Origin of the sequence: Streptomyces rubradiris (assembly GCF_016860525.1) — a bacterium.
Classification (GTDB): domain Bacteria; phylum Actinomycetota; class Actinomycetes; order Streptomycetales; family Streptomycetaceae; genus Streptomyces; species Streptomyces rubradiris.
In genome coordinates this window covers 1-230,686 of the sequence record NZ_BNEA01000015.1, presented here as the reverse complement: position 1 = coordinate 230,686, position 230,686 = coordinate 1, and the positions used below count along the sequence as shown (strand labels likewise).

Below are 230,686 nucleotides of genomic sequence, written 5' to 3'. Positions count from 1 at the left end.
GCCGGGTCGGTGGCTGGTGCGGGAGGACCAGGGCGGGACGGTTGCGGGGGGCGATGCCCGCGAGGCTGCCGGAGGGGAGCGTGGGGGTGCGCGGGATTCTCGCGCACTCGCTTCGCTTTCCGGTGGTGTCTGGGGTGATCAGCAGATGACGGTCCGTCTCCGTCTCGGGTGGGTGTCGGCCGGGGCTCTCGGTGTCCTGGCACTGGCTCTTGGCGCTCTGCAGTCCGTGGTGGAGCCCGCGCTGCCTCTGTTGCAGCGTGAGCTCGGGATCAGTACCGCCGAGGCGGCTTTGATCGGGAACGTGCTTCTCGTGACCGGCGCGGTCGTCACTCCCGTGGCGGGCAAACTCGGTGACCGTTACGGCGGCAAGCGGGTGCTGGTCGGGCTGATGGCCGTGGTGTCGCTGGGTGGCCTGATGGCCGGTCTGGCACCGGGGCTGCCGGTGTTGCTGCTCGGCCAGGTCTTGCAGGGTGTCATGGTGGGTGCGCTGCCCCTGTCGTTCATCCTGGTGCGCGAACACCTCACGGCAGGACGGTCACAGGCGGCGATCGGGGTGGTCGTCGCGTTGTTCACCGGCGGCGGCATGGTGGGGACGGCATGCGCCGGGCCGGTCGCGGAAGCGCTGTCCTGGCAGTGGATGTTCCTGCTGCCGGCGATCGTGGTCATCGCGGCGACGGCGACCGTGGCCCGGCTCTTGCCGGATGATCCGCCGGGCCGGTCGCAGGAGGGGATCGACTGGGTCGGCGCGGTGTTGCTGGGTGGCACGCTGCTCGCGTTCATGGTCGGGCTCGTGACGGTGACGGGGGGTGGTGCGCCGCCGCTGCTGGCCGGTGCCATCGGGGTGGGCGTGGCCGCCCTCGCGACCGGGTGGGTCGTGGTCGAGCGCCGGGTGGCCTCTCCGATGGTCGATCTGCGGATGCTGGCCAAGCCGGCGATGTGGAGTGCGTGTGTGCTCACCTTGGTCATGACCGCCAGTTCCGGCATGGTCCTCTTCCTCCTCCCGCAGCTGTTCGCGGTATCGGCCGACGGGTACGGCTTCGGGGCCGGCACCACCGGCATCGGGCTGCTCCTGCTGCCGGGCGCCGTCGCCGGGGCGGTGAGTGATGCGGTCGGCGGGATCGCGGCGCGGCGCTTCGGTCCGCGCGCCGTGGTCGTGGCGGGCACCGTCGTCACGGCGGCCACGATGATCGCCCTGGCGTCGCTGCACAGAGCGCAGTGGCAGCTCGTCGTCGGGAAGGTGCTGACCGCGTTCGCCGCGGGCGTCGGTACCACGGCGTTGCTGGCCGGCACCGCCACCGCCATCCGGAGCGAGGACACAGGCATCGCCACCAGCCTGCTGGTGGTCACGCGCGTGGTCGGTGTCGCCCTGGGCGCCCAGGTGGCCGGCGCGATCCTCGACGCCGGGGCCGATCCGGTGACGGGCCGGCCGGCCGAATCGGCTTTCGGCACAGGGTTCGCCGTCGCCGGTCTCGTTGCCGCACTCTCACTGCTCGTTGTCCATGTCACGAAAGACAAGGGAGTCCAGGCATGACACCTACCGGTCTGTCGACGGATGTGAGGACTGGCATGAGGCGCACGGTTCTGATTTCCGGGGCCGGTGTCTGCGGACCCGCACTGGCGTACTGGCTGCACCGGTCGGGGTACGTGGTCACCGTGGTGGAAAAGGCGGGCGCACCGCGCGAGGGCGGCTACCCGGTCGACATCCGCGGCACCGCGCTGGAGGTGGTCCGCCGGATGGGAATAGCGCACCGGCTACGGGAGGCACATGTCGACTCGCGCCGCGTCACCTTCCTCGACGCCGACGGCGGTGAAATCGCCTCGCTCACCCCTCACACCGTCGCGGGCGGTGTCGCGGGACAGGACCTGGAGGTGCGGCGTGGGGATCTGGCCGCGATCCTCCACGCGCTGGTCCGCGACGACGTGGAATTCCTGTTCAACGACTCCATCGACACCCTCGACCAGTCCGGACAAGGGGTCGATGTCACATTCCGCAGCGGACGGCGGCGCACGTTCGACCTGGTGGCCGGCGCCGACGGTACGCACTCGCACACCCGGGAGCGCCTGTTCGGCCCCGAAGAACAGTTCCACCGCTACCTCGGGTACTGCTTCGCCCTCTTCACCATGCCCAACACCTTCGGGCTCTCCCGCGAGGTCGTGTTGTGGAACACCCCGGGCAGAGCCGCGGCCCTCTACGCCGTCGCGGACAACGACGAGCTGCACGCCTTCTTGAACTTCCGTCAACCCCGGCCGCCGGCCGGTGTCCTCCACAGCCCCGACGCCCAGCGGGACCTCGTCACCAGGGTCTTCGCGGGCGCGGGATGGGAGGTCGCCGGCCTGGTCCGCGCCCTGCGCGACGCGGACGACCTGTTCTTCGACACGGCCGGCCAGATCCGTCTGCCGCACTGGTCCAGCGGTCGCGTCGCGCTCGTCGGCGACGCCGCGTACGCCCCCTCGTTCCTCACCGGCCAAGGCACGAGCCTCGCGCTGGCCGGCGCCTACATGCTGGCCCACGCTCTGGCCACGCACCAAGACCACACCGCGGCCTTCACCGCCTACGAACGCGGCATGCGCGGCTTCGCGGCCATGAACCAGGCACTGGCCGGAAAGGGTGCGGCCACGCTCTTCCCCGCCACGGCGCGGGCCTTGGCGCAACGCGACACCATGCTGCGCGGCCTCGTCACCATGCCCTCCACGACGGCACGGCCGGCCCACTCGGCTCTCACCCTGCCCGGCCCCGCTCCGGTCTCCTGATGCCGGTGGATGCCGGCCGGCGGTCGACAGGGGCCACTGGCACCGGACTACGGTCGGCCGTACGCGTCGGCGTCCGTGCCGCTGGTGGGGGTGGTGGGGGCGAGGCCCGTCCGGTAGGCGATGACGACGAGTTGTGCCCGGTCACGGGCGTGCAGTTTGGTCATGGCACGTTGTACGTGGGCGCGGACGGTGAAGGGGCTGAGGAACATGCGTCCGGCGATCTCCTGGTTGGACAGGCCGGTCGCGACCAGGGCGACCATCTCGCGTTCGCGCGGAGTGAGCGCGGCGAGCTGTTCGGAGTGGTGTGGTGTGACGGCCTCCGGTGTGGCCAGGAAACGGGCGACCAGCGAGCGGGTGGCGGCGGGGGACAGAAGGGTGTCGCCCTCGGCCACGGTACGCACGGCATCCAGCAGGGCTTCGGCGCGGATGCCTTTGCCGATGAAGCCGGAGGCCCCCGCGCGCAGTGCCTGGGCGACGTACTCGTCGGTCTCGTACGTGGTGAGGATCAGGACGCGGGTGGCCCGCAGTTCCGGGTCCGCGCAGATCCGGGACGTGGCGGTGACTCCGTCCGCCTCGGGCATGCGGATGTCCATGACCACCACGTCGGGACGCAGCTCGCGGGTGAGTTTGACCGCTTCCCTGCCGTCGGCGGCCTCGCCGACCACCGTGATGTCGTCGGCGCTGTCGAGGAGCACCCGGAAGGCACCGCGCAGCAGGGCCTGGTCATCGGCGAGGAGCACGCGAAGCGTCACAGAATGTCTCCGTCCGCCGCGTGATCCGTCCGCGCGTCGCCGGTGTCCATGTGGGCCGGCGTTCCCTCGACGGCAGGTGTCCCGCCGGATCGTCGCGTCGTGTCCGCGGCTGCTTGCAGGGGCAGTTGGGCGCGGACGAGGAAGCCTCCCCGCGGACGCCGGCCCGCGACGAGGTCTCCTCCGACCGCGGTGGCACGTTCACGCAGGCCGATCAGACCGTAACCGGGCGGCCGGCCAGGGGTACCGGACAGGCCGGCCGGAGCGGGCACGTCGGGCGCTGTAGGGGAGTTGTTCCCGTCGTCGGTGACGGTGATGGTCAGACGGTCCCGACTCCAGACGAGGCGCACCCGGGCGTTACCGGTGCCGGCGTGTCTGGTCACGTTGGTCAGGGCCTCCTGGACGATGCGGTAGGCGGTGAGGTCCACTCCCGGCGGCAGCGGTTCGGCCGTGCCTTCCTGGTGTACCGACACCTGGAGACCCGCGCGGTGGAAGGACTCGACGAGCCCGGGAAGCCGGGACAGCCCGGGTGCCGGTTCGGCCGGCCCGGACGCGTCCCCGGACTGACGCAGCAGACCTACCGTGGCCCGCAGGTCGTCCAGCGCGCCGGCGGTGGTCTCGACGAGTTCCCGCAGGCTCTCGCGGGCCTGCTCCGGGCGGGCGTCGAAGAGGTGGGCGGCGACCATGGCCTGTGCGTTGGCCAGGGTGATCTGGTGGGCCACCAGGTCGTGCAGTTCCCGGGCGATGCGCACCCGTTCCTCGGTCACTCGCCGGCGTGCCTCGCTGTCCCGGCTCTCCTCGGCCCGCCGGGCCCGCTCCTGAACGGCCGCCAGGTAGGCCCGCCGGTTCCGCACCGAGTGACCGAGCACGCCGGCCACCAGCGGGGACGCCGCCACCACCGCCATCCTGCTCGCGTCTTTCCAGGAGAACTCCCCGGACAGCGGGACGGAGGCGGCCAGCGTCACGGACGTGAGCAACACCGCGCTCGCCGCGCGCCGTTCGCTGTGCGCGGCGAGCGCGTACGAGTAGGCGGTGATCACGGCCGGGGCCACGATGAGCGGGGTGAGCAGGAGGCCCAGGGACGGCACCAGCACGCCCACCGCGGTCGTGGCCGCCAGGGCGGCCAAGGGGGCCCGGTGCCGTACGGGCAGCACGGCACAGGACACCACGGCGATGACGCAGGCGGCGGCCGGCGGCACCGACAGCGTGTCGTCGACCCGCACCACCCCGCCGAGCAGACAGAACGCGAACGCCGTCGCCGCGACCGCTCCCTCTCGCCACCACGGGCCGCGTAAGCGCCGGCCACCCCCGCCCGGTGCCGTCACGGCAGGCCCAGAGCGAACCGGCGCGGAGCCGTCGGGCCATTCGTCCGGGCCCTCGTGCGGGCCGGCGGCGCACACCTGCTCAATGCTCCCCCCTCGACCATCCACACGCGGCAACCGGATCCAGGATACGAGGCGTCGCGGGCGGCCCGAGGGCGGGAAGAACGACGATCGGACCTCGATCCGGGGGCGGAGCCGGGCCGCCGGCAGGCAAGGACGGAGCCGGCGGCGCACCAGGAGACGCTGCCGCCGCAGACGCGTACGCAGATGCCGTAGGCGCGTACGCAGGTGCCGTGTACGAGAGTGCGCCGTCGCCGTACGCGGGGTTGGCGTCGCCGTACGGGGGGCCGGCGTTGCCGTACGCGGGGCCGGCGCTGCGGTCGGCCACGGGCGGGCCGTGCCGGCCCGAGGACACCCAGCCGGTCGAGAAGTGCCATGACACGAGGGTGCGGCCGCTGCCGGATCTCCTGCCGGTCACATGGTCACGCCTCTTGCCGGGAGGACGAACGGACCACTACGTTGCCGGTTCGACTGATCATCTACGCGCGTCGCGTCGCCGGGGAGAATTCAATGAGGTTGCGCAGAACTGCCCTGACCACCATCGCTGTGCTCTGTGCGGGAGGTGCCGTGGCCGCCGGCACGGGAGTGACCGCGGCCCGGACAAGTGACGCGCCGGCGCACGCGGCCACCGGATGGACACAGGTCGGCGACGACATGAGGAGCGGCATCAGCGGACTCGCCGTCACCTCGTCCAGGGGCGGTGCCTACCGGGCCGTGATCGCCCTGGACAACAAGCGACGCGGAGAGAATCGCATAGCCCGACTCACCTACTCGGCGGACGGGTCCGGCCGTACGGCCACCGTGCGGCCACTCGAGTGGAACGGCGGTGCCGAGCCGATCGACCTGGAGGCGCTCGAAGCGGTGCCGGGCACCTCCGACGAGTACCTGGCCGTGGCGAGCCGGGGCATCGTCTACCACCTCCAGGCCACCGACGACGGAAGCGCGGTCGAGGTCCGCGACCTCTCGCCGCTCCCGGCGATCGGCCAGGGCGACAACTTCGAGAGCTTCACGCTGGTGTCCCGGCACGGCAAGCTGGCGGCGGTCTGGGCCGACCGGGGCGAAGGCGAGGACCGGCCCGCGACGCTCTACGCGGCACCACTGTCGTTCAACACGTACGGCGAGTCGGTGTTCGGCGCCGTGACGAAGGCCGTCTATCACGCACCGTATCCCTCCGGAGACGTCCGGCACGCCTCCGACCTTTCCGTCACCGACTCGGGCCGGCTGCTGATCGCCTCGGCGTCGGACCAGGGGGACGACGGGCCGTTCGACTCGGCGGTGAGCGACGCGGGGTCGGTGACGCTCGACCGCTCGGGCCGGGTGCGGCTCACGGTGGCCAAGTCCCCCGGGATTCTGCGGAAGTTCAAGGGATACAAGGTCGAGGCCCTGGACTGCGTGTCCGGCTCCGGCACCGCGGTCCTCGGTACGGACGACGAGAACGCGGGCGGCGCCGTCACGACCGCCCGCATCTGCCACTGACCACCGGCGGCCGTCCGTCGGCCGTTCCACGGCGTGACGTCACCGTCTCGAAGGCAGGTGCGTCACCTGCCCCGGCCCGCGGTGACGGCGAAGGCAAGGGGCCGTCCGCGGCCACGCGATGGCCTCGGGAGCGCGGCGGTGGTCGGTCCGTGGCCGCCCTCGGGCCGGATCAGCCGGCATCGGCGGTTCGATCCGGTCCCGCGTCGCATCGGTGATCACCGATCGGACGGGCACATCCGATCGACCGGCCACCCCGTCATAGAGACACGCTCCAGGTCAGGGGGTGGCCCGCGCGGCAGTGCGGCCGTGCCCGTGCGGCCCGCGGGTCGTGGCTGCCTCACGCAGGTACGGGCTGATGTGCCGCGGGTCCCGCGTGCAGGGGACGACGGCGTGGAGCACCTCCACCGTCCGCTCGATGATGTCGGTACGGTCGTCGGCCATCCAGGACAGCAACTGCGCACCGAAGAACGCTGAGACCAGGACGCGGGCCAGCGGCTCGGGAGGCGTCGAGTGCTCCAGGTCGCCCGCGGTCAGCGCGCCCTGCAGCCAGGCGGCTATCAGCGCGGTGTAGTCCTCGAAGGGCAGGGGGAGTTCGACGTCGATCAGGCCCCGCTCGATCTGGAGGCGCGCCCCGGCCTTCATCAGCGGCTCGTCGCGCAGTGCGGCGGCGGTGCGCAGCAGCAGTTCCGTCACCGAGGCCACCGGGGGCAGGGCGAGTTGGGCGACGGCGTCGGAGAGGGCGGGCAGCCGGCCGGCGAACTCCGCGCTGACGGCGACGGCCAGGCTTTCCTTGCTGGTGTAGTGGAAGTAGACGGCCCCCTTCGTCATTCCCGAGAGCTCGGCCACGTCATGCATGGTTACGGCCTGGTAACCCCGTTCGGCGAACGCACGGCCGGCGGCCAGCAGGATGTTGTGCCGTGACCTGATGGCGCGTTCCTGTTTGAGTTCCTTGGTGCGTGTGGTGGTGGGGCCCGTGGGGGAATTGCGGGGCGGTTTCACGAAGGCCTCCCTTGTCTGACGTGATCGACGACGCGTCGCGGCGGAACGCACCGGGAACCTTCGCGGAAGACGGCCCGGGCCGGCGGCAGCCGCACGCGCGCAACCGTCCGCGTGCGTGACCGGAGGGTGTACGAGCGGGACGCGGAGCGGCCCACGCGCGCGGAGCCCTGACGCGGAAACGGAAGGGTGCCCACCCGTCGGCGCGGGCCGTTCGGTGCGGCGTCGGCGCATGAGGCAAGCGGTATCGCCGGCCACGAAGGCAGAGCGGGTCCCTTGGCCGATGCGCGCGCGGGGAGCGCGGGCGTGGAGGTGAGCGGCGGCAGAACAGCCATGTGTGTGAACCATGTACTCCCATGTGGCGGCAAAACGCTACATGCATACCGGACCGAGCCTCCGGGCGTCATGTCGGCGCCGCGAACGATGCCTTACTTGTCGAAGTGGGCGGGTGAGCACGAGAACCGGCCCTACCGCATACGGAACGGCGTCCGCCGGTCCGGCCGCGGCCCGCGCGGCTGCCGGGAGGGCGCGCGGCGGAACTCGCCGGCACCCGGGAGCCCGTGGGCGGCCACCTCCCGGAAGCCGCGCGGGCCGCCGTCGCGCACCGTGCCGCGCGCCTCACGGTGACCCTCGGCTCACGCGGCCTGTGCCCCCGCTATGCCTGATGGCAGAGCGCGGGCGCGTCCTGGTGCCGGGCGGGCCGGGACGGCTGTCCGTCGTTCAGCGCTTGCCACCACGCCGTGCACAGGAGTTCGCCGAAGCGATCCATCCGGCATTCGGGCGTCGAGTAGGAGACGCCGAGCATCAGGGCCGGCAGCAGCTTTCCCATGCGCGCGGGATACTGGGACACCGTCAACTGTCCCTGTCGGCGGGCCCGCGCCATGAGGGTCGCGACCGTGCCGCACAGGTCCTGGGCCACCCGGGGCAGCAGCCGGCCGTGGGCGCGGGCGGCGTCGCTGCGCAGATGGAACCCGGCGCGGAAACGCAGGTCCGACTGCGGCCGTTCGGCCAGCCTGACGGCGAGCAGGCGCAGCTTCTCCAGCGGCGCGGCAGGGCCCTGTTCGATCTGCGTCAGCAGTTCCTGCCATGCTTGCTCGAAGGGTCCGGTCAACGCCTTGGCCAAGAGCCTCTTCGACGGGAAGTGCGCGTACAAAGCGCCCTTTGTCATATGGGCTTCCTGCGCCACACGTTGCAGGTTCGCGCCCATGTACCCATGCCGGGCGAACTCTCCCGTCGCCGCGTCGAGCAGCAACTCATGGGTCCTGCGTGCCCTGTCTTGCTTGATCACGGTGCCCCTTCGTGCTCCGGAACGGATCGACAAATCACCCCCAAGAAATCCTTTCTTAACGCTGCGGGGCCCACAAGCGGAGTGAGATGAGCTGTCCGAAACCGACACCGCTTGCCACCTCCCCTATAGGAAGGTGGCCCGGTCGCGCGGGAAGGCACGGCCGACTGGCCGGATCACTCCTGTCCCGCACGCCTCAACGGTCACCGTGCGTGCGACCGGTCGGGGCTGTATGTCACCCGGCCCGGCCGGACGGTGCGGGACCGGCGGCCACCGTGTGTTCCCGCGAGTGGCGGGGAGAGGTTGGAAAGCCGTCAACCGCTCCCCGGAAATCGACGTTCGAGAAGGTGTTGTGTCTCGGGGTTGATCGCGCATATGCACCGAGCACCGCACCGCACCGCACATCGGTGCGGCCGATGCCAGGGGGAGAGGTTTCGACATCCCGGCAGGCACCTTAGGCGCGACTTCGGTCGACACTCATGAGCTCCGGACCTTCGACGCCCGCTGCCCACCGCCGCGCCGCTCGTCCCGGCCGCCGGCCCGCGCGGGCGGCCGGTTCGCCGGGTAGCCGGCCGCGGGCTCCCGTCGGCGGGCCGCGACGGCCGGTGGAGCGGCGGCTCGGCGACCCCCGCGGACCGCTGGTTCGCGCACTCCTTGCGCAGCACCTGAACCACCTCCCCCAGCATGTCGAGTTGGTCCAGCACGGTCTTCAACGGCAGCCCGGCGTGGTTCATGTCGAACATCTGCCGCTGGTAGACGCCGAAGTACTCACGGAACCGCAGGGTCTTCTCGATCACCTGCTGCGGGCTGCCCACGGACAGCGGGGTGATCTCCATGAAGTCCACGAGGGACGGACCGTGCCCGTACACCGGCGCGTTGTCGAAGTACGGCCGGAACGCCCTGACCGCGTCCTGCGAGTTCTTGCGCATGAAGGCCTGCCCGCCGAGCCCGACCACGGCCTGCTCCGGCCGTCCGTGCCCGCTCTGCGCGTAGTGGTGCCGGGAGAGCGCGATGAGGTCCTGGAAGTGCTCCTTGGGCCACAGGATGTTGCCGGCGCAGAACCCGTCGCCGTGATGGCCGGCCTGCACCGCGATCTCCGGGCCGCGGATCGAGCCGTGCCGGACGAACGGGGGCAGCCGTCCAGCGGCCGGGGCGTGGCGGTGAAGTGGCCCAGCGGCGTACGGAACTTGCCGTGCCGGTTCACCTCCCCCTCCCGCCACAGCCGGTGCAGCAGCGCGTAGTTCTCCAGCGCGAGGGGGATGCCCAGCCGGATGTCCTTGCCGGACCACGGGTAGACCGGAGCGGTGTCGCCCCGGCCGAGCACCAGGTCCACGCGCCCGTCGGCCAGGTGCTGTAAGAACGCGTAGTCCTCGGCGATCTTCACGGGGTCGTTCGTGGTGATCAGGGTGACCGCGGTGGACAGCATGATCCGCTCGGTGCGCGCGGCGAGGTAGCCGAGCAGCGTCGTCGGGGGCGAGGGCACATGGGGCGGGTTGTGGTGCTCGCCGGTGGCGAAGACGTCAAGACCCACCTCCTCCGCCTTGACCCACCTCCTCCGCCTTGAGCGCGATCCGGACCATCGACTTGATCCGCTCCTGCTCGGTCGGGACACGGCCCGTGGTCGGGTCGGGGAGTGACGTCTCCGGCGCTGTAGATGCCGAATTGCACGGGGCACCTCCTCACCGGGGTCGCAGTGACGACAGGTCGCTGTGCTGCGCACCCGCTGTGGGGGAGGCGTGGGCCGTGCCGGTCCCGGATGCGCAGGTCAGGTTTCGGATCGGTCCCGGCCGTCGACGGACATCAGGCGCGGGCCTTCTCCAGCGCCTCGTCGTCGTCGGCCCCCGCCAGGATGGCGTCCAGGAGGCCCGGGTAGCGCGCGTCGAGGTCGTCGCGGCGCAGGGACAGCAGGTTCTCCCTGCCGGAGGGGTGCTGCCAGATGACCCCGCTCTCGCGCAGTACGCGCCAGTGATGCGTCATCGTGGACTTGGCGGTGATCCCCAGCAGTCCCAGGACGCTGCCGCAGTTGTGTTCCCCGCCCGCGTCGAGGACACGGACGACGGCGAGTCGTACAGGGCTGCCCAGCGCGGACAGCACGCTTTCGATCCGGATCTGGTCGCGGTCTGGATGGCGGCGCATATTCCCACAGTACCGCGATATTCAAACTTTCCCTCACCTGGGCGCTTGCGGATCGTCGGCGCCCTTCCCGGGTGCCGGGCCGCCGGTCCGACGCCCCTGCCGGCTCCCCTCGGGAGCTGCTCGGCCGCATGGATCTCCTCTCGGCGCGCCCGCCGTCCGGGCCGGCCGGCGGGTAGCAATGGTTCGACTGTACTAAGGTTGCCGAACAAATCAACGTACGTAAGAATGCGAACAGTCGTAATGATGTGGCGCCGTCCGGGCTGCCGGGCGCGTCGCCCGGGCTTCCGAGCCTTGCGAGAGCGCACGTTCCACAGCTCCGAGAACCACGCCATCAGATCCAGAAGGGGCTCTTCTGCCATGTCCTCTGCATCAGCGCTGAACCAAGGAAGCCCGGGCGGCGCCCCACGCCACTTGGGCTGGATCCTGACGCTGCTGGCTCTCGCGCAGCTGCTCTACGGCCTCGACCTGAACATCGTCTTCGTGGCGCTGCCCGAGATCGGCCGGGAACTGGGCTTCCCCGGCCAGACCCAGCAGCTGGTGGTCAGCGCCTACGTCGTCTTCGCGGGCGGCTTCCTGCTGTTCGGCGGGCGCGCGGCGGACCTGCTCGGCCGGCGCAGGATGTTCGTCCTCGCCCTGACGCTGTACGCCGTGTCGTCGCTGGCCGGCGGTCTCGCGACCGGCCCCGGGGTCATCGTCGTGGCCCGCGCCGTCCAGGGCGTCGCCGGTGCCCTGCTGTTGCCGTCCACCCTGTCGCTGATCAACACCCTCTTCGAGGAGGGTCCGAAGCGGAACCGGGCCCTCGCGGTCTGGGGCGGCGCCGGGGCCAGCGGCCTGACCATCGGCGCCCTTCTCGGCGGTGTGCTGACGGAGAACTTCGGCTGGCCGTCGGTCTTCTTCGTCAACGTCCCCTTCGGCGGCCTGGTCGCCCTGTGCGCCCTGTCCGTCATCCCGCGTGACCCGGACCGCACCGAGCGCCGCAAGTTCGACTTCCCCGGCTCCCTCACCGTCACCGGCGGTGCCACGCTGCTGGTGTTCGCCCTCGTCCAGGGTCCCGAACGGGGCTGGGGCGACGGCCTGGTGGTCGGCGCGTTCGTCCTCGCCGTCGTGCTGCTCGCCCTCTTCGCCGTGGTCGAGTCGCGCAGCTCCGACCCTCTGATGCCGTTCCGGCTGTTCAAGAACCGCAACCTCACCGTGGGAATGCTCGTCACCTTCCTCTACATGGCGACCTTCGGTGTCCTGCCGTACTTCCTGACCGTCCTGATGCAGAGCGTGCACGGCTACAGCGCCCTGCAGACCGGCCTCGGCTTCCTGATCCCGTCGCTCGCGATCGCCACGGGCACCCAGCTCGGCGAGCGGTTCGCCAGCAGGATCGGCACCCGCACCACGCTGATCATCGGCTTCGTCGTCGGTGTCGTCGGCACGGCCGGCCTCGCCTTCGGCTTCGACGCCGACGCGAGTTACACCATGCTGGTGCCCGGCCTGATCGTGTCCGGCGTCGGCCAGGGCATCGTCTGGACCGCGATGTGGATCGCGGCAGCCACCGGCACCGCCCCGCAGGAGCAGGGCGTGGCGAACGGCATCGCCTCGACCGCGCTGAACATCGGCAACGCCATCGGCCTGGCGATCTTCACCGTCATCGCCGAGATCGGCACGGACGGCAAGGCGGGCCGGGCGCTGAAGGCGGCCCAGGCGGACGGCGAGTTCCTGGTCGTCATGCTCACCGCGGCCGGCATGGCCGTCGGTCTGCTCGTCACGCTCGCCCTGCGGCGGCAGCCGGCGCCCGCCGCCGTGCCCGCGCCCGGCAGCGAGGAAGAAGGGGTCCTCGCGGCCCGCTGAACCCCCGGACGGCGGGCCCCCGGGGAGCTGTCATCCCCCGCTCGGCTCCCCGCCCGCCATCCGGCTCCCCTCCGGAGCCGGCAGACGACGGCCTCCACCCCGGACTTCCCGAAGCCTCCCCGGGCTGCGGTCCGCCCCGTTCTGTACGCACGAGGTTTTCCGTACGGTCAGAGGTGCCGTGGCACCTTTGAACCCCTGTTCTCTGGAGCGTCATGTCCCGTCGTCTGTTCACGTCCGAATCGGTGGCCGAGGGCCACCCGGACAAGATCGCGGACCAGATCAGTGACACGATCCTGGACGCGCTGCTGCGCGAGGACCCCGCCTCCCGGGCCGCCGTCGAAACCCTGATCACCACCGGTCAGGTGCATGTCGCCGGGGAGTGAGGACGGGGGCCTGCGCACCCATTGCCCAACTGGTGCGCCAGAAGAGCCTCGACATCGGCTATGACTCCTCGGCAAGCGCTTCGACGGCGCCTCCTACGGTGTCTCCGTGTCCATCGGCGCCCGGTCGCCCGACATCGCCCAGGGCGTCGACACCGCCTGCGAGGCACAGGTCGAGGGCGACGACGACGAACTCGACCGCCAGGGCGCCGGCGACCAGGGCATCATGTTCGGCTACGCCACCGACGAGACACCCAACCTGATGCCGCTGCCCGTCGAGCCGGCCCACCGGCTCGCCCGGCGGCTGACGGACGTCCGCAAGAACGGCACCGTGCCCTACCTGCGCCCCGACGGCAAGACCCGGGTGACCATCGAATACCAGGGTTCCGAACCGGTACGCCTGGACACCGTGGTCGTCTCCGCCCAGCACGCCGCCGGCATCGACCTGGACACCCTGCTCACCCCCGACATCCGCCAACACGTCGTCGAGCACACGCTGGAGCGGCTCGCCGAGGACGGCATCAAGCTCAAGACCGACGGCCACCGGCTGCTCGTGCACCCGACCGGCCGGTTCGAGACCGGCGGCCCCATGGGCGACGCGGGCCTGACCGGCCGCAAGGTCATCATCGACACCTACGGCGGCTACGCCCGCCACGGCGGCGGCGCCTTCTCCGGCAAGGACCCCTCCATTGCCGACCGCTCCGCCCTCCATCCTCATCGGCGAGCTCTCCGGGGCGGGCCCTGCGCATCTCGTGCCGGGGGCCTGCCTCTTCGGCCATGGCCCGCCCGTTCAGACGGCGTCCGCCGTCCGCTCCTCCGTCGCGTCGTAGGCGGCGCGGGCCCGGGCGATGGCGGAGCGGTGGCGCTCGGCCCAGTCCACCAGCCCGGTCAGCGAGGTGTACAGCTCGCGGGCCATGGGCGTGAGGTCGTACTCCACCCTGGGCGGGACGGTCGGGTACACGGTGCGGACGAGGAGGCCGTCCCGTTCCAGCCGGCGCAGGTTGAGGGTGAGCATGCGCCGGCTGATGCCGTTGATGGCGCGCTCGATCTCGGTGAAGCGGATGGGGCCGTGGGCGGCGGCGATCAGGATGCCGATGCTCCACTTGCCGGCCACGTGGTCGAGCACCTCGGTGACCGGGCAGGCCTCGACCTGCATGGCCTCGGCAAGACGGGGCGTACTCCGTGACATTGACGTGCCTCCTTCCACGGAGGGCCAACGTTACCGAAGTCGGCCGCCGTCCCACATCGTGCGTCCGGGGGAGGAGGTCGTCGACGTGTTCGGTCGTCTCCCTTGACAACCTCCCGCGGCCGCCCCAACACTCCAGCGGGCTACGGCGACTGCCTCTGCCCGCCGCCAACGCCGTCGACGGCGAACCGGACACCCGCTGGGCGAGCGACTGGAGCGACCACCAGTGGATCCGGGCCGACCTCGGCACCCGCACCGCCTTCCGCCATGTGCGGCTGCTGTGGGAGGCCTCCTACGGCAAGGCGTACGCCGTGCAGACCTCCGACGACGGCCAGACCTGGCGGACCGTGCGGACCGTGACGGACGGGAACGGCAGCGTCGACGACCTCGACGACCTCGACGTCAGCCGAACGCCCTGACGTGGACGGGGTGTTCGCGGCCGACGACCTCATGGCCCGGGGCGCCTGCCAGGTGCTGCGGGAACACGGCCGACGGGTGCCGGAGGAGGTCGCGGTCGTCGGTTTCGACGGCCCCCGGCCGCCGTCGACCGGCACCCCTTCTGACCACCGTGCGCCGGCCCGTGGAGGACATGGCCGCCGAGATGGCCCGCCTGCTGGACGAACACATCCACGGCACCCGCACCGAGCCCACGTCGGTCGTGTTCGAACCGGAGCTGGTCGTACGGGAGTCGGCCCGACACCACCCGCCGGCGCGCGGCCCCGCACCCGGAGCCGGTCAGGTCACGCGTGGGTCGCCAGGATCATGTACGGCGCGGTCCGGACCTCCGCCGGGACCGCCGGGGAACCCGGGCCGTCGGCGGGGAGCGTGGGCAGCTCGACGGCGGGGGAGGGGAAACCGGCCTCGGTCAGGAAGCGCCGGTATCGGTCGAGGGAGCGGTAGTGCGTGGTGCTCGTCATCATCGTGCCGTCACGCAGCCGCAGCAGTGTGGGCACGGTGTCGCCGTCGCCGTAGACCGTCCCCGGCTCGCCGTAGTGCAGCGTGGAGAAGGCCACGCCGGTCGCCGCCGGGTTGAGGTCGGCCAGCAGATACGGCGCACCGGGGCGCAGCACCCGGCGGATCTCGGCGGTGAGGGCGGCCAGCCGCCCGTCGTCCGGGTCGGTGCAGTACACCAGGCAGCACACGGCCGCGTCGACGCTGTCGTCGGCGAGCCAGTCCAGGGTGCGGCCGTCGAACGACCGGTAGGAGACACGGGGGTGGGGGCGGTCCATGCGGGCGATGCCGAGCATGTCGGCCGAGGGGTCGAGCCCCTGGACCTCCCACTCCCCGGCGTTCACGAGCCGCGCCGCGACCGCGCCGGTGCCGCACCCGATGTCCAGGGCCAGTCGGCCGGGCCCGGCCCTTTCCGCGAGCCTGCGCAGCACGGCGGGGAAGATCAGTCGTTCGGCGAGCCGCATGTCGCGGTCCCGGTAGGCCGCGGCCACGGTCGTGGTGTCCCAGCCAAGCGGCTCTTCGTCGGTGGTCAAGGGCGGTGCCTCCTGCGTTGAAACGGCCCGGTCGGGTGAAGCGGCACGTGCGCTGGCAGCCTGGCACACGACGCCGCCACGGGGCCCCACGGTGGCGTGAATTCCCTCGTCGGCGCGTCCGGCGGGCGGTTGTTGACGACGGCCGCGGCTCGTGCCGTACGGCGACCGATGAGTTTTCGCGTGCTCCCCGGTCTGAAGATCATGAACTGCGCGCGGCTGTCATCGTGATCAGCCGCGACCACCGATGACGAGATACCGAGGAACCCCAGATGCGCACCCTGATCAGCACCGCCTTCGTCTCGCTCGACGGTGTGGTGGAGGCCCCGGGCGGCGAACCCGGCTACCGGAACTCCGGGTGGACCTTCAAGGACATCGAGTTCCTGCCCGAGGCCTTCGGGATAAAGGACCGGGAGCAGCGGGAGGCCGCTGCGATGCTGCTGGGCCGGGTCAGCTACCAGGCGTTCAGCCCGGTGTGGCCCGGCATGGCGGAGTTCGCGGAGTACAAGGAGATGCCGAAGTACGTCGTGTCCACCACCCTCACCGAGGCCGGCCTGGTGCCGGACTGGGGCGACACGACGATCCTGCGCTCGCTCGACGAGGTCGCCACGCTGAAGGCCACCGAGGGCGGCCCGATCATCGTCCACGGCAGTGCCGCCCTGAACCGGAGCCTTTCGGACGCCGGCCTCATCGACCGTTACCACCTGCTCGTCTTCCCGCTCCTGCTCGGCGCGGGCAAGCGGCTGTTCAGCGCGACGGACAAGGACGCCCAGAAGCTGAGGCTGGTCGAGCACGAGGCCTACGCCAACGGCGTCCAGAAGAACGTCTTCGACGTCGTGCGCTGACCCGCACCCCTACGAGCACCGGCCCCGGCGCAGCCCACCCGGGGCCCGGCGGGACACCCGGACGGCCGCGTAGTTCGGGGAGCGGGCCGCCACGCCGGTGGACGGCGTGGCGCCGGGGTGCCGCGCCCGTTCTGTGGTGCCTCCGGCGTACCACTCGCGGGTGCATGCGGGCAAAAGTGCCGATACCGTCGGATTCACGGACCAGCAGGCCCCAGAGGCCGCCTGGCGGTCGGCGATGGCCCGTTCGACGGCGGACGGCACGGCCCGGCTGCCAGGCCAGTCAGGGAGACAGGCATGAGCCGAGCCAAGCGCAGGCCCAGCAGCACCTTCCACGGACGGATGACACCCGGGCAGGACGGCGGATCCGGCCCCTCCGCGACGACCGGCCCCTCCGGGACGACCGGCCCCTCCGCGACGACCGGGCCGACCGGACGCCGGCGCGCGGTGCCGCCTGGCGGGGCCGACGGGCGGTCGGTACCTGACGGGGAGTCCATACCGCCGAAGCGGCCCGGCCTCCCCGAGGACACGGGCACGGCACCGGAACGATCCGACCCTGCCGCCGTCTCCGCCGTCTCCGGTGCTGCCGGCCCGACCGGGGCCCCGGGGGCGCCCGGTCCGCCCGCTTTCCCCGGAGCCGTCGCACGTGCCGGGCGGGCCGGGCCGGTCTGTGGGCTCTGGAGCCGGCGGGTGCCCGGAGGCGGGGCACCCGGGCCGGGCCGGCGGCCGATACGGCTGCGCCTGTCGGAGGCCGATCCCTGGTCGGTGATGGTGACGAGCTTCCTCCTGCTGGCCGGGCTCGGTGTGCTCGTGGTCGCCACGGCGGGCGTCTCCTGGATCATGGTGAACGCCATGGCGCCGGACGTCCTGCCGGCCTTCAGCACCTTCCTCGCCGTCGCGGTCGGGGTCGTCATCGTGGAAGTCGTCCTGGGCACCGGCCTGGTGACGCTGGGCGCCTTCCTCTACAACCTGTCGGCGCAGTACAGCGGCGGCGTCGAGATAGCCGTGACCGAGGCCCTGACCGGACCGCCCCAGGCCAACGTACGGGCCCTGCTGCTCATGGCGAGGGCCCGCCGTCGTCTGCGGACACACATCCCGGCTCGGACCCAGCGCGACCAGGGCACGGACTGACCGTCGTACGGCCTGATCGACGTGGCGGCGGGCCCGGCGCGGGCGCGTTCAGTCGCGGAGCAGGTGCAGGGCCTCGTTCAGGTTGTGCTCGGCGATTCCCGCCATCGCGGCCCGCCCGGGGAAGTCCCCGTCGAGCAGGCGCAGCGGTCCCGCCGTCAGGGAGAGCCGCTGGGCCAGCAGGTACAGCGCGAGCCGGTCCTCGTCCAGTCCGTCCGCCGCCAGCGGTCCGTACGCCTCGTGCAGGCGGATGCGCAGGAAGACGTGCTCCCACTCGACGTCGAAGTACATCGTGCCCTCGATGTCGATCAGCACGGGGTGCCCGTCCGCGCCCACCAGGACGTGATCGGGGCCCAGTTCGCCGTGTACGACGGCGTACTCCCCGCGGGGCCGCACCGCGCCCGCCAGGCGCAGCAGCCGCTCGGCCAGCCGGTCGCGGACCGCCGCGATCCGCGGGTCGCGCGACGCCGCCTCGGCGAGGTCCCGCAGCGCGCGGGCCAGGACGACCTCCTCGCACGACGACCCCCGAGACATGCCGCCCCGGTCGACCACGGCCACCTTGCCGTACGCCGGTGCGCGGTGCCGGCGCATCGCCTCCAGTGCCTCGGCGAGCCGGGCCATGACCGGGGCCGCCGCACGCGGGTCGCGGGCGAGCAACTGTTCCAGCTTCTCGCCCGGCAGGTCCTCGACGACGGCCAGGCCGGCCGAACCGTCGCCGACGGCGCGGTCGACGAGGCGGATCGCCGGGACACGGACGCCGAGCGCGGTCAGCCGCGCGTGCGCGGCCTCGAACAGGTCGAGTCCGAGCCCCGGCGACAACGGGTCGGTGGGGTCGTCGTCGCCCTCGGCCGCCGGCCAGTAGTTCTCGGTGTCGTCCCACAGGTAGGCGATCGCGGTCGTCGCGTCGTCCATGACCAGGCGGTAGACGCCCTTCTTGCTGCCGCCCGTGACCCGCTCGGCCCGTGCCAGCCGCCGCCCGCCGCCCAGCGCGGCCCGCGCCGCCCCCGCCAACCGCTCCCGCGCGGCCACCGTCAATGCCACGTAACCGACCGCCTCTCCTCCACCACGACCCGCGCACCTTACGCGGCCACGGTCACCGGCGGCCAGAGCTTTCCCCGGGGAGGCCCGGGGCCGGTGGGTAGAGTCGGGGCATGTATCCGGTCGACCGTTCCAGCAGCCGTCTGGCCCTCCGGGAACTGAGCCCTGAGGACGTGAACGCGGTGCTGGCCATCTACGGCAGCCCGGAGGCGACGGAGCACCTGTCCTTCGAGCCGCGCAGCCGGGAGCAGGTCGGCCGGATCGTGGCGCGCTCCATCGCCGTAGCCGGTGAGACGCCGCGCGGGGAATACGCGCTCGCCGTCATCGAGCGGGCGACGTCCGAACTCGTCGGCTTCGGACGGCTGGCCCTCGACCCTCATCAACAGCGCGGGGCCATCATGGGCTTCGCGCTGCGCCCGCGGTCCTGGGGCGCCGGCTACGGCGTCGAGATGGTGCGACTGCTGCTCGGTTTCGGCTTCGACGACCTGGGCCTGCACCGGATCTGGGGCGCGCGGTCCCCGTGGAACGAGGCATCCGCCCGGACCATGGCGGCCGCCGGCATGGTCGAAGAGGGCGTCATCCGGGAGCACGTCCTGAAGGGCGGCGTATGGCGGGACTCCGTGGTGCACGCCATCCTCGACCGTGAATGGCACGCGACGGTGGTCAACCGTGCTGCCGGAGGCTGATGTCCGCACCCTCGCCCACAGGGTGCCGGCGCGGTGGTAGGGGCGGAGTTACGTGACGGAACACGCGGCCCAGCACCGCCTCCAGTCGCTCCCATCGCGTCCGCTCCGCACAGCCGCCGCCCGGGCGCCGGCCGAGGCCGGTGATGCCGAGGCCAACGCGGCCACCATGGCGGCCATGGTCCAGGTGCCGGCGTCAGGGAGTTTCCCAGCGCGCCCACACGGACCTGAGCGCCCGTCTCGCCGCCAACGGCAATGCGCGGCAGGCCGATCGCCGCCGGCTCCGGCTCGACGCGTGTTGAGTTCACCTATAGGCGAATGCCTAGCGTCGGCGCCATGACAGAAGAAGCGCTCGACAACAGGCTCCGGATCGCCGTGGTGATCGGGAGCGTGCGCAGGCCCAGAATGGCCGAGCCCCTCGCCGCGTGGCTGGAGCGCGAGCTCGGCGCGGCGCACTGGCTCGACCTCGACATGATCGACCTCGCCTCGGTCTCCCTGCCGATGCACGAGATGCAGCCGGGCGGGGCTGCCGCGTCCCCGATCTCCGGCCGGCTCGCGGCCGCCGACGGATTCGTGTTCCTCACACCGGAGTACAACCACAGCTTCCCGGCGCCGGTGAAGAACGTGATCGACTGGCACATGACCGAGTGGGCGTACAAACCGGTCGCGTTCGTCGGATACGGGGGTTCCGGCGGCATCAGGGCGATCGAGCAGTTGCGGGCCGTCTTCCCGGAACTGCGCGCCACCACCGTCCGGGAGTCGGTGCTGCTGCCGATGCCGTGGGAGCACCTTGACGCCGACGGCCGCTTCGTTCCGCCGCCGGGCACGGAGCAGGCACTGCACACGACGATACGCGAACTGCGGGTGTGGGCGCAGGCGTTGCGTTCCCTCCGGGCCGCGGATCCGGCCGGCCGGAAATGAACGGGCTGACAGCGCCGGCAGCGCGTGCGGCGAACAAGGCGAACAAGGCGAACAAGGCGAACAAGCTGACGAGAGTGGAAGTGCGCGCCGCGCTCGTGCTGGCGTCCGGCGGACTGATGGCGGTGCTGGACGCGACGATCGTCGCGGTCGCGCTGCCCCGGCTGATGGAGACGTTCGGCACGTCGTTGGCCGCCGCCCAATGGATCATCACCGCGTACACGCTCGCCATGGTCGCGACGATGCCGCTGGCCGCCGGTCTCGCCGCACGTTGGGGCGCCCGTCGGGTGTACCTGGCGGCGTTGCTCGGATTCGCGCTGGCCTCCGTCGCCGCCGGGGTGTCCGGCGGCCTGGGCTGGCTGATCGCCGCCCGGGCGGCGCAGGGTCTCGCCGGTGGCCTGATGACGCCCCTCGGGATGACGATCGGGCTCGGCGCGGTCGCGCCCGCGCGCCGCGGCCGGATGATGGCGATCACCGGCCTGCCGATGCTGGTCGGACCGATCCTGGGCCCGGTACTCGGCGCGGTGCTCCTGGGCACCGGATCATGGCGGCCGCTGTTCTTCGTCACCGTGCCGTCGGCACTGCTGGGCGTGGTCGGCACACTCGCCTGGCTGCCGGCCGACGCGGCACGCGGACGGCGGAGCCGGCTCGACCTGTGCGGAGCGGTGCTGCTGGTTCCGGGCCTCGTCGCGGTGGCCTACGGCATCAGCGCGCAAGGCGGCCCGGCCTGGGCACGGATCACCACGGCCGTCCTCGGTACGGGCTCGGTCACGGTGTTCGCGGTGCGGGCGCTGAGTCACCCGGAACCGCTGCTGCGGATCGGCCTGCTGCGCGATCCGACGTTCGGCCGGGGCGCCGGGGTCCTCGCCCTGTACGCGGCCCCCTACTTCGGGACCGTGGTGCTGATGCCCGCCTACGTCCAGATCCTGCGGGCGGACAGCGCGTCGGTCACGGCGGCGCTGATGGTGCCGGGAACGATCGGCATGGGAATCAGCGTGCAGTGCGCCGCCCGCTGCCTCGAACGGTTCGGTCCCCGGCTCGTCGTCGGCAGCGGTCTGGGCCTCGCGATCGGATCCGGCCTGGCCCAGGTGATCGTCTTCCGGCCGGACACCCCCTACGTGCTGCTCGGGCTGCTCGGGTTCTTCCAGGGGGCGGGGACCGGCGCGGTCATGATGCCGACGATCTCCAGTTCCAGCCGCGATCTCCATGGCCCCGACCTGGCGTCGGCCTCCTCGCTGCTGTCGCTGGTGAGCACCATCGCGAACGGCCTGGGCACGGCGGCGGTCAGCGCGCTCTTCACGGGGCTGACGGCCGCCATGACCGGCGGCGCCTCGCTGTCGGCGGTGACCGACGGGGGAGCGGCGGCCAGAGCCGGGTACGCGGCCACCATCGTGGATTCCCAGCGGCTGACCCAAGCGGCGGCCCTCGTCGTGATGTCGCTCGCCTTGGTCGTGCGGCTGCGTTCCCCGCGCCGCACCCCCGCGATACTGGACCGGCAGGAATCACCAGCGAACCCGGGACGTGCCTCATGACCGACACCCTGTCCTCCGGCCGGGGAGCGGGCCCCGCCTCACTGACGGTCGGACAGGTGGCCGACGCCGCGGGGGTGACCGCCAACGCCGTCCGTTTCTATGAGAGCTACGGTGTGGTCAGTGCCCACCGGAACAGCGGCAACGCCCGCCGCTTCACGGTCGACGCGATCTGCCGGATCAGACTCGCCCGCGCCGCGCAACGTGTGGGGATCACCCTGAAGGAGAGCGCCGACATCCTCGCCGGCGTCCCGCCCCTGTGCCCCGACCCGGACCGATGGGCCGCCGCGGGGGAGGAACTCGTCCGGATGGGCCGGGAGCGCATCAGCCGGCTGCAGGAGACCGTGAACGAACTGTCCACGCTCGGATTCCTGCTGGCGGACCAGTCGGCGGCCCGGTGGCCGTAGTGATGTACGCGACGTCCCCGTGCGTCAATGGCCGCCCCCACACAGGCCGTTGACGCATTGGTCCAGACCTTCTACGTTGAAAACGCTCGGTCGCGCAACGCGCACGCACGGTTCACCCCACCCCTGTACCACCCCCACGACCACAGGGAGAGCCATGTTCCACCGGCGCAGACCACCGCTCGTACCCCCTCGCCGCGTCCCGTCCGGAGGCAGCCCCGGGCCCGGTGTCCCGCGGCACGGAGCCAGGTCCCGGCGGTGGGTCGCCGCCCTGGGCGCCCTGCTGCTCCTGCCGCTCGCGCTGCTCGCCGGGCTCGCCGCGCCCGCCCACGCGGCCGGGACGCTGACGGCGACGTTCACCAGCCAGGACAACGGCTCCTGGTGGAAGGGCAGTTACGTCGTCCGCAACAGCGGCGCGGCCGCCGTCGACGGCTGGACCCTGGAGTTCGACCTGCCGGCCGGGGTCTCGGTCACCGGTCACTACAACGGCGACGCGACCGTCTCCGGCCGGCACGTGACCGTGAAGAACGCCTTCTACAACGCCGGCGTTCCGGCCGGTGGCAGCACCGAACCGTACAGCTACTGGTTCATCGCCAACGGGCCGATCGCCGCCCCGACGGGCTGCACCGTCAACGGCGACAAGTGCGACGGCACCCCCGACGTCCCGCCGACCGCGCCCGGCACACCTCGGGCGACCGCCGTCACGGCGCACTCGGTCGCGCTGAGCTGGGCCGCGGCGCAGGGCGGCGACCACCCAGTGGCCTCCTACGAGGTGCTCGGCGGCCCGGACACCGTGGCCGCCACGGGCACCTCGGCCACCGTCACCGGCCTCGCCCCGGCCACGAGTTACACGTTCACCGTGCGCGCCAAGGACAGGCGCGGAAACGTCGGACCGGCGAGCGCCCCGGTGACCGTCAAGACCGTCGACCCGGCGACCGACCCGGCACCGCCGACCGCGCCCGGCCGGCTGCGCGCCACCGGCAAGACCTCCTCCAGCGTCGGCCTGGCCTGGGACAAGTCCACCGACAACGTGGCCGTGGCCGCCTACGACGTGTACCGCGGCGGCACGCTGGCGAAGTCGGTCGGCGCGGACACCACGACGGCCACGGTCGACGGGCTCTCCCCGGCCACCGCCTACACCTTCACCGTCAAGGCCCGCGACACCGCCGACAACACCTCACCGGCGTCCAGCGCGCTGACCGTCACCACCGACGACGTGGCCGGGCCGGGCAAGCAGCTCAAGGTGGGCTACTTCGCGCAGTGGGGCATCTACGGCCGCCAGTACTTCGTGAAGAACCTGGACACCTCGGGTGCCGCTGCCAAGCTCGACGTCGTCAACTACGCCTTCGAGAACCTGGACCCGGTGAACCTCACCTGCCAGGCGGGGGTCACCAAGGGCGTCTCCGCCAACCCCCAGGACCCCGACGAGGGCACCGGCGCGGGCGACGCGGACGCCGACTACGCGCGTCCCATGTCGGCCGCCCAGTCGGTGGACGGCGTCGCCGACGACGGCTGGGCCGGACTCCGGGGCAACCTCAACCAGTTGAAGAAGCTCAAGGCCAAGTACCCGAAGCTGAAGGTGGTGGTGTCGCTCGGCGGCTGGACGTACTCCAAGTTCTTCTCGGACGCGGCCGCCACCCAGGCCTCCCGGGAGAAGTTCGTCAAGTCCTGCATCGACGTGTGGATCAAGGGCGATCTGCCCGTCTACAACGGCGCGGGCGGTCCGGGCACGGCCGCCGGGATCTTCGACGGCATCGACATCGACTGGGAGTGGCCCGGCTCCGAAGGACACCCGGGCAACCACTACGGCACCCAGGACAAGGCCAACCTGACCGCGCTGCTCGCCGAGTTCCGCAAGCAGCTCGACGCGCTCGGCGGCGAACACCGGCTGCTGACCGCGTTCACCCCCGCCGACCCCGCGAAGATCTCCGCCGGCTGGGACCTGACCCGGATCTTCGACTCGCTCGACTACGCCAACGTGCAGGGATACGACTTCCACGGCGCCGGCAGCGACAACTCCTGGGAGCCGGGGCGCGCCGGCCACGCCTCCAATCTGTACGCCGACGCCCAGGACCCGTACCCCTTCCACTTCAGCGTCGAGGACGCGGTCAAGGTCTATCTGGATGCCGGGGTCAGCCCCCGCAAGCTGACGGTGGGCTTCCCGTTCTACGGGCGCGGCTGGCAGGGCGTGACCGACGGCGGGGCCGCCGGTGAGTGGCAGGACGCGGGCGGCGCCGCGCCCGGCCAGTTCGACACCGAGGCCGGGGTGCGCGGCTACCACAACCTGATCACCAGCTTCCCCGCCATGACCGTACGCCACGACGAGCAGTCCGTCTCGACGTACGGCTACACCGGTCCGGGCGGCCAGTGGTGGTCGTTCGACGACGCCTGGTCGATCGGGAAGAAGACGGCCTGGATCAAGTCCAAGGGCCTGCTGGGCGGGTTCGTCTGGGAGATGTCCGGCGACACACCGGACGGTCGGCTGATGACCGCGCTGGACGACGGACTGAGGTAGCCGCACCGCGGCGCCCCGCGCCTCGTACGGCTCCCGGGCGGGGCGGGCGGCGGACCGCCCCGCCCGGGCCCCACACGCCCGCGGGCGCCTACTGCCTCTGGAAGGAGCGGATCTGGTAGGTGCCCATGAGGTTTCCGCCGTGGCCGGCGGCGGTCGATCCGACACGGTTGTTGAAGTTGGTCTGCGTGTAGTACTGCACGCGGTGGCCGGTTCCGTTCCACACGGACAGCACGTTCCTGCCGTTGCGGATGAAGGAACACAGGTCGGCGGTGTTCGCCACCCTCTCCTGCGACCACTGGCAGCGGGTGCCGCCGCCGTCCCAGCCGCTGTAGATGCAGAAGCGCCCCGGGTCGCAGCGGAAAGCCGCGGCGGAGCTCGGGCCGGCCGGGGCCGGGGCGGTGGCGGACGCGGCCGGGGCCGTGCCGAGCGCGGCGACGACGGCGAGGGAGGCGATGGCGAGCGAAGTGACACGGTACATGGGGGTGGTTTCCTTTCCGCGGGTTCTGCCGTCGGTGGCACCGGACGACGGCTGTCAGTGTCACGGAGCGCGCACGATGGCCGACAGAGCGTGTGCGAGGGCGCGTGAGGCGTCGTGGGCGGTCGCCCGCCGAGCGGGGCGAGCCGGGTCCTCCGGCGGAGCCGGGGGAGCGTGCCGGTGCCCGGTGCGCCGGTCGCGGGGCCGGGGCAAGGCGGTGGCCCAGGGAGCCGCCCGGTCACAGGACGGCGGCCAGCAACTCCTTCGTGTAGGGCGCACTCGGTGTGTCGAAGACCGTGTCCCGGGGTCCCGCCTCCACCAGTTCACCCTCCTTGAGCACCGCGATCCGGTCGCAGAAGTGCCGTACCACCGCCAGGTCGTGGGAGATGAAGAGCAGCGACAGGCCCAGTTCCTCACGCAGGTCCATGAGGAGGTTGAGGACCTGCGCCTGGACGGAGACGTCCAGCGCGGAGACCGGCTCGTCGGCGATGACCAGGCGCGGCCGGACGGCCAGTGCGCGGGCGATGCCGATGCGCTGGCGTTGGCCGCCGGAGAACTCGTGCGGGTGGCGGGAGAGGTGCGACGCGGACAGACCCACCTGCTCCAGGAGTTCCGCCGCCCTCTCCCTGCGCCGTGCCGCGTCCAGGTCGGTGTGGACGCGCAGTGGTGTCGTGATGATCTGCTCCACCGTGTGGCGCGGGTTCAGCGACGCGTACGGGTCCTGGAAGACCAGCTGGACGTCCCGGCTCAGCTCGCGGCGCAGCCGCGTGTCGGTCGCCGCCCCGGAGATGTCCCGGCCGTCGAAGCGGACCTCCCCGCTGGTGGGGCGGCGCAGCCCGGCCAGGACCCTCGCGATCGTGGACTTGCCCGAGCCGGACTCGCCGACCAGGCCCAGGGTCTCGCCGCGGCTCACGTGCAGGCTCACGCCGTCGACCGCGGTGTGCGGGCGGGCGCGGCGCCGGCCCGGGTAGAGCACGCGCAGGTCGCGCAGTTCGGCCAGCACACCGGCGGGGGCCGGCGCCGTGCGCGGCCGGGCCGGCACACGGGGCTTCGGCTCCGGATCCTCGACCGTGGGCAGACGGCTGCCGGGCGGGGTGCGCAGGGTGGGGGCCGCCTGGACCAGGGCCCGGGTGTAGGGGTGCGCGGCGGAGGTCAGCAGGCGTGTCGTGGGTCCCTCCTCCAGGGCCTCGCCGGCGCGCAGCACCAGCATGCGGTGGCACGTCGCCGCCACCACGCCCACGTCGTGGGTGATGAGGACCATGGCCGTACCGGTCTCCGCCTGGAGGTCGCGGATCAGGTCCAGGACCTGGCGCTGGACCCTGGCGTCGAGCGCCGTGGTCGGCTCGTCGGCGATCAGCACGTCCGGGTCGTTGACCAACGCCATGGCAATGACCACCCGTTGACGCATGCCACCGGAGAGGTGGTGGGGGTGGTCCGAGGCCCGGGCGGCCGGGATGCCCACCCGCTCCAGCATCGCAGCCGCCCGCTGAAGTGCCGCCTTGCGGCCCGCCTTCGGGTGGTGGAGGCGGTAGGCCTCGGCGATCTGCGCGCCGATGGTGTGGTAAGGCGACAGCGCGTCCAGGGCGTCCTGGAAGACCATCGCGGCCTTGGCGCCCCGGACCCGCTTCAGGACCGGTTCCGGCGCTCCCACCAACTCCGGTCCGTCGCCGCCCAGCCGGACGCTGCCCTCGACACGGGTGTGCGCCGGATCGTGCAGGCCCATGGCCGCCAGGCCGATCGTCGACTTGCCCGAGCCGGACTCGCCGACGAGTCCCAGCACCTCGCCCGGTGCCACGTCGAAGGAGATGTCCCGGACCGCCGGCACCGGGCCGCGTGCCGTGCCGAAGGTGACCGTCAAGTCGCGTACGCGCAAAGCGGGTTGTCTGCTCATGCGAGCCTCACTCGGGGATCGAGCCAGGCCACCACCACGTCGGCGACGGCCACGAACACGACGACGAAGAACGCCGCCAGAAGCACGGTGCCGACGACCGTGGGGAGGTCGTTGCCGTTCACCGCGTCGACGGCCAGCTTGCCGACGCCGCCGAGACCGAACACGGTCTCCGTGATGAACGCACCCCCGAACAGTGCCCCGACCTCCAGGCCGAGCAGCTGCACCAGCGGGCCGGCCGCTCCGCGCGCGGTGTACTTCAGATGGGTGCGCAGGGTGCCCAGTCCTTTCGCGCGGGCCGTGCGCACATAGCCGTGGTGCATGGTCTCCAGCAGTTGTGAGCGGGTGAGGCGGGCGAAGACGGCGGCGTTGACGAAGCCGAGGACCAGCCACGGCAGGAGCAGGCCCAGGGCCCACTGGGCGGGGTGGCCGGCGAAGGGGACGTAGCGGGGGAGCGGGAACAGGCCCGTGGAGTAGACGAGCAGGAACTGGAGCACGTAGCCGAGGAAGTAGATCTGGACGCTCGCGCCCAGCAGGCTGAAGCCGGACAGCAGGCGGTCCGTCGCCCGGCCCCGGCGCAGTGCCGCCGCCAGGCCCGAGCCGACGCCGAGGACGAGGATCACCGTCAGCGCGCCGGCCGCGAGCGAGACGGTCACCGGCAGGCGGTCGGCGATGGCGGCGAGCACGGGCTGGTGGAGGGTGTAGGAGTAGCCGAGGCAGGGGGCCGGGCAGGGGATCGGGGTGCCGTCGACGTCCGCGATGGTGCGGCCGGTGACGATGCCGCCGACGTAGTCGAGGAACTGGGCGAGGAGCGGCCGGTCGAGCCCCATGCTCGCGCGGACCGCGTCGACCTGCGCGGTGTCGCACTTGGGGCCGCAGGCGATCAGCGCCGGGTCGGAGGGGGCGGCGTAGAAGAGCGCGAAGGCCAGGGCGGTGATCGCGAGGAGCACCGCCACGGCCTGCGCGGCCCTCTTGAGGAGGTATCGGGTCATGGTCGCGTGGGTCAGGCGTTCTTGAGGTACAGGTCGACCGCGGCCGTGGCGCCGTAGATCGGGTGGATGGCGGCGCCGCCGATGTCCTTGCCGCGGAACTGGGAGACGCTGGTGTAGAGGAAGGGCACCACGGGGACGTCCTTCATGATGGTCTGCTCCAGGTCGATGAGTTCCGCGGCCTTCTTCCGCGCGTCACCGATCTTCGCGATCCGGGCCAGCTCCGCGTCCACCCGCGGATTGGCGTAGCGGATGGAGTTGGACAGCGGGTCGAGGTGGCTCTCGAAGCTGTCGGGGAGCAGGGTCGAGGGGGTGGGCCAGTCCACGGAGTTGGTGGACAGCCACAGGTCGTACGGGGCGTCGTTGCGGAACACCTGGGCGTTGAACGCGGCCGGCTGGAGGCCCTTGACCACCAGCTCGATGCCGATCTTGGCGAAGGCGTCGGCGAGGACCTGCGCGACCTGGTCGTCCTGCGGGCTGTAGACGGGGTACGCGTACGTCAGCTTGGTGACCTTCGTCTTCGCCTTGGCCAGGTGTTCCCTGGCCTTGGCGATGTCCCCGGTGGGCGCGACGGGGTAGAGGTCGTACTTCTTCCAGCCCACGACGGCCGGTGAGGACAGGGTGGTCGCGAAGTCGCCGGCGTACTGGCCGCCGAGGACCTGGCGGGCCTGCTGTCGGGGGAAGACGTAGTGGATGGCCTTGCGGACCTCGGGGTCGGTGACCCGGTCGTTCTTGATGTACAGGTCCGAGGTGTAGGCGCCCTGGCTGCCGGAGACGACCAACGTCCGCTTGACGGGGTCGCGTTCGACCGTCGAGATCAGTTCCGGCGGCAGCGTGTTCTTGGTGGTGAGGGTGGTCGGGCCGGTGCCCTGGCCGTTGAACACCTCCTGGGCGGTGTTGAGGACGGCCTTGCCGAAGGTGAACTCGAAGCGGTCCGGGTAGGCGTGCCGGATCGGGTCGGTGGCCGGCTTCCAGTGCGGATTGCGCTCCAGGGTGAGGCTCTTGTTCTGCTTGTGCTCGACGATCCGGTACGGCCCGGTGGCGAAGGGCTTCACGTCGTAGCCGGTGCCCGTGTCCTTGTCCTCGCGGACCGGCGAGGAGGAGGACTGGGCGGCCATGTACGGCACGTCGGACTGCGGCTCGGGGAAGTGGAAGACGATCGTCTTGTCGTCGGGTGTTTCGATGGCCTCCAGGTCGCCGTCCTTCTTGGGCCCGCCGTACTTCTTCACCGCCTCGGTGCGGTCCTTGGAGCCGGTGAGCCACTCGGGCCAGTAGGTGGGGCCGGCCTCGAAGCCGGGGGCGAAGGTGCGCTCGATGCCGTACTTGACCTGCTGTGCGGTGACGGGTTTGCCGTCTTCCCAGGCGATGCCGTCCTTCAGGTGGTACGTCCAGGTCCGGCCGTTGTCGGAGGACGTGCCGGTGTCGGTGGCGAGGTCACCGACCAGTCTGGGCCTGCCGTCGATCACCTGATACTGCGTCAGCTGCCTGCCCCACAGCAGCGAGGTGCTGTACGCCTCGCCGGCGTAGATCTTCTGCGGGTCCAGGTGGGTGTAGTCGGCCGTGTTGGCGATGGTGAGGGTGCCGCCCTCGCGGGCGCCGGGGATCTTCGGGGCGGGGCCCTTGCTGTCCGCGGCGGTGCCGAGGGTGGCGGTCAGCCGCCGGCCGCTCTTGGCGGCGGTGCTGTTGTCGCGCGTGTCCGTGCCCGCCCCCGCGGAGCACGAGCACAGCAGCAGGGCGGCGGCGGTGGCGAGAGCCGGGACGGCCGTGGCGCGCGGGGTGACAGTGGGCATAACGAACTCCGTTGTGTGGTGCGTGCGTTGCTGGTGAGGGTGCGGGAAGGCGCGGGGGCTCAGCGGACGGTGTGCGGGTCGAGCGCGTCCCGCACGGCGTCGCCGAGGAGGTTGAAGGCGAGGACGAAGACGAGGAGCGAGACGCCGGGGAACACCATGTAGGTGGGGTCGTCGTAGAAGACCTCGGAGCCCCGGGAGATCATGCGGCCCCAGTCGGGGATGGGCTCGTTGATGCCGACGCCCAGGAAGGACAGCGCGGCCTCGGTGGTGACGATGGCGGGCACGGCGAGGGTGATGTGCACCAGCACCGGCGCCCAGACGTTCGGCAGCAGTTCCCGGAAGACGAGGTGCCGCCGGCTCGCACCGAGGGCCCGTGCCGCCTCGACGAACTCCCGTTCGCGCAGGGACCGTACGACGGTGCGCAGCACCATCGCGAGCGGCACCCAGCCGAAGGCGGAGAAGACCAGGATGAGGACGGTGAACTGCATCCAGGCGGGTTCGCTCTCGTCGGGACCCACGAAGCGGGTCTGGACGACCGGGCCCAGGGTGAGCAGGAACAGCAGGGCCGGGAAGGCGAGCAGGACGTTGCAGACGAAGGTGAACGCCCGGTCGGCCAGGCCGCTGAGGTAGCCCGCGGTCACCCCGGCCACCACACCGACGACGGCGATGACGGCGGCCGAGGCGAAGGCGATCAGCAGCGAGGTGCGGATGCCGTGGAGGAGTTGGGCGAAGACGTCACGGCCGAGACCGGGCTCGATGCCGAACCAGTGCTCGGCGGAGATGCCCCCGTTGGGCAGTACGGGCAGGCCCTCCGGGCTGAGCAGGCCGGTCTCGTTCTGCCCGTAGTGCTCGGTGGGGTTCTTGCCGTAGAGGGCGGTGATCAGCGGCGCGGTGACGGCGAGGAGTACGAAGAACCCGACGACGGCGAGCGAGACGGTCCCGACTCGGTCGCGCCGGAACACCTGTGTCATCGATACCGCTGCCATGCTGTCGCACTCCCGACTCGCCTCGGCTGCTCCGGTGGTGGAGGAGCGCCCTGGATCACACCGGAAGCGGGGGTCGCCGTTCCGGACACCAGACATTAGATCGGAAGATCAAAACGACGGCAACGCCTGCATTTGCAAGGTTCAGCGATTGAATGACATTAGATTGCTGGAATGTTTCCGCGTTCACACTGGCGTCATGGAAATACCCCTATTCACCGTGAATCGCCCGATGGCGGGAGACGAGGGTCACACCAGGCGGGTTTCGCGCCGGGGATCTACCGTGGTCGCAGTGGCGCCGACGCCCCGGACGGCCGTAGCGGAGGAGGACGCGATGGAGGAGCACTTCGTGTGGGTGACGACCCGCCGCATCCAGCCGGGCAGCCTGGCGGACTTCGAACAGGCGTGGCGGCCCGTGGACCGGCCGCGGGGAATGCGCCGTGCCTTCGCGTACTGGTCCGCGGACGGACAGGAGGTCACCGGAGTGTCGTTCTGGGACTCCGAGGAGGCGTGCGACTCCTGGCGGACGTCCGAGACCGAGGGGCAGCGGCGCGCCGCCATGGCACCGTACGTCGTGGAGGAGCGGGAAGGCTTCTACCGGGGCCGCGAACTCGCCATCCCCGGCGGCGCACCGGACTGAGCGGGCCGCCGCGCGGGTGCCGGTCTCAGGTCAGCAACTCGCGGACGAGGGCCGCCACTTGCCCGGTCTCGATCAGGAACCCGTCGTGCCCGTACGGCGACTCGACCACTCTGAGCCGGTCGGCGCCCGGGATCAGCGCGGCCAGTTCCGCCTGCTGGGCCTGCGGGTAGAGCCGGTCGGAGTCCACCCCGGCGACCAGGGTGGGCGCGGTCACCCGGCGCAGAGCGGCCCGCACACCGCCCCGTCCCCGGCCCACGTCATGGGCGTTCATCGCCTCGGCCAGCACGACGTAGCTCGCCGCGTCGAAACGGCGTACCAGCTTGGCCGCGTGATGGTCCAGATAGGACTGCACCTGATAGCGCCCGCCTCGCCACGGATCCTCCCCGCCCTGCGGCAGACGGCCGAAGCGGACCTGGAGTTCGGGCTCGCTGCGATAGGTCACATGGGCCAGCCGGCGGGCCAGCCCCAGCCCCGCGTGCGGCCCGCGGCCGGTGTCGTGGTAGTCGCCGCCCTGCCAGTGCGGGTCCGCGCGGATGGCACGCACCTGGATGTCCGCCCACGCCACCTGTTCCGCGCTCGCCGCCGCTGTTGTCGCGAGCAGCAGCAGCCGGCCCGTCCGCGCCGGGTACGACACCGCCCACTCCACGGCCCGCATTCCGCCCATCGAACCGCCGACGACCAGCGCCCACCGGTCGACGCCCAGCGCGTCCGCGAGTCCGGCCTCCGCGGCCACCTGATCCCGTTGGGTCAGGAACGGGAACGCGCCGCCCCACGGCCTCCCGCCGCCGGGACGCCGGGCGGCCGGACCCGTGCTGCCCTGGCAGCCGCCGAGCACGTTCGGCGCGACGACGAACCAGCGGTCGGTGTCCAGCGCCCGCCCCGGACCGATCAGGGCGTCCCACCAGCCCGGCGTCGGGTGCCCGGGGCCGGCCGGGCCGGCGGCGTGGCTGTCCCCGGTGAGCGCGTGCAGCACCAGGACGGCGTTGGAACGGTCCGGCGCGAGCGTCCCCCAGGTCTCGAACGCGAGCCGCACACCCGGGAGTTCACCGCCCGCCTCCAACGGCAGCGGCCACTCCGCTTCATACCACCGGCGCCGGCCGGGCGGGTCCCCCTCCCGCCAGGCCCCGGTGGCCGGCGGCCGGGGCGCCCCGGCCGCGGCGACGGCGTGCACCTACGCGCCCTTGGCCGCGCGGAACCCGGCCTCCAGGTCCGCCTTGAGGTCGGCGAGGGACTCGATGCCCACCGACAGGCGCACCAGCCCCGGCGCGGTGCCGGTCGCCGCCAGCTGAGCCTCGTCCAGTTGGCTGTGCGTGGTGGACGCCGGATGGATGATCAGGCTGCGCACGTCACCGATGTTGGCGAGGTGGCTGAACAACTCCACGCCGTCCACGAACCGCCTGCCCGCCTCGACGCCGCCGCGCAGTTCGAAGGAGACGATCGCGCCGGCACCGCGCGGCAGGTACCGCCGCCCGGCCTCGTACCACCTGCTGGACGGCAGGCCCGGGTAGTGCACCGCGGCGACCTCGTCGCGCTGCTCCAGCCACTCGGCGAGCGCCTGGGCGTTGGCCGTGTGCCGCTCGATCCGCAGGCTCAGCGTCTCCACGCCCTGCAACAGCAGGAACGCCGAGTGCGGGGAGAGCGCCGGGCCGAGGTCGCGCAGCAACTGCACCCGCAGCTTGACCGCGTAGGCGCCGGGGCCGAGCGCGGGCCAGTACCGCAGACCGTGGTAGCTGGGGTCCGGCTCGGTGAAGTCCGGGAACCTGTCGGCGTGCGCGCCGAAGTCGAACGTACCGCCGTCCACGACCACGCCCGCGATGGCCGTGCCGTGGCCGCCGAGGAACTTCGTCGCCGAGTGCACGACGATGTCCGCGCCGTGTTCCAGCGGGCGCAGCAGGTACGGGGTCGGCACCGTGTTGTCCACGACGAGCGGAACGCCCGCCGCGTGCGCCACGTCGGCCACCGCCCGCACGTCGAGCACATTGCCGCGCGGGTTGCCCAGCGACTCCGCGAACAACGCCTTGGTGTGCGGCCGGATCGCCGCCCGCCACGCCTCGGCGTCGTCCGGGTCGTCCACGAAGGACACCTCGATGCCGAACCGGGGCAGCGTGTGCCGCAGCAGGTTGTAGGTGCCGCCGTACAGAGAGGTGCTGGAGACGATGTGGTCGCCGGCGCTCGCCAGGGTGAGGAGGGCCAGGGTCTCCGCCGCCTGCCCGGAGGACAGCGCCACGGCCGCCACACCGCCCTCCAGGGCGGCGAGCCGCTGCTCGAAGACGTCCTGGGTGGGGTTGTGGATCCGGGTGTAGATGTTGCCGGGCTCGGCGAGCGAGAACAGGTCGGCCGCGTGCCGGGTGTCCCGGAACACGAACGACGTGGTCTGGTAGATCGGCGTGGCCCGGGCGCCGGTGGCCGGGTCGGGCACGGCACCGGCGTGGACCTGCTTGGTCTCGAAGGACCAGGCCGGGGTGCCGGGACCGGTGGACGGCTCCCCGGCGGTGTGGCCGGCGGTGACGGAGTCGGCGGACTGGCTGCTCATGGTGCTCCTCGTGCGGGAGAGCGGCGCTTGAGTTGCGACGAGGTAAGCACGGCCCGGCACCCGGGGACAGGCCGATGCGCACCGTGCAACGAGGACTTCACAAACGACATCCGCGTGCGACGGTCGTCCGCGCCCCTGCCGGGACCCGTGTGCGGGAGGCCGCGGCCGGGCCTCCCGCACACCCCGTCAGCGGCGGACGGACGCCGGTCCGGCCGGTGTGTCACCGCGCAGCGTGATGCGGTGCATGACACGGTGCCGGTCGCCGTAGTCCCGGTTGGCGTAGTGGGCCGTGCTGCGGTTGTCCCACAGGGCGACGTCACCCGGCCGCCAGCGGTGCCGTACCACGTGCTCGGGCTTGGTGAGGTGGGCGTAGAGGATGTCGAGGATGCCCCGGCTCTCGTGCTCCGAGACACCCACGATGTGCGAGGTGAAGCCGGGGTTCACGAACAGGCCCTTGCGCCCGCTCTCGGGATGGACCCGCACCACCGGATGCTCCACCGGCGTCAGCTCGGTGACCACCTCGCCCTCCCACACATTGCCGCGGCCGCCCCGGCGCTGGGCGAGGTAGTACCCGAACTCGCGCGTGCCGTCGTGGACGGCGGTCAGCGTGTCGACGAAGTCCCGGAGGCCCGGCGAGAGCGACTCGTAGGCCAACTGGCTGTCGGCCCAGCTGGTGTCGCCGCCGCCCGGGGGCAGCACCACGGCCCGCAGGACCGAGATCGCCGGCGGGCGCCGTACGAACGTCACGTCCGTGTGCCAGACGTCGGCGAACCCGTTGTCCTGGCTGTCCAGCGCGTACACCTCGGGGGCCACGTCACCGGAGTCGTGGACCGGGTGCCCGACGGTGACCTCGCCCAGCCTGCGGCCGAACTCGATCTGCGCGGCGTCGTCCAGCCCGTGCTGACCGCGCACGAAGAGCACCTTGTACGCGACCAACGCCTCGCGCAGCGCCAGGACTTCGTCGTCGTCCAGGCGACCGAGGTCGATGCCGTGGATCTCGGCGCCGAAGTGCGGGCCGAGCGCGGTGACCGGCAGCCGCGCCGGGGCGGGCCGCTCGCTGAGAAGGCTCATCTGTGTGTGTCCTTTCCGGATCGGGGGGACGGGAGATCAGGCCGCGGCGGTCTTGACGGCGTGGGACACCCGCGCGCGGAGCTCGGCGAACTCGCCGGAGTTTCTGAGGTCTTCGGCGTCGACGCCGTCGCGTGGCAGCGGGACCGGGAGGTCCAGGGCCACGGTGCCCGGGCTCTTGGTCAGCACGATGATGCGCGAGCCGAGGAACACCGCCTCGTCCGCCGAGTGCGTCACGAACACCGTGGTCCGGCCCGTCCGCGCGGTCACTTGGCGGACGTCCTCCTGGAGCCGTTCCCGGGTCAGCGCGTCGAGCGCCGCGAAGGGCTCGTCCAGCAGCAGAAGGGGGTTCTCGGCGGCGAGGGCCCGGGCGATGGCGACGCGTTGCTGCTGGCCACCCGAGATCTCCCAGATCCGGCGCCCCTCGACCCCCGCCAGGCCCACGCGGTCCAGCAACTCGCGCCGCCGCTCGGGCCGTCGGTCCCGCTCGACGCCCGCGTACCGCAGCGCCAGGTCGATGTTGCCGCGCACGGTACGCCAGGGGAACAGCCGCGGTGTCTGGAAGACCACGCCGGCGGTCACCCCGGGCCGGGGTTCGGCACCGTGGACGTGTACCGAACCGTGCGTGGGCCGTTCGAACCCGGCGACGAGCCGCAGCAGCGTGCTCTTGCCGCATCCGGAGGCGCCCACCAGCACCAGGAACTCCCCGGCGGGAACGGTCAGATCGACCGGCCCCACGGCGGTGAAGGTCTCGCCGCCCCGGCCGTAGCGGTGGACCACCTCGTCGAGACGGACGGCGCTCGCGTGCCCGGCGCCGGCCTCCCGCGGTTGTGCGGAGACATCACTTGAGGACATCGGGCAGCCCCTTGAGGTAGAACGCCTTGCGGACGGCGTCCCCGGCCGGAGCGGCGTCGATCTGCCGCTGCTCGGCGAGGAAACGCGCGGTGTCGGTGACGTACGTGAGCAGCTTGCCGGGTGTGCCGTCGGTGCCCAGCCAGTCGGGGGACGCCACCTGCTCCGGGGTGAGGAAGACTCCCTGCCTGAGCTGCGCCCGCGCGTCCTTGGCACTGATGCCCAGCTCGGCCGCGACGGCCGCCACCGACCCGTCGGGGTCGGACGTCAGCAGGCGCAGCGCCCGGGCCTGCGCCTTGCGCCAGGCGTCGATGGCCGCCGGGTCCCTGGCGATGAGGTCGTCCGAGACCACCGCGAGGTCGAGCGTCGGCTTGCCCGCCGCACCGATCTCCTTGCTGCTGGTGAGCTGGGTACCGGTCGTCCGCAGCTCGTCCAGCGTGGGCAGCCACACATAGGCGGCGTCGATGTCACCCCGCTGCCAGGCGGCGAGGATGGCCTGCGGCTGCAGATCGACGAGCTTGACGTCGGAGGACTTCAGCCCGGCCGTCCGCAGGGCCGCCAGCAGACTGTAGTGCGAGGTGGAGGCGAACGGTGTGGCGACGGTCCTGCCCTTGAGACCGGCGACATCACGGATGCCGATGCCCTCGCGCGCGACGAGGGCCTCGTTCTCCCCGGCGACGTCCAGGACCCACGCGACCTTGTACGGGATCGGCGAACCGCCCGAGATGCCGCGGGCGAACGGGCTGGAACCCAGCGCGGCGATGTCGAGCGACCTGCCGAGGAAGGCCTGGTTCACGGCCGCCCCGGAGTCGAACTTGATCCAGGTGACGCGGTAACCGGGCAGCTCCTTCTCCAGCAGCTTCCTGTTCTTCACGAGCAAGTCACCGCTGGGGAAGGGGAAGTAGCCGATGCTCAGCCGCCGGGAGCCGCCCGCTGTCGCCTCCTCACCGAAGGAACAGCCGGTGACGGCCGCGGAGACGGCGGCGAGGGCACCGGCCAGCAGGAGCCGGCGGGAAGCGCCTTGGGACACAGGGGACATGACAGGGCCGTTTCTGTGCTGGGAACGGGGTGTCTTCGTGCATGCTCAGTGGCCGGTGCCGCGACGGGCTCGACGCCGTCGCGGCCGGGAGCGGCGAGCGGACGAGGCCAGAGGACGTGGGGAGGGCTGGTGCTAGGCGCGGCCGCGCCACGGCACGACGGCGCGTTCCAGCCGCAGCAGCAGGCCGTCGATGACCAGGCCGGAGACGCCGATGGTGATGATGCCGACCAGCACCACGGGGGTGTTGTTGTAGTTGGCGGCGTCCTTGACCATGCCGCCGATACCGGGCAGCCCGTTGACCAACTCGGCGGCCACCAGCGAGGAATAGGCCACGCCGACGGCGAGACGTACCCCGGTGAGCGTCTCCGGCAGCGCCGAGGGGACGACGACGTCCGTGACCACGTTCCACCGCGAGGCGCCGAGGGCACGAGCGGCCTCGGTCAGGTTCCTCGGCACGGCCGCGACGGCCGTGGTGGTCGACACCGCCACGGGCGGGAAGGCGGCCACCGCCAGCAGCGTGATCTTCGGCTCCTCGTTGATGCCCAGCCAGATGACGAGCAGGGAGAAGTACGCCAGCGGCGGCAGCGTCCGCAGGAAGGTGATCCAGGGCTCGAACAACGCGCGCAGCCAGCCGACGGTGCCCATGAGCAGCCCGAACAGCACCCCGGCGGTGATGCCCAGACCGGCACCGATCGCGATGCGGCGCAGACTGATGCCCAGGTGTTCGACGAGGTAGGTGCCGTTGTACCCGCGCACTCCGTCGTGCGTCGTGGACACGTCGGTGAACGCGTCCCACACCTCGGCCGGCGGCGGGACCAGCGTCCGGCTCCAGGTGCCGCTCGCCGCCAGCGACTGCCACAGCAGGAGGAAGACGACGAGGGAGGCGGACGGCAGCAGCACAGGGCGGGTACGCGCCCACAGGTGCCGTACCCGGAAGGAGGGGGCGGACGGTGCGTCGGCGTGCGGCCCGGTGGCGGGGGCCTTGGACAGAGGGGGAGTCGTGGACACGGGCGTCCTCCATGGGACGCCGGGGAGGAACGGCCTCAACGGGAGAGGGCGGCGGTCGGCCCCGGCGTGGGCGATGCTGAACGATGCGGACGGAGCACCCCGGCAGGGCGCGACACAGCCCCTCGTCCGGGTGACGTCACCGGACGACGAGGGGCGCGGCAACAGGCCGGATCAGCGACAACACGAGCCCGGACGTCGGCACAGGTCGATGACCAGGCGTCGCACCAGGGGCTCGGAGATCATGAGATCTATTTGTACAACAGCCGCCTCGCCCGACCAAGAGCCCATCCACTCCATGGAACACGGCCGACGGTGAGGTACCGCACAACCCAGGAATCTCCCCTCCTTCGGCGCCCCGGCCCTGCGAAGATCAACGCAGGCGAAGGGACACAGGATGGACACTGCGCAGCGCTACAGGGCTTTCGCGACCAGGGAAGCGCACGGACACTCCGCGATCTACGAGGAATTGGCCGGCCGGGTTGCCGATGACGAGGAACTGATCGCACTCATCGACCGGTTGCCCGTGCCGAAGAGGCAGCCGAATCTGCTGCTGGCCACCGTGCGGTTCCTCGGGGGACCGGTGACGGGCCATCGCGCTTTCCGCTCATGGGTCATCAGCCACTGGGACCAGGTGAGCGCGACCATGCGGCAACGTCGCACGCAGACCAACGAACCCGGCAGATGCGCCACGTTGCTTCCACTCCTGGCCTCCCTGCCCCAGCCGCTCGCCCTGATCGAGGTCGGTGCCTCGGCCGGCCTGTGCCTGTACCCCGACCGCTTCCAGTACCGGTACGACGACCGGCCTCCCTTGGGGCCGTCCGCCAGTCCGGTCTCGCTGACCTGTCGTACCACCGGTCACATGCCGCTTCCGGAACGGCTGCCCACCGTTGTCTGGCGGGCCGGCGTCGACCTCGATCCCCTCGACGTCCGTGATGCCGACGACATGCGCTGGCTGGAATGTCTGGTCTGGCCCGAGCAGCGGGACCGGCTGGACCGGCTGCGGAACGCCGCGCGCATCGCGCAGGCCGAGCCGCCGCACCTTGTCCGGGGTGATCTCAACCAGGTGCTCCCGGAACTGGTCTCCCGGGTGCCGCGAGGGGCCACGCCGGTGGTCTTCCACAGCGCGGTCCTGGTCTACCTGCCGAGTGAAGCCCGGAGCGTCTTCACCGAGACGATGCGACGCATGCCAGGCCACTGGATCACGAACGAGGGTCCCCACATCTTGCCGACCGTCGAGGCCCGGCTCCCGCGCCCCGCACCGCCGGATCGAGCGGTGTTCGCTCTGGCCCTGGACGAGCAGCCGCTGGCCTTCACCGGTCCGCACGGCCAGTGGGTGGACTGGTTCTAGAGTCCGGCCATGTGCGTCATCCCCGAGTCGCGGCTGGAGCCGGCACGGCTGCTCTACGGGGGGACTTCGACCGGGGTACGACGGCGATCGCGGCGACCACGGAACCGCTTTCCGCCCCCGCCGACGGACCGCCGCCTTGCCCCGCCTCGGTCAGCGGACCACGGGTGTCGCTCCGGGGCCGGCGGGCAGGCACGCCCGGCCGCCGTGCGGGCAGGGCACGATCCGGTCCGCGAGGCCGAGCCGGCCGGCCTCGGCCAGGAAAGCGGACAGGGGCGAGCGCATCACCGTGTAGTCCTCGTAATGCACCGGCAGCACGGCCCGGGGGCGAAGCCGCCGGACGAGTTCGGCGCCCTGCGCGCCGTTCATGGTGACCAGGAACCCGCCCGGCAGACGAGTGCCGCCCAGATGGAGGACGGCCAGGTCGGCGGCCGGGAAGCGGCGGCCGATCTCCGCCAGGCCGTCGTAGAGGAGCGTGTCACCGGAGACGTACAGCCGCAGCCGTGCCGGTCCGCCCACGGCACCGAACTCGATCATGCTGCCCATTACGGGCGGCAGCAGCCCTCGCAGCACCGGGTGCCCGGCGTGCCGGCCGGGCAGCGCGGTGACCGTGGCCCGTACCCCTTTCCGGTCGAGGGTGAGCGCCTGCCAGGTCCGCAGTCCCGCCGTCCGCCGGAAACCGTGCAGCACTCTCAGCCGGCGCGCGGCATGGGGAGTGCTGAGGACCGGAACCGTACGGTCCAGGGACCGCCGGGCCCTGCGGTCCCAGTGATCGCCGTGCAGATGGGAGAGTACGACGCCGTCGAGGCGGGGCAGGTCCTCCGGGGCGAGAGCGGGCTCCGTCAGGCGCCGGCTCAGCAGTCCGTAGCCGAGATGGGCGTACTCGCCGCGGTGCAGGAAGTTCGGGTCGGTGAGCAGGGCCAGGGGGCCGTACCGCAGCAGCACCGTGGCATTGCCTATGAACCGCAGATCCAGCGCGTCGTCGGTGAACCCGTCCGTGCCGGCCATGAAGTCACCCGCTCCTTCCGCCCGAGCCGCCGGCGCACAGACCCCGGCCGCCCTGCTCGCTCAGGGTCCGTACGCTTCGTGGCGGGGCAGCGGTCCCGCGTCAGCCCGCCGGCCCGGCCGCTGCGCCGCGTGCCGCTGTCCGGGGCCGGGGCCGGAGCGGGCGGCCAGGGCATCGGCGACGGCGCCGGTCGCGAAGGCGTAGACCGCCTTGTGCAACAGGTCCACCAGCAGCTCCGCGCGCGGCCAGGTCTGCGGCGGGGCGCCGACCCCGGTGGCGTTCTCCAGGATCTGGTCGTTGGTCAGCCTCACCACGGCGAACTGCGCCGACGCCACCGGCCCGCGCAGCCCGGCATGCGCCATCACCGACCGCACCACGCCCAGCAGCGCGCCCTGCCCGTAGTGCATCGCCCAGTTCACCGCGCGTGACGGCTCCGGCCGCTCGGGCATGCCCGTCAGCCGCTCCAGCGTGCGCGCCGGAACGCAGGAGCTCGGCCGGCCGGTCAGGCGCTGCTCGGCCTTCTCGCCCAGGGTCATCACCACGACCCCGGCCGCACCCGCCAGGAGCCCCTGCCACAGCGCGCGTCTCATCATGCCGCACGCGTACCCCCGCACCGGGCGCCCTACCGCGCCCGCGACGGAGCCGGGCACATGCGCGGCGGTCGCCGGGCTCACGGCGGCCGGTGGTCCATGCTTCCCGACGAAGCGGTCCACCCCCGGCGAACAGCGATGTTCGAGGCGAGACGGCTTCATCGCCCGTGCCGCGCCGGGCCGGCGCTCGTAGGAACCTACAAGGCATCGGTCCCGCTGTGCCCACGATTCATGTTTTCGGCGCCTGGCTGATTCCTCCGGCCCGCTGTGTACTGCTCTGACAAGCCAGAACGGCGAAGAAGGGGGAAGGCCGTGTCGACGACGTTGCCCGGTCGGCACCCACCAGGCCCGCCGGGACCGCCGTCGGTCATGCCCACGGGCCTGGGCCCCACCCGCACCCGGTCTCCCCGGAGCGCCTCCGCCGCGTCCGGCCGGACCCCTGTTCGTGCGGGTGCCGCCGCCTCCCCGACGGTACCCGCACTCCACCCCACGGCATTCGACAAGGAGCAACCGTGACCGTGAACACCGCGACCATCGTGCAGAACGAGCAGGAATGGATGCGGCAGGCCATCGCCGTCGCCACGGACAGCGCGAACAGCGGCGGCGGCCCCTTCGGCGCCCTGATCGCCAAGGACGGCGTGGTCGTGGCGACCGCGCACAACCAGGTCACCGCGACGAACGACCCGTCCGCGCACGCCGAGGTCAACGCGATCCGCGCCGCCTGCAGGGAACTGGGCACCTTCGTCCTCGAAGGCTGCACTCTGATCACCTCGTGCGAGCCGTGCCCGATGTGCCTGTCCGCCGCCCTGTGGGCGCGCCTGGACCGGCTCGTCTACTGCGCCGACCGCAACGACGCCGCGGTGGCCGGCTTCGACGACCGCAAGTTCTACGACCTGTTCGAGAAGCGGCCCACCGAAGCGTGGCCCCTGGAGGTCGCCCACCTGGACCTGCCCGAGCGCACCGCGCCGTTCGACGCGTGGATCGCGAAGTCCGATCGCGTCGACTACTGAGCAACGGAAACGGAACCTTCCCGCCGGATGAATAACCGGGGGCCGGTCTCTTGAATTCCGTGGCCCCAGCCACTATTTTGCGATAGACATCGAACCATAACCGCCGAAAGGAGGCGACCAGCGGATGTACACCAGCTCTGATCTCGGTCGCCTCGCTCGCCGCACGGTCTGGGTTCCGGGTCGCATCGCGCACGGCTGCTGAACGCGCCGTACCCGTGTGCCCGTTCGTGGCACGCCCCGCGTTTTCCTTCACGACATCCCGGCACGTCGTCAACGCGTGTCGTTTTGCGCCCGCTGCTCTCACGTGGCGCGTCTGAGCACAGAAAGCTGCCTGAAATTGGCGAACATGATGAATCGATCGATCGCGCACCGGATTGAAGGCCCGTCATGGTAGCGGCGCGTATCACGGTCAACGGCAAAGAGACACCGATTTCACCGGCCGCGCCCCACACCACGGTGCTGGATTTCCTGCGCGAGCGCGGCCTCACCGGCACCAAGGAGGGCTGCGCCGAGGGTGAGTGCGGCGCCTGTTCGGTCCTGGTGGCCCGTCCCGGAGTGAACAAGGCCACCGACTGGGTGGCGGTCAACGCCTGCCTGGTCCCGGTCGCGGCGCTCGACGGCCAGGAGGTCGTCACCGCCGAGGGCCTCGCCACCGCCGGCGAACCCGGCAAGCCGTCCACCCTGCACCCCGTGCAGGAGGAGATGGCGGTCCGCGGCGGCTCCCAGTGCGGCTACTGCACCCCGGGATTCGTCTGCAGCATGGCCGCCGAGTACTACCGGCCCGACCGCTGCGCGCACCCGGACCCGGCCGGCCACACCGACGCCGAGCACGGCCCGAACGGCTTCGACCTGCACGCGCTGAGCGGAAACCTGTGCCGCTGCACCGGCTACCGCCCGATCCGCGACGCCGCCTTCGCCGTCGGTACGCCCACCGAGGAGGACCCGCTGGCGCAGCGCCGCGAGCAGGCCCCGCCCGCGCCGGTCGCCACCGAATACACCCAGGACGACAGCGCGTTCGTGCGCAAGGGCACCCTGGCGGAGACGCTCCGGCTGCTGCGCGAGCGGCCCGACGCCGTGGTGGTCGCCGGCTCCACCGACTGGGGTGTGGAGGTGAACATCCGCTCCCGCCGGGCGGAGTGCGTGGTCGCCATCGACCGGCTGCCCGAACTGCGGGAACTGCGCGTGGAATCCGACGCCATCGAGATCGGGGCGGCGCTGACCCTCACCGAGATCGAACGCCGCCTCGACGGCGAGATCCCGCTGCTGGCCGAGCTGTTCCCGCAGTTCGCCTCCCGGCTCATCCGCAACAGCGCGACCCTCGGCGGCAACCTCGGTACCGGCTCGCCCATCGGTGACAGCCCGCCGGTGCTGCTCGCGCTGGAGGCGTCGCTGGTGCTCGCCGACGCCGACGGCGAGCGTGAGGTGCCGCTGACGGAGTACTTCACCGGCTACCGGCAGAGCGTGCGCCGGCCCGGCGAGCTGATCCGCGCGGTGCGCGTCCCGCTGCCGCTGTCCCCGGTCGTGGCCTTCCACAAGATCGCCAAGCGGCGCTTCGACGACATCTCCAGCGTGGCGGTCGCCTTCGCGCTCGACATCGAGGACGGGATCGTCCGCAAGGCACGCATCGGGCTGGGCGGCGTGGCCGCCACCCCGATCCGCGCCCTCGCCACCGAGGAGGCCCTCACGGGCAAGCCGTGGGCGGCGGAGACCGTCGACGCCGCGGCCCAGGTGCTGCGCGCCGAGGGCACGCCGATGAGCGACCACCGCGCCAGCGCCGACTACCGCTCCGCGATGCTCGGCCAGAGCCTGCTCAAGCTGTACGCTGGAACCACCGAGGCGGTGTCGTCATGAGCCATCTGTCCGAACGCCCCGAGAACCCCGTCGTCGGCGTCCCGATGCCGCACGAGAGCGCCGCCCTGCACGTCACCGGCACCGCGCTCTACACCGACGACCTGGTCTGGCGCACCAAGGATGTGCTGCACGCCTACCCGGTCCAGGTCATGAAGGCCCACGGCAGGATCACCGCACTGCGCACCGAGCCCGCGCTCGCCGTGCCCGGCGTGGTGCGCGTGCTGACCGGAGCCGACGTGCCCGGTGTCAACGACGCGGGGATGAAGCACGACGAACCGCTCTTCCCCGACGAGGTCATGTTCCACGGCCACGCGGTCGCCTGGGTGCTCGGCGAGACCCTGGAGGCGGCCCGGCTCGGCGCGGCGGCCGTCGAGGTGGAGCTGGAGGAACTGCCCTCCCTGGTCACCCTCCAGGACGCGATGGCGGCCGGCAGCTACCACGGCGCCCAGCCCCTGATGGAGACGGGGGACATCGACGCCGGCTTCGCCGACTCCGCGCACGTGTTCACCGGTGAGTTCCAGTTCGCCGGTCAGGAACACTTCTACCTGGAGACGCACGCGGCGCTGGCCCAGATCGACGAGAACGGGCAGGTGTTCATCCAGAGCAGCACCCAGCACCCCTCGGAGACCCAGGAGATCGTCTCCCACGTGCTCGGCGTGCCCGCCCACGAGGTGACCGTGCAGTGCCTGCGGATGGGCGGCGGCTTCGGCGGCAAGGAGATGCAGCCCCACGGGTTCGCGGCCATCGCCGCGCTCGGCGCCAAGCTGACCGGCCGGCCGGTCAGGTTCCGGCTCAACCGGACGCAGGACCTGACCATGTCCGGCAAGCGGCACGGCTTCCACGCCACGTGGAAGATCGGCTTCGACACGGAGGGCCGCATCCAGGCCCTGGACGCCACCCTGGTCGCGGACGGCGGCTGGAGCCTGGACCTGTCCGAACCGGTGCTGGCCCGCGCGCTGTGCCACATCGACAACACCTACTGGATCCCCAACGCGCGCGTCGCCGGCCGTATCGCCAAGACCAACACGGTCTCCAACACCGCCTTCCGCGGCTTCGGCGGACCGCAGGGCATGCTGGTGATCGAGGACATCCTCGGCCGCTGTGCACCACGGCTCGGGCTGGACCCCACGGAGCTGCGCGAGCGCAACTTCTACCGGCCGGGCCAGGGCCAGACGACGCCGTACGGACAGCCGGTCACGCAGGCCGAACGGATCGCCACGGTTTGGCAGCAGGTCAAGGACAACGCGGGCATCGCCGACCGCAAGCGGGAGATCGCCGCCTTCAACGCCGCGCACCCGCACACCAAGCGGGCGCTCGCGCTCACCGGGATCAAGTTCGGTATCTCCTTCAACCTCACCGCCTTCAACCAGGGCGGCGCGCTGGTGCTGATCTACAAGGACGGCTCGGTCCTGATCAACCACGGCGGCACCGAGATGGGCCAGGGCCTGCACACCAAGATGATGCAGGTGGCCGCGACCACCCTGGGCATCCCGCTGCACAAGGTGCGGCTGGCCCCGACGCGTACCGACAAGGTGCCCAACACCTCGGCCACCGCCGCCAGTTCCGGGGCCGACCTGAACGGCGGGGCCATCAAGAACGCCTGCGAGCAGCTGCGCGAGCGACTGCTGCGGGTGGCCGCCAGTCAGCTGGGCGGCAACGCCTCGGACGTGCGCATCGTCGGGGGCGTCGCGCGCCTGCTGGGCAGCGACAAGGAACTGGCCTGGGACGACCTGGTGCGCACGGCGTACTTCCAGCGGGTCCAGCTGTCGGCGGCCGGTTTCTACCGGACCGAGGGGCTGCACTGGGACGCCAGGACGTTCCGGGGCTCGCCGTTCAAGTACTTCGCCCATGGCGCCGCCGCGACCGAGGTGGAGGTGGACGGCTTCACCGGCGCGTACCGCATCCGGCGGGTGGACATCGTGCACGACGTCGGCGACAGCCTGTCCCCGCTGATCGACATCGGTCAGGTCGAGGGCGGCTTCGTGCAGGGCGCGGGCTGGCTGACGCTTGAGGACCTGCGCTGGGACACCGGGGACGGACCGCACCGCGGCCGGCTGCTGACCCAGGCCGCCAGCACCTACAAGCTGCCGAGCTTTTCGGAGATGCCCGAGGAGTTCAACGTCACGCTGCTGGAGAACGCCACCGAGGAGGGCGCGGTCTACGGCTCCAAGGCGGTCGGCGAGCCGCCGCTGATGCTGGCGTTCTCGGTGCGGGAGGCGCTGCGGCAGGCCGCCGCCGCGTTCGGCCCGAGCGGGGCGAGCGTCGAGCTGGCCTCGCCCGCGACACCCGAGGCGGTGTACTGGGCGATCCAGGCGGCTCGGCAGGGCGGTGCCTCCCCGAACGGTCAGGTCCGCGACGGGATCGCCGTCGACGGCCACGCCGTCAACGGCCACGCCGTCAACGGCCACGCCGGGAACGGGCAGGCCGGGAACGGCCGGGCCGCCGACGGCAGGGACCGGACCGGCGCGGAAGCGCTGCACGGTGCCTGACATGACGTGGGTCGCCGCGGTCGCACGGTTGCGGGCACGCCGGGAACCCGGCGTGCTGGTGACCGTCGCGACCGTGCGCGGCCACGCCCCGCGCGACGCCGGTGCGAAGCTCGTGGTGGGGCGGAGCGGGACATGGGGCTCGATCGGCGGCGGCAATGTCGAGGCCGTCGCGATCGACCGGGCCCGCGAGATGATCGCCGCGTCGAAGCCGGAGCCGGAGCTGATCGATTTCGCCCTGAACGACAAGGTGACCAACCAGCACGGCGTGCAGTGCTGCGGAGGCACGGTCTCGGTGCTGCTCGAACCCCTGCCGGTGGTGCGGGCGGTGGCCATCTTCGGCGTCGGGCACGTCGGGCTGGAACTGGCGCGGATCCTGGCCCGCCAGGACCTCGACCTCCACCTGATCGACAGCCGTTCCGACATCCTCACCGAGGAGCGGCTCGGCGTGCTGGCGGACGCGGTGGCACAGGTGCACGTGCACCACACGCCGCTGCTGCCCGAGGAGGTGCTGGAGGAGCTGCCGCGCGGCACCCACGTCCTGATCATGACCCACGATCACGCCGAGGACGCCGCGCTGTGCGACGCCGCCCTGCGCACCCCCCACCTCGGCTCCATCGGGCTGATCGGGTCGGCGGCCAAGTGGGCGCGGTTCCGCAAACGGCTGGCCACCGAGGGCGGCCACGAGGACGCCGCCATCGACCGGATCAAGACCCCGATCGGGCTGGCCGGCATCACCGGCAAGGAGCCGGCGACCATCGCCGTGAGTGTCGCCGCCGATCTGCTGCGCACCTTCGAGTCCGAGGGTGACGACTGACTCCCCCACGGGATGGACGGGGTGCCCCGCGCTCGTGCCGGAGCATGGCGCGGGGCACCCTTGTCTGTCACAGGTCGGCGGCGTCCACCACGTCGCCCAGGTCGACGAACTTGAATCCGGTCGCCGTACGGGTGCCGCCCTCGCCGTCGGGCACCTCCGGGGTGTCGTGGCCGTCCTGGACGACCAGCAGGCCGTTCGGGTAGCGGCTGCCCAGCGGGGCGTTCAGGACGGCGGCGCCGTCGCACTCCTGAGACCCGTCGAGCGTCGCGGAGGCCGCGCCGACACGGAAGCCGCCCTCGTACTCGTTGTCCTCGCTCACCTCGCGGTCGAACAGGGCGAAGGTGTCGTCGCCCTGGCTGGAGGCGAAGAGATAGCCGTCCCCGTCGGATTCCTGGAACAGGGTCAGGCCCTCGACATCCGCGGTCAGGTGCTCGCCGCCGAAACCGGGATCGGCGCCGGCCGTGCACTCCTCGGTGGCCTCGTCGTAGACGCCGGGGACGCCGTACTCGCGGACCTTGTCCACCAGGACCGGCCGGTCGGTCAGGTCGGCGCGCAGCCGCCAGATACCGACGTCCTCCTGGCCGGCGTACAGGGTGCCGGTGTCCGGGTCCACCACCATGCCCTCGACCTGGGGGAGCTCACCGGGCTCGGCGCAGGGCGACCAGGTGGTGCCGTCGGGCAGCCGGAACGACGCCGGCAGGTCGAGGGTGCGGACCTTGCGGTAACCGACGGTGCCGCGCGCGGTCGGGGTCAGTTCCAGCAGGGCGAGCCGGGTCCGCTCCCGCTGGCTGACCAGGGCGTAGGAGCGGCCGGTGGCCTTGTCCCGCCAGGTGGCGAGGCCGTACGCGGTGCGCTGGTCGTTGATCTCGGCCTGCCCGGCGGAGAAGACCGGGGCGGCGGACGGGTCGGTGATGTCGGTCAGCGGCGCGGTCGGCTTGGCCGGGTCGATGCGGTAGATCCGCAGCCGGTCGTTGCCCCGGTCGCTGACCACGGCCACGTCGGTCCGGCCGGTGGGGGTGCTCAGACCGGTGACGAGGTCGACGTTGTTGAAGCGGCCCGGGGCGTCGTCCTCGGCCGGCGGGCGCGGCGCGGGCAACGACTGCACCAGCCGGGCGTCCAGGCCGTACACGCGCAGGCCGCCCTTCTTCGCCGTCGCTATGACGAGGCTGCGGTCGGGGTCGGCCGGGTTGCGCCAGATCGCGGGGTCGTCCGCGTCGGAGTCGCCGCCCGCCGCGTCGTCGTAGAGGGCGGGGGTCTCGCCGACCGGGGTGACCGTCGGCAGGCCCTTGTCATCGGCCCCGGCGGGGGCGGCGGTCAGGAGGGCGAGCAGGGTGGCGGTGGCGCCCAGGGCGAGGGTGGCGGCCTTGCGCGGAGTGCGATGCGTTCTCACAAGCGCTTCCTTGATTGGTGTCGTGGACACGCTGATCTTGGAGGGAGAACTTTGCCTTCAGGGAACCGTGAGCTGGACACCTGGTCACGGACAGGACGACCGCACGCCAACTGTCGTTCATCACGCAACAGGACGCCTGCCCGAAGCGCTTTCTGCCAGGCAGCCGTCCTGCTCGCGACCGGGCGACCGGCCCACTGGTAGCGGGCTCGCCGCCCGTGTGCGGCGCCGGGGTCAGCGGCGACCGCGCAGCTTCCGCACCAGTTCCCGCGCCTGAGCACGGCGGCGCGGATCGGAGGCGGTCCTGCGCGCCTGTTCGATCGTCCGCCGGCCCTGCGGACTCCTCGCGAACTGCTTGATGCGTTCGACAACTCCGGCCATGACGCTCCTCCCGTCGTCGTGCTCCGCTTCTTCCGGGGCACGGGTCGAGTGACCGGTTACCCGGTGACCGGCGGTCCACCCCCTTCCGGCCGGGGATCGGCCAGGCGAAGGGGGTCTTGCGGTGGCGGCCGGAGGTCGGCGTGCGCCACCGTCGTCGCGACCGCCCGCCCGGCGGACGGTGCGCCGCAGGCGGCCGGGGGCGTGCCGCGGCCGGGCGCCTGCGGCGCGGGCGGATGCCGGCCGCGGACTGTCGCGCAGCGCGGAGCCGGCCGGTGAATCCGGCCGGCCGGTCCGCGGTGAGGCGCTCGAAGTGAGCGACCGCCTCCTCCGCCACCACCAGCACCTCCGCGGGCTTTCGCCCCATGGGGAAGCGGGCCGCGGGGGACCGCTCCGGCGACTCCGCGAGCAGGGGCCTGCGCCGCCCCGCGCCGGCACAGCGCGAGGGCCTCGGCGTCCACGCCGCGCGCCGCCTCGAACGCGCCGGTCGTTCTAGCAGGCCCCGAGGTCTTCCCAGACACCCCACTGGCCGGTGGTGCCGGGCTTGTCGCCCGTCACCCACCACTTGGCGCGCCAGGTGTGGCCGCCGTAGGAGACGGTGTCGCCGCCGTTGTAGACGTGTGCGGCGTCCCAGGCCGGCGCGGTGCAGGTGTCTTCACCGCCACCGCCACCGCCTCCGCCGCTGCCGTCGTCGCCGCCGATGTTGACGTCGACGCAGGAGTAGAAGGCGTTGGCGGTGTCCGCGACGTTCCAGACGGCGAGCACCTTCTGCCGGCCGGTGAAGCCGCCGAAGTCCACCTGCTGGCTGACGTCGGCGGCCGGCTGCTGGTTGCGGCCGTCGAACTCGGCGATCTTCTGGCCACCGATGAAGTACTGCCAGTTGGCGGTGGCGTGCCGGGCGGTGTTGTGCCACGTGAACGTCGCCGTCGTGCCGACCGGCGTGGCCTTCCAGCCCTTGCTGTCGTTGTCGAGCTCGGCGTACTCCGCGTGTCCGCCACTACAGCTGCGCAGGCCCTTCGGCCCCTCGACGCTCTGCGGTTCGTACTTGATCTGGCCGCAGTCGACGGTGCCCTCGGCGCACTGCTGCTGCCGGCTCGTGGGCAGGGTGACCCAGCCGTGGGCGCTGGCCGTGCTCGCCGGGAGGCTGACGGCGATCACCGGGGCGACCAGCGCGCCGATCGCGAGAGCCGCTCGTCTTTTCGTGTTCATGCCGTGCCACTTCCTTCGGTGTGTGTCGGAACCGTTGTCGGCGCAGCCCGGCCGTGCCGGAGGAGTCGAGGCGCCGGCCGAAGAGGTCTGGACCTGTTGCGTGTTAGGTCTAGACCATAGTCGTAGACCGGATTCGGTCAAGAGGCTGGACAAGGTGAACCGCGCGTCCCGGAGCCAGGTGGCCGGATCGTCTGTTGACGCGGGCGGGTGGCCGGAGTTGGCTCGGCTCGGGCCGTAGGGCGGCAGGGGGTGCCGTCCGGCCCGAGCCGTCCGCGGTTCGGGCGGCGGTGGCCGGCTCAGGCGGGCAGGGGAGGACACATGCGGTTCCGGGGACCGGCCGTCTTGCCGGTGGTGGTGCTGGCATGCGCGGCGAGTGTGCTTCCGGCGGCGGCCGTACCGCGGGCGCGCGGCGAGGTGCGGGTTCCGGAGCCGGTGCTGGTGAGTACGGCGGCGGACGGCACCCCGGCCAACGGGGACTCGACAGGCGCCGTGCTGAGCGGGAACGGCCGCTTCGTGGCCTTCCTCTCGGACGCCGACAACCTGGTGCCTGGCGACACCAACGGACTCGCCGACGTCTTCGTGAAGGACCTGCGTACGGGTGCCGTGGACCGGGTCAACGTCGCCGGCGACGGCGGCCAGGCCGACGCCACCGCCTCGCACGTCTCGGTGAGCGCGGACGGACGCTACGTCGCGTTCGACTCCGACGCCGGCAACCTCGCGCCCGGGGACATGCCCGGCGCCTGGGACGTCTTCGTGCACGACCGCGCCACCGGGCGCACCGAGGCCCTCGTGGCCAACCCGGGCGGGGTCCCCGGGAACAGCTACGACCCGGTGATCAGCGCGGACGGCCGCTACGTGGCGTACGCCTCCTACCGCGACGACCTGGTGCCGCAGGACACCAACAGCGGGATCGACGTGTTCGTGCACGACCGGGCGAGGGGCACCACGAGGCTGGTCAGCGTCTTCACCGACCACCTCCAGGGAACCAGCACGTCCCTGGCGCCCTCGATCAGCGCGGACGGCACCAGGATCGCGTTCCGTCGGATGTGGTACCCGCCGCGCGGCCCGGCCGGGCGGGAGCCGAGGGCGCCGAGACCCTGGTGGTTCTACGTCCACGACACCCGCACCGGGAAGACCGTGCCCGCGGCCGTCGACCGCGACGGCGGCACCCTCGGCATGCCGGCGTCGCCCGCGACGGGCCTCAGCCCGGACGGGCGCTACGCGGTGTTCTCCTCCCCATCGGCCGACGTGGTCGAAGACGACACCAACGACGCCGCCGACGTGTTCGTCCGTGACCTGGCCACCGGTACCACCCGGCGCGTGAGCACCGCCGCCGACGGCACACAGGCGCGCGGCAGCTCGGGGCGGGGCCTGATCGGCGCGGGCGGACGGCGGGCGTTCTTCGTCTCCGCCGCGGACAACCTCGTACCCGGCGACACCAACGGCGCCTCCGACGTGTTCGCGAAGGACCTGCGCACGGGCGTGATACGGCGGCTGGACGTGGCAGCGGACGGCACCGAGAGCGTCACCGGGACGTACGAGGTGACCGCGGACGCCGCCGGGCGCACCGTCGCCTTCCCCCACGACGACGGCCTGGTACCGGGCGACGCAGGCGGCCACCGGGACATCTACGCCGTGCGTGTGCGTTGACGGCGGCCCGCCCGTCGCCCGAGGCGGACCGGAGGGGCGTGGCGGTCCGGTTCAGTGCGGGCCCGGGCTCTCGACGGTCGCCTCTGCCAGCGACTTGCGGGTGAGGACCGGGACCTCGCAGTCGGCCGCGGCGTAGCCGATGGGGAAGAGGATGTAGGGCCGTTCGTTGCCCGGCCGCTCGCAGATCTCGGTGAGGAAGCCCATCGGATTGGGCGTGTGCGTCAGGGTGCTCAGCCCCATCGCGTGCAGGGCGGCGATGAAGAAGCCGCAGGCGATGCCCACGCTCTCGTTCACGTAGTAGTTCTTGCGCAGCGAACCGTCCGGCATCGCGGTGCTCTTCTCGGCGAAGCAGACGACGATCCACGGCACGACATCGAGGTAGCCCTTGTCCGAGTCCGTCTCCAGGGGCGCGAGCGCGGCGCGCCACTCGGGCGGGATCCGCCCGCCCTCGTAATTGACCCGTTCCTCCTCTTCGGCGGCGACCCGGATGCGGTGCTTGGTCCCGGCGTCACCGATCACGACGAACTTCCAGGGCTGGTGGTGCGCCCCGGACGGGGCGGTGTTCGCCGCGGCGATGGCGAGGTCGACGCACGCACGGGGCACCGGCTCGTCGCTGAAGAACCGCACGCTGCGCCGGCGTTCGAGGAACGACACGAAGTCCTCGCCACGCCGGACCATCTCGGCCTCGTCGTACCGGTCGGGCCGGTAAGGGATGAACGGGTGGGTGTGCTGCCTCACGACTGCTCCTCGTGGACGGGGAGCCACAGCGTGGGCCACCGGCAGGCGAATACGCAACGGACCCTCAACTCCCTTGTTAATCTGACAAGAAACGAGGCGAGGAAGTGTCTCCGAGGTCGCAGATCGGCAGGTGCGGTGGCACGACAGGGACTCGACGGGCTCGACGGCCGGATGCTGCGCCTGCTCCGGGAGCGCCCGCGTGCGGGCTTGCTGGAGATCGCCCGCCAACTCGGCGTCGCGCGCGGCACGTTGCAGGCCCGGCTCGACCGGCTGACCGGCTCCGGCGTGGTGACCGGCTACGGGCCGGACGTGGACGTCGCCGCCCTCGGCCACGTGGTCGAGGCGTTCACCACGTTCGAAGTGGACCAGTCGGCCCGTGAAGCGATCGCCGCGCGCCTGCGGGCCGTGCCGCAGATCCTGGAGGCCCACATCGTGACGGGCCCCGGCGACATCTGGTGCCGCATCGCGGGTACGAGCAATCAGCACGTACAACAGGTGATCGACCACGTCCTGGAGGTGCCCGGCGTCCGCCGCAGCACGACGGTCATCGCGCTGAGCGCGGTCATCCCTTACCGGGTCCAGCCCTTGGTCGACGAGCTGGCCGGCCTGTCGAAGAAGCCGGACGCACGTCACTGACGGCCGGAGCCGGGCCCCGCGGCACTTACCCACGCATGCCTGACCAGCGGCTGAAGGTTCCCGGCAAGGTCCGTCCAAGGTTTGTGACACGACCGGCCTTCCAGGATGGGAACCGCTCCCCGGACGGGGGGTTTCACGCGGAAGGAGCTCAACCGTGAAGCGACTGACGACAATGGCGCTGACGGGCATCCTGCTGACGGGGGGAGTGGCGGCCGTCGCCCAGCCCTCCCAGGCGGCCCCGGCCCGGCAGGCCGCCGCGGTGCCCGGGACGGTGGCCGCGCAGGCCGCCGCGGGCAGCACCGGCAAGTACTACTTCCTCTTCGACAAGAACCAGTCCAACCCGACCAAGTCGAAGCTGTACTTCATGAAGAGCGTGCCCGGCAAGGACAAGGTGATCAAGAGCTACCGGGCCGGCTCCGGCAACGGCAGCAAGGACGAGTGCGCCCCGATGCGCGGCTGGCTGCCCAACGGCTCCTACAAGGTGCTCGGGCACGAGAAGCGCAAGAACGGCGGCAGGAACGGCGTCAACGGCTACGCCGTCCACGTCCAGGACAAGGTCTGCAAGAACGGCCGGACCAAGCGGACCGAGCTGTTCATCCACAGCGAGATGAAGCCCAACGGCCAGCAGGGCCCCAAGCTGCCCGGCAAGGACAGCCCGTACCGCTGGGACGGAGCGAGGGACTACTACTCCTACGCCTGCATCAAGCTCACGCCCGCCCACATCAAGGACCTGTTCCGCACGGCCGACCGGTACGGCTGGCCGAAGCAGCTCAAGGTCGTCAGCTGACCCGTCGACCGGTCACCGGCACGGCTGTCACGTGCCGGGACACGAAGAAGCCGGCCGCCCACCCGTGGGCGGCCGGCCCGCCCGCGCTCCGCTGCGAGTCCGGCACCACGACGGTAAGCCGGGGGTGCGTTTCCTGGCGGAGGAGTGGGCCGCGGACCTGCCCGTGCAGGTTGCCGCGGGACTCACCCGCTGCCGAGGGCCGAGGCCGGGAAGCCGGACCGGGGTGAGAAAACGGCCGTCCTCAGCGCGCGAGGCGGGCGCACATCGGCACCGCCCCTCGCGCACCGTTGCAGAGCAACACCGCGGCAACGGATCACGCGCCCCGCTCCTGACCGGCCAGGACGGCGGCAGGAGCGACGGGCAACGTCCGTGCAACAGGCGGTGCGCGCTGCCCCGCTTCCGGGTTGTGGACCGCAACGCCCCCGGCGTCGTCCATCCTTGTTCCACCGTCCGCGATCGGCCGGATGGGGGAGGGCATGTCCCGTCGTACAGCGGCGGGTCGCACGAATGGAGCGCGCGGTGGACCGTCCTCTGTTGTCACTGAGATCAGCCTTGGTACTTCTGCTCGCCCTGCTCACCGGCGCCACGGCGAGCGGGTTGACGGCCGTCGCCGGGGAGGGAACGGCCCGCGGCCTGCTCGCGGGCCTCGCCGCCACGGGACTGGCCGTGCCGTTCTTCAACCGCCTCATCGCCGCCGAGGACGACGCCCCCCAGCCCCCGGCCTCCGTCGGCACCGGCCCCGCCGGGAGGGACAGCGATGGGTGAGCTGCGACCACTCGGCGAGGACCTGAACCAGGCCTCCCGGGCATTGGCCGAGGCGCTGCGCGAGCTGTTCGAGAGCCTTGACGTGTCCGTCCGCCGGTACGCGGCCCGGCGCCGGCTCGATCCGGGCACGGTCTCGCGGTACCTCAACGGCACCCGGTTACCTCCCTGGCAGGTGATCAGCGACCTCTTCACCGACGTCGCCGAGCATCGCGGCACCGCCGTCACCACCGAGGCCATCGAGTTGGTGCGGGGCCTGTACGGCTCGGCCGTGGACGCCGCCTCGTCGCCCAAGCACGCGGTGGAGATCCTGGAGCGGCAACTGGCCGACGCCGACCACGTGTCCCGGCGGTCCAGCGTCCGCGGGGACGTCCTCGGCGACGCGCTGCTGGACCGGACCCAGCGCATCGCCGACCTGGAGACGCGGCTCAACCAGCTCGAAGTCGACCGCATCGCCGAGCAGAGGCGAGCGGACGAGTTCGCCAAGGCGCACCCGGACGTCTACGGCCTCATCCAGGAGCGCGACGCGCTCCAGCTGGAAGTCGAACGGCTCGGCGCCGCCCTGAAGGAGGCACAGGCCCAGCGCGCCGCGGCGGAGGACCGCTGCGATCTGCTCGAACGCCAGCTGGACGCCGTCGAACAGGCCACGACGGCCGTGCTGCCGACGGGACGGCAGGGCATGCCCAAGATCCTCGTCGTGGACGACCAGCCGGACAACCTGCTGGCGATGACCGCCGTACTGGCGACGCTCGAGCAGGAACTCGTCACCGTCTCCTCCGGCCGGGAGGCCCTCAAGGCCCTGCTCGACCACGACGACTTCGCCGTCATCATCATGGACGTGCAGATGCCGGAGATGGACGGCTACGAGACCTGCGCCCACATCAAACGCCGCCCGAGGACGCGGGACGTGCCCATCATCTTCCTGACGGCGATGGGCACGGGGTCCGAGCACTCCGCCCGCGGGTACGCGGCCGGCGCCGTCGACTACATCAGCAAGCCCTTCGACCCGTGGGCCCTGCGCGCCAAGGTCGCCGTGTTCACCTCCATCTACCTGGAGCGGCACGGCCAGTAGACGGATTGCCGACACGGTAGATACCGGTAACTCACCCGGATGAAGTGGGGGGCGGATTCCGGACTCGGCGGAGGGAGAGGCGTACGCGGGCGGCGGGGAGCCCTTACGGTGGAGGTGAAGGTGCCGACGGGTTCCTGGAGTCCTTGTCGATCGTGACTCCGGCCGGGGCATGACGCGTTGACGGAGCCGGGTCTGCGCGCGCCTGCTTCAAGGGGGTTCGAGGTGCGACGAGCCATCGTGATGGGCGGGAGTTTCGCCGGGCTGCTCGCGGCTCGCGTGCTGGCCGACCACGCCGAGGAAGTGGTCGTCGTCGACCCCGATGGCGCGGACGGTACGGGCCAAGGGGCGCCGCACCGACGGCAGTTGCACGCGCTGTTGTCGATGGGCCACGCGCAGCTCGACCGCTGGCTGCCCGGCATCACCGAGGAACTCGTGGCCGGCGGCGCCCAGGTGGGCAGAGGCCCGCAAGTGCGGTACTACGTCGACGGCGCGCTGAAGGCCTGCCTGCCGGACAACACTCTGCTGGGCGCCACCAGGCCGTTCCTCGAGGAGCATGTGCGCCGGCGGGTGCTGGCCCTGCCCCAGGTCACCGTGATGACCGCGCGGGTCCGAGACCTGATCCTCGACGGCGCACGCGTCCGCGGTGTCCGGGTGCTGCCCGCCCAGGACACCGAGCGGCCACACGACCTCGCCGACCTGAGCGGTGACCTGGTCGTCGACGCCACGGGCCGCTCCAGCCGGCTGGGCACGTGGCTGGCCGGGCACGGGTGGGACAGTCCGCCCATGGAGCGGATGAAGGTGGACCTCGGGTACGCCACCGCCACGTTCCACCGCGGGGACGAACTTCCCGGCACGGTGGTCGCCCACGCGACACCGGGCCCCGCCAACGGCTACGAGCAGCGCCTCAGCGAGCCCGGCGCCCTCGTGGCGGTCGAGGGGAACCGGTGGTCGGTGGTGCTGGTCGGATACGGCGACTACCGGCCCGGACGGGACCCCGGGGAATTCCTGCGACGCATGCGCCGGTGTGTCGCCCCGCTGCGTGAAGTGGCCGACCGCTGCCGGTGGGACGGAGCCATCGAGACATTCCGCTTCCCCGAGAGCCGCCGGCGCGACTTCACCCGCCTCGGGCGCTTCCCCGGGGGCCTCGTCGCCGTCGGCGACGCCGTCGCCTCCGTCAACCCCGTCTACGGCCAAGGGCTCACCCTCGCCACGCTCGCCGCCTCGTCACTGTCGGCGCATCTGCGCTCGGGGGCCTCCCCGCAGGCGCCGGCCTGGGACTATTTCCGACGGCTCGGCGTCGTCGTGGACGCGGCATGGAAGGTCTCCGCGGTCGCCGACCTCGCCCAGCCGCACGTGACGGGCCCGTACCCGCCGGGCTACCGGCTGCTCCGCTGGGTCGGTGACAAGGTCGTGGAGGCCTCCGTGATCGACCGAGCCGTCAACGAGGAGTTCATGGCCGTGGTGAACATGCGCAAACATCCGCGCGCCCTCACGAGCCCGCGCCTGCTCCTCCGGACGGCGCGGGTCCTGACGGGGTCGTCGCCGTCGCAGTAGGCGACCGTGCCCCGGCAACCGTCCGGTCAGTCCAGCAGGGCGGCCGTGAACGCCTCCCGGTGGTCCACCAGCCACGTCCGCACGCGGTCCCAGCGTTCCCATCCGCCGCGCTCGGCCAGCGCCCGGAGATAGACGGGGTCACCGTCGGCCACACGGCGGGCGACGAAGGCCCGGCAGACTTCCGTGGCCTGCTCGATGACGCCGGGCAACGCCGCGCGATCCCGCGCCGAGAGCCCGTAGCCGTCGGCGAGTATCCGCAGCCGTGCCGGCGCGTCCAGCCCGGAGGGGTAGAGGCCGGCCGCGGACCCGGTATCGAGCATGGGCACCCAAGAGCGGGCGGTCATGGCGAGGTCCCACAGGGGACGGCCCGGAGCCGCCAGGTCGAAATCGATCAGGGCAGCGGCACGGCCGTCGCGGAAGACGACGTTGTCCGGGCACACATCGTTGTGGCACAGCGTCGTTCCCCCCTCCGGGTCGGCCAGGTCCATGGGCCACTCGGCACGGGGGTCGGCCGCGACGGCCGCGCCGGCCTCGTGCAGACGCCGCAGCAAGCTCCCCACCGACGCGAGGGCGGCCTTCGTCATCGCCCAGTCCGGGTAGGGCGGCAGCGCCACGTCCCCCGGGATGAACGTCAACTGCTCGCGGCCGTCCGCGGTGAGACCGACAGGGGCCGGCGCCGCGTCGAAGCCGTGCTCCTTCAGCGCGCGGAGACAGGCGTGCAGGGCGCGTGCGTTGCGCGGTGCCGGGCGTTCGACCAGCGCACCGCGGCGGAAGACCGCCCCCGCGTTCATCATCCCGCCGACCAGCGCCTCGCCCTCATCCGTCATGACGATCACGCTACCGCCGGGCCGCCCCTGTGCGGACAGGCCCGCGAACCACGTGTGTCAGTCGAAGAGGGCGACGACTCCGACCACCCAGACCGCGAGGAACGCGAGGACCGCCACCAGGCAGCCGGCGCCCATCAGCACCCCGCTCAGGGACCACGGCCGGGAGGGCTCCCCGGACTCCTCCTCCAGGCCGTCCCGGTAGGAGTCCGGGTCGTCCCAGTCGACGGCGCGCCCCAGCTCCTCGGCGCAGGCGGTCCGCACCGCGACCAGCCGGCGCTCCGCGAAGGCGTTGGCAGCCATCGCCTCGGGGCCGCGCCAGGCGAGGGCCTTCATCCGTCGCGCGGCAGACCCGTAGCGCGCCTCGAAGGCGGCGGTCTCCTCGGCGTCCCGGTCCTCCTCCAGGTACATCCAGCGTCCGGCCTCGGCGGCGTCGCCGTAGAGCCGGTACACCTCGGCCAGACGCCGGCGCAGCGTCAGGTCGTACGGGAAGGACGACACGAGACCGCGCAAGCGCTGCCGCGCCAGGGGAACGCGGCCGGCGGCCAGGTCCGCGTCGACTCGGGCAAGGGTCTCACTCAGGGGCATGAACGTATGATCGACTACCGCGCCGAGCCACGGCGACCCGGTTTCGCCGCTCAGCCCCCGCTCGCTGACGACGGCATCGGCCGAACCGCACCGAGACGGGTCAACGACACTCAGGGGACGGCCTCTTGGGCCGTCCCCGCCCCTCTTGTGACACCCTTGTGACCGGATCTGTGACTTCCGCGACACGCGCGGGGCTGCGTACCTTGATGAGATGGCCGGATGCGCAGACCCGCTGACCTCCGCCGCCCTTCCGCCGCACCCCTTCCCCTGCTGCCGGCTCTGGCCGCGACCGCCCTACTGCTCACGGCGTGCGGGACGGAGCACGCGGGGCCCGGGAGCACCGACGCCCGCGCGTCGGCGTCCCAGAACGTCACGCGGATCGACGACCCAGGCAAGGACGGCGTACGGATCACCTCGCTGACCCTCCCGACGGCCTCTCCCTCCCCCTCGCCCACCCGCAGTTACCTCGTCTCCGCCGACAGGCTCACCACGGAATCGGACTCGGGGATCTCCGCGGCGTACGAGGTCACCAACCACGGCACCGAGGCCTGGACCTACACGGTCGTCTTCACCTTCACGAGCGCCGACGGCGGAGCCATGGCCAACCAAACCGAGACCGTGCGCGACGTCGGCCCGGGACGGACCGTACGGGGCACGGTCCGGGCCGGACACCTGCCGCCGACCACGCCACGGGTGACGGGGGCCAAGGTGCTCGAAGTGACCAAGGTCCCCGCGGACGAGGCGCCGGCCGATCCGGGCACGTGTCCCGCTTCCGGGATCCGGGTCAGCGCCGACAAGGGCGACGCGGCCATGGGGCTGCGCGTCGTGGGCCTGCACCTCGACAACTGCGGCAAACACGCCTACACCGTCGAGGGCTACCCACTGCTGGAACTCCTGGACGACGCGCTCCGGCCCGTCGACGGCGTCGAGATCCTCCACGGCAGCGGTGAGATCACCACCGGCGCCGGACCCGACGAACCGCCCCGGCCCGTCAAGCTGGAGCCCGGCGAGTCTGCGACCGCCGGCCTGGTCTGGCGCAACACCACCCAGTTCGGCACACCGGTGAACGTGCCCCATGTGCGGGTCCGGGCGAAGGAGGGCGCCGACCCGGTGACGGTGACCCCGCACCTGGACCTCGGAACCACCGGAAAGCTCGGCGTCAGGCCGTGGCAGAAGGCGGGACTGTAGGACGTTCGGTGTAACTCCCGGCTGTGTCGGCGAAGGCCGTGGACGACCAGTTGATCGACGAACTGGTGGGCCGGGCCCCAGGCCGAGGGCTGCGGCTGAGGTCTAGGGCGCCGAGGACGATCGTTCAGACCTGCGTGGTCCGTCTGCTGCGGAACTCCTTCCGCTATGCCGCCCGCCAGGACGGGAAAAAGACCGCGCTGAGCGCCTTCACCTTCGACGGCCGCCTTTCCGCAGCCCGTCAGTAACCCCCGACCACCCCAGTGACACCGCTCGCTTGACAGGCTCCCGCTGTCCCGGTGATGTGCGGCGGGTGAGCTTGGTGATCTGCGGAACCGAGTCGGCCACAGCCACGCGTTCGCGGTGAGCCGGCGCCGCGGTGCGTCATTTTATGTGTATAGGACACGAGTTGACGCGACTGTGATCTTGAACACTCTTGCCGAGGAGGGTGGAACGCTATTTACTAACGCGGTCATTGTGAAGATCGCATGAGAATTTGTAGGGGGCGCACGAGTGCGCTGGGACAACTCGGCCGGGAGAAACCGGCACAGACGGATCGTCGGTCCGGCCAGGCTGACGGCCGGACTGACCTCGGTGGCCCTGGTGGCCTCCCTGGCCGCGCTTACCGCACCCGCCGCCGCGACTCCCGCGGCCCCGGCGGCGACCTCGGTCTCCTCGGACGCCGGGATCGACCACGCCACGGCCGCCCGGCGCGCTGCGGCCAGTGGTGAACCGGTGGAGGTCACCGGTGAGCGCACCGAGTACTCCACGACCACGGCCAACCCGGACGGCACCTTCACCCTCGTGCAGTCCGCGGTCCCGCAGCGAGTCAAGGGTGACGACGGTTCCTGGAGTGCCGTCGACCCCACGCTCGAGCGTCGGCCGGACGGCAGCGTCGGGCCCCGGGCGGCCGTGGTCGACCTGGCCTTCTCCGGTGGTGGTGACGGCTCGCGCCTGATCCGCCTGGCCAACGATGAGGGCAGCCTGCACATCGACTGGCCCGGTAAGCTGCCCGAGCCCCGCCTGGTGGGCGCCAAGGCCATCTACCCCGAGGTGCTCGACGGGGTCGACCTTGAGCTGACCGCCACCGCCGAGGGGTACCGCGAAGTCCTGGTCGTCAAGACGGCGCAGGCCGCGGCCGACCCCGCCCTGGAGCAGATCGAGCTGACCGCCTCCACCACCGACCTGCGGCTGATGCCCGGCGCCGGCGGCGGTGTGCGTGCCGTCGATGCCGACGGCAACACCGTCTTCAAGGGTCCGGCCGGTCAGATGTGGGACTCCGCCGGCCAGGACGACCGTCCGGCTACCGAAGGCGTTCGTACCCAGCTCACCACTGCCGCCATCGCAGGCGAGATACCCGACCCCGTCGAGGAGGGCACCCAGCCCGGGGCCGGCGACACCAGCGCCGTCATGCCCGTCCAGGTCGACGCCGACAGCATCACCGTCGAGCCGGACCTCGGCCTGCTGCGCGGTGAGGACACCGTCTACCCCGTCTACATCGACCCCTCGGTCGGTCTCGGCGTGTCCGAGCGCACCGTGCTGTCGTCCGACGGCGACAAGTTCTGGCAGTTCAACGGCGACTACGGCGTCGGCCGGTGCAGCGTGTCGGGCCCGTACTACTGCGGCAGCAACTACACGAACCGCATGTACTTCGAGTTCTCGCCGTCCCAGCTCGCCGGCAAGTACGTCCTCGACGCCACCTTCCGCGCCTACGAGACCTGGTCGTTCAGCTGCTCCCCGAAGTGGGTGGACCTGGAGCGCACCAACAACATCTCCGAGGGCACCCGGTGGCCCGGCCCCACGTCGCTGGACCAGATGGGAGACCGGTACGTCTCGGCCGGCCGCGGCACCCAGTGCAGCCCGGAACAGCCCGACCAGTGGGTCGAGTTCAACGACAATCCGGAAGAGACCGACGAGAACCTCGCCTCCACGGTGCGCAAGTTCGCGGACGGCCAGATCAGCCGGCTCACGCTGATGCTGCGGGCCAAGGACGAGTCCGACCCGGAGGCGTGGAAGCGGTTCGACGACAACGCCGAGCTGAAGGTGACCTACGCCTTCAAGCCGGGTGTGCCCACCAGCGTCGGGGTCATCCCCGGTGACGGCACCACCGCCTACTGCCGTACGTCCTCCTCCGACCCGCTGATCGTCACCCGCGTCGACCCCATGGTGCAGTCCCGCGTGCAGACCAAGGTCGAGCACCACATGGGCGACGAAGAGGGCTCCCTCCAGGCCGAGTTCGTCGTCGAGCGAGGTGACGACGCCGCCTGGCACGAGGTGTGGTCCGGATACCGGCCCTCCACCGGCTGGGATCCCGACGAGACGCTGGAGAAGATGCGCACCTCGAACCGGGCGGACGGCGGCCTGTACCGGATGCGCTCGCGCACCCAGTCGCACTGGTCGTACAGCGGCAAGTCCGGCGACCTGTTCTCCTCGTACTCCTCGTGGTGCTACTTCAAGATCGACTCGACGGCGCCGAAGGCCCCGGTCATCACCCCTGGCTCGCCGTACACCCAGTGCACCGCCGACCTGTGCGAGGGGAAGGGCGCCCCGGGTGTCCCCGGTTCCTTCACCTTCAAGCCCAATGCCGCCGACACCGACATCACCGGCTACCGCTGGCGGCTGCTGACCACCTCGGCCAAGGAGGCCAAGGCGGTCACCGGCAAGTCGGTCACCGTGTCCGACGTGACACCGTCACTGGCGGGCACGCAGGTGCTGTCCGTGGAGGCCAAGGACGTCCGCAACCGCTGGGGCGCCCCGTCGGAGTTCAGTTTCAAGGTCGCCCCCGCGGCCGGCGCCACGGGCACCTGGCACTTCGACGACGCCCTGCCCGGATCGGGTGCGACGACCGCCAAGGACACCGCCGCCGAGGGCACCCGCCACGACGCCACCCTCTACACCGCGGGAGCGGGCTGGTCGACGCTGGCCCGGCGCGGCGACGCGGACAACTCGCTGTGGCTCAACGACGGTTCGGACGAGAATGCGCGCTCGGGCTACGCCGCGACCACGGCCCCGGCCGTGAACACGAAGGACTCCTTCACCGTCTCGGCCTGGGCCTACCTGACCGACACCTCCCAGACCCGGGTGGTGATGGCGGCCCCCGGCACCTACGGTTCGGCGTTCACGCTCTACTACTCGGCCTCGTACAAGAAGTGGGTCTTCAACCGCACCGCCGGAGACGTCAAGGACAATCCGGTCTACCTCAGATCGCTCGGTGACGCCACGAACCCGCCGCTGAGGGTGTGGACGCAGCTGACCGCCGTGTTCGACACGAAGAACGACACCGACAAGACGAACGACACCATCCAGCTGTTCGTCAACGGCCGCCCCCAGGGCAGGCCCGTGGTGCTGAACACCCAGTCGACCGCCTACCAGCCGTGGGTCTCTACCGGCGGCCTTCAGATCGGCCGTTCCCTGGTCGGCGGCACCTACGGCGAGTACTTCCGCGGCCGCCTCGACGAGGTGAACGTCTGGCAGCGTGTGCTGACCCCGGACGAGATCGCCCAGCAGGCACAGCTCCTGGAGGACGGCGTGCCGGCCAACGAACTGGTCGCGCAGTGGGACGCCGCGTCGTCCACCGGCACCACGGTCAAGGAGCTCTCCGCCTACCCCGCGCCGAGCCTGACTCTGTCGGCATCCGGAGCGGTGCTGGACGAGGAGAACAACGCCCTCGTCCTGGACGGCACCGCGGGCTACGCCTCCGCCACCGGCCCGGTGGTCGACGAGACCGGCTCGTTCACGGTCTCCGCCCGGGTCCAGCTGGACTCGGCCAAGCTCGCCGCGAAGCCGGTCGGCTACAAGGCCCTGGTCGCCGGGCAGCAGGCCGACGGCGGTGAGTCCTCCTGGGCGCTGTGGGCGGTCAAACCCGCCGACGGTGTCTACCAGTGGAAGTTCACCCGCACCGCCGTCGGCGCCGACGGCAAGGTCACCCAGTCCGCCGAGGTGCCGGGCGGCGACATCGCCGAGACCGACACCTGGGTGCAGGTCACCGGGGTCTTCGACGCCCAGGAGTCCTGGGAGTGGACCGACCCGGGCGACGCGACGAGGTCGGAGACCCGCTACGGCAGACTCCACCTCTACGTCGGCGAGTTCGACCAGCCCTCGGAGACAGCATCGGGGTTCACCACCCCCCAGTACGGCACCGGGGCCCTGTCAGCGGGCCGCGGCAGCCAGGGCGGCACCACCGGGCACCACCTGCCCGGCGCCCTGGAGGAACTACGAGTGTGGACCGGCGCGATGAGCGCCGACCAGGTCCGGTCGCAGGTCCTCGGCGGCGTCTGACCAGCGCCCTTCCCTTCCTGAGCCGGTCCGGGGGCGCGGTCACCCGCGCCTTCGGACCGGCTCGCCCGTCCGTCGCGGACCGCCGCGTCCCTTCGGCGTCGCTTCCTTCTACGTTTCCTTCTGGACAAGGAATCCCATGAGACACCAACCCCTGGGGGTCCCCAGCGCGGGGACCGGTTCCGGCCGCGACCGGCCGCGGGCCGTACGCCCCTGGCTGCGCCGCGTCAGCGCGGTCGTCGGTATCGGCCTGCTGCCTTCGCTGCTCGCCCCCGCCGCCACAGCCGACGACGTGGACCCCCTCGGCAGGCCCGAGCTGTCCGCGCCGCGCGGCCAGCAGGTCGCGCCGTTCAAGGCGAAGCAGGACGCCAGGACCGCGGCAGTGGTGCGCGACGCCGCCCGCGCCGACCAGGCGGCCGCCGACCGCGCCGCCAAGGACCGGGCCCGCGGCACCAGTTGGCCCACCGGCGGCTCGGCCCGCCTGACGACGTCCGGCACCGGGACCGCCGAAGCCGCCCCCGGCCGGCTGCCCGTCACCCTCGCCCCGCCGACGGCGAAGAAGGCCAAGCGCGCCGAAACCGTCAAGGTCGACGTCCTCGGCCAGAAGGCCGCCCGCGACCTCGGCGTCAAGGGCGTCGTCCTGAAGGTCACCGGCCCCACGGACGGCGGCGCGGCCCGTCTCGGCATCGACTACTCGGCGTTCGCCTCCGCCTACGGCGGCGACTGGGCCGGCCGGCTCCAGGTGCTGCGCATCCCCGACTGCGCCGCCGGGACCGCCGCCTGCCCGCCCGCGACGCCGGTGGAGTTCACCAACGCGCGGAGCGACGAACGGCTCACCGCCGATCTCGCCTTCGCCCCCAAGGCGACCTCCGGGCAGACCATGACCCTCGCCCTGGCGGCCGGCACGGCCTCCGCCGACGGCGACTACAAGGCGACACCCCTGTCGGCGTCCTCGACCTGGGAGGCGGGCGGCAGCTCCGGAACCTTCACCTGGTCCTACCCGCTGAAGGCGCCCGAACCGGCCGCCGGCGACGCCCCGAAGCTCGAGATCTCCTACGACTCCGGCAGCGTCGACGGCCGCACCTCCACCAGCAACAACCAGGGCACCCAGGTCGGCGAGGGCTTCGACATCACCTCGTCCTACATCGAGCGCAAGTACGGCTCGTGCACCGACGACGGGCAGAAGGACCGGCACGACCTGTGCTGGAAGTACGACAACGCCTCCCTCGTCCTCAACGGCAAGGCGACCGAGCTGGTCAAGGACGACACCACCGGCCAGTGGCGGCTGAAGAACGACGACGCCTCCAAGGTCACCCACTCCACCGGCGCCGACAACGGTGACGACAACGGCGAGTACTGGACCGTCACCACGGGCGACGGCAGCCGCTTCGTGTTCGGCCTGAACAAGCTCGACGGTGCCGCCGCCGACGTCCGCACCAAGTCGGTGTGGACCGTGCCGGTCTTCGGCGACGACGAGGGCGAGCCCGGCTACGCCGACGGAACGGGCTTCACCTCGCGCGACAAGAAGCAGGCATGGCGGTGGAACCTCGACTACGTCGAGGACACCCACGGCAACGCCACGACCTACTGGTACGAGGACGAGACCAACAACTACGACAAGCTCAGTGACGACAACACCGGCACGTCCTACACCCGCGGCGGCTACCTGAAGGAGATCCGCTACGGACAGCGGGCCGGCGCCCTGTTCAGCGCGGTTCCCGCCGCCTCGCACAAGATCGTGTTCGGTTACGCCGAGCGCTGCCTGGCATCCGGCACCGGCTGCGACGCGCTCACCGAGGACACCCGGGACAACTGGCCCGACGTGCCGTTCGACCGGATATGCAAGGACGGCGAGAAGTGCCAGTACCTGGACAGCCCGTCGTTCTTCACCCGCAAGCGGCTGACCTCGGTCACCACCTACGCCTGGGACGCGGCGGCGGCCACCCCCGCCTTCTCGCCGGTCGACACCTGGACCCTCAAGCACCTCTACCTCGACCCGGGCGACACCGGTGACTCCACCGACCAGTCGCTGTGGCTGGACGAGATCAAGCACACCGGCAAGCGCGGGGACGACCTCTCCCTGGACCCGGTGAAGTTCTCCCATGTCTTCCTGCCGAACCGGGTGGACAGCCCCAGCGACGACATCCTGTCCTTCGAGCGGCCCCGCCTGAAGACCATCGTCTCCGAGACCGGCGCGCAGACCATCGTCGACTACCTGCCCGCGGACTGCGTGGCCGGGCAGACCATGCCCAAGGTGGACGAGAACACCAAGCGCTGCTTCCCGGTGTACTGGTCGCCCTACGGCCAGGAGGAACCGATCCTCGACTGGTTCCAGAAGTACCCCGTCAGCTCGGTGCGCACCACCGACCCGCTGGGTGGCTCCGAAGCCGTGCAGCACACCTACGAGTACTCCGGCGGCGGTGCCTGGCACTACAACGACGACCCGCTGACCCCGGCCAAGGAACGCACCTGGTCCCAGTGGCGCGGCTACGGCAAGGTCACCCACTACACCGGGCCGTCCGGCGGCACCCGGGGCAGGACGGTCACCGTGTACCTGCGCGGCATGGACGGCGACCGCCTCCTCGGCAGCGACGGCAAGACCCCCGACCCGGACCGGCGCAGGAAGGTGGAGGTCACCGGCGTCACCGCCACCGCCGTCACCGACTCCGAGCAACTGGCCGGCTTCCAGCGCGAGAGCGTCGCCTACGACGGCGACAACGAGATCTCCGGCACCGTCAACGACCCCTGGTCCAAGCGGACGGCGACCCAGCACAAGTCGTACGCCGACACCGAGGCGTACTACGTCCGCGTCGGCGCCTCGCACGCCCGCACCCGCATCACCAGCCGGCTCACGCCCTACGACCGTGTCCGCACCACCCGGACCACCTACGACGACTACGGCATGCCCGTGTCGGCGGAGGACCTCGGCGACGACGCCGTCACCGGTGACGAGAAGTGCACGCGCACCTGGTACGCGCGCAACGACGCCGCGGGACTGACCGCGCTGGTCTCCCGGACCCGGATCGTCAGCAGGGCCTGCTCGGTCACCGACTCAGCCCTGGACCTGCCGGCGGACGCCACGCGCCCCGGCGACGTCGTCTCCGACACGGCCACCGCCTACGACACGACCACCTGGTCCGCCACGCAGAAGCCCACCAAGGGCGACGCGCGCTGGTCCGGCCGCGCCAAGGGCTACGGCAGCGACGACCAGCCGCTGTGGCAGCAGACGGCCGTCACCGACTACGACACGTTGGGCCGCCCGGTCCAGGTGAAGAACACCAACGACGTGGTCACCTCCAAGACCGAGTACCAGCCGCCCGCGGCCGGCCCGCTGACCTCGACCGCGGTCGTCAACGCCAAGGGGCACCGGACCACCACGGTCAAGGACTTCGGGCTGGGCACGGACCTGAAGGTCACCGACGCCAACGGGAAGGTGACGGAGACCGCCTACGACAGCCTGGGCCGCGTCACCAGTGTGTGGCTGCCGAACCGCTCCCGCGCGCTCGGCAAGACCGCCAACTACGTCTACGGCTACAGCGTCAAGTCCACCTCCCTGCCGTGGGTGTCCAGCGCCACCCTGAACGGCGACGGGTCCGGCTACAACACCACCTACGAGATCTACGACTCGCTCCTGCGCACCCGCCAGGTGCAGGCGCCGTCCGCCCAGGGCGGCCGGATCATCGCGCAGACCCTGTACGACGGCCGTGGCCTGCCGGTGACGGCACAGTCGGACATCTGGGACAGCACCGCGGCCCCGTCCGGCTCGATCGTGCAGATCGACGGTGGCCAGGCACCCCGGCAGACCGACAGCGTCTACGACGGCATGGGCCGCGTCACCAAGGCGACCACGAAGAGCTACGGCGCCACCAAGTGGGTCGTCGACACCGTGTACCAGGGCGACCTGGTGCTCACCAGTGCCCCGGAGGGCGGCTCGGCCAACGCGGTCGTCACCGACGCGTTCGGACGGACCGTCGAGCGCCGTGACTACGCGGGCACCCGCCCGGTCGGCACGGAGTACATGACCACCCGGTACGCCTTCGACGCCGCCGACCGCCAGAAGTCGATCACCGCGCACGACGGGTCCGCGTGGACGTACACCTACGACCTCTTCGGTCGTCAGGTGACCGTCACCGATCCCGACAAGGGCACGACGGTCACCCAGCACAACGAGCTCGACCAGGCGGTCAAGTCCACCGACAGCCGCGGCAAGGTGCTGCTGTTCGAGTACGACGTGCTGGGCCGCAAGACGGGCATGTGGCAGTCGTCGAAGACCGACGCCGGCAAACTGGCGGCCTGGACCTTCGACACCCTGGCCAAGGGCCAGCAGGACACGGCCGTGCGGTACGAGGGCGGCCTGACCGGCAGGGCCTACACCCAGAAGGTCACCCGCTACGACCCCCTGTACAAGGTCACCAACAACGAGCTGATCCTCCCCGCGGACGACCCGCTGGTCGCGGCCGGCGTGCCCGCCAGGCTGGCCTTCTCCACGGGGTACAACCTCGACGGCACCGTCAAGCAGGCGGCCGCGCCCGCGGTGGCCGGCCTGTCCGCCGAGACCGTGTCCTACACCTACGACGAACTCGGCCAGGTGCTGACCGCCAAGGGCACCACCGGCTACCTCCAGCAGGCGGCCTACTCACCCCTCGGTGACCTGCGCCAGATGACGCTGGCCACCGACCCGGCCGACGCGAAGAAGGTCTACCTCAACAACGACTACGAGGCCGGCACCCGCCGCCTCACCCGGTCCTACGTCACCGACGACGTCCACGGCTTCATGCTCCAGGAGCTGAAGTACCAGCAGGACGACGCCGGCAACATCACCTCCGTCTCCGACGCCACCACCCTGGGCGGAACCGGCAAGGCGGACCACCAGTGCTTCGCCTACGACGGCTACCGCCGGCTGAGCGAGGCGTGGACGCCCAAGACCGCCGACTGCTCCACGGCCGGCCGTACCACCGCCAACCTCGGCGGCGCGGCGCCGTACTGGACCAGCTACCAGTACAACGACTCCGGGCTGCGTTCCCGGCAGACGGAGCACAGCGCGACGGGCGACGTCACCACCGAGTACAAGTACGGCACGGCCGAGGGCCAGCCGCACGCCTTGTCCTCCACCGTGACCGGCGCCAAGTCCGCGTCGTACACCTACGACGCCACCGGCAACACCGAGAGCCGGCCCGGCGTCCAGGCCACCCAGACCCTGGAGTGGGACGCCGAGGGCAGACTCGCCACCGCGAGCGAGCCCGCCGCGGGCGGCAAGCCTGCCACCGGTACCGCCTACGTCTACGACGCGGCCGGCGACCTGCTCATCCGCCGCCCCACCACCACGGACGGCGAGACCGTCCTGTACCTGGGCACCACCGAGGTCCGCCTCAAGGTGAGCGGCGACGGGGCCACCAAGGCGCTCTCCGGTGCCCGCACCTACAAGGCGGGCTCGTCCGTCATCGCCGTCCGCACCTCCGCCGCGGGCGTCACCGGCACGAAGCTCACCTTCCTCGCCGGTGACCACCACGGCACCTCCGGGCTGGCGATCAACGCCGACACCCTGGCGTTCGTCAAGCGCTGGTCGACGCCGTTCGGGGCCCCGCGCGGCACGGCCTCGGGCGCCTGGCCCGACGACAAGGGCTTCCTGGGCAAGCCGGCCGACACCACGACCGGCCTCACCCAGCTCGGCGCCCGACAGTACGACCCCGGCACCGGCCGGTTCCTCAGCGTCGACCCGCTGCTCGAAGCGGACAAGCCCAACACCCTCAACGGCTACGCCTACGCCAGCAACAGCCCCGTCACCAATTCCGACCCGAGCGGTACCAGCGACGGCCTCGGCGGCCTGCTCGGCCTCATCGGGGCGGTCATCGGCGGTGTCGTGGGCGCGGTGATCGGCGCGGCCGGTGCCGCGATCTCCACCGTCGGCTCGCTGGGCGGAGGCTCGGGCGGCAGCTGGGGCGGCACCTGGGGCGGCGGCTGGGGCGGCACGGCGCCGACCTCGTCCGGCGGCTGGACCCAGCCGCTGACCAAGCAGTGGACACCGGGGGCGACCTACAACTACATCACCAAGTCGTGGGACCTGCCCTTCAACCCGCCCTCCCAGAGCCTGGAGGAGATGCTCGCCTCCATGCCCGACTGGGGCATCGTCAGCGACCCCAAGGCCGCCAACCGCTGGGAGACGTCGCGCTCCATGTTCTTCGGCTGGCTGTGGGGCGGCGGCTACCCGCTGCGCGAGCACCAGGACTTCCGCGGAGGCGACGCCTTCACGTCCATCCTGGCGCAGGACGAGACCATCTCCGGCCTGCGGTCGAAGATGGTCGGCCAGGCCCGCAAGGGCACGAAGGGAGCCTTCGCCAAGGAGGTCGACTTCCAGTACAAGGACCAGGGCCCCGAGCCCGGCAGCCCCTGGTACAAGTTCAACTCGCTGCGCGGCGCGGCGAACGACATCGCCGGCGTGCTGACCAACGGCGCCGTGGGCACCGACAACCAGGCCGACGCTTTCCTCGGCACCTACAGCGGCAAGGCCAAGATCAGCTCGATCAACAAGAAGGAAGGTTCGGTCACCCTCAAGTTCACCGCTTGGAACACCTCCGACTGGCGCTCCGCGACCCACGTCATCCCACGCTCCTGGAACCCCGCGTTCGAGGACACCTTCGGGGCGGCGGTCCGACAGGACTTCTCCTGGGAGGAGAAGTGGCCCATCAACGAGTGCGTGAACTACTCCGAGTGGCTGGAGTAACACCACCACGCCCATGACAGACAGCCGGTGGTCCCGGGGCGACCGACCGCCCCGGGACCACCGGCACTCCGGCACCCTTCTAGGATTCATCCGTGCTCAGAACACTCCTCGCACCCGCCGTCCGCTGGACGGCCGCCGTGCTGGTCACCGTGGTGTCGGCAACGGCGTGCGACGGCTCCGGCGTGCAGACCGCGACGGTCGCCGTCGACCGTGTCACCGGCGTCTGGAAGGCCGGCCAGGCGACCCTCGCGCTCACCGCCGACCACACCTTCACCGCCTCCGGCCTGAACGAGGGCAAGCTCACCGACACCGGCTGTCCCGCCGGGCACGCCGACGGCGACTGGGCCTTCTTCGCCGACCAGGGCGACGGCCTGTACGTCACCTCCCGGCAGGCCCGCTCGGGATCCGAGATCGGCCTGTCCTTCACCGAGTCGTCCGACGAGCCCTGCCGGCTCACGCTGACGGTCGTCGACGACGGCGACACCCTGTGCGCCACGTCCGACCCGGACGTCCCCTGCGACCTGGGCGTCCGCTTCACCCGCGAGCGCTGATACCCGGCCGGGTCCCCTGCCGCCCATGCCGGGCCCGCCGCCACTGCGGTATCCGGTCAGGAAGCGTCCGATCCGGCGGATCACGGGTTGAGGCGAGCGCGCCTTTGAGGCCCGAGATCGTCCAGCGGTCCTCGGCGGTGTGCGCTGGTTCCCCGAGTCGACCGAGACAGGGGTGCGGGCCAAGCTCCACCTCATGGTCCGTACGAGTCGGGCGCGCCCAGGGAGAGCTGGACCGCTGACCGACCGACCCACCGCACAGATCGTCGACCGTCAGGGCCTGCCCCTGTCGATGGGGTGGTGAAAGCGGCGGCCAGTGTGGAGGTGCGCCCTCGCTACCCGGTGGCGGCCTCGGTTGCGGCCCGAGGGCCGTCGGCGGGGCAAAGGGGCATGGGGGTCGCGGACAAGGTGTGCGTGGACGTGCCCTACTGCCGGCTTGCCGCGGACGGCAAGGCCGCCGTGGGACGGTGAACGTCAGCGCTCACGACGCAGGGAGACGCGCAGGGCCCCATTGCCGTCCCGGCGCAGGAAGCACCGCCCGACGGGACGTGCGGTCGCTCGCCGAGTGGGTCAGGAGAACGGCATTGGGCCGGGCAGCAGCCAGGTGGCCGCGGCAGCTCCGCTCACGCACGCCGTCGTCCAGCCGGCCCAGGTCCGTCCGGAAAGGGACCGGGCCGCGTGCGCGGCTTCGGAGGCGAGGACCACTCCGCAGATCAGGGTCAGGGACAGGTCGTCCCAGACGATGTGAGGCCGGCCGATGACCAGCCATCCCGCCGCGCATCCCGCCAGTCCGGCGGCCATGTGGCGCCACGGCGTGGACTCGACGGGCTCCGACGAGGTACGTACGCGGTGCGTCAGAATCAGCACGATGTCCGCGAGGACCGCCGCTATCGCAATCAACCAGTGCTCCAGGAAAGATCGACCAGCAGCGGGATAGAAGCACACATCACATGAATTTGGCCATTTGCGGGGTTGGCGGGTATGTGTACGTCTTCTGTGATACATGCCTGTCGCTCAGGCGCCACCTGGACGCAGCGGGGCGGCCGAGGTGCGGGGCGGCCCGCCGGCTCCTGTTCCGGCATCCGCCGCGGGTGACCTGGAGGCGGTCTGTCGGTGGCCATGGGTGGTCTGTCGGTGGTTTGTCGGTGGGCGGGCGGAGGTTGGTGGCCGGCGGAGGACTCCGAGCGGGGGCCGGCCGCCGGTACCGCATCGCCCGGCCCGTCCGCGGCGGTGCTCGCGGAGCGACCGCCGGGTGACCGCCCGGCGGTCCGGACCGGGAAGGAAACCTCCCATGGCTGTTGACGTCACGATCATCGGTGCCGGGCTCGGCGGTCTCGTGCTGGCGCGTGTCCTGCGCCTGCACGGGATACCGGCCACGGTCTACGAGGCCGAGCCTTCCCCGACCGCGCGGTCGCAGGGAGGGATGCTCGACATCCACGACTACAACGGGCAGCTCGCCCTGAAGACGGCCGGACTGATGGACGAGTTCGCCGGCCTCGTCCTGGAGGGCCGTCAGGCGATGCGGCTCCTGGCCCCGGACGGAACCGTCCTGTTCGACAAGGCCGACGACGGCACCGGAGGGCGCCCCGAGGTGCAGCGCGGCGAACTGCGGCAGATGCTGCTCGACTCGCTCCCGCCCGGAACCGTCCGGTGGGGGCGCAAGGCCGGCCGCGTCCGGTCCCTCGGCGGGGGCCGTCACGAGGTGGTGTTCGCCGACGGCGGCACCGTCGTCACGAGCCTGCTGGTCGGCGCGGACGGCGCGTGGTCACGGGTGCGGCCCCTGCTGTCCGCCGCCACCCCCCGGTACACCGGCCAGTCGGTCGTCGAGACCTACCTCTTCGACGCCGGCACCCGCCACCCGGCCGCCGCGCGGGCGGTCGGCGGCGGGTCGATGATCGCGCACACCCCCGGCAGGGACATCTTCGCCCACCGGGAGAAGGACGACACCCTGCACGCCTACGTGGGGCTGACCGAGCCGGAGGACTGGTTCGCCACCATCGACTTCACCGACGCCGCCGCTGCCACCACACGGATCGCCCGGGAATTCGACGGCTGGGCACCGGAACTCACCGCGCTGATCACCGACAGCGACACCGCACCCGTCCTGCGCCGCCTCTACGCCCTGCCGGCCGGGCACCGGTGGGACAGGGTGCCGGGCGTGACCCTGATCGGCGACGCCGCCCATCTGGCGGCCCCGAACGGCGAAGGCGCCAACCTGGCCATGCTCGACGGCGCCGAGCTCGGCGAAGCCCTCGCCGCGCACCCCGACGACACCGAGGCCGCGCTGAGCGCGTACGAGCAGGCCATGTTCCCCCGCAGCGCCGAGGCCGCCACCTTGGAAGGAGGTGGCGCGCACGGGAACGACTCCGACGGCCCCACACCCCACGACCTGATCGCCGCGTTCTCCCAGCACGAGGAGAACCGCCGGGACACCACGCGGAGTTGAGGCAGGAGACCCCGGCAGCGTCACCGCGCCGTCCGTACCGCTCGGACGAACCGGCGTCCCGGCGGTGACGACGCCGGGGAGCCGGCTACAGCCTCTCGATGGGCGGGACGTCGAACTGCGCCTCGACGGCCCCGAACACCACCTCCCAGCCCTTGGCCTCGGTGTTCGTGTGGACGGCTATCGTCTGTTCGCCGTCGGTGGTGCCGACGACGACGAGGTGGGACCCCGGCATACTGCCGGCCATGCCGCGCAGCCGCAGCCCGCCGGTCACCGCCGGGTCCAGCTCGAACACGCCCAGACCGTAGAGGGAATGGGGCAACCAGTGGCCGCCCTCGGTGGAGACCGTCGTCCACATCTCGTGGTGCTGCGCGGCCGGCAGCAGGCGGCCGGTGGCGAGCGCGCCGAACGCCTCGATCATCTCTCCGGTCGTGGAGACGACGTTGCCGGCGGACCAGCCCCAGGAGGTGTTGAACTCGGTGATGTCGAGGGGCGGAAGACCGGGCTCCTCCAGCATCGACTGCCAGTTCTCCGAGGTCACGTCCGCGGGGTCGACGCCGTCCCGCAGAAACAGTCCCGTGTACGCCCTCGGGTGCGGCTCCGGGTAACCGGTGTCCCCAGCGGGGCGCACATAGGTGTGCGCCAGACCGAGAGGGCGGGTGACGGTGCGCGCGACCTCCTCCGCGTAGCTGTTGCCGGTGACCCTTTCGATGATCAGGCCGGCGAGGTAGAAACCGCCGTTGGAGTAGGCGAAGGCCGTTCCGGGTTCGTGCAGCGGGGGCTGGGAGACCGCGAGCCGCAGCAGCTCGTCCGCGGTCCAGATGTCGTAGCGGTGCTCGTTGAACGCGGAGCGGGTGGCGTAGCGGCGCGTCAGCTCCGGGGCGAGTCCGGTGGCGAACAGCCCGCTGGTGTTGCTGAGCAGATGCCTGAGGGTGATCCTGCCGCCGTCGTAGCCGTTGACGTCCAGCACACCGGGCAGCCACTTCTCCACCGGGTCCTCGATGCTCAGCCTGCCCTCGGCCTCCAGCCGCAGCATCGCGGCCGCCGTGAATGCCTTGCCGGCGCTGCCCACGTGCAGGTGTTCGCCCTTCCGGCGCGGCCGGCCGGACTCCAGGTCGGCCACCCCGGCGGAGCCGAACCAGGTGCCGTTCGCGTCGCGGACCTCGGCGACGATGCCGGGCACGCCCAGCTCGGCCACCGCCCGGTCCAGCATCCGCTGGACCTTCTCGCGCCCGCCGCTCACGGAGTTCGTCATGTCGTTCTCCTCCTCACGGGCGCCGCCGGGCTCCCTGCCCGGCCCCGCTGTCCGCCCGTCTCTCGGTACGCGGACGACGATGCCGACCGGTGATGACAAGGCGCTGATCAGCTTCTGACAGACCGGACGGCCCGCTGTCAGGAGCCGTCGGCCACCCGGCGCAGCCGGAAGAGCGCTTCCCGCCGCGGCATCGCGGCGCCCCGGCCGTACGCGGCGGCATACCTCGCCCGGCCCAGCCGCCGCTCGAGCTCGGCGGCGAGGTCGCGCAGCTCAGGGTCACCGGCGTCGAAGGCACCACGGATGACCTCACTCATGCCGAGCGCGCCGGCCGCGCCGGCCGGATCCCCCTCGGCCAGCAACACCCCCGCCAGCTGCTGGGCGGCCGGAGCGGGATCCCGGTGGGCGAAAGCGCCCCGAACGGCCCTGGGCAGCAGCTCACGCGCCCGTACGGCATCGCCCGCCGCCAGCAGGTTCGCCACCCGGGCCGGCGCGACCCAGTCCTGCACGGTCTCGTCGGCCAGGCCGGCTTCCCGGCCGAGCGCCTCCATCCGGTCCAGCTGCCGACCGGCCGGTTCCGGTTCCCCGGCGCGCCGGTGCCACTCGGCCCGGCAGGCCAGGGCCGCGAGCCGCGTGAAGTCGTCACCGCGGTCCCGGGCCGCCTGCTCGGCCGTGTCGATGTCGCGCCGGGCACCGGCCAGGTCACCGCCGCGCATCCGTTCGGCGGCGAGTCCGAGCCGGGCCTGGATGTCGTCCCCGGGGACGAGGGCGAGCCCGCGCCGGTACGCGGCGACCGCCTCGTGATGATTGCCCTCGACCGAGCGGACCCGTGCCACGCCGGCCAGCGCCATCGCCGTGCACAAGCGGTCGCCCACCGCCTCGAACTCGCGCAGGGCGCCGGCCGTCGCACCCGCCAGGCCCGCCCAGTCGCCACGGTCGTACCGCGCGAAGGCCTCCACCAGGAACGTACAGGCCACGGCCCACCGGTCCCGGCGCCCGCGCACCTCGCGGATCAGGCGGTGGACCACATCCTCCAGACCGACCAGACAACCCATCGGAAGCGTCACCAGGAGCAGCATCGGATACCGCTCCAAGGCCCCGGTGCGCGCACAGTCCTCGATCACGGCGCGCACCTGTCGGGCGCCGGGGGCGGGCCCGGAGCCGGCCACGAGGCGCAGGGCGGTGAACGCGGCCCGCGCGTCCTCGGGCAGCGCGTCGCCCAGTCCGCAGACCTCGGCCACCAGGGCTTCGGCACGTGCGTCGTAGCGCAGCGAGTTCCAGTACCAGTACAGCGGAGCGAGCAGCCGGGCCGCGGCGTCCGCGTCCCGTCCGTCGACGGCCGCGCGCAGCGCGAACACCAGGTTGTCGTACTCGGCGGTGAGGAGCGCGAACGACGCCTGCTGCCGGGCGGAACGCAGCAGCGGCTCGTGCTCCTCGGCCACGTCGGCGAAGTGGCGGACCAGACGGTCCCGGACCGCTTCCCGCTCGCCCGCCTGGAGCAGCCGCCGCGCCGCGTACGCCCGGACGGTCTCCAGCATCCGGTAACCGTCGCCGACCCGTTCCACGAACGACTTGTCGACCAGCGAACCGAGGACATAGGCGATATCCCCGGCGGGCAGCGTTTCGCCCGCGCACACCGCCTCGACGGTGCCGGCCCCGGCCGGGGCGGGGAAGACGGCCATGCGCCGGGCCAGCGTCCGCTCCTGGCCGGTCAGCAGCTCCCAGCTCCACTCGATCACGGCGTGCAGCGTGCGCTGACGGGGCTGGGCCGTCCTGTTGCCCGTGGCCAGCAGCCGGAACCGGTCGTCGAGCCGGTGTGCGATCTCCCCGGCGGTCATCGACCGCAGCCGGGCCGCTGCCAGTTCGAGGGCGAGCGGCAGCCCATCCAGCCTCCGCACCACCTCGCCGACCGCTGCCAGAGTGGGCCCGTCGAGGGTGAAGCCGGGCCGTACGGCCGTCGCCCGGTCCACGAAGAGCCGCACGGCGGGCGATGCGGCGGCCTCGGCCGGGTCCGCTCCCGGGCGGGGGAGGGGCAGCGGGCCGATGCGGCACAGCGCCTCGCCCAGGACCTGAAGGGGCTCCCTGCTGGTGGCCAGGACGGTCAGGCGCGGGCGCCGCTCGAGCAGGTACTGCGCCAACTCGGCGACGGCGTCCACGACATGCTCGCAGTTGTCCAGCACGAGCACGGCTTCGCCGCCCCGGAGCAGACCGACCACCTGTTCCCGCGGCTCCGCGTGGCTGTCGGCGGGCGGCCGTGCCGCGTTCGGGGTGCTGAGCGCGCCCAGGACCGCGTCGGTCACGCTCTTCGGGCCGTGCGCTCCGGCCAGCGGCACGAGCCACAGCCGGCCCTGTTGCCGGGTGCGGTGCCCGGCGGCCGCCTCCACGGCCAGCCGGGTCTTGCCGACCCCACCGGGGCCGATGACCGTGACCAGCCGGTTGGCGTCCAGCAGGCCGTCGAGCAACGCCAGTTCACCGTCCCGGCCGACGAACGAGGTGAGCGGCGCGGGCAGGCGGCCGGGGGCCGGCCCGGAGCGTACGGCGGACGGCCCGGGTGCGCCGCGCAGCACCGCCAGGTGGGCCTCGCGCAGTCCCGCCGAGGGATCGACCCCCAACTCGTCGGCCAGCCTGCCCCGTACGTCCTCGAAGACGGCCAGCGCGTCGGACTGCCGGCCCGCCGCCTTGAGGGCCCGCATGCGCAGCGCGGCCAGCCGTTCCCGCAACGGATGGTCCGCCGACGCCGTCTCCAGACCGGCCAGGGCCCCGGTGTGGTCGCCGAGCCGCAGCCGCGCGTCGCAATGGTCCTCCAGTGCCGCGAGCCGCAGTTCCTCCAGCCGGGCCACGGCGGGGCCGGCGAACGGGGCCTGCCGTACGTCGGCCAGCGCGGGCCCGTGCCACAGCGCGAGCGCCTCGCCGAGCAGGGAGGCCGCCTCCTCGGGGTCCCCCGCGGCGAGTTCCCGGCCACCCCGCGCCGCCAGCGCTTCGAAGCGGGCGGCGTCCACCCGCTCCTTCGGCACCGCGAGCCGGTAGCCGGCCTCCGCCGACTCCAGTACGCCACTGGCGGGCAGCGCCCTGCGCAGCCGGTACACCAGCGCGTGCAGCGAGTTGAGCGCGTCCGCGGGAGGCCGCGTGCCCCACAGACTGTCGATGAGCACGCCGGGCGTCAGGACGTCGCCCGCCGCCAACGCCAGCCGGGCGAGCAGCATGCGCGGTCTCGGTCCCCCGACTCCGACCGGCCTGCCGTCCCCGTCGAGGGCCTGGACCGGCCCGAGCAGTGCTATCCGCATTCCCACCGGGCCAGTATCGACAACTCGCGGGTGTCCGAGCGCCGTTGGGGGCCGTCTGGGGGCGGGTCGCCGCGCGGTGACCGCTTTCCGGCGCTACGGCAACGGCGCCTCAGCCGCAGTCGCGGACGGCGCGGGCGAGTGTGCGCAGTCCCTCGTCGGTCTCGTCGGCGGAAATGGTCAGGGGCGGCAGCAATTCGACGACTGCGCTCCGGGTGCCCGACGTCTCCATCAGGAGGCCCAGTTCGAAGGCCCGACGGCAGACCGGGCCTCACGCTCTTCGAGGACGCCGCGAGCGGATTCTCCTACCTCGTCCCGAGCCGCATCAAAGCCATCAAGTCCACCGAGTCGTGAAGGAAGCACTCATGAACGGATCGACCGTCGCCATCATCGGGGCCGGCCCCGCCGGCTGCACCGCCGCCCTCTCCCTGCACCGGCTCGGTCACACACCGGTCGTCTACGAGCGCGACAGCTTCCCCCGCTACCGGGTCGGCGAGTCCTTCCCGCCCGGTTCGCTGTCCATCTTCCACGTGGACCTTCTCCTTCACCACACCGCGGACCTCCCCCCTGGGTCTTCGACCACGCCATCCAGGTACAGCGCAAGGAGTTCGACAAGCTGCTCCTCGACGAGGTCAGGGAACGCGGCATCGAAGTGCACGAGAACACACCGGTGTCCCACGTCGACATAGCGGACCCCGGCAAGGTGTCGCTCACCGCCAGCCGCGGAGAGACCGCAGAGCGCCTGGAGTTCGACTTCGTGATGGACGCCGGCGGCTCCGACGGACCACTGGCCCGCAAGCTCGATGTGCGCCGCTACGACGAGTTCTACAAGAGCTTCGCCATCTGGTCGTACGTCCGCCGCCCCGGCCCCTTCGAGGGCGACCTCAAGGGGACGACGTACTCCATCACCTTCGAGGACGGCTGGGTGTGGATGATCCCGCTCAAGGACGACCTCTTCAGCGTCGGACTGGTCGTACGACTCCGAGGTGTACTCCGGCGGACGCTGCTTCCTCTCCGGCGACTCCGCCTGCTTCACCGACCCGGAGCCCGAGTTCTGGTCGAAGCGGCGCATCAGCGAATCCGACGACGGGCGCCTGAACCGCAGGCGCTGGTTCACCCGGCTGACCGCCTCCAGCGGGGACGGCACCCTGTCGGTGGCCGACTTCCGCGACCGTGCGACCACCATGATGAGCATCGGACGCCACCAACGCATGGAACTCGGCGACGAGTTCACCGACGACGAGCTCAAGCCCGTCACCTCGCGCGCGGCGCAGCGCCTGGTCGCCCACCGGTACACCGGCAGGCCGGCCCGGGACCTGCGCACGGAACGCACCTGCCCCCGCTGCGGCGCCGGCCACGGTCGCCCCCGGATCGTCCACGGCGGGTACGACCACTCGGTCACCCACACCCGCCACCGGGTCCTCATCGCGGTCGTGGCCCAGGGCCTCGTGGGCATCGACCTCGACACCTCCCCGTACCCCGGTGTCCTGCGGCGCCTCATCGCCCGCACGGCGACACCCGGCGAACGCGCGGCCCTGTCCCGACTGCCCGCGCGGGAGGTGGCGGAGGCGTTCACGCGGCTCTGGGCGAGGAAGGAGGCCGTCGTCAAACTCACGGGACACGGCCTGGCCGCCCGGCTGGACCGGATCGAGGTGGGGGGTGACCTCGCCCGGTCGGAGGGGAGCCCCGCCGAGGACTGGCCCGCGTTCCCGATCCACCTGCGGGACGTCCGGGTGGAGGGTGGCCGGATCGCCGCGATCGCCAGCACGCGCCGGATCACCGCCGTCGCACCGCGGTCGCTGTCCGCCCCGGCCACCACCAGGAACACTCGATTCGCCTGACGCGAAGGGAAGAACGATGACAGGCTCACTGTCGGAGAAGACCACCGCCGGCGCCCGCTACCGCACGCCCGTTCCGGAAAACGCCGTAGCCGTCTGGCGGATGGTGCTCGACGAGCCGATGCTGGACGACAACAGCTCGTACCACTACCGGCTGTGGTTCCGGGACTTCGCCGAGACCTTCATGGTGGCCACCGTCGGCGACGACATCGTGGGCTTCCTGACCGGCTCCCGCCGGCCCGACGCGCCGGACACGTTCTTCATCTGGCAGGCGGCGGTCAAACCCGGCACCGGCATCTCGGGCCTCGGCATCGACCTCCTCGCGCACGCGATCGACGTCCAGCTGGCCACGGGCGCGAAGTACGTGGAGACGAGTGTGTCCCGGCAGAACAAGGCGATCCTGATGCTGCTGCACATGGTCGCGACGACCTACGAAGCCGACACCCGCACCGAACCGCTGTTCCGCACGGAGGACCTCCCGGACGGTGACCACGACGAGGTCCTCCACCGCATCGGACCACTGAACCGCCGCACCTGAGGCCACCCGCCGCAGCCGGTGACCCGGGTTCAGCTTGTCGATCTGCCGTTGTGGGGACAACCGTGGTGAGCGGACGGGGGCTACGGGGGAATGGCGATGCCGGACGAAGGGTTTCATCTGGCGGCACTGGTCCTGACGGCGGGCGCGATCGGGTACCGGCTGGTCGTCGCCGTGCGGATCATGGTGATGCTGAGGGCAGAGGTGACGGTCCGCGAGGACCTGTCCGTGGAGGAGTTGGCCTTCCTCGCGGGCGGGCCGCGCCGGGCGGCGGCGACGGTGCTGTTCCGGATGGTGCGGCAGGGCCGGCTGGCCTTGGCGGAGGACGGCACGGTCACCGTCCCCGAGGGAGCGTACGCGGCCGGGGTGGAGGAGGCGCTCATCGAGGCGGCGGGCATCTCCCGCAGCGAACGGGTGGGCAAGCTGGTCGCCCGGACCGCCGCGAGCCGCGCGGTGCGGGCCGTAGGCGACCGCCTCCTGGCGGAGGGCCTGCTGATCCGTCCCACCCTGCGGCGCGCGCAGGATCGCGCCCGGCGCCTGCTGTGGTGGTCGGCGGCCCTCGCGCCCGTGGCGACGGTGTGGGAACTCACCGCCGGCACCGCTGACCGTTGGTGGGCCGGCGTGGCCCTGTCGGCCGGCGCGGCCGCCACGGCCATCCTCGTCAAGCCGTCTGGGGCCTGGGCCCCGTACCGCGTCCAGACGACCCTCGGCATCCTGCGCGGTGAACGCGAGCGTCCGGCAGCGTGGCGGCGGACAGGCGCCCTGGCCGCCCTTGCCGTCTCCCCTGTGGGCGCGGTGGCCCTCGGCGGACTGTCCGCCGCGCAAGAGCCGGAATTCAGGGAGTTGGTCACGCCGGAGACCTGGAGGGCCGGGGACCCGGCCTTCGGCGACGCCTCTGCCGCCGGGTACGGCACGTCGGCGCACTGGGGTTATTGCGGGTACGCCGGAGTGTGGGGTGGGGGCGACGGTGGTGGAGGTGACGGCGGCGGCTGCGGAAGCGCGGGGGAGTGAGAGGGGATGAACGGGCCCGGAGGGCGCACGAACGACCCTTCCCGCACCGTCGCTCGCCCGTCCTGAACCCCCGGCCCCTGGAAGAGCGCCCCGTGCTGCCGATGATCCGTCCTCGTCGCGCAGGCCACGTCGTGCGCCGGGAGCCGTCCCGTACGCAGGTACGCGTTGACGCGTTCGTCGACGCAGGCGTCGCCGTACTCGTCGTACAGGCCGTGCTGGCGGGCACCGGCCACGGTGAGCAGCCGGGAACCGGGCCACTGCTCGCGTACGGTCTCGGCACCGGCGTAGGGGGTGCGGGGGTCGCCGGTGGCGGCGACGAGGAGGGCGGGGACGTCGTTGTCGAGCACGGTCGGTGCCTCGGCGGGCCGCGGGGCGGTCCCCTCGGCACACTCCGGGAGAACCCGGAAACCGGGTGGGGGTGACCCCCGAAAAGAACCGGCCCAGCGGATCCGGGTGGGCGGGTGGCCTGTCGAGTGGTCAGGTGCCAGTCCGCTTACGACGGTCGCCGAGAGGGAAGCGCCGACAAGGACGGCCGTAAGAGCCGCCAGTAGTGCGGGTGCCGCGCGGGACCGGGCGGTGGTGGTTGTCGGGACGGGCCCAGGGCGCCAGACCCAGAAGGGCAGCTGGGAGTGCCGTACCAGGGTGTGCCCGCGCGGCTTCATGCCCTTGCTCTGCGCGTGGCCGGCCGGAACCGGCGAGCGCGCTGCCCGCCGGCGCGCCGACGGCGGCCGTCACAGCGCCCTCGCGCAGTCGGCGGAACTCGACGCCCGCCTCGCCGCCGACGAGCGGCAGCTCGACGGTTTCCGCTCACAGCCGGCCACCGGGGACAAAGATCCGGTGGCTCTGGTTCACCAGGCGCTGATGACCGGCGCGCCGGTTTCGTGCTGCCGCCAGGTCTCGTTGAGGCGCACGAGCCCGTTCGCGGCGGCGATGCCGCGCAAGGACGCGACCTTGCCGTCGGCGACTTCGAACACCACGATGCCCGCCACCCGGCCGTCGACGACTCCGAGGACGGCGGGGGAGCCGTTGACCAGCGCGATGTGCATCGCGACGGCGCCGCCGGCCAGCCGCCGCTTCGCCGGAGTGGACTTGAAACCGGCCCGCGCGAACGAGGCGACGCGCTCGCGCGTCGTGTACCGCAGCAGCCGCCTGGCCAGTCCGGCACCGTCCGACACCACGGTCGCGTCGGCGGTGAGCAACTCCACCAGCCGACCGGTGCGCCCCGACACGGCGGCGGCGAGGAACTCCTCCACGATCCGGCGCGCGGACACGGGGTCCACCTCGCCACCACGGCGCCCGGCGGCGAGGTGACGCCGGGCCCGGTGGACGTGCTGCTGGCTCGCGGACTCCGTGATGTCGAGGATGCCGGCGATCTCCGCGTGGGAGTACGAGAAGGCCTCGCGCAGGACGTAAGCGGCCCGCTCGACCGGCGAGAGACGCTCCATGAGGGTCAGTACGGCCAAGGACACCGATTCGCGCTGCTCGAAGGTGTCGGCCGGGCCGAGCATCGGGTCACCCTCGAGGAGCGGCTCGGGCAGCCAGTCACCGACGGCGCGCTCGTGACGCGCCTGCGCGGAGCGGAGCCGGTCGAGGCAGAGATTGGTGACGACCTTGGTCAGCCACGCCTCCGGCACCGCGATGCGCTCCCGGTCCGCGGCCTGCCAGCGCAGGAACGCGTCCTGCACGGCGTCTTCGGCGTCGGCGGCCGAGCCGAGCAGACGGTACGCGAGCGAGGCCAGCCGGGCCCGGCCGGCCTCGAACCGATCGACAGCTGCGCTCTCCATGGGCAGCAGCCTATGCGGCGACCTTCACACCGGCCCGGTCAGGTGCCGTGGCCAGGCGGCGCCGGCGCTGCGGCACGCCGAACGTCGGGTGGGCGATGCTCCATCCCGCCCCCTTGAGGATGCTCGCCTTGAACCACGCGGCGGTACGGCCGCCCAGGTACCAGGACCTCGACCGGGCGCCCCCGTCCACCGTCTGGAAGATCGCGTCCCGCCGCCCCAGACTGATGTGGTTGCCGTAGTACTTCAGCGCGACGGTCGGAACCTCGCCGCCGGTCAGGCGCGCGACGATCGAGGCGGTGGCCTGCATGGCGGTGTAGCCGGCCGAGGCGCACGACATCGGCAGCGGCCGGCCGTTGTCGCCGGTCACGTGGACGCAGTCACCGGCGGCGTAGACGTCCGGGTGCGAGACCGAGCGCATGCTGCGGTCGACAACGATCTGCCCGGTCCCGGCGACCTCCAGTCCACTGGCGGCCGCGAGGGGGTGTACGGCGAATCCGGCCGCCCACACCGTGACATCGGCCGCGAGGGACGTACCGTCGGCGGCGATCGCCCGGGCCGGCTCGACGGCTTCGATGCCGGTGTGCTCGTGGACGGTGACACCGAGCCGGTCGAAGGCCCGGCGCAGATGACGGCGGGCCTTCGGGGACAGCCAGGCGCCCAACTCGCCGCGGGCGGCGAGCGTGATCGAGAGGTCGGGCCGAGACTCGGCGAACTCGGTGGCGGCCTCGATGCCCGTCAGGCCCTCGCCGACGACCAGCACGGTACCGCCCTCGCCCAGCCCGGCCAGGCGCTCCCGCAGCCGCAGCGCCGAGGACAGGCCGGCCACGTCGAAGGCGTACTCGGCCACGCCGGGCACGCCGTGGTGCGCCGCGGAACTGCCCAGCGCGTAGAGAAGCGTGTCGTAGGCGAGTTCACCGTCCGCGCCGTCCGCGTCGGCCACGGCGACTGTCCTGCGCTCGGGGTCGACGCCGGTGACGCGCGCCAGGCGCAGCCGCACCCCGGTACCCGCGAACACGTCGGCGAGCTTGCGGAACGCGAGATCCTGGCCGCTCGCGAGCTGATGGAGCCGCATCCGCTCGACGAAGTCGGGCACGGCGTTGACGACGGTGATCTCGGCGTCGGCGGGGGAGAGCCGACGGGCCAGGTTCCCGGCGGCGAAGGCCCCGGCGTATCCGGCGCCGAGTACGACGATGCGGTGCTTCACGGCAATGCTCCTGTCTCGTTCGCGTGCCCCTTGAACGGGACGGCGCCCCGATTCCTGACAGAAGCCGGGTGTGATGTGAGTCACTAAGCCGTGACGCGGCTGGAAGGGCGGACGGTCGCGGTCAGGGCGCCTGCCAGACCGTTCCGCGCGCCTCGTACTCCAGCATCGTCTCGACACCGGTCGCGGCGTCCGATCCGAGCTCGCGTCTGACCAGCCACAGGCCCAGCTCCAGTCCCGAGGTGATGCCGCCGGCGGTGACGAGGTCGCCGTCGTCGACCACGCGCGCGTTCTTGACGAGACCACCGTGTTCCGCGAGGTACGACTTCGCACCGTGGTGCGTGGTGCAGGGGCGCCCCCGCGTCAGGCCGGCCGCGGACAGCAGTACCGCTCCGGTGCACAGCGAGCTGATCGTCAGCCCCTCGCGGGGAGCCGCGGCGAGCGCTCGCGGGAGGGTGCCGTCGCCGATCTCGGCCCAGACGCCCGGACCGTCCCTGCGGGTGTAGCCGCCGCCCGGCACCACGATCAGGTCCGTCTCCTGCGGCGCCAGGCGGTGCTTGACCTGGAGGACCGTACCGTACGCGCACCGGATCGGCCCCGGGCGTTCGGTGGTGACGTACCGGACCCGGACACCGTTCGCGCTGTGCATGGCGGCGGCTGAGAAGACCTCGTAAGGCGCGATGCAGTCCAGCTCCTCGACCCCGTCGAACACCACGATGTCGACCCGCAGCGGCCCCGTCCGCCGGGCCTCGGCAGCCGCCGCCCGGGTGCCTGAGGCAGTGGCCGTCAGTGTCCCGGCCCCCAAAGTCGCCGCGCCCGCCGCTGACGTCCGGCGAAGAAAATCCCTGCGTTCCATCGGTATGCCTCCTGTGTGAGCCGAAGTGGCCTTCGGGGAAGGGCGTGCGGTCCGTGAACTGCCCGCATGGCAGTGGTCGTTCGGGATGGCCGGTGAGTTCCCGCGAGGTACGGCAACCCGCTTCGTCACGGCGGTACTTTCGGGGCCCCGGGCAGAAGTCGGCGCTGACGCCCCCCGCGGTCCCGTGGGTCGTCGCGGTGTGGAGCACGGCGACGGGACCCGCGGGGCGGCAGAAGGCGCCGGGCACACCCCCGCGTGACCCGTGAGGTCCGGACTGCGAGGATGAGGCGCCATGAGGGCTGGGTGGTGTTCCCGCACGCTCAGGGCCGCCGTGTTCGCGGCCGTCTGCGTGCTGCTCGCCGCCCTGGGCCACGTCGTGATGTCGGGGGCCGCGGTGCCCTGGTGGGCCATGGCCGCGGGAGCGGCGATGACCGGCGGCACGGCCTGGCTGCTGGCCGCCCGGGAACGCGGACCGACCGCCGTCGGCTCCCTCGTGGTCGCCGCCCAGGCCGTACTCCACGCCTCGTTCACGCTCACCCAGGCAGTCGTACACCCCCGGCCCCCGGGCGGCGGATCGCTCGGCCGGCAGTGGCTGGGCTACCTGCTGCACGGCTCGCCGCCGGGTCCGGGCCCGCGGCACGGTGTCATGCCGACATCGATGGCCTCCATGGATCACACGATGGGCAGTATGCACTCCATGGGGCCGATGGCCCACATGGGGGCCGCGCACCCTCCCGGCCACAGCATGTCCGGCATGTCCTCGGCCGGCATGCTCACCGCCCACCTGCTGGCCGCGCTGCTGTGCGGCCTGTGGCTGGCTTACGGGGAGCGGGCCGCGTTCCGTATCCTGCGGGTCCTCGCCGGGTGGCTCGTCGCCCCGCTGCGGCTGACCCTCCGGTTGCCCGTACCGCCCTACCGGCCACGCCTCCGCGCCCGCCGGGGCCGTTCGGACGGCACGCTGCGGCGGCTCCTTCTCACCCGTGCGGTCACGTCCCGGGGGCCACCCGTGGGGTGCGCTGTCGCCTGACGACAGCCGGATTCCCGAGGCCGTACACAGAATCGGATCTCCGAAGCCGTACACGCACCGATCGCCGAGGCCGTACACGAAGACGACGAGCCGTCGGCCCCTCGCCTCGGGCATCGGCCGCGCGCGTCCACGCCCGGCCGTTCACCCCTCTCACCGGTACCGCGGTGCGGCTCCGCGCCGCTCCGTGCGCGCCCGCCGCGGAGCCGGTGTGCCCTGATTCCTGAGAAGGAGAGACAGCAAGGTGCTCACCCCTGCCCCGACCACACCACGCGAAGCCTCGGACCGAGGCCCGCAGGACGAGGCGATCACGGCCTGGGCACTCGCCGCCCGCGGCGGTGACCCCGACGCCGTCGACCTGTTCGTCCGCGCCCTGCACCGGGACGTCCACCGCTATGTGACGTTCCTCGGAGCCGATCCCCACACCGCCGACGACCTGACCCAGGACACCTTCCTACGGGCCCTGGGCAGCCTGCACCGCTTCGAAGGCCGCTCCTCGGCCCGCACCTGGCTGCTGTCCATCGCCCGCCGCGCGCTGATCGACAGCATCCGCCACAGCTCCACCCGCCCTCGCCTGTCCGGTACCGGCGACTGGCAGTCGGCCGCGGAACGCGCCCAGCCACGCGGACTGCCCGGCTTCGAGGACGGCATCGCCCTCGCCGACCTGCTGGACACGCTCCCCGACGACCGCCGCGAGGCATTCGTCCTCACCCAACTGCTCGGACTCCCCTACGCCGAAGCGGCCGACGTGAGCGGCTGCCCGGTGGGCACGGTGCGTTCACGGGTCGCGCGCGCCCGCACCTCACTGATCGAGTGGCTCCGGGACGCCGAGCACTGCGCGCCGGCGCCCGCGGTCGCCTGACCGCCCACCCACCGCCGCCGCCCGGTGCACGGCCGGGCGGCGGCAACCCGGTGTCCGCTCCGGAACGCGGCTGCCAAGACCCCACCCGCGCGGACGCCGCCGACCGATACCGAGCACTCGGGAATCCGGGTCGCGGGGGCGTACTCAGCTCTTGACGGCCTCCGCGATCCGCAACGCGGCTTCGGCCGGTGTGAGGTGCGTGGTGTCGACGACCTCGGCTTCGGCGTGCAGCCAGGTGCGGGCCGCTTCGGCGTAGGGGGCGAGGTGACGGAGACGGAACGGGGAGTCGGGACCGAGAACCATGTCGCCCGCGATGCGCGCGCGGAGGGTGTCCTGGTCGGCATGGAGGACGAAGTGCCGCACCGGAATGGCGTGCCGGGCAAGGCCCGAGCTGATCTCGCGCCAGTACTGCTCGACCAGGACGGTCATGGGCACCACCAAGGTGCCGCCGGTGTAGTCGAGGACGTGCCGGGCGGTCTCGACCACGAGCGGCCGCCACGGCGGCCAATGCTGGAAGTTGTCGGTGGCGGGCAGCCCCGGAGTGATGTCCATGAGTGTCTCGCCGACCTTCTCGGCGTCGAACACCCGCGAATCCGGAATCAGTTGCCGCACGAGCGCACTGGTCGTGGTCTTGCCGACGCCATGGGTACCGTTGAGCCATACGATCACGGGACTCGACGCTAGCGCAGTGAGGGCCTCGGGACAGTGTCCCTTGAGACACATCATCGCCAGTGGCGCGAAGGAGCTTGAGATGACCGGCACAGCCACCCGTTACCTCTATCTTGTCCGGCACGGCGAGGCGCTACCGGACGAGAGCGGGTTGACAGAGGCCGGCCGACGGCAAGCCGCACTGCTCGGCCGGCGCCTCCGGGACATCCCCTTCACGGCTGTTCACCACGGTCCTCTGCCGCGGGCGGAACAGACCGCACGCCTGATCGGCGACCAGCTGAAAGGTGTTCCTCTGCATGTCTCGGAAGCCGCCGGCGACTACGTGCCCCACATACCGGAAAAGGACGAGCTACCAGCCGAATCGGCAGACTTCTGTCTCCGCTTCCTCGACGGAGCCACCGACGAGGACCGGAGCCGCGGACCTGTGCTGGCCCGCCAGGCTCTGGATCTGTTCACCGGGGCGGTGGCGGCCGACGAGGACCGGCACGAACTCGTCGTCACCCACAACTTCCTGGTCGCCTGGCTCGTCCGGGACGCCATGCACGCACCGAAGTGGCGTTGGCTCGGCCTGAACTACTGCAACGCGGCACTCACGGTCATCCGCTACGCGCCCGGTCGGCCCGCCTCCATCCTCCTTTCCAACGACATGCGGCACCTGCCCGCCGAACTCCGCTGGACGGGCTTTCCCTCCGAGTCGCACATCTGAAGCCGGCCGCCAGGCCATCGCGGTGACTCGGCGCAGCGAGCGAGGGCGCACCGAGCGAGGGCGTCGACGGGCGTGGTCCCTCAGAGCACTGGTCCACGAAGGTGGCCGCCGTGGCCGTTGGCACGTGTCGGTGGGCGAACCCACGGGACGTGACACCGGGGGCCACCTGGACCAGACTTCTGGGCAACCCCCGACAGGAGGCACGAAGATGCGCATTCCCGGCCCCGACCACGAGGAGGACGGCGGGCTGCGTGCCGTCGCGGCCGCCGGCGGTCTGCACCGCTACCCCTTGCGCCTGCACGACACCTACGGACCCGTCGTACGCTTCCAGCTGCCGGGCGTGGGCGAGGCCGTGTCGGTCGCCGACCCCGTGCTCCTGGAGGCCACGGCGCACATCGACAAGCGGCCCGAGAAACTGTTCACCTTCCTGGACCCGCTGTGCGAGGCGGGCAACCTGCAAGTGCTCCCCGCCGACGAGCACACGCCCTGGCGCCGCCTGCTGCTGGCCGTGCTCGCCGGACGCCCGGCCCACGAGCGGCACTTCCCCCGCTTCACCGACCTGGCACGGGAACTCGCGGACCGCTGGGCCGCACACGCCGGAAGCGGACCCGTGGAGCTGCAGAAGGAGCTGACCGCCCTCTCGCTCCGCATGATCTGTGAGTTCGCGCTCGGTGGCGCGGACGCCGACACGGACGCGGACCGTGTCGTCACCGCGTTCGAAGAGGTACTCACCGAGCACCTCGGCCGGCTGTACCAGGTGCCACGGGCCGATCCGCGCTCGGCACAGCGAGCCGACGCGGCGCTCGCCTATCTGCGCGCGACGGTCGACCGCGTGGTGGCGGCGCACCGCCCGGACGGCCGAACCGACCGCAGCGACCTGATCGGGGCGCTCGTCGAAGCCGGACACAGCCCGGCGCGCATCCGGGACACCGTCATGGTGACTCTCCTCGCCGCCCACCACACCACCGGCGTCGCCGTCTCCTGGACACTGCACCTGCTGGGCCGCCACCCCGACGCGGCCGACCGTGTCGCCGCCGAACTGGACCGGGTCCTCGGCGACCGCGCCGCGCCCGACTACGGCGACCTGCGACGGCTCCCGTATCTCGACATGGTGCTCAAAGAGTCGATGCGCCTGTTCCCGCCCGGCCCGTACGGCGCGCGCGAGACCACGGAAGACCTCACCCTGGGCCCGTACGAGATCCCCGCCGGGACGACCGTGTTCTACCCCTTCTGGGCGGTACACCTGAACCCCGGTCACTGGCCCGATCCACAACGGTTCGACCCCGAACGTTTCACCCCGCGGAAAGTCGCCGAGCGGCCCCGCCACGCGTACATCCCGTTCGGGATCGGCCCCCGCAGTTGCGAGGGCGCCGCCCTGGCCACGGTCGAGGCCCAGCTGATCCTGGCCGTCCTCCTCAAACGCCTGCGCTTCAGCCCCGCACCGGGGCACGAAGTGACACCGACGGAACGCTTCGTGCTGTGGGCGCGCGACGGCATCTGGATGACAGCGCACCCACGGGCCTGACCCGGACGACCCACGGCCGCGCGCCGACCCCGTGTCCGCACGACGGGCTCGTCCGGACCCACCCGCCCCGCCGCTGCTCGGGTCGGCGGACGGACGCTGGACTCGCCTGGCCGAATGACCACCTGCCCGGCACGGTCCCGCCGTCACCGCCGACGCCCGTACCCGCGGGTTCGCGCTCGTGCCCGCCGGGGTCAATCGCCGTCGAGGCGGAAGAGGTGGAAGTCCATGTGGGCGCCGTGGGGGAGGGGGCGGCGGGGGAGAAGGCGGGCCCCCAGGGCGGTTCGACGAAGTAGGTGTCCCGGGGGCCACGGGTGGGATGCCTGCCGAGCAGGTCACGGTAGTCGCTCAGGCGCAGGCGCGTGCGGGCGCCGACGCGGGTGAGATTGTGGGCGGTGGCGTCGTGCACGGCCGGGTCGAGCTCGGCGGCGTGCACCGTGACGCCGAGCGGGTGGCCAGGTTGCGGCTGAAGTTCCCCGATCCGCAGAACAGGTCCAGCACCAGAGGCTCCCCGGTGTCGCCCCCGCCGTCGGCGACGGTGGCGTGCGGCGCGGTCAGTGCCTCGGCGACGGCAGCGGCGTACTCGTCGGCACAGCACTCGATCGTGGTACGTCCCAGCAGGCGCCGCGACGAACACCACCACCTGCGCGAAGCCGACGCCTTCGATCCCGACCGCCCCGTACAGCCCCCTTCCCTCGCCTTCGGCGCCGGCATCCACTACTGCCCCGGCGCCCCCTACGCCCGCCATCTCACCCACCAGGCCCTCGCCGCCCTCGCCGACGCCTGCCCCGCCCTCACCCTCACCACCCCCGACACCTGGCCGGCCAACACCCACACCCTCACGGCCACCTGGTGACCCATCAGCCCCGCACCCTACGACGCCGGACCGCCCCCGGCGCCGACCGCGCGCCCACCTCCATGATGTAATGCCCGAAAGAAATCTGCACCTATTACCAAGTCGGGGGGCGGCTGTGCCTTTCAAGACCATCGAGGAGGCGGTACACGCGTGGGTGGGGGGATGGGCCGTCTCGCGCCCCGGTCCTGGGGGTTCACCGTGGAGGTGGGCCTGCCCAAGGAGATGGCCCGGCACGTCGTCACCGCCGCCGACGAGCCGACCGTCCGCAAGCTGGCCGAGAACACCACAGCCCGCGGCATACCTCTGAAGGTGTTCGTGCCGGCGCGAACCCTGGAGGCGTGGCTACCGCCTGGCTGGGTCCTCCTGGACGGCCACGCGGTCCTCATGGCCGCCCGGCTGAGCGCCGTCGAGGCCCCGCCCCGCCTGCCCGACGGCTACCGGTTGCACCACTGGGACCGGGCCGGCGTCACCCGAGCGGTGGTGCGCGCCGCCGACGGAGCCTTCGCCGCACGCGGGCAGATCGCGGTCACCGGCCCGACCGCCGTGGTCGACCAGGTGGAGACCCACCCGGCTCATCAGCGCCGGGGGCTCGGACGCGTGGTGATGGGAACGCTCGCCGAGGCCGCGATCCGTCAGGGCGCGCGGGCGGCCGTACTGGGCGCGACCGAGGAAGGCCGGTCACTGTACGAGGCCGTGGGCTGGCAGGTGGTCGCTCCGCTGAGCGCCGCGGCCCGGGAAGCGGGAGATCCCCGGCCGACGCCGAGACCTGCACGGTAGTCCCCACACGTCGCGCGCATGGTGGCCGGGCCTGCGGATCGCACGGCGGCCGGTCCGTTCATCGGCGCCGGCGAGCTGCCTCTGGCCACGCGCTCGGACGCGACGGTGACGGCGTACGGTCCGTCCAGGTCGGATTCCTGGGCGTAGTCCGGTCTGTACGCGGAAGCGGTGGCGTCGCCCGCCGGGAGACGCTCGCCGGGCCGCGCCCGTGCGGCGGAGCCTTCGCGGGCTTCGTGGCCGGGTTGCGGCAGGGAGATCCGCCGCGAACGATGGAGCCAGGCGCGACCGCCCTCGGGCAGGCACGCGCGACAGCCGCGACCGGTGAGGCTCGCGTGAACAGGGCACCCGCGTGCTCGTGACATGGAGCGGACATGACCGATCTTCCTCCGCCGATCATTCCCTGCCTCGAACCGGCCGCGAAGGAGTTGTGCGAGGCGACGGACCCGCATCCGCGGATCTACGAGGTTCCCCCGGAGAAGGGCCGTGACATCCTGCTCGGCCTGCAGAGCGACCTCGGCGTGCCGCGCCCGGAGGTCGACGAGGAGTGGGTCGACGTGGAGGCCGGCGAGTGGGGCACGGTCCGCACCCGCGTCATCCGGCCCAGGGGGTCGTCGGGACCGCTGCCGGTGGTGTTCTACATCCACGGCGCCGGCTGGGTCTTCGGCGACGACAAGACGCACGACCGGCTCTTCCGCGAGCTCGCGGTCGGCGCCGGGGCGGCGGGCGTCTTCCCCGTCTACGACCGCGCGCCCGAGGCGAAGTACCCCACCCAGGTCGAACAGAACTACGCCGTGGGGCAATGGGTCCTGGAACACGGCGCGGAGCACGGCCTGGACACCTCACGTATCGCCGTCACCGGCGAGTCGGTGGGCGGCTGCATGTCGACGGTGTTCGCGCTGATGAACAAGGAGCGCGGCGGGATCGACCTCAAGGCGCAGGTCCTGCTCTACCCGGTGACGAACGCCGGCTTCGACACCCCGTCCTACCTCCAGTTCGCCGAGGGCTACTACCTCACCCGCGACGGCATGAAGTGGTTCTGGGACCAGTACTGCGAGCCGAGCCGGCGTACGGAGGTGTACGCCTCCCCGCTCCAGGCCTCCCTGGAGCAGCTCAAGGGCCTGCCCACCACCCTGGTCATCACCGACGAGGCCGACGTCCTGCGCGACGAGGGCGAGCAGTACGCCAACAAGCTGCGCGAGGCGGGCGTGGACGTGACCTCCGTCCGCGTCGCGGGGATGGTCCACGACTTCCTCCTCCTGGACAGCCTGCGCGACACCTGCGCCGCCAACGTCGCCCGCAAGCTGGCGGTCGACGCTCTGCGCACGGCCCTGCACGGCGGCTAGGGCCAGGTCGTCGACGGCCGCTGTCCTCGCGGAAGTCGGCAAGGGCGCCGGCGAGCAGGTCCCGAACGCCCTCCGTCCCGGCACAGGACCGCGCCCCTCCGGGGCAGAACCGGAGGGGCGGGGCGCGCATCCTGCTCCTCAGCGCTTACGGGACCCTGACAGCCAGGGCCCCTCGCGACCGCCGGCCTGCCCCTTCACCCGCCGGGAAAGGCCATGCCGTGACCCGGGCGTCAGGAGGTTTCGGCGCGTACGACGACCGCGTAGGAGCCGACGCCGAGCAGACGGTCGCCGGAGATGTCGCCGAGGGCGGTGTACAGCGTCTGGACGCGTCCGGTCGTGTTGTCGAAGGTGATGTCCTTGACCGTGCCGTGCGCGACCCCGTGTTCCGTCAGGACCCGGCGGCCAAGGACCTCTTGGTGGGCGGGGAGGCTGCCCTGCCCGGGATCGACGGCGGCACGGGAGCGCACGATGACGGCGTCCCGGCCCACCGCCTCGACCGCGTGCCAGGCGATGGCCGTGACGTGCCTCGGGGCTCCGGAGAGGCGCAGGCAGGCGATGCCGCTCGTGTGCGCGTCGATGGTCAGGCTCTCCACTCGCCCGAGCGGTTCCGCCTCGTCGGCGGTGATCACCGGCAGGCCCTGGACCTGCGTGAACATCATCATGCCGGTCCTCCTGCTCCGGTCGCGGGGCTGTCCGGGTACTGCTGCGCGGTGTGCGCGCGGAACGCCTCGACCTGGGCGCTGAAGCTGGGCAGGTCGTCGGCGACGAAGTGACGGGCGTGCGCGGGGACCACCAGGGCTCGCCCCGAGACGGCCAGGGTCTCTCCGCGCGGGATGAACGCCTTGCGCCGGTGGCGGTCCATGTTCTCGTCGGCGGCGATCTCGAAGCCGACCACACGTCCGCTGGCGCCGGTCTCGATCACGACGTCCAGGACCGTGCCGATCTCCGTGCCCTGGTCGGTGAGCACGGGCGCGCCGATGATCTCGCCGTGTCCGGCTCCATCGGCTCCCACGGCCATCTCCCGTCGCTCCAGCACGGTTTCACCGGGGATCATCACGGCGGACGGGCCGATGGCGTGCACTCCCGAGAAGGGCAGGCTCTCCTTGAGGGGACCGGCCAGCAGACCGCGCCCGCTCAGCGTGAAGCCGGTGACGCGGCCCGCGCGGGCGTCGAAGACGGTGTCCCTGATCTGGGCGACGGCCTCGCCGCCCAGCGTCACCACCACCCGCTTGGTCAGTTCGGAGGCGAGCACGAGGGGGATCACCGCGAACCCTCCCGGCCGGCCCGGTGGTCCGATCGCACCGCGATCACCGTTCCGCTACGACGCCTGGCCTGGACCGCCACGGCCGCCGCGACGAGCAACCCCGCCACCGCGATCAACAAGATCACCCAGCCCCACCACACCATCACCGGCCTCCTCGGTTCCGTCTTCGCCCAGCCGTCGTCCTGTCCGGCGGTCCCTGGGCTATCCGGTTGCCCGCCGTACGGTCCCGCAAGCCTTCCGTGCGACGGGTGGCCGGAACCCGCGGACCCGGGTGCGCCGGGGGAGTACTCCGGACCGGAAGTCCGAAAGACGTCGGTGACCGTTCGGCCGCCCTCCACGTCGGCCACTGCTCCGCCGCGCCCTGGTCGATCGCCGACCGGCTCCGAGCTCCAACCAGTCCGCCCAGCAAGCCTGTTGGCTATCCTGTGCCGCACGCCACGCATCCGGCGCGGAGCGCGTCGAGCCGGGTGCGCGGCGAATACGGCTGGAACGGGGGGCACATGCCGAGAGCCGACAGGCGGCGCCGCGTACTGGTGTGGGGCGGGTCCGGCGGGGCGGTGGCCGCGGTCGCGGGCGCCGCGCTGCTGTGGGACCCCGGGCAGGCGCTGGCCTGGGCCGCCGGCGTCGTGGCTGCCGCCGCGGCCGCCTACCTGGGCCAGCAGGCACCCCAGCAACTCCAGGAGGCCCTGGCCCGGCGGCGGGCCGCGCGGGAACTGACGGACGGTGACCCACTGGCGGTGGCCGTGGAGGTCAGGAACCACGACTACGTCACGGTCGACCTCGGCGACGGCGTCGTCGACGTTCCGGCCGCAGGGCACACCGTCCGGATCGTCGTGACCTCGACGGCGCCCTCGGCCGTGGTGCTGACGGGACTGCGGGCGGAGGTGCTGTCCCACGAGGAGGCATCCGGCGATCTCGCCCGGCACGCCGCAGAGCTGCCGGTACGACGGTTCGAGGTCCTCCTCGACTCCGATCCGCCGCGGGTCCGCGCCCTCGCGGAGAGCGACTTCCCCTACCGGATCGCCACCGACGAGTCGGAGGTCCTCGACCTCCTCGTCAGCACCGAGCGCGGCCTCGTGTGGTGGGTGCTGTGGCTCGACTGGACCTCCGCGGGCCGCCAGGGCAGCACCCGTATCGACCTCCGGGGCCACGCGTTCCGCACCGCCGCCCGCCTGCCGAGCGGCGCCTGATGGCCCCGTACCGGCGCCGTGCCGGCGCGGCCGCCCTGCGAGCGGTACTTCCCGCGGCGACCGGAGGCGCTGTCCTCGCCGCCACGGACGTGCGCGCATGGGTGCCCTACGCCGCGGTGGCCGCCGTGTCGGCTCTCTCCGGGCTGACGGCCCTCGCACGGCACGGCCGGAGCCGGCGCGGCTCGGCAACGGACCCGGCGGGCCGCACACCGCGGTTCCCCGGAACCACCACCGGCGACCGACGGACCTCCTCCGCCCGCACATCGCGGACGGGGAGCGTGGCCGAGAACCGGGCGGACGGCACGCCCGTCGCGCCGGGGCGGTCGGTCTACGAAATGACGCGGCCCCTCCGCCCCGTCCCCGTACAGGGGCTGGCGGACGATCCGCCGTTCACCGTACGGGCCGCCGTCCACAGCCATGTCGCGCACCTCGCCTCACCCGGGCTGCTGGGCAACCCCGAAACGGTGCATATCCCGCTGACCGGACACAATCTCCTTCTCACCCTGACCGCGACGGGCCCCGACGAGGCCGTGTTGCGGTCGCTGCGGGCCGAGGTGACGGACCGCCTGCCGCTGCGCGCGGACGGTGTCTCGCTGGCCCGGCCCCGGATGCCCGACCTGGTGATGAGCGCCGACCTGCTGGAGTCCGCCCAGCGCGCGGTCCGCGCCTACCGGCGCCTGCGCACTCCCGATGTCGCGGTCCTTCTGGACGCCTCGCCCGCGCCCGTACTGGCGGAAGCCGGAGCGGACTCGGCCCTGCCGCTGACCGCCGCGCCGGGTACGAGCGCCACCCTCGCCTGTGCGCCCGTGACGGACGACGGGCGGTGGGTGCGGTGGCGGCTGACGGCGGAGATCGCGTGCGCGGGACGTGTCTGGCGGCCCTGGTGGGACCTCACGGTCACCGCCACCACGGGCCTGACGCGCTTCGGCCCCGACGCCGCACCGACGCCCGCGCCCGTGCACGCGCTGTACCCCGACCACTACGACCCCGGGGTCCCGGCGGGACGGCGAGCCGCCGCGGAGACGGACGGCACGTTCCAGATGGTGGCTCACACCTCGCTGGACGGCCGGGGAGTGCTGGGGACGCCGTCCCGTCCCGACCCCGATCCCGAGCCGCCCGGTGCCGCCGAGGCCATCCGGCGCGCCGCCGCCCTGACCCGCGCCGGTGACCTCTCCGGTGCCGCCGACGCCTACCGGTCGGCGGCGGAGGCGGGCAGCGGACAGGCCGCCTACCTGCTGGCCGGGCTCGTACAGGAGCAGGACGACCTGGACGGCGCGGCGCGCTGGTACGAGCGGGCCGCCGCCCGCCGTGTCCCGGCCGCGTACAACAACCTCGGTGTGCTGGCCATGCTGCGCGGCGATCTCGATGCTGCCGAACGCTGGTACCGCCGGGGGATGGACGTGGGCGACTGGGCGGCGGCCGTGGGCCTCGGCGTCGTACGGGAGAAGCGGGGGGACGAGGCGCAGGCCGAGGAGCTGTGGCGGCTCGCCGGCAAGCGGGACGTGCCGAACGCGGATCAGAACCTCGCGGTCCTCTACCAGCGGCAGGGCCGGCACCGGGAGGCCGGCGAACTCTTCACGCGGGCCGCCGAGGCGGGCGACGTCCAGGCGGCCGTGCATGTCGGCTTCCGCTGCCATGAAGCCGGCGACCGCGCCGGAGCGGAGCGCTGGTGGCGCACGGCGGCCGATGCGGGCAGCGCGGAGGGCGCCTTCTACCTGGGGCTGCTGCTCGTGCGCGACGGGCGGGCCGCAGAAGGGGAACGGCTGTGGGAACGCGCCGCCGAGCACCTCGGCACACCCGGTCAGGCCGTCTCGAGGACGCCTTCGGGGCCGGAGGCGGGGGCCGCCTACCGGGTCGGCGGGGCGGCGGAGTCGGGTGAGGTGTACGCCGCCCACCACCTCGGGCTGCTGCACCGGGAGCGGGACGACCACGACGCCGCGCTCGCATGGTGGACCCTCGCCGCCGGGGCCGGCCACGTGGAGTCCGTGTTCGCGCTGTGCGAGCTGTACCTCAACGAACGCGGCGACCTCGCGGAGTGCCTGCGCTGGGCGTACTTCGCGCTGGAGATCGAGGGCGTGCCGGTCGGCCGGGTGGAGGCTCTGGCCGTGGGGATGCGCCAGGTCGCGGAACAACTGGCCGGTACCGGGGGCGCGTACGAGCCCGACCCGGGAGCCGCCGCGGAGGCGTGCGCCGTGGCGGCCGAAGCCTACCGGCGTCTCACCGCACACGACAGCGCCTACCGGACGGCCTGGGAGGAGGCCGTCCGGCGCCTCGTCGCACTGGCCGGATCGTCCGGCTCGCCACGAGCGCGACAGCGGGCCGCGAGTGCGGCGGCACGGTTGCGGGCGGCGGGCTGACAGGGCGCTGTGTCCCGGGTGAGGCGGCGGCGCTGTACGGGCAAGGCCGAAGGTGTGCTCGACCTCCCCGGTGCCGGGAGACGACCCCCGTGCGTGCGGCGGCCGTCGGGCGCCGCTTCGCCCACCTGGTACACAGCCGCCGCCCGGGCTCAGCCGAGTGCCTTGACCGCCTGGTAGTAGGTCCATGCCGTGCCGTCGCACGCGGTCTTCGTGGCACCGGAGTAGTTGGCGCAGACGCGCTTGAGGTCCTCGTAGAGGGCGCTGTCGAGCCGCGACTTGTTGGCGCTGAAGGTGCCGGCGGCCTTGTAGTTGCGGTAGCCGAAGTCATGGCGGGCGCAGGACGTGGCGAAGGGGAAGCCGAACGGGTTGTCCGGCGAGGAAGAACAGTAGTCGGTCGACCAGTCGAACCCGTACGCGGACCAGGTGGCCTGATTGGCCCGGGCGGCCGCCCAGAGGTTGTGACTCGACGCGCTGGTCTGGGTCCAGCTCGCGAGGACCTGGGACTTGTCGGCAGGAGCGGCGTCGGCGGCGGTGGCGCCGCCGACGGTGGTGATCACGGCGAGAGCCGAGGCGGCCAGGCCGACGGACAGTCTTCGGTGCATCCCACACCTCCATGAGACCGCGACTCACCGTGAGCCGCAGGTGCATGACAAGTATGTGACGGTTCAACACTACGTACGGTCAACAGAGTTGCCTTGAATCGTTGAATCTCGGCTGAATTCACGTGATCGGCCACATCCGCCGGAGGCACCGGAACTGTGACCGACATCTTGGCGACCGCTGCTTCCCCGACACCAAGTCAGTTGCCCATCCTTATAGTTGCCCGATGAGCACACACCCTGCCGACCACCCGGCCGACCTTGACGTGGTACGCGAGTCCTACGACCGGGTGGCCGACAACTACGCCCACATGGTGGTGACCACGGGAGTCGGCGACATCCGTCGCCATCCGTGGCTCAAGGCGTCGATCGACGCCTTCGCCGCCGCCTCCATCCGCAGTGCCGCTTCAGCGTCGCCTCCGCCACCGACCTCGCCCTCGGTGAAGCCTCCCTCGGCGGCGTGCTCGGGTGGTGGTCGCTGTTCAACCTCCCCCGTGATGTGCTTCCCCGGGTACTCGCCCTGTTCGCACGCGCGTTGAAGCCGGGCGGGCACTTCATCACCGCGACGCACGTCGGCGACGAGGACGCGGTGCGTACCGAGGCCTACGGGGGCGTACCCGTTCGTTGGACGACGTACAAGTGGCAACCGGAGCGACTCGTCGACCTGATCGAGCGGGCCGGCCTGCGCCCGGTCGCCGAACTCCGGCTCCCCGCCGAGGAGTACAGCGGGCCGGGTGTGGTCGTCATGGCCAAGCGCCCCGGCTGACGACCGGACGCGGTCCGCCGAGAAGTACTCGCCTCGGTCAGCCGTGCTCGGGTTCCACGGGGAGCCACAGTTCGGCGTCGGCCTCGGTCTTCCCCGGCGACAGGCGGACGCGCAGGATCTCCGGGCCGGGGCGGCCACGGTACGGGTTCGACGGGAACCACTCGGTGAACACGTCCCGCCACAGCTCCTGGATGGCTCGTGGCACCGGACCGGAGGCCGCGAAGACGGCCCAGGTGCCGGCCGGCACGTTCAGCGTGGTCGTACCCGCGGGCGCGGCGGCGGAGGTGATCACGCCGTGGTAGTAGTCGAGTTCGGTGTTCTCGGCCCGGCTGGGGTCCAGGTCGTCACAGACCGCGAGGATGCCGTGCGGCTCCCCGTCCGACAGCCCCTCCAGGAGCGTCAGGGTCTGCGGGGCGATTCCCCGGACGAAATCCTCGATCGCCCGGTTCGGCCCGGCATGCACCAGCGGTACCCGGGCCTTGAGCCCGACGATACTGAAGTCCGCCTTGTCCACGACGCGGTAACGCATACTGCTTCTCCCCTCGATGGTGAGGCGGAAGGCCATCCTGGACTGGGAACTGAGCGCGGCGCCGGTACGGCGAGCCTCGCCCGGCCCGATGCCGTGCATGGCGCGGAACGCCCGCGCGAACGCCTCCCCGGAGCCGTAGCCGTAGCGCACCGCGATCGTCAGCAACGTCTCACGAGCCGCGAGGACTTCGGCCGCCGCGAGAGTGAGCCGACGGCGCCGGATGTACTCCGACAGCGGTATGCCCGCGAGCGCGGAGAAGAGCCGGCGCAGGTGGTACTCCGAGGTGCCGGCGACGCGTGCCACCTCCTCCACCGCGATCTCGCGGTCGAGATGCCGTTCGATGTGCTCCAGAGCCTGATTCAGCCGCTCCAGCATGCCCGCTCTCCTTCCTCCGACGTCCACCACGCGGGCACCCGACGCGGGCGGAGCTCCTCCCCTTCGGCCGCTGGTGGTCCGGGAGCTGACGTGACCTGCTGGGTGGCTCGTCCCGGCCCTTCGGAACCGGGTTCGCCCGGTCCTTCACGTGATCTTGTCCAGCATGTTGTCATGGAGGCCGGCTACTCGGCGCCGCGGCCGGTGCCGTCCCCGTCCGGGCCCGGGGTGGCATGCCCCAGGCCCCGGCGGATCGCGATCTCCACGGGCGAGTACGCGCCGTCGGCCCGCTCCAGTTCGTACGGCGCGGCCGGCATCAGCGGCGGCTGGGCCATGAAGCGCGGCCGCACCCCATGGTGCGGTTGCGCCGCGTGCACCAGGAACGGGTGGCACAGGAAGACGTCACCCGGGGACCCGGTGGCAAGGGCCAGCGGCCGGTGTTCGGACACCGCCACCAGTTCGGGGGCGAGAGCCAGCCCGCTCGCCCCCTCTTCCCCGTACTTCTCCAGCACCTTCGGCACGTCGAGGTGTGAGCCGACCCGGATCCGGGTCGGGGCGTCCTCCGCGCCGACCTCGCTGAACAGAAACAGCATCAGCAGCGCCCGGCCCCGGGAACGCAGATCGGTGAAGTACCACTTCTCACCCTCCGGCAGATAGCTCCCCTCGATGTGCCAGCCCGCGTCGTCGGGCTCCTCCTCGTGCGGGAAGCGCAGCGGGAACGTACCCAGTGAGTAGCGCGGCTCCCAGCGCCCCGCGCCGACGAGCAGGTCGTACGCGCGGTGCAGGGCGGGGGAGTTGGGTGCGGCGGCGAACGGGCCCTGTGCCATGCCGGCCACCCAGTGCACGGGCCGCGTCCACGTCGCCGGGTCGTCCGGGTCGCAGCCCGTCTCCCGCCACAGCAGCCGCGCGCAGTCCGCGGCCACGCGCGGCGCGACCGCACCCTCCAGCTTGACGAAGCCGTCGCGGAGGAAGCGGGATACCAAGGTCGTGTCATCCATGCCCCCATCGTGCGGCGGCACGGGCCCCGGCCACCCGACATTCTCCGCACCGCCTTTGTCGGGTACGGCCGTCACGCACACCGGGAAGCCGCGGAGCACCTCCGCGGCCACGGGCGGACCAGCACACCGGCGGCTACTCCGCCTGCGTGATCCGGAGTCGACGCCACCGAGGGGCGGGCTCGTCCCCACCGGGGCCGTGCGGAGGAACTGGAGAATCTCGGCCCGGGCGGACCCGGCCTGTGGTTCCACGCCGGGCAAGGTGAGGAACGCGTGCCCGGCACCGGGGTATGCGGAGAGCCGTACGGGAGTGCCGGATCACGTCGAAGGCGTTGGCCATGGCATACCCGGGTTCGGCCCGTGCTCCGTTCGGACGGTGCTGTCGGTCTTGCCCGGGTGCGCGGGGCTCATCCGGGGGCCGTCGTGCGGAAGCGGGCCCGGTAGACGGTCGGTGAGATGCCCAGTGCGTTCTGGAAGGTCCGCCGCATCGCCTCGGCGGAGCCGAAACCGGCGCGTGCCGCGACGGCGTCCACGGGCTCGGTGCCCGACTCCAGCAGAGCCTGTGCCGCTTCGAGGCGAATCGCCTCCGTATAGCGCCCGACCGTCGTCCCGACGTGCGTCCGGAAGAGCCGGTTGAGGTGGCGTACGCTCACCCCGGCGCCACGCGCCAGGGCGGTCATGTCGTGCTCCGCGCCGGGATCCGCGCCGATGAGGTCCATGACCTGCCGGACGACGGGATGCGTGGACTCCCGCAGGGTCAGCCGCGCGCTGAACTGCGACTGCCCTCCCGGGCGTGCCATGAAGACCACGAGTTCCCGAGCGACCTCCCGCGCCACGCCGGGCCCGTGGTCCTGCTCGACCAGGGCGAGGGAGAGGTCGATGCCCGCCGTCACTCCGGCCGAGGTGATCACATGACCGTCGCGGACGAACAGGGCGTCCCTCTCCACGGTGACACTCGGGTAGCACAGCGCCAGCTCGGGGGCCAGGCGCCAGTGGGTGGCGGCCCGCCGTCCGTCGAGCAGGCCCGCCTCAGCGAGCATGAACGCGCCGGCGCACACCGAGGCCACGCGGCGGGCACGGCCGGCCAGGTCCTTCGTCATGGCCACCAGGGCCGGGTCGCCGACGGCCTCGCGCCACTCCCGCCGCCCCGGCACCAGCAGGGTGCCCAGCTGTTCCGGCAGGTCCTGCCGGCCGGTGTCGGCGGCCAGCCGGACGGGGGCGGAGGTGGCCACCGGTCCGGGAGCGGCGGAGACGACCCGCACGTCGTACCGGGCCCCGTAGGCGTTCGCCGTCGTGAAGACCTCGGCGGGTCCGGCGACGTCCAGCAACTGGACGCCGGGGAAGGCCAGGATCACCACGACCTGCCGTGGCCGCTGGACACTCACTCCGGCCACGGCGAGTCGAGGACCGCCCGCACGAAGTCGCCCCGCTCGAACCCCGGCACATAGTGCTCCAGGACATCGGCTTTGATGGTGCCGAAGGTCGTCTCCGGCTTGGGGCGGATGCCTTGGGTGAAGGCATCCAGGATTCGCCGCTTGAAGTCGGGACGGGGATGCAGGGCGAGCACGGCCGCGCGGTCGGCGGGGGCGATGTCGCCGTAGCCGATGCCCAGTACGTCGTACTCCACACCGGCGGTGACCAGCGCGACCTCGGGTTCCATGAACTCCGGGACGCCGGGCGTGGTGTGCAGGGCGATCGCCGTCCACACGCGGCGGACGCCGTCCTCGGGCACGTCGTGTTCCCGCAGGAACCGGCGGGCCGCCTCCGCCCCGTCGACCTCGAAGCGCCGGCCACTGTCGTGGAAGCGCCGGCCGAGGCCGAGGTCGTGGAACATGGCGCCGATGTAAAGGAGTTCCGGGTCGAAGCCGAGGCCGCGCCGACGGCCCTGGAGGGCGCCGAACAGGTAGACCCGGCGCGAGTGGTGGTAGATCAGCTCGCTCGTCTCGTCCCGCACCAGCTCGGTCGCCTCCCGGGCAAGTTTTGTGTCCGGCACACCGACTCCGGCGACCAGCGTTTCGTCAGTCATCTTTCCACCCCATGTCTGCCAGGCGTACGCGCGGGCTCGCGCCGTGACCTCAGTCTTGTCCGCGCGACCGGGCGACACCATGTCCGCACGGACAGGCATCCCACGGATCCGGACACTGGGCACCGGGGCGGTGCCGCGCGTGGCTCGGGGCACTCGGTCGATCGGCGACGGGGAGGAATGCGCAGGGAGCGTGCGCCGGCGGAGACGCCACGCCGGATCGCCTACCTCACCGCGGTCAGCGTCGCGTAGACCACTACGTTGCCCAGGTAGCCGGTCCCCTTGGAGTAGCCGCCGCCGCACGTGATCAGCCGGAGTTCGGGCCGGCCGGAACCGCCGTAGACCTTCTTGCTGGGGAACTGCTTCCTGTCGTAGAGCTCGACGGCGCGGACGGTGAACACCGCCATCCTCTGGTCCGCCCTGCTGATCTCGATGGTGGCGCCCTCGGTCAGGGCGCCGAGGTCGTAGAAGACACCGGGTTCGCCGGCGGGTGTGTCCACATGCCCGGTGACGACGGCGGTGCCCGCCGAGCCGGGAGCGATGCCGTCGCCGTACCAGCCGGCGAGGCCGGGTTCGCCGGGCGGGGGAGTCCGTAGCGCCCCTGCCGCGTCGAGGCCCACTCGTGTCATCGGGGCGTTCACGCCGATGGCGGCGATCCGGAGCCGGACCGGGTCCGCGGGGGGCAGCGGACGGACCGTCGGCGGAGCGGGGTCCGCGGAGGCGGAGAAGGCACGGCCGGCCGTGGGCCGCGGTGGCTCCTCGTCATGTGCCCCGCTGATCAGCAGCACGGCACCCGCCGCCATCGCCCAGCCCAGGGGGACCACAGCGGGAAGGAGCGGGCCCCGGGAAGGGCGGGTCTGGTGTCCGGCCGGCATCGCGGTGGGTCCTTCTCTTCACGGCGGATGCGGTGTCGTCAGGTTCGGTCGGTGTGCGGGCGGCGGTACAACCAGACCGCACCGGCGGCGGCCGTGAGGAGCAGTCCGCCACCGAGGGCGAGACCCGTGCCCGAGTCGTCGGCCGGTCCGAAACCTGCGTCGACCGAGCCCTCGGGTGAGCGGCCGGTGATCTGGTAGGTCCCCGTGACCTTGGTCAGCGGTGGGCACTTCAGGGTGATGGTGTCACTGCCCGGCTCGGTGCCTTCCGGGACCTGGAACTCACCGGTGAGCACGCCCTCCTCATCACCTTCGAACAGGTGGAAATCCCCTCCCGCCTCCGAGGTGCCCTTGCCGTAGTCCGCGTCGGGGTCGCAGGCGCTCGTACTGACCGTGACCGTGGAACCCGGGGCTGCATTCCATGGATCGATACGGATGTCCGAGTCATCGGCGGCGGCAGCGGCCGGAACCTGCAGTCCCAGGGCACCGAGCGCCAGGACGATACTTGCACCCATGTGTGTGTAACGCATGCGAATCCTCCAACGGACAGTGCCCGGCCTGTCCGAGCGGTGCCTCTCCTGTGTTCCGCTCACGAGGCAACCGACAGTCCGTCAGTCCCGCAACCCGACGCGTCAGGAGATGTGTCACCCGTTCAGGCGCGACGGGGGTTTTGCCTGATCGCTTGCGCAGGTCACCGCCGCGAGGGCCAGCGTCGGGCGTCACCCACCACCCCGTCCCCATAACGGTGAAGCCGACCCTGTGTCCCGCATGGCGCGGGTGTGCGTCAGGAAGCCGCGCAGGGGAGCGACGTGACCTTCCCGCTCGCCGGCGTCGTCATCCGTGTGGACGCGTACGCGGGCGAGGGGGCGGGTGCTCCTACCGGAGGACGACGTCACGGCCCGGGCCGCCGTCCACGGTGTCCTTCCCGGGACCGCCGCTGACCAGGTCGTCGCCGCCCTCGCCGGACAGTGTGTCGTCGCCGGGGCCGCCGAGGACGATGTCACCGCCGTCCCCGCCCATGGCGTGGTCGTCGCCCGGGCCGGCGTACACGGTGTCCGCACCGCCGTACGCCTCGATCATGTCGTTGCCCCGGCCACCCCACAGCCGCTGGTCGCCGTCGTCGCCCATCAGGTGGTCCATGCCGTCGCCGCCGTCCAGGACCGCGCGTCCCATGACCATGTCGTCCCCCGCGTCACCCCGTACCGTGTGCGCGGTGTGGGCGTGCAGTGTGTCGTCCCCGGGCCCGCCGCGGACGGTGCCGACCGCGGGGTCGCTGGTGACGATCGTGTCGTCGCGGTCGCCGAGGAAGATGTCGATCCTGTCCGGCCGGGAGCTGCCGGTGGGCAGTTCGCAGACGACGAAGGTGCGGTCCCCGGGGGCGAGGTACGCGCAGTGGTCGCCGGGTTCGAGCGGGACCGCGTCGCGGAAGCCGACCTGCCGGACCCCGGCGCCGACCTCCATGGGGAACACATGGAGGTCGTTGGCCTGTTCGGGGGCGGCGGTGAAGACGATCGACCGAGTCGCCCAGTCGGCGCCGACGCGGGCCTCCGTCCGGGTGGCGGCGGGGGCGGCGGCTGCCGGGGCGGCGGCGACGCCGGTGGCGACGCCGGTGGTGAGCAGCGTCGCGGCGACCGCGCGGGCGGTGGTGTGTTGTCTGTTGTTCACGGGACCTCATCTCGATGTGGCGAGCGGATGGTTGGGCCCCCTGGTGGGGGAGGGCAGGTGGGGGCCGGGCGGGCGGCCGTGACGGCAGCGCCCTCGTGACCACCCTCCCGGCCGCACCGCTGGTCCTGCCGCGCTGCTGGATCTCCCGCACCGTTGGCCCGGCCGTGCTGCTGGACCGCCGCGCCGCTCGGCCCGGTCGGCCCAGGCCCGATCGGTCAGGGCCCGGGCCGACCGGCGGTCCGATCGCGGTTCGCCCGCCTCGCCCGCGGTTCCCGGACGGGGCGCGGTCCCCGGTCGTCCTTCCCCGAGGAGACCCGGCCCCGGTGCCCCCGGCGGAACGATCATCCGAGGGGCACCGGCATCACACACCCGTCAGCTCACGTTCACGTCCACGCAGGCGTAGAAGGCGTTGGCGGTGTCGGCGATGTTCCACACGGCCAGTACCTTCTGCTTGCCGGTCAGACTGCCGAAGTTCACCTGGTGGGTGACGGTCTCGCCCGGCCGGGCGCCGCCGTCGTTGAACTCCGCGATCTTCCGGCCGCCCGCGTAGTACTGCCAGGTGCTGGTGGCGTGCCGTGCCGTCAGCCGCCAGTTGAAGCTGGTCGTCCGGCTGACCGGGGTGACCTTCCAGCCCTTGCTGTCGTTGTCGAGCTCGGCGAAGGCGGCGTTCCCTCCGCTGCAGCTCATCAGGCCCTTGGGGCCCTCCACGCTCTGCGGCTCGTACTTGATGGAACCGCAGGGGACCAGGCCGGCGGCACACTGGGCCTGCCGGCTGGGGGGAGTGGATATGTAGCCGTGCGCGCTCGCGCTGCCGGCCGGCAGGCTCACGGCCAGGAGCGGGGCGATCCCCGCGCCGATGGCGGCGGCCAGCATCTTCTTGCTCTTCATGACGACTCCTGTGGGGGTTCGTGTCCGTCGATGCGGACGCAAAGACGAACATGAGCATGTCAAGCAACGGCGCCATGGCCGTGGGGGCGACCATGTGCAGTGACGGAAGCGTACCCTGCTTGGTCTAGACCAAACTAGTCCTCGGGCGCGACAGTCGGGCCCAATCGCCGGTGGCGCGTGACTCCGGCCTCGCCCCGGACGGGAGGGAGGCGGCGGCGCGCTGCCTCACCGGTGGCGTGCCCGCGTGCGCAGTCCGTCCATGACCAGGTCGAGAAGCCGCGTGGCGCGCGGTCGCCAGTCGTCGTGCGGGTCGATCTGCCACAGGCCGGCTATGGCGAGGAAGAAGTCGTCCGCGGTGACGCCGGGGCGAATGGTGCCCGCTTCCTCGTTGGCGCGGAGCAGCAGTTCCGCCGCGTGGGTCACGGGCGTCGGGGACGGCTTCGCGGGGCCGCCCGGCGCTCCGGTCACCTGCCGGATCGCGTCGGCCAGTCCGGCCTTGGTCATGGCGAACTCGGACAGCCGGTCCATCCAGGCGCGCAGGGCCTCGTCGGGCGCGCGGGTGTCCAGCAGGTGCCGGGCACTGTCGGCGACCTGCTGCATCTCGTGGCGGTAGATCTCTAGGACCAGGGACTCGCGGTTGGGGAAGTTGCGGTAGAAGGTGCCCTGCCCGACTCCGGCCTTCTTGGCGATCCCGCTCAGCGGGGCGTCCGCGCACCGCGACAGCTCGGCGAGTGCCACTTCCAGGATGCGTTCGCGGTTGCGCTGGGCGTCGGAGCGCCGGCATGAGTCCCTCTGGTGAGGCACGCGTCCTCCTCAAGGCGTGGCCAAACCTCGCCCTTGCTAAGCGGACAGCTGTCCGTTAGGTTCAAGACAAGCGGACAGCTGTCCGGTCGCGTCCACCATAGCGGCGGAAACGGCCCTGTGGCAGTCGCCGGCCGCACTGTCCGGCCCCCAGCACCCGACACCTTCGCTTCGCCCACCCCGGGCGCAGGCCCGTACGACGCGTTCCACCCGCCGCCTGTATGCCGGCTGCCGGCCCACCCGTCTGTCCTGAATTGCGAAAGAAGCAGCGCATGGCCTTATCGACGTCCAGTGTCATCACTTTGAAGATCAACGGCGAGAAGCACACGCTGCCCGTCGACCACCGCACCACCCTGCTCGACGCACTGCGCGAGCGGCTCGACCTGACCGGTACCAAGAAGGGCTGTGACCAGGGGCAGTGCGGTGCCTGTACGGTCCTGCTGGACGGGCGCCGGGCCGTGGCGTGCCTGCAACTGGCCGTCGCGGCCGAGGGCCGGGAGATCACCACCATCGAAGGCGTGGCCGACGGCGAGCGGTTGCACCCCGTGCAGCAGGCCTTTCTCGACCTCGACGGCTTCCAGTGCGGCTACTGCACACCGGGGCAGATCTGTTCGGCGATCGGGATGATCCAGGAGCACGCGGCGGGCTGGCCGAGCGCCGTCACCGAGGACGTCCGCCCGCAAGCGGGTCCGCCGTCCCTGACCACCGACGAGATCCGGGAGCGGATGAGCGGGAACCTGTGCCGCTGCGGGGCCTACGTGGCGATCGTCGAGGCGGTGGCCCGCGCGGCGGAAGCCCACACCGGCGAAGGCCGCGAGGACGCCGCGAGCGGGGCGAAGGAGGCCGTGAAATGAGGGAGTTCGGCTATCAGCGGGCGCACGACGTCGCCGCTGCCGTGGCACTGCTCGACGCCGACCCGGACACCCGCTTCCTCGGCGGCGGCACCAACCTCGTGGACCTGATGAAAACGGGTGTCGAGCGTCCCGCACGGCTCATCGACATCCGCGAGCTGCCGCTCGACCGGATCGAGGTGACGGCCGAGGGCGGACTGCGTATCGGCGCCACCGTCACCAACGGCGACCTGGCCGCCCATCCCGAGGTCCGGCGCAGCTGTCCGGCGCTGTCCCAGGCCGTGCTGGCCGGCGCGTCGGGACAGCTGCGCAACATGGCCACGGTCGGCGGAAACCTGCTCCAGCGCACCCGCTGCGGCTACTTCACCGACGTCAGCCAGCCGTGCAACAAGCGTGTCCCCGGCAGCGGTTGCCCCGCCGTCGCGGGCGAGCACCGCAACCACGCGATCCTGGGCGCCTCCGACCACTGCGTGGCCGTACACGCCTCGGACATGGCCGTGGCCCTGACCGCCTTCGACGCCGTGGTCCACTACGAAACGGCGGACGGGCCGGGGGAGTTGCCGCTCGCCGACTTCTACCTGCCCGTCGGGGACACCCCGCACCGGGAGACCGCCCTGCCGGCCGGCGCGCTGATCACCGGCGTCACGCTGCCGCCGAACCCGGTCGCCGTCAACTCCCGCTACCGCAAGGTGCGCGAGCGCGCCTCCTACGCCTTCGCCATCGGCTCCCTCGCCGCCGCGCTCGACGTCCGGGACGGCATCGTCCGGGACGCGCGCCTAGCCTTCGGGGCCGTCGCCTCCCGGCCGTGGCGGGCCTCGGCCGCCGAGCGGGTCCTGACCGGCGCGCCGGCCGTCCCCGAGACCTACGCCGCCGCGGCGGACGCCGAACTGGCGGCGGCCCGCCCGCTGCCCCGCAACGGCTACAAGGTGGACCTGATCCGCAACCTCACGGTGACCGTCCTGACCGAACTCGCGGAGGAAGCCGCACGATGACCACCGCCACCACCACGACGTCCGCACACGCGCCGTCCGTCGGCACCGGCCACACCCGCGTCGAGGGACGGGACAAGGTCACCGGAGCGGCCCGTTACGCGGCCGAGGTGCCCTTCGCCGGCCTCGCCCACGGCTGGCTGGTGCTGTCCACGATCGCCCGCGGCCGGATCCTCTCCCTCGACACCGAACCCGTCCTCGCCATGCCGGGCGTCCTCGCCGTACTGGACCACCGCAACGCCCCGCACGTGAACACCGACTACACCGGTCTGCTGGCCAAGCCGGATCCCACCTGCGCCGTCTTCCAGCACGACCGGGTGCCGCACCTGGGCTGGCCGGTGGCGCTGGTCGTAGCGGAGACCTCCGAGCAGGCGAGGGAGGCCGCCGAAGCACTCGTCGTGCACTACGAACAAGAGCCCCACGACATCGAGTTCACGAGCGACCACCCCGACGCCCGCCCGGTGGACGGGCACATGCCCGCGGTGACGGAGAAAGGTGACCTGGACGCCCGACTCGCCTCCTCCGCCTTCGTCGTGGACGCCGAATACACCACTCCCGAAGAGCACCACAACCCCATGGAGCCCCATGCGGCCACGGCCCGCTGGGACGACGGGCGGCTGGAGGTGACCGACTCCAACCAGGGCGTCACCTGGGTCGCCGGCGAACTCCAGAACCTCTTCTCCCTCGACCCGGCCTCCGTGCGCGTACGCTCCGAACACGTTGGCGGCGGCTTCGGCAGCAAGGGGGTCCGGGCCCACCAGGTGGCCGCCGTGATGGCCGCGACCGTCCTGCAACGGCCCGTGCGCGTCGCCCTGACCCGGCGCCAGATGTTCGCGCTGGCCGGCCACCGCAGCCCCACCATCCAGCGCGTCCGGCTCGGCGCCGACGCCGACGGACGGCTGCGCGCACTGGAGCACCGCTCCGTCAGCCGCACCTCCACCGTGTACGAGTTCGTCGAACCGAGTGCCGGGGTGGCACGGGTGATGTACGACGCCGACGCCCACCACACCGCCAATCACGCCGTGCCGCTCAACGTGCCGACCCCGACGTGGATGCGCGCCCCGGGCGAGGCTCCCGGATCGTTCGCGCTGGAGTCGGCCCTCGACGAACTCGCCGAGAAGTGCGGGATCGACCCGATCGAACTGCGTCTGCGCAACGAACCCGAAACGGGCCCGGTGTCGGGCCTGCCGTTCGCGGGACGCAACGTGGCCGACTGCTTCCGCGAGGGCGCCCGCAGGTTCGGCTGGGCGGACCGGGACAGCCGCCCCGGAGTGCGCCGGGAGGGGCGCTGGCTGCTCGGCACCGGCACGGCCGCGGCCTCCTTCCCGGCGGGTTCGGCACCGTCGACCGCGAGCGCGACCGCGCATCCGGACGGCACCTTCACCGTCCGGATCGCCGCGGCCGACATCGGCACCGGGGCCCGTACCGCCCTCGCCCTGGTCGCCGCCGACGCGCTCCAGGTCTCCCCGGAGCGGATCCGGGTGCGCATCGGCGACAGCGACTTCGGCCCCGCGATGATCGCCGGCGGCTCCATGGGCACCCGCTCCTGGTCCTGGGCCGTCAAGGCGGCGGCCGGCGAACTGCGCGAACGACTGGCCCTCGGCGCCGAGATCCCCGCACCGGGCCTCACCGTGCGATCGGACACCACCGAGGCCGTCGGAGCCCTCGGCCCCGCCGAACGGCACTCCTACGGCGCGCAGTTCGCCGAGGTCGCCGTGGACGCCACCACCGGCGAGGTGCGGGTGCGGCGCATGCTCGGCATCTTCGCGGCCGGCCGGATCGTCAACCCGCTCACCGCCCGCAACCAGCTCCTGGGCGGCATGGTCTGGGGCATCTCCATGGCCCTGCACGAGGAGGCGGCCCGGGACCGGGCCTCCGGTGGCGTCGTCGGCGCCGACCTCGCGGGCTACCACGTGGCCACCCACGCCGACGTGCCCCCCATCGAAGTCGGCTGGATCGAGGACACGGACCCGGACGATCCGGTCGGCATCAAGGGCATCGGCGAGGTCGGCGTCGTCGGCGCCGCCGCCGCCATCGCCAACGCGGTCTGGCACGCCACCGGCGTACGCCACCGCAGCCTGCCCATCCGGCCGGACCGCGTCCTCGCGGCCGCCGCGGGAGCACCGGATGCTTGACCTGGCAGGCGAACTGCACCGGTGGATCGAGGAGGGCCGGGAGTTCGCCGTCGCCACCGTGGTGGCCGTCGGCGGCAGCGCGCCGCGCGGTGTCGGCGCCGCCCTCGCCGTCGACCGCGAGGGCACCGTCATCGGCTCGGTCTCCGGCGGCTGCGTCGAGGGCGCGGTGTACGACCTGTGCGGTGCGGCGCTGCGGACCGGACAGAGCGTCCTCGAACGGTTCGGCTACAGCGACGACGACGCCTTCGCGGTGGGGTTGACCTGCGGCGGAACGATCGAGGTACTGATCACGCCGGTGGCGGCGCAGGCTCCGGTGCGGACGGTCCTCGCCCCGGTTCTGTCCGCCGCCGCCCGAAGCGAACCGGCGGCCCTCGCCCGGGTCGTCCGCGGCCCCGCCGAACTCCTCGGGCGGGTCCTGTCGGTCCGCTCCGACGGCAGGACCGAGGGTGGTCTCGGCGGTCACCCGGACCTGGACCGGACGGCGGCGGCCGAGGCCCGGGCCATGCTGGAGGCGGGCCGTACCGGCACCGTGGACCTCTCGGCGGACGGCTCGCACTGCCCCGGCGGCCTGACGCTGCTGGTCGAGTCGAACGTGCCGCCCCCGCGCATGATCGTCTTCGGCGCTGTCGACTTCGCGGCCGCGCTGGCCCGGGCCGGGAAGTTCCTCGGCTACCACGTGACGGTCTGCGACGCCCGCCCCGTCTTCGCCACCCGCGACCGCTTCCCGGACGCCGACGAGGTCGTGGTCGACTGGCCGCACCGCTACCTGCGGCGCACCGGGACCGACGCCCGTACGGTCCTGTGCGTGCTCACCCATGACGCCAAGTTCGACGTGCCCCTGCTGAAGGCGGCCCTGCGGATGCCGGCCGCGTTCGTGGGCGCGATGGGATCACGCCGTACGCACGAGGACCGCAACCGGCGGCTGCGGGCCGAAGGCGTGACCGAACGCGAACTGGCCCGGCTGCGCTCACCGATCGGCCTCGACCTCGGCGCCCGCACACCGGAGGAGACCGCCCTGTCGATCGTCGCGGAGATCGTCGCCACCCGGCGGGGCGGAACGGGCGTGCCCCTGACCGGTTCCAGCACGCCGATCCATCACGAGGCGGGAGAGGGCCAGAGGCAGGCGGTCGCCTGACGGCCCCCGGCCGGGACGACGAGCGGCGGGGTGCCCCTACTTCGGCACGGGGAAGGGGCACCCCGCCCGGGAACGCGGACGGCGCTCAGACCGCCGCGAGGGAGTCCAGCGCCAGGCACAGTCTCTCGATGTCCTCGTCGGTGTTGTAGTAGTGCACCGACGCGCGCACCACGGCGGGCAGGCCGCGCGCACCCAGGTCGTAGCGGGCCGAGGCGATCGCCGACACGCTGGTGTTGACGCCTGCCGCGGTGAGCTGTTGCCGCACCTCGGCCGCGGGCACGCCGTCGACGGTGAATGTGACGATGCCGCACAGACGCCGGCCACGGTCCTGGACACTCACTCCGGGAATCCGCGCGAGCCGGTGCCGCAGCCGTGCGGCGAGAGCCGTGACCCGTTCCTCGATCGCTTCGATGCCCCAGCCGAGGGCGTAGTCCACAGCGACACCGAGGCCGATCTTCGCCGCGCAATTGGTCTCCCAGGCCTCGAACCGCCGGGCGTCGGACCGGATTTCGTACGTCTGCGGGCCGGTCCACGTAGCGGCGTGCAAGTCGAGGAAGGGTGGTTCCAGCTTCTCGATGAGCCGGTCGGAGACGTAGAGGAAGCCGGTACCGCGCGGTCCGCGCAAGAACTTGCGCCCGGTCGCCGACAGCATGTCGCAGCCGATCTCGCCCACGTCGACGGGCAGTTGCCCCACGGACTGGCAGGCATCGAGCAGGTACGGGACGCCGGCGGCGCGGGTCAGCCGGCCGATCTCGGCCGCGGGGTTCACCAAGCCGCTCTGGGTGGGCACGTGGGTGACGGCGACGAGCTTGACGTCGTCGTCCAGCCGTCGTTGGAGGTCCGCCACCGACAGTTGGCCGTGTTCGTCGTCCTCGACCACCTCGACACGGGCGCCGGTGCGGCCGGCCGCCTGCAGAAAGGCGATGACATTGCTGGCGTACTCGGCGCGGGAGGTCAGGATGCGGTCGCCGGGCCGGAAACGCATCGCGTAGAAGGCCATGTCCCAGGCCCTTGTGGCGCTTTCGACCACGGCGACCTCGTGCGGCCGGCAGCCGATCAGGCGGGCGATCGACGGGTAGACGGCGTCGATGCGCGCGGCCCGGGCCGCCGCGGCCTCGTAACCACCGAGCCGCGCCTCCAGCCGCAGATGCTCGACGACGGCTTCGAGGACCGGGATCGGGGCGAGTGCCGCACCGGCGTTGTTGAGGTGTACGACGTTCGCGCACCCGGGGGTCTCTCGGCGGGCACGGGCCACGTTCACTGGTTCCGGCACGGCACTCCTTCACGTTCGCCCTGGCGGGCACAGGGCAGACCTGCGACGCTCCTGGGAATCTTCCTCTTCCGGAGCATCCGCCGCACCACCGTCCTGCCGACCGCCCGGGGGGAGGGGCACCACCGCAGGATGAGGCGCCTCCTCGCCGCCTGGGGAACCATGTCCGTCGGCGTCGCGCCCGGCGGCGTCCTCGCCGGGCGCGTGGGCCCAGGAGTCCCCTGGGCCACGGCGGGCCTGCTGCTCCTGGGATGCCTTCCGCTGCTGCGCGGCATGCCGTCGGCGCCGTCGCGACAGGCGGACGACCCTGGCACGGACACGACCCAGGTCGAGTGCGCCGGGGGTCGGCGCGGTTCCAGTCACCGGATACCCGTGGACGAGACCGGTGCCGGTACCGGCCGGGATTGTCAGTGGTGCCTCCTAGCATGGCGGCCATGACGAAGACGCAGGTGGGGGCGGCAGGGCGGCTGCTGCGCGAAATGCTCGGCGCCGGCCGGGACGCGGAGGGCTCGGGCCCGCGCAGTGGTGCCGCGCTACGAGTGGTGGAACGGGCGCGGCCCGCGCGGTCGGTGGCGGCCAAGGTCGCCGCCGCGGGCGGAGTCGACGGCGAGGCCGCCGCCTTTTTCCGGCAGTTGACGGAACGTCACCTCGGCGGGGACGCGGCCCGCTGGTGCCGGCTGCACGACGCGCTGGCCACGCACCCCGGAGCCCTGCCCGAGCTGCTCGCCGCGCCACCGCTGCCGCCGGAGCCGCACGACACGCTCCGTCCGCCCGCACCCCGCAGTGTCCACCGCACGCTCGGCCTCCTCCTTGAGCACACGGAGCCCCGGCATGCCGCGGCCGCGCTCGCCGCCCTGCCCGAGCGGGTGACGACGGAACTGCTCGCCGGCGGGCCCCTGCCGGCACCCACCCTCGTCGCCGCCGTCGTCGAGCACGGCGACATGCGCACCCGGGCAGCCCTGGCCCGCCATCCCCGGCTCGACACCCGGGTCCTGGCCCGGCTCGTCGCGATCGGTGACGCCCAAGTCGCCGCGGCCGTCTACCGCAACCCGCGCACCACCCAGTCCCTGCGCCGCACCATCGCGGAGCGGCTCGACACCGTTCCGCTCGACAACGCGCTGCGCGCCGAGCTGACGGCACCGCACGGTCAGGTCCCGCGCACCTGGCTCACCCCGCTGCTCGGCTCGGGAGACCCACAACTCGTGGTGCCGGCACTGCGGTGGGGAGTACGACAGGTCGCCCAGCGGTACGCCCTGCTGAGAATCTGGGAGCGGACCGGCCCGGACGCCGTACGCGCCCTGCTCGACGACCCCGCCGCGACCGCCTGGCTGAGCCGGGCCACCGTGGAGGAGGTCGCCGAGGCCCTGGCCGCCCCGGACGGCGACGGACCGCGCCGACTGCGCGCACAGGGCGAGCCGTACGAGGACCCCGCCCGGCTGCCCGCGCTGCTCGCCACCGCCCGGGGCACCAGCACCCTGCGCGACCTGCTGTCCGAGCCGTACGCCCATGATCTCGACGCCCTCGCCGCGGCCCATGCCGCGACCCCGTTCATGCCCAAGGCATGCGAGGAGCTGTCCCGCCACGAGGCGGCGAGCGACGCACAGCGCCGGGCGTTCCGGTTGTCCGTCCTCAACGAGCCGTGGCGGGCCGGGGGCCGCCGTGCGGGCAACACCACCCTGCCCGCACGGCGCCTCGCAGAGGAGGAACTCGACGACAGCGCCGCCGGCTGGGCGGAGGGCATGGCGGCGGCGGGGTTCCTCGACCCGGTCGAGCTGATCGGCACCGCGCGCCCCGCCCGCCACGCCCTCGCCGCACTCGTCCGCCTCACCGAACGGGATCTGCTGGGCACGGCGGCGGTCGCCGAACTGCGGGCGTTGACCCAGGCGCATCTGGGGGACCGGGAGGGTGCCTGGGCCGCGCTGGACACGCTGCTGCCCGATCACGCGGGAACGGTCGCGGAACTGATCGCCGAGGCGGGCAAGGCCCCGGACGAGGCGATCGTCGAGCCCCACCCGCCGGCGCTGCCCCGACCACCGGCCGGGTCCCACCCATCGGCCGAGCCCCGACCGCCCGCTCAGGCCGTCCTGTTGTCCCAGTTCGAGCCGATGGTGGATGGCGCCGCCGGGCTTCAACCGCCGGACGGGCCCCAGTCACCGTCCGAGTCCCACCCACCGGCCGAGTCCCGACCCCCCGTCCCGGAACCCTCACCCCGGCGGTCACTCCACCGGCGCGACCGTCAGCACGCCCTGGCCGCGCTCGACCTGCTCTACTCCCTCGCCCCGGACGGTGCGCCCCGGCCCAAGGACCCCGAGGTGCTGCGCGCGCTGGCCGAGTACGAGCCGGCGACCGCGCCCGGCCTCGCCACCCCCCGCTGGTTCGCCCTCGCCTGCGCCTACCACGGCATCCCCCCGTCCGAGGCCGGCTTCGCGTATGGGGCGCCCAGCCTCGCGCAGGTGCGTGCGCGACTCCCCGAGACGTACGGATCCGGTGCGCGGCACATCGAGCACGCCTACGTGCAGGGCGTACTGCCCGCCGACGAGTTGCTCACCCTCCTGCCCGCCCGGCGCCTGCTCCTGCTGCCGCACGACTGGGAGCGGCTCGCGTTCGCCGACGCGTGGCGGGCCGCGCTCGCCCGTCGGCTGCGCGCCGAACTCGGTACCGACCCCGACGCCTGGCTCCGCCTGGCCGCGACCGTCACGGCGTCCGAAGCCGCCTCCGAGGGGCTGACCTGGGCGCAGTTGCTACAGCGAGCGCAGTCCGGTGAGGTACCGGCGGCGAGTGCGGGTACGACCATCGGCAGGGCCGGACCGGCCACCCCCGACGAGGCGATCAGGCTGCTGGAGCGGGGCGACCATCTCTGGGCCTGGCCCGAGGGCACCCTGTTGTGCCTCGCCGACGCCGAGGTGGTCGACGCGGTCCTGCCCCGGCTCGGACCGGCCGGGCCCTGGCTGCTCGCCGCGTACCTGCTGCGCCACGACCGCACACCGATCACCGTCCTCGACCGGCTGCTCGCGGACCGCGACCCCGACGCGCTGCGTATCCTGGCCGCCCAGTCCCGGTGGATGGAGCGCAGCGGCGCGGTGGAGCGCCTCGTCGGCCTGGCCGACCCCGAGGTCGACCTCGCCCTGCTGCGGCACTGGAACCCCCGGCCCCTCGTCCACCGGATCGTGACCCGGTCGCGGCCCGGTGCCCGGCGGCCATCCCTGGGCGCACGAGTGCTCGCCGACTGGCGAGCCGGACACTCCGCGCGGCCGGCCGGCGGACTGATGTGGCTGTGCTCGGCCGAACCCGACCTCGTGGAGGCGCTGCTCGAAACAGAGGGCTCGCGGCTCGGCCTCGGACACCAACTACTCGGCTGCCTCAGGCTGTTGCAGTACGGCGGTGCCGACCGGCTGGCGAGGCTCGCGGCGCGGGACGTGCTGGGGCGCTCCGCCACCACCGTATGCGCGAAGGCCCTCGCGTCCGCCGACCCCGCCGCCGTCCTGCGCGCCCGGCTCGACCGCGAACTGACGCCGGAGAAACTCGTCCGGAAGCTGCGGCGCGCCCGGCACGCCGCACACGCCCGGGCCCTCATCGAGACGCTCCCGCCGGGCGAGCCGGTGGACTGGGCCGCGCTCGAAGCCGCCCACGCCCAGGAACCGCTCCCGTACTGGCAGGACATCGTCCGCCTGGACGGCGTTCCCGAGGACGTACGGCTGCGACACGCGGCGCTGCTGCCGGAGCCGGGCCCCGACGGCCTGTCCGGCAGCGCACGGCTCACCCGGGAGCGCGCCCGGCACGGACTCGGCGACGACTTCCACTGCGCGCCGACCACCCAACTGGACGGGCTGCTCACGGCGGGGCTGCTGGACGGCACGGACCTGATACGCCTCGCGGCCCCGGCCGCGCGGATACTCGCCTACCTGGGCGCCGCCGCCCGCCGCACGGACGCCCCGCCCGAGGCCACCGAGGCCCGCGCCCTCCTCGCGGACCTCGTGCGCTCCCGGCTCGGCACGGACCCGGCGGCTTGGTGCCGGGTCGCCGAGCGGCTGACCGGCCTCGCCCCCGAGTGGGATCCGGCCTCGACGGCGGAGGCGCTGCTCGCCGCCTAGCCAGGCCGGGGCAGCGGGGACGGCCCCGGCCCGCGAGAGCCGGCCGGGGCGCCCGCTGGTCATGCTCCCCGGCCTCGGCGAGCAGCGCCTCCCCTGACCTGGCCGCTGTCCGGAAGGACCCCGAGGGGCACCGTTCATTCAGGATCCGTCGTCACACGTCACGCCCGTGTCAGCGGGCTGTGAGGGTGCCGGCCGGTCACGGGGAGAGTGTCTCGCCCTTGGCCAGCATCGCGACGAACTTCTCGATCCGGCGGGCCCGGGTCTCGGCCTTCTTGGCGTCTTGGATCCGGTACAGGATCGCGTAACGGTTGCGCCGGTCCAGGGTCTCGAAGAACGCGGCGGCGGCCGGCTCGGCGGCCAGCGCGGCGGTCAGGTCGTCCGGCACCGTCGCGGTCCTCGCGCTGTCGTAAGCCGCCTCCCACCGGCCGTCCGCCTTCGCCCGGTCGATCTCGGCCTGCCCGGCGGGACGCATCCGGCCCTGCTCGATCAGCGCCGCGACCTTGTCCCGGTTGACCTTGGACCACTTGCTGTGCGCCCTCCGGGGGGTGAACCGCTGCAGCCACCACTCGTCATCGAACTTGGCCTTCTGGCCGTCGATCCAGCCGTGGCAGAGCGCCACGTCGAGGGCCTGCGCGTAGTCCAGCGCGACGATCCCCGGGCCCTTCTTGCGCAGCTTGAGCCAGATACCGGGGCAGGACGCGTGGTTCTCGGCGAGCCAGGCCTCGAACGCCTCGGCCGAGCCGAATGAGAGGATCTCCAACTCCTGAGTCACCCCGGCAGTGAACCACTCCCGAGTAGCCCGCGACTCGACAACCGTCGGTTTCCGACGGGCGGAACCGCGTGGCGGCCTACAGCGGTTCCGGGCGGGAGCAGGCCCCGTCGCGCCCGGCGCGCGGAACGGCGCGGTGCAGGCGTCGAGCGACCGCCGCCTCCTTCCGGCCGGGCGGCACCACCACGTCCTGCCCGTCAGGACGCCATGCCGTGCAGGGCTTTGACGGTCTTCCAGTTCCGGGTGGTCGCGGCGATGCCGAGCCGGCGCTCGATGAACGCGTTGTTCAGCTTGGTCCGCCCGTAGCCGCCCGGCACGTGCAGGTGGATCTCGTCGCCGAGCAGGGCGAACTCGGCGCTCTCCCCGGCCGGGGTGCGCAGGGCGGCCGCCTGCTCGGGGGTCGGCGTCCCGGCGAGGAAGGTGACGTGCAGCCTGGCCGGGTCGTCCTCGCGGTCCAGGTACGGGTTGGCGGTGACCGTCCGGCCCAGTGACGCGCCGGTGCGCAGCAGCACGCCTGCCGGTACGCCCAGTCCATCGGCGAGGCCCTTCTCGATCCGCTCCCGCACCTCACCGGGCGCGGCCCCCGCCGGGTCGGCGAAGACCACGTTCCCGCTCTGCAGGTAGGTCTGGACCTCGTCGAATCCGAGCGCGCCGAACAGCTCACGGAGATCCTTCATCGCGATCCTGGCGTGCCCGCCGACGTTGATCCCGCGCAGCAGCGCGACGTACTTCCTCATTCCGCCCACCCTCCCACAGGCTCGTGGCACCGACAAGGAAGGACCGATGCCTCCCTGGGCAAGGCGGACTCCGGTCACGCTGCTTGATCGGCGGTACGGGCCTCCGGAGCGCACGCGGCGAGCGTCACCGTGGACGGTCCGGTCGCCCGCGGCACCGGCTTCGACCCCGATGACATCGCGGAGCACCACTGGCAGTCGCCCACGCACCCGAGCCGCTTGCGGGACCGCGACGCCCCGAACGCCGGCCGCTCCTCAGAGCCAGCGGACCTGCTGTGCAAGGTGGTTGAGGAATCCGCCAGGCGTTCCCCGGGGTGGCTCAGGCGGTCGGTGCCGTCTCGGGCACCGTGGGCGCGGCTGTGCCGGTGTGCCGCGGGGTGTCCGTGCGGCGCAGGGCGATCAGGGCCAGCAGGCAGGAGACCAGTGCCGCCGCGCCGCAGATCGTGAAGCCCAGCGCGTACCCGTGGCCGAGCGCCCGCAGGGCCAGCGGCGCGGCACCGCCCGGCGGTGCGGTGGCCGGGACGGAGTTGACGGCCAGCGGGCCGCCTTCCGCCGCGACCTCGGCGGCGGCCGCCTTCACCTGGGGGCTCAGTGCGGAGTGGCGCAGGTCGGAGCTGAACAGCGAGCCCGCGCGGCTCAGGGCGACGGCGCCGATGACCGCCGGGCCCAGGGTGAACCCGAAGTCGCGCAGCAGGCTGGTGGAGGCGCTCGCCATGCCGGCGTAGCGCAGCGGGACCGTGTTCACGGCGGTGGCGGTGATCGAGGAGACGGTCAGCGCGAACCCGGCACCGACCAGTCCCAGGGGCAGCACCAGGGAGGTCAGCGCCCGGTCCCGCACCGGCAGGGTCGCGGCGAGGAAGTCGCCCGCGGCCATCAGCGCCAGGCCCGCGGTGAGGATCCAGCGCCCGCTGACCCGCTCCAGCAGCCGCGAGGTGAGCGGGGCCAGCACCAGGGTCAGACCGTTGAGCAGCAGGAAGGCCACGGAGGTGCGCAGCGGGCTCTGGTGCTGCACGGGGCCCAGCCGGATGCTGGTGGCGTAGGCGGTGCCCAGGAAGCTGAACATGCCGACGACCGCGACGACCGAGGCGACGGCGAACGCCCGGTTGGCGAACAGGTCCAGGCGCAGCAGCGGGGAACGGGCGCGCCGCTCGGCGACGACGAAGAGCACGACGAACACCGCGGCGACCCCGAACGCGACGACGACCGGGGTCGAGCCCCAGCCGTCCGTGGGGCCCTGGATGACCGCGTACAGCAGCGCGAACAGGCCGATACCGACGGTGAGTTGCCCGCCGAGGTCCAGCGAGCGGCCCTCGGGGGCCCGGGAGTCGGAGGCGCCCAGCAGGCTGACCACGGTGCTGGCCACGGCGATCACCACCACCACCACGAACGCCGCACGCCAGGAGCCGTGGCTGCCGGTGACGCCGCCGATGACGGGGGCCACGAACCCGCCGGTGGACAGGGCGGCCGCCCACACGGTGATGGCGCGCGCCCGGTCCCGGTGGCTGTGCGTGCCCGCCGCGATCATGGCGAGCGAGGTCGGGAAGAGCGCCGCCGCACCGAGGCCGGAGATCACCTGCCCCGCCCACAGCGGGTGGACGCCGCCGCTCACGGCGGAGACGGCCTCGCCCACGACGACCAGGACGGAGCCGCCCACCAGCAGCCGCTTGCGTCCGAACAGGTCGCCCAGGACGCCGAAGGTGAGTTCCAGCACGGTCACCGGCAGCAGGAACGCGTCGGAGATCCAGGTCAGTTGGGAGCCGATCGGATGCAGGTCCTGCTGGAAGAGGCCGTTGAGGGTGGCGGGCACGGCGAGGGCGATCTGGGCGAGGCAGACCGCGAGACAGCCGGCGACGAGGGTGCCGAGCGGCAGCCGGCTCGGCGCGGGGCCGACGGGGTGCGCGGAGGAGCGGGGATCAGTCAGCGACATGACGGGTCCAGGGGTGGAGGGCCGGCGGCGGGACGGGGATCGCGGGATCAGGAGTGGTGGCGGCCGACGACGAGGCGCGTGGGCCGGTAGGGGACGAATGCCGCTCCGTCGAGGCCGAGGGCCTGCGCGGCGCGCTGGAGGGCCGCCGGCGTGGTGCCGCCGTCCCAGCGGCCCGTGGCCACCCGGTGCTCCAGGGCGTGCACGCCCGCGACGACCTCGGCCGCGGTGAAGTCGCAGTGGCCCTGGCGGGCGACGTAGGCCTGACGCAGCAAGGCGCCGTCGCCGGCGGCCCGTACCCGGGCGGCGAACGCGTTCTCCTGCTGCACGGGGACCAGTTGGTCCGAGGTGGTGTGCAGGTCCAGCAGCGGCATGGCCAGGCCCTGCCCGGCGGTGGAGGTGCGCTCGAGGCGGCGCACCGCCTGCGGGTCGGCGTGCACCCGGGCGCCGCGGGTCAGGGCGGTGAGGTCGGTGCGCAGGTCCAGTCCCGCCGTCCGGTACAGCGACTCGACCTCGTCGGCGTGCTCGGAGGAGCGCAGCAGGCCGGCGTAGTCCACGCCCGTGTTCCAGGAGGCGTTGCCGCCCGCCGACTGCTCGACGGAGTACCGCGCGGGCACGATGAAGGACAGCACGCCCTGGGCGAACCAGGCGTACTGCTGGGCCTCCTGTTCCTCGGCGTCGCCGGGCGCGGGCGGCTTCTGCCCCGGGGCCCAGTCGGGCAGGTTGAGGTACGCGGCGGCGAGCGCGATCCGCGCCCGGCCCGCCGGCGTGGCCTGGGCCCGCTCCACGGCGGCGGTGAGCCGGGCACCGGTCGCGACGGCGGCGGCCTGGTCGGCGAAGTCCACCAGCCGCAGGTGCTCGTCCGGGGCGAGCAGGGAGGCGATGGTGTACTCGGCGTCCAGCTGGTAGTTCCCCAGGTCGACACCGCCGGCGACCAGGCCGCACAGGCCCAGGGCGCCGTCGATGCGGCCGCCCGCGTCCCGCGCGAGCCGGGCGTTGACCAGGCCGCCCATGGACTGCCCGACGGACAGGGTGCGGGCGGGGCGGCCCACGGCGTCGGCGAACGCCTCCTGGGTGGCGAGCTGGTCGCGTTCGGCGCTCTCCAGCGCCCACCAGGGGCCGTTCGGGTCGTAGGAGGAGCCGGCCAGCGCGTAGCCCTCGGCCAGGAGGGCCCGGCCGGCGGCGGGGGAGGGCGCGTTCTGGGCGGTGGTGGGGCCGTAGCCGTGGCTGAACAGCAGCAGGGTGCCGTTCCAGCGGGCGGGCACGTCGGCGATCCAGCTCGCGCCGTCCGGGAGGCGCCCGTTCAGGTGGCGCGTGGTGGCGGTGGCCGTCGCGGAGTTCTGCGGGGTGTCGCTCCGTGCGGTGGCGGGTGCTGCTGCGGTGACGGCGAGGGCGGCGGCCAGCGCGGCCGCGCCGAGCGCGAACTTCGGCATGTGCGGGCTCATCTCTGTACGGCGGGTGGGGGCTGTACGGCGGATGGGGCTGTGCGGCGGGGGGTGGGGCCGTGACGAGGGGCGTGCGCACGAGGGGCGTGTGAGCGATGCGAGGGAACGACCGCCGAAGGCGCCTCGGTGTGCTGTTCGGCGGGCTGTGCCGGCCGTGCTGGGTCCGCGAGCCGCCGATGGGCAGGCGGACGGCGTGGCGGAAGGGTCCGCGAAGCCCCGGTCCCAGCGGCGGGTGCGCCGAATATAGGGCCGATCGTGGACGGCGGTCAATGAAGTGACGAACGTTTACGTGATCCGGCTCTACGACCGCCCGCGACCGCGCCGGTGTGACGGCCCGCATTCATGGAGAGGCCGTGCCCATGGAGAGGCCCGGCCCATGGAGAGGTCCGGCCCATGGAGAGGCCCGGCCCATGGAGAGGCCGTGCCCGTGGGGCGATCGCGCCCGTGGGGCGGTTGGGCCCCTGGGACGATCGCGCCCGTAGGGCGTCGCACCGCCCCCTGCCCCGCTCGGTCCTGCCCCGCCCTGCTCGGTTCTGCCCCCGCCCTGCTCGGTCCTGCTCCCGCGCCGCTCGGTCCTGCCCCCGCCCTGCTCGGTTCTGCTCCCGCTCAGTCCCGCCCGGCCGTCGGCTCCGCCGGTATGGTGTCCAGCACCGCGTCGGCCAACTGCTTGGCCGGGGCGTCGTACTGGGCGGACAGCGTGCGGAAGACGTGCTCGGCGCGGATGGCGGGCCAGTCCTCGGGAAGGTGCTCCGCGGGCAGACGCGGATCGGAGCGGACGAGCTGCAGCCAGTCGGTGTGCAGCAGGAGCTGCCGGGCCAGGTCGTCCGGGGCGGACGGCAGCGGGTCCGGGCGGTCCCACTGGCCGAGGAAGGCACGGTAGCGCTCGGCGATGCCGGCCGTGTCGAAGGCCCGGTGCAGCAGCTGTGCGGCCTCGGTCGGCTCGGCCGCGTGCCCGCGCAGCACGTTGAGGTGGTCCTCCAGGCCGAGCCCGGCGACGACGGCGGGGACGTCCAGGTGCCCCGGCGCGATCCACAGGCCGTTCTGCAGCGGGCCGAAGCCGGCCCACACCAGGCGTGAGCGCAGGTCGTGGCGCTGGCTGCGCCATGCCTCGGGCAGCGAGAAGCCGACCAGGGTCCAGGTGCCGTCCCAGTCGCGGTTGACGGCGCCCGCGCCCCAGACGCGGTCGTGACCGTCGCGCAGCACCTCGGCGGAGCGCGCGGTGAGCCCGAAGTACATCTTGCGGCCGCGGCGGTGACGGGCCAGCAGGTCGCGCTTGACCATCCGGGTCAGCGTGGAGCGCACCGCGTCCTCGGAGACCCCGACGCGCGCGAACACGTCGATGACGCTGCCCGAATAGACCGCGCTGCCGTGCTCCAGGACGTACAGGCCCAGGAAGCTCAGCATCAGCGTCTGCGGCCGCGCGGACGCCGCGGCCCCTTCCTCCTGGCCCGTCGAGGGCGTGGTCTGTCTCCCGGTCACGCGGCTCAGTGTAGGGCGGCGGGAAAGTTCGGCACACCATTGACGGCCGTAATCGAAACGCCTAACGTCGCCCTCGTCGGCACACCCGCAAGGCAAGGACTGCGCACACATGGATCTCTCGAACAAGGTCGCCGTCGTCACCGGAAGCGGACGCGGCCTCGGATTCGCCTACGCCTCCGCCCTGGCCCGCGCCGGCGCGGCGGTGGTCGTCAACGACGTGGACGCCGAGGCCGCCGCGCACGCGGTCAAGCAGATCACCGCGGCCGGCGGCCGGGCCGTGGCCGAGGTGGGCCCGGTGGGGACCGGCGAGGTCGCCGAGGCGCTGGTGACCCGGGCCGTGGACGCCTTCGGCCGGCTGGACGTCATGGTCACCAACGCCGGCATCCTGCGCGACCGCGTGCTGTGGAAGATGTCCGACGACGACTTCGACGTCGTCGTCCGCGTCCACCTGCGCGGCACCTTCACCTGCGTACGGGCCGCCGCCGTGCGGATGCGCGAACAGGGCGAGGGCGGCCGCATCATCACTGCCTGTTCCCCGGCCGGGCAGCGCGGCAACTTCGGCCAGACCAACTACGCCGCCGCCAAGGCCGGCATCGCCGCGATGACCCGCACCTGGGCCATGGAACTGGCCCGCGCCGGCATCACCGCCAACGCCCTGGTCCCGGTCGCCGCCACCGGCATGACCCGCACCATCCCCGCCTTCGCCCCGTACGTCGAGGCGTGGGAGGAACACGGCGAACCGCTGCCGGACCGGCTGCGCAAGGCCGAGGGCTTCGGCACCCCGGAGGACGTCGCCGGCCTCGTCGTCTACCTCGCCTCCGACGCCGCGGCCTCGGTGACCGGCCAATGCGTCGGCATCGGTGGCGACAAGCTGGCCCTGTGGTCGCACCCGCAGGAGATCGCCACCGCCTACCGGGACGGCGGCTGGAGCGCCGACGACATCGCCGCGGCCTGGCCCGTCTCGGTCGGCCGCGAGCCGCAGACGTACGGCATCCCCGCACCCCAGGCCCCCGGCGCCTGAACCCCCCGCCCTCCCACGGAAGGTGAGCCGAGGAATGACATCCCCCGACCCCGGCCGGCTCGTCGCCATCGACGTCCACACGCACGCCGAGATCTCCAAGGACGGCCACGGCGCGCTCAGCCCCGAGCTGTTCGGCGCCTCCGCGGAGTACTTCAAGGCCCACGGGCACCGCACGCCAACCATCGACGAGATGGCCGCGTACTACCGCGAACGCCGCATGGCCGCGGTGGTCTTCACGGTCGACGCCGAGCACGCCACCGGGCACCCGCGGATCTCCAACGAAGAGATCGCCGAGAGCTGCGCCGCCCACGCCGACGTCCTCATCCCGTTCGCCTCCGTCGACCCCCACAAGGGCCGGGCGGGGGTCCGCGAGGCCCGCCGACTGGTCGAGGAACACGGCGTGCGGGGCTTCAAGTTCCACCCGAGCATCCAGGCCTTCGCCCCCGACGACCGCCTCGCCTACCCGCTGTACGAGGCCATCGAGGAACTCGGCGTGCCCGCGCTGTTCCACACCGGACAGACCGGCATCGGCGCGGGCGTCCCCGGCGGAGGCGGCATCCGCCTGAAGTACTCCGACCCCATGCTGGTGGACGACGTCGCCGTGGACTTCCCCGAGCTGCGGATCATCCTCGCCCACCCGTCCTTCCCCTGGCAGGACGAGGCGCTGGCGGTGGCCACCCACAAACCGTACGTGTACATCGACCTGTCCGGCTGGTCCCCGAAGTACTTCCCGCCGCAACTGGTGCGCTACGCCAACACCCTGCTCAAGGACAAGGTCCTCTTCGGCTCCGACTACCCGGTCATCACCCCCGACCGGTGGCTCGCCGACTTCGAGAAGCTCGACATCAAACCCGAGGTCCGCCCCAAGATCCTGAAGGACAACGCCGCCCGCCTGCTCGGCCTGACCACAGACTGAAACGGAGGCCGCCGTGCGCAACCAAGGCATCGGCTCCTGGCCCGCACGCCGAGCCCGCAAGACCCCCGACCGGATCGCCGTCGTCCACGAGGACCACGAGATCACCTACCGGCACCTGCACGAGCGGGTGCTGCGCCTGGCCCACGCCCTGCGCACCCTGGGCGTGGCACGCGGCGACCGGGTCGCCTACCTGGGTTCCAACCACCCGGCCTTCCTCGAGACCCTGTTCGCCGCCGGCGCCCTCGGCGCGGTCTTCGTGCCGCTCAACACCCGCCTGACCGCCCCAGAACTGGCCTACCACCTCACCGACTCCGGCGCCGCCGTCCTCGTCAACGCCCCCGACCAGGCCGAGGCCGCCGCCCAGGCCGCCGCCGACGCCGGCGTCTCCCACCGCGTCGCCCTCGCGGGGCCCGGCTCCGGCGCCCTCGGCTACGACGACCTGCTCGCCCTCGGCGGCACCGCACCGCTGGACGAGCCGGTGGCCCCCGACGACCCATGCATGATCATGTACACCTCGGGAACCACCGGCCACCCCAAGGGCGCCGTCCTCTCGCACGCCAACATCGTCTGGAACAGCGTCAACGTCCTGGTCGACCTCGACCTGGCCGCCGACGAGGTCACGCTGGTGACCGCCCCGCTGTTCCACACCGCGGCGCTGAACATGACCTGCCTGCCCACCCTGCTCAAGGGCGGCCGGGTCGTCCTGCTCGGCGCCTTCGACCCCGACCGCGTCCTGCGCCTGATCGAGAGCCACCGGGTGACCTGCATGTTCGGCGTGCCCACCATGTACGACGCGCTCGCCGCCCGGCCGCGCTGGCCCGAGGCCGACCTGACCAGCCTGCGCAGCCTCAACTGCGGCGGCGCACCGGTCCCCGAACGCACCATCGCCACCTACCTGGCCCGCGGGCTGGCCTTCGCCCAGGGCTACGGCATGACCGAGGCGTCCCCCGGCGTCCTCTTCCTGGACCGGGAGCAGACCTCCGCCAAGGCGGGCTCGGCGGGGGTGCCGCACTTCTTCACCGACACCCGCGTGGTCCTGCCCGACGGCCGGGACGCCGGGCCGGGGGAGCGCGGGGAGATCCTGGTGTCCGGGCCCCACGTCATGACGGGCTACTGGAACCGGCCCGCCGAGACCGCCGCCGCGGTCACCGACGACGGCTGGCTGCGCACCGGCGATGTCGCCCGCACCGACGAGGACGGCTTCGCCTACATCGTCGACCGGGTCAAGGACATGTTCATCTCCGGCGGAGAGAACGTCTACCCGGCGGAGGTCGAGAACGCCGTCCTCGGCCACCCCGCCGTCGAGGAGTGCGCCGTCATCGGCGTCCCCGACGCGCACTGGGGCGAGGTCGGCCGCGCCGTCGTCGTCCTCAAACCCGGAGCCCGCGCGGAGGAAGCGGACATCCTCGACCACCTGCGCGGCCGTCTGGCCAAGTACAAGATCCCCAAGTCCGTCGTCTTCGCCGAGGCCCTGCCCCGCACCGCCTCCGGCAAACTGGTCAAACCCGCGGTGCGCGCGGCCTACGCCCAGGCCGCCGCCGACGACCGCTCGTCCGCCCCCCGCTGAAACGCGCATACACACCCACGCGCATACACACCCACGCGGGCGCACACCCGCGCCACAAGGACCGGAAGGACCCCCATGCCCACCACCGCGCACGGCCTCGACGAGCTGAAGGCCCTGGCCGGCACCGACCTCGGCCGCACCGACTGGCGGGAGATCACGCAGGACCGGGTGAACACCTTCGCCGACGCCACCGACGACCACCAGTGGATCCACACCGACCCGGAGCGCGCCAAGGCCGGCCCCTTCGGCGGGCCCATCGCGCACGGCTACCTCACCCTGTCCCTGATCATCCCGCTCTTCAACGAGCTGCTGGACATCGACGGCGTCTCCATGAGCGTGAACTACGGCCTGGAGAAGGTCCGTTTCCCCAGCCCGGTGCCCGTCGGCGCCAGGATCCGCCTGCACGGCGTGGTCGACTCCGTGGAGGACGTCAAGGGCGACGGCGTGCAGATGCGGCTCACCTTCACCGTAGAGGCGGAGGGCAACGCCAAGCCCGCGTGCGTCGCCCAGGCCGTCTACCGGCACTACGCCTGAGGCCGCCGGCCGCTTGAGCGGCTCGATGCCGGTCCGTGGCGGCCCGTGATGGCCGACCCGGCTCCGACGTCAACCGGCGGCCGGCGCGGTCCACTTCTGGTTGGCGCCCCCGGTGCAGTCCCACAGCTGGAGCCGCGTGCCGTCGGCCGTGGAGAAGCCGGGGTCATCGAGGCAGCGGCCGGAGGCGGGGTTGCGGTAGCCCCCGTTGTAGGGCTGCCAGACCTGATTGGCGCCGCCGTGGCAGGACCAGATCTGCACCTTCGTGCCGTTGGCCGTGCTCCCGCCGGCCGCGTCGAGGCACTTGCCCAGGGAGCGCAGGGTGCCGTCGGTGTAGGCGGACCAGATCTGGTTGGCGCCGTTGCCGCAGCTCCAGATCTGGACGGCGGTCCCGTCGGCGCTGTCGGCGTCGCTGACGTCCAGGCACTTGCCGGTGATGCCGGACTGCACGCGGGTGGGGGCGGGGGCGGGGTTCTTCAGCCACCCGGCGTTGTCCGCGGCCTGGACGCCGCGGTGGAAGGCGTCGGCCATCTTCTGGTAGCCGGCGTCGTCGGGATGCAGGGAGTCGGCCAGGTCGGCCGTGGTCAGGCCGCTCATGTCCACGTACCCGACGTGCTTGCCCGCGGCCCGCGCGTCGCTGACGATGCGGGAGACGGCCTGGTTGTACGCGCCCCGGAACCGTTCCTCCGAGGCGCTGGTGGACACGACCAGGGAAGCGACGAGGACGGTGGCGTCGGGGACGTCGGCGGTGACCTGACCGACCAGCGACCGCAGCCGGGAGATGGCGGTGTCGGCCTCGGAGGCCCCCTGGAGGTCGTTGGTTCCGATGTGCAGTGTCACGACGTTGGGCCGGTAACGGGTCAGCGAGGCGTCGGCCAGTGCGGCGATCTGGTCGATGCGGTATCCGGAGTGGCCCTCGTTGTCGGGGTCGGACATCGAACCGTTGCGCACCGTGCCCACGAAGTCCAGTGGATGCCCGTCCGCCGCGAGCTTGTTCCACAACGGCCCCCGGTAGCCGTTGCCCGTGCTGCTTCCCACGCCCCAGGTTATGGAGTCGCCCAACGGCATGAGACGCAAAGGCGTGTTCGAGGCGGCGGACGCGGGGGCCACACCGGCCGTCATGACCCCGAGGGCGGCGGCGACGAGCGTGACCAGGGCGAGAATCCAGGACTTTCTCATGCACATGTCCTCTTCTGAGAGTGATGGCTGAGGCGACGGGATCGCTTGCCGTCCATGGACCGAGCGGTAAGTTCGCGATATCGAACGTAGGTTGGCCTGTCGAGCAACGTGGATGATAGGCGGTCGGCAGGGCGCGTCAATCCTCCTCGCATAATTCGCCGGCCGCTCCGAAATATTCGAACGAGGCCCTTTCCCAGGTGCGTTGGCGAAGTCGCAGTTCCACGTCCATGCGCGGTTCGTGTCGGCTGGGTCGGCAAAGCCTGGAGGTCGACGGTGTTGACATGCCCGGAGGTCTCTCTAGTATCCGGGAGGCCCGACTTTCCGAATGTCGTTCGAAATTGCGAACCACTTGGATTCCAAGGAGCCCTTGGTGCTCAGACGATCAGGCGGACGACTGCTCCGCCTCCTTGCGACCGCCGCACTGACGGTCACCGCGTCCCTGACGGCCGCCTCTCACTCCACCGCCTCCGCCGCGCCGGGCAGCCCGGCGCTCACCCCGCCGCTGGGCTGGAACAGCTGGAACAGCTTCGGGTGCGGCATCACCGAGGCCCAGGTCCGCCAGGCCGCCGACGCGATGGTGTCCTCGGGCATGCGGGACGCCGGCTACCGGTATGTGGTGGTCGACGACTGCTGGTTCGACCCACAGCGTGACGCGCGGGGCAACCTGCGGGCGCATCCCACCAAGTTCCCGAGCGGGATGAAGGCACTCGGGGACTACATCCACGGCAAGGGCCTGAAGTTCGGCATCTACCAGGCGCCGAACGAGCGCACCTGCGCGCAGGCGACCGGCGGCTACCCGGGGTCGACCGGCAGCAAGGGCCACGAGGCCCAGGACGCCGCCGCGTTCGCCTCGTGGGGCGTCGACTACCTCAAGTACGACTGGTGTTCCTCCAGCGGTACCCGTGACGAACAGGTCGCGCGGTTCACGCTCATGCGGGACGCGCTGCGCGCCACCGGCCGTCCGATCGTCTACAGCATCAACCCCAACAGCCTGCACGCCATCACCGGCGCCACCTACGACTGGGGTGAGGTCGCCGACCTGTGGCGGACGACCGAGGACCTGCTCGACATCTGGCAGAACGGCAACACCAACAGCTATCCGATGGGCGTCGGCAACGTCCTCGACGTCACCGCGCCGTTGGCGGCCCAGTCCGGCCCGGGACACTTCAACGACCCCGACATGCTGGTCGTCGGCCGTCCCGGCCTGTCGCTGACCGAGTCCCGCTCCCACTTCGCCCTGTGGGCCCTGCTGGGCGCCCCGCTGATGGCCGGCAACGACATCCGCACCATGTCCGCCGACGTGAGCGCCGTCCTGCGCAATCCGCGTCTGCTGGCGGTCAACCAGGACCCGCTGGGCGCGGGAGGACGCAGGGTGCGCGACGACGGTGCCACCGAGGTGTTCGCCAAGCCGCTGTCGGACGGTTCGGTCGCGGTGGGCCTGTTCAACCGGGGATCGGGAGCCGCGACGGTCTCCGCCTCGGCCGCGCAAGTCGGTCTGTCCGGTGGGTCGTTCACCCTCACCGACCTGTGGACCGGCGGTACGTCGAGCACGTCCGGGCAGATCTCGGCGAACGTTCCCGCGCACGGCGTGGCCGTGTACCGGGTGAGCGGTGGCAGCCCGCTGGCCGCCACCACCTCGCGGCTGCGCGGCGGGGCGTCCGGCCGCTGCGCGGACGTGGACAACGCCTCCACCGCCACCGGGGCCACGGTCCTGCTCTGGGACTGCCACACGGCCGCGAACCAGCTGTGGACCACGTGGGCGGGCGGCGAGATCCGGGTCTACGGCGACAAGTGCCTGGACGCCTACGACCGGGGCACCACCAACGGCACCCGCGTCATCACCTGGCCCTGCAACGGCCAGGACAACCAGAGGTGGACCCTCGGCCCGGACGGAACGATCCGCAACGTCCACGCCGGACTGTGCCTCGACACCGACCGCTCGGCCACGGCCAACGGAACCCCGCTGGTCCTGTGGACCTGCGACGGCCGGGCCGCCCAGAAGTGGTCCCGCCCATGAGGGACATCGCGCGGCAGCCGTCCGCCGGCACCCTGAGGAGGCCACGATGACGATCCCGCTCCGGCAGTCGTCCGCCGGCGGCACGAGGCTCGGCCGGGCACTCGCCTGGACCCTGGGTCTGCTGCTGGCGTTCGCCGTCGTCCCCGCCGCGGTCGCGCCCACACCGGCCAGGGCCGACAACCCGATCGTGCAGCACGTCTACACCGCGGACCCGGCCCCGCTGGTCCACGACGGGCGGGTCTACCTCTACACCGGGCACGACGAGGACGGCTCCACGTACTTCACCATGAAGGACTGGCGGGTGTGGTCCTCCGCCGACATGGTCAACTGGACCGACCACGGCTCACCCCTCAGCCTGGCCACCTTCAGCTGGGCGTCCGCCGACGCCTGGGCGGGCCAGGCCGTGCAGCGAGGCGGCCGGTTCTACTGGTACGTGCCGGTGAAGAACCGGGCCACCGGCCGGATGGCCATCGGCGTGGCGGTGTCGGACAGCCCCACCGGCCCGTTCCGGGACGCCCTCGGCCATCCGCTGGTGGAGAACGGCGAGATCGACCCGAGCGTCTTCATCGACGACGACGGCCAGGCCTATCTGTACTGGGGCAACCCGAACCTGTGGTACGTCAAGCTGAACGCCGACATGACCTCCTACTCGGGCAGCCCCACCAGAATCCCGCTCACCACCGCGGGATTCGGCACCCGCACCGGCGACCCCAACCGTCCCACGCTGTACGAGGAGGGACCCTGGGTCCACAAGCGGAACGGCCTGTACTACCTGGTGTTCGCGGCCAAGTGCTGCTCGGAGTTCATCGCCTACTCCACGGCGCCCGGTCCGACCGGACCCTGGACCTACCGCGGGACGGTCATGCCCACACAGGGCGGCAGCTTCACCAACCACCCCGGGATCGTGGACTTCAAGGGCAACTCGTACTTCTTCTACCACAACGGCGCACTGCCGGGCGGCGGCGGCTTCACCCGCTCCGTCGCGGTGGAGCGGTTCACCTACAACGCCGACGGCACGATCCCGGTGATCGGCATGACGAACGCCGGCGCACCGCAGACCGGCACGCTCGACCCGTACGTGCGCCAAGAGGCCGAGACGATCGCCTGGGCATCCGGAATCGAGACCGAACCGGCCAGTGACGGCGGAAGGGATGTCGGCTGGATCGACAACGGCGACTACATCAAGGTCAAGGGCGTGGCCTTCGGGCCGGGCGCTTCCTCCTTCACCGCGCGCGTCGCCTCGGGCAGCGGCGGCGGCACCGTCGAACTGCGGCTGGGCTCCCCGAACGGGACGCTCGTGGGCCGGTGCGGTGTGGCCTCCACCGGCGGCTGGCAGACGTGGACCTCGGTGACCTGCCCGGTCAGCGGCGCCACGGGGACCCAGGACCTCTACCTGCGCTTCACCGGCGGCAGCGGCTACCTGCTCAACGTCGACTGGTGGCGATTCGCCCCTGCCGCGTCCTGACCCGGCACAAGGCACTGCCCGAACAGAAGGGAAGTCGCATGACGACAAGGACGAGATCCCTCTTATGGCCCGGCCTGCTCGCGGTGCTGCTGGTCGTCGGCATGGGCGGCACGGCGCAGGGCCGCGCCGCCGCCGCACCCGCCGGAACCACTGCGGCACCCGTCAGTGCCGCCGCCGCGAGCCCGGGTTGCGGCAAGGCCCCGACCTTGACGAGCGGTACGTACACGATCCAGAGCGGCGGCAAGAACCGGAACTTCATCCTGCGGGTCCCCGACGGCTACGACCGTGACCGCGCCTACCGGCTGGTCTTCGGCTTCCACTGGCTGGGCGGCACCTCCACCGACGTCGCCACCGGCCGCACCGTGGACCCGGGCACCTGGGCGTACTACGGGCTGCAGCGCCTGGCGGACAACAGCGCCGTCTTCGTCGCGCCCCAGGGCCTCGACAACGGCTGGGCCAACACCGGCGGGCAGGACATCACCTTCGTCGACGACATGATCAGGCGGATCGAGGCGGACCTGTGTGTCGACCAGACACAGCGCTTCGCCCTGGGGTTCAGCTACGGTGCCGCCATGTCGTACTCGCTCGCGTGTTCCCGCGCGACGGTGTTCCGCGCGGTCGCGGTCCAGAGCGGCGGGGTGCTCAGCGGCTGCGGCGACGGCACCCGGCCCATCGCCTACTTCGGAGCGCACGGTCTCAGGGACAACGTCCTCGGCATCTCCGGCGGCCGGGCGATGCGGGACAGGTTCGTCAGGAACAACGGCTGCACCGCCCAGAACCCGCCCGAGCCGGCCCAGGGCAGCCTGACCCACCGGGTCACCGCCTACTCGGGCTGCTCGGCCGGCCATCCGGTCGTCTGGGCCGCGTTCGACGAAGGGCACATCGCAGCTCCGCAGGACGGCGCCCCGGGCGACAGCGGCTCCAGGACCTGGCTGCCGCAGGAGATCTGGAAGTTCTTCACGCAGTTCCAGACCACCCCGCCCCCGGGGACGGCGGCCTGCCAGGTCACCAGCACCGTCAACGCGTGGAACACCGGGCTGACCGCGAACCTCACCCTCACCAACACCGGCACGACCGCGATCGACGGCTGGTCCCTCGCCTTCACCCTGCCCGAGGGCCAGACCATCACCTCCGGCTGGAACGCCGACTACTCGCCCGCTTCCGGCCGGGTGACGGCCAGGAACGTCTCCCACAACGCCTCCATCGCTCCCGGCGCGTCGGTCGGCATCGGTTTCCAGGCCACCCACGGCGGCGACACCGCGGGACCGGGCTCCTACGCCCTCAACGGCACCGCCTGCGGGTGACCAAGAGGCCACGGAGCGGCGGCCGGTGAACCCCGGCCGCCGTGACGCCGTCACCCCCGGCCCGCTCTCTTCGGGCCGGGGGTGACCGGAACCGGCCTCGGCCGCTGCGCACCCGTTCCCCTCGTCCTTCCCGGCCGCCACGGACCCTGGTTGTGAGGATGCCGTGGTGACCGAATGGCGACCTGTTGCCTCCTTCCCGCTCTCTCTACCCTCCCGTATCCATGACAACAGGACACCAGGGAACGAGCCGCAGAAGGTTCCTCGCGGGTGCCGGGGGCACGGTGGGCGCCCTCGCCGTACCACCGGTTGCCGCCCGGGCCGCTGCCGCCGCCCCCGCCGGCAAGCACGTAGCCGTCCTCGGCGGCGGCGTCGCCGGGCTCAGCGCCGCCCACGAACTCGCCGAACGCGGCTACACCGTCACCGTCTACGAGTACTACGACGTGCTCGGCGGCAAGGCGCGGTCGATGGACGTACCGGGAACCGGCACGGACGGCCGCAGACCCCTGCCCGGCGAACACGGCTTCCGCTTCTTCCCGGGCTTCTACCGGAACCTGCCGGACACCATGCGCCGCATCCCCTTCCCCGGCAACGCCGGCGGCGTCCACGACAACCTCCGCAACGGCACCGAGGCACTGTTCGCCCGCGGAGCCGGCCGCCCGGACCTGCACTTCCCCCTGCGACGGGTCACCACCCCGCCCGCACCCGGCGACATCACCCCGTCGTGGCTCCGCGACCAGATCCTCTCCGTCCTCGACCTCGGCGGCCGACTGCCCGCGCACGAGGCCGCCTACTTCGCCGGCCGTGTCCTCGTCCACCTCACCAGCTGCGACGCGCGCCGCGAGGACCAGTGGGAGAAGACCCCCTGGTGGCACTTCATCCGTGCCGAGCGGATGAGCGAGGAGTACCGCACGCTCCTCGGCATCGGACAGACCCGCAACCTCGTCGCCACCCGCGCCGAGGTCGCCTCCACCCGCACCGTCGGCCGCGTCATCATCGAGGCGCTGCTGCTGTGGGGCCTGCTGGGCCGCGGCATGGACGGTGACGCGGACATCGACCGGGTGCTCAACGCCCCGACCAGCGAGGCCTGGATCGACCCCTGGACCGTCCACCTGCGCTCTCTGGGCGTCCGGTTCGTCCTCGGCACCGAGGTGCGGGAGGTCCTGTACGACGGTGGGCGCGTCACCGGCGTACGGGTCTCGGCCCGGGACGGCAGCGGCGAACGCACCGTCACCGCCGATCACTACGTCTGCGCCATGCCCGTCGAGCACGCCCGGCGGACCTGGGGTGCCGCGCTGCGCGCGGCCGACCCGCAGCTCGCCCGGTGCGACGCGCTGCGGACGGACTGGATGACCGGTGTGCAGTTCTATCTGCGCACGCCGGCACCCGTCGTCCACGGGCACATCAACTGCCTCGACTCCCCGTGGTCGGTGACCGGGATCGGACAGGCGCAGTTCTGGGACGTACGGGACTTCTCGGCGGACTACGGCGACGGACGCGCCCGCGACTGCCTGTCGGCGATCGTCTCGGAGTGGGACAAGCCGGGCATCCTGTACGGCAAGACGGCCCGCGAGTGCACCCGCGAGGAGGTCGTCGAGGAGTGCTGGGCCCAGCTGAAGGACGCCCTGAACGACTCCGGCAAGACGACCCTCAGGGACACCGACCGGATCGCCTGGTTCATGGACCCGGCCGTCACGGGGCTCGGCGGCCCCGACCCGCAGAACCGGGAGCCGCTCCTGATCCATCCCGCGGGCACGCTGTACAACCGCCCGTCGGCGAAGACGGCCGTGCCGAACTTCTTCCTCGCCGGGGACTACGTCCGCACCGACGTGGACCTGGCGACGATGGAGGGCGCCAACGAGTCGGCGCGCCGGGCCGTGAACGCGCTGCTCGACCAGGACGGCTCCGACGCCGGACGCTGCCGGATCTGGGAGCTGTACCGCCCCCAGGAACTGGAGCCCCTCAAGCGCGTCGACGAGGTGCGCTACCGGCTCGGCCTGCCCAATACCTTCGACCTGGGCTGACCGGGAAGGCCGCCGTGGTCCCGCACGGTGCTGACCACGCCGCCGGGCACCAGCGGACGTTCCGGGGCGGGCGAGTTCGCGGCCGGGACCGGGCAGCCGGGCGGCGCGGGCACCGCCGTATCCACGGTTCGGCCATCTGTCACCCCATCAGGCCGACTATGGGCGACTTCCACCACGGCTGCCCCAAACGCTCGTAGAGTCGGGCCAGTTGACCGGAAGGATGGACGATGTCCCATGATCTGACCGAACTGGCGCGTGTCGCCCGTGCGCTGGAGGAGGCGCACGCCCTGCTGGAGGCCGAACGCGAACGACTGGAACACCAGCACGGTCCGACACCGTACGACGCCATCGCGGGCAGTCCCGCGCAGACACTGCACGGCATCACGGACCTTTCCCGGTCCATGTCCACGGCACTCGAACAACTCGCCCTGGCCGCCGGTTACCTCGCCCTCGGCCTGGAGGAGCGAGGCACCCGGGCGCTCGCTCTGGCGCGGAGGGAACCGCTGTCCTTCCCGTCCGGCGCGGACCGCATGGCACGTCCGCTCGGCGAGGCCACCGTACAGGCGATGGAGCTGATCCGGGACCTCGGTTTCTTCCCCGAGGAGACCGCGATCGCGATCGACGTGGCCCTCGCGGCTCCCCAGGCGACATACCCGCCGGCCGACTGGAGCACGTACCACCGCCAGGAACGCACCTGGTCCGAAGGCGACTGACGCACCGCTTCCGGTGCCCCGGTGCCTCGGGTCAGCGGCGGATGAGGCCGAGGTCGGTGGCGACGGCGACGGCGGCGGTGCGGGAGTCGACGTCGAGTTTGGCGTAGACGCGGGCCAGGTGGGACTTGACCGTGCCCTCGGTCAGGTGGAGACGGTCGCCGACGGCCTGGTTGGACAGGCCGTCGGCGACCAGGGCGAGGACCTCGGTCTCGCGCCGGGTCAGGGCGGTGGCGGGGGCGCGCAGCCGGTGCATCAGCCGGTCGGCGACGGTGGGGGCCAGCGTGGTGCGTCCGGCGGCCGCGGTGCGCACGGCGGCGGCCAGGTCCTCGGGCGGGGCGTCCTTGAGGAGGTAGCCGGTGGCGCCGGCCTCGATGGCGGGCAGCGTGTCGGCGTCGGAGTCGTAGGTGGTGACGATCAGGACCCGGGGGGCGCCGGGCCGGGCCGTGATCCGGGCGGTGGCCTCGGCGCCGCCCATGCCCTTGCCGAATCGCAGGTCCATCAGCACGACGTCGATGTCCCCTTCGGCGGCGCGGCTGACGGCGTCCTCGGCGGTGGCGGCCTCGGCCACGACGACGAGGCCGGGTTCGGTCTCCAGTACGGCGCGCAGTCCGGCCCGTACCACGGGGTGGTCGTCGGCCAGGAGCAGGCGGATGGGCGTGGCGTCGGTCACGGGCGGGCCTCGGGCTGGATCCGGGTGGGCGGGGTGAGGGGCAACCGGGCGGCCAGGGCGGTGCCGTGGCCGGGAGCGGACGTGAGGGTCAGGGTGCCGCCGAGGGCATGGGCGCGGGCGCGCATGGCGGCCAGTCCGAAGCCGCCGGCTTCCGGGTCGGGGGCGGGAAGCCGGCCGGGGTCGAAGCCGCGCCCGTCGTCGACGATGTCGAGGGCGACGTGGTCGCCGAGGCAGCCGAGGGTGACGTCGGCGGTGGTGGCCTCGGCGTGGCGGACGGTGTTGGCGAGGGCGGACTGGGCGATGCGCAGCAGGGCGACCTCCTGGGCGGTGGTGAGCGGGGCGGGGTCGCCGGTGAGGCGGAAGCGTGCGGTGAGCCGGTGCCGGGCGGAAGTGGTGGTGCACAGGCGCTCCAGGGCGCCGGCCAGGGTGGTGCCCTCCAGCGTGGGCGGAGTGAGGGCGGCGACGAAGCGGCGGGCCTCGGCGAGGTTGTCGACGGCGGCCTGCCGTGCCTGGTCGACGTAGCGGGCCGCGTTCTGTGGTGCCTGGGGCAGCGCGCGTTCGGCGGCGCGCAGCAGCAGCTGGATGCTGGACAGGCCCTGGGCGAGGGTGTCGTGGATCTCGCGGGCCAGCCGGTCGCGTTCGGCGAGCACGCCGGCGGTGTGCTGGGCGGCGGCCAGATCGGCGCGGGTCGCGGTGAGTTCCTCGATCAGCCCGCGGCGGTGTTCGCTCTCCCGGTACAGGGCCTCGTATCCCCACACCACGGCGACCGCCACGGCGGCGCCCAGGGCCGGGCCGATGGCCATGGCGGGGCCGAAGGTGTCCTGGTGGGCGGCGAAGCCCGCGACGGCCGCGACGGCGGTGGCGGCCACGGCCGCCAGTCCGGCACGCCGGGGCAGCAGGTGCAGCTGGAGGAAGTACAGCGGGAAGGCCACCCACACGGCGTCGGGGGACAGGGCGAGCAGCAGCAGCCAGCAGGCGCCCACGACGGCCAGCCACAGCACGGCGGCCCGCCGCGAACGGCGTACGCACGGCAGGACGGGCCCGGCCGCGTACGCCAGGCCGCACACGGCCGACGCGGCGACGATCACTCCGGCATGCGGCCGGGCGTCGGTCACGGCGCGGCCGGCGGCAAGGGCGAGCAGGCCGATGACCAGCAGGTGCAGGCACCAGGCGAGGGCCCGGGTGGTCGGGGTCAGGGCGGGAGCAGTGGTGTTCACAGTGCGTCCCAGGTTACGGAGACGGGCGGCCGGAAGCCTCTGTCGAAAGTTGGAACCCGGGTGCCGTCTTCCGGCCCGCGAAGTGCCGTCCTGCGCGGGACGCGCGCCCGGGGGGCCGACGGCGATGGTGGGGTCGTACCGCTCTCACCGCCGGAAAGGACAGGCCAGGGCCGTGTTCGTCGCCTGGAGAGACCTGAAGTTCGCCAAGGGGCGCTTCGCCCTGATGGGAAGTGTCATCGTGCTGATCACCCTGCTGGTCGGGCTGCTGTCCGGGCTGACGGCCGGACTGGGGCGGCAGAACGTATCCGCCATCACGGGACTGCCCGCCGACAAGATCGCCTTCCAGGCCCCCGGCGGCGGACAGGACCTGTCGTACGCCGACTCCACCGTCACCGAACGGCAGTGGCGGCAGTGGGCCGGGGCCCCCGGCGTCGAAAGCGCCGAACCACTGGGCATCACCCTCACCAAGGCCACCGCAGCAGGCAGGAGCACCGGGGTCTCGGCCTTCGGCGTCGAGCCCGGCTCCCGCCTCGCACCGCACGGCGACAAGATCACCGGCAGTACGGTGGTGCTGTCCACCGCGGCCGCCGACGACCTCGGCGTGCGGGCCGGCGACTCCCTGGCCCTGGCGGGCCGGCGACTGGACGTGGCCGCCGTCGAGGGCGACGCGCACTTCAGCCACACCCCGGTGATCTGGACCAGCCTGGAAACCTGGCGGAAGACCGCGCCGCCCACGGGCGACGGCCAAGGGCCGAGCGCCACCGTCATCGCCCTGGACACCACCTCCCAGGCCGACACGGCGGCCGTCGACCGGCGGGCCGGCACCCGAACGGTCTCCACCGGCGACTCACTGTCCGCGATCGGTTCCTACGCCTCCGAAAACGGCTCCCTGCAACTGATGCGCGGCTTCCTGTTCGCCATCTCCGCCCTCGTGATCGGCGCCTTCTTCACCGTCTGGACCATCCAGCGCGGCGGTGACATCGCCGTCCTCAAGGCACTGGGCGCCTCCACCACGGGCCTCCTCAAGGACGCCCTCGGCCAGGCCGTCGTCCTGCTCGCCGGCGGCACCCTGATCGGTACCGGCATCGCCGCCGCCCTCGGCGCCCTGGTGTCCGGCTCCGCCGTGCCGTTCCTCCTCACACCCGCCACCGTCCTGCTCCCGGCCGCCGTGATCATCCTCCTCGGTGTCCTCGGAGCCGCCCTGTCCATCCGCCGCATCACCTCCGTCGACCCGCTGAGCGCCCTGGGGAGCGTCCGATGAGCCTGAACCTGACCGACGTCACTCTCACCTACCCCGACGGCGACACCCGCCTGACCGCACTCGACCACGTCGGCCTCGATGTCCCCAGGGGCACCCTGACCGTCGTGGCCGGCCCTTCCGGCTCCGGCAAGTCCAGCCTCCTCGCCGTCGCCGCCACCCTGATCACCCCCGACAGCGGCACCGTCAGCATCGACGGCCAGACCACCACCGGCTTGACCCGGGGCGAGCTCACCGCACTGCGCCGCCACAAGATCGGCATCGTCTTCCAGCAGCCCAACCTGCTGCCCTCCCTCACCGCCGCCGAGCAGCTCCAGGTCATGGCCCGGATCGCCGGCCGCGAACCCCGCACCGCCCGTACCCGCGCGATGGAACTCCTGGACGCCGTCGGCCTGGCCGGGCACCCCGCGCGGCGGCCCCATCAGCTCTCCGGCGGCCAGCGCCAGCGCGTCAACATCGCCCGCGCGCTGATGAACGACCCCACCGTCCTCCTGGTCGACGAGCCCACCAGCGCCCTCGACCACGAACGAGGCGCCGCCGTCATCGACCTGATCACCCGCCTCACCCACGAGCAGGCCACCGCCACCGTCCTGGTCACCCACGACCGCACCCACCTCACCGCCGCCGACCAGCTCGCCGAAGTCCACGACGGCCGCCTCCGCCTGCGGACGCCGATCCACTGAACCGGCGGACGGCCGGGGAATTGCGTCGTGAAGGCGTTTCCCCACCGGCGTGGCCGCTCCTTCCCCGCGAGCCGGCCAGACGATGCCGCGAGACAGCGCGCACCGCCGATGAAGCAGGCCGTGGACAGCCGGCAAGGTTCGGTCCCGAGCCCGGACGCCCGCGCGGCCTGGACGCGCTCGGGCTGAAGACACAGGGTGAGCCGAGCGGGCCGTCGGGGGCGGCACTGAACGAACGTAGCCGTGCGGCGAGTTGGCCGGTCCGTTGCGGCCCGCTCGGCACCATGTCGAGCATCTCGCCGGCGAACCGGTTCTCGGTCGCCCGGACGGCCTGCTGATGGGCGAGTTCGACGGTCGGGAAGCGCATGGCCTGTTCGATGCCGTCGCGCTGGGGTGGCCCCGATGACCTGTGGTCCACACCGCGCACGCTTTTACCCACCGGGAGGGTGCCGGCCAGGCGCGAGAACCGTTCGGTGGAGGAACGGACATTGTTTTCGACTGGGCAGGCTGATGCAATCGGGGGGGTGACGACGTCTCCGCCGATATCACCTGAAATGCGAAGTCCAGCCCTCTTAGGCCGCTCCATGATCGGCCTTCTGCTCTGTACCGTGAGCGGCTTCATCGGGTTCAATCTGCTGCTCTCGACCGTCCCGGAGTACGCCTCGCAGACCAGCGGCCGTACGGCCGCGGCCGGCATCGTGACCGGCACGCTGATGGCTGCCACGGTCGCCGTGCAGCCGGCCGTTCCCCGCCTGCTGGCCCGCCTCGGCTACCGCACCGCGATGATCACCAGCATGGTCCTGCTCGGCGCCCCGGCGCTGGTACTCGGCGTCTCGGACCAGTTCGCGACGACGGTGATCTGCTCCGTGCTGCGCGGGCTGGGCTTCGGCGTGTTCGTCGTGGCCGGCAGTGCCGCGGTGGCCGAACTGTCGCCGCCCGGACGGCGCAGCCAAGGGGTGGGCTGGTACGGCGTGGCGACGGGCCTCGGCGGCATGGTGGGAACACCGTTCGGCGTATTACTGGCGCACGAGTTCGGTTACGGCCCGCTGTTCGCCGCGGGCGCCGCGGCCCCGGCCGTCGGGGTTCTGGGGGCGCTCGCGGTGACGGCGCCGCGTCCCGCTCCCGTCGTACGCCCCAGGGTTCTGGCCGGAACGACCCGGGCGACGATTCTGCGGCCGCTCCTCCTGCTCACCACGGGGACGATGGCGTCCGGCGCGGTGGTGACGTTCCTCCCGCTGGCCGCGCCGCGGCAACCGGTCTGGTTGACGCCCCTCGCTCTGCTGCTGGTCCAATCGGGGCTGACCGGCAGCCGCTACCTGTCGGGGCGGCTGGGCGACCGTTTCGGTGACCAGCGGTTGCTGCTGCCGGCGACTCTCATGACCGCGGTGGGCGTTCTCGGCGGCATGTTGACCGACACTACCGCCGCGCTCCTGCCACTGATGGCGGTGTTCGGCATGGGGGTCGGCGCGACGCAGAACGCCACGCTGGCCCTGATGCTGCACCGGGCGGGACGCGCGGAGCTCAGCGTCGCCAGCGCGCGATGGAACCTTGCCTTCGACGTCGGACTCGGCCTCGGCGGCTTCTGCATCGGCCTGATCGCCCAGTACACGAGTCATGCCACCGGCTTCGCCGTGGTGTCCGCGGCGCTCGTACTGGCGAGTGCCCTCGCCGTGGCGGAGACGAAGGGGAGAGTTCGGGCTCGCTGAGTGAGCGCGTGGGACGACCGGTCGAGGCCGCCCCACGCTTGCGCCATTGACCGGGAAGGTTCGCCGGGGAGCGGACAGGCGGAACTGCGTGCGGACGCCACTGCTGACGGATAGCGTCATGCTCACGGTGAAGGGGGGCATGGCAGAACATGCGATGCCACCCCGTGTGGTAGCCGCGGAGCATGCCGCTGGCGAGGCGGGATTCAACAAGAGTTGCGTCCTGGAAGTCGGCAGGCTGCTCGGTCTGGCCGCGGCCGCGAAGCCCCACGGGGTCATCGCGGAGAGCGGCACCGGTTCCGGAGTGGGCACTGCCTGGCTGCACAGTGGCCTCGGCGCCGGTGCCCACCTGGTCACCGTGGAGCGTGACGAGGCGCTGGCCCGTCGAGCGGCCGGCGTCTTCGCGGACGACGACCGTGTCGGTGTTCTCACCGGGGACTGGCGGCTGCTTGAGCGGCACGCCCCGTTCGATGTCTTCTTCTGCGACGGCGGAGGCAAGCGTGACGATCCCGAGGGGGTCGTCGAGTTGCTCGCTCCCGGTGGCCTTCTCATCCTGGACGACTTCACCCCCTCGCCCCATTGGCCACCTCGTTTCGGCGGCGAAGTGGACGAACTCCGCCTGTTCTACCTCACGCATCCAGTCCTGAACGCCACCGAAGTACTGACAACGCCGACCAGTTCAGCGGTTGTCGCGTCACGACGCCTCTCGCCAGGAAGGTCGTAAGGGGGGATGTTGGCGGCGGGGCTGCGGGCCGAGGGACTCGTCGGCCGGTCAGTTCGGATGCCGAGTCGGAGGACTTGCACCGAGCGAGGGGCGTCGTCCGGCGCCCGCCGACCGGTTCCAGGAGGATTGGTGTGCGCATCGGCCGTCAAGTCGCCGAACGGAGCTCGTCCAGTTCGTCGCTGATCGCCTCACGCAGCACGTCATGCTGCGGACCGAGCCTGAACCGCGGGTCAACCCACCGTTCAGGCGGATAGAGCCACACTGGCCTGCCCACCACATCGGCCGGTTCCCACTCGTACCGCGGCCAGACATGCGCGTGCAAGAACGGGTCCGTGTTCCCCAAGATCTCCAGATTGACCCGGCGGAAAGCCGGATCGAGCCGCCGGCAGGCACGCTCGACCGCTTCACCGAGCCGGTCCATGTCGGACAGGAACGACAGCCGCTTCGCTCTCGGCAGGTCCGACAGCCGCTGTACATCCGGCTGATCCACGAGCAGGACCGAGTAGCCGGGCAGGAACTGCACGTCCCCGATCACCGCGAACCCCGACGTCAGTCGTCGCAGCACGGTCGGGTTCGCGCCGCTCAGCGCAGCCCTGATCCGGTCCGTCCGCCAGTCACCAGTCATGGCCGGAACCTACACTGCGAGCACCTGCCCCGGAGTTCCCCGCAGGACTGCCGAGGCAGCAGGACGCCCTGATGCCCGATGCCCCCGCCGGGAACCGGTCCGAGGAACACCTGCCCACGCGCGCCGACGCCGCCACCACTTGGGAGGGGCCGCCGGAGCGGCACTCGACCGGTCACGGATGGGTGGAGGCGTGCGGCCAGGCGCGTGGGTGCACCGCGCGCACATGAACGATGAGGTATGCCCGATCCACCTCGTCCTGCGGGCGAAGCCGGAGGCATCGCCCGCAGCTGCCAGAAGGACACCATCGCGTCGTGACGTGGGTCACCTGAACGTACGCACCCCCGCGCCGAAGCCGTGCTTCCGCGCCGGAGTGCCGGCGTTCCGGGAGGATCACCCCCTCGCCCCCAAAGCAGTGCTTTGAGAGTCTCAAAGTACAAGTGTTAACGTGTTCGATGTGAAGACATCCGTGCGCCACCGTGAAGCCATGAGCCCCCTACTCGTGGCGCGCCTGCATGTCGACCTGTGCCGCTGTATGTCCGCGGTCTGTTGTTGCGCCGTGTGACCGGCATCAAGCAGCAGCGGCGCCGCCCCCAGCGCGGGTGCGCCGTACTTGTTTCGTCCTTCCGTATTCCCCGATACGCCCTCACTGGAGTGTGTCCGTGTCCGCGTCCGCGAGCACCGAAACCCCCGTCAAGCCCGCCCGGCGCATACCCGCGGTCCCCTTCTGGGCCCAGATCGTCGCCGGTCTCGTCCTCGGCGTCGTCCTCGGCTGGATCACCCGCAGCCATGACGTGCAGTGGCTGTACACCACGCTCGACAAGATCGGCCACATCTTCGTCCAGCTGCTGAAGCTGGCCGTCGCCCCGCTGGTCTTCTTCGCGATCCTGGTGTCCATCACCAACCTGCGCAAGGTGAACAACGCCGCCCGGCTGGCCTCCCGCACCCTGCTCTGGTTCATGATCACATCGCTGATCGCGGTCGCCATCGGCCTCGTCATCGGCCTGATCACCAACCCGGGCGCGGGCACCGGCCTCACCCCGAAGGACGGCGAGAAGCCCAAGCACGCCGGTTCCTGGCTGGACTTCCTCACCGGCATCATCCCGACGGACGTCATCACGCCCTTCACCGAGCTGAACGTCCTGCAGATCGTCTTCATGGCCGCCGTCGCCGGCATCGCCGCCCTGAAGCTCGGTGACAAGGCGCAGCCGATCCTCACCCTCAGCGAGTCGGTCCTGGAACTGCTGCAGAAGGCCCTGTGGTGGGTCATCCGCCTCGCCCCGCTCGGCACCGTCGGCCTCATCGGCTACGCCATCGCCGACTACGGCTGGGACCTCATCGGCAAGTACGCCACCTTCACCGCCGACGTCTACATCGGCTGCGCCCTGGTCCTCTTCGGTGTCTACCCGCTGCTGCTGGCGACCGTGGCCAAGGTCAACCCGGTCCAGTTCTTCAAGGGCGCCTGGCCCGCCATCCAGCTGGCCTTCGTCTCCCGCTCGTCCGTCGGCACCATGCCGGTCACGGTCAAGGTCACCGAGCGCCTCGGCGTGCCGAAGGAGTACACCTCCTTCGCCGTCCCGTTCGGCGCCACGACGAAGATGGACGGCTGCGCCGCGATCTACCCGGCCCTCGCCGCGATCTTCATCGCCCAGATCTTCGACGTGCAGCTGAGCATCGGCGACTACCTGCTGATCGCCTTCGTCTCCGTGGTCGGCTCCGCGGCCACCGCCGGTCTGACCGGTGCCACGGTCATGCTGACGCTCACCCTGTCCACGCTGGGCCTGCCGCTGGAGGGCGTGGGCCTGCTGATGGCGATCGACCCGGTACTGGACATGATGCGCACGGCCACCAACGTCGCCGGCCAGGCACTGGTCCCGGTCGTCGTCGCCGCCCGCGAGAAGATCCTCGACGTCGACGCGTACAACTCCGCCTCGGCGTCTCCGGTGGACGACGACTACGGCGTGCGCGACGCCGAGCAGAAGGTGACCCTGCCGGTCACCGCCTGACGCTCCCTCCCACGATGGCGCCCCCGTCGGCCGGCAGGCCGGCGGGGGCGCTTCGTGCGTGCGGCCACCGGCTGCGGCTTCGGACCAACCGGCTGGTGAGGACTTGTTCACGGCAGTGACGTCCTCGGCCGCGCAGACCCCCGGCAAATCGACTGCTTCCGCGCGTGGGCGCGACGGCGGTCGAACGACCGGTCCACCAGTGCCCCGAGAATCCGCGGCTGGTCATACTGGCTCGACATGTTCAGACAGGATGGCGGGGAAACGCGGGGCGAGGGGGCGATGGTGTTCGGTAGACGCATGCGTATGTGGGCGGGCGCCTTGGGCGTGGCCTGCGTGATGCTCATGGGCCCCAGCGCACCGACCGGTGCCCTCTTCGCCCGGCCACTGCCCGCCGGAGCCGTCAAGGGCGTCGTACCGAACCGGGTCATGACGTGGAACCTCTGCAACCCGTGCGACAGGAGCAACCTCGACCGGGCACGGGAGATCGCCACCTACGCGCCCCAGGTCATCGGCGTGCAGGAAGCCTGCGTGCGGGACGTGGAGCGGATACGGATCCATCTGAGGAGGTTCTACGGGCTGGTCTACCACGTCGAGTACGGGACGGTTCTCCAGGACTGGGGCCGCTGCGGGGGAGTGCCGTGGAATCCCGGGGGCTACGGCCAGGCGGTCCTCTCGGCGGCGCCGATGACGGACCCCGTCAGCGTGGAATATCCCGACGGCGGTTCCGAGGACCGTGGGTACATGGCGGTCACCACCACGGTGGACGGCCGGTCCGTCCGCGTCTTCAACACACACCTCGCCCAACGACGCCAGGAAGCGGTCCGGGCAGGCCAGACCAAAGTGCTCGCCGCAGCCGTCTCCCGCCACGACCGCGTGATCGTCCTCGGCGACTTCAACGCCGTGCCGGACGCCCCCGAACTCGCCCCCATGTGGGAACTGGCCACGGACGCGGACCCCCGGTGCCGTCCCACGTACACCGTCGGTTGCACCCCGACCACCGACTGGCAGAGCAAGTTCGATTACGTGTTCCTACGGGGCATCACACCGCTCGGCCACCGCGTGCACCCCACCCCGTACTCGGACCACGACCTGCTGCACACCGACCTGGACACCGACCAGGAAAGCCACGGCACTTGAGGCCGATCAGTGATCGAACGCCCCACGTCCCGTCGGATCAGTCCCGCCACGTCGGACAGGTGATGCAAGATCTGGCAGCACACCATCAGTCATCGCGCGCCGCCGCTCCGCTTCCCGTAGCGGACATCACCTACGACCCCGGGCAACGCCACCGCCCCCGGCACCGTCCCCTGTTCGGCACCGGAGGCGGCCGTGGCGTGCGCCGCATGGCTGCGGAACGCTCGTGTTCGCCCTGGTGAAATACGAGTTGGTTCCCGTCGGGTGCGCTGCCGATGCCCGGGTAAGGCATCCTGCGCTCCCGCAGGAACCGGCTGCCGGGACATCGCCCGGCAGCCGGTGGACCACTCGCCTTGGTACACCCCGCGGCTCACCGGCCCCCCGCCGTCGGCGAGTGCGGCCGTTGCCCGAGTGCCACGCGCCTGGACAGCCTCCGCCCAGCCGGCCCGCGGCCCCGGCCGGCCGGTCTCAGGACCACTTCTCCGCACGGACGAAAGAGCCCTGGCGGCCGTCGAGGCGCACCTTGAGCCAGTGACGGGTGTTGCTGACCTTCCCCTTGGCGATGATGTGCCCGTCGGCGTTGCACCGCTTGTAGCCGCTGCTCGCGATCTGCTTCCAGTGGCCGCCCTTCTTCTCGAAGAGGCGCACCCGCATGGAGGCGCGGGAGTTGTAGCACCGCAGCACGGCACGGGTCGTCTTGCTCGGCGAGCGGTACTTCCCCGACGTCCACTTGCCGCTGCGCTGCGCGGGGACCCAGGTGTTGCCCCAGATCGTGTGCCATCCGGCCCGAGCCGAGACCTCCTTGACGGAGGAGGCCGGCGCGGTGTCCGCCACGGCCGTGCCGGAGGCGAGCGCCAGGCCGGAGCCGAGCGTCAGGGTGGCTGTCGAGAGTGCGAGGGTCTTGCGGAATTCCATGGTCGTGGTTCCTTCCCCGATGAGTGGGACGACGTGCGTCCGGTTCCGCGGATGCTCCTGTGGATCTCCGGACAGGCGGCGGCTCCGGGTGTCCCGCCCCGTCCGCCGTGCTTGCTCCCACAGGTTCGCCGCCCGGTCCGCACGGCCGCCATCGGCATCGGCCCTCATGGGACACCATGGGACGCCTGCCGCCCTGACCTGCTGGGACGCCGGACGGGACGGGGAGCCGGTGGGACGCCGCGCCGACCGTGGAACATGGCCGAAACCACCGGCGTCAGGGCCTGGCCCGGGCGAGCGCCACTCGGTATATCAAGCGAGGGGCGGCCGGGCCGGGGGGCCTTGCCGGAGCCCGATGCCTACGGGGGTGTCACATGGCGCGTTGGAAAGAACTACCGGACATGCACGACCAGCGGGTCCGGCAGCTTTTCGTGCAGTTGCGCAGACTGAAAGACCGCAGCGGCATGAGCCTGACGTCGCTCGCGGCCAAGACCGGCTACAGCCGCTCGTCCTGGGAGCGTTACCTCAACGGCAAGGCCCTGCCGCCACGCCGAGCCGTGGAGGACCTCGCGCGGGCCACCGGGGCCGACGTGGCTCGGCTGCTGGCCCTGCACGAAGTGGCCGAAGAGGTGTGGCAGCAACGCGCCCCGGCGCCGGCCGGCCCCGGCCAGGAGGAGGCGGCGGCCGACGGCCGGGCCGGCGAGCCGGACCGGCGGCCGGACGACCCTGAGCGGGGAGCGACGGCGACGGCTGCCGAACGGCCAGGCGTACGCAGACCGGTCGTCCTCGTCGCCGTCGTCCTCGCCGCGCTCTTCGGGACGGGCATCGGCATCCTGATCGGCCTGCCCCTGGGCGGCGGCGGAGACGCCGGCCCGCCTACGGCGCAGGGCACGCCCAGCGCACGGCCGAGCGGCAGCACCACCGCGAGCGCGGGGCCGGGCCGGTACGTCTTCAGACCGGGCCGGACCTACCCGTGCAAGGTTCGCCGGGCCGGCGCGGCCGGCGGGCTGAGCGCCGGATACAGCACGACACGCACCGCCGTCCTCGCCGGTCCCGGCTGGGACGTGGTGGAGGCCCAATGCCTGCTGCGCCACCGCGAGATGGACCCCGGTGTCGTCGACGGTGTCTACGGTCAGCAGACCATCGCCGCTGTGATGCGTCTGCAGAAACAGGCCGGACTGCCGGCGGACGGCGTGGTGGGCCCGCACACGTGGCAGGTGCTGCGCGGATGACAGGCGGGCCTGGCACCGGAGTGCCAGGTTCCGACCGGACGATTCCGCGGCGTGAGAGCGCGCGGGCCCGAACCCGGCGCGGTGCCTGGTCCGGGCCTGAGTCGGGCGGCGTCGGCGGCGCGTACCCCGTACAGGAGGCACGCGCCCGCCTTCTCACCTCTTTCTCCGTGTCTCTCCTAGTCAGTGCTCACGGCTTCGATGACGGACAGCACGGTTGATGTCGGCACGATGCGTCGCAGGTGCAGTCCTGCTTCCTTGAGGAGCTGGACGAAGTCCTCTTCGGTGCGTTCGCGTCCCACCAGGGAACTCATCATCATCAGGTCGAGGGTCTTGGACTGGTGGGGCTGATTGCCGGGTGGTACGACGGCGTCGATGACGAGGATGCGGCCGCCGGGTGCCATGGCCTGCCGGCAGTTGCGCAGGATGAGGGCGGACTGTTCGTCGTTCCAGTCGTGGAGGATGCGCTTGATGAGGTAGATGTCCCCGGGCGGGACCGAGGAGAAGAAGTCGCCCTCGACCGTGGACCATCGGCCGGTGATGTCGTCGTGGTCGCGCAGCCGGTGGTCGGCGAGGACGTGTGCCTGGTCGTGGAGGATTCCGTGCAGGCCGGGCTGTCGGCGGAGGACTTCGAGAAGCAGACCGCCGTGGCCGCCGCCGACGTCGACGACGGTGCCGGCGGGCGGAAAGTCGTAGGCCTCGGCGATGGGTTCGTTCTCGTGGTCCGACATGGCGGCCATGCCGTCGTGGAAGACGGCGGCGGTTTCCGCGTCGCGTGCGAAGTAGTCGAAGAACGTCGTTTCGAAGATGCCGGTGAAGGCGGAGCCGCCCTCGGTCAGGCAGCGGTGCATCTCCCCGGCGGGGCGCCACATGGTCGCGTCGGTGAGCATGAGGATCGCGGCGCGGGCGGAATGAGGGGCGGTCGAGCGCAGCGCCTGACCGGTGGTGGTCAGCCGGAAACGTCCCGTGGTCGTTTCCTCGACCACGCCGCGAGTGGCGAGCAGCCGCAGGACCCGCCCGAGATTGCGGGGGTCGGTGCCCGTCGCCTCGGCGAGCCGCTCGACGCTCTCGTCGCCGTCCGTCATGTGGTCGGCCACCCGCACGGCGGCGGCAGCGCGCAGCGCCGCTGGAAACAGGAAGCCCAGGCTTTCGTCGATCAGGCGGGCGGCGGATTGCCGTTCCGTGTTCATTGCTGCGTCACCTCTTCTGGGCGGGCCCCGGTTCCCCGCGGCGGCGGGGCCACGGGTCGGGGGCGGGAAGGCGGGGATCCAGGATGGCGGGGGACGGCGGTTGCCGACGCGCGTTCAACGGCTGCGGTGACCGGTGTTGACGATGAGTGGGTCCGGTGGGGCTGCTGGTCCCAGTGCATCCCTTCGGGAACGGTGCGGACAGAGGGCTTCCGGCCGTCTTCACCCGGACGTGGGCAGACTGTCGGGTCATGAACGGCCTCAGGGGGCGTTGAGCACGTAGTACGGGCGCCGCCCCACCCGGCATTCCCAAGTCCCGCGGCAACACAGCCTTTTCAGCCCGTCGCCGACGCGGACGCGCGGGGCGGAAAAAGGAGAGGCGGATCACCGTCGGGACGGTTACGATGTCCGCGATGATGAACTTCTCCTCGTACGGATTGGGGGAATCGTCCACGCAAGGTGATGGCTGATGGCACATCACTTCGCGAACGACTTCCCGTCCCGCCTGTCGATGTGGCAACGCGTGCGTCAGTACGCCGTGCCACCGTCCATGATCGAGACCGCGGCCGCACGGCGTGCTGCCGGTGACTGGGCGGGGGCCTGCGCCGCTGCCCGGATCGACATCGATCTCGATCTGCGCGCCGTGCGCGACCGCCACGGCACCGACCTCGTCCACCTCCTCCGAGCGGATCTGCGGCGGCTCTCGCCGGACCTGCTCCGCTGGCACATGCCCCGGATCGCCCCCGACGGGCGGCTCAGACCCGGCCTCACCCTGTCGCTGGCCCGTTACGGGGCGGCCGGCGCCCCGCCGCTGGAACTGGTGGTGCGCACCCCGCCGGCCTGGGCTGACGCCGGGCAGCGGATGTCCCTGGCCCTGTGGGAGGGGCCGGCGCACGGAGTACCACGGCACCACCCGCATCCGCATCCCGACCGGCGTTTCCGGCTCGACCTGCACCGGCACCTCTGGGACGCCGGACGGAGCGGGGAACTGGCGCGGCGGTGCGGGGCATACGGAGCGGCCTCCACGGCGCCCCCGGTCCTGCCCTTCCCGCCCGGTGAGCGCGGCCGGTCCGACCCGCTCCCTGTGCCCGGCGCCCCCTGGGCGGTGGGGCGTTGGGCCGCCGAGGCGGAACTGCTGTTGCGGTCCGAAGGGCGTCCGCGCGGGGCGTTCACCGTACGACTCGACGCCCGCCGCCGCGCCGTCCTCGAACTCGTCGCCCCGGACGACAGCCATGCCCCGGTGTGCCGACCGCTGCGGGAGACGTTGCCTCCGCGGGAGGCCGCGGCGCTCCCGCTGCTGCCGGAGGCGGCGGCCCGGGTCCTGCCGGACCTGGAGCTGCTGCGGGCCGGGCTGATCGCGCCCGAGCGGCTGCATCCGCTCGTCGCCGCGGCACTGCCGGTGTCCGCTCGCGCGGCGGTGGCCGGCCCGGCCGCCGAGCCCGCTGATCCGCACCGGGTGGCATGCCGGGGCGAGGTCCACCGGATCGCGCTGCGGGGCGGAGTGCTGACGGCGGTCGACCACGACCCGGCCGAACTGCGCCGGGAGGAACTGCTGGTGGCGCTCGGCGGCCCCGCACTGCCCTGCCTGCGAGCGATCGACGCGGTGCACCGCAGCCCGCAAGCACTGCCCGCGGTCCGGGAGCGGCTCCGCCACGGTGACGTCGCCGGGGCGCTGGCCGTGGTCGAGGGTCTGCTCGGTCCCGCCGCGGTCCTGCGCGACGGGCCGCTCCGGGAGGAACTGGAGTCGGCCGCGGAGCGCCGTGTCGACCACGGGCTCTTCCGCTCGGGACTGGTCGCCGTCCACCCCGCCGCCGCGGCAGCGGACGGCGGGACCACTGCGGGCGGCGGCCACGCGGAGTCGGACCACCGTCCCCGGCTCGACCGCCGCACGCCTCACGAACTGCGCCGCAAGCGCGCGGGCCGGGGCCGTCCCCGCACCGGCCTGACCCACTGACCACCGCGCACCGACAGAAGTCCCCCACGCCTACGGCACGTTCGGTGCCGTACGCCTTCCACGACCTCCGGAACGGGCTCCGCCGTTCCCTCATTTCACCCAGGTGATGCCCATGACCCGCAGCACCCTGCTGTCCGCGCCCGCCCCCGCTGCCGCCGCCGCGTCCGGAACCGGCGCCCAGCTCGCCCTCGCCGACGACCTCCTCGCCCTCCTGCGGACGACCACCACCGAGCCGCGCCCCGACGAACAACTCGACGCGCTCGCCCTGGCCGTCGCCGCCGACCTGCCCGTGCTGCTCTGGGGCGAGCCGGGCATCGGCAAGACCGCGGCTCTGACCCAGCTCGCCGCCTCCCTCGACCTGCCGCTGACGACCGTGATCGCCAGCGTCCACGAGCCGTCCGACTTCTCCGGGCTGCCCGTCATAGACGACGACCCGGCGGTGCGAGGGGTGCCGATGGCACCGCCGCGGTGGGCGGTGGAACTGGTACGGGCCGGGCGGGGGCTGCTCTTCCTGGACGAGTTGTCCACCGCCACTCCGGCCGTCCAGGCCGCCCTGCTTCGAGTGGTCCTGGAACGCAGGGTCGGGGAACTGCGACTGCCGCCCGGCGTGCGGATCGTGGCCGCAGCCAATCCCCGGGCGTCGGCCGCGGACGGATGGGAACTGAGCCCGCCGCTGGCCAACCGGTTCGTCCACCTCCACTGGGTGCACGACCGGGACGTGGTGGTGCGCGGGCTGGGCGGGGTCTGGCCCCGCGCGGAGCTGCCACGGCTGGCGCCCGAGCGGCTGCCGGAAGCGGTGGCCTTCGCACGGCGCGCGGTCTGCGGCTTTCTCGAGGTCAGGCCGACGCTGATCCACCGGCTGCCGAGCACCGAGACGCGGCGCGGGGGCGCCTGGCCCTCGCCCCGCAGCTGGGAGGCCGCGCTGACCCTGCTGGCCTTCGGTACGGCGGCCTCCGCCTCCCGCGAGGTGATGGCGCTGCTGGTGCGCGGTGCGGTGGGAGACGGCCCCGGGCTGGAACTCCTCGCCCACCTGGACCGCATGGACCTCCCGGATCCGGAGACACTGCTCGCCGATCCGTCCTCCGCCGCACTCCCCGAGCGGGGTGATCTGCGCCAGGCGGCACTGGAGGCAGTGGTCGCCGCCGTCGGGGCACGTCCGGAGCGGCAGCGGTGGGAGGCGGCCTGGGCGGTGCTCGTCCGCGCCATGGAGACCGGCGCTCCCGACCTGCTCGTCGCCCCGGCCAGGACGCTGGCCGCCCTGCGCCGTGACGACTGGGAGGTGCCGCAGGCGGTCGAGCGGCTGGCCGCAGTGGTCGGCCTCGCCCGGCGCGCGGACCGGTCGGTGGCGCGGGCCACGGCGGCCGACGCCGGACAGACGACGGGGGCGCGCCGGTGACGGGGGCCACGGGAGACTCCGTGCCCGCGCGCCCGCTGTCCCGCCCGGTGCCACGCCCCATGTCCCCGCCCCCGGCGCCGCGCCCGGTGCGGGCCGCACCGGAGGAGGCGTCGGCCGCACCCGGCGGACCGGCGGGCTCCCCAAGGCCGGACGGCCGGCCCGGGCTCCCGCTGGACATGGAGAAGCTGCTGGCCGCGAGGCTGCACGCGGTGAAGGTCCGTCCCTATCTGGCCGACGCGCTCTTCGCGCTGCACATCGTGGCGGACCGCTCGGTCCCGACGATGGCGGTGGACGCGTACTGGCGCTGTTACGTCTCGCCCGGCTTCGTGGCGCGCACCCCGGTGGAGGAACTGGCGGGCGTCTGGGTGCACGAGGTCTCCCATCTGCTGCGCGACCACCACGAGCGGAGCGAGCGGTACGCACGGGAGCATGATCGGCACGGGCCGGGCGAGCGGCTGCGACAGAACATCGCCGCGGACTTCGAGATCAACGACGACATCTACGGCGACGGCCTGCCCCGGCCCACCGGAGCGGTGCTGCCGTCGCTGCTGCGGCTGCCCTCCGGGATGCTGATGGAGGAGTACCTGCGGACGGCGTCGATGTCCTCGCTCGCCGCGGACCTGGCCTGGCTGGACTGTGGCAGCGGCGCCGACGGCCGACAGCGGCCGTGGGAGCTGGGGCCTGCCGGCGCCCACGGGCTGACCAGGCAGCAGCGTGACGCGGTCCGCTTCCGGGTGGCCGAGGGAATCAAGGGCGAGCCGGGCAACACGCCGGACGGCTGGCGCCGATGGGCCGACGAGGTGTTCCATCCGCCGCAGCCGTGGCGGCAGTTGCTCGGGGCGGCGGTTCGCTCGGCGGCGAGCGCGCCCGGGGCGGGCGAGAACCACACCTATCGGCGTCCGTCCCGGCGCTCCGCGTCCGTCCCCGGCGTGGTGCTGCCGAGCCTGCGTCGTACGCCGCCCCGGGTCTGCGTCGTCATCGACACCTCCGGGTCGGTGAGCGACGCCGAACTGGGCAGCGCGCTGCTGGAAGTGGCGGCGATCTCGCGGGCCGTGGGAGGGCGACGCGACCTGGTTTCGGTGATCTCCTGCGACGCGGCGGCCGGGATCGCCGTGCCCCTCTGCCGTGCCGAGAACATCGAACTGATCGGAGGCGGGGGCACCGACCTGCGCTCCGGCTTCGTCCGGGCGCTCGGCTCCCGGCCGCGCCCGGACGTGATCGTCGCCCTGACGGACGGCCAGACACCCTGGCCCTCGGAGGAGCCGGCCTGCCGGACCGTCGTCGGCCTGTTCCCCCGTCCCGCCCACGCCGTCGACGAGACGGACCCCGATTACGTCCCGGACACCCCGCCGCCCTGGGCCCGGGTCGTCTCCATAGGCTGTGGTCGCCTCCCGGACGTCCGACTCGTCGGCGGGCGTGATCGTGTCCAAGGGGCCGCCTTGACGGGTGACTGATGTGGAGTACGACAACCCGTCACCACCCGCGGCGCCCGGCGGCTCAGGCTCCCGGTCGGGCCGTGGCCGGGCTCTCCCGCCGTCCGTCTCCCGGTCCTGCCACCACCCCCGCAGCCGGCGGTCGTGGTTGGCGACGGGTGATGGCGGCGGGGCCCGAGCCCAGGGCCTCCTCCAGTTCATCGCACGGCCGAGGGGAGAGATGGTTGGTCGGCCCGTCGAGCGGCAGCGCGCCAGGGGCGTCGTACGAGCAGCGCGGCCAGGGCGAGCCGGCCGCGCTGCCCCCGCCGGACAGCCGGCCCAGCGCGTGGTCGTGGCCGACCGTGCCGAGGCTTAGGTCCGTCCAGCACCAGGGCCGCGCGGCGGCCGGCGGCCCAGGACTCGCGGTGCTGAGCCTGCTCCAGCCGCCTGCCGTAGGTGTCGAGGAGTACCTGGTGGCCGGGGTCGTGCTGCGGGATGCGGGCGAGTTCCTCGCCGAGCCGTTCCAGTTCGGCGAGGAACCCGCGGGTCTCGCGCAGCGCCTCCCCCAGCACCGTGGCGACGGTGGGACGCGCCGGCCGTCCAGAACGCGGACGAGGCCCTGGGCGAGCGGAGCGGACTGGGGCATGGGGAACCGTCGAGACGTGTTCGGTGGTCGGCCCGCCGGGCGCGGAGCCTCGGACGCGGGCTACGTCACACGCCGGGGTTCACTCCACGGGGGCTCCGGTCTCCTTCAGCACGCCGTCGGCCAGCCGCAGCCGGCGGTTCACGCCGATCTCGGCGAGGAACCGCTCGTCGTGGCTGGCCACCAGGAAGGCGCCCTGGTAGGAGTTGAGCGCGCTCACCAGCCGGCCCGCGCTGACCAGGTCCAGGTTGTTGGTCGGTTCGTCGAGCAGGAGCAGGTGGGGAGCGGGCTCGGCGCACAGGACGCAGGCCAGGGTGGCGCGCAACCGTTCGCCGCCGGAGAGGACACCGACGGGCAGATGGGCGCGGGCGCCGCGGAACAGGAAGCGGGCGAGCAGGTTCATCCGCTCCGCCTCGGGCCGCTCGGGGGCGAACGCGGCGAAGTTCTCCGCCACGGTGCGGTCCAGGTCGAGCAGGTCCAGGCGCTGCGAGAGGTAGGCGATCCGGCCGTCGTAGCGCTTGATCTCCCCGCTGTCCGGGGCGAGGTCCCCGGTGATCAGCCGCAGCAGGGTGGTCTTGCCGGAGCCGTTGGGTCCGGTGAGCGCGACGCGCTCGGGACCGCGGACGGTCAGGTCGACGCCGCCGTCGGCGAAGACGGCACGGCCGGCGTGGTGGACCTGCATGCCCTCGCCGAGGAAGAGGTTGCGGCCGGCGGGCACGTTGGTGTCGGGCAGTTCCAGGGTGAGGCGCTGCTCGTCGCGCAGCGCGCGTCCGGCCTCGTCGAGGCGGGCCCTGGCCTCGCTGACACGGGAGGCGTGCAACTGGCCGGACTTGCCGGCTGCTTCCTGTGCGCCGCGCTTCATGGTGCCGGCGAAGATCTTGGGCAGGCCGGCGTTCTTGAGGTTCTTGGAGGCGTTGCTCATCCGGCGCTCGGCGCGTTCTCGGGCCTGCTGCATCTCCCGCTTCTCGCGCTTGAGTTCCTGCTCGGCGTTGCGGACGTTCTTCTCCGCGACCTCCTGCTCGGCGCGGACGGCCTCTTCGTACTCGGTGAAGTTGCCGCCGTAGAGGCGCAGTTCGCCGCTGCCGAGTTCGGCGACGCGTTCCATGCGGTCGAGCAGGGCGCGGTCGTGGCTGACCAGCAGCAGGCAGCCGGTGAAGTCCGAGAGGACGTCGTAGAGCTTGTGGCGGGCCTCGGCGTCGAGGTTGTTGGTCGGCTCGTCGAGCAGCAGGACGTCCGGGCGCTTGAGCAACTGGGCGGCCAGGCCGAGGGAGACGACCTGGCCGCCGCTGAGGGTGCTCAGGCCGCGGTCCAGGGCGAGGCCGGCGAGGCCCAGGCGGTCCAGCTGCGCGCGGGTGCGTTCCTCGATGTCCCAGTCGTCGCCGATGACGGTGAAGTGCTCCTCGCTGACGTCGCCGGACTCGACGGCGTCCAAGGCGCGGATCACCGCGGCGACGCCGAGCACCTCGGCGACGGTGAGGTCGCCGGTCAGGGGGAGGCTCTGCGGGAGGTAGCCCACCGTGCCGCCGACCGACACCGAGCCGCCGGCCGGCTTGAGTTCACCGGCGATCAGCTTGAGCAGGGTGCTCTTGCCGGAGCCGTTGGGGGCGACCAGTCCGGTACGTCCGGTGGGCACGGTGAAGGACAGGTCCTGGAAGACGGGGGTGTCGTCGGGCCAGGCGAAAGAGAGGCCGGAGCAGACGATGGCGGCGTGAGACATGAAGGGACCTCGAAGGCACGGAGGGCAGAACAGAGGCCTCTGCCCTGGGCAGATACGGGGAAAGGGGTACGACGAGACGGGCCACGTCGGCGACGGCGCTCCTGTGCGCCGGCCGGTGGCCGTCAGATCCGGATCTCACCCGGAGATGTCGTCTTCACCCACCACGTCTGCGACTCCTCGATCACACGGTCCAGGTCCCTGGCAGCGTAGCAGGTGTCGTTCCCGTGCCTGTCCGGGCCGCTGGCCGCCCGTTCACATGTGTACAGGCGGCCGAAGGGGAGCACTGACGCGGCGGGAAAGCCGGACCGGAGGGCCCGAGGGCGCACCGGTCGGGCGGCGGGCGATGTTCGACGCGGGGCGCCGCGGGGATCGCCGCCGCACAAGGACGCGACACAGTACGAACTGCGGGCCGACGGCCCGGTGGACCGGCCCAAGACCTACACCCTCGGCGATCCGCGCGCGATGCCGCAGACCCGGATCGTCCACGACGCGCTGTGCACGGACGGATGGCGGGTGGACCGGACGCCTTCGAAAGGGTCGGGCTCGCGGACTTCCGCCACGCCGCGGGCGTCCGCCGGGACGTCGTCGTACGGCGGTTGCCGTCAGCCCACGCGGTAGCGCACCGGGAGGGACAGCACGCCGCGGACGATCCCGGAGCCGATCCACCGCAACGAGTCCGCTGGAACGGCGAGTTGCAGTTCCGGGATCCGGGCGAGCAGGGTGCGCAGGGCGATCGTCGCCTCCAGGCGGGCCAGCGGGGCACCGAGGCAGTAGTGGATGCCGTGCCCGAACGCGAGATGGCGGGCGCCCGGCCGGGTCACGTCCAGCACGTCCGGGTCGCCGCCGCCCGGCTGCGGGGCGTCGCGCCCGGCGGAGCCCAGAGCCACGGCGACCATGGAGCCCCGGGGGATCGCCACATTGCCCAGTTCGAGGTCGCGCGCGGCGTAGCGGCTGGTAGAGCGCTCGACGGAGGGGTCGTAGCGCAGAAACTCCTCCACCGCGCCCGGCATCAGCTCTGGCCGCGCCCGCAACAGCTCCTGCTGGCCGGGGTGGCGCAGCAGGGCGAGCACCGCGTTGCCCAGCAGGTTCACCGTGGTCTCGTGGCCCGCGACGACCAGCATCAGGGCCGTGCCCACCAGTTCCTCCTCGGAGAGCCGGCCGTCCTCCTCGTCGCGCACGGCCACCAGGGCGGACAGCAGGTCGTCCTGGGGACGGCGGCGTTTGTCCGCGACCAGTTCGGCCAGCAGCGCGTGCAGTGCGGCCAGGGCCGCGCGGTGCTCGGGTGAGGCCACCTGGAGCGCCTGTCCCGCCCAGCGGCGGAAGTCGTGGTGGTGGCGGTGCGGGATGCCGAGGAGTCCGGCGATGACCGTGGCGGGCAGCGGGGCGTTGAAGGCCTCGACGAGGTCGAGTTCGCCCGACGGCGGCATCGCGTCGATCAGGCTGTGGGCGATCTGCTCGATGCGCGGCGCCATCTCCGTCGTACGACGGGGGGTGAAGGCGGCGGAGGCGAGCCGGCGCAGCCGGGTGTGCTCGGGCGGGTCCGCCTCCATCATCTGCGCGCCGAGGCCGACCGAGGGCCGGTGGAGGACGTATCCGGCGGCGGCCAGGGCCTCGGCGGCGGGGGTGGCGTCCTTGAGCAGGTCGGGATGGGTCAGCGCCTCGCGGGCCAGGTCGTAGCCGACGACCACCCAGCCCTTCAGGCCGAGGTGGAACTCGGCCGGGTGGATGGGGCCGAGCTCCCGCAGCCGCGCGAAGCGGGCGGGGGAGTCCGCCTTGAAGGCGTGGTCGATGACCACCCTGCCGTCCTGGTACGGGCACTGCTCGTGGGAACTCATGGGGCTCTCCCGTTCTGAAGGTCCGGCGAGTCAGGTCGTCGTGGGGAGAACGAGCCGGACCCCCACGGGTTCGGTGCGGGCCCGCGTACAGGCATGCCTCGTCACCCACCGCCGTCCGGGGCCGGGCAAGGTCGTCAGCCCCCGCGACGTCTGCCCGGACACCGGACTGGCCAGGCTGTCGTGAGGGCAGGCCCGAGCACTGCTGGACGAGCACACTGCCTATCGCGGTCCCGGTACGGGCTGGGACCTGCACGAATACCGCCACTCCTCTCGGACCCACCTCGGCGAGCAGGGCTCGTCGCTCCTGATGCTCACGGCGAAGTCCCGGCACGAGAGGCCGGAGAACGTCCGCCGCTACTTCAAGCCGCCCCCGGAGGCGATCGCCGAGCTCACGAGCCTGCTCGCTCCCGGCGACGGCAGCCGATGAGCCTCGTTCCTTGACCGTTGTCAGCACTGACTGCGCCGACCCATTCTCCTCGCGGGGCCGACCCCTTGACGCCGCGGCGCCTTTTTGGCCTTTTGGGCCCTCGGTCATAGTCGGCGCCATGGACTATGACGTAGTGGTGGCCGGAGGCGGCCCGGTCGGACTGATGCTGGCCTGCGAGCTCCGGCTCGGAGGTGCGCGGGTGGCCGTCCTTGAGCGCCTCACCGAAGTGGACCCGACGATCAAGGGCGGGGCGATCACCACACCCAGCGCCGAGGCGCTCTACCGCCGAGGCATGCTGCCCGCGCTGGCCAAGGTGCAGCGGCAGGCGATGGACCGCTTCCAAACATTCATTCGGGAGCGGAGTGGCGGGGACGGAGGTGGTGGCGCGGGTCAAGGGCTTGGGTACGTCGGGCACTTCGCCGGAATCATGCTGCGCGCCGACTTGGTCGACCGTACGGAGCCGGGCCTCGGCGACGCCGGACCCGCCGCCGAGATCGCTTTCGTGGCGCAGCAGGACATCGAGCGGCTGCTCGACGGGCGGGCGGGCGAGCTCGGCGTCGATGTGCGCCGGGGAGTGGAGCTGACCGGCTTCGACGCGGATGACGGAGCCGTCACCGTGCGGACCAGCCCCGAAGGCCGCGACCTCCTCGGCCCGTTCCAACGCCCACTTCATCTGACGCCCGAAGATCCGCACCGGACCCCGGCGCAGCCGGTCCAGCTCTGAATGCGGTACCGCCTTGTCCGCGGCCGTCCACCGTGCGCTGGCACGACGCCCTGACCGCCGCATGCGGTACCGCCTTGACCCCGGCCGTCCACCGTCAGGCTCCCGGCGTCCGGCTGCGCCTGTCCGCCGAACCAGGCACTGACGACGCCGAGTTGCGCCGGGGCGAGGTCGACCTCGGATCGAGCTCCACAGCGCCGACGCTCCCCGACATCCGCCACCGCCTCGTCGGCAAGGACCGGCCGGTCGTCGCCGTCCGCCCGGGCCACCCGCTCACCGTGGACCCGCTGAGCCTCGCGCGCTACGCGGAAGCCTGCGCGACCCGATCGATGACGCCCTGACCGCACACGGCCTCGAACGATACGCGTCGCCGCCGCCGGGCCCGCCACCGCCTTCGCCCTGCAACTCGCCCTCGACACCGACCTGGTCGTCACCCTCCCCGAGGCGGCCACCCGCGCGGCCCGGGACCAACTCGGCCTGACCGCACTGCCGCCGCCGCTCCCGCTGCCCGACGTACCCCTTTACCCGCTGTGGCACCAGCGCCGCGACAACGGCCGCGCCCACGCCTGGCTGCGAGAGCCGGCCATCGAAACCGTTCAGGCACTCTTCACACCACCAGCCGCCCCCGTAACAGCCCCTCGCCCACCGGACCGGGACGTGACGGGCCGCCGAGCCGCTGAGCGATCCATGGACGGTGTCATGGTTCTCTCGTAGTCGGGGTCATCCCGGCCGAGGGTGTCTCCTCGGGCCGCCGACTCCGGTCCCGGTGGTCCAGGAGGGCCAGCAGCGGGGCCGTCATCACCGTGGTCACCAGGGCGACGATCACGAGGACGCCGAACAGCGCGGGGGACGCGATGCCCGCGGACAGGCCCACGTTGATGGCGATGAGCTGCATCAGGCCTCGTGCGTTCATCAGCGTGCCGACGCGGACGGCGACGGCCTGCGGCTCACCCAGCAGGCGCGCCGTGGCCCAGCAGGCACCGAACTTGCTGATGATCGCCACCGCGACACAGACCACCGTGAACAACAGCAGCCCGCCGTCGGACAGCAGGGTGAAGTCCGTGTTGAGGCCGGAGTAGGCGAAGAACAGGGGCAGGAACACGATCCTGCTCACCGGCGCTACGGCCTCCACCGCGCGGGTCACCACCGGGTCGCGGGGGAAGGCGACACCGAGGCTGAAGGCGCCGAACACGGCGTACAGGCCGATGCGGTCGGTGTACCACGCGGCGAGGAACAGCAGCAGGACGGTGACCAGCAGCATCTGTTCCCCGGTCAGGCGCCGGGCCCGCTCGAGAGCGCCGGGCCGCACGCGGAGGAAGATCCCGAGGAACACGGCGAGTCCGGCCGTGCCGATGACCGCCCGCAGGAAGGTCTCCGCACCGCTGCCCGCCATGCTGAGCACCCCGGCCAGCAGGACCCATGCCACGGCGTCGTCCAGCGCGCCGGCGGCCAGGGAGACCGCGCCGAAGCGGGTCTTCGTCAGGCCCCGCTCGGTGATGATCCGGGCCATCATCGGGAAAGCGGTGATCGCCACGGTGACCCCGACGAACAGCGCGCCCACCGAGGGAGAGATCCCGTCCGGGTAGAGGTCCACCGCGTCGTGTGCCGCCCAGGCCAGTCCGGTGCCCAGGAGGAGCGGCACGACGATGCCGGCCGCCGAGACGGGCACCGCCGTACGGCCCACCGACCGCAGCCGGTCGGTGCGGAACTCGTAGCCGGACAGGAACATGAAGACGACGAGACCGACCTGCCCCGCCACGTACAGCACGGGACGGATCTCGTCCGGGAACACGGCCCTCTCCAGGCCGGGCGACAGGAGGCCGAGCACGGAGGGACCGAGGGCCACGCCGGCGACCATCTCGCCGACGACGGGTGGCTGGCCGAGCGGGCGGAGCAGCCTGCTGACGAGGCGGCACGCGGTGAGGATGACGACCACGGCGAGGAAGAACGCCGGGCCCATCTCGGTGGTCGACAACGGTGACTCCTTGAGGAGGAGACGTATGGGGGGTGTTGCCGCTGTCAGGCACCGCGGCCGGTGTACGGGCAGGCGGCAGCGGCCTGTCCGGGTCCCGCCGCGCGGCCGGGCCGGGTGTGCGGGCCGTCCAGCGGACGGCCCTCGGTGTCGTACCGGGCGAAGTACGCGGCGGCGGGCCTGGTGCGGCGGGCGTCGAGCACCATCCAGGTGCCGAAGACCAGTTGCAGCAGGCTGCGCCCGACGTCCTCGGCGCGGTCGCGAACCCTCAGCGCCGTGCGCAGGACGCGTCGCTGACGCTCCGGGACCGGCCGGTCCCGGGGGAGGAGCAGACACGGGGCGCGGTGCGGGATGGAGCGGGTGTGGCCGACGGGGGAGTCGAGCACGTACCGGGCCAGCACCTCGCGGGTCGCGGCACGCATGACGACGGGTGCGAGACGCCAGGCGGGACAGGGCCGGTTGGCGGCGACACCGAAGGGGATGTGGTGGGCGTTCCTCGCGGAGAGCGTCGCCCAGCGGTCGGGGTCGAAGCGGTCGGGGTCGGCGTAGCCGGTGGCGTGGTAGTCGGGGTAGCTGAAGGCCAGGACGGAGCCCGCCGGGATCGTGGGCAGGCCGTCGAGGGTGATGTCCGCGGTGGTGATCCGGTGGGCCACTCCGAACAGCGGGTAGAGACGGAAGGTCTCGTTCATGACCTGGGTCAGGTAGCGGTCGTCGTCGGGGGTGGCCGCCACCCTTTCCTGCACGTCCGGGTGCTGGGCCAGGGCCAGCAGGAGGTGGGCCGTCGCCTCGGACATCTGCACGACGGCCGTGTTGAAGAAGGTGCCTTGGAGGTAGTGAACCTGCTGCCGGAGGGTCAGGCCGGCGGGCAGCGCGTGCGGTACGTCCCCGGCCGCCAGGCGGCGCAGCAGGTAGCGGGTGAGCCGGTTCCTGCGGCGCATGTGGCGTGGACGGGTGCATTTGAGGGCGTTGACGACGTCCTCGGCGTGGGCGACGATCAGCTGCCGGGCCTCGGCCGGGCAGGGCTCCTCGAAGACCAGTCCGTAGAAGAACTCGGCCCACACCGGCATCATCAGATCACGCAGCCGTACGACGCGCACGCGGCCCGTGTCCGCCGCGTCCAGGGCCTGCCGCGTGTGCCGTGCGGCGGCTTCGTACAGCTGTGCCGACGGGCCGGACAGCAGGGCGAGCGTCCGGCGGGCGACCTCGTCGTAGCGGGGCCCGGCCTCCAGGTGCTCCTGGTGGACGTCGGCGCCGGGCGCCAGCCAGTACCAGAACAAGTCGGACAGTGCCGCGCCCTTGCTGCGGCCCCCGGCGGACGGATGGCCGTAGACCTCCTGGAAACGGTCGGGGCCGAACGTGGCGTTGGGGAGGAGCATGCCCTCGTCGCCGTTGACGCGGGCGAAGACTTTCGTGCGGAGGGCGACGACCTTGCCGGGCAGCCAGGACGGGGACGACAGCAGCAGCGCCCCGCCCGCCGCCAGCGCCGCCGCCGTTCTCCTGCTCACCATGTGCGTTCTCCTCTCCGGAGCCGGTACGGAAGGTGAGGTGGGGCCCCTTGCCCGGCGGCGAGACCGTACGGCGGGTACGGCAGCCCGCGCGGGACCACCTGGTCGGCCGTCAGGTCCTGCGGCCGGAGCCCGCCACACAGGGCGAGCACCTGCTCGAAGTCCTCGCGCAGTGCCGTCAGCGCCTGGCGTACGCCGTCCTCGCCGCCCGTGGCCAGGGCCCACAGCACGGGCCGGCCCACACCGACGGCCCGGGCTCCGAGGGCGAGGGCCAGGGCGATGTCGGAGCCCCGGCGCACGCCCCCGTCCATCAGGACGGGCACCCGTCCGGCGACGGCCCCGGCCACGGCCGGGAGCGCCTCGACCGATGCCGGAGCGGCATCGAGCTGCCGCCCCCCGTGATTGGACACGATCAACGCGTCCACGCCCCGGTCGACGGCGGCCCGCGCGTCGTCGGGGTGCAGCACGCCCTTGAGGACGAGGGGCAGGTCGGTCAGCTCGCGCAGCCGCGCCAGGTCGTCCCAGCCGGCCGGCCACATGGCGATGTCGCGGGTGGTGCCGGGTGGCACACCGGGCAGGTCCCGCATGTTCTCGGCGGCGAGGCCGGGCGGCAGGTCGTGGAAACCGTTGCGCAGGTCCCGGGTGCGGGTGCCGAAGACGGGTGAGTCGACGGTGACGACGAGGGCGGAGCAGCCCGCCCGTGCGGCCCGGAGCACCAGCTCGGCGGTGACCTCGCGTTCCGGTTGCAGATACAGCTGGAACCAGACCACGGCCTCCGGGTCCGCCTCGCGGGCCGCGGCGACGACGTCCGCGACGGCGGTGGTGGCTGCCACGCCGGTGACCAGCGGGATGCCGGCAGCGGCGGCGGCGCGCGCGGTGGCCGGTTCACCGTCGGGGTGGGCGAGGCGGTGGAAGGCGGTGGGCGAGACGAAGAGCGGCGCCGGCCAGTCCCGGCCCAGCACGCTCACCCGGGTGTCGCGGTCGCCACCGCCGCGCAGCACCCGGGGGAGCAGGGCCAGCCGGCCGAAGGCGTCCTCGTTCTCCCTGAGCGCCGTCTCCTCGCCCGCGCCGCCGGCGAAGTAGTCGTAGTGCTCGGGCTTGAGTTTCCCGCGTGCCGACTCGGCCGGGTCGTGCGGCGGGCCGGGGCGCGAGCCGGTCATGCCCGGGGCGCGGCGATGTCCTCGCCGGCCGGGAGGTCGGCCCCGGCGGGCAGCCGGGAGGCGAGGAAGGAGCGCAGCGGGCCGACATGGACGTCGGGGTTGTCCCACTCGTTCTCCAGGTTCTCCGTGATGTGGTGCTCGGCGACCGGCTTGCCGGTGCCGTCGGGCAGGAACTGCCGTACCACGGGGTGCAGGTAGCGCGCGTCGAGGCCGCTGGTGTCCTGCTGGGGAGTCCTGCTGACGGTGATGTCGAAGGGATCGACCTGGTCGTGGTCGGCGCCGTACTCCAGCGTGACGGTGAAGTAGGAGGCCAGATCGCCGAACTGGCCCCGGGCGGCGGCATGGTGCAGGTGTGCCACCGGGATCTCCTCGCAGTGGCGCACGGTTCCGTCGGTGCCGACCAGGACCGCGTCGCCGAGGAACCCGAACAGCTGCCACAGGGCCGAGGTCCGGTTGACCCGCTCGATGACCGCGTCGGTCACCGGGCCCGCGGCGGCGGGCAGGGTGGTGTGCGGCCAGTCCTGGTCGTGGTAGCGGCGTTCGAGGATGCGGTGCAGTGCCTTCACGCCGTACCGGAACCCGTGGATGAACCCGCTGGTCGACTTCTTGAAGTCCAGGGACTGGGTGATGGTGCCGGCGAAATACAGATCGGGCACGTTCACGGATTCCCAGGCGTCGGTGAGCCTCGGGAAGCGGTCCTTGATGACGAGGTCGGGACGGCAGTCGTCGTTGAAGATCGAGGCGTCGAAGCGGAAACCGGTGGCCAGGATGACCCGGTCGTACGGGATGTCCTTCACCACTTCCGCGACGCGCGAGAATTTAACACTCACGACATAGGTGCCGTCGGGCTTCCGTGCTATACGGAGAATGTCGCCGTCCAGTACGGCGTTCTGGGACTTGAGCTGGTAGGTGTCCAGGAAGTTGTTGTTCACGGCCCGGAGATGCCCGACGAAATGCGTCCGCCAGGCGAGCTTGAGCGAGCCGGGTCCGGCCACGTGGATGACGGCCGCGGTCTCGATGAGATGGTCGGCGGTCTCGAAGGCGGAATTTCCCCGCCCGATGATCAGTACCCGCTTGTCGGTGAATTCGGCGGGGTCGACGGACACCTGGTCGTAGTGCTCGGCCGCCGCGGCGCCCTCGATGGGCGGTACGTACGGCCGCGAGACGCCGGTGGCGACGATGACGCGGCGGGCCCGGACAACGTTGCCATTCTGGTCGGTCGCCACGAAGAGGCCGCCGTCGGGCCGGGAGATACGGGTGATGCGGGTGTTGAACCGGATGTTCAACCCGTGCGTCCGGGCGAAGTCCGCGAGGTAGCGGACCATGTCGTCGGCCGGCGGGAAATACCGCGGGGAGTAAGCGGTGAACAGCGGACCCTCGTCCGAGAGCAAGGAGTTCCAGTCGACGCGCAGACGCATCTCGGGGTCGCTCCAACCGGTGTGCACCTTATTGGAGGAAATAAGGGTCCGGTGTCTGGGAAAACGAGTGAAGAAAGCGCCGGGAGCGTCGCTCTCTTCCATGATGAGGTAGTTTCTGCCGCTTTTTTGGAGGAAGTACCCGGCTTGGAGGCCCGCGGGGCCGCCGCCGATGACGAGATAGTCAACCTGTCCTGAATCAGACATGGCCTTCTCCTGCCTGACGTGGGGGTGGGAAGGACGGTACTTGACGGTTAAAGAACGGAGCCACCCCTGGTGTTGTGTGATATGGATCACACAACACCAGGGGTGGCGCATTTCCTCCTTCGGCTAACGTGAAGGCGTGATGGGCGGTCCGGAGTGCCGAGCGCGCCGGCCATGGTCGTTTTCCAGTCATTCACGCTGCCTTTACATCGGTTATCGGCCCAGAGTGGAGACGAAGTGGACGAAAAGCCCGGGGAAGTCTTTCCGCAAGCGTTCGTCGACGCGTTCCGCGAAGCTCCCGCTCTGCCCGCTTTCGAGTACCGGGGACGCGCGGTCACCAGGGGGCAAGTGCTCGTACAGATCGCCGGGTTCGTGAGAGGCCTGCGCGGTGCGGGCCTGACCGCCGGATCCCGCGTGGCCCTCGACACCGGTGTCACGCCCGAGGCGTTCGCCGTCCGCGTCGCCGCCCATGTCGTCGGCTGCCAGGTGGTGGCACTGCGCCCCGGGCTGACCCCCGAGCACCTGCGCGACATCCTCGCCCGCGACATCAGCGCCGTGGTGACGGACGACCCCGCGAGCCGGCCGGCGCTGGCCGCCGAAGCGGGCGGGATACCGCTGCTGGACACCGGCGGAGCGCTACGGCCCCCGGCACCCTTCACGCCCGGACCCGAGGACCTCACCGCCCGGGGCGACCGCGACGGCATCGGCGTCATCCACCTCACCAGCGGCAGCACCGGCCGGCCCAAGGGCACGATGGTGACCTACGGCGCCCTGTCGGAGGGCTGGGCGCTGCGACCCGGCCGCTGGACCGACCGCACCCGGCGCCTCGCGGCACGGTACGCGCGCTTCCTGCTCTTCGGCACGCTCAGCAGCGCCGTCATGTTCGAACACCTATGTCTGTCGCTGCTTGGCGGAGGCACCGCCGTCATCCCCGGCCGGCCCCCGCGGTTTCCCGAGGTCTTCGCCGAGCACCGCATCAGCGCCTGCATGACGACCGTGCCGCGCCTGTACGGCATCCTCGACGCCGTCCGCGACCGGGCCGTCGACACCAGCAGCCTGCGCGCCCTCGTCGTGGCGGGCTCCCCGCTGGCCCCGCACCGGCTGACCGAGGCGGCCGGGCTGCTCGGACCCGTGGTCCACCACGCCTACGGCCAGACGGAGACGGGCATGCTGACGGTCCTCGAACCCGGGGAACTGGCAGCCGATCCAGGCCTGGCCGACAGCGTCGGGCGCCCACTCGACACCGTCGAGATGACCGTGCGGGATCCTGACGGACGAGACCTCCCCGCGGGCCGGACGGGCGAGGTGTGGGTCCGCCTGGCGGACGCGTTCCACGGCTACTGGGAGGACCCCCGCGAGACCGCGGAGGTCCTGCGGGACGGCTGGATCCGCACCCGGGATCTCGGCCGGCTCGACGCGCGGGGGTATCTGCGGTTGTCCGGGCGCACGCGCGACATCGTCATCGTCAACGCCGTCGTCCACTACGCGGGCCCCATAGAGCGGGTCCTGGCCGCCCATCCGGACATCGACCAGGCATACGTCGTCGGAGTCCCGGACGACCGCACCGGCGAGGCGATCCACGCCTTCGTGGTCCCGCACCCCGGAGCCGTACCGGTCGCGGACGCGCTGCGCGAACTGGTGGCCCGGGAACTGGGGGAAGCCGCCGCCCCGGTCCGTGTCGTCGGCATCACCGAGGTGCCCGTGGCACCGAGCGGAAAGCCGGACAAGGCGGCGTTGCGCGCCTTGCTGGAGGCCCCCTGACCGGTCAGGGCACACCTGGACGTGCCCCGGCGGCCGTCCCTCCCGTCGACGCCGGGCAGGCGCGCGCCGCGATGGTGGGTGACCGGGTGACCGGGTGACCGGGTGACCGGGTGACCGTGCTGTACCTCGGGCGCGACCTGGACGGCGAACTCACCGTCCTGTACCTGGCCTTGGCGGGCAGCCCGAGCCGCTGGACCTGCTGCGGGTCGCCGCCGGCCAGGACGAGCGTGACGCGGTGGTGGACGCCGCGGTGCGGGTCGCTCCCGAGGTCTCCGGCCGGGTCGTGCTCTCGGTCCGTGAGCACTTCCTCAACCGGGAGCGGGAGAGCGGCAGACCCCGGGTCTTCGTCAATCGGGGGCCGCGGCTGGGTTGCTCCCGACATGCGGCCCCCGGTCCCGGCCGCCGACCGCGACCGCCTGATCGCCGCCCTCGACGCCGAGGTACGCCGTAGACTCTCCGCGCCCGGTCGGCTGCTGGTGGACCCCGACATCCTCGACGTGGCGCTCCCGCTCAGCGGCAAGGCGGCCCCGGCTGGGCTCGGTGTGCTCCCGCGCGGTACGGTCCCGGCGGTCGAAGGCGAGCTGCTTCGTTTCTTCGTGTACTGGAAGCAGACCGAGAAGCGAACCGACTACGACCTCTCGGCCCTGCTGCTCAACACCGACTGCTGCGCCGACTCCTGGCTTTCCTGCACGTCTCTCAGCGCAGGTCAACATCTACGCGGGCGAAGATTTCGAGACGGCCGCAGAACCTTTCTTCGGCGGGATGCTGCGTGAGGGGGAGCAGCAGGGCCGGCCGTTCGAGCCGCGAACGGTGCGGAGGAAGTAGGAGCTGCGGGGGACGGGCCGGGTGGCGCTTCCCCTGGTGTTCAGGCGCGACTACGACGGCCGGTGGCACGCGAAGTGGCCGCACCTGCGCCTTGCGGGGCATCTCCTCGGCCAACCGGGTCGAGGAGAACCAGACGTCGGTGTCCACGGTGGTGCGGGCGGTCGTGGAGCGCGAGTACCTGACGGTGCGCCACCTCGTCGGTCTGATGTCCGACGGCGTCACGGCAGTCGACCTCTGGGACGGAGGGCCGGTCCCCGACGAGCCCGTCACCTACATCGGTCTGGAACGTCCGGAGGAACTGCGCCCCCACTCCCGCGTCATCACCGTCGAAAACCTGCGCGACCTGATCCCCGGCTGAGTGTTGACGTCACCCGTGGCGAGGCCATGAAAGGGCTTCCTTCTCCCTTCTTCGACTGAACAAGTCCTTTCGCTTTCCTCGCCTTCACGTCGCTCCGGGCGGCGCCCACGCTCACCGCGCGCGCCGCCCGGAGTCGTTGTCCCACCGGCACGCAGCGCGTGCGCTGCCGCAGCGGCCGAGCCGGGCCAGGCGGATCGGCCCTGAGAACCATGATTCTCCCTACGCCTTCGCGACACACCCTCTGCCAAGGCGACGGCGAAGTACCATCCCTGCTCTCAGCGGACGAAATCCACCAGAAGGCGCACAAGATGCCCAAAGAAAGCCGACCGGACATCCAGGAATGGGCTGAGCAGGTACACCGGGCCACCGTCGATGTAGCGGACATGCTGGGGGTGCCTTCGGAGGCTTATGCCCGCGACCCCACGAGTCTCATCCCGGCGCTCCAGGGCTGGGTCTCGCGGGCGCCACTCGATGAATTCGGGCACCCCGACTGGCTGGCGCTGCACGAGGACCTGCTGTGTCACCTCTCCGACTTCCTGATTCGACGGCACGGCGCACGTTGGCAGGCGGAACGCGACTCCGCCACATCCGGCGGATACCGTTACGTCATCGAGGCCACTGGGGTCGATGGACGGACACGCCGGCTCGACCCGGACCGGATCGTCAGGAGGGAACTCGCCGCTCTCCCGATCGACATCGTACGCATGCTGGCTACCGCAGAACTGGAACTACGCCTCACCCGTCAGCCGGCCGAGGACGTATAGGGTCCTCCTTCGTGGGCGACCCGCTGCCGACCGGCAGCTGTGCGGCGCCCTCGCGGCTCGCCCCCGGTCCGGAGCACCCGGCGGGCCATGCGCCGAGGAACTGCCGAAGCCGGCTCGGCGCCACGCAACTGAGCTGGCTAGTCTGTGGTGTTGGCGAGCCCCACTCCGCAACCTGCGCAGCGGGGGCCGCAGTCCGTGTGCCAGGCGGATGCCGTGGCACACGTCAGCACGTTGCCGCCTGGCAGAAGGGAGAGGGAACCCGGCGTGAGTGAACGGAAGTCCGCCCCGACCGTGCCGGCCGTCGTCTTGGGCCGGCGCGCCAGGTCCTCCTCTCCTGAGCCCCGCGTCATCCGCACCCTGAAGCCGCGGTTCCACTTATGAAGGGCACACGGAATAACGATGACATCGAAGCCCATTGACACCAGCCGGCCCCACCCGGCGCGCATGTATGACTACTACCTTGGCGGCAAGGACAGCTGCCCGGTCGACAAGGAGGCCGCGGAGAGGGTCATGTCGTTCCTGCCGGCCGTCAGGACCGCCGCTCGCACCAACAGGAGCTTCATGAACCGAGCTGCGCGACTGTTGGCTGAACGCGGTGTGACCCAGTTCCTCGACATCGGAACCGGTATCCCGACCGAGCCCAACCTCCACCAGGTCGTACAAGCGGTCAACCCGCGAGCACGTGTGGTGTACGTCGACAACGACCCCATCGTTCTCCGTCATGCGGAGGCGCTGCTCCGGAGCACCCCCGAGGGGGTGACGAAGTACATCGAGGCGGATGTCCGCGAGCCCGAGAAGATCATCGAAAGCGCCAAGGAGATCCTCGACTTCGAGGAACCTGTCGCTCTCTCGCTCGTGGCCCTCTTGCATTTCGTCTCCGACGAGTACCGGCCCTACGAGCTCGTAGACAACCTCTTGGCCCCGCTCTCCTCCGGCAGCTTCCTGATGCTCTCGCACGTGACGGGCGACTTCGATCCTGCCGGGTGGGCCAAGGCCGTCGACATCTACCGGAAGAGTGGCGTGCCGGCGCAAGTACGCTCACGGGACGAAGTCGCCCGGTTCTTCGCGGGCCTTGACCTGATCGACCCGGGCGTACAGGTCGTCACCGACTGGCACCCGGAGCCTGACCAGGAGTTCGCCGACGAACAGGTGCCCCTCTACGTCGGCGTGGCGCGGAAACCGTAAGCGCCCGGTGGTGCAGCGGCGACGCGGACGGCCGACACTCCCGAAGGTTCGGCCGCCGTGCTGTTCGAGGCCGGGCCACCAGGGACTCACGGACTCGCCCGTGCGGCTTGACCCAGCACTGTCAGGTGTCGATCCGGTCGGCACATGACCGACTGCTGGATGGCAAGGGCGTTCGTCCACGCCGAGGCCGAACACGGCAACCCGGCCCTGGTGGTGGCCGAACCGGTCGACTACACCGGCAGGGTCCTCTTCGACGAGGTCTGGGAGCGCGAGGGCCTGTCCAAGCGCGACCGCGGCCTCGTCATCATCTCCGCGCTGACCGCGCTCGGGAAGATGGACCAGTCGCGGTTCCACCACGGCTTGGCCCGCCAGAACGGGGTCGCCGACGAGGAATTGCGGGAGGCCCTGCCGCTCTCTCGCCGTGGGCGGAAGCGAGGAGCAGGGCGCCCCCGATGGCCTGAGCGGGATCGTCGTGATCGTGGCCGTGCCCACCGTCCACCGGCGAGTGGGCCGGGGAAGGCGGGTGGCCGAGATGGTCAGCGGTTGCCGGCCGTCGGTGGCCTCCCCCCCGTATGAGCGGAGGCCACCGACAGCGTCACGTTGTCAGCGGTTGGTCCACAGGTTCCACTTCCAGGGCCACATGTTGCCCTCGGCGCACTGGTAACGGTCCCAGTGCCCACGGTCGATGCCCTGCTGGCCGGCCGTCTGGCAGCCGCTCAAGGTCATGTACTTGCCGCGGTGGATGTCGAGGCTGTCGGCCGCCTGGACAGCGGCCGCCCGGTGGGACGCCGTGCCGGGGACCGCGACGGCGGGAGCCGCGGACGCCAGACCGAGACCGGTCACCGCGATCGCCGCGAAGGCGGACAGTGTGGTGCGCACCCGCATGATGAACATCCTTTCGGTAGGGGTGGGTGAAGTCGGTCCGTACGGCATCCGCCGGCACGGGCCAGACCACCGGCACGCTCACCCTCCAGGGTGATCCGCTCAGCCGGTATGCCGAGTTTGCGCAGGAAGCTGCACCTTCACAACCAGATCCCGGTTGCTTCACCGATGTCGGGATAAATAGAGTCCTGACCTGCTGGGACACGCCTGTCCCGGGACATGGGTCAGTCGGCGGGACGCTGTTGCCCCGCCCTTCAGGAAGGCCCCGATCGATGACCGGCCAACAATCAGACCGGGGTGCGGCAGCACGGCGGCTGGGGGACGCGCTGCGGAGCCTGCAGCAGCAATCGGGGCGTACGCTCCGCAGCCTGGAGGCGCAGGTCCGTATCAGCGACTCGTCGCTCTCCCGCTACTTCCGCGGCGAGACCGTGCCGGCGTGGGGTGTGGTGAGGGACCTGTGCCGGGCGTTGGGCGCGGACCCCGCCGAGTACCGCGCGCTGTGGGAGGCGGCCGACCGGAACCGGCCCGACGTACCGGCCGGCACCTACACCGCCGGCGCTGCCGGTCCGTCTTCCCGCTCCCGACCTGCCTGGTGGCGTCGGCTGCGTGGCGCCCTGTCCAGTCGCGGCGGCATCGCCGTGGCCGCTGCCGCCGGGGGTGCGCTCGTAGCGGGACTGCTGTTCGCGCTGCTCCCGCGCGGTGCCTCCGATGCGGCGCAGAGCGCCAAGGGAAGCCCGGATGAAAGCGGCACCGCCGGTGTTCTCGTCCACAATGTCGAGAAGAAATGCCAGGAACCCCGTACGCACGAATGCGCGCTGTCCCTCGCCTACAACCCCTACCGCCCCTACGTGACCTCCAACTCCGCCGACCGTGTCTGGCACCACGACCTGCTCCAGGCACGCTGCACCATCGCCAACGGTGTCACCGTCACCGACGAGAACCACAAACACACCAGCATCTGGATCCAGGTCACACGGCATGGAAAGCACCTGTGGCTTCCCGGAATCCGCGTCCGCCCGGACGACCTGAACCAGCTCACCACCATCCTGCCCACCTGCTCTCCCTGAAGGCCGACCCGTGAATGACCTTGGGTCTGCGGGCTGACCTGCTCGACTGCTGGTCACCCGACCCTGCAGCCGCGCCCGGTCGATGACGCGGCCGGCGGCGGACTTCGACACCACGAACAGCGGAAGCGAGCTGTCGCAGCGCCAAGGTTGGCCCGCCGATACGCGGCCGCCAGCAGCACCAGATCCTCCAGCGGCAGTCTCCACGGCCGCCCGTCAGCGAACCCGATCCGCTCCCTCCTGGCCGCAGCGCGGCGATCGTTCCGCCGTGCGCAACAGGCCTGTCCCGGCCGTCAGGGCTCCGGGATGAAGGCAGGCTCGATACCCATCGCGGCAACACCCTCGCGCACGGAGCGGTCGAACTGTTCGATCGCCGCCACCAAGACGTCCCAGGTGACGGGAGCGGTCCAGACGTCCGGCGTGAGGATGGAGCCGACCCGCCAGCCGTCGACGGAGTTCACGATGCGGATCAGTCCCTCCGCCGCCTGCATCGAGTCGAGCTGGAAGTCCTCTTGGGCGGCAGTCGGCCTCCGCAGTCAGAGCGCCAAGTGGTACGCCAACTCGGCCGCGGGGAACGCCTCTTCCGACCACACCACCCGCCCCTGTTGCCAGATGGAGAGCTCTGCCTCGACGTCGAGCAGAAGCACTTCCAGGGGAGCCTCCCGCGGGGTGAGCCCGCGCCGCGGCAGATCCGACAGTCCGAAGTTCCGGCAGACGAACCGCACCGCACGGCCTCCATATGATCTGAGGCCCTCGGCTCGTCCAGGCCCACCCAAATGCGGGGAACATTACCAGGACACGCCTGGTGCCCCCGGCTGGCCCTCGATCACTGGGACAGCCCTCTCGTAGGGGCCCTGGCGGTGGGCGGAGATGTGCGGTACGGGGACGAAGCCGAGCCGCTTGACCGCGCGGGCCGCCGCCAGCCGGGTCGCGGTGTCCTCGCCGGCCAGGAAGGTGATGTCGATCCGGGTGCCCGGCGGCGTGCCGTCGCGCGCCCGGGGTCCCTCGCGGGTCTCGGCTTTCGTACGGCTGTTTCCGGAGCGCCGAGATGTCGCGCGCGGTGCGGGGGCCGGTGGGCAGGGCGTCCGCCGTCGGCCGCGCGCCGGGTTATGGACCTGTGCGCCGCACCTTCTTTGGCCCTGGTGGCCGGACCAACGGTCGGACAGGGTGGGGTCCGTCGATCATCATCCGAGGAGGTCCCGTTGAGTGTTCCGTCGAATCCCGGTGTGCGAACGGTGGTGGCGTGACCGTGCGATTCCGGCATGCCGACGCGGTCCGGGCCGCGTATCCCGAACTGTCCGCCGGCGCGCTGTACGCCGCCGGCGTCGCTGCCCCGGCCGACACCGGTCCGGCCGCCGCCGTGTACACCGCGCGGGCCGTGGCGCGGCTGGCCCGGGCCGCCGAGGGTGAGTTTCCCGAGGTGCTGGCCTGGCGGCGGGCCTTCAGCCGGATGGGGGTGAAGCCGACGCAGGTGCGGTCGGCCTCGGAGTCGCTGCTGCGTCGGCTGCGCAAGGAGGGCGGGCTGCCGCGCATCCATCCCCTGGTGGACCTGTGCAACGCCGTCTCAGTGGCGTACGCGGTGCCGGTCGCGGTGCTCGACGTCGACCGGATCAACGGGCCGCTGCTGGAGGTCCGGCCGGCGCGCGGCGACGAGACGTACACGCGCTTCGGCGGCGGGGACGAGCATCCCGCGCCCGGCGAGGTGACCTTCGTCGACTCGGCGGGCCGGGCCCACGCCCGCCGCTGGACCCACCGGCAGAGCGGGCACTCGGCGGTCGGCGCGGGGACCGGGCGGGTGCTGGTGGTGACGGAAGCGATGCATGACGGCGGCGCGGACACCGTGGCGGAGGTGTTGAAGACGGTCGAGGAGGAGATGGCATCACACTGGACGGCCACCACGACGACGGCCGTCCTCACGCCGGACGCCCCGGACTTCGTCTTCGCGACCTGACCGGTCACGCTTGCAGGGACGGGAGTTTGCCCTCTGGCCTGGCCAGCCGCCGCCACGGGGCTCGCCTTCGAACCTGACCGGAGACCACCGGGGCATGAGTCGGTCCTCGGGTACTGGCCGGTCACCATCAAAGTGGGCGTCGGTCTGCGGTGTCCGGCCGGCCGCCGCTGGAGGACCGCGTCGTCGCGCTGCTTCCAGGCGGATCGTGCCCCGGTGGCCGGTGATCGGCTCGCCGAGCGGCACGGGGTGCGCGCGGTCGGTGACGTCCCGCGGAAGTTCGTCGTCGGAGACCTGGTGCCCTTGCAGGGGGAGTTGTCTGTCAGGGCTGTCCGGCTCCCATCACGGAGCTCGACTCGGGAGTCTGACCGGCGGTCACCGGAGCGGGAGTTGCTCTCCTGAGCCTGCCCGGTCGCCGTCGGGGCGGGCCGGGGCGCGTGGCAGCATGAGCGGCGTGGACGAGGGGCGGGACACGGTGAACGGGACGGCGCGCGGATCGGACTTCCTCCAACTGGCCGTCGCGGACGTGCCCGTCGGCGGCAAGGCGGAGTGGCTGGCCGGGCGACTGCGGGCGGCGATAGCGGACGGCCGGCTCCCGGTGGGCGGCCGGCTGCCGCCGACCCGGGTGCTCGCGGCCGAACTCCGGGTGTCCCGGGGCGTGGTCACGGAGGCGTACCGGCGCCTCGCCGAAGACGGCCAGGTGACGGGCCGCCGCCGCGCCGGCACGATCGTCGTCGCCGCCCCGTTCACCACCACCGCACCTACGGGTCCGGGGGCCGGGTTCGGCGTGGGGGACGCCGACGGGCATGCGTACGGGCTGGGGGCGAGCGGTGACGACGGGCCGGGAGCGGGTGATGCCAGCCGGCACGCCGACGGCCTCGACGTGGACAGCGCCGGACGGCGTGCCAACCCGCTGGCCACGGATGGCGCCGACGGGCCACGGGCGCAAGACGCCAAGGGGCACGTCGAAGGTTTGGGCGGAGGCGACACCCACGGACCCGGAGTAGGTGCCGCCGGACGATACGCCGACCCGCTGGGCACAGGAGGCGCCGACGGCCTTGGCCACGACGGCACGCTCGGCGGCCACCCCGGCGGGACCACGGACAGGGGCCCGGCCGGGCCGACCCACGATGCCCCCGGGTACCTGAGCCCGGTCAGGCCCGTCAACGGCGTACCCGGGCACCAATGCCCCGTCGGGCCGATCCACGCCACATCCGAGCACGAAAGCCTGGCGCCCATCGACGGTGTACCCGGGTGCCCAAGACCGGTTGGACCGCGCAAGGGCGTGCCCGGGCACCAATGCCCCGCCGAACCAGCCCACGACACACCCGCATACCAAAGCCCGGCCAGGCCCATCCGGAACGCACCCGAGCACCGGAACCTCGCCGAGCCGGTCCACAGCACATCCGGACACCGAAGCCCTGTCGGACCGCCCCATGACACACCCGCCGTCCCCGGCACAACCGGGCCGCTGTTCGGTGGGGTGCCCGGGGCTGGTGTTTTCGACGCGCTGCGGGCCGCCCCGGCCGTCGTCGACTTCACGCCCGGACGGCCCGATCTCACCGTCTTCCCACGGGCGGCCTGGCTGCGGGCCGAGCGCGCGGTGCTCGCCGAGTCGGCCGCCGACCACCTGGGCTACGGTGACCCGCGCGGCGCGCCCCGGCTGCGGCGGGCCGTCGCCGACTGGCTGGCGCGGATGCGTGGCGTACGGGTCGACCCGGAGTCCGTGCTGATCGTCGCGGGCACCGCGCAGGCGCTCACGCTGCTGCACCCGGTGCTGCGCGCGGACGGCGTCGACGCGGTCGCGGTGGAGGACCCCGGCTCGCTGGGGGCCCGCCAGCACCTGGCGAACGGCGGCCTGGTGACCCCGCCGGTGCCGGTCGACGAGCACGGCGTACGGGTGGACGCGCTGCGGGCGACCGGCGCCCGGGCCGTCCTGCTCACACCCGCCCACCAGTTCCCCACCGGGGTGGTCACCAGTGGTGAACGCCGGCGTGAGCTGCTGGAGTGGGCGCGGGCGGGCGGGCTGATCCTGGAGGACGACTACGACGCCGAGCACCGCTACGACCGGCCCCCGGTCCCCGCGCTGCGTGCCCTGCTCGCCGACCGGGTCTGCTATCTGGGCAGCGCCTCGAAGCTGCTCGCGCCGGCGCTGAGGATCGGCTGGCTGGTGGCACCGGACCGGTACCGCTCCGCGCTCATCGAGGCCAAGCGCTTCAACGACCTGGGCAACGCGGTGCTGCCGCAGCTGGTGCTCGCCCGGCTGATGGAGTCCGGGGCACTGGAGCGGCACCTCAGGCTGGTGCGCGGGCGCCACCGCAGACGGCGGGACGCGATGATCGCCGCGCTGGCCGGGCAGTTGCCGGGCGCGGTGGTGCACGGCGCGGCGGCGGGTCTGCATCTGACGGTCACGTATCCCGGGGACATACCGGACACCGAGTTCGCGGCGGCGGCGCTGGCGCACGGTGTGAAGTGCCACCCGTTGTCCTGGCACCGCCAGTCTCCCGGGCCGCCCGGCCTGGTCCTCGGCTACGCGGCCGGCTCGCCCGGTGTCATCGCCGACGGCGTGGCACGGCTCGGCCGGGCCCTGCGTTCGCTGAGCTGACCGGCCCGGGCGGATTCGTTGCGCCGTGGTTCCCCGGCCGGATGACTTCCGCGTCCGGTGCCTCAGAGGCCGACCGGTGCCCTGGAGGCCGAGGCGGCAACGCCGCCAGGTGCCCCCGTCAGGTGTCCTCCGCGACGGCGGACGCGGCGGCGTTGTAGCGGGCCAGCAGGGTGCGCAGGGTCCTGACCTCGTCCGGGGACCAGCCGGCGGTGCGGGCGTCGACCTCGCGGTACATCCGGGCGGCGGCGCGGGCGAGCAGTTCCCGGCCCCGGTCGCTGGGGCGCAGCAGCTGGACGCGGCGGTTGCCGGGGACGGGCTCGCGTACCAGCAGGCCGGCCCGCTCCAGGGCGGTGACCTGGCGGCTGATCGTGGACTTGTTCAGCCCGTAGAGCCCGACCAGGTCTCCCGCCCGGGCCCCGTCGCGTTCGGACAGCTCGGACAGCAGTGAATACTCGACGAAGCTCAGGTCGGGGTGGAGCCGTTCGGCGTGGGCCCGGAAGCGCCGGGAGAGGGTCACCAGCTCCCGGACGAGCCCCGGGACCTCCGTGTCGTCGTCGGTCACGTGTGTTCGTCCTTCCCCGAGGTTCCGGTACGCATGATCACACATGCGGACCGGAGTTGCCTTTTGCAACACTCGCGCCTCGGCGTTACAGTGGCTGAAGTTGCTATTTACAACTCACCGATCGTGCGGCCCCGCCCGAACCTCTCCAGGGGCAGTCGGACGAGATGTTTGCCGCACTTTGGCCCCTTATGCTCCGGATAGTTCGGAGCGGGCCAGGAGAGGCAGGCGAGAGTCATGCGAGCCGAGGACGTCGTCCGTGCACCGTCGACACCGCTGGATGCCCCGGCCTTCCCGGCGGGCCCGTACCGGTTCACCGACCGCGAGTACCTGAACATCACCTACCGCACGGACCCCGAGGCCCTGCGCCGCGTGGTGCCGGAGCCGCTGCGGGTGGCCGAGCCGCTGGTCCGCTTCGAGGTCATGCGCATGCCCGACGTCACCGGACTGGGCGACTACACCGAGGCCGGTCAGCTCGCCGTCGTCGAGTACGAGGGCGAGGCGGGCGAGTACAGCATCTCGATGCACGTGGACAACTTCCCCGCCATCGCCAGCGGCCGGGAGACCGGAGCCTTTCCGAAGAAGGCGGGCCGTCCCCGGCTGTACGTCGACCAGGACACCCTGGTCGGCACCCTCGACCACGGCACACTGCCCGTGGCCCGCGCCACGATGGGCTACAAGCACCGGCCGCTGAACACCGAGCAGGCCCGCGAGGAGCTGACCCGGCCCACGTTCATGCTCAAGAAGCTGCCGCACTACGACGGTTCACCGCGCATCTGCGAACTCGTCCGGACACAGATCGCCGACATCGTGGTCAAGGGCGCCTGGAGCGGTCCCGCGCGGCTCCAGCTCTTCGCTCACGCGCTGGCCCCGCTCGCGGACCTGCCGGTCCTGGAGGTCGTCTCCGCCGCCCACGTCCTGACCGACCTGACCCTGGGCCGCGCCCGGGTCGTCCACGACTACCTCGCCTGACCGCTCCCACGGGCCGGAGCAGCAGGAACCGGCCCGGAGCAAGAGAAACCGAGAGGAGAAGGGCGCGCATGTCAGAGCACGACAGCATCGCCGGAATCCGTACCGTCACCGTCGTCGGGGGAGGGGTGATCGGCGCCTCCTGGGCGGCGTTGTTCCTGGCCCGCGGGCTGTCCGTCACGGTCAGCGACCCCCAGCCCGGCATCGAGGAGGCCGTGCGGGGGCACATCGCGCAGGCCGCGCCCGCGCTCGGCGGGCTGGGGCTGGACACCTCGGACCTCACCGCACGGCTCGCCTTCGTACCGGACCTGGCGGACGCGGTCCGCGGGGCGGACCTGGTGCAGGAGAACGGCCCGGAGCGGCTGGAGGTGAAGCACGAGATGTGGCGCGTCATCGAGGAGAACGCCCCCTCCGGCGCGCTGTTCGCCACCTCCACCTCCGGCATCCCCGCCACCGAGATCGCCACCGCCCTGAAGGACCCGGGGCGGCTGGTCGTAGGACACCCGTTCAACCCGCCGCACCTGGTGCCGCTCGTGGAGGTCGTGCCCGGCGAGCGGACCTCGCCGCACACCACCGAACGCGCCCGCGCCTTCTACCAGGCCCTGGGCAAGCGTCCGCAGGTGCTGCGCAAAGAGGTGCCGGGGTTCGTCGCGAACCGGCTCCAGTCGGCGATCTTCCGGGAGTGCGTGCACCTGGTGAGCGAGGGGGTGGTCACCATGCAGGAACTGGACGACATCGTCACCTCCTCCCTCGGGCAGCGCTGGGCGGTCGCCGGTCCCTTCCGCTCGTTCCACCTCGGCGGCGGAGAAGGCGGGCTGCCTCACTTCATGAGCCACCTCGGGGCCGGGATGGAGCGCCGCTGGGCGGACATGGCCGAGGAGCAGGTCGCGTTCGACGAGCGCACCCGGCGGCTGCTGACCGAGCAGGTGAAGGACTTCGGCGGCTGTGTCGCCGACCTCGCCGCCGAACGCGACCGCCGGCAGATCGCCGTCATGCGCGCCCTCGGTGAGGGCTACGACGGCTGACCCGACCCACACCCGCACAGAGGCTGAACATGAGTACTGAAGACATCACCGCACGCATCCGTAAGGCCCTCGCCCACCCCCTCACCCACGAGGACGACGGCTTCGACATCCACGAGGCCCTCCGCGAGGTGCTGGCCCCGGCCGGTCTGCGCCCCGAGGACAGCGGCGGAAAGATCACGTTCATCGGCAGCGACCCGGTCGTGCCGAGCATCATGCGCCTGGGCGCCGTCCCCGCCCTGGGGATGACCGCCAAGTCGGTCGCGCTGGCCGCGCTGTGGCGCCGGCGGGGCGGCGAGGGCCAGGACATCACCATGGACCTGCGCAAGGCCCCGCACCGGCTGTGCCCCTTCTACGACAAGAAGTGGGAACTGCTCAACGGCTATCCCGGCGGCACCCCCTCGGACCCCGTCAACCCGCTCGGATTCGACTTCTACCAGACCCGCGACGGGCGCTGGGTGATGCCGCTCAACCCCTACCCGAAGATCAAGAACGCCGTCTACAAGCTGCTGCGCACATGGCCCGAGAAACAGGCCGTCGCCGACGCCATCGCCCGGTGGGACGCCGCCGACCTGGAACGGGCCGGTGACGAGATCGGCGTGGTCATGCCGATGCTGCGCACCACGGAGGAGTTCCTGCGGGAACCGGCGTACGAGTACATCGCCCGGGAACCGCTCATCAAGATCGAGAAGATCGGCGACAGCGAGCCCGAGCCCCTGAGCGCCGGCGCCGAACAGCCGCTGTCCGGCGTGCGCGCCCTCGGCATGGGCCACATCATCGCCGGCGCAGGCGTCGGCCGGGACCTGGCCCAGCACGGCGCCGACGTGCTGAACATCTGGCGGCCCAACGAGCTGGAGCACGACTCGACGTACAACAGCGCCAACGTCGGGGTCCGTTCGTCCACCATCGATCCCTACGGCAGCGACGGCCGGGCGAGGATCCGTCACCTCCTGCGCGACGCCGACGTGTTCTACGCCAACCGCCGCCCCGGCTACCTGGAGAAGATCGGCCTGAGCGCGGAGGAGGCCGCGGCCGTCCGCCCCGGCATCATCCACTGCAGCTTCTCCCTCGCCGGCGAGTCCGGCCCATGGGCCCACCGGGTGGGCTTCGACCAGACCGCCGGCGCGCTCAGCGGCATCATGCTGATGGAGGGCGAGGACGGCGTCACCGCCGGTCCGACCAGCGCCCCGGGCCTGCCGTACATCATGGTCGTCAACGACTACGTCCTGTCCTGGCTGGCCACCACCGGCGCGCTCGCCGCGCTGATGCGGCGCGCCGAGGAGGGCGGCAGCTACCGCGTCACCCTCAACCTCACGCGGATCGCCACCTGGATCCTCAGCCTCGGCGTCTTCGACCGGGACTACGCCCAGGAAACCGCTCTCGCCCCGGACCCGGACTCCCCGCACGCCTACCTCGACCCGGACACCTTCACCGCCGACACCCCCTGCGGCCGCTACCAGGGCGTCACCGACCAGGTGATCATGTCCAGGACCCCGGGACGCTTCCGCACCGTCCTCGTGCCGCGCGGCAGCAGCGCCCCCGTCTGGCTGCCCCGGCCCAACTGACCGGCAGCGGGCCGCCGGACCGTGCGCTGCGACGGCCGTACGCGAGGTCATCCACACGGAACGGCCGGGCCCGGCGGCGTGATGCGACCGGGCCCAGCGCGCTCCTTGGACGAAGAGCGCTTCGACCCGGCGGGCGCCCACGTGCCGGTCTCATCCGTTGGTTGGTCATTCCCGGCGTTCGGCGGACAGTGCCCGTCGCAGGCCTCACCATGGAGGGGCCATCTTTCCTGCCGATCATGAGGAGACGGCGATGGGCAAGCACGAAAAGCCGCCGGCCGACCCGGGCACGGGCACCCCGCCGCCCGGCAACAGCGACGGACAGGTCCCTCCGCCTCCGCCCAGTACCGGCAAGCACAAGAAGTAGCCGTACGGTGCTGACGACCGCACCCGGCATCGACAGGCTGCGGCGATCGCTGGCCGCTGCCATGGACCAGCGAGGCGACTGGCCCGAACGATCCCCTTGGATCCGTGAGGCCGTCGACGCCCTGCCCCGGCACCGGTTCGCTCCGGACCGCGTCTGGCGGTGGGACGGGCACGCCTACGTGCCCGTGGACCAGCGGACCGATCCGGCCGGCTGGGCGAGCGAGGTGTATCCCGGCCCCGACACGGCGACCGTCACCGAGGTCACGGACGGACTGCCGGCCTCCAGCCTGTCCAGCCAGGCCGTCGTGGTCGACATGCTGGACTCCCTGCTCCTCGAACCCGGCCACCGCGTCCTGGAACTGGGAACAGGCAGCGGATGGAACACGGCCCTGCTCAGCCGGCGAACCGGCCCGCGCCTCACCGTCAGTGTCGAGGCGAGCCCCGGCCTGGCACAGGCGGCACGCCGGGCACTGGCCGCAGCGGGACTCACCGCACACGTGGAAGTCGGCGACGGAAACCGGGGATGGGCCCCCGCGGCACCCTACGACCGGGTCGTGGCCACCTACGCCGTCGAGCAAATCCCGTGGGCCTGGGTCGCACAGACACGGCCGGGCGGACGCGTTGTCACCCCCTGGGGCCGACTCGGACACATCGCGCTCACGGTCGCCGACGACGGCCGGTCCGCGACAGGGTGGGTCCAGGGCCTGGCACAGTTCATGCCCGACCGCGCCGCGCTGCGCCACGAACCCGACTTCACACAGGTACGCGCCCGTAGCGAGCCGGAGGGGGAGCGGACCTTCCTCCGCGACCTCACTCCACTGCAGGACGACGCACACCTGCGGTTCGCGCTGCGCGTCGTCCTGCCTCATCTGAGGATCACGCTCGCCCACGACGCCGACGGCCTCAACGCATGGATGCACGACACCGAGGAGTCCTGGGCCGTGCTCTCGGCCATCGGCGGCGGCCGGACGATCGCCACCCAGGGCGGCCCCCGACACCTGGCCGACGAACTCGAGGCGGCCTGGGACACATGGCTGGACCTGGGCAGCCCCGATCTGTACGACTTCGGCCTGACCGTCACCGACAGCGGCGCGACGCAGTACATCTGGGTCAACGACCCCGCGGCCGAACCCCGATGGGCCATCACCTGCACCCGCCACGCCGGCAAGTGACCGACCACAGCGAAGTCGAGCCCGGGTACCTGTGTGCCGCCCGACTCACCGTCGTCCGCCCGCGCCGTGGCACCTCGCCCGCAACACCGCCACCACCAACGCTCCGCGCACTCACGTAGCCGCCGGCCTGGGTGGATTCACCGGCCGGGAGCCGTGGGCCGGTTCGCGCGACAAGGGCGTTGTCAGTGGGTCCCGCTAACTTGATCCATGTCCCGCCGATCCGGCGTTGGGGCTCCCCTTGTGCTGCGAAGGAGATGGTGCGTTGTCCGACTACGAGAGGTCGAGCACGGCGCGGGTGATCCCGCCCGCCCGGCCGCGCAAGCTCGCCAAGGTGCCGTTCGTGGAACTGGCCGACGGACGCCTCCAGGGCGTCGTCTCCAGCGGCTCGGCCATCGAGCGGGTCTACGTCTCCTCGGTCGCCGCCGGGACGTACGCCTACGCGTGCAGCACCAACAACAACCGCCCCTGCGGCGGCGCCCGCGGCGGCTTCTGCAACCACATCGGCGCCCTGATCAGCGAAGCGGTGGTGCAGTACGGCGCCGAACGCGTCGCCCGCTATCTGCGGGCCGATCTCGGGGACGGCGAGGCGAGCGCGCAGACGATCAACGCCGGCATGAGCGCGACCCGCCCGTCCCCGGCGGACAGCAAGGCCGCCGCGTCCGTCTTCAGCAGGTTCCTGCGCCACCTGACCTACCTGGAACTCCCCCCGACCACAGCGCCGTTGCCGGAGATGCAGTGGTTCCCGGCCACGCGAGCGCAGAGCACGGAAGTACCCCCGCAGGAGGCCGGCGCGGGCGAGGAGGAATGCCTCGACACGCTCACGGAACCCGTCGACGGGCTGACGGAGGCGCTGACCGCCGTCGACGCCTTCGACCGTGCCCTGACCGGCGGCCTGTTGCGCCCACGACCCGCCCAGGCGGAAGGCCTGATCGCGCTCGCCGACGCGGTCGCCGCGAGCCCGCTCGCCGCCCGGGCCGCCGAGGCCGCCGAGAAGGCGGCGGCCGGCGCCGCGAGCGAGGACCACTTCGTCACCCTCGCCGCCGCCCGCACCGCCCTGCTCGGCGCCGCACACGACGCGCTCACCGCCCGCGCGGACGAGGTCACCGGGCGCGCCCGCGAGGAGGCCACCGTGCCGCCCGCCGCCGGAGGACAGGCGCAGAACCTGCTCGCCGCCGCCCGCTCCTGGCTGTGCGACCTGGCCCGCACCGGCTGGCAGGGCATCGACCACGACGTGGTCTCCGGCGCCGCCCAGGTCGTCTCCGCGATGCTCCCGGAGCCGCGGCTGCGCCGCCTGGCGGCCCTCCTCGACGGTTTCGCCGCCGAACTCGCCGCGTCCTGCCCCGGCGCCGCCCTGGAGCGGATACCGGTGCGCCGGTGGGCCGACCTCTGGGCACGCGGCATGCTGCTGACGCTCCCCGGCGCCGCCGCCGCGCCCGCCGCGTACACCGCCACCGGCCGGCTGCTGCCCCTCGGTGTCGACGTCCACGAACACGCCACCGCCGTCCAGGCCCAGGTGCACGCCGTGTTCGAACCCGCCGACGGCACCGCCGCCCGGCTGGTCCGGGCGAGTGTGTCCGTACCGAAGCCCGACACCGTCCTCGGCGCCGGCGTCTGGCAGCTGCTGCGCCCGCACATGACGCTCCTGGCCGCGGCCGGCGAGGGCCGTTCCATGGACCTCACCGAGATGCCCGTCACCGCCGAGGGCGACCTGATCTGGCAGGACGAACACGCCCGCCCGGGCGAGCCCGCCGACCCCTTCGCCACCGCACGCGTCGCCCTGCCCACCGCCACCACGACGTCGGCCGCACCCCTGGACCGGCACCCGGCGCGCCTCGCCGAACCCGTGTTCCTGGAGGGCTACGGCATCGACCGGGACGGCGACACGGTGACCTTCACCCTTCCCACGCACCGCCTGCCGGTCGACACCGACCGCGTCCCGGCCGCCGGCCCCCTCACCCCGCAGTCCGTCGCCGCCTCCAGCGCCTGCATCGGGCTGCTCCGCTGGGACGCCGGGCGGTTCCGTCTCCAGCCGCTCGCCGTGGAGACCACCGTGCGCAGGAAACCGGTCGCGGTGCACGCCGGCGCCTGGGCCGGGGGCACCACCGACAAGGCCGGGGCCAAGGCCGAGAAGGCCGCCACCGACGCGGTGAACGTGCTGCGCGAACGCGCCGGAAGGCTGCTGCGGAAATGACCGACCACACCACCGACCACATCACCGGACACGTCACCGGACCCGCAGTCGAGGAGACCGCGCAGCCCGGCGCCGACGAGAACCGCCGGCAGGTCCTGTACTGGCGGCTGCTCGCCCGCCTCTTCGACCACGAGGAGCAGGCCACCCTGGAGTCCGCCTCCCTCGCCGTCGTCGAGGACATCGGACTGCCGCCCGCGCTGCTGGACCCGCAGGCGTCCATCGACGCCATCGTGCAGCGTCACCCCGAGCTGGCCACCGAACTCGACGCCCTGATGGTGCCCGAGCCGGACGAGGAGGGCCGTGACCGGGCCGCCGAGGTGCGCCGCGCCGCCCTCGCCTCCAAGGTGCTGCTCAACGTCTTCGCCACCGGCACCGGCACCGTCACCGCCGGGCAGCTCGCCCGCTGGCAGTCGGATGCCGGATGGCTGGAACGGGCGCTCGGCTGCAAGCCCGGCGAACTGCGCGGCGGCCGGAGCGCGGGACACGGTGCGGGGGGCGGCGGCCGGGGAGCGGGAGTCGGCACGGGGAGCGGCGGTGCGGGCGGGGAAGTGAGCCCGACCGGCACCGGAGGCGGCGGCCGCACCCCCGACCTCGGCAGGCTCGTTCCGGAGATCGGCCCCGAACTCGGCGCCCTGGAAGCCGACCTGGTCAAGCGGATGCACCTACGCGAAGTCCTCGCCGACCCCGCGCTCGCCGCACAGCTCACCCCGAGCATGTCGCTCATCGAGCAGTTGCTGCGCGACAAGAACAACCTCTCCGGCGTCGCCCTCGCCAACGCCAGGGCACTGATCCGCCGCTTCGTCGACGAGGTCGCCGACGTCCTGCGCACCCAGGTCGAAAAGGCCTCCGTCGGCGCCCTGGACCGGTCGATACCGCCCAAGCGGGTCTTCCGCAACCTCGACCTCGACCGCACCATCTGGAAGAACCTCACCAACTGGGACCCCGAGGAGGAGCGGCTCTACGTCGACCGCCTCTACTACCGGCACACCGTCCGAAGGACGACACCCCAGCGCCTGATCGTGGTCGTCGACCAGTCGGGCTCGATGGTCGACTCGATGGTCAACTGCACCATCCTGGCGTCCATCTTCGCCGGACTGCCCAAGGTGGACGTCCACCTGATCGCCTACGACACCCAGGCGCTCGACCTCACCCCCTGGGTGAGCGACCCCTTCGAGACCCTGCTGCGCACCAACCTCGGCGGCGGTACCGACGGCACGGTCGCCATGGCCCTGGCCCAGCCCAAGATCGCCGAACCGCGCAACACGGTCGTGGTGTGGATCTCCGACTTCTACGAATGGCGGTCCGAGCCGCTGTTCGAGTCGATGGCGGCCGTCCACCGCTCCGGGGCGAAGTTCATCCCGGTCGGCTCGGTGACCAGTTCGGGCCGCGGCAGCGTGAACCCGTGGTTCCGGGAGCGCTTCAAGGACCTCGGCACGCCCGTGATCTCCGGACACATCCGCAAGCTCGTCCACGAGCTGAAGTCGTTCCTCACCTGAGCCGTCCCGCGCCTCGGCACTCTCACTTCTCTTCTCACCGAAAGGCATTCGACATGTCCGACCTGCTGCGCGCCCCCGCCGAGATCAAGTACGCCGAAGAGCTGGACTGGCTGGAGTCGATCGACGACAACCCCAAGCCCTACTCCTGGCGGCTGTCCCCCAAGATGATCCGGCTGTTCATCCTGGGGTCCGAGCGGGCCGACGGCCTCGACCGCGAGGTGGCCCAGAAGTGGTTCGGCGACCGGAGCATCGTGGAGCGGGCCATCGTCACCCTCGCCTCCGACCGCGGCCTGCTGCTGATAGGCGATCCCGGCACCGGCAAGAGCTGGCTCGCCGAACTGCTGGCCGCCGCCGTCTGCCGCAACTCCACACTCGTGGTGCAGGGCACGGCCGGCACCACCGAGGACCACATCAAGTACTCGTGGAACGTGTCCATGGTCATCGCCAAGGGCCAGTCCAGGGAGTCGATGATCCCCTCGCCGATCATGACCGCGATGGAGCAGGGCGTCATCGGCCGCTTCGAGGAGCTGACCCGCTCCACCAGCGATGTCCAGGACGCACTGATCTCGATCCTCTCCGAGAAGTACATCTCGGTCCCCGAACTCGACAGCGACAACATCGTCTTCGCCAAGCCCGGCTTCTGTGTCATCGCCACCGCCAACAGCCGCGACCGGGGCGTCAACGACCTGTCCTCCGCGCTCAAGCGCCGCTTCAACTTCGTCCGCATCCCGGTGGTCACCAACAAGAAGAGCGAGGCGGAGATCGTCCGCTTCCGCACCCAGGAACTCCTGCGCCGCCACCAGATCGAACTGGACGTGCCGCCCACCCTGCTGGACGTGCTGCTGCAGAGCTTCGCCGACCTGCGCGCCTCCGCCGCCGCGGCCGGCAGCGACGACGAGAAGCTGGAATCCGCGCTGTCCACCGCCGAACAGATCGGCGTCCTGGAGGACGCGATCCTGCACAGCAACTTCTTCGGCGAGCGCACCCTGACCGCCCGCACCCTCGCCTCCTCCCTGGTCGGCTCCCTCGCCCGGCGCGAACCGGAGGACCTGGCCATCCTCAACAAGTACCTGCACGGTGTCGTAGAGCCGCGCAGCAAGGAGGAGGGCGGCTCCTGGCCGGAGTTCCTCGACGGCGGCCGCGACGCGATCGCCACCCTGTCGTGACCGCCCGGAACAGCACCATGGACAGCACGCCCAACGAGGGGACCTTCACCGCCCTGCGCACCCAACTCCAGGAAGCCGCCGCCGCGTTCGCCGACGGGCCCGACGCACTGGAGGGCATCCTCCTCGGCATCGTCGACGACGTCGACCGCGCGGTGCGCGAACCACTGGAGATCTTCCCGGTCTGCCACCACTCGCCCGCCTCCGCGCTCGCCATGGCACGCCGGCTGCGCGAGAAGCAGCCCAAGGTGGTCTACCTCGAACTCTGCGAGGACATGGCCCCGCTCCTGACCGAACTGCGCAACTGCCGGCTGCCGGTCGCCGTACAGGCCTTCGCGACCAAGGTCGACGGCTTCCCCGCCGAGTGGGCCCCGCTGTCGGTCGTCGCCCCCCTCACCGAGGCATCGGCCGAATACCAGGCGATCGCCTATGCCCTGGACACCCCCGGTGTCGAACTCGTCCTCGTGGACCGCTCCTCCGACCACGTCTTCCAGTGGCAGGAGACCAAGGACGAGTCCGCCGAACCCGCCGACCCGGACGCGCCGCCCGCCGAGGAGGAGGCACTCCACGGTGACTCCGTCGGCGTCGAGATCGGCGACCTGCGCCCCCGCTTCGCCGAACTGGAAGAGCACCTGCTGCGGCACGGGCGCGTGCGGCACTGGTCGGAGTGGTGGCACCAGTACGTCGAACTGCCCCTCGGCGACAGCGACCACGACACCTACCGCCAGGTCATGCTGCTGATCGGCAGCCTCTTCCGGCGCCTCGCCCCGGGAGAGGCGCACCGGGTCCGCGTCGACGAGGACCGCGAACGGTACATGTGGACGCGGATGCGTCAACACATGACCGCGACCGGCACCGACCCCGCCGACGCCCTCTACGTGTGCGGCGCCTTCCACGCGGCCAGCCGTGTCGCCGAGTTCGGCGTCCACGGCGCCGACACCTTCGAGATCAGCCCGCCCAGCGCCACCAAGTGGCAGCACGGACTGATCCCCTCCAGCCACGCCGCGATCGAGGCGCAGTTCGGCCTCGCCGCCGGCTCGGTGTCCATCGCCGCGGCCCAGTGGGCGAAGAACCTCAGGCGCACCCGGGTCAAGCCCTACCGGCTCGCCGGGCAGACCGGCACGAGGATGCCGAAGAAGGCGGCCAGGACGCCGGCCGCCCCGACGCCGGCCGGCCAAGGCCCGGCCCCCGACAGGCTGACCGGCTTCCTGCGGCGGCCCCCCGTCCTGGACCGGTTCGACGAGGAGGAACTGCTCGGCTGGTCCGTGGAGATCGTGCGCGCCGCCCGCCGCAACGGCTACCTCGCCTCCACCGCCGACGCCATCGCGGTGTTCGAGACGTCGATCCTGCTCGCCGGGATGCGCGACCGGGCCAGACCCACGCCGTACGACTTCCAGGACGCGGCGGTCACCTGCATCGAGAAGGACACCGTGCCCGGCCGGCGCGATGTGCGCCGCCTCGTGGAGATCATGCTCGGCGGCGACCGCGTCGGCCAGGTCGGCTACGACGCCCTGCCGCCGCTCGCCCGCGACGTGCACGACCGGCTCGCCCCGCTGAACCTCAAGCTCCAGCAGCGCGGCGTACAACGGGCGTTGCTCGACATGGCGTCCCGGCCCGAACTCCAGCAGTGCTCCGACGTTCTGTGGATGCTTCGGTACCTGATGCCGCACGGCGCCGCACGCACCGTCATGGGTGAACGGCGGCTCGGCGAACGCTCCCTCCAGGAGTCGTGGGACCTGGCCCTCGGCACCCACCAGCGCGCCCTGATCGAGCTGGGCTACGAGGGCGTCAGCATCGAGCAGGTCCTCGAACAGCGGCTGCGGCGCACCGCGTACGGCCCGCAGGCCACCACGGCGACCGTCCTCAAGGCCGTCGAGGACGCCACCCTCTACCTGCGCAGCCGCCGCCTCGCCGACGAACTCGGCCGGCACGCCCTTCAGGTCCTGGCGACCGAGCGGAGTGTCGACGGCGCACCGGAGGTGCTGCGCCGGGTACGGGGACTGCTGGCCTACTACCGCACCAGTGAGCCGTCCCTGCCGGCCTGGATCGAATCCTTCGTCAAGGCCGGCTACGCCCACTACTGCACGCTGCTGCCGACGGCGTTCGCCGACGACGACGCGAGCGTCCGCCAGGTCGCGGCCATGCTGGGCTTCCTGTTCAGCATGGAGGGCCTCGCCCTCTCCCTGGGCTGCGACCGCAACCAGCTGGAACTGGCCGTCGCCCAGTCCCGCCCCGGGGAAGCGGCCAAGACGGCGCTGCTGTGGGCGGCCAGGACCCAGCTGGGGCACCTCTCGCGCGCGGACCTCAGGGCCCGCTGCGACGAACTGCTGGGCAACCCCCTGACGCTGCCCGCCTATCCGCGCTACCTCAGCGGGTTCCTGCACGCCCTGGAACCGGTGCCCGGCCTGGCCGACTTCGCCGTCGAGGCCGTCTCCCACGCCTTCGCACGCCTGCCGGACCCGGTGCTGTTGCCCTGGCTGCCGACGCTGATCACCACGGTCCGGAGCGGCGGCACCGACCTGGCGCCCCTGCTGATCCGCGAGGCCGGCCGGATCTTCCCGGGCCGGCTGGCGGCCCTGGACACCTGGGTCCCGCCGTGGCGGGCCGCCGACCCGGCGACGGTCACGGCCCGCCCGTCGCGCGACGGCACGGCCGCGCCCGGCGGTGTGCCGCTGCTCTCGGCGTACCCCGCGACCTGCGACGCGGTGGCGGACCTGCTGGGCTGCGAGGGCGGCTGGCACACGCCCGCACCCTCCCGTACCGGCGCGGTGCTGCTCGCCCGCCACCCGCGGACCGCCCGAGCCCTGGAGGAACTCCTGACCACCCCCTGACCCCCGGCAGCCCGGGCCACCACACGCCGGTGCGGTGGCCCGGGCGCGACGTGATCCCACCCGGAAGGGCGAACGGTCTGAGAACTCGGCGGCTACTGTCATACCTGGGCGGCGACGCGGCGGAAATTGCCGCCCAGGATCGCGGGTGACGGCGTCGTCGGGATATCCGCGAGCAACCAGCGCGTCTTCGACGGTCAGCAGACCTTCCGGGGGAAGGAAGTCGATCAGCCCCAACGGGTGCAGGAGTCGGGGAAAAGCTCGGGGCTCTGCTTGAGCATCGCGTTGAAGTCGTCGTGGTCGAACGGGTAGTCGGTCGACACTCCCACGTGTTCCGGGCCGACGAGTTCGACCGCGTAGTCGATGTGACGTACCAGCGCGTCGACAGAGGCGTCGTTGGGGCCGAGGAAGATCCCGACACCGGTGATGCCAACGACCCCACCCGTGGCAGCGCACTCCCTGGCCTGCTCGTCGGTGATGTTGCGGGGATGACGTACTCCGCCAGGCCGCCGCCGGTGACGTTCGACCCGAGCGAGCCCATCAGCGGGCAGGAGAAGGGCAGACCTCTGCGACATGCCGCACACGTGCCGCAGGAGACCGCGAGCAGGTAGACGGCGCCGCGGTCGCCGACCTTCCCGTCTGCCACCCCCTCGCCGACCTCGACGACCGTGCCGGAGAACTCGTGGCCGAGGATCTGCGGCACCATGGCACCGGTCAGGAGACGCGGCTTGTCCAGAGCGAACAGCAGCGACTCGGGACAGAGGAAGAAGTGGAGACCGGAACCGCAGATGCCGGCGTAGGCGTTGCGCGGCTTCACCTGTCCGGGACCGGGAACGGGCTCCGGCACCTCCTCGATGCGGAGGTCCTCTTTGCCGTAGAACCGTGCTGCCTTCATTGTTCTGCTCCATTCTCCTGACGGGGCCGGGGTCGCCGGTCACCGTGGCGGGGCCGGCGCGCACCGCCTCGCGCACTGGGAAGGCGTGCCCGTTCGGTGGTCGTGGGCGGTGCTCCTCCCGCGCCCTGGTACTGCACGGCCCGAGCGCGGCGTCGCGGTCATGGGCATCGGTCTGGCCGACCGTGTGCGCGCCCGCCCCGCTGTTGCGTCATCCGGCTGTCATCGTCGCGTGCGCCGATGCCTCGCGCCGACCGCCGGACGCGGCTGGTTCGAGAGTTCCTGCCCGCCGTTCGCGCAGTCGGGAGCCCGGTGTGTGTCCGGCAAGGGCAAGGGCAAGGGCGTCGGGTACCTGACCGGGCGGTGCAGGGCCCCTCGCACCACGGCGGTGTGCTCGAACGGCGGGCTGATCGGTCGACATCCGCGGCGAACGGCGGTGCCCGGCTCCGGCGCCCCCCGCCCACCATGGACACGGCTCACCGGAGGGATGTGAGCGGTGGACAGGGGGAATGTGAGCGGTGGACAGGGCGAAGGAGCACACCATGGACTGGCCGGCTGGTGAAGCGGCATTCGTCACGGGCGCGGCGTCCGGGATCGGCCTCGGCAACGCGCGGGCGCTCGTCGTCGCGGGCGCGAAGGTGGCGCCGGCCGATGTCGACGAAGGCCGGCTCGCCGAGGCCGCGAAGGAGCTGACGGACGCGGGCGGCACCGTGACGGCCGTACGCCTCGACGTGAGCGACGAGAAGAACCGGCCGACCGCGGCCGACCGGGTCGAGGAAGCACTCGGGCCCATCTCGCTCCTGTGCAACGTCGCCGGCGTGAACGGCGGCGGGCCGATCGAGGAGACGCCGCTCAAGATCTGGCGGTGGGTGCTCGGGGTGAACGTCGACGGCCAGTTCATCGGCGCGTCGACATTCCTGCCCCGGTTCAGAAGCCGCGGCACGCGAGCGCACATCCTCAACACCGCCTCGGTCTCCGGGCTGGTGCCGACGGCCAACGTGGGGGCCTGCACCGCGTCGAAGTTCGCCGGCGTCGGCTTCACGATGGTGCTGCGCGAGGAACTGCGGGACAGCGACGTCGGCGTCTCCCTGCTCGTCCCGGGGACCGTCGCCACCCGCCTCGACCTCACCGCCGGCGAGGCCGAGGCCAAGTGCTCGGACGGCAGCCGAACCGTGCGGTCGCCGAGGCCAACCACGCGGTACTCGCCGCGGGCGCCGATCCCGACCGAGTCGGCGAACAGGTCGTCGAAGCCGTCCGAGACGGTCGGTTCGTCATCGTCACCCACCGTGAGTGGAGGGCCCTGGTCCGCCGTACGCACGCCGAGACCGAGGATGCCTACGAGGCGTTCGACGGACGCCACGGCCCGGATCCGACCGCTCGGATGCCGGCCGGGGGCACGGACCCGGTGACAGCCTGAGCGGGGCGCGGCAGGAAGCCGCTGCGGGCCGCGCGCAGCCGTCCGCCGTGTGCCCCGGCACCCCAGGCCGTCCGCGCGGTCGTCCGGGCCGGGGCAGCGGCGATCCTGCCGACGTGATCCGAGGAGGCACGCCTCAGTGGCCGCCTGGGCCGTCGGACCGCACGGTGCGGACGCCTCCGGTCCGGGAGGCGCGTGCGCCTGTCAGGACACGGCTCACGGAAAATCCCATCGTCGCAGGCGAGGCCGAAGCCGGCGACGGCCGCCCCGCTCTCAACCTGCTCACCCCTACCGCACCCGCCCCGGCCGCAGGAGAGCGCCACGGCCCTGACCGCTCCCCGGGCACCGACGCGGTGACGGCTCCTCGCGGCCCGCCCCTCGCCTGCGATCCCTCTCCACCGGGAGCACGCCAGTCGCCCGACCCAAGCGAAGGAGTAACCCATGACGATGTCGTCCCTGCCCCGCCCGCCATTCGACCCGGAGCTGGAGAACACGCTCGGCCAGATGGCCGAAGCAGTGCCGCTCACGTTCACCGCGGAGATGATCCCGGTGGTCCGAGCCAACCCGCCGTACCAGCTGACCGACGAGGACTTCGACGCGATGGGCGTGACGGTCCGCGACGTGACGATCGCCGGCCACCAGGGTGATGACATCCTCGTCAGTGTCATCACCCCCAAGGGCCACCAGCACCGGGGCCCGGGGATCTACCACACCCACGGCGGCGGCATGGTGACCGGCGACCGCTTCGCCGGAATCCAGCACGCCATCCCCTGGGCCGTGGACAACGATGCCGTGCTGGTGACCGTCGAGTACCGGCTCGCGCCGGAGTTCCCCGATCCTTATCCGGTCGAGGACTGCTATGCGGGTCTGCTGTGGATGGCCGATCACGCGGCCGAGCTCGGCATCGACCCGGCCCGCATCATGATCGCGGGTGCGAGCGCCGGGGGCGGACTGGCGGCGGGTACCGCCTTGCTGGCCCGCGACCGCGAGGGACCGGAGCTGATCGGCCAGGTGCTCATCTACCCGATGCTCGATGATCGCGACCGGACCGTCTCGAGCGGACAGTTCGACGGTGTCGGTGTGTGGGACCGTCAGAGCAACCGGGTGGGGTGGACGGCGCTGCTGGGCGAGCGGCGCGGCACCGACGACGTCTCCGTCTACGCCGCCCCGGCACGGGCGACCGACCTGACCGGGCTGCCGCCGGCCTTCATCGACTGCGGCTCGGCGGAAGTGTTCCGGGACGAGGACGTGGCCTACGCGAGCGCCCTGTGGGCAGCCGGCGTCCAGGCCGAACTCCACGTCTGGCCCGGCGGCTTCCACGGCTTCGACCTCGTCGCACCCGACAGCGTCCTGGGACGGGCGATGCTGAACGCCCGCCGCGCGTGGGTCAACCGCCTCCTGGGCGGCTGACACCGGCAGCTCCGGTTCCGGGCGGCCGACCCCCGCGGCCGCCCGGAACCGGCACAAGCCCGCGCTGACACCCGCAGAAGTGTCCGCCGAACCCGCGAACGCGCCCACAGCGGGCACCGCCGGCCGAACCTGGGCACGCTACTGCTGCTCGCCTGGGCGCACGATCCGCGGGAGCCGCATGCGCTCGCCCGCCTGGACGCCCGGCTCGACCCCGGTACTGCGGGCGCTCGTCGAAGCGGACAGCCTTCCGGTCCGCGGCCGCCCGGCTTGGCACGCACCACTCCACCCTCCAGGCGCGGCACGACGCACTGACGCGTGAACCCGGATACGACCCGCGCACTGCTTCGGGCAAGGTCCGCTAAGAGGCCGCCGAGTTCCTCCTGCGGCTCACCGACCGGACCTCAGGAACAGCAACTGCTGAAACGTCGCTCTCTCCCGCAGTTTTCGTCCCTGTCTCTGCGCCTTCGACTCCGTGGCCGGCACACCGGTGAGCACCATGCTGACCAGGGCGAGTGCCACGAGCAGTACGAGCCGGCACCGAGCCACAGCACCGAGCGCGGCGACCGTGACCTGACGTCATTCTCGTGGACATCCACGGCCCCGCCGACCGCCCATCGCCACCTGTCGGCGTACGGACTCTTCCCCCCAGTTGAGTACGGACGAACAATCCCAGCTCTGGTCGCGGGTGGCGGCACTGCGGCAGGGATCTCGGTGGAGACCGATGTCCCGATCATGGACACTTGCGAGATGAGCCGCAGCACGTCGTCCGAACCGATCGAGCGAGGGTGGGACAAGCCCTGGTATCGGGTCCGTATGGAGGGTTTCGAGGCGTCGTTCCTGCCCAGCGACGGCAAGGACGTGGACGAAGTCTGCAACGTCGATGTCTTCGTGACTCTGGAGAATGGATCTCGTTGGACCGCGACCGTGTTCACCGTCGCGGAAGTCGAGCGCCTGATGAAACTCTGGGCAGGGACCGACGAGGCCCTCGGAGGCCGGTACTTCTGGGTCTCGGACGGCCTGATCGTCAGGGACCCGGGCGTCGACAGCATGACCGGCGTGATCGCCGGACTGATCGAGAACGGCGAGTTCTCCGAGATCTTTCAGCCGGTGATCAACGACTGATCAGGTGTTCGGCCGCCGGAAGTGACGTGGGTTGTCGGGCCACGTCGTTCTCCCGCTCGATCGCCTTGAGGCGGTTCTTGAGCCGGTAGCCGAGGCCGTTGTTGGAGATCACTTCGCAGTGATGGAGGAGCCTGTCAAGGATGGCGGTGGCGAGAACCTCGTCGCCGAAGACCTGCACCGGGCGGCCCGAGCAGGGCGGCATTCGCCTTGCCATCGACGAACGAGAGGGTGGCCAGGTCCCCATGACCTTGCGCGGATCGAGGTCGGGCTGGAAAGAGAAGTCGTATCGCGCGTCTTGTGGTGCGGCAGCCGTGAGAGCCGCAGGCCCTGACGGAAGCGGCGGTCGTCACGGACGGCGAGTTCCTCGGACAGCACCAGGTCGAGGACGCCGCGGGCAGCCGCACACGCAAGCCAAGACGGTCTCCAGTGCGAGGCAGAGGCTCGTGCCGGACAATCCGTGCTGGTAGGCAACCCGCAGATCCGCGGGCGCCGGGGACGCGCCGCTCGGTCGGGGCGACCTGGGAGCGCGGGTAACGGGCCGTACACGGTGGCGTCCATCCGGAGCGTCTTCCACAGGGCCGCGCCGAGCTGGTCGAGAGAGCGGCCGTGAGCCTCTTCCGGTGGCTCGAGCCATAGGGGCTCGAGCCATAGGGGTTCGTGAAGCGGCAGGTCGGAGCCACGGTAGTGGCCGAGGCAGATCGAGTCAGCGAGATGATGTCGTAGGCCGTCCTGGCCGGGGCGGTGCTGCCGCACGCTGTAGCGACCTCGCCGGCGCCGAGAATACGGGGGCTCGCCCGATGCCCCTGGTGCCGATGCCTGACGCAAGCCCACCCGAGTGGTGACAACCGTGGTCAAGGGCCCGGCATGGGTACGGCATTGGTGGCGTCCACGGCCTTGCGTACGGCCCGGGCGAGCCGCACGGCATCGCCGACGGACCAGTAGTGGACGAAGAACAGGCATGGTTCCTCGGTGAGATGATGGTGGTGCAGCTCGACGAGCGCGATGCCACCGCCTCGCAGGATCGTGAGGGCGGTCTGGACTTCGCCGGCGGTCATGACCAGGTCGCCGCTGAGGGCGGCCCGCCCGCCGCCCAACGGCTGGAAGTTGGCGGACGTGGTGGAACCCAGTCCGGCGGGCAGGACCAAGGGACCGTCGGTGATGGTCTCGCGGCCGACGTAGGGGCGCACCTGTAGATCCCGTCGTCAGCGGCGCCCTTGACCCCCATGGCCGTGTCGATGGCGATGGTGTCCAGATCGACCGGAGGTGCGGAACCGGCGGGTTCGGCAGGTGGCGTACCGGTGCGCTCCAGGGCGGCGCGCAGACCGCGTGCGAGGGCGACCGGATCGTGCCCGTGGGCATGCGCGTGCACCCACCAGACATCCGACTCGTGCGCGAGGAGGTGCTTGTGCAGGGCGCTCTGCATGATCCCGTGCCTGTGCAGGAGGTCGCAGAACGTCTGCAACTCGCCCTCGCTGACCACGATGTCACCCATCAACAGCGTGCTGCCGTCCGCGTAGCGGACGAAGGACACGTGTGTGCCCAGGGCGAGCGCCGGCCTGATCAGAATCCCGCGGGAGCAGACTCTGAGGTCCCGCCGCGGGAACGCCGTGTGGTACATGAACCGCCGCATGTCACCGGGCCGGCCGAGAACGCCGCGCACGTCAGCCCAGTCCGCCAGCGTGGTCGTCACCGGTTCGACGCGGGCACGGCCCTCCCGCCCGGCGGACAGGGCGCGCCCCGGTCGGCACGCCGCTGAGCACGGGCGCAAGCGCAGCCGCGCCCAGCAGACGGCGCCGGGACACGCGAGTATGTGTTCACAGCTTGGCACCCGAAACCATCTCTCAGGTGGTTTCTTCATCGCCGTTCGCCCGGCGCACGATGTGCCGAAAGCCGGTGAGCCCATCGGGAAGATGCCGCGTACTCCCAGTTGGGCACATCAACCGATCCGCGGTGTACGAACCGCTCCACCTTCCGCGCATAGGTTCAAAAAAGGCTCGCACCTTCGCATATCCAACGCGACGTGGTTTGGATCCCCCCTTGTAATCAAGGGGGCAGACCTGCCCGGTGTCCCGGAACCGAGTGGTCTCTCCGATGATGAGTGGCATGTCTTATGCACTGGATTCTTTCTTTTGGTTCATGCTGCTGACCAAAGAGCCCGGCGGGCCGCCGTGGCATCACGTGCACTGGGAGGACGCATGAATCGAACAACGCAGGGTCGTCGAGCGTCTGCGCGCCGTGGTGGGATCCGGGCCGTGCCCGCCTGTGGCGTGGTACTGGCGACAGCGCTCGTCGGAGGTCTCGCCACTTCGGCAGGGCCGGCACACGCCTTCGCGCCCGACGGTCACTGGAATGCGGTCGAAGACGCCCTGCGGCCACACATCCAGCCTCGCACCCTGAAGATGCTCTTCCACGCCGACGATGTATCGGACCATCCTCCTTACTGGTCCGACGGGCAGGCGCACTGTGACGACTTCGACCACTTCACCTACCGGCACGAGTTCCGGGTACGCGATTTCGAGCTGAAGGAGGGCGAGGAACGTCCCGACACCAAAGTGGAGCTCCGGGCGTCCCGGGGTTACTACTACGACTTCCAGACCGCCCGTTCCCCGAGGCGCGCGGCCGACCTGCAACTCCTCGGCTGTGTCCAGTACGCGTTTGACCGCGTCAATCTCGCCGTGCACCTGGCCCGCGGCCTGCTGGACACCTCCGGTAAGCAGAACCCGGCCACATTGCGCGATGTGCGCTGCCGTGAAGTGCCCGGCCGACGCTACGGCGGCACCGACGAAGAGGGGCGCTACTGGGTTCCCTCATGGAATAAAGAGTACAAAATGCGACCCTACTCAAACACGACGGAGCCGTTCTTCACCGACGAGCTGAAGCCCAACCCCAAGTGCAACGTGATCGAGCAGCTCGGCCGTGGCCTGCACGCGGTCCAGGACTTCTACGCACACAGCAACTGGGCCGACAGCGAGATCACCACGGACACACCGGACTTCGCGTACAGCAAGAAGATCGGCACCTGGGCCAATCCCAAAGGACTCAAACACACCACCCCCTTCCCCCTGTTCGACTTCGCGCGTCTGGGCGTCAAGCCGGTGGACCACAGCCAGATCCGCCCGGCCAGTCTGGCCGGTACCGGGTGGCGGCAATTCCCGCCCCGCCTGGAAGCAAAGAAGAAGGTCGGCCTGCGCAACTCACAGGACGGCCGTCTGTTCTACCTCTCACGCTTCGACGACTTCCGTCGGCAGTACCTGAAGGCCCACCGCAACCGGTATCCCCTGAGCGAGACCGCGTACAGCGGTCTGCAAAGCGGCTGCTACACGGAGCAGACCATCCTCGGCAACCGCATTTGCTGGGAAGAGAGGCAACTGGGCCACTACGGCTTCGACAACCCCGAGCGCGAGAAGGCGCCGTGGGCGCTCAGCTACCAGGTCGCCGGGCTGGCCAAGGACACGCTGACCGGAACGACCGACCGGGCCGCGGCCGACCTGAAAACCGGTGTACTGCCCCGCAACGTGAAGGACGCCGAGAACAAGCAGGCTCGCAGCAACTACGCCAACGCCGTGGCCGTCGCGACAGCCGACACCGCCCGCCAGTGGAAGTACTTTCAGGAGCGTCTCGCCGTCACCTACGGCAAGACCCGTGCCACCAAGATGATCGACATTCTCACCCACGACCAAACCGCACCCGATCACGCCTGACCAGAGATCATCGCGCCGCCTCCCCCTGCTCACGCGGCCCTGATCACCGCGGCAGTGAACCGCTCACCGTGAGCGTCAACTGGTCGGGCCCCCAACCAGAGGTCCTACTCCCAGCCATGCTGTGCGAAGAGCTGGCCACCGCCGTCCCGCAGCCGCTCACCCAGCCCGTGAAGAACCCGACCGCGGTCCCTCACGAATGGATACAACAGCCGCACCACGACCAGGTCTCGTACCCCTCCACGCGCGGCGGGGCCGGGGCGTAGCGCTCGCTCGCGTTCACCGACCCGCCGGAATCCCTTGCCGCCGCGGTAGCGCTCTTCCCACTGTTCGCGGGCGATGTACGCCAACGTGCTGCTCCCGGTGTGCAGTTCAGGGGTGCTGTGCGGCGCGGAGCCGGGCCAGGGTGCGGCGGCCGCGTTCCACCAGCTCGGGATCGCCGTGGGAGGCGCCGTAGGAAATGCCGGACACGGCGTCCAGGACGGACAGGACCGTGAGTTGGGCCTCTTCCTGCGGTGTGAAGGAGCGGCCGTATCCGTCCATCACGGCTTCCAGGAGGTCGGGGCGCCCGTGCCAGGCATCGGAGAGCCGGACGAAGTCCCGTACCGCGGGGCCTTCTTCCGACCGTTCGAAGTCGATCACGTAGAGGGTGTCGGTGGTCGCGTCCCATCGCAGGTTGCGCAGATGGAAGTCACCGTGCGTGGGCACCACTTGGTCCACGGTGGGCAGCGCGGCGGCTCGCCCGGCCGTGACCCGGATGAACTCCTCGTCCCCGGGGGCGAGATGGGGCCGGGCTCCGTTCAGATGGCGTTCCAGCTTCTCCAGGGGCGGCGTGGTACCGCCCGTCCGGGGCGGGGCGCTGGTGTGGATGGCCGCCACGAGGTGCCCGATGCGGTGGAAGATCCGGCGCTGCTTCTCGGGCGGGTGGACGGCGCCGTGCAAGGGCCGGCCTCCCACCGGGGTGAGCACCACGGCCCGTAGCGCGGCATCGGCGGCCACCAAGCGTGGCGCGGCAGCACCGAGCGCGGGCACCCACCCACGCAGGGCCGCTACCTCACGCTGGTGAAAGCGCTGATTCTGATGGATCTTGACATACCACTCGCCGCCCTCGGCGCAGTGCGCCCGCCAGACGCGGCTCTGCTCGCGAGCCCAGGAAACGTCCGTCCAGCCGGTGATCCGGCCCACCGCCCGCTCGGCGAAGGCGCGCACCGCGTCGTCCGGGCCAGTGCCGTGGCTGTCGGTGCCGGGGCCGGGGACAAGGACCAGCCGGTCGAGGGCCGGGTCGTAGGCGATCGGATCGCCGGGTCCCTGGAAGTGCACGCCCATGCCTGCGCCGGACCGATAGGCGTCCAGCCCGGACCGGCAGTACGCGACCATCGGCTCCGGCAGCTCGTCGAACGTGAACCAGCCCATCCCGTCACATACTTCGGGCTCCATGACCTGCGGGGTGCCGTGCCAGCGCCGCACCTCGAAGAAGACCCCGATCCGTGCTCCTCCGGCGGGGGAGCGGTGGTGAACGGTGACTGCGGAACGCACGTCTGCCGGGTCCACGACGAGGCCGGTTTCCTCAAGAGCCTCCCGGACCAGCGCGGTGACGACATCCTCGAAAGGTCCGTCCACGTGACCGGAGGGAAGGTGCCAGAGCCCCGATGCGTAGACACCGCCCGCTCGGCGTGACAGCAGCACCTCGGGGCCGCGCTCGCCGTCCCGGACCGCGAGCAGGTGCACGTCGACCGGCACCATGTGCCGCCCGCCGCTCACGTGCCGCATCCCGGACGCCGGACGAGCAACACGCTGAACCCGGCGTCCCCGACCACCACCGCGCCGACGCCGCGTCGGCCGAGGTTCCGCCGCGCCCAGGCCGCCATGTGCCCGACCCGCTCCACGCCGGTGGCCAAGCCGGGGTCGGTGATGGCTGCGGCGACCGCGAGGCAGACGCCGGGGCCGGACCCCGGCTCCAGGCAGCGCAGATCCGGCGCGAGCCCGAGGGCCTGGGGAACTTCTACGGCGGCGGGGGCGCAGGCGGACATGGAGGTCATGTGACCGCCCGCCACCGACCCCCGGCCATGTCCGCCAGGGAGATCGCGCCCGCGATCCGCGCGTTCGCCGGGTGCACCTGGGAACGGTTGGGAACGGGCGACGATCTCGGGCACGATGGCGACCGATGCGGCCTGATGCAGCACGGTGAGCGCACCCAGCAGCAGCGCGACCGCGTACAGGACGGGCACGGACGGCACGCCGTGGTCCAGCAGCCCGGCACCACGGAACACCACCGCGGCCGCGGCCAGACCGGTGCCGACCATGATCCGCTTCTTCGGATACCCGTCACCGCCCACACCGCCGGGCAGCGCGAGGGCGAACGCGGGCATCGTCGCCGCGGCGGCCGGCAGCGACGCCTGACCGGGAGGGGCGCCCAGCTTCAACCCCGCGATGACCGGGAGCGCGACACCGTGGGCCGATGACCGCGCCAGGGTCACCCCCCCCGGCCCAGTACGCGCGGAACGACCGGTTCCCGCACAGAGCAACGCCGGGTCCGGGTACCCCGATGCGTGACGCGGTCTCGCTGCCGGCGCTGCCGGCCGTCATGAACGCTTCTCCGGCCGACGAGCCGGAGTGGGCCACCCCAGCTCTGTGTAGATCCGACCCACTCGGATCCCCTCGATCGCCGCTCGCGCGTAAGGGACGAGTTGCGCAGGCAAGTCCGTGACATGCCACCACCGCCAGGCGAGGCACTTGTCCGGCTCCCTCACCTCCGGCGTGCCCTCCCAACGGCGCGCACGGAAGACCATCTGCATCAACGGCTGCCCGCCTGGGGCGTCCACGACATGAAGCACATGCAGCAGTTCCACGTCCGCGGGATCGATGACCAGACCCGCTTCTTCCCACGCCTCCCGGATCAGGCACGTGACAGCGGACTCCCGCTCGCACCGCCCCGCCAGGTAGTGCCACAAGTTCCCCGCGTACGCCGAGTCGGGGTGGCGCAGGCCCAGGAGCACCCGGCCCTCACCGTCTTCCAGGTGGAGATGGACGCCGATGCCATTCAGCACGGTCCGGCTGCCCTCGGTCCACGGGACTTTCGGCGGCTTGATGGTGTCATCGCTGCCTGGTTCGACTTGCGTCAACGCGTTCCCTCCCGGGCGTGGTGATGGTGTCGGTGTGTTCAACGACGCCGCCACGATTTCGAACACGCGCTCTTTCGGACGCGTTGCGCGCGCCGGAATAGAGCGGTTGTCCGAAGATGCGCACTGCATCGACCCTTGCCGCACATGGATACCGCCCCCGGGTGGGTTGGCCGAAACGCCGATGCTCAGGCATCACGGCTGTACGCGGTCAAAAGACGCCCGTAGTAGCCGATGCCTCACCCCTCACACGTCCAAGGCGGCCGGCAGGCCCAGGGGCATGACCTGGAAAGAGTCGTAGAAGGCGTACCCCACGCCCCGAACACCGTGTGCGGGGGCCAGTGGCCGGTCCGACGACGTCGAGGTCCCCGGCAGCCCCATCCCGCAAGGGCCGATCCTGGAGCCTGCTGCTGGAGGACCGGGTCCTGCTGGTCGCCGCGGTGTACTGGCGCACGAACCTCCCTCTGCGCCAGTTCGCCACGCTGCCGGGGATCTCGAAGTCCGCGGCCAACCGCATCACCGACGACCTTGGGCCCTCGCTCGGCCTGCGGCCACGCAAGTGATTCCCCAAGGACACGATGCCGATCGTCGACGGCACGCGGGTGCCCCCGCGTGACCGCCGAGCAGCCGCAGAACTTTCGGTACCCCACAAACCAACCAGGTCGTCATCGACGTCGGCCCCCGACTCGTCGTCGACGCCATGCCTGGCATCGCCCGCAGCGCAACCTCACCGTCGCGCGGTGACAGGGAACAAGCAGGAGGCACCACCATGCGACAAATCATTTACGGGACAACGCCAAGGAGCGCGGCAAGCCCCGTCGGGGCAGGGTGACCAAATCGGTCCCCTGCCCCGACGGAGCTCGGTGGGCCGGGCGGCGGGTTACCTGCCGCCCGGCACAGGTCGGTACCGTGTGCGGTGCTCCCCGACTCAGCCGAAGTTCACGTCGCTGCACCACATGTAGGCCTGGTCGAGGTGCGAGGCCTGCCAGATCACGAACAGGATGTGGTGTCCGGAGTAGCCGGAGGTCTGTACGGGGAACGTGATGTCCTGTGCCGGGGCGAAGCGGCCGGTCTGCGTGATGAAGTCGAGGTTGCCCCAGCCCAGGGTCTGGGTCTTGGGGTTGAAGCCCTGCTTGCTCACGTAGACCTTGAAGTAGTCGGCACCGTGGGACGCCTGGTCGTACAGGTGGACCGAGAAGTTGTTGCCGACGGTGGTGGTCTTCCACGCCCCGGGCTTGTCCAGGCTGGAGTTCCTCGAGAGGTTGTTGCTGCAGAGCGTCCCGTCGGGGGTCCGCGCCTGGAACTGGCCACCGAGGCCGTCGCGGAGCGCGCTCATCCAGTTCCACATGGTGTCGGGGTTGGCCTGGAAGGCCTGCCAGCACATGGGGTCCTGGGTCTGCATGGCCGGGTTCGTGTGGTTGCTGCCCCACGTCTTCCAGCACTGGTACGCGCGGGAGGCGGGGTCGACGATGGTGCCGTGGGCCTGGGCGGGTGCCGACCAGGTCAGTGCGCCGACAACCACGGCGAACAGCATGGCGAGCGCCTGGAGAGGCCGGCGGAGGGGCGACCGCGAACGCCCGGTTAACGCACTCTGGTTGCGCATGTGGGGGGGAACTCCTTCCAGTTGCAAGGCTGTTATGGGAGCGCTCCCAACGGTAGGACGTCTGAGTGAGATGTCAATGAAACGAACAGAGTTGATCACAAGGGCGGGCGGCGAGCAGGGAAACTCCCGGGAGCCGGCAGCCGGCAGCCGGCAGCCGGCAGCCGGGAGCCGGGAGCCGGGGGCCGGGGGCCGGCCATGAGCGAGGGCACGGTGATAGCACACGTCACCCCCGCCCTCGCCAAGCTCGGCCTGCCCAACCGGGAGTTCGCGGTCGATCTCGGCGTTCGACAGGCCGCTGGCGGTGGTTCGTACCACGTCGTTCTCCCGGCTCGTCAGCGCCGACAAGCGTTCCCAGGCGGGGGTCGCGTCGGCCGACTCCAGCCCGGCGAAGATGTCGATGAGCCGCTTGGTGATGCGCGGCGTGAGCACCTGATCGCCTCGACGACCCGCGCCAATGTGCCACTGACGACGACCGTGCTCCGGCAGGCGGCAGGCGGCAGGCGGCAGGCGGCAGGCGGCAGGCGGCATGCGGCGAGTCGGCGCCGACGCCCGCCGAGCTGGAGCGGTTCGCGCGGTGCCGGGCGTCGACCGGGGCGCCGCGAGCCGCGACGTGCTCGCCGATCTCATCTGCGCCGGCAGATCACCCTGCTGTACGCCACAGGCGCCGACCCGGACAAGGTGCGGGCCGGTATCGAGGCGGCCTTCCGGGACACCGGCCGGATATGACCGTCACCGACCGTGGGTGCGGGGCAGGGGGAGAGGAAGTCGGCGGCTCTGAGCGCTTGACTTCTTCGAGCTTAGAAGCGTTAATGACGTCTTTGTCAGTTCACCTGACCGTTTCGATTCGCCTTGCGAACCGGGCCGTTCAAGTCCCGCTTCGCGAGCCCGACTTCATCGTCCTGGTGAAGCGCAGGCACACACTGGCCGCCGACGAGACGACCGGCTACGGGCCACGGACCGGATGGGAAGGGCGGCCTGGGCACGTCCAGGCCGTCGTCTTGCACCCTGAGTCCGGACAACTGACCTGCGGAGTCGCCCCGTGAGGGCGAGGCCGATCTGATCGTGGCGCAACACCGCGACGGCCCCACCACACCATCACCGTCGCCTTCCAAGGGCACCAAGCCCGTTTCGTTGACGTGGCGCAGGTGTGACTCGCTTCGCGTGCTGGGTCTCGTTATCCGCCGCGCCTGGCGCACGAAGATCGCGGTCTGGGTTGACCGGGTGCTTTCCGGCCTGAGCGACCGTGAGCATCCCAGGGTCCCGGAGGAGCGGCGGCGCGAGCAGACCGCCATCGAGGCGGAGAACTATGTCCGGCGGCGAGATCAGGCGTGCACGGAGCAGGCCTGCCGGGATGCCGTCCGTGCGCCGCCGCGGTGGCCGCCGCGTGTGCCACCGGCTCGGCGTCGACACCGGTGTACTGCCGTGGATGCCGAGCCGAGGGTTTCACGGCAGAGGGAGCCGATGGCCCTACCCGTTCCGGAAGCAGTGACCGTCGCAGGTGTAGTCCCACCAGGCTCCGCAGCCGCTCGGGATCCGTTCGCAGGAAACCCGGTACTGGCAGTGCGTTCCGATACGGCAGAAGTCCGACGCGTCGGCACAGCTGCAGTACTCGGCCCTGACCGGGACCGGCTCGGCCGGGCCGAGAGACGCCATGACGCGGTAGGCCTCGTCGGCGCCGAACGCCGCGATCATCTGCCGGCTCATCTCCTGGTCCGCCCGGACCCGTGCGTCCGACTTGTCGCTGCCGAACACCGCGTCATCGGAGATGTAACGCTCCAGGTCGGCGAGGGCCCGCTTCTGCTCCGAGGTCGTGGGCGGGTGGGCGGCCCGGTAGCTCGCGACGTGCTCGCGCCACAGGCGCGCGCGGGTGGAGGTTGGCAGCGCGGCGTGGATGGCCCTGCGGTAGTCGGGCGAATAGGCGATGATCTCCCGGTATGTCTGCGGCAGCCGGTCCCGGTGGGCCGTCACCCACGCCGCGGCGGCGGAACGGCGTTCCTCGGCGAAGGCCGGCGCCCTTCCGGTGAACAGCAGGCCCCCGGCGACGGTGGCCCCGGCGCCCAGGCGGAAGAACTGCTTACGGCTGAACCGCTTCGTGTCATCGGCGGGGCTGACCAGCGGCTGATGGATCTGCTCGCGCAGCCGGCCGAGAGCGCTCAGGACCCGGAAGGTGGCGCGCACCCCGAGACGACGGGTGAGGGGAAGGGCCATGCGGTGCGAAGTCCATGCGCGAACCCGCCCGTCCTCGTCGGCACGGATAAGAGTCGGTGCGAAGGGGGCGCCGGAGCCGAAGGCCACCGCCCGCCACTCCTTCATCCGCGGGTTCTCGAGTGGGAGCACCTCCAGCCTGTCGGCGCAGGCAGCGGCGACCGCCTGTGAAATCTCTCCGCAGGTGCGGCACGATCCGTCGAAACCGAGTACCCAGCGCGTTTCACTTTCTGGTCGTGCTGGACGTGCCTCTCTTTCCCTCATATGTCTTGTTCCTCCTTTGATCAGGACACGCGGACATGCGCCCCTTATCGGAGATGAGGCCCTGTCAGATTAGCGTCCCCTTTGATGGAATACTTCAGAAAGCTTTCAAAAAGAGGGACTTAGTACAGATAGTAAGATTTATAGGTTATTCTTCCTCGGTCTTCGTGCACCTCGTCCTCGCGGAGATCGGCCTGTTCCGACGAGCCAAGCCCGCGCAGCGCCCGGAGCCGGTCGGCGCGGATCACGACCCGGTGCGCCTCGCGTAAGGCGGCCTCCCGCTCTGCGACGGCCACGGCCTCGGTGGTGATAGGGCATTAACAGGTCGTTGTCTCCCGTTGTTCCATCCCAGAATCCGTGGTCGGTGCGGCTTTGCGGGGGTGCGCCAGGAGATGGTGTTCTCGTTGGTGAGGCGGTGGGCCATGAGGTCGGTCATGGCAAGGTGGATCACGGCTCCGGAGGGGGCGGGCAGAGTCTCGTAGTCGCGGGCCAGGCGGCGGTGGAGCATCAGTCACCCATTAGCTGGTCACGCTCGGGATGTGGTGCCGGGGACGAGAGCGGCGCCCGGCAACAGTACGGTGGCAGCCGCAGCGAGCTCGCGTTCGGCGAAGGCCAAGACCAAGGCCAAGGCATGGCCGGTGTCGGGAGGAAGCGGGTACGGGCGGTGTGCTCACGGCAGTGCTCGCGTACGCCTCCCACTGGGGGTGGGTGTTGCGCTCCCGGCAGGCGTCGCACTCGTCGTCGCCGGACAGCGACACACCCGGCGGACGGACCGTACGGCGCGGGGGGAACCGCCGTCGGCGTCGCTCTGGAACTGCTCGCCGGTGCGGCGTACGCCGTCTGTTCCCACAGCGCCGGACGCCTCATCCGCCGCCGGGCCTCCTCCCGTTCCGTGATGGGGATGATGTTCGGTCTGGACGGCCTCATGCTCGTGCCCGTTCTCGTGGTCACCTGAGGACCGCTGTTGAGCACGCGCTCGGGGTTGTTGGTGGCCGGCTATCCGGCACTGGTCCCCATGGCGCTCGCCCACCTCCTCTTCGGGCGGGGCCTGGGCCACGTCACGGCGAGCACGGCGGCCACCCTGATCCTGCTGGAACCGGTGATGGCCGCGGTGTTGAGCGTGGTGGTCGCGGGCGAGCACGTGGACCCGCTCGGGTGGGCCGGGATCGTCCTGGTCGGTGTCGGCTTACTGATCCTCGACGATCGTGAGTAGGGTGCGGATGCGCCTGTTCTCGTCCAACAGGCGGATGGCACACATGAATTGAGGGATGACGACCATGACAGCCACCGAGTCCGCAGCCAACCGGGACGAACAGACCACGGAGAAGATCGACGCCGGACAGTTCTTCCAGTGCGAGCTGCGGGTGGGACGTGTGGTCGAGGTCGAGGACTTCCCCGAGGCCAGGAAGCCCGCGTACAAAGTGGCCGTCGACTTCGGTCCGGCGGGCGTCCTGCGCACGAGCGCACAGGTCACACACTACGACCGCGATGTGCTGAAGGGCCGGCTGGTCGTCGGCGTGGTCAACCTCAAGCCCAAGCGGATCGCCGGCTTCCGGAGCGAGTTCCTGCTGCTCGGGTCGTTCGACGCCAAGGGCCGGGCCCAGCTCCTCACTCCGGCGCAAGGGGCGACGCCCGGAGACCTCGTGGGCTGAGGCGACCCTTCGAAGGACAAAGGTCCCTTCCGCGACGGCGAAGAATCGCAAGTGTGAGTCCAGCTGATCGCGCGAGTGCCGTCTTCCCACGGCGCAACCGCGTCAGCCCTCTCATGTACGCGCCGCGCGAGAAGCAGAATGTCCCGTCACCTCTTCCCCTTGGAGTCCGTGGCCGAGGGCCACGCAGACAAGACAATCGCCCAGATCAGCGACACGATCCGCGAAGCGCTCCCGGGGCTCGTCCGCTTCGACGCGGGAGAGAGGGTCCGATGGCCCGCCTCGCGCCCGAGACGTCGCTGACTTGGTCGACGGCGCCGTCGTCACCGTCGACCAGCGGGCGCTGCCGCACGAGTACCGCCTACTGCGCATGGAGATCGTCGGTCAAGTCACCGATACGATACGGGGCTTGGCGGTCCGCGTGCCCCGGCCATCGGGCTCGCCGGTGCGCTGCGAGTCGCGCTCTCCGCCCATCTGCATCCTTCTGGCGCCGCCGGGACCGGCCTGGGCGAGGAGGGCGTGCGCTACGACGCCGCACGGCTGGCCGAGGCCCGTCCCACCGCCGTCAACCTCGCCTGGGGCGTCCGCCGCGCGCTTGCCCGCCGGGGTGTCCAGGCCCTGGCCGCTCGAAGTTCGCAGCGATCCGCTGCTGGATGTAGTCGCCCGAGGTGATCGGCGGATAGCGGCCCTCCGGGCCCTCGATCACCACGTCACGGTCGGCTTGCGCGAAGAACGCGATGCTGTGGCGGGCCGACCGGTCCTCGTCAGGCCCCGGCGACCTGACCCGGTGGAAGTTCGACGGGAGCCGGTCGTCACTCCACCGCATCAGCATGTCCCCGATGTTGCAGGTGATCACGGAGTCCGCCGGCTCGACCGGCGTCCACTCCTGCGCCTCGGCCTCCTTACCCGGGCACACCTGCAGCCCGCCCTGCCCGTCCCGCTGGAACAGCAGCGTCAGGCAGTCGAAGTCGGTGTGCGCCCCGGCCCGCCACACGTTCGCGGGAATCACGGCGTCGTCCGGCACGGCGAAGTAGTGCAGCATCCGCAGGGTCGACTGGTACCGCGGGCTCACCGGGTCGTGGGCGCGCGCGAAGAACCCCTCGGGCAGCCCCAGCCTGTCCGCGAAGCAGGACAGCACCCACATCGCCAGATCCCGGCAGCGCGCTTCGAACGCCAGCACGCGCTCTTGGAACCCCGGCAGCACGTCGTCCGGCCACAGCCCCTCCATGTGCGGGCGGGTCACCTGGTACGACTCCTTCTGGTCGGGCGTCCCGGTCGAGGGGCGCACCTGGGTCATCGACTCCCAACCGGAGTTGAGCCCCTTCTTCAAGGCGTGCCGCGCCTTGACCTCCTCCGGCAGGGCGAAGAAGGCCTCGGCGTCGGCGAACGCGCCGTCCACGACGCCGGGTTCGATGCCGTGGTTGACCAGCTGAAAGAAGCCGATGTCGGTGGCGGCGGCCCACAGTTCCCCGGTGATCTCCGCCTTGCGGCGCTCGCAGTCGGTGAGGTCGATGCGGCGGACCTCCCGGGCGGACGTCTCCGTCCCGGCCCCGCCCATGCGGGACTCCTTGGCCAACTCGTCGAGTGTGTACGTGGTGTTCGCCATCGCGGCTGTTGCTCCTCTGACACGGAGTTGCGTACGGGATGCAGTCACCGCCCCTGCGATCCCCAGCACGGGCACTCAGACGCCCGCGTGCACGGTCACGGCGGACCCCTTCGTGGGCCCGGCGCCGTGGGCTGGCGCGGGTCCCGGTCGCCGGGGCCCGCACGCGATGTGTTCAGTTTGCACGGGGTGTGTTACCGGTGGGAATCGCGCTGTTACACGGCCGTAAAGCCCACGGTGGCCCCGACCGAGGTCTCGGGGCTCCGCCGGTCAGTCGCCGCACGGGCTCCAACGGGCGAGACCTGCCGCCAACTCCCGTGACGACAACCGGACATGCTCCCCGTCGCGTACCAGCACCTCGCCTCCGACCAGCACGGACGCCACCGTCCTGCTACCCGCGCACGTCAACAGCGTCGCACCCGGATCGCGGACCGGAAGGCAGGCGTAGTCCCGGTCGAAGCGGTGCAGGACGAGGTCCGCCCGCATCCCCACCCACACCCCGCCGTCCTGGTTCTCCTCGATCCCGAGCACCCGGTTCGCGCCACCCACCGCCATCGTGAACATCTCGGGGAACCCGAACAGATCCGCCTTGCGGTGCGCGGCCCGCTGCAGGTACGCGCCGATGCGCAACGCCTCCAGGATGTCCTGCGTGTCGTTGCTGGCGGCCCCGTCGACCCCGAGACCGACACTCAGGCCGGCCTCCAGCATCTCGGGCACCGGTGCGATCCCGCTGCCGAGCCGCATATTGCTCAGCGGGTTGTACGAGACACCGACGCCGTGCCGGGCGAGGGTGGCCCGCCCCTCGGCGTCGAGCTCCACGCAGTGCACGGCGAGCAGCCGTTCCCACAGAAACCCGGCCCGCTCCAGATACTCGACGGCGCCGACCCCTGTACGGTCACGGCACATCGTGTCGTCCGTGGTGGTCTCCAGCAGGTGCAGCGAGACGGGCAGTCCGCGCTCCTCGGCGTACGTGCGCACGGCGCCCATGCCCTCCGGCGTCAGACACCGCGGATTGGGCACGGCCACGCCGACGTTCACTCGGCTGCCGCGCGCCTGCGAGATCAGTTCGTCGGTGTGCGCGAGGGCCTCCTTCAACGGCTGCATCAGCCGCGGATCGAAGCCCCACTTGCGGCTCCGGTCGGCCCGGTCGGCGACGCCCCGGCACAGCACGGCCCTTACGCCGCTGTCCTTGAGAGCCCGAAGTACTGCGTCGTGCACCTCGGGCGACGGGTGCGGCCACATGTGCTCGACGAGCGTGGTGGTGCCGCTGCGCAGTGCTTCGGCCGCCGCCGCGGCGGCGGCCGCGTAGGCCCGCTCGGGCGTGAGCAGCACCGCCTCCTCGCCGACGGCACTCAGCCACGCGAGCAGCCCGAGCCCCTCGCCGATGCCGCGCAGTCCCGTCTGGAAGAGGTGGGTGTGGGTGTTGACGAGGCCAGGCGTCAGGTGTCCGCCGCGTCCGTCCAAGACCTCACCCCTGGACGGGAGTTCACCGTGTGCCGAGATCGCCGTGACCCGTCCGTCGGCAATGTGCACGTCCATACCGGGCAACCAGCGGCTCCCGGTGTGGACAGTGACGTCCGTGATCGTCCCGAGAGTCATCGGGCGGACTCCTTCCCGTGACGGGCCGCTCCCGTGGGGGAGAACAGCAGATGGAGCAGGAACGCCACGATCCCGGTGACGGCGATGCCGCTGTCCAGGACGGTGCGCAGGTACGAGGGGAGCGGCGCGTAGAAGTCCGGTGCGCCGAGGGGGATCATGCCGAGCGCGAAGGCGAGGGCGACGGTCAGCAGATTCCGCGGCTCGGTCAGATCGGCGCGTGCGAGGATGCGCAGCCCGACGGCGCCCACGGTCCCGAACATGACCAGCGAGACGCCGCCGAGGACCGGCCCCGGCACGGCGGCGACGGCGGCCCCGAGTACGGGCACGAACGCGAGCACCACCATCAACACTCCCGACAGAGCCACCACATGACGGCTCCTCACACGAGTCACGCTCACCAGGCCCACCGACTGCCCGAACGTCACGATGGGGAAGGAGGCGAGCGCCCCCGACAGCACAGTGGCGGCCCCGTCCGCGCGCAGCGCCCGTACGACGGTGGGCGCGTCGTTGCCACGGCCGACGATCTGGCCGACCGCGAGGGTGTCGCCGACGGACTCCACCATGTTCACGAGCTGCACGACCAGCATCGCCGCGATGGCGGGCACCACGAACGCGGGCGCCCCGAAAGCGGTCGGATCGGGTGCCGTGACGACGCGCGCGTCCGCGACCCCCGACCCGTCGAACAATCCCAGCGGCAGTGCGGCCACGGTCCCCATGGTCATGGCGAGAAGCACCGAGAACCGGGCGAGCGCGGGCGGCGCGACGCGCTCCACGACGACCACGAGCAGCACCGTCCCGGCGGCGAGCGCGAGCCCGCGGCCACCGCTGCCGCCGGCCCCCTCCCCGGCGATAAGACCGGCCGCCGAAGGCACCAACGAGAACCCGATGACAGCGATGATCGTCCCGGTGACCAGCGGCGGAAACAGATGCAGACAGCGTCCGAACCAGGGAGCGACGGCCAGCGTCACCAGGCCGGACACGACGGTCGCCCCGAACACGGCGGCGAGCCCGTGCTGCTGCCCGATGAGGACGGCGGGGGTGATCGCGGTGAACGTGGAGCCCATCACGATCGGCAACCGCGCCCCGAACCATTTCGGACCCAGCGACTGCAACACGGTGGCGACCCCGCTGACCAGCAGGTTCGCGCTGATGAGCAGCCTTGTCCGGTCCTCGGGCAGATGGAGCGCGGTCCCCACGAGCAGCGGCATCGTAGCCATGCCCGCGTACGCGACGAGCAGATGCTGCAGGCTCAGCGGCACAAGCCGCCGCCACGGCGGCCGTACATCGACGGGGTGAGGCCCTTGGTGTGCGGGCACGACGGCATGCTCGACAACAGCCATCGTTCCTCCTCACAGTTCGGCGGAAGACGGCTGGTTAGCGCCCAGGCAAGCCCCGCCCCCGGACGCACACCGGCCGTTGCAGCCATGACCGGTGTAGGGGTGACGGTAGGAAGGCGGTGTTTCGGCGGCGTTGCGCTCAGGAAACCGCGGTGTACCCGAAGGGCATGGCGCAGGCGGGGGTTCGAAGACAGGGCCTCGTCTTCTTCCTTCTCCTCGGGCTGACGGGCTCCCGAGCCGCCGCCGTCCCGGCTGTGCACCGGCCGCACGCACTTCCTCGCCCGTCTCGCCGCGCGGACGGGCCCCGGGGGAGGCGACGAGGCCATGAGCGACGACCGCCGCGTCTACGGCACAGCTTGAGCGTCGGCATTTCCCGCCTCGGACATGGTCGTCGAGGCTCTGCGGGTCCTTGCTGTGCAGCAGAATGCCGTACTGTCATATGCCGCTGCTCGGCCTTGCAGCACTCGCCATCCATCAGAGCCGGCGGAAGAAGCCGGCCGCCATCGCCGGCCCGGCGAACAGCAGGTGGCGGTCGTGGACTCCTGCTCGCACCGCCCTGCCGGATAGTGCGACAAGTTCCCCGCGCATGCCGAGTCCGGGTGGGCCGCCCCGGGAGCACCCGGCCGGCGGCACGCTGGTCCGTCGGCGACGAGGTGTACTCCGGCCCGGAACTCCGCACGAGGCGACGGGAGTTCCGGCTCGGCCGCGCGGTCGGGGTGTCCCGCACCCACACGATCTCGGACCGGACGAGATCACCTTCTCCCGCTGCCGGTCGGCCGAACACGTCACCCTCGCCCAGCTGATGGACGTGATCTGCCGATGATGGCGGGGCGAGGAGACCTTCGCTTCGGCGGGACCTTCACCGGCCCGGAGGGACAAGTTCTCCGCGTACGCCGCTCGTTTGACCCCGCAGAGAGGCCGCTCGGGCAAGAATCTCTGCCCCTGGACGCGGCCCGTCGGACATGTGCCGCGCACCGCGGCCGGGAGATCATGGTGGTCAACCGCTGGATCAGGAGGTCAGGACACATGCGGCAGCGGCAGGTGGCGGTACGGGGCGAGGAGCGGCAGGACCGCGGTCGGGGGCGGGACAGCCGGCCGGCCGGTGCCCCGGCATCCGTACCGGGCGCCCCCATGACTGCCCTGGCCATGCAGAGGTCGGCGGGCAACGCGGCCGTCGTGCAGATGATCCGGTCCGGGGCCGTCCCCCGGCCGGTCGTCCAGCGGATGCCCCAGGACGGTTCCGGGGCGGGGGATTCGTCGGCGGGCAGGGCTCCGAGCGAGATCATGAAGGAGATCAGGAGCCAGATCAAGAAGGTCCCCGAAGGGGCCGACGAACCGCTCATGAAGGACTACGGCGGCCTGCGGCAGGGGCGGGCGCACGGCGAGATGGACATGCGGTTTCCGCGTTCCAAGGAGGGACAGGAAGCCCAGCAGACGCTCACCGAGACCAGCGCCCTCCTCTTCGACAGCATGAAGGGTGCCCAGGAGCGGGCCAAGGTGCAGGACCCGGAGGCCGAGGACGAGGGCGACGACCGCGAGGTCCAGGGCATGCTGATCAACGACCGCCTGGTCTTCGCGTCGAACTTCGACGCGTCGGTCGACACCCTCGTGCAGGTCGGCAGCGAGGAGGCGGGACAGGCCCCGACCCTCGAGCAGCTGCTGGCGATCGAGCAGAGCGAGGAAGGCCGTTACAAGGGACTGCGCGAACACGAGCAGCGGAACCTGCGCGAGAAGCTGGCGAGCTACCGGCGCAAGAACAAGGCGATCGTCGGCGGACTGCGCGGCACACCCGGTGGCGAACAGGGTCGTGGCGACGATCCCGCGGCGCAGGCCCTGCACGCCAAACTGGGCCAGCCGGTCATCGTCCTGGACCTGCACAGCGAGAACCTGCGGGAGATGCTCACCGACACCGACCACGAGGGCAGGGTGTTCCTGCTCCGCTTCGGCGCCGGGCCCGGTGGGGCGAAACAGGGAAGGCCGGACAAGTCTGTCCACGCCGAGCAGAAACTCCTCCTGGCCCTGAGCGCCGCCGGTATCCGCCCGCAGCACGATGTGCGCGGCTCTCTGGCGATCAGCGGCAAGTACCGCCCCTGCATGGGCTGCGCCGCGGCGCTCATGTACTACAAAGAGCGCCTGGGATTCGGGCAGTTGAGCTTCAACCCCAACTACGGTCACTATTTCCAGAGTTCCGTGAACACCCTGTACGAGCACCACCGGCACATGATCGACGAGCACTACCTCGGGTTCATCCGGCACATGGTCGAGGAGGAGGTCACGAGCACCCCGGCGGGATGGAACGAGGCGGCGCCCGAGGGGGCCGAGGAACGACGGGGCGGTCCCACGCTCCGGGTGCCCGGCAAGTACGCGTCACGGCAGGCCGACAACACGCCCCCGAACAGTGACGCGGAAGACGGCCCGGAGGACATGCCGTACCGGCGGATCCCCGAACGGAGGCTGGAGCAGACCTGGGAGGAGGAGACGGCCCACATCGGCATCGGCACGGGCGCGGCACAGACCACCTGGCGCCGCACCGGCGAGACCCTGTCCCCGGAACAGGCCCAGGAACTCCACGACTTGTGGAACTTCGGCTCCGACGGTCGGACCCCCACCGAGGCCGACTGGCATCGGGCACTGGACCTCGCCGGGCGGTATCACACGCAGCAGGGCATGACATACGAGTACCTGGGCGGTGTGGTCGGGAGGAATCCGGAGAAGTTCGGCAGCATGATCGCCAAGCACCTCAAGGAAGGCCCCCAGCGGCACGTGCCGACGAGGTCCAGCAAGATCGAGAGCCGGCCACGGAAGCGGGTGAAGACGGGGGCGGCGGACAAGCAGTTCACCAAGGGTGGAAAGATCGACGACGATGGCAAGGCCGAACTCACGGCTGTCATCGAGCGGCTCCTGCCCCACAGCTCCTGGTGCCAGGACTGGAAGCAGCGGCACGAGGCAGGGACCGGACCCGACCTCAAGCCCACCGGGATGCCCGACGAACTGCTCCTCAAACTGGCCGAGTTGCGGGAAACCCCTGGGTACGACGTGCCGAGCATGTCGCAGTTCCTGTACACCGGCGAGAACGGCGACAACCTGCGCAAGGCCATCAACCGCAAGGGGAAGAAGCTCCTGGACGCGCGACGGACGACGACCGACGTCACCGCGCCGGTCGACTACGACGGGGACACCGAGATGGACGGGGTGTGACTCTTTGTCGCCACCCGGTCGGGAACCGCTGACTTGTCTTGGCGTGGCGACCGTCACGACACGTTGCTTCCCCTCCGCGGCACTCACTGGCATGGCGGGTGAGCTCGCCGTCCCGTGGTCGGGCGGCTGGATGCCGCGGGGCCCGGAAGCGGGCCGGCCGGGGGCGCGAGCCCGTACTGGGCGGCCTGGGCGGTGAACATGGCGTGATACCGGCCGCCCGGGCGGGCCATGAGTTCGTCGTGGGTGCCGTCCTCGATGACACGCCCCTGGTCGAGGACGTAGATGTGGTCGGCGTGCGCGGTCGCGGCGAGCCGGTGGGTGACGAGGACGACCGCGTGCCCTTCCTCGGCCAGGGACCACAGCCCGCGGAAGACGGCGATCTCCGCATGGGGCATCCAGGGCGCTGGCGGCCTCGTCGACCAGCAGGAACGGCGCCCGCCGGTACCGGGTGCGCGCGGAGCCCGGCGGGGCCAGGAACCGGGACTGCTGGACGTCAACCGTCGGCTCGGTAAGCGCGGCCACCTCGCTGTCAACTGGCCCGTGGAGTACGGGGGCCGGGCGGCACCCCGCAGCAGAAGACCGTCGTGACGGAGGAACTCATTGGGCACGGTGTCCCGGACATCGTGCACACCCTGAGCATCGACATCGTCGGCCTCGCCCTGCTGATGCCCAACACCGGCGAGCAGAAGAAGCGCCTGCTGCCCGGAATCGCCCGGAGTGAGGGGGCGGCGTCGATCCTGTTCAGCGAGCCGGGTGTCGGCTCGGACCTGGCGGCGCTGGAGACCAGGGCCGAGCGGGACGGCGACGGGTGGCGGCTGCGCGGCCGCAAGGTCTACGGCATGAAGTCCCACCTCGCCGACTTCGCGCTGTGCGCCGCCCGGACCAGCGAGTCCGATGTGAAGTACCACGGCATCACCTTGTTCGTGGTGCCGCTGAAGACCCCCGGCGTCGTGGTGGGCCCGCTGTGGAACCTCAGTGACGAGCGGTTCGGTGACATCACCCCGGCCGGTGTCCGGGTCACCCGTGACGACGTCGTCGGCGACGTGGACGGCGGCTGGGAGGTGATCAATTACGTCCTGGGCCTGGAGCGCACCGGCGTGGAGTTCGAGGCGAAGGCGGCCCGGTGGTGCGACGTGCTGCTGCGGCACGCCGCGGACACCGGCCTGCTGACCGGGGTGAGCCGGGGCGCCCTGCGGCTCGCGGTCGGACGTGCCCGCGAGCGGCGGTAGTTCGGCCGTCCCATCGGCCACCAGCAGACTCTCGCCTTCTGGCTGGCCGAGCCGGCGCCCGCGTGGATGCCGTGGGGCTGGTGGTGCGCGCGGCGGCCCGGGAGGCGGACCGCCCGGACACCGTCGGCGCCCAGACCGTACGGCTGTCGGCCGCGCAGGCGCTGGCGATGGCCGCGCAGATGGCCCGGCGCACGGCCGGCGAGGCGATGCAGATCCACGGGGCGCACGGCATGACCGAGGACAGTGACGGCGCAGCTCTTCCACCGGCGGGCCGCCGTCGTGTCGCTGTGGCTTGGTTACCCGGCCGAACTGCTCGGTGAGGCAGCGTCGTTGCTGCGCGCTCGGATCGCCGCGCGGCCGCGTCGGGTCGTCGTGTAGAACTGCACCGTGACGAGCGCACGCGATGGAGACGGGACTGTGAACGAGGTACGACGTTGAGCGACGCCGTGAACAAGGAGACACCCGCCGACGCCGGTGCGGGTGCCGCGGCCGATGCGCGCACCGAGTTCTGGGCCGGCGCCCGCGCGATGACCCCTTTCATGATCGCCGCGTTCCCCATGGGCATCGTCGCCGGGGCCGCGGGGATCGCGGGCGGTGTGGGCTGGCTCGGCACTGTGGGCATGGGTGCGGCCGTGAACTCCGGCACCGCCATGCTCGCCGGCCTGCAGCTCCTGCGCGACGGCTCGCCGACGCCGGTCATCCTGCTCACCACCCTGGTGCTCAGCCTGCGCATGATGATCTACGCCGTCATGCTCCGCCCGCACCTCAGCGACCTACCGCAGCGCTGGCGTGCTGTGCTGGCCTTCGGTCTGGTCGATGCCACGTTCTTCATCGTCATCGAACGCTTCAAGAAGCCGGCCGGCATCCGTGAGCGCCAGTGGTACTTCCTGGGCAGTGTCACCGCGATGTTCGCCAACTGGATCAGTTCCCTGGTCATCGGTACGGCGTTGGGCAGCGCGGTGCCCGGCATCGCCGGCGAGGGCCTCGAATTCCCGATGACGGCGCTGTTCATCGCGATGATGGCCGGGGCCCTGACCAATTGGAAGATCTGGGTCTCGGTCCTGGGCGCCGGCGCCCTGGCCCTGATCTCCCACCCGCTGCCCTACAACCTGTATGTCGTCGTGGCGACGCTCGGCGGAGCCGTCATCGGCGCGCTGTGCGAGGTGGCGGAGAAGCGCCACAAGAAGAGGGCGGAAACCCCTGACACCCCCGAGGCGGTGTGAGATGACGCTGACCCTTTTGATCATCGGCATGGCGTTGTGCGCGTTCGCCACCCGCTGGGTCCCCCTCGTCCTCTTCGGGGACCGGGAACTGCCCGATGTGGTCAAGAGCGCTCTGAACTACGTGCCCGGCGCGGTGCTCGCCGCCCTGGTCTTCCCCGCGGTGCTGACCCCGATGTGGGACGGAGGCGACAGCGAGTGGGCCGTGCCCACCCTCGTCGGCGGCGTGGCCACCTTGGTGGCGGGCCGGTTCGTCAAGCACTTCCTGGTCGTCACCGTGATCGGTGTCGTCGTCTTCTTCCTGGTCAAGCGCCTCTTCGGCTAGGTGGAGCAGGTCCTCCCGCGGCCCGCAGAGCCACCGCCCAGGGCCCGCAGGGCCCGGTGGGCCACCGCCCGGCGGCCCGCAGAGCCACCTCCCACGCCCGGGAAAGACACCTGCTCGGCCGTCCCTTTTCTCGGTGTGAGTGAGGTTGTTCGGCGTTACAGGTTGCCTGTGGGTGTGCTTGAGGGTGATTTGGCTGTGGTGGTGGCTCCTACGTGTGCTGTGCCGCGTTCGGGTTGTCTGGTGCGTGAGGAGCGGGGTCGTTGGGCTTTGAGTCTGGGTAGTTTGGTGGGTGATTTGCCGCGTTTGGGTGACGACCGGTCTTTGCTTCGGTTTGCCGGGGGTCTTGCGGCTGGGGATATTCGTGAGGTGCTGGGTGAGGCGGAGCCGCTTGGTGAGCCTGCGTTCCCGTATGTGTCTGGGCGTGTGTGCTTTCGGTATGGCAGTGCTCGTGGTCTGCCTTCCGGGCTGTTGCTGATGGGTTTGGGTTGTGTCCACGGGGATCTGGTCGGTTCGCGGGCTGCGACTGTTGCGGCTTTGGAGGCGTTGGTCCTGCGTGAGTTCCTCGGTGCGGGGGGCACGGTTTCCGGGTACCGGTTCCATCATCGGGCCTGGCGTTTGAGGGACCGGATTTTTGCCCGGACGCATGCTTATATTCCCCGGTTTTCTGTCACTTTGCGGCATTTGCCGTTGTCTTTGAGGCTGCGTCATCGTCTGCTGGACCGGGTTGTGCAGGCGGCGGTGTGTGACGCGGAGGCGGCTTTGAGGCTGTTGGGTGCGTATGGTCTGGTGCGGTGGTAGGGGCGTGGCTGTGGGGCTGGGCCGGGTGTGGCCTTTGTGGTGTGCCTGGTGCGGGTTCGGGGTGGTTGGGTGTTTCCTTTCAGGAGTCAACAGGTCAACACTGGTGTTGGGCTTTGTGGTCCCTTCATGCTGGTGGCACGGCCGCGCGCGGCCTGTGTGGCCGCGGCCCGGCCGACGGACAGGGGACGACGGACGGACATGATCGGTGACTGCAGGCATGCAAGCGACAGACATCGTGCGCGGGGGGCGTCATGCCATGGCGCGTTCTGCTCCTCGCCGGGCGGGGCTTCCGCTTATCGACGCTGGAGGCGGCGGTCAGAACGCGGCCGGCGTGGCTGTGGCCGGGCCGGTGCCGGCCCGGGCGCGGGCTGGTCACAAGGGCCAGATCCTCACCACCCGGGTGGGATTGCGCCTGCCGGCGGCGCTGCCGTTCGAGACATGGCAGGCGGCCGGCCGGAAGCTTTTCCAGACGGCCGACTCCTTCGCCTGGTGTCTTGGGGACTGGCTGGTGTATGGGCAGGACAAGTACGGTGACCGGTACCGCCAGGCGGTGGAGGCGGCCGGCCTGGATTATCAGACGCTGCGTAACTATGCGTGGGTGGCGCGGAAGTTCGATGTCTCGCGCCGTCACCCTCAGCTGAGTTTCCAGCACCACGCCGAGGTGGCCGCGCTGCGACCGGGTGATCAGGACGTCTGGCTGGCGCGGGCGCATGACAACGGCTGGTCGAAGACAGAGTTGCGGCGCAGGGTGCGTGCCCACCGGGGCTCGGCGGAGCGCCGGGGTCTTGCCCGGTTGCCGCTGGTTCAGGTGGAGAGTGAAGCGCTGACGCGCTGGCAGGCTGCCGCCGAGCTCGCCGGTAAGCCGTTCGCCGACTGGGTCACGAGCGCTTTGGACGTGGCGGCCTGTGGCACGGCGAAGCACTGCGACGCGGGCTGAGCGGCCGGGGCCGAGGGCGGTCCGGCGGTGCGTTGCGCGGTGCCGGGCGGTCCGCCGGGCAACGCCGCCGGTCACGTGTCGTGGCGTCGGTCGTTCTCGCTGTCGTCGCTGTCGTCGCTGTCGTCGCTGTCGTCGCTGTCGTCGCTGTCGTCGCTGTCGTCGCTGTCGTTGCTGCCGTTGCTGTCGTCGCTGTCGGGGTGGGGTTGTTCGTCAGCTGATGCTGCGGGGGAAGCGGAAGAAGCCGTGCGGGTCGTAGGCGTGCTTGATGCGTGCCAGGCGGGGGTAGTTTTCGGCGTAGTAGGCGGTCCGCCAGTCTTCCAGGGCGGGGTCCATGTAGTTTTGGTAGCTTTCGGGCAGGGAGTGGCGGTCGAGGACGGCGAAGCCGTCTGCGAGCCAGTTTTCACAGGCTGCTGTGTCTTCGCTGGTGTAGGCGGGGTCGGGCAGTTCTGCGGTGAGTCCGGCCAGTATCTGGGTGGTGCGGTGTACGTAGGCGGTGTCGGTGCGGGCCGGTTCGTTCGCGGCGCCTCCGAGGGCCTCGAAGTACAGTTTGCGGGTCTGTCCGGTTCGCATGTGCGTGGGGTCGGTCAGGACTGTCAGGAGGTCCTCGATGTCGGCGGGGGGCACCGTTGAGTCGAACATCCGGGACCGGGTGCGGTAGTAGTTCCAGCGGGGCACCATCGATTCGGGTGTGGTGCCGGCCCGGTGGCATTGTGCGGTGGTGAGGGTCGCGCAGCCGTAGATCTGCATCATGCCTTGCTGAAGCGATCTTTCTGCGACGGTCCGGTTGAGGGGGTTTGTGCCGACTGCTGCGACGAGTTCGTCGATATGGCGGTCGAGGTCTTCCACGGTGCCGTACCAGGTGCCGGCGATGCTCACCATGGTGTCGGGTGAGGGGGGGCTTGCGGAGCCGGCTATGAGCAGCGAGGAGAGGTCGTTGGGTGCCCTTGTCACCCACTGCTGCCAGTTTTCGATCGTTGTGGCCGTGTCGCCTGCCGACCAGACCAGTCTGTAGCCGGTCAGGGTGGTGCGTCGTATGGGTTGCAGTGTGTAGCTGGTGACGACGCCGTAGTTGCCGCCGCCGTTGCCGCGCAGTGCCCAGTACAGATCGGGGTTGTCTTGGGCCGAGGCGCGTACGGCGCGCCGGTCCGCCAGTACCACTTCGGCTGAGACGAGCCGGTCGCAGGCCATGCCGTATTTGCGTGTCTGATGGCCGATGCCGCCGCCCTGGATGAATCCGCCGGCGCCTACGGTGGGGCAGAGGCCGCTGGCCAGGGCGAGCCCGTGCGGGGTGAGGGCTGCCAGCGCGTCGACTTGCTGGGTGCCGGCCCCGATCGTGACGAGTGTTTGGTCGGTGGTGACCCGGTTCAGCCGGGAGACGTCCAGTATTATGCCGGTCGTCGTCGAGTAGCCGCCGAAACTGTGTCCGCCGCTGCGGGGAACGGTGTGTATCCCTTTGTCCTGGGCGAACGCCAGGACGGTCTGGACATCCTGTGTGTTCTGGCAGTAGGCGATGGCCATCGGGTGGGTGGTGTCGAACTGGCGGAGTGACTGCTCGCGGGCCTGTTCGTAGCGTGCGTCCGACGGCAGGATGAGATCACCGTCGAGGTGACGGCTCAGTGCGTTCCAGCCGGCCGTGCCGCGGCGCCGGGTGGTGCTGCCGGCGGCGGATCCGGTCGGCCCGAGGAGGCCTGTCACCGCACCGGCCGTCGATGCGGCGGTCAGGCTCAGGACAGCACGGCGAGTGAGGTTGCCTGCCACAGTGATTCCCCCATACGTGTAAGACGTTGCCGTGATTCTCATCATTCGCTGAGAGCGGGCGCAAGGACGAGGGCCGTAACTGACCGCCCTCACTCGGGGTTTTCGGGCGGATACCGGTAACGAGGGGAACGGCCCGGCACCCCGGCACCCCGGGCCCCGTGGCGGGGGGGAGGGGTTGAGCACGCGGGTGTGTGAGCCGGCGGCCGCCCGCGCCGTCGGGCCGGTGTCTGGATGTCCTGGCCGGCGGGCCGGGGGGGGGGATGTTCGTTGTGCTGTACCGGGGGGTGTGCTGCCCTGCTCGGCTGTGGCAGGTCGGCGCGGGGCGTCCGGGCCGGTTCTGCGTTCTTCGGCCAAGAGGGGGGCACCGGTGGGCGCTGCTGTTCAGGCATGGCCCTCGCGGTTGTGTGCCGCGGGGCGTGTGGGCGGCCGCCTGACGCCGGTGTTTTGCATGCTGTGCCGGGGGAGGTGGCGGGCTGCGTCGTCACGAGCGCGTGTGAGGAGCCGGGGGGCCTGGTATCCGTCGTGCGGGCCGGTCGGGGAGCGGCGCTTGAGCAGGTCTCGAACGGCAGGGCTCAGGATGCAGGGCATGAAGGCACTCGTGCTGGCCGGCGGGAGCGGTAGCCGGTTGCGCCCGTTGACGCTCTCGATGCCCAAGCAGCTGATCCCCGTCGCGAACGAGCCGGTCCTGCGGCACTGCTTGCGCAACATCCGGGCCATGGGCATACGGCAGGTCGGCGTCGTGGAGGGCGAGCACGGCGACCAGATCCGGGCGGCGCTGGGGGACGGGGCGGCGCTGGGCCTGGACCTCACCTACATCCGGCAGGACACCCCGGCCGGGCTCGCGCACTGTGTCCGTATCGCCGCGGGCTTCCTCGGCAACGAGGATTTCGTCCTGTACCTGGGTGACAATGTGGTGGTCGGTGATCTGGCGGGCGCGGCCGAGGAGTTCAGGTCCAGCCGGCCGGCCGCGAAGCTGCTGCTTGCCAAGGTCGCCGATCCGAGCCAGTACGGTGTGGCCGGCCTCCGTGCGGACGGCAATGTCCGTGCGGTGGTGGAGAAGTCGCCTTGCCCGCCGAGCGATCTGGCGATCATGGGTGTCTACTTCTTCACGCCGGAGATCTGTGCCGCAGTAGACCGGATCAGTCCCAGCCCGCGCGGTGAACTGGAGATCACCGACGCGATCCAGTACCTGATCGATGCGGGGGGTACCGTCTCCGCGCAGCCTTTCACCGGCCTGTGGAAGGACACCGGCACGGTCGAGGGCCTGCTGGCCTGCAATCGGCTGCTGCTGGACGGGTTACCTCCGAACATCGCCGGTGTGGTCGACGCGGCGAGTGTCGTGCACGGCGATGTGACGGTGGAGAGCGGTGCGCGGGTGACCCGCTCCGTGCTGCGCGGGCCGCTCGTCCTCGGCGCGGGCAGCGTGGTCGAGGACAGCGTCCTGGGCCCGTATGTCGCCCTCGGGCCGCAGTGCCGGGTGCGCAAAGCCGTCGTGCGGGACTCGATTCTCCTGGGCGGCTCCGTCGTGCGGGGAGGGCCACCGGTCACCGGTGAGATATCCAACGGCCGGCTGCGGGTCACGGCACCTGCCACCTCCTCGGCCGAGGACCGCAGTGCGTCGTGATCAGCGTTCTTCCGGGTTCGTCCTGCCCGCACCGATCGCCGCCGCGGCGGCCGCGTCGGCCGCGGCGGCGGTCGGCGGCCCGCACACCGAGCCGCAGGAAGAGCACCGCGCATGCTGCCGCGCCCGCCCGTCCACCCCGCATCGCGGGCGCGGGGCGGGCGGATCACTCGCCCGCCGGGCTGTATGTGTCGGTTGCCCGGGACGGGTCGTGCCGGGGCACCGCCATGTTCCTCGCCGGCGGGGGCGTCCCGGCCGTGCGGGGAGCGGTCTACGGGCGGGCCGGCGCCGGCCCGCCCGGCCCGCCGTCACCGCGAGCGACGAGCGTACCGGCCCGGCCGTGGCCCGGCTGACCAGGTGAGGGCGGGTGTCACCGCGCTGCGCGCGGTGCGCTGGCGGACCTCGTATCGAAGGGATCGAGCATGACGACCGCGACACAGCTGGCAGCGCGGGATGACACCCGGCTGCCCGCACGGCTGGAGCGTTCCCGGCGGGCCGTCGTGGCCGGTACGGGCATGCGGACCCAGGACGTCGACGCCTGGCTCGCCGGGCGCCGCCAGGCGCACCGCTTCACCGTCGAGCGGGTGCCGCTTGAGAAGATCGACGGCTGGTCGTTCGAACCGGGAAGCGGCAATGTCGTGCACCGCAGCGGGCGGTTCTTCAGCGTGGAGGGGCTGGATGTCGCGATCGACGGCCGGGCGTGGCAGCAGCCGATCATCGTGCAGCCCGAGGTGGGGATCCTCGGCATTCTGGCCAAGGAGTTCGACGGTGTCCTGCACTTTTTGATGCAGGCCAAGATGGAGCCCGGTAATCCCGGCCTGCTGCAGCTCTCGCCGACCGTGCAGGCCACCTACAGCAATTACACCGGTGTGCACCGGGGCGCCGATGTGAAGTACCTGGAGTACTTCACGCGGCCGGGAAGGGGCCGGGTGGTCGCCGATGTGCTGCAGTCGGAGCACGGTTCCTGGTTTTTGTGCAAGTCCAACCGCAACATGATCATCGAGACGTTCGACGAGGTGCGGCCGGACGAGGACTTCTGCTGGCTCACGCTGGGACAGATCGGCAGCCTGCTGCGCCGTGACCATGTCGTGAACATGGACGCGCGCAGTGTCCTGGCCTGTGCGCCGATGGCGCCCGCGGAGGCGGGCGCGGTGCGCTCGGACACCGATGTGCTGTCGTGGTTCACCAACGAGCGGGCCCGGCACGAGGTGCGGGCCCGGCGTATCCCGCTGGCCGAGGTGAGCGACTGGGTGCGCACCGAGGACCACATCCGCCACGTCGACAACCGGTATTTCCGGGTCGGCGGGGTGTCCGTCGTCGCCGGCAACCGTGAGGTGACCTCGTGGATGCAGCCGCTGCTGGAGCCGGTCGGCGTGGGTTTGTGCGCGTTCCTGGTCCGCCGCTTCGCCGGGGTGGTGCACCTGCTGGTCCACGCCCGGGCGGAGGGGGGCCTCCTCGACACCGTCGAACTCGGGCCGACGGTGCAGTGCACCCCGCAGAACTATGCCCATCTGCCGGAGCGGGAGCAGCCGCCGTTCCTTGATCTGGTGCGCCGTGCGGGAGCGGACCGGATCCGCTACGCGGCGCTGCACTCGGACGAGGGCGGCCGTTTCCACAACGCGGTCAGCCGCTGCCTGCTGGTGGCGGCCACCGAGGCGGAGGCGGGTGCCGAGCCGCCGCCCGGGTTCGCCTGGGTCACTCCCGGCCAGCTGCATTCGCTGGCCCGGCATGGCCACTACCTGAACATGCAGGCGCGTACGCTGCTCGCGGTCGTGGGGCTGCTGGAGGGGCTGTTGTAGGCCGGCGGCGCTATCGGGCGCTGTGGGCGAACGCCTCGACGCAGCGCCGCAGCGCGAGGTGCAGCGGCACCCGGGGGCGCCAGCCGGTGGCCGCCCGGAACCTTGAGGAGTCGATCGTGACGCTGTGCATGTCGGTGGCCGTGGCGAAGTCGGGCGGCGGCAGGCACACGACGGGCACCGGCGGCCGCCCCAGGTGGGCGCCGACCAGGTCGGCGATCGTCCGCAGGACATCGCCCAGGGGCACGCCGCGGCCGGTGCCCAGCAGCCAGTGCCGGCCCGCGAGCACCTGGGCGTGGTCGATCCCGGCGAGGAAGGCGTCCGCGGCGTCGTGCACGTACAGCAGGTCGCGTTCGACGGTGCCGTCGTTCCACAGGGTGAGTTCCTCGCCGGCGAAAGCCTTGCGCACCATGGTGCAGACCACGCCGCGGCCGGTCAGCCGTCCCCGCGGGCTGTCCCCGTACACGGTGGGCAGCCGCAGGGAGACGCCGCGGACCAGCCCGGCGGCGTCGGCGGCCTTGAGTATCTGCTCGGCTGTGTGCTTGTGCCGGTCGTAGGCGGTCGTGGGCCGGTCGGGTTCGCTGCCGTCGATGGGCATCCGCTCGGGCAGGCCGGCCTGCGAGGTGGAGCCCGCGAACAGGACGGCGGGCGGCCGGCGGGTGTTGCCGAGCAGGCCGACGAGGTCGCGCATCACACCGACGTTCACTTCTTCGGCGGCCGGGTTGCCCGCGGCCTCACGCCAGTCGGCGGTGTGCATCAGCAGATGGACCACCGTGTCCGCGCCGGCCACCGCCGCTTCGAGCGCGGCGCGGCCGGTGAGGTCGGCGCACACCGTCTCGATGTCGGCCACCGCGCCGGCCGGCACCGGCTGCGGGCGGCGGCCGACGGTGCGCAGCCGGACCGGGCGCCGGGCGAGGGCTTCGACGACTGCGGCGCCGATGAAGCCCGAACCGCCCAGCACCACGATCAGCGGCCGGTGACCGCCGTCCCCCGCGGCCGTCACCGCGGCACCGCCCCGGCGCGGTACAGGGCCTGCCAGTAGTAACTCCACGACACCGCGCGTTCCCGCGCCACGCACTGCCACCGCGGGCCGGGCCGGTAGGCGGACACGAAAGCGGGCACCTTCTGCAGCACCGCCTCGCTGTCGTGGATGTCGATGACGTCGCGCAGCAGCCCGCTGTTGAGCGCCAGCTCCACCACGGCGGCGCCCTGCGAGTGGCCATCCAGCGTCTTGTCGATGTACTTGCCGACCGGGTTGTTGACGTAGAAGTGCGCGCAGGTCGCGTCGATGAGCGCGAGGTAGTCCCCTACGGTGCCGGGGTCCATCTCGGCGAACGAGTCGATGTTCAGGCACAGATCGAAGCGGGCGCCGCGCACCTGCTCCTCCACCTCGTCGACGCCCACGAAACGGATCTTCGCGAACTGCTCCGGCTCCAGCACGGTGTGCAGGTACCGGCGCGACAGGGCGAGCGTGTTCGGCAGATCGACGATCGTGTATCCGGCGACCTCGTGGTTGGACAGCAGGGTGTGACAGGTCCGGCCGTAGCCGGCGCCGATCTCCATGATGCGGGCGCCGTCGAGGGGCAGGTTCGCCGCCATGAACTCGACCTCGTGCACCGCCTGCAGATAGTCCAGGCACACCGGTTCGCCGTTGCAGCGCACCGCATAGGGGTCGCCGACCTCCCGGTTGCGTGTGCGCTGCAGCCGCTCCCTGTTGGCGGGGCTGAGCTGCATGCCCAGGGCGAAGGTGAGGGCCTTGAGGTAGCGCACGCCGTTGGGCTGCGGGTTCCACAGCGCCAGCTTGAAGTTGACCCCGTTCGACTTGAACCCGGCGAGGTCGGCCACGGCCTCCTCGGTGATGTGCGCCTCGTTGATGTGCAGCCACTGCGCGCTCGGGCCGTAACGCCGGTGCACCTGACCGGTCATGACTGGGCCTCCTTCGCCCTGGCCTGGCCTTCCGGCCCTCGCCTGCGGTGTCGCTGTCCGGCGCGGCCGTGTGCCGCCCCGTGCGCTACGGCCTCCTTGGCCCGGTCCGGGCGGCGCACGGCGCCCACGAGCACATCGTGCTGGAGCTGCTGGAGCGTGTGCGACGGTTCGATGCCCAGGTTCTGGTCCAGCGTGCGCCGCAGTTCGCGGTAGGCGTCCAGGGCTTCCGCGCGCCGGCCCGCCTCGCTCAGGGCGATCATCAGCTGTTCGTGGAACCACTCGTCGAAGGGATGCTCGGCCGCGGCCAGCCGCAGCTCGGGGATGAGTTCGTGGTGCCGGCCGAGCCGCAGGTCGGCCAGGATCCGGGTGCGGACCGTCCGGGTGCGCACCTCCTCCAGCTTCCGGATGTGCGGGGTCAGCACCGGGCCCGCGGTGATGTCGGCGAGCACCCGGCCGCGCCACAGCGCGAGCGCCTGCCGCAGACGGCGGGCCGCCCGCTCCGCGTCGCCCGCGGCGTAGGCGGCGGCACCTTCCGCACTGAGCCGCTCGAAGACGAACGCGTCGATCTCCGACTCCTCGCACCGCAGCAGGTAACCCGGCGGGCGGGTCTCGATGAACTCGCCCTCACCGGGCCGGCCGGCGCACCGCAGGTACATCTTGCGCAAGTGATAGATGTACGTCTGCGCCGCGGTGACCGCCCGGCGCGGGGGGTTCTCCCCCCACAGTTCCTGGATGATGCAGCCCCGGTCGACCACCTGGTTGGCCCGCAGCAGCAGCAGGGCAAGCGTCCAGCGCACCCGGGTCGCGCTGGGTGTGCTCGGCGTGCCGTCTATCGAACTCTCGAAGGGACCGAGTACTCGGAATTTCATGACTGTTTTCCTACACCCGCCGCGCCGGGCCCGGCAGCTGGCTGAGTGAGTAGTCGTCCGCCCTGCGCCCGGTGCTCACGCCCCGCCGGGCGGCATTCTTCACGCGGGACAGCGGCGCACGGACGCCGCTCATGCGCGGCGGCCACGCGCAGTCAATCTGAGGGATGGGCGCCGCGACACCGCTGGCTAGTCTGAACTCAGCCGCGAGCCAGCCCGGTTCAGCTGTCCAGGTACCTGTTCGGAAAAACAGATCAACGGTTGCCGAGGTCCAGAATCATGCCTTTGCGGATGCCATGAAGATCCTTTTCTCCAGCCATCCCGGTTATGGCCACACCCACCCTTTGCTGCCGCTGGCCCTAGCCGCCCGGCAGGCCGGCCATGACGTCCTGTATGCCACGGGTGAGAGATTCCACCCGCTGCTGCGAGGGCTCGGATTTTGTACCGTGCCGGCCGGGATGCCGATCCGGGATGCCTTCGCCGCCGCCTTAGCAGGGACGGACGGGACGAACGGGCAAGTGCCGCCGGAGGAATGGCTCGAGCCCGCGGTCCGGGTGTTAAACGAGATACTGCCCCGCCGGTTCGCCGCCGACCTGCTGCCCGTGCTGCGGGCACAGCGGCCCGACCTGGTGGTGTACCAGGCCGGTAACCCGGGAGCCGGGCTCGCGGCACACCGCGCGGGCATTCCCGCCGTATGCCACGCCAACGCCCGGGCGGAGGCGATCGACCCGGCAGACCGGTGGCAGCGGCGCGGCATGCAGCTGCTGCGCGCGGTCGCTGCCGAGAACGGTGTGGAACTGCCCGAGGGGCAGTACCTCCTCGGTGACCGGTACCTGGACATCTATCCGGACCCGCTGCAGGAAACGTCGTTTGTGGACCGTCCGGAACGGATGTTGCTGCGCCCGGTGCCCTTCAACGAATCCGGTGAGCTGCCGCAGATCGTCCTGGCCGGACGGAAACGGCCGCTGGTCTACCTGACGCTGGGCACCGTTCTCGGCACCGCTGCCGCCCTGCGCGCCGCCGTCGACGGGCTGTCCGCCCTGGACGCCGAGGTGGTGGTGGCGGCCGGGCCGAACATTTCGCTGGCCGATTTCCCTGCCCTGCCCGCTCATGTGCACCTCAAGCAGTGGGTGCCGCAGGCGGAACTGCTGTCACTGGCCGATCTCGCGGTGCACCACGGCGGTTCCGCAACCACCCTCGGCGCGGCCGGTTCCGGGGTACCGCAACTGTTCCTGCCCATCGGATTCGACGGGTTCCTCAACGCCGGCGCGGTCGCGGCGGCCGGTGCCGGCAGGCGGCTGCTGCCCGAGGGGGTCCAACGATGGGAGGACCGGCGCCGCTGCGATGTCGTCTCCGCCGCGGCCGTCACCGAGGCAGCCGGCGGGCTGCTGGCCGATCCCGGGGCCAGACAGGCGGCCAAGGCCATCGCCGAGGAGATCGC

185 protein-coding genes and 17 pseudogenes are annotated in these 230,686 nt (G+C 71.8%); 107 read left to right on the top strand and 95 right to left on the bottom strand.

Going from position 1 to position 230,686, the window contains the following annotated elements:
* The first annotated feature begins 145 nt into the window (after positions 1-145).
* The gene (locus tag Srubr_RS14435; protein ID WP_189997100.1) at positions 146-1,531 is read left to right on the top strand and encodes an MFS transporter; all 1,386 of its coding nucleotides are present in this window, start codon (positions 146-148) and stop codon (positions 1,529-1,531) included.
* Complete coding sequence (locus tag Srubr_RS14430) at positions 1,528-2,751, top strand: FAD-dependent monooxygenase (RefSeq protein WP_189997099.1); 1,224 nt, start codon at positions 1,528-1,530, stop codon at positions 2,749-2,751. Before Srubr_RS14435 ends, Srubr_RS14430 begins: the two co-directional genes overlap by 4 nt.
* 47 nt (positions 2,752-2,798) lie before the next feature.
* Here the strand turns inward: Srubr_RS14430 and Srubr_RS14425 are convergent, their stop codons facing one another.
* On the bottom strand, positions 2,799-3,503 hold the full coding sequence (locus Srubr_RS14425) for a response regulator transcription factor (RefSeq protein ID WP_189997098.1): 705 nt from the start codon (positions 3,501-3,503) through the stop codon (positions 2,799-2,801).
* Positions 3,500-4,825, bottom strand: coding sequence for a sensor histidine kinase (locus tag Srubr_RS14420; protein WP_189997097.1), 1,326 nt, complete (start codon positions 4,823-4,825; stop codon positions 3,500-3,502). Before Srubr_RS14420 ends, Srubr_RS14425 begins: the two co-directional genes overlap by 4 nt.
* A gap of 624 nt (positions 4,826-5,449) precedes the next feature.
* Here Srubr_RS14420 and Srubr_RS14415 point away from each other — a divergent pair.
* Positions 5,450-6,358: a hypothetical protein gene (locus Srubr_RS14415; protein ID WP_229926788.1), complete on the top strand. Its 909-nt coding sequence runs from the start codon at positions 5,450-5,452 to the stop codon at positions 6,356-6,358.
* Positions 6,359-6,634: 276 nt separating this feature from the next.
* Here Srubr_RS14415 and Srubr_RS14410 read toward each other — a convergent pair whose 3' ends face one another.
* From Srubr_RS14410 to Srubr_RS14395, 4 genes and pseudogenes are all read right to left on the bottom strand, one after another.
* Complete coding sequence (locus Srubr_RS14410; RefSeq protein WP_229926787.1) at positions 6,635-7,357, bottom strand: ScbR family autoregulator-binding transcription factor; 723 nt, start codon at positions 7,355-7,357, stop codon at positions 6,635-6,637.
* 652 nt (positions 7,358-8,009) lie between these two features.
* On the bottom strand, positions 8,010-8,642 hold the full coding sequence (locus Srubr_RS14405) for a TetR/AcrR family transcriptional regulator (RefSeq protein WP_189997095.1): 633 nt from the start codon (positions 8,640-8,642) through the stop codon (positions 8,010-8,012).
* A gap of 602 nt (positions 8,643-9,244) precedes the next feature.
* Positions 9,245-10,307: pseudogene (locus Srubr_RS14400) on the bottom strand (CE1758 family FMN-dependent luciferase-like monooxygenase); the annotation flags it as partial.
* A gap of 132 nt (positions 10,308-10,439) precedes the next feature.
* The gene (locus tag Srubr_RS14395; protein ID WP_189997094.1) at positions 10,440-10,775 is read right to left on the bottom strand and encodes an ArsR/SmtB family transcription factor; all 336 of its coding nucleotides are present in this window, start codon (positions 10,773-10,775) and stop codon (positions 10,440-10,442) included.
* A 357-nt stretch (positions 10,776-11,132) separates the two neighbouring features.
* On the opposite strand from Srubr_RS14395, the gene Srubr_RS14390 reads away from it, so the two are divergent.
* Together Srubr_RS14390 and metK are read left to right on the top strand one after the other, a co-directional pair.
* Positions 11,133-12,611, top strand: a complete 1,479-nt coding sequence (locus Srubr_RS14390) for an MFS transporter (RefSeq protein ID WP_189997093.1) — start codon at positions 11,133-11,135, stop codon at positions 12,609-12,611.
* Between the two features lie 212 nt (positions 12,612-12,823).
* Positions 12,824-13,712 (top strand): annotated as a pseudogene (metK, locus tag Srubr_RS14385) (methionine adenosyltransferase); the annotation flags it as partial.
* Between the two features lie 69 nt (positions 13,713-13,781).
* On the opposite strand, the gene Srubr_RS14380 reads toward metK, so the two are convergent.
* The gene (locus Srubr_RS14380; RefSeq protein WP_189997161.1) at positions 13,782-14,180 is read right to left on the bottom strand and encodes a winged helix-turn-helix transcriptional regulator; all 399 of its coding nucleotides are present in this window, start codon (positions 14,178-14,180) and stop codon (positions 13,782-13,784) included.
* 141 nt (positions 14,181-14,321) lie between these two features.
* Here Srubr_RS14380 and Srubr_RS14375 point away from each other — a divergent pair.
* Together Srubr_RS14375 and Srubr_RS14370 are read left to right on the top strand one after the other, a co-directional pair.
* Positions 14,322-14,569 (top strand): annotated as a pseudogene (locus Srubr_RS14375) (discoidin domain-containing protein); the annotation flags it as partial.
* 13 nt (positions 14,570-14,582) lie between these two features.
* Positions 14,583-14,871 (top strand): annotated as a pseudogene (locus Srubr_RS14370) (substrate-binding domain-containing protein); the annotation flags it as partial.
* Between the two features lie 46 nt (positions 14,872-14,917).
* Here Srubr_RS14370 and Srubr_RS14365 read toward each other — a convergent pair.
* Positions 14,918-15,661, bottom strand: a complete 744-nt coding sequence (locus Srubr_RS14365; protein ID WP_203855025.1) for a class I SAM-dependent methyltransferase — start codon at positions 15,659-15,661, stop codon at positions 14,918-14,920.
* Positions 15,662-15,930: 269 nt separating this feature from the next.
* Between Srubr_RS14365 and Srubr_RS14360 the strand changes: the two genes are divergently transcribed.
* Together Srubr_RS14360 and Srubr_RS14355 are read left to right on the top strand one after the other, a co-directional pair.
* On the top strand, positions 15,931-16,503 hold the full coding sequence (locus tag Srubr_RS14360; RefSeq protein ID WP_189997092.1) for a dihydrofolate reductase family protein: 573 nt from the start codon (positions 15,931-15,933) through the stop codon (positions 16,501-16,503).
* A 687-nt stretch (positions 16,504-17,190) separates the two neighbouring features.
* Positions 17,191-17,631 carry a DUF3566 domain-containing protein gene (locus Srubr_RS14355; protein WP_229926786.1) on the top strand — a complete coding sequence of 147 codons (441 nt, stop codon included), beginning with the start codon at positions 17,191-17,193 and terminating at the stop codon, positions 17,629-17,631.
* A gap of 48 nt (positions 17,632-17,679) precedes the next feature.
* On the opposite strand, the gene Srubr_RS14350 is transcribed toward Srubr_RS14355, so the two are convergent.
* Positions 17,680-18,669 carry a phosphotransferase family protein gene (locus tag Srubr_RS14350; RefSeq protein ID WP_229926785.1) on the bottom strand — a complete coding sequence of 330 codons (990 nt, stop codon included), beginning with the start codon at positions 18,667-18,669 and terminating at the stop codon, positions 17,680-17,682.
* Positions 18,670-18,779: 110 nt separating this feature from the next.
* On the opposite strand from Srubr_RS14350, the gene Srubr_RS14345 reads away from it, so the two are divergent.
* From Srubr_RS14345 to Srubr_RS14325, 5 genes are all read left to right on the top strand, one after another.
* The gene (locus tag Srubr_RS14345) at positions 18,780-19,352 is read left to right on the top strand and encodes a GNAT family N-acetyltransferase (protein ID WP_189997091.1); all 573 of its coding nucleotides are present in this window, start codon (positions 18,780-18,782) and stop codon (positions 19,350-19,352) included.
* Between the two features lie 333 nt (positions 19,353-19,685).
* On the top strand, positions 19,686-20,270 hold the full coding sequence (locus Srubr_RS14340; protein WP_189997090.1) for an NADPH-dependent FMN reductase: 585 nt from the start codon (positions 19,686-19,688) through the stop codon (positions 20,268-20,270).
* The gene (locus Srubr_RS14335; protein ID WP_189997089.1) at positions 20,267-21,799 is read left to right on the top strand and encodes a DHA2 family efflux MFS transporter permease subunit; all 1,533 of its coding nucleotides are present in this window, start codon (positions 20,267-20,269) and stop codon (positions 21,797-21,799) included. Before Srubr_RS14340 ends, Srubr_RS14335 begins: the two co-directional genes overlap by 4 nt.
* Complete coding sequence (locus tag Srubr_RS14330) at positions 21,796-22,203, top strand: MerR family transcriptional regulator (protein WP_189997088.1); 408 nt, start codon at positions 21,796-21,798, stop codon at positions 22,201-22,203. Before Srubr_RS14335 ends, Srubr_RS14330 begins: the two co-directional genes overlap by 4 nt.
* Before the next feature lie 154 nt (positions 22,204-22,357).
* A complete protein-coding gene (locus Srubr_RS14325) occupies positions 22,358-24,715 on the top strand; it encodes a glycosyl hydrolase family 18 protein (RefSeq protein ID WP_229926784.1) in 2,358 nt (785 codons plus the stop codon).
* 88 nt (positions 24,716-24,803) lie between these two features.
* On the opposite strand, the gene Srubr_RS14320 is transcribed toward Srubr_RS14325, so the two are convergent.
* From Srubr_RS14320 to Srubr_RS14300, 5 genes are all read right to left on the bottom strand, one after another.
* Positions 24,804-25,193, bottom strand: coding sequence for a peptidase inhibitor family I36 protein (locus Srubr_RS14320; RefSeq protein ID WP_189997087.1), 390 nt, complete (start codon positions 25,191-25,193; stop codon positions 24,804-24,806).
* 235 nt (positions 25,194-25,428) lie between these two features.
* Positions 25,429-27,081, bottom strand: coding sequence for a dipeptide ABC transporter ATP-binding protein (locus tag Srubr_RS14315; RefSeq protein WP_189997086.1), 1,653 nt, complete (start codon positions 27,079-27,081; stop codon positions 25,429-25,431).
* Entirely contained in the window at positions 27,078-28,070 is a 993-nt protein-coding gene (locus Srubr_RS14310) for an ABC transporter permease (RefSeq protein ID WP_189997085.1), read from the bottom strand. Before Srubr_RS14310 ends, Srubr_RS14315 begins: the two co-directional genes overlap by 4 nt.
* Before the next feature lie 11 nt (positions 28,071-28,081).
* Positions 28,082-29,857 carry an ABC transporter substrate-binding protein gene (locus tag Srubr_RS14305; RefSeq protein WP_189997084.1) on the bottom strand — a complete coding sequence of 592 codons (1,776 nt, stop codon included), beginning with the start codon at positions 29,855-29,857 and terminating at the stop codon, positions 28,082-28,084.
* Between the two features lie 59 nt (positions 29,858-29,916).
* Positions 29,917-30,843, bottom strand: coding sequence for an ABC transporter permease (locus Srubr_RS14300; RefSeq protein WP_189997083.1), 927 nt, complete (start codon positions 30,841-30,843; stop codon positions 29,917-29,919).
* Between the two features lie 289 nt (positions 30,844-31,132).
* On the opposite strand from Srubr_RS14300, the gene Srubr_RS14295 reads away from it, so the two are divergent.
* Entirely contained in the window at positions 31,133-31,480 is a 348-nt protein-coding gene (locus Srubr_RS14295) for a hypothetical protein (protein WP_229926783.1), read from the top strand.
* A 25-nt stretch (positions 31,481-31,505) separates the two neighbouring features.
* On the opposite strand, the gene metX is transcribed toward Srubr_RS14295, so the two are convergent.
* The 6 genes from metX to Srubr_RS14265 form a co-directional block, all read right to left on the bottom strand.
* Positions 31,506-32,651: a homoserine O-acetyltransferase MetX gene (gene metX / locus Srubr_RS14290; protein WP_189997082.1), complete on the bottom strand. Its 1,146-nt coding sequence runs from the start codon at positions 32,649-32,651 to the stop codon at positions 31,506-31,508.
* A complete protein-coding gene (locus Srubr_RS14285; protein ID WP_189997081.1) occupies positions 32,652-34,013 on the bottom strand; it encodes a bifunctional o-acetylhomoserine/o-acetylserine sulfhydrylase in 1,362 nt (453 codons plus the stop codon).
* Between the two features lie 186 nt (positions 34,014-34,199).
* Positions 34,200-35,084 (bottom strand): TauD/TfdA dioxygenase family protein, encoded by an 885-nt coding sequence (locus Srubr_RS14280; RefSeq protein ID WP_189997080.1) that lies wholly within the window; start codon positions 35,082-35,084, stop codon positions 34,200-34,202.
* A gap of 36 nt (positions 35,085-35,120) precedes the next feature.
* Positions 35,121-35,936: an ABC transporter ATP-binding protein gene (locus Srubr_RS14275; RefSeq protein WP_189997079.1), complete on the bottom strand. Its 816-nt coding sequence runs from the start codon at positions 35,934-35,936 to the stop codon at positions 35,121-35,123.
* The gene (locus Srubr_RS14270) at positions 35,923-36,972 is read right to left on the bottom strand and encodes a taurine ABC transporter substrate-binding protein (protein WP_189997078.1); all 1,050 of its coding nucleotides are present in this window, start codon (positions 36,970-36,972) and stop codon (positions 35,923-35,925) included. The genes Srubr_RS14275 and Srubr_RS14270 overlap by 14 nt, the downstream gene beginning before the upstream one ends.
* A gap of 132 nt (positions 36,973-37,104) precedes the next feature.
* A complete protein-coding gene (locus tag Srubr_RS14265) occupies positions 37,105-37,872 on the bottom strand; it encodes an ABC transporter permease (protein WP_189997156.1) in 768 nt (255 codons plus the stop codon).
* A gap of 502 nt (positions 37,873-38,374) precedes the next feature.
* Here Srubr_RS14265 and Srubr_RS14260 point away from each other — a divergent pair.
* Positions 38,375-39,328 carry a DUF2332 domain-containing protein gene (locus Srubr_RS14260; RefSeq protein ID WP_189997077.1) on the top strand — a complete coding sequence of 318 codons (954 nt, stop codon included), beginning with the start codon at positions 38,375-38,377 and terminating at the stop codon, positions 39,326-39,328.
* Positions 39,329-39,478: 150 nt separating this feature from the next.
* Here Srubr_RS14260 and Srubr_RS14255 read toward each other — a convergent pair whose 3' ends face one another.
* Positions 39,479-40,333 carry an MBL fold metallo-hydrolase gene (locus Srubr_RS14255; RefSeq protein ID WP_189997076.1) on the bottom strand — a complete coding sequence of 285 codons (855 nt, stop codon included), beginning with the start codon at positions 40,331-40,333 and terminating at the stop codon, positions 39,479-39,481.
* A 60-nt stretch (positions 40,334-40,393) separates the two neighbouring features.
* Positions 40,394-40,924 carry a hypothetical protein gene (locus tag Srubr_RS14250; RefSeq protein WP_189997075.1) on the bottom strand — a complete coding sequence of 177 codons (531 nt, stop codon included), beginning with the start codon at positions 40,922-40,924 and terminating at the stop codon, positions 40,394-40,396.
* 509 nt (positions 40,925-41,433) lie between these two features.
* Between Srubr_RS14250 and Srubr_RS14245 the strand changes: the two genes are divergently transcribed.
* The 4 genes from Srubr_RS14245 (at position 41,434) to xdhC (ending at position 47,085) form a co-directional block, all read left to right on the top strand.
* Complete coding sequence (locus Srubr_RS14245) at positions 41,434-41,931, top strand: nucleoside deaminase (protein WP_268257588.1); 498 nt, start codon at positions 41,434-41,436, stop codon at positions 41,929-41,931.
* A gap of 387 nt (positions 41,932-42,318) precedes the next feature.
* The gene (locus Srubr_RS14240; protein WP_189997074.1) at positions 42,319-43,782 is read left to right on the top strand and encodes a xanthine dehydrogenase small subunit; all 1,464 of its coding nucleotides are present in this window, start codon (positions 42,319-42,321) and stop codon (positions 43,780-43,782) included.
* On the top strand, positions 43,779-46,271 hold the full coding sequence (gene xdhB, locus Srubr_RS14235; protein WP_189997073.1) for a xanthine dehydrogenase molybdopterin binding subunit: 2,493 nt from the start codon (positions 43,779-43,781) through the stop codon (positions 46,269-46,271). The genes Srubr_RS14240 and xdhB overlap by 4 nt, the downstream gene beginning before the upstream one ends.
* 1 nt (position 46,272) lies before the next feature.
* On the top strand, positions 46,273-47,085 hold the full coding sequence (gene xdhC, locus Srubr_RS14230; RefSeq protein ID WP_189997072.1) for a xanthine dehydrogenase accessory protein XdhC: 813 nt from the start codon (positions 46,273-46,275) through the stop codon (positions 47,083-47,085).
* 67 nt (positions 47,086-47,152) lie between these two features.
* On the opposite strand, the gene Srubr_RS14225 is transcribed toward xdhC, so the two are convergent.
* The 3 genes from Srubr_RS14225 to Srubr_RS14215 all read right to left on the bottom strand — a co-directional run bounded on the left by Srubr_RS14225 (position 47,153) and on the right by Srubr_RS14215 (position 50,059).
* A complete protein-coding gene (locus tag Srubr_RS14225; protein ID WP_189997071.1) occupies positions 47,153-48,475 on the bottom strand; it encodes a phytase in 1,323 nt (440 codons plus the stop codon).
* A gap of 231 nt (positions 48,476-48,706) precedes the next feature.
* The gene (locus Srubr_RS14220; RefSeq protein ID WP_189997070.1) at positions 48,707-48,853 is read right to left on the bottom strand and encodes a hypothetical protein; all 147 of its coding nucleotides are present in this window, start codon (positions 48,851-48,853) and stop codon (positions 48,707-48,709) included.
* 489 nt (positions 48,854-49,342) lie between these two features.
* Positions 49,343-50,059, bottom strand: coding sequence for a lytic polysaccharide monooxygenase (locus Srubr_RS14215; protein ID WP_189997069.1), 717 nt, complete (start codon positions 50,057-50,059; stop codon positions 49,343-49,345).
* A 318-nt stretch (positions 50,060-50,377) separates the two neighbouring features.
* Between Srubr_RS14215 and Srubr_RS14210 the strand changes: the two genes are divergently transcribed.
* Entirely contained in the window at positions 50,378-51,709 is a 1,332-nt protein-coding gene (locus Srubr_RS14210; protein ID WP_189997068.1) for a TolB-like translocation protein, read from the top strand.
* Positions 51,710-51,760: 51 nt separating this feature from the next.
* Here the strand turns inward: Srubr_RS14210 and Srubr_RS14205 are convergent, their stop codons facing one another.
* Positions 51,761-52,447, bottom strand: a complete 687-nt coding sequence (locus Srubr_RS14205; RefSeq protein ID WP_189997067.1) for a nitroreductase family protein — start codon at positions 52,445-52,447, stop codon at positions 51,761-51,763.
* A 135-nt stretch (positions 52,448-52,582) separates the two neighbouring features.
* On the opposite strand from Srubr_RS14205, the gene Srubr_RS14200 reads away from it, so the two are divergent.
* The 5 genes from Srubr_RS14200 (at position 52,583) to Srubr_RS14180 (ending at position 57,258) form a co-directional block, all read left to right on the top strand.
* Positions 52,583-53,083, top strand: a complete 501-nt coding sequence (locus Srubr_RS14200; RefSeq protein ID WP_189997066.1) for an Lrp/AsnC family transcriptional regulator — start codon at positions 52,583-52,585, stop codon at positions 53,081-53,083.
* 154 nt (positions 53,084-53,237) lie between these two features.
* On the top strand, positions 53,238-53,870 hold the full coding sequence (locus Srubr_RS14195) for a hypothetical protein (protein ID WP_229926782.1): 633 nt from the start codon (positions 53,238-53,240) through the stop codon (positions 53,868-53,870).
* Between the two features lie 534 nt (positions 53,871-54,404).
* Entirely contained in the window at positions 54,405-54,635 is a 231-nt protein-coding gene (locus tag Srubr_RS14190) for a hypothetical protein (RefSeq protein WP_373313572.1), read from the top strand.
* Complete coding sequence (locus Srubr_RS14185; RefSeq protein ID WP_189997064.1) at positions 54,628-55,704, top strand: response regulator; 1,077 nt, start codon at positions 54,628-54,630, stop codon at positions 55,702-55,704. Before Srubr_RS14190 ends, Srubr_RS14185 begins: the two co-directional genes overlap by 8 nt.
* A 222-nt stretch (positions 55,705-55,926) precedes the next feature.
* Complete coding sequence (locus Srubr_RS14180; protein ID WP_229926781.1) at positions 55,927-57,258, top strand: NAD(P)/FAD-dependent oxidoreductase; 1,332 nt, start codon at positions 55,927-55,929, stop codon at positions 57,256-57,258.
* Between the two features lie 26 nt (positions 57,259-57,284).
* Here Srubr_RS14180 and Srubr_RS14175 read toward each other — a convergent pair whose 3' ends face one another.
* Both Srubr_RS14175 and Srubr_RS14170 read right to left on the bottom strand, forming a co-directional pair.
* Positions 57,285-58,085 (bottom strand): phosphotransferase, encoded by an 801-nt coding sequence (locus Srubr_RS14175; protein WP_189997063.1) that lies wholly within the window; start codon positions 58,083-58,085, stop codon positions 57,285-57,287.
* 57 nt (positions 58,086-58,142) lie between these two features.
* Complete coding sequence (locus tag Srubr_RS14170) at positions 58,143-58,670, bottom strand: DUF6584 family protein (protein WP_189997062.1); 528 nt, start codon at positions 58,668-58,670, stop codon at positions 58,143-58,145.
* A 219-nt stretch (positions 58,671-58,889) separates the two neighbouring features.
* On the opposite strand from Srubr_RS14170, the gene Srubr_RS14165 reads away from it, so the two are divergent.
* The 4 genes from Srubr_RS14165 (at position 58,890) to Srubr_RS14150 (ending at position 71,402) form a co-directional block, all read left to right on the top strand.
* Complete coding sequence (locus Srubr_RS14165; RefSeq protein WP_189997061.1) at positions 58,890-59,858, top strand: DUF4232 domain-containing protein; 969 nt, start codon at positions 58,890-58,892, stop codon at positions 59,856-59,858.
* Positions 59,859-60,368: 510 nt separating this feature from the next.
* On the top strand, positions 60,369-64,133 hold the full coding sequence (locus tag Srubr_RS14160; RefSeq protein ID WP_373313571.1) for a LamG domain-containing protein: 3,765 nt from the start codon (positions 60,369-60,371) through the stop codon (positions 64,131-64,133).
* A 136-nt stretch (positions 64,134-64,269) separates the two neighbouring features.
* A complete protein-coding gene (locus tag Srubr_RS14155) occupies positions 64,270-70,851 on the top strand; it encodes an RHS repeat-associated core domain-containing protein (RefSeq protein ID WP_189997060.1) in 6,582 nt (2,193 codons plus the stop codon).
* A 92-nt stretch (positions 70,852-70,943) separates the two neighbouring features.
* Entirely contained in the window at positions 70,944-71,402 is a 459-nt protein-coding gene (locus Srubr_RS14150; RefSeq protein ID WP_189997059.1) for a hypothetical protein, read from the top strand.
* A 567-nt stretch (positions 71,403-71,969) separates the two neighbouring features.
* Here the strand turns inward: Srubr_RS14150 and Srubr_RS14145 are convergent.
* The gene (locus Srubr_RS14145) at positions 71,970-72,299 is read right to left on the bottom strand and encodes a hypothetical protein (RefSeq protein WP_189997058.1); all 330 of its coding nucleotides are present in this window, start codon (positions 72,297-72,299) and stop codon (positions 71,970-71,972) included.
* 391 nt (positions 72,300-72,690) lie between these two features.
* Between Srubr_RS14145 and Srubr_RS14140 the strand changes: the two genes are divergently transcribed.
* Complete coding sequence (locus tag Srubr_RS14140) at positions 72,691-73,845, top strand: FAD-dependent oxidoreductase (protein WP_189997057.1); 1,155 nt, start codon at positions 72,691-72,693, stop codon at positions 73,843-73,845.
* A gap of 85 nt (positions 73,846-73,930) precedes the next feature.
* Here Srubr_RS14140 and Srubr_RS14135 read toward each other — a convergent pair whose 3' ends face one another.
* The 3 genes and pseudogenes from Srubr_RS14135 to Srubr_RS14125 form a co-directional block, all read right to left on the bottom strand.
* Positions 73,931-75,097 carry a serine hydrolase domain-containing protein gene (locus Srubr_RS14135; RefSeq protein ID WP_189997056.1) on the bottom strand — a complete coding sequence of 389 codons (1,167 nt, stop codon included), beginning with the start codon at positions 75,095-75,097 and terminating at the stop codon, positions 73,931-73,933.
* A 137-nt stretch (positions 75,098-75,234) separates the two neighbouring features.
* Entirely contained in the window at positions 75,235-78,378 is a 3,144-nt protein-coding gene (locus Srubr_RS14130) for an ATP-binding protein (protein WP_189997151.1), read from the bottom strand.
* Between the two features lie 109 nt (positions 78,379-78,487).
* Positions 78,488-78,640 (bottom strand): annotated as a pseudogene (locus tag Srubr_RS14125) (diaminobutyrate--2-oxoglutarate transaminase); the annotation flags it as partial.
* A gap of 100 nt (positions 78,641-78,740) precedes the next feature.
* Between Srubr_RS14125 and Srubr_RS42000 the strand changes: the two are divergent.
* From Srubr_RS42000 to Srubr_RS14110, 5 genes and pseudogenes are all read left to right on the top strand, one after another.
* Complete coding sequence (locus Srubr_RS42000) at positions 78,741-79,064, top strand: NAD(P)-binding protein (RefSeq protein WP_351325820.1); 324 nt, start codon at positions 78,741-78,743, stop codon at positions 79,062-79,064.
* A pseudogene (locus Srubr_RS41995) lies at positions 78,962-79,294 on the top strand (NAD(P)/FAD-dependent oxidoreductase); the annotation flags it as partial. The gene Srubr_RS42000 and the pseudogene Srubr_RS41995, both read left to right, overlap by 103 nt.
* Before the next feature lie 67 nt (positions 79,295-79,361).
* The gene (locus Srubr_RS41675; protein WP_308439918.1) at positions 79,362-80,216 is read left to right on the top strand and encodes a 4'-phosphopantetheinyl transferase family protein; all 855 of its coding nucleotides are present in this window, start codon (positions 79,362-79,364) and stop codon (positions 80,214-80,216) included.
* Positions 80,217-80,232: 16 nt separating this feature from the next.
* Complete coding sequence (locus tag Srubr_RS14115) at positions 80,233-80,751, top strand: GNAT family N-acetyltransferase (RefSeq protein ID WP_189997055.1); 519 nt, start codon at positions 80,233-80,235, stop codon at positions 80,749-80,751.
* A gap of 96 nt (positions 80,752-80,847) precedes the next feature.
* A complete protein-coding gene (locus tag Srubr_RS14110; protein ID WP_189997054.1) occupies positions 80,848-81,759 on the top strand; it encodes a TIGR04222 domain-containing membrane protein in 912 nt (303 codons plus the stop codon).
* Here Srubr_RS14110 and Srubr_RS41430 read toward each other — a convergent pair.
* The 4 genes from Srubr_RS41430 to Srubr_RS14090 all read right to left on the bottom strand — a co-directional run bounded on the left by Srubr_RS41430 (position 81,678) and on the right by Srubr_RS14090 (position 85,459).
* Positions 81,678-82,421 carry an alpha/beta hydrolase gene (locus tag Srubr_RS41430; RefSeq protein WP_189997053.1) on the bottom strand — a complete coding sequence of 248 codons (744 nt, stop codon included), beginning with the start codon at positions 82,419-82,421 and terminating at the stop codon, positions 81,678-81,680. The genes Srubr_RS14110 and Srubr_RS41430 overlap by 82 nt on opposite strands.
* 186 nt (positions 82,422-82,607) lie before the next feature.
* The gene (locus tag Srubr_RS14100; protein ID WP_189997052.1) at positions 82,608-83,543 is read right to left on the bottom strand and encodes a sigma-70 family RNA polymerase sigma factor; all 936 of its coding nucleotides are present in this window, start codon (positions 83,541-83,543) and stop codon (positions 82,608-82,610) included.
* Positions 83,544-83,553: 10 nt separating this feature from the next.
* Complete coding sequence (locus Srubr_RS14095; RefSeq protein ID WP_189997051.1) at positions 83,554-84,747, bottom strand: NAD(P)/FAD-dependent oxidoreductase; 1,194 nt, start codon at positions 84,745-84,747, stop codon at positions 83,554-83,556.
* Positions 84,748-84,868: 121 nt separating this feature from the next.
* Positions 84,869-85,459, bottom strand: coding sequence for a DJ-1/PfpI family protein (locus Srubr_RS14090; RefSeq protein ID WP_308439917.1), 591 nt, complete (start codon positions 85,457-85,459; stop codon positions 84,869-84,871).
* 433 nt (positions 85,460-85,892) lie between these two features.
* Between Srubr_RS14090 and Srubr_RS14085 the strand changes: the two genes are divergently transcribed.
* Positions 85,893-86,627, top strand: coding sequence for a hypothetical protein (locus tag Srubr_RS14085; protein ID WP_189997049.1), 735 nt, complete (start codon positions 85,893-85,895; stop codon positions 86,625-86,627).
* A gap of 241 nt (positions 86,628-86,868) precedes the next feature.
* Complete coding sequence (locus Srubr_RS14080; protein WP_189997048.1) at positions 86,869-87,486, top strand: sigma-70 family RNA polymerase sigma factor; 618 nt, start codon at positions 86,869-86,871, stop codon at positions 87,484-87,486.
* A gap of 144 nt (positions 87,487-87,630) precedes the next feature.
* Here Srubr_RS14080 and Srubr_RS14075 read toward each other — a convergent pair whose 3' ends face one another.
* On the bottom strand, positions 87,631-88,155 hold the full coding sequence (locus tag Srubr_RS14075; protein ID WP_189997047.1) for an AAA family ATPase: 525 nt from the start codon (positions 88,153-88,155) through the stop codon (positions 87,631-87,633).
* Positions 88,156-88,237: 82 nt separating this feature from the next.
* Here Srubr_RS14075 and Srubr_RS14070 point away from each other — a divergent pair, with 82 nt between their 5' ends.
* From Srubr_RS14070 to Srubr_RS14050, 5 genes are all read left to right on the top strand, one after another.
* Positions 88,238-88,861, top strand: a complete 624-nt coding sequence (locus Srubr_RS14070; RefSeq protein ID WP_189997046.1) for a histidine phosphatase family protein — start codon at positions 88,238-88,240, stop codon at positions 88,859-88,861.
* Between the two features lie 208 nt (positions 88,862-89,069).
* Positions 89,070-90,386, top strand: a complete 1,317-nt coding sequence (locus Srubr_RS14065; protein ID WP_189997045.1) for a cytochrome P450 — start codon at positions 89,070-89,072, stop codon at positions 90,384-90,386.
* A gap of 316 nt (positions 90,387-90,702) precedes the next feature.
* The gene (locus tag Srubr_RS14060) at positions 90,703-91,239 is read left to right on the top strand and encodes a hypothetical protein (RefSeq protein WP_189997044.1); all 537 of its coding nucleotides are present in this window, start codon (positions 90,703-90,705) and stop codon (positions 91,237-91,239) included.
* Positions 91,240-91,401: 162 nt separating this feature from the next.
* Positions 91,402-92,016, top strand: coding sequence for a GNAT family N-acetyltransferase (locus Srubr_RS14055; protein WP_189997043.1), 615 nt, complete (start codon positions 91,402-91,404; stop codon positions 92,014-92,016).
* Between the two features lie 371 nt (positions 92,017-92,387).
* Entirely contained in the window at positions 92,388-93,359 is a 972-nt protein-coding gene (locus Srubr_RS14050; protein ID WP_189997042.1) for an alpha/beta hydrolase, read from the top strand.
* A gap of 230 nt (positions 93,360-93,589) precedes the next feature.
* Here Srubr_RS14050 and Srubr_RS14045 read toward each other — a convergent pair whose 3' ends face one another.
* On the bottom strand, positions 93,590-94,021 hold the full coding sequence (locus Srubr_RS14045) for a PRC-barrel domain-containing protein (RefSeq protein WP_189997041.1): 432 nt from the start codon (positions 94,019-94,021) through the stop codon (positions 93,590-93,592).
* The gene (locus Srubr_RS14040; protein WP_189997040.1) at positions 94,018-94,623 is read right to left on the bottom strand and encodes a PRC-barrel domain-containing protein; all 606 of its coding nucleotides are present in this window, start codon (positions 94,621-94,623) and stop codon (positions 94,018-94,020) included. The genes Srubr_RS14045 and Srubr_RS14040 overlap by 4 nt, the downstream gene beginning before the upstream one ends.
* Positions 94,624-95,123: 500 nt before the next feature.
* Here Srubr_RS14040 and Srubr_RS14035 point away from each other — a divergent pair, with 500 nt between their 5' ends.
* Together Srubr_RS14035 and Srubr_RS14030 are read left to right on the top strand one after the other, a co-directional pair.
* Complete coding sequence (locus Srubr_RS14035; RefSeq protein WP_189997039.1) at positions 95,124-95,813, top strand: hypothetical protein; 690 nt, start codon at positions 95,124-95,126, stop codon at positions 95,811-95,813.
* Positions 95,814-96,148: 335 nt separating this feature from the next.
* Complete coding sequence (locus tag Srubr_RS14030) at positions 96,149-98,170, top strand: tetratricopeptide repeat protein (RefSeq protein ID WP_189997038.1); 2,022 nt, start codon at positions 96,149-96,151, stop codon at positions 98,168-98,170.
* A gap of 149 nt (positions 98,171-98,319) precedes the next feature.
* On the opposite strand, the gene Srubr_RS14025 is transcribed toward Srubr_RS14030, so the two are convergent.
* Positions 98,320-98,772, bottom strand: coding sequence for a phospholipase (locus tag Srubr_RS14025; RefSeq protein ID WP_189997037.1), 453 nt, complete (start codon positions 98,770-98,772; stop codon positions 98,320-98,322).
* A gap of 224 nt (positions 98,773-98,996) precedes the next feature.
* On the opposite strand from Srubr_RS14025, the pseudogene Srubr_RS14020 reads away from it, so the two are divergent.
* Positions 98,997-99,535 (top strand): annotated as a pseudogene (locus tag Srubr_RS14020) (class I SAM-dependent methyltransferase).
* Between the two features lie 37 nt (positions 99,536-99,572).
* On the opposite strand, the gene Srubr_RS14015 reads toward Srubr_RS14020, so the two are convergent.
* The 10 genes and pseudogenes from Srubr_RS14015 to Srubr_RS13975 form a co-directional block, all read right to left on the bottom strand.
* Positions 99,573-100,439: an AraC family transcriptional regulator gene (locus tag Srubr_RS14015; RefSeq protein ID WP_189997036.1), complete on the bottom strand. Its 867-nt coding sequence runs from the start codon at positions 100,437-100,439 to the stop codon at positions 99,573-99,575.
* Positions 100,440-100,621: 182 nt separating this feature from the next.
* Positions 100,622-101,434 carry a phytanoyl-CoA dioxygenase family protein gene (locus Srubr_RS14010; RefSeq protein WP_189997035.1) on the bottom strand — a complete coding sequence of 271 codons (813 nt, stop codon included), beginning with the start codon at positions 101,432-101,434 and terminating at the stop codon, positions 100,622-100,624.
* A 192-nt stretch (positions 101,435-101,626) separates the two neighbouring features.
* A pseudogene (locus Srubr_RS40685) lies at positions 101,627-101,749 on the bottom strand (alpha/beta hydrolase); the annotation flags it as partial.
* Positions 101,750-101,838: 89 nt separating this feature from the next.
* The gene (locus Srubr_RS14005) at positions 101,839-102,789 is read right to left on the bottom strand and encodes a GlxA family transcriptional regulator (protein WP_189997150.1); all 951 of its coding nucleotides are present in this window, start codon (positions 102,787-102,789) and stop codon (positions 101,839-101,841) included.
* Positions 102,790-102,812: 23 nt separating this feature from the next.
* Positions 102,813-103,457, bottom strand: coding sequence for an HD domain-containing protein (locus Srubr_RS14000; RefSeq protein WP_189997034.1), 645 nt, complete (start codon positions 103,455-103,457; stop codon positions 102,813-102,815).
* 221 nt (positions 103,458-103,678) lie between these two features.
* On the bottom strand, positions 103,679-104,329 hold the full coding sequence (locus Srubr_RS13995; RefSeq protein WP_373313570.1) for a class F sortase: 651 nt from the start codon (positions 104,327-104,329) through the stop codon (positions 103,679-103,681).
* A 38-nt stretch (positions 104,330-104,367) separates the two neighbouring features.
* Complete coding sequence (locus Srubr_RS13990) at positions 104,368-104,856, bottom strand: sortase (protein ID WP_189997033.1); 489 nt, start codon at positions 104,854-104,856, stop codon at positions 104,368-104,370.
* A 346-nt stretch (positions 104,857-105,202) separates the two neighbouring features.
* Complete coding sequence (locus tag Srubr_RS13985; protein WP_189997032.1) at positions 105,203-105,991, bottom strand: calcium-binding protein; 789 nt, start codon at positions 105,989-105,991, stop codon at positions 105,203-105,205.
* A gap of 372 nt (positions 105,992-106,363) precedes the next feature.
* Entirely contained in the window at positions 106,364-106,879 is a 516-nt protein-coding gene (locus Srubr_RS13980) for a lytic polysaccharide monooxygenase auxiliary activity family 9 protein (protein ID WP_189997031.1), read from the bottom strand.
* Positions 106,880-107,104: 225 nt separating this feature from the next.
* A complete protein-coding gene (locus Srubr_RS13975; protein ID WP_189997030.1) occupies positions 107,105-107,683 on the bottom strand; it encodes a TetR/AcrR family transcriptional regulator in 579 nt (192 codons plus the stop codon).
* Positions 107,684-107,952: 269 nt separating this feature from the next.
* Between Srubr_RS13975 and Srubr_RS13970 the strand changes: the two genes are divergently transcribed.
* From Srubr_RS13970 to Srubr_RS13955, 4 genes are read left to right on the top strand one after another with little or no spacing between them, the layout of a single operon-like run.
* Complete coding sequence (locus Srubr_RS13970) at positions 107,953-108,534, top strand: (2Fe-2S)-binding protein (protein WP_189997029.1); 582 nt, start codon at positions 107,953-107,955, stop codon at positions 108,532-108,534.
* On the top strand, positions 108,531-109,523 hold the full coding sequence (locus Srubr_RS13965) for an FAD binding domain-containing protein (protein WP_189997028.1): 993 nt from the start codon (positions 108,531-108,533) through the stop codon (positions 109,521-109,523). Before Srubr_RS13970 ends, Srubr_RS13965 begins: the two co-directional genes overlap by 4 nt.
* Positions 109,520-111,655, top strand: coding sequence for a xanthine dehydrogenase family protein molybdopterin-binding subunit (locus Srubr_RS13960; RefSeq protein WP_189997027.1), 2,136 nt, complete (start codon positions 109,520-109,522; stop codon positions 111,653-111,655). The genes Srubr_RS13965 and Srubr_RS13960 overlap by 4 nt, the downstream gene beginning before the upstream one ends.
* Entirely contained in the window at positions 111,648-112,790 is a 1,143-nt protein-coding gene (locus tag Srubr_RS13955) for an XdhC family protein (RefSeq protein ID WP_189997026.1), read from the top strand. The genes Srubr_RS13960 and Srubr_RS13955 overlap by 8 nt, the downstream gene beginning before the upstream one ends.
* An 85-nt stretch (positions 112,791-112,875) precedes the next feature.
* On the opposite strand, the gene Srubr_RS13950 is transcribed toward Srubr_RS13955, so the two are convergent.
* The gene (locus tag Srubr_RS13950; protein WP_189997025.1) at positions 112,876-114,063 is read right to left on the bottom strand and encodes an aminotransferase class V-fold PLP-dependent enzyme; all 1,188 of its coding nucleotides are present in this window, start codon (positions 114,061-114,063) and stop codon (positions 112,876-112,878) included.
* Positions 114,064-114,494: 431 nt separating this feature from the next.
* On the opposite strand from Srubr_RS13950, the gene Srubr_RS13945 reads away from it, so the two are divergent.
* Positions 114,495-118,151, top strand: coding sequence for a hypothetical protein (locus tag Srubr_RS13945; protein WP_189997024.1), 3,657 nt, complete (start codon positions 114,495-114,497; stop codon positions 118,149-118,151).
* 196 nt (positions 118,152-118,347) lie between these two features.
* Here the strand turns inward: Srubr_RS13945 and Srubr_RS13940 are convergent, their stop codons facing one another.
* The 5 genes from Srubr_RS13940 to Srubr_RS13920 all read right to left on the bottom strand — a co-directional run bounded on the left by Srubr_RS13940 (position 118,348) and on the right by Srubr_RS13920 (position 124,502).
* On the bottom strand, positions 118,348-118,923 hold the full coding sequence (locus Srubr_RS13940) for a YdeI/OmpD-associated family protein (protein ID WP_189997023.1): 576 nt from the start codon (positions 118,921-118,923) through the stop codon (positions 118,348-118,350).
* 194 nt (positions 118,924-119,117) lie between these two features.
* The gene (locus tag Srubr_RS13935; RefSeq protein WP_189997022.1) at positions 119,118-119,657 is read right to left on the bottom strand and encodes a DUF1697 domain-containing protein; all 540 of its coding nucleotides are present in this window, start codon (positions 119,655-119,657) and stop codon (positions 119,118-119,120) included.
* Positions 119,658-119,973: 316 nt separating this feature from the next.
* Positions 119,974-121,581 (bottom strand): MFS transporter, encoded by a 1,608-nt coding sequence (locus Srubr_RS13930; RefSeq protein ID WP_189997021.1) that lies wholly within the window; start codon positions 121,579-121,581, stop codon positions 119,974-119,976.
* Between the two features lie 47 nt (positions 121,582-121,628).
* Positions 121,629-123,011, bottom strand: a complete 1,383-nt coding sequence (locus Srubr_RS13925; RefSeq protein WP_189997020.1) for an alpha/beta fold hydrolase — start codon at positions 123,009-123,011, stop codon at positions 121,629-121,631.
* A 618-nt stretch (positions 123,012-123,629) separates the two neighbouring features.
* Positions 123,630-124,502 carry a PaaX family transcriptional regulator gene (locus Srubr_RS13920; RefSeq protein ID WP_308439916.1) on the bottom strand — a complete coding sequence of 291 codons (873 nt, stop codon included), beginning with the start codon at positions 124,500-124,502 and terminating at the stop codon, positions 123,630-123,632.
* Positions 124,503-124,611: 109 nt separating this feature from the next.
* Between Srubr_RS13920 and Srubr_RS13915 the strand changes: the two genes are divergently transcribed.
* From Srubr_RS13915 to Srubr_RS13900, 4 genes are all read left to right on the top strand, one after another.
* A complete protein-coding gene (locus Srubr_RS13915) occupies positions 124,612-125,523 on the top strand; it encodes an SDR family NAD(P)-dependent oxidoreductase (protein WP_189997019.1) in 912 nt (303 codons plus the stop codon).
* Positions 125,524-125,557: 34 nt separating this feature from the next.
* Positions 125,558-126,439: an amidohydrolase family protein gene (locus Srubr_RS13910; RefSeq protein ID WP_189997018.1), complete on the top strand. Its 882-nt coding sequence runs from the start codon at positions 125,558-125,560 to the stop codon at positions 126,437-126,439.
* Positions 126,440-126,452: 13 nt separating this feature from the next.
* The gene (locus Srubr_RS13905; RefSeq protein ID WP_189997017.1) at positions 126,453-128,006 is read left to right on the top strand and encodes an acyl-CoA synthetase; all 1,554 of its coding nucleotides are present in this window, start codon (positions 126,453-126,455) and stop codon (positions 128,004-128,006) included.
* A 75-nt stretch (positions 128,007-128,081) separates the two neighbouring features.
* Positions 128,082-128,540 carry a MaoC family dehydratase gene (locus Srubr_RS13900; RefSeq protein WP_189997016.1) on the top strand — a complete coding sequence of 153 codons (459 nt, stop codon included), beginning with the start codon at positions 128,082-128,084 and terminating at the stop codon, positions 128,538-128,540.
* A gap of 69 nt (positions 128,541-128,609) precedes the next feature.
* Here Srubr_RS13900 and Srubr_RS13895 read toward each other — a convergent pair whose 3' ends face one another.
* On the bottom strand, positions 128,610-129,716 hold the full coding sequence (locus Srubr_RS13895) for a ricin-type beta-trefoil lectin domain protein (protein ID WP_189997015.1): 1,107 nt from the start codon (positions 129,714-129,716) through the stop codon (positions 128,610-128,612).
* A 370-nt stretch (positions 129,717-130,086) separates the two neighbouring features.
* On the opposite strand from Srubr_RS13895, the gene Srubr_RS13890 reads away from it, so the two are divergent.
* From Srubr_RS13890 to Srubr_RS13870, 5 genes are all read left to right on the top strand, one after another.
* A complete protein-coding gene (locus Srubr_RS13890; protein WP_189997014.1) occupies positions 130,087-131,733 on the top strand; it encodes a glycoside hydrolase family 27 protein in 1,647 nt (548 codons plus the stop codon).
* Between the two features lie 46 nt (positions 131,734-131,779).
* A complete protein-coding gene (locus Srubr_RS13885) occupies positions 131,780-133,198 on the top strand; it encodes a glycoside hydrolase family 43 protein (RefSeq protein WP_229926779.1) in 1,419 nt (472 codons plus the stop codon).
* 38 nt (positions 133,199-133,236) lie between these two features.
* Entirely contained in the window at positions 133,237-134,502 is a 1,266-nt protein-coding gene (locus tag Srubr_RS13880; RefSeq protein ID WP_229926778.1) for a CE1 family esterase, read from the top strand.
* A 221-nt stretch (positions 134,503-134,723) separates the two neighbouring features.
* Complete coding sequence (locus Srubr_RS13875; protein WP_189997013.1) at positions 134,724-136,523, top strand: hydroxysqualene dehydroxylase; 1,800 nt, start codon at positions 134,724-134,726, stop codon at positions 136,521-136,523.
* A gap of 227 nt (positions 136,524-136,750) precedes the next feature.
* The gene (locus Srubr_RS13870) at positions 136,751-137,236 is read left to right on the top strand and encodes a hypothetical protein (RefSeq protein ID WP_189997012.1); all 486 of its coding nucleotides are present in this window, start codon (positions 136,751-136,753) and stop codon (positions 137,234-137,236) included.
* 31 nt (positions 137,237-137,267) lie between these two features.
* On the opposite strand, the gene Srubr_RS13865 is transcribed toward Srubr_RS13870, so the two are convergent.
* Together Srubr_RS13865 and Srubr_RS13860 are read right to left on the bottom strand one after the other, a co-directional pair.
* The gene (locus tag Srubr_RS13865; RefSeq protein ID WP_189997011.1) at positions 137,268-137,906 is read right to left on the bottom strand and encodes a response regulator; all 639 of its coding nucleotides are present in this window, start codon (positions 137,904-137,906) and stop codon (positions 137,268-137,270) included.
* Positions 137,903-139,123 (bottom strand): sensor histidine kinase, encoded by a 1,221-nt coding sequence (locus Srubr_RS13860; RefSeq protein ID WP_189997010.1) that lies wholly within the window; start codon positions 139,121-139,123, stop codon positions 137,903-137,905. The genes Srubr_RS13865 and Srubr_RS13860 overlap by 4 nt, the downstream gene beginning before the upstream one ends.
* A 172-nt stretch (positions 139,124-139,295) precedes the next feature.
* Between Srubr_RS13860 and Srubr_RS13855 the strand changes: the two genes are divergently transcribed.
* The 4 genes from Srubr_RS13855 to Srubr_RS13840 all read left to right on the top strand — a co-directional run bounded on the left by Srubr_RS13855 (position 139,296) and on the right by Srubr_RS13840 (position 143,488).
* Positions 139,296-140,384, top strand: a complete 1,089-nt coding sequence (locus tag Srubr_RS13855; RefSeq protein ID WP_189997009.1) for an ABC transporter permease — start codon at positions 139,296-139,298, stop codon at positions 140,382-140,384.
* The gene (locus Srubr_RS13850) at positions 140,381-141,064 is read left to right on the top strand and encodes an ABC transporter ATP-binding protein (RefSeq protein WP_189997008.1); all 684 of its coding nucleotides are present in this window, start codon (positions 140,381-140,383) and stop codon (positions 141,062-141,064) included. The genes Srubr_RS13855 and Srubr_RS13850 overlap by 4 nt, the downstream gene beginning before the upstream one ends.
* Before the next feature lie 362 nt (positions 141,065-141,426).
* Positions 141,427-142,767: an MFS transporter gene (locus Srubr_RS13845; protein WP_308439915.1), complete on the top strand. Its 1,341-nt coding sequence runs from the start codon at positions 141,427-141,429 to the stop codon at positions 142,765-142,767.
* A gap of 118 nt (positions 142,768-142,885) precedes the next feature.
* A complete protein-coding gene (locus tag Srubr_RS13840; protein ID WP_229926777.1) occupies positions 142,886-143,488 on the top strand; it encodes an O-methyltransferase in 603 nt (200 codons plus the stop codon).
* 145 nt (positions 143,489-143,633) lie between these two features.
* Here the strand turns inward: Srubr_RS13840 and Srubr_RS13835 are convergent, their stop codons facing one another.
* Positions 143,634-144,113 carry a diadenosine tetraphosphate hydrolase gene (locus Srubr_RS13835; protein ID WP_189997006.1) on the bottom strand — a complete coding sequence of 160 codons (480 nt, stop codon included), beginning with the start codon at positions 144,111-144,113 and terminating at the stop codon, positions 143,634-143,636.
* A 653-nt stretch (positions 144,114-144,766) separates the two neighbouring features.
* Between Srubr_RS13835 and Srubr_RS13830 the strand changes: the two genes are divergently transcribed.
* Both Srubr_RS13830 and Srubr_RS13825 read left to right on the top strand, forming a co-directional pair.
* Positions 144,767-146,116 (top strand): dicarboxylate/amino acid:cation symporter, encoded by a 1,350-nt coding sequence (locus tag Srubr_RS13830; protein ID WP_189997005.1) that lies wholly within the window; start codon positions 144,767-144,769, stop codon positions 146,114-146,116.
* A gap of 303 nt (positions 146,117-146,419) precedes the next feature.
* The gene (locus tag Srubr_RS13825) at positions 146,420-147,253 is read left to right on the top strand and encodes an endonuclease/exonuclease/phosphatase family protein (RefSeq protein ID WP_189997144.1); all 834 of its coding nucleotides are present in this window, start codon (positions 146,420-146,422) and stop codon (positions 147,251-147,253) included.
* 465 nt (positions 147,254-147,718) lie between these two features.
* Here Srubr_RS13825 and Srubr_RS13820 read toward each other — a convergent pair whose 3' ends face one another.
* Positions 147,719-148,165 (bottom strand): hypothetical protein, encoded by a 447-nt coding sequence (locus Srubr_RS13820; protein ID WP_189997004.1) that lies wholly within the window; start codon positions 148,163-148,165, stop codon positions 147,719-147,721.
* Positions 148,166-148,563: 398 nt separating this feature from the next.
* Here Srubr_RS13820 and Srubr_RS13815 point away from each other — a divergent pair, with 398 nt between their 5' ends.
* On the top strand, positions 148,564-149,394 hold the full coding sequence (locus Srubr_RS13815; protein WP_308439914.1) for a helix-turn-helix domain-containing protein: 831 nt from the start codon (positions 148,564-148,566) through the stop codon (positions 149,392-149,394).
* 176 nt (positions 149,395-149,570) lie between these two features.
* On the opposite strand, the gene Srubr_RS13810 is transcribed toward Srubr_RS13815, so the two are convergent.
* Complete coding sequence (locus tag Srubr_RS13810) at positions 149,571-150,581, bottom strand: methyltransferase (protein ID WP_189997002.1); 1,011 nt, start codon at positions 150,579-150,581, stop codon at positions 149,571-149,573.
* Between the two features lie 466 nt (positions 150,582-151,047).
* Between Srubr_RS13810 and Srubr_RS13805 the strand changes: the two genes are divergently transcribed.
* The 3 genes from Srubr_RS13805 to Srubr_RS13795 all read left to right on the top strand — a co-directional run bounded on the left by Srubr_RS13805 (position 151,048) and on the right by Srubr_RS13795 (position 155,382).
* Positions 151,048-152,532, top strand: coding sequence for a hypothetical protein (locus tag Srubr_RS13805; protein ID WP_189997001.1), 1,485 nt, complete (start codon positions 151,048-151,050; stop codon positions 152,530-152,532).
* A gap of 112 nt (positions 152,533-152,644) precedes the next feature.
* Positions 152,645-153,928, top strand: a complete 1,284-nt coding sequence (locus Srubr_RS13800; RefSeq protein ID WP_189997000.1) for an AAA family ATPase — start codon at positions 152,645-152,647, stop codon at positions 153,926-153,928.
* 176 nt (positions 153,929-154,104) lie between these two features.
* Positions 154,105-155,382 (top strand): vWA domain-containing protein, encoded by a 1,278-nt coding sequence (locus tag Srubr_RS13795; RefSeq protein WP_189997143.1) that lies wholly within the window; start codon positions 154,105-154,107, stop codon positions 155,380-155,382.
* Between the two features lie 176 nt (positions 155,383-155,558).
* On the opposite strand, the gene Srubr_RS13790 is transcribed toward Srubr_RS13795, so the two are convergent.
* From Srubr_RS13790 to Srubr_RS13775, 3 genes are all read right to left on the bottom strand, one after another.
* Complete coding sequence (locus Srubr_RS13790; RefSeq protein ID WP_373319150.1) at positions 155,559-155,912, bottom strand: hypothetical protein; 354 nt, start codon at positions 155,910-155,912, stop codon at positions 155,559-155,561.
* Positions 155,913-156,065: 153 nt separating this feature from the next.
* Positions 156,066-157,700, bottom strand: a complete 1,635-nt coding sequence (locus tag Srubr_RS13785) for an ABC-F family ATP-binding cassette domain-containing protein (RefSeq protein WP_189996999.1) — start codon at positions 157,698-157,700, stop codon at positions 156,066-156,068.
* A gap of 602 nt (positions 157,701-158,302) precedes the next feature.
* Positions 158,303-159,535 (bottom strand): cytochrome P450 family protein, encoded by a 1,233-nt coding sequence (locus tag Srubr_RS13775; protein ID WP_189996997.1) that lies wholly within the window; start codon positions 159,533-159,535, stop codon positions 158,303-158,305.
* 100 nt (positions 159,536-159,635) lie between these two features.
* Between Srubr_RS13775 and Srubr_RS13770 the strand changes: the two are divergent.
* The 3 genes and pseudogenes from Srubr_RS13770 to Srubr_RS41990 all read left to right on the top strand — a co-directional run.
* Positions 159,636-159,962: pseudogene (locus tag Srubr_RS13770) on the top strand (site-specific integrase); the annotation flags it as partial.
* Positions 159,963-160,080: 118 nt separating this feature from the next.
* Positions 160,081-160,686 (top strand): FAD-dependent oxidoreductase, encoded by a 606-nt coding sequence (locus Srubr_RS13765; protein WP_308439913.1) that lies wholly within the window; start codon positions 160,081-160,083, stop codon positions 160,684-160,686.
* Between the two features lie 74 nt (positions 160,687-160,760).
* Entirely contained in the window at positions 160,761-161,024 is a 264-nt protein-coding gene (locus Srubr_RS41990; protein ID WP_373313568.1) for a LysR substrate-binding domain-containing protein, read from the top strand.
* A 356-nt stretch (positions 161,025-161,380) separates the two neighbouring features.
* Here the strand turns inward: Srubr_RS41990 and Srubr_RS13755 are convergent, their stop codons facing one another.
* The 4 genes from Srubr_RS13755 to Srubr_RS13740 are packed head-to-tail and all read right to left on the bottom strand — an operon-like array spanning position 161,381 to position 166,942.
* Positions 161,381-162,658 (bottom strand): cation:proton antiporter, encoded by a 1,278-nt coding sequence (locus Srubr_RS13755; protein ID WP_189996996.1) that lies wholly within the window; start codon positions 162,656-162,658, stop codon positions 161,381-161,383.
* 44 nt (positions 162,659-162,702) lie between these two features.
* On the bottom strand, positions 162,703-164,163 hold the full coding sequence (locus tag Srubr_RS13750; protein ID WP_189996995.1) for a cytochrome P450: 1,461 nt from the start codon (positions 164,161-164,163) through the stop codon (positions 162,703-162,705).
* Complete coding sequence (locus Srubr_RS13745; RefSeq protein WP_189996994.1) at positions 164,157-165,320, bottom strand: alpha-hydroxy acid oxidase; 1,164 nt, start codon at positions 165,318-165,320, stop codon at positions 164,157-164,159. Before Srubr_RS13745 ends, Srubr_RS13750 begins: the two co-directional genes overlap by 7 nt.
* Positions 165,317-166,942 carry an NAD(P)-binding domain-containing protein gene (locus Srubr_RS13740; RefSeq protein ID WP_189996993.1) on the bottom strand — a complete coding sequence of 542 codons (1,626 nt, stop codon included), beginning with the start codon at positions 166,940-166,942 and terminating at the stop codon, positions 165,317-165,319. Before Srubr_RS13740 ends, Srubr_RS13745 begins: the two co-directional genes overlap by 4 nt.
* A 345-nt stretch (positions 166,943-167,287) precedes the next feature.
* Here Srubr_RS13740 and Srubr_RS13735 point away from each other — a divergent pair, with 345 nt between their 5' ends.
* The 5 genes and pseudogenes from Srubr_RS13735 to Srubr_RS13715 all read left to right on the top strand — a co-directional run bounded on the left by Srubr_RS13735 (position 167,288) and on the right by Srubr_RS13715 (position 172,408).
* Entirely contained in the window at positions 167,288-168,700 is a 1,413-nt protein-coding gene (locus Srubr_RS13735; RefSeq protein WP_229926775.1) for a class I adenylate-forming enzyme family protein, read from the top strand.
* 196 nt (positions 168,701-168,896) lie between these two features.
* A pseudogene (locus Srubr_RS13730) lies at positions 168,897-169,883 on the top strand (hypothetical protein); the annotation flags it as partial.
* Between the two features lie 308 nt (positions 169,884-170,191).
* Entirely contained in the window at positions 170,192-170,647 is a 456-nt protein-coding gene (locus tag Srubr_RS13725; RefSeq protein WP_189996992.1) for a hypothetical protein, read from the top strand.
* A gap of 399 nt (positions 170,648-171,046) precedes the next feature.
* Positions 171,047-171,832: an SAM-dependent methyltransferase gene (locus Srubr_RS13720; RefSeq protein WP_189996991.1), complete on the top strand. Its 786-nt coding sequence runs from the start codon at positions 171,047-171,049 to the stop codon at positions 171,830-171,832.
* A 144-nt stretch (positions 171,833-171,976) separates the two neighbouring features.
* Positions 171,977-172,408 carry a carboxymuconolactone decarboxylase family protein gene (locus Srubr_RS13715; protein WP_203855023.1) on the top strand — a complete coding sequence of 144 codons (432 nt, stop codon included), beginning with the start codon at positions 171,977-171,979 and terminating at the stop codon, positions 172,406-172,408.
* Between the two features lie 27 nt (positions 172,409-172,435).
* Here the strand turns inward: Srubr_RS13715 and Srubr_RS13710 are convergent, their stop codons facing one another.
* Positions 172,436-172,717 (bottom strand): hypothetical protein, encoded by a 282-nt coding sequence (locus tag Srubr_RS13710; RefSeq protein ID WP_189996990.1) that lies wholly within the window; start codon positions 172,715-172,717, stop codon positions 172,436-172,438.
* Between the two features lie 269 nt (positions 172,718-172,986).
* Between Srubr_RS13710 and Srubr_RS13705 the strand changes: the two genes are divergently transcribed.
* Entirely contained in the window at positions 172,987-173,781 is a 795-nt protein-coding gene (locus tag Srubr_RS13705; protein WP_189996989.1) for a helix-turn-helix domain-containing protein, read from the top strand.
* 78 nt (positions 173,782-173,859) lie between these two features.
* Here the strand turns inward: Srubr_RS13705 and Srubr_RS41985 are convergent.
* The 4 genes and pseudogenes from Srubr_RS41985 to Srubr_RS40670 all read right to left on the bottom strand — a co-directional run.
* Positions 173,860-174,075: pseudogene (locus Srubr_RS41985) on the bottom strand (transposase family protein); the annotation flags it as partial.
* Positions 174,072-174,269 carry a hypothetical protein gene (locus Srubr_RS40680; RefSeq protein WP_229926774.1) on the bottom strand — a complete coding sequence of 66 codons (198 nt, stop codon included), beginning with the start codon at positions 174,267-174,269 and terminating at the stop codon, positions 174,072-174,074. The gene Srubr_RS40680 and the pseudogene Srubr_RS41985, both read right to left, overlap by 4 nt.
* Positions 174,270-174,314: 45 nt before the next feature.
* Positions 174,315-174,503, bottom strand: coding sequence for a hypothetical protein (locus Srubr_RS40675; protein ID WP_229926773.1), 189 nt, complete (start codon positions 174,501-174,503; stop codon positions 174,315-174,317).
* A gap of 132 nt (positions 174,504-174,635) precedes the next feature.
* Positions 174,636-174,773, bottom strand: a pseudogene (locus tag Srubr_RS40670) (methylenetetrahydrofolate reductase); the annotation flags it as partial.
* 248 nt (positions 174,774-175,021) lie between these two features.
* Between Srubr_RS40670 and Srubr_RS13690 the strand changes: the two are divergent.
* Together Srubr_RS13690 and Srubr_RS40665 are read left to right on the top strand one after the other, a co-directional pair.
* On the top strand, positions 175,022-175,729 hold the full coding sequence (locus Srubr_RS13690; protein ID WP_229926772.1) for a B3/B4 domain-containing protein: 708 nt from the start codon (positions 175,022-175,024) through the stop codon (positions 175,727-175,729).
* Between the two features lie 442 nt (positions 175,730-176,171).
* Complete coding sequence (locus tag Srubr_RS40665; protein ID WP_229926771.1) at positions 176,172-178,331, top strand: aminotransferase class I/II-fold pyridoxal phosphate-dependent enzyme; 2,160 nt, start codon at positions 176,172-176,174, stop codon at positions 178,329-178,331.
* Between the two features lie 118 nt (positions 178,332-178,449).
* Here Srubr_RS40665 and Srubr_RS13675 read toward each other — a convergent pair whose 3' ends face one another.
* The gene (locus Srubr_RS13675; RefSeq protein ID WP_229926770.1) at positions 178,450-178,893 is read right to left on the bottom strand and encodes a MarR family winged helix-turn-helix transcriptional regulator; all 444 of its coding nucleotides are present in this window, start codon (positions 178,891-178,893) and stop codon (positions 178,450-178,452) included.
* Between the two features lie 234 nt (positions 178,894-179,127).
* Between Srubr_RS13675 and Srubr_RS13670 the strand changes: the two genes are divergently transcribed.
* From Srubr_RS13670 to Srubr_RS13635, 8 genes are all read left to right on the top strand, one after another.
* The gene (locus Srubr_RS13670; protein ID WP_181793191.1) at positions 179,128-179,862 is read left to right on the top strand and encodes an acetoacetate decarboxylase; all 735 of its coding nucleotides are present in this window, start codon (positions 179,128-179,130) and stop codon (positions 179,860-179,862) included.
* A gap of 68 nt (positions 179,863-179,930) precedes the next feature.
* Entirely contained in the window at positions 179,931-180,884 is a 954-nt protein-coding gene (locus Srubr_RS13665) for a 3-hydroxyacyl-CoA dehydrogenase NAD-binding domain-containing protein (protein WP_189996987.1), read from the top strand.
* A 29-nt stretch (positions 180,885-180,913) separates the two neighbouring features.
* The gene (locus tag Srubr_RS13660) at positions 180,914-182,446 is read left to right on the top strand and encodes a CoA transferase (RefSeq protein ID WP_189996986.1); all 1,533 of its coding nucleotides are present in this window, start codon (positions 180,914-180,916) and stop codon (positions 182,444-182,446) included.
* 371 nt (positions 182,447-182,817) lie between these two features.
* Positions 182,818-183,981: a methyltransferase domain-containing protein gene (locus tag Srubr_RS13655; RefSeq protein WP_229926769.1), complete on the top strand. Its 1,164-nt coding sequence runs from the start codon at positions 182,818-182,820 to the stop codon at positions 183,979-183,981.
* Positions 183,982-184,819: 838 nt separating this feature from the next.
* A complete protein-coding gene (locus Srubr_RS13650; protein ID WP_189997138.1) occupies positions 184,820-186,172 on the top strand; it encodes a hypothetical protein in 1,353 nt (450 codons plus the stop codon).
* Positions 186,169-187,668, top strand: coding sequence for a vWA domain-containing protein (locus Srubr_RS13645; RefSeq protein WP_229926768.1), 1,500 nt, complete (start codon positions 186,169-186,171; stop codon positions 187,666-187,668). The genes Srubr_RS13650 and Srubr_RS13645 overlap by 4 nt, the downstream gene beginning before the upstream one ends.
* Positions 187,669-187,721: 53 nt before the next feature.
* Positions 187,722-188,834, top strand: coding sequence for an ATP-binding protein (locus tag Srubr_RS13640; RefSeq protein ID WP_189996985.1), 1,113 nt, complete (start codon positions 187,722-187,724; stop codon positions 188,832-188,834).
* Between the two features lie 17 nt (positions 188,835-188,851).
* The gene (locus Srubr_RS13635; RefSeq protein ID WP_189996984.1) at positions 188,852-191,662 is read left to right on the top strand and encodes a DUF5682 family protein; all 2,811 of its coding nucleotides are present in this window, start codon (positions 188,852-188,854) and stop codon (positions 191,660-191,662) included.
* A gap of 224 nt (positions 191,663-191,886) precedes the next feature.
* Here Srubr_RS13635 and Srubr_RS13630 read toward each other — a convergent pair whose 3' ends face one another.
* On the bottom strand, positions 191,887-192,234 hold the full coding sequence (locus tag Srubr_RS13630; RefSeq protein ID WP_229926767.1) for a membrane dipeptidase: 348 nt from the start codon (positions 192,232-192,234) through the stop codon (positions 191,887-191,889).
* A pseudogene (locus tag Srubr_RS13625) lies at positions 192,207-192,554 on the bottom strand (alcohol dehydrogenase catalytic domain-containing protein); the annotation flags it as partial. The pseudogene Srubr_RS13625 and the gene Srubr_RS13630, both read right to left, overlap by 28 nt.
* A gap of 539 nt (positions 192,555-193,093) precedes the next feature.
* Here Srubr_RS13625 and Srubr_RS13620 point away from each other — a divergent pair.
* The 3 genes from Srubr_RS13620 (at position 193,094) to Srubr_RS13610 (ending at position 196,497) form a co-directional block, all read left to right on the top strand.
* Entirely contained in the window at positions 193,094-193,960 is an 867-nt protein-coding gene (locus tag Srubr_RS13620) for an SDR family oxidoreductase (protein ID WP_203855020.1), read from the top strand.
* A gap of 446 nt (positions 193,961-194,406) precedes the next feature.
* Complete coding sequence (locus tag Srubr_RS13615) at positions 194,407-195,375, top strand: alpha/beta hydrolase (protein WP_189996983.1); 969 nt, start codon at positions 194,407-194,409, stop codon at positions 195,373-195,375.
* A gap of 747 nt (positions 195,376-196,122) precedes the next feature.
* On the top strand, positions 196,123-196,497 hold the full coding sequence (locus Srubr_RS13610; RefSeq protein ID WP_189996982.1) for a hypothetical protein: 375 nt from the start codon (positions 196,123-196,125) through the stop codon (positions 196,495-196,497).
* Here Srubr_RS13610 and Srubr_RS41670 read toward each other — a convergent pair.
* The 3 genes and pseudogenes from Srubr_RS41670 to Srubr_RS13600 form a co-directional block, all read right to left on the bottom strand.
* Positions 196,487-196,881, bottom strand: a pseudogene (locus Srubr_RS41670) (ATP-binding protein); the annotation flags it as partial. The gene Srubr_RS13610 and the pseudogene Srubr_RS41670 overlap by 11 nt on opposite strands.
* Positions 196,882-197,348: 467 nt before the next feature.
* On the bottom strand, positions 197,349-197,642 hold the full coding sequence (locus tag Srubr_RS40650; RefSeq protein ID WP_229926766.1) for a DUF1259 domain-containing protein: 294 nt from the start codon (positions 197,640-197,642) through the stop codon (positions 197,349-197,351).
* The gene (locus Srubr_RS13600) at positions 197,549-198,187 is read right to left on the bottom strand and encodes a DUF1259 domain-containing protein (RefSeq protein WP_229926765.1); all 639 of its coding nucleotides are present in this window, start codon (positions 198,185-198,187) and stop codon (positions 197,549-197,551) included. The genes Srubr_RS40650 and Srubr_RS13600 overlap by 94 nt, the downstream gene beginning before the upstream one ends.
* 562 nt (positions 198,188-198,749) lie before the next feature.
* Here Srubr_RS13600 and Srubr_RS13595 point away from each other — a divergent pair.
* A complete protein-coding gene (locus Srubr_RS13595; RefSeq protein ID WP_189996981.1) occupies positions 198,750-200,198 on the top strand; it encodes a hypothetical protein in 1,449 nt (482 codons plus the stop codon).
* A gap of 369 nt (positions 200,199-200,567) precedes the next feature.
* Here the strand turns inward: Srubr_RS13595 and Srubr_RS13590 are convergent, their stop codons facing one another.
* The 3 genes from Srubr_RS13590 to Srubr_RS13580 form a co-directional block, all read right to left on the bottom strand.
* Complete coding sequence (locus Srubr_RS13590; RefSeq protein WP_229926763.1) at positions 200,568-201,956, bottom strand: phosphotransferase; 1,389 nt, start codon at positions 201,954-201,956, stop codon at positions 200,568-200,570.
* Positions 201,953-202,618 (bottom strand): protein-L-isoaspartate O-methyltransferase family protein, encoded by a 666-nt coding sequence (locus tag Srubr_RS13585; RefSeq protein WP_189996979.1) that lies wholly within the window; start codon positions 202,616-202,618, stop codon positions 201,953-201,955. Before Srubr_RS13585 ends, Srubr_RS13590 begins: the two co-directional genes overlap by 4 nt.
* A 159-nt stretch (positions 202,619-202,777) precedes the next feature.
* Entirely contained in the window at positions 202,778-203,317 is a 540-nt protein-coding gene (locus Srubr_RS13580; protein WP_230426660.1) for an NUDIX hydrolase, read from the bottom strand.
* A 377-nt stretch (positions 203,318-203,694) separates the two neighbouring features.
* Between Srubr_RS13580 and Srubr_RS13575 the strand changes: the two are divergent.
* Positions 203,695-204,008, top strand: a pseudogene (locus Srubr_RS13575) (transposase family protein); the annotation flags it as partial.
* Between the two features lie 234 nt (positions 204,009-204,242).
* Here Srubr_RS13575 and Srubr_RS13570 read toward each other — a convergent pair.
* Complete coding sequence (locus Srubr_RS13570) at positions 204,243-204,917, bottom strand: lytic polysaccharide monooxygenase auxiliary activity family 9 protein (RefSeq protein WP_461792044.1); 675 nt, start codon at positions 204,915-204,917, stop codon at positions 204,243-204,245.
* A 195-nt stretch (positions 204,918-205,112) separates the two neighbouring features.
* Between Srubr_RS13570 and Srubr_RS13565 the strand changes: the two genes are divergently transcribed.
* Positions 205,113-205,643, top strand: a complete 531-nt coding sequence (locus Srubr_RS13565; RefSeq protein WP_189996976.1) for a hypothetical protein — start codon at positions 205,113-205,115, stop codon at positions 205,641-205,643.
* A 741-nt stretch (positions 205,644-206,384) separates the two neighbouring features.
* Here the strand turns inward: Srubr_RS13565 and Srubr_RS13560 are convergent.
* From Srubr_RS13560 to Srubr_RS40645, 3 genes and pseudogenes are all read right to left on the bottom strand, one after another.
* Complete coding sequence (locus tag Srubr_RS13560) at positions 206,385-207,125, bottom strand: bacteriocin fulvocin C-related protein (RefSeq protein ID WP_189996975.1); 741 nt, start codon at positions 207,123-207,125, stop codon at positions 206,385-206,387.
* A 380-nt stretch (positions 207,126-207,505) separates the two neighbouring features.
* The gene (locus tag Srubr_RS13555) at positions 207,506-207,679 is read right to left on the bottom strand and encodes a hypothetical protein (protein WP_189996974.1); all 174 of its coding nucleotides are present in this window, start codon (positions 207,677-207,679) and stop codon (positions 207,506-207,508) included.
* Positions 207,680-207,765: 86 nt separating this feature from the next.
* Positions 207,766-207,894: pseudogene (locus Srubr_RS40645) on the bottom strand (IS5 family transposase); the annotation flags it as partial.
* A 453-nt stretch (positions 207,895-208,347) separates the two neighbouring features.
* Between Srubr_RS40645 and Srubr_RS40640 the strand changes: the two are divergent.
* Both Srubr_RS40640 and Srubr_RS13545 read left to right on the top strand, forming a co-directional pair.
* On the top strand, positions 208,348-208,596 hold the full coding sequence (locus Srubr_RS40640; RefSeq protein ID WP_229926761.1) for a DMT family transporter: 249 nt from the start codon (positions 208,348-208,350) through the stop codon (positions 208,594-208,596).
* A gap of 64 nt (positions 208,597-208,660) precedes the next feature.
* Complete coding sequence (locus Srubr_RS13545; protein WP_189996973.1) at positions 208,661-209,035, top strand: tRNA-binding protein; 375 nt, start codon at positions 208,661-208,663, stop codon at positions 209,033-209,035.
* Between the two features lie 562 nt (positions 209,036-209,597).
* Here Srubr_RS13545 and Srubr_RS13540 read toward each other — a convergent pair.
* The 3 genes from Srubr_RS13540 to Srubr_RS13530 all read right to left on the bottom strand — a co-directional run bounded on the left by Srubr_RS13540 (position 209,598) and on the right by Srubr_RS13530 (position 213,574).
* Positions 209,598-210,638 carry an isopenicillin N synthase family dioxygenase gene (locus Srubr_RS13540; RefSeq protein WP_189996972.1) on the bottom strand — a complete coding sequence of 347 codons (1,041 nt, stop codon included), beginning with the start codon at positions 210,636-210,638 and terminating at the stop codon, positions 209,598-209,600.
* Between the two features lie 267 nt (positions 210,639-210,905).
* Positions 210,906-212,234: an amidohydrolase family protein gene (locus Srubr_RS13535; protein ID WP_189996971.1), complete on the bottom strand. Its 1,329-nt coding sequence runs from the start codon at positions 212,232-212,234 to the stop codon at positions 210,906-210,908.
* Entirely contained in the window at positions 212,231-213,574 is a 1,344-nt protein-coding gene (locus Srubr_RS13530; RefSeq protein WP_189996970.1) for a uracil-xanthine permease family protein, read from the bottom strand. Before Srubr_RS13530 ends, Srubr_RS13535 begins: the two co-directional genes overlap by 4 nt.
* A gap of 1,128 nt (positions 213,575-214,702) precedes the next feature.
* Between Srubr_RS13530 and Srubr_RS13525 the strand changes: the two genes are divergently transcribed.
* Positions 214,703-216,769: a hypothetical protein gene (locus Srubr_RS13525; protein ID WP_189996969.1), complete on the top strand. Its 2,067-nt coding sequence runs from the start codon at positions 214,703-214,705 to the stop codon at positions 216,767-216,769.
* An 83-nt stretch (positions 216,770-216,852) separates the two neighbouring features.
* On the opposite strand, the pseudogene Srubr_RS13520 reads toward Srubr_RS13525, so the two are convergent.
* Positions 216,853-217,231: pseudogene (locus tag Srubr_RS13520) on the bottom strand (ABC transporter ATP-binding protein); the annotation flags it as partial.
* Positions 217,232-217,353: 122 nt separating this feature from the next.
* Between Srubr_RS13520 and Srubr_RS13515 the strand changes: the two are divergent.
* The 6 genes from Srubr_RS13515 (at position 217,354) to Srubr_RS13490 (ending at position 221,496) form a co-directional block, all read left to right on the top strand.
* Positions 217,354-217,998, top strand: a complete 645-nt coding sequence (locus Srubr_RS13515) for an acyl-CoA dehydrogenase family protein (RefSeq protein WP_189996968.1) — start codon at positions 217,354-217,356, stop codon at positions 217,996-217,998.
* On the top strand, positions 217,893-218,318 hold the full coding sequence (locus Srubr_RS41425; RefSeq protein WP_308439912.1) for an acyl-CoA dehydrogenase family protein: 426 nt from the start codon (positions 217,893-217,895) through the stop codon (positions 218,316-218,318). Before Srubr_RS13515 ends, Srubr_RS41425 begins: the two co-directional genes overlap by 106 nt.
* 114 nt (positions 218,319-218,432) lie before the next feature.
* Positions 218,433-219,221 (top strand): AzlC family ABC transporter permease, encoded by a 789-nt coding sequence (locus tag Srubr_RS13505; RefSeq protein ID WP_189996966.1) that lies wholly within the window; start codon positions 218,433-218,435, stop codon positions 219,219-219,221.
* A gap of 1 nt (position 219,222) precedes the next feature.
* Entirely contained in the window at positions 219,223-219,543 is a 321-nt protein-coding gene (locus Srubr_RS13500) for an AzlD domain-containing protein (protein ID WP_189996965.1), read from the top strand.
* A gap of 1,015 nt (positions 219,544-220,558) precedes the next feature.
* Positions 220,559-221,278 (top strand): LmbU family transcriptional regulator, encoded by a 720-nt coding sequence (locus tag Srubr_RS13495; protein ID WP_229927009.1) that lies wholly within the window; start codon positions 220,559-220,561, stop codon positions 221,276-221,278.
* Positions 221,279-221,358: 80 nt separating this feature from the next.
* Positions 221,359-221,496 carry a hypothetical protein gene (locus Srubr_RS13490; protein ID WP_189999762.1) on the top strand — a complete coding sequence of 46 codons (138 nt, stop codon included), beginning with the start codon at positions 221,359-221,361 and terminating at the stop codon, positions 221,494-221,496.
* Here Srubr_RS13490 and Srubr_RS13485 read toward each other — a convergent pair.
* On the bottom strand, positions 221,489-222,973 hold the full coding sequence (locus Srubr_RS13485) for an FAD-binding oxidoreductase (protein ID WP_203855019.1): 1,485 nt from the start codon (positions 222,971-222,973) through the stop codon (positions 221,489-221,491). The genes Srubr_RS13490 and Srubr_RS13485 overlap by 8 nt on opposite strands.
* 649 nt (positions 222,974-223,622) lie before the next feature.
* On the opposite strand from Srubr_RS13485, the gene Srubr_RS13480 reads away from it, so the two are divergent.
* Positions 223,623-224,660, top strand: a complete 1,038-nt coding sequence (locus Srubr_RS13480; protein WP_189999760.1) for a glucose-1-phosphate thymidylyltransferase — start codon at positions 223,623-223,625, stop codon at positions 224,658-224,660.
* A 419-nt stretch (positions 224,661-225,079) separates the two neighbouring features.
* The gene (locus tag Srubr_RS13475; RefSeq protein WP_189999759.1) at positions 225,080-226,456 is read left to right on the top strand and encodes an NDP-hexose 2,3-dehydratase family protein; all 1,377 of its coding nucleotides are present in this window, start codon (positions 225,080-225,082) and stop codon (positions 226,454-226,456) included.
* A gap of 10 nt (positions 226,457-226,466) precedes the next feature.
* Here Srubr_RS13475 and Srubr_RS13470 read toward each other — a convergent pair whose 3' ends face one another.
* From Srubr_RS13470 to Srubr_RS13460, 3 genes are read right to left on the bottom strand one after another with little or no spacing between them, the layout of a single operon-like run.
* On the bottom strand, positions 226,467-227,456 hold the full coding sequence (locus Srubr_RS13470; RefSeq protein ID WP_203855018.1) for an NAD-dependent epimerase/dehydratase family protein: 990 nt from the start codon (positions 227,454-227,456) through the stop codon (positions 226,467-226,469).
* A complete protein-coding gene (locus Srubr_RS13465; RefSeq protein WP_189999758.1) occupies positions 227,453-228,379 on the bottom strand; it encodes a putative sugar O-methyltransferase in 927 nt (308 codons plus the stop codon). Before Srubr_RS13465 ends, Srubr_RS13470 begins: the two co-directional genes overlap by 4 nt.
* The gene (locus Srubr_RS13460; protein WP_189999757.1) at positions 228,376-229,248 is read right to left on the bottom strand and encodes an AfsR/SARP family transcriptional regulator; all 873 of its coding nucleotides are present in this window, start codon (positions 229,246-229,248) and stop codon (positions 228,376-228,378) included. Before Srubr_RS13460 ends, Srubr_RS13465 begins: the two co-directional genes overlap by 4 nt.
* A 164-nt stretch (positions 229,249-229,412) precedes the next feature.
* On the opposite strand from Srubr_RS13460, the gene Srubr_RS13455 reads away from it, so the two are divergent.
* On the top strand, positions 229,413-230,686 hold a 1,274-nt coding region (locus Srubr_RS13455; protein WP_203855017.1), incomplete at its 3' end, for a glycosyltransferase.

Coding starts and splice junctions, on each gene's coding strand:
- Srubr_RS14110 (WP_189997054.1), top strand. CDS start 80,848: ATGCCGGACGAAGGGTTTCATCTGGCGGCACTGGTCCTGACGGCGGGC.
- Srubr_RS13500 (WP_189996965.1), top strand. CDS start 219,223: ATGACGCTGACCCTTTTGATCATCGGCATGGCGTTGTGCGCGTTCGCC.
- Srubr_RS13610 (WP_189996982.1), top strand. CDS start 196,123: ATGAGCCGCAGCACGTCGTCCGAACCGATCGAGCGAGGGTGGGACAAG.
- Srubr_RS13915 (WP_189997019.1), top strand. CDS start 124,612: ATGGATCTCTCGAACAAGGTCGCCGTCGTCACCGGAAGCGGACGCGGC.
- Srubr_RS14175 (WP_189997063.1), bottom strand. CDS start 58,085: ATGACGGATGAGGGCGAGGCGCTGGTCGGCGGGATGATGAACGCGGGG.
- Srubr_RS13725 (WP_189996992.1), top strand. CDS start 170,192: ATGCCCAAAGAAAGCCGACCGGACATCCAGGAATGGGCTGAGCAGGTA.
- Srubr_RS13910 (WP_189997018.1), top strand. CDS start 125,558: ATGACATCCCCCGACCCCGGCCGGCTCGTCGCCATCGACGTCCACACG.
- xdhC (WP_189997072.1), top strand. CDS start 46,273: ATGACGTGGGTCGCCGCGGTCGCACGGTTGCGGGCACGCCGGGAACCC.
- Srubr_RS13840 (WP_229926777.1), top strand. CDS start 142,886: ATGCTCACGGTGAAGGGGGGCATGGCAGAACATGCGATGCCACCCCGT.
- Srubr_RS13880 (WP_229926778.1), top strand. CDS start 133,237: ATGACGACAAGGACGAGATCCCTCTTATGGCCCGGCCTGCTCGCGGTG.
- Srubr_RS14060 (WP_189997044.1), top strand. CDS start 90,703: ATGCCTGCCGAGCAGGTCACGGTAGTCGCTCAGGCGCAGGCGCGTGCG.
- Srubr_RS13620 (WP_203855020.1), top strand. CDS start 193,094: ATGGACTGGCCGGCTGGTGAAGCGGCATTCGTCACGGGCGCGGCGTCC.
- Srubr_RS13935 (WP_189997022.1), bottom strand. CDS start 119,657: ATGAGGAAGTACGTCGCGCTGCTGCGCGGGATCAACGTCGGCGGGCAC.
- Srubr_RS14085 (WP_189997049.1), top strand. CDS start 85,893: ATGAGGGCTGGGTGGTGTTCCCGCACGCTCAGGGCCGCCGTGTTCGCG.
- Srubr_RS13900 (WP_189997016.1), top strand. CDS start 128,082: ATGCCCACCACCGCGCACGGCCTCGACGAGCTGAAGGCCCTGGCCGGC.
- Srubr_RS14270 (WP_189997078.1), bottom strand. CDS start 36,972: ATGTCCCCTGTGTCCCAAGGCGCTTCCCGCCGGCTCCTGCTGGCCGGT.
- Srubr_RS13570 (WP_461792044.1), bottom strand. CDS start 204,917: ATGCGCAACCAGAGTGCGTTAACCGGGCGTTCGCGGTCGCCCCTCCGC.
- Srubr_RS14300 (WP_189997083.1), bottom strand. CDS start 30,843: ATGGCAGCGGTATCGATGACACAGGTGTTCCGGCGCGACCGAGTCGGG.
- Srubr_RS14220 (WP_189997070.1), bottom strand. CDS start 48,853: ATGGCCGGAGTTGTCGAACGCATCAAGCAGTTCGCGAGGAGTCCGCAG.
- Srubr_RS13955 (WP_189997026.1), top strand. CDS start 111,648: ATGCTTGACCTGGCAGGCGAACTGCACCGGTGGATCGAGGAGGGCCGG.
- Srubr_RS13660 (WP_189996986.1), top strand. CDS start 180,914: ATGAGTACTGAAGACATCACCGCACGCATCCGTAAGGCCCTCGCCCAC.
- Srubr_RS14250 (WP_189997075.1), bottom strand. CDS start 40,924: ATGATGAGACGCGCGCTGTGGCAGGGGCTCCTGGCGGGTGCGGCCGGG.
- Srubr_RS14275 (WP_189997079.1), bottom strand. CDS start 35,936: ATGTCCTCAAGTGATGTCTCCGCACAACCGCGGGAGGCCGGCGCCGGG.
- Srubr_RS13630 (WP_229926767.1), bottom strand. CDS start 192,234: ATGTCGCAGAGGTCTGCCCTTCTCCTGCCCGCTGATGGGCTCGCTCGG.
- Srubr_RS13565 (WP_189996976.1), top strand. CDS start 205,113: ATGAGCGAGGGCACGGTGATAGCACACGTCACCCCCGCCCTCGCCAAG.
- Srubr_RS13845 (WP_308439915.1), top strand. CDS start 141,427: ATGGCCTGTTCGATGCCGTCGCGCTGGGGTGGCCCCGATGACCTGTGG.
- Srubr_RS13495 (WP_229927009.1), top strand. CDS start 220,559: ATGCAAGCGACAGACATCGTGCGCGGGGGGCGTCATGCCATGGCGCGT.
- Srubr_RS13960 (WP_189997027.1), top strand. CDS start 109,520: ATGACCACCGCCACCACCACGACGTCCGCACACGCGCCGTCCGTCGGC.
- Srubr_RS13635 (WP_189996984.1), top strand. CDS start 188,852: ATGGACAGCACGCCCAACGAGGGGACCTTCACCGCCCTGCGCACCCAA.
- Srubr_RS14025 (WP_189997037.1), bottom strand. CDS start 98,772: ATGCACCGAAGACTGTCCGTCGGCCTGGCCGCCTCGGCTCTCGCCGTG.
- Srubr_RS14310 (WP_189997085.1), bottom strand. CDS start 28,070: ATGACCCGATACCTCCTCAAGAGGGCCGCGCAGGCCGTGGCGGTGCTC.
- Srubr_RS14255 (WP_189997076.1), bottom strand. CDS start 40,333: ATGGCCGGCACGGACGGGTTCACCGACGACGCGCTGGATCTGCGGTTC.
- xdhB (WP_189997073.1), top strand. CDS start 43,779: ATGAGCCATCTGTCCGAACGCCCCGAGAACCCCGTCGTCGGCGTCCCG.
- Srubr_RS13795 (WP_189997143.1), top strand. CDS start 154,105: ATGGAGAAGCTGCTGGCCGCGAGGCTGCACGCGGTGAAGGTCCGTCCC.
- Srubr_RS14320 (WP_189997087.1), bottom strand. CDS start 25,193: ATGTACCGTGTCACTTCGCTCGCCATCGCCTCCCTCGCCGTCGTCGCC.
- Srubr_RS13815 (WP_308439914.1), top strand. CDS start 148,564: ATGCACGACCAGCGGGTCCGGCAGCTTTTCGTGCAGTTGCGCAGACTG.
- Srubr_RS14130 (WP_189997151.1), bottom strand. CDS start 78,378: ATGCGGATAGCACTGCTCGGGCCGGTCCAGGCCCTCGACGGGGACGGC.
- Srubr_RS13705 (WP_189996989.1), top strand. CDS start 172,987: ATGACCGGCCAACAATCAGACCGGGGTGCGGCAGCACGGCGGCTGGGG.
- Srubr_RS40665 (WP_229926771.1), top strand. CDS start 176,172: ATGAGCGGCGTGGACGAGGGGCGGGACACGGTGAACGGGACGGCGCGC.
- Srubr_RS14035 (WP_189997039.1), top strand. CDS start 95,124: ATGCCGAGAGCCGACAGGCGGCGCCGCGTACTGGTGTGGGGCGGGTCC.
- Srubr_RS13800 (WP_189997000.1), top strand. CDS start 152,645: ATGACCCGCAGCACCCTGCTGTCCGCGCCCGCCCCCGCTGCCGCCGCC.
- Srubr_RS13945 (WP_189997024.1), top strand. CDS start 114,495: ATGACGAAGACGCAGGTGGGGGCGGCAGGGCGGCTGCTGCGCGAAATG.
- Srubr_RS13715 (WP_203855023.1), top strand. CDS start 171,977: ATGACCGACTGCTGGATGGCAAGGGCGTTCGTCCACGCCGAGGCCGAA.
- Srubr_RS13980 (WP_189997031.1), bottom strand. CDS start 106,879: ATGAAGAGCAAGAAGATGCTGGCCGCCGCCATCGGCGCGGGGATCGCC.
- Srubr_RS13745 (WP_189996994.1), bottom strand. CDS start 165,320: ATGACCGGCTCGCGCCCCGGCCCGCCGCACGACCCGGCCGAGTCGGCA.
- Srubr_RS13850 (WP_189997008.1), top strand. CDS start 140,381: ATGAGCCTGAACCTGACCGACGTCACTCTCACCTACCCCGACGGCGAC.
- Srubr_RS13965 (WP_189997028.1), top strand. CDS start 108,531: ATGAGGGAGTTCGGCTATCAGCGGGCGCACGACGTCGCCGCTGCCGTG.
- Srubr_RS13645 (WP_229926768.1), top strand. CDS start 186,169: ATGACCGACCACACCACCGACCACATCACCGGACACGTCACCGGACCC.
- Srubr_RS14050 (WP_189997042.1), top strand. CDS start 92,388: ATGACCGATCTTCCTCCGCCGATCATTCCCTGCCTCGAACCGGCCGCG.
- Srubr_RS14070 (WP_189997046.1), top strand. CDS start 88,238: ATGACCGGCACAGCCACCCGTTACCTCTATCTTGTCCGGCACGGCGAG.
- Srubr_RS14030 (WP_189997038.1), top strand. CDS start 96,149: ATGACGCGGCCCCTCCGCCCCGTCCCCGTACAGGGGCTGGCGGACGAT.
- Srubr_RS13925 (WP_189997020.1), bottom strand. CDS start 123,011: ATGCCGAAGTTCGCGCTCGGCGCGGCCGCGCTGGCCGCCGCCCTCGCC.
- Srubr_RS13525 (WP_189996969.1), top strand. CDS start 214,703: ATGACTGCCCTGGCCATGCAGAGGTCGGCGGGCAACGCGGCCGTCGTG.
- Srubr_RS14055 (WP_189997043.1), top strand. CDS start 91,402: ATGGGCCGTCTCGCGCCCCGGTCCTGGGGGTTCACCGTGGAGGTGGGC.
- Srubr_RS14380 (WP_189997161.1), bottom strand. CDS start 14,180: ATGTCACGGAGTACGCCCCGTCTTGCCGAGGCCATGCAGGTCGAGGCC.
- Srubr_RS42000 (WP_351325820.1), top strand. CDS start 78,741: ATGAACGGATCGACCGTCGCCATCATCGGGGCCGGCCCCGCCGGCTGC.
- Srubr_RS14395 (WP_189997094.1), bottom strand. CDS start 10,775: ATGCGCCGCCATCCAGACCGCGACCAGATCCGGATCGAAAGCGTGCTG.
- Srubr_RS13820 (WP_189997004.1), bottom strand. CDS start 148,165: ATGGAATTCCGCAAGACCCTCGCACTCTCGACAGCCACCCTGACGCTC.
- Srubr_RS14135 (WP_189997056.1), bottom strand. CDS start 75,097: ATGACGAACTCCGTGAGCGGCGGGCGCGAGAAGGTCCAGCGGATGCTG.
- Srubr_RS13825 (WP_189997144.1), top strand. CDS start 146,420: ATGTGGGCGGGCGCCTTGGGCGTGGCCTGCGTGATGCTCATGGGCCCC.
- Srubr_RS14340 (WP_189997090.1), top strand. CDS start 19,686: ATGACAGAAGAAGCGCTCGACAACAGGCTCCGGATCGCCGTGGTGATC.
- Srubr_RS13990 (WP_189997033.1), bottom strand. CDS start 104,856: ATGCGTTACACACACATGGGTGCAAGTATCGTCCTGGCGCTCGGTGCC.
- Srubr_RS13775 (WP_189996997.1), bottom strand. CDS start 159,535: ATGAGTTCCCACGAGCAGTGCCCGTACCAGGACGGCAGGGTGGTCATC.
- Srubr_RS13670 (WP_181793191.1), top strand. CDS start 179,128: ATGCGAGCCGAGGACGTCGTCCGTGCACCGTCGACACCGCTGGATGCC.
- Srubr_RS14330 (WP_189997088.1), top strand. CDS start 21,796: ATGACCGACACCCTGTCCTCCGGCCGGGGAGCGGGCCCCGCCTCACTG.
- Srubr_RS14155 (WP_189997060.1), top strand. CDS start 64,270: ATGAGACACCAACCCCTGGGGGTCCCCAGCGCGGGGACCGGTTCCGGC.
- Srubr_RS14430 (WP_189997099.1), top strand. CDS start 1,528: ATGACACCTACCGGTCTGTCGACGGATGTGAGGACTGGCATGAGGCGC.
- Srubr_RS13995 (WP_373313570.1), bottom strand. CDS start 104,329: ATGCCGGCCGGACACCAGACCCGCCCTTCCCGGGGCCCGCTCCTTCCC.
- Srubr_RS13835 (WP_189997006.1), bottom strand. CDS start 144,113: ATGACTGGTGACTGGCGGACGGACCGGATCAGGGCTGCGCTGAGCGGC.
- Srubr_RS13465 (WP_189999758.1), bottom strand. CDS start 228,379: ATGACCGGTCAGGTGCACCGGCGTTACGGCCCGAGCGCGCAGTGGCTG.
- Srubr_RS13475 (WP_189999759.1), top strand. CDS start 225,080: ATGACGACCGCGACACAGCTGGCAGCGCGGGATGACACCCGGCTGCCC.
- Srubr_RS13710 (WP_189996990.1), bottom strand. CDS start 172,717: ATGCGGGTGCGCACCACACTGTCCGCCTTCGCGGCGATCGCGGTGACC.
- Srubr_RS14015 (WP_189997036.1), bottom strand. CDS start 100,439: ATGCTGGAGCGGCTGAATCAGGCTCTGGAGCACATCGAACGGCATCTC.
- Srubr_RS13970 (WP_189997029.1), top strand. CDS start 107,953: ATGGCCTTATCGACGTCCAGTGTCATCACTTTGAAGATCAACGGCGAG.
- Srubr_RS13810 (WP_189997002.1), bottom strand. CDS start 150,581: ATGAACACGGAACGGCAATCCGCCGCCCGCCTGATCGACGAAAGCCTG.
- Srubr_RS13885 (WP_229926779.1), top strand. CDS start 131,780: ATGACGATCCCGCTCCGGCAGTCGTCCGCCGGCGGCACGAGGCTCGGC.
- Srubr_RS14170 (WP_189997062.1), bottom strand. CDS start 58,670: ATGCCCCTGAGTGAGACCCTTGCCCGAGTCGACGCGGACCTGGCCGCC.
- Srubr_RS13785 (WP_189996999.1), bottom strand. CDS start 157,700: ATGTCTCACGCCGCCATCGTCTGCTCCGGCCTCTCTTTCGCCTGGCCC.
- Srubr_RS13870 (WP_189997012.1), top strand. CDS start 136,751: ATGTCCCATGATCTGACCGAACTGGCGCGTGTCGCCCGTGCGCTGGAG.
- Srubr_RS13535 (WP_189996971.1), bottom strand. CDS start 212,234: ATGACTCTCGGGACGATCACGGACGTCACTGTCCACACCGGGAGCCGC.
- Srubr_RS14335 (WP_189997089.1), top strand. CDS start 20,267: ATGAACGGGCTGACAGCGCCGGCAGCGCGTGCGGCGAACAAGGCGAAC.
- Srubr_RS13615 (WP_189996983.1), top strand. CDS start 194,407: ATGACGATGTCGTCCCTGCCCCGCCCGCCATTCGACCCGGAGCTGGAG.
- Srubr_RS14065 (WP_189997045.1), top strand. CDS start 89,070: ATGCGCATTCCCGGCCCCGACCACGAGGAGGACGGCGGGCTGCGTGCC.
- Srubr_RS13545 (WP_189996973.1), top strand. CDS start 208,661: ATGACAGCCACCGAGTCCGCAGCCAACCGGGACGAACAGACCACGGAG.
- Srubr_RS14045 (WP_189997041.1), bottom strand. CDS start 94,021: ATGATGATGTTCACGCAGGTCCAGGGCCTGCCGGTGATCACCGCCGAC.
- Srubr_RS14000 (WP_189997034.1), bottom strand. CDS start 103,457: ATGACTGACGAAACGCTGGTCGCCGGAGTCGGTGTGCCGGACACAAAA.
- Srubr_RS13875 (WP_189997013.1), top strand. CDS start 134,724: ATGACAACAGGACACCAGGGAACGAGCCGCAGAAGGTTCCTCGCGGGT.
- Srubr_RS13560 (WP_189996975.1), bottom strand. CDS start 207,125: ATGGCCCTTCCCCTCACCCGTCGTCTCGGGGTGCGCGCCACCTTCCGG.
- Srubr_RS14345 (WP_189997091.1), top strand. CDS start 18,780: ATGTATCCGGTCGACCGTTCCAGCAGCCGTCTGGCCCTCCGGGAACTG.
- Srubr_RS14390 (WP_189997093.1), top strand. CDS start 11,133: ATGTCCTCTGCATCAGCGCTGAACCAAGGAAGCCCGGGCGGCGCCCCA.
- Srubr_RS14115 (WP_189997055.1), top strand. CDS start 80,233: ATGACAGGCTCACTGTCGGAGAAGACCACCGCCGGCGCCCGCTACCGC.
- Srubr_RS13930 (WP_189997021.1), bottom strand. CDS start 121,581: ATGTCGCTGACTGATCCCCGCTCCTCCGCGCACCCCGTCGGCCCCGCG.
- Srubr_RS14285 (WP_189997081.1), bottom strand. CDS start 34,013: ATGAGCAGCCAGTCCGCCGACTCCGTCACCGCCGGCCACACCGCCGGG.
- Srubr_RS14315 (WP_189997086.1), bottom strand. CDS start 27,081: ATGAGCAGACAACCCGCTTTGCGCGTACGCGACTTGACGGTCACCTTC.
- Srubr_RS13720 (WP_189996991.1), top strand. CDS start 171,047: ATGACATCGAAGCCCATTGACACCAGCCGGCCCCACCCGGCGCGCATG.
- Srubr_RS14140 (WP_189997057.1), top strand. CDS start 72,691: ATGGCTGTTGACGTCACGATCATCGGTGCCGGGCTCGGCGGTCTCGTG.
- Srubr_RS13530 (WP_189996970.1), bottom strand. CDS start 213,574: ATGGCTGTTGTCGAGCATGCCGTCGTGCCCGCACACCAAGGGCCTCAC.
- Srubr_RS13895 (WP_189997015.1), bottom strand. CDS start 129,716: ATGAGAAAGTCCTGGATTCTCGCCCTGGTCACGCTCGTCGCCGCCGCC.
- Srubr_RS13540 (WP_189996972.1), bottom strand. CDS start 210,638: ATGGCGAACACCACGTACACACTCGACGAGTTGGCCAAGGAGTCCCGC.
- Srubr_RS14305 (WP_189997084.1), bottom strand. CDS start 29,857: ATGCCCACTGTCACCCCGCGCGCCACGGCCGTCCCGGCTCTCGCCACC.
- Srubr_RS40680 (WP_229926774.1), bottom strand. CDS start 174,269: ATGCAGGCGGCGGAGGGACTGATCCGCATCGTGAACTCCGTCGACGGC.
- Srubr_RS14260 (WP_189997077.1), top strand. CDS start 38,375: ATGGACACTGCGCAGCGCTACAGGGCTTTCGCGACCAGGGAAGCGCAC.
- Srubr_RS13740 (WP_189996993.1), bottom strand. CDS start 166,942: ATGTCTGATTCAGGACAGGTTGACTATCTCGTCATCGGCGGCGGCCCC.
- Srubr_RS14280 (WP_189997080.1), bottom strand. CDS start 35,084: ATGAGCCTTCTCAGCGAGCGGCCCGCCCCGGCGCGGCTGCCGGTCACC.
- Srubr_RS14360 (WP_189997092.1), top strand. CDS start 15,931: ATGCGCACCCTGATCAGCACCGCCTTCGTCTCGCTCGACGGTGTGGTG.
- Srubr_RS14165 (WP_189997061.1), top strand. CDS start 58,890: ATGCGCAGACCCGCTGACCTCCGCCGCCCTTCCGCCGCACCCCTTCCC.
- Srubr_RS13480 (WP_189999760.1), top strand. CDS start 223,623: ATGAAGGCACTCGTGCTGGCCGGCGGGAGCGGTAGCCGGTTGCGCCCG.
- Srubr_RS14435 (WP_189997100.1), top strand. CDS start 146: ATGACGGTCCGTCTCCGTCTCGGGTGGGTGTCGGCCGGGGCTCTCGGT.
- Srubr_RS14100 (WP_189997052.1), bottom strand. CDS start 83,543: ATGGAGAGCGCAGCTGTCGATCGGTTCGAGGCCGGCCGGGCCCGGCTG.
- Srubr_RS13665 (WP_189996987.1), top strand. CDS start 179,931: ATGTCAGAGCACGACAGCATCGCCGGAATCCGTACCGTCACCGTCGTC.
- Srubr_RS13750 (WP_189996995.1), bottom strand. CDS start 164,163: ATGGTGAGCAGGAGAACGGCGGCGGCGCTGGCGGCGGGCGGGGCGCTG.
- Srubr_RS13765 (WP_308439913.1), top strand. CDS start 160,081: ATGGACTATGACGTAGTGGTGGCCGGAGGCGGCCCGGTCGGACTGATG.
- Srubr_RS14210 (WP_189997068.1), top strand. CDS start 50,378: ATGCGGTTCCGGGGACCGGCCGTCTTGCCGGTGGTGGTGCTGGCATGC.
- Srubr_RS14325 (WP_229926784.1), top strand. CDS start 22,358: ATGTTCCACCGGCGCAGACCACCGCTCGTACCCCCTCGCCGCGTCCCG.
- Srubr_RS13460 (WP_189999757.1), bottom strand. CDS start 229,248: ATGAAATTCCGAGTACTCGGTCCCTTCGAGAGTTCGATAGACGGCACG.
- Srubr_RS14215 (WP_189997069.1), bottom strand. CDS start 50,059: ATGAACACGAAAAGACGAGCGGCTCTCGCGATCGGCGCGCTGGTCGCC.
- Srubr_RS14240 (WP_189997074.1), top strand. CDS start 42,319: ATGGTAGCGGCGCGTATCACGGTCAACGGCAAAGAGACACCGATTTCA.
- Srubr_RS41430 (WP_189997053.1), bottom strand. CDS start 82,421: ATGAAGCCGCGCGGGCACACCCTGGTACGGCACTCCCAGCTGCCCTTC.
- Srubr_RS13805 (WP_189997001.1), top strand. CDS start 151,048: ATGGCACATCACTTCGCGAACGACTTCCCGTCCCGCCTGTCGATGTGG.
- Srubr_RS13640 (WP_189996985.1), top strand. CDS start 187,722: ATGTCCGACCTGCTGCGCGCCCCCGCCGAGATCAAGTACGCCGAAGAG.
- Srubr_RS14010 (WP_189997035.1), bottom strand. CDS start 101,434: ATGGATGACACGACCTTGGTATCCCGCTTCCTCCGCGACGGCTTCGTC.
- Srubr_RS14185 (WP_189997064.1), top strand. CDS start 54,628: ATGGGTGAGCTGCGACCACTCGGCGAGGACCTGAACCAGGCCTCCCGG.